Annotated in this window: 206 protein-coding genes, 1 tRNA gene and 27 pseudogenes; 121 read left to right on the top strand and 113 right to left on the bottom strand. The window is 69.3% G+C overall.

What is annotated here, in order from left to right:
- Positions 1–155 precede the first annotated feature (155 nt).
- Together E0500_RS30400 and E0500_RS30395 are read left to right on the top strand one after the other, a co-directional pair.
- Positions 156–2,675 carry a cation-translocating P-type ATPase gene (locus E0500_RS30400; protein ID WP_181587196.1) on the top strand — a complete coding sequence of 840 codons (2,520 nt, stop codon included), beginning with the start codon at positions 156–158 and terminating at the stop codon, positions 2,673–2,675.
- Between the two features lie 217 nt (positions 2,676–2,892).
- Positions 2,893–4,389, top strand: a complete 1,497-nt coding sequence (locus E0500_RS30395; RefSeq protein WP_165934883.1) for an MFS transporter — start codon at positions 2,893–2,895, stop codon at positions 4,387–4,389.
- A gap of 73 nt (positions 4,390–4,462) precedes the next feature.
- Here E0500_RS30395 and E0500_RS30390 read toward each other — a convergent pair whose 3' ends face one another.
- From E0500_RS30390 to E0500_RS30375, 4 genes are all read right to left on the bottom strand, one after another.
- Entirely contained in the window at positions 4,463–4,894 is a 432-nt protein-coding gene (locus E0500_RS30390; RefSeq protein WP_131560236.1) for a MerR family transcriptional regulator, read from the bottom strand.
- Between the two features lie 91 nt (positions 4,895–4,985).
- Positions 4,986–6,449, bottom strand: a complete 1,464-nt coding sequence (ahcY, locus tag E0500_RS30385; protein WP_131560234.1) for an adenosylhomocysteinase — start codon at positions 6,447–6,449, stop codon at positions 4,986–4,988.
- A gap of 209 nt (positions 6,450–6,658) precedes the next feature.
- Entirely contained in the window at positions 6,659–7,348 is a 690-nt protein-coding gene (merB, locus tag E0500_RS30380) for an organomercurial lyase (protein WP_165934882.1), read from the bottom strand.
- Between the two features lie 25 nt (positions 7,349–7,373).
- Positions 7,374–8,726, bottom strand: a complete 1,353-nt coding sequence (locus tag E0500_RS30375) for an APC family permease (RefSeq protein WP_165934881.1) — start codon at positions 8,724–8,726, stop codon at positions 7,374–7,376.
- Between the two features lie 257 nt (positions 8,727–8,983).
- Between E0500_RS30375 and E0500_RS30370 the strand changes: the two genes are divergently transcribed.
- Positions 8,984–9,127, top strand: coding sequence for a hypothetical protein (locus E0500_RS30370; RefSeq protein ID WP_165934880.1), 144 nt, complete (start codon positions 8,984–8,986; stop codon positions 9,125–9,127).
- 165 nt (positions 9,128–9,292) lie between these two features.
- Here E0500_RS30370 and E0500_RS30365 read toward each other — a convergent pair whose 3' ends face one another.
- Positions 9,293–9,757 carry a MerR family transcriptional regulator gene (locus E0500_RS30365; RefSeq protein WP_131560205.1) on the bottom strand — a complete coding sequence of 155 codons (465 nt, stop codon included), beginning with the start codon at positions 9,755–9,757 and terminating at the stop codon, positions 9,293–9,295.
- Between the two features lie 299 nt (positions 9,758–10,056).
- Here E0500_RS30365 and E0500_RS30360 point away from each other — a divergent pair, with 299 nt between their 5' ends.
- The 7 genes from E0500_RS30360 to E0500_RS30330 all read left to right on the top strand — a co-directional run bounded on the left by E0500_RS30360 (position 10,057) and on the right by E0500_RS30330 (position 14,066).
- On the top strand, positions 10,057–10,803 hold the full coding sequence (locus E0500_RS30360; protein WP_131560203.1) for a class I SAM-dependent methyltransferase: 747 nt from the start codon (positions 10,057–10,059) through the stop codon (positions 10,801–10,803).
- Positions 10,804–11,043: 240 nt separating this feature from the next.
- A complete protein-coding gene (gene fdxA / locus E0500_RS30355; protein WP_131560201.1) occupies positions 11,044–11,364 on the top strand; it encodes a ferredoxin in 321 nt (106 codons plus the stop codon).
- Between the two features lie 8 nt (positions 11,365–11,372).
- Positions 11,373–11,768, top strand: a complete 396-nt coding sequence (locus E0500_RS30350) for a MerR family DNA-binding protein (RefSeq protein ID WP_165934879.1) — start codon at positions 11,373–11,375, stop codon at positions 11,766–11,768.
- A gap of 86 nt (positions 11,769–11,854) precedes the next feature.
- On the top strand, positions 11,855–12,076 hold the full coding sequence (locus E0500_RS30345; RefSeq protein WP_131560197.1) for a hypothetical protein: 222 nt from the start codon (positions 11,855–11,857) through the stop codon (positions 12,074–12,076).
- 107 nt (positions 12,077–12,183) lie between these two features.
- A complete protein-coding gene (locus E0500_RS30340) occupies positions 12,184–12,945 on the top strand; it encodes a MerR family transcriptional regulator (RefSeq protein ID WP_131560195.1) in 762 nt (253 codons plus the stop codon).
- Between the two features lie 34 nt (positions 12,946–12,979).
- Complete coding sequence (locus E0500_RS30335) at positions 12,980–13,312, top strand: YnfA family protein (protein WP_131560193.1); 333 nt, start codon at positions 12,980–12,982, stop codon at positions 13,310–13,312.
- A 112-nt stretch (positions 13,313–13,424) separates the two neighbouring features.
- A complete protein-coding gene (locus tag E0500_RS30330) occupies positions 13,425–14,066 on the top strand; it encodes a LysE family translocator (protein WP_131560191.1) in 642 nt (213 codons plus the stop codon).
- A 13-nt stretch (positions 14,067–14,079) separates the two neighbouring features.
- Here the strand turns inward: E0500_RS30330 and E0500_RS30325 are convergent.
- Positions 14,080–14,340, bottom strand: a pseudogene (locus E0500_RS30325) (IS5/IS1182 family transposase); the annotation flags it as partial.
- Positions 14,341–14,697: 357 nt separating this feature from the next.
- Between E0500_RS30325 and E0500_RS30320 the strand changes: the two are divergent.
- A complete protein-coding gene (locus tag E0500_RS30320; RefSeq protein ID WP_131560189.1) occupies positions 14,698–15,939 on the top strand; it encodes an IS110 family transposase in 1,242 nt (413 codons plus the stop codon).
- A 21-nt stretch (positions 15,940–15,960) separates the two neighbouring features.
- Here the strand turns inward: E0500_RS30320 and E0500_RS45585 are convergent.
- The 5 genes and pseudogenes from E0500_RS45585 to E0500_RS30295 all read right to left on the bottom strand — a co-directional run.
- A pseudogene (locus E0500_RS45585) lies at positions 15,961–16,158 on the bottom strand (IS5/IS1182 family transposase); the annotation flags it as partial.
- Between the two features lie 847 nt (positions 16,159–17,005).
- Complete coding sequence (locus E0500_RS30310) at positions 17,006–17,569, bottom strand: carboxymuconolactone decarboxylase family protein (protein ID WP_131560187.1); 564 nt, start codon at positions 17,567–17,569, stop codon at positions 17,006–17,008.
- A gap of 12 nt (positions 17,570–17,581) precedes the next feature.
- A complete protein-coding gene (locus E0500_RS30305; protein WP_258573026.1) occupies positions 17,582–18,736 on the bottom strand; it encodes an amidohydrolase family protein in 1,155 nt (384 codons plus the stop codon).
- 119 nt (positions 18,737–18,855) lie between these two features.
- Entirely contained in the window at positions 18,856–20,259 is a 1,404-nt protein-coding gene (locus E0500_RS30300; protein WP_131560183.1) for an L-serine ammonia-lyase, read from the bottom strand.
- Positions 20,260–20,310: 51 nt separating this feature from the next.
- Positions 20,311–21,366: an Lrp/AsnC family transcriptional regulator gene (locus E0500_RS30295; RefSeq protein WP_131560181.1), complete on the bottom strand. Its 1,056-nt coding sequence runs from the start codon at positions 21,364–21,366 to the stop codon at positions 20,311–20,313.
- Between the two features lie 413 nt (positions 21,367–21,779).
- On the opposite strand from E0500_RS30295, the gene E0500_RS30290 reads away from it, so the two are divergent.
- A complete protein-coding gene (locus E0500_RS30290) occupies positions 21,780–22,544 on the top strand; it encodes an enoyl-CoA hydratase/isomerase family protein (protein ID WP_220140641.1) in 765 nt (254 codons plus the stop codon).
- A gap of 404 nt (positions 22,545–22,948) precedes the next feature.
- Here E0500_RS30290 and E0500_RS45580 read toward each other — a convergent pair.
- Positions 22,949–23,077 (bottom strand): annotated as a pseudogene (locus E0500_RS45580) (helix-turn-helix domain-containing protein); the annotation flags it as partial.
- A 753-nt stretch (positions 23,078–23,830) separates the two neighbouring features.
- On the opposite strand from E0500_RS45580, the gene E0500_RS30280 reads away from it, so the two are divergent.
- From E0500_RS30280 to E0500_RS30260, 5 genes are all read left to right on the top strand, one after another.
- Positions 23,831–24,745 (top strand): ABC transporter ATP-binding protein, encoded by a 915-nt coding sequence (locus E0500_RS30280; RefSeq protein ID WP_131560230.1) that lies wholly within the window; start codon positions 23,831–23,833, stop codon positions 24,743–24,745.
- Complete coding sequence (locus E0500_RS30275; RefSeq protein WP_131560179.1) at positions 24,745–25,611, top strand: ABC transporter permease subunit; 867 nt, start codon at positions 24,745–24,747, stop codon at positions 25,609–25,611. Before E0500_RS30280 ends, E0500_RS30275 begins: the two co-directional genes overlap by 1 nt.
- A gap of 35 nt (positions 25,612–25,646) precedes the next feature.
- Positions 25,647–26,345, top strand: a complete 699-nt coding sequence (locus E0500_RS30270) for a response regulator transcription factor (RefSeq protein ID WP_131560177.1) — start codon at positions 25,647–25,649, stop codon at positions 26,343–26,345.
- Complete coding sequence (locus tag E0500_RS30265) at positions 26,342–27,835, top strand: cell wall metabolism sensor histidine kinase WalK (RefSeq protein ID WP_131560175.1); 1,494 nt, start codon at positions 26,342–26,344, stop codon at positions 27,833–27,835. Before E0500_RS30270 ends, E0500_RS30265 begins: the two co-directional genes overlap by 4 nt.
- A gap of 125 nt (positions 27,836–27,960) precedes the next feature.
- Positions 27,961–28,245, top strand: coding sequence for a hypothetical protein (locus E0500_RS30260; RefSeq protein WP_131560173.1), 285 nt, complete (start codon positions 27,961–27,963; stop codon positions 28,243–28,245).
- A gap of 22 nt (positions 28,246–28,267) precedes the next feature.
- On the opposite strand, the gene E0500_RS30255 is transcribed toward E0500_RS30260, so the two are convergent.
- A complete protein-coding gene (locus E0500_RS30255) occupies positions 28,268–29,074 on the bottom strand; it encodes a hypothetical protein (protein WP_181587195.1) in 807 nt (268 codons plus the stop codon).
- A gap of 1,851 nt (positions 29,075–30,925) precedes the next feature.
- On the opposite strand from E0500_RS30255, the gene E0500_RS30250 reads away from it, so the two are divergent.
- A complete protein-coding gene (locus E0500_RS30250; protein ID WP_131560171.1) occupies positions 30,926–31,690 on the top strand; it encodes a hypothetical protein in 765 nt (254 codons plus the stop codon).
- 229 nt (positions 31,691–31,919) lie between these two features.
- Here the strand turns inward: E0500_RS30250 and E0500_RS30245 are convergent, their stop codons facing one another.
- Both E0500_RS30245 and E0500_RS30240 read right to left on the bottom strand, forming a co-directional pair.
- A complete protein-coding gene (locus tag E0500_RS30245; protein WP_131560169.1) occupies positions 31,920–32,813 on the bottom strand; it encodes an IS5 family transposase in 894 nt (297 codons plus the stop codon).
- Between the two features lie 52 nt (positions 32,814–32,865).
- Complete coding sequence (locus E0500_RS30240) at positions 32,866–33,393, bottom strand: DapH/DapD/GlmU-related protein (protein ID WP_131560228.1); 528 nt, start codon at positions 33,391–33,393, stop codon at positions 32,866–32,868.
- Positions 33,394–33,507: 114 nt separating this feature from the next.
- Here E0500_RS30240 and E0500_RS30235 point away from each other — a divergent pair, with 114 nt between their 5' ends.
- Entirely contained in the window at positions 33,508–34,446 is a 939-nt protein-coding gene (locus E0500_RS30235; protein WP_131560167.1) for a LysR family transcriptional regulator, read from the top strand.
- A gap of 41 nt (positions 34,447–34,487) precedes the next feature.
- Here E0500_RS30235 and E0500_RS30230 read toward each other — a convergent pair whose 3' ends face one another.
- Complete coding sequence (locus tag E0500_RS30230; protein WP_131560165.1) at positions 34,488–35,453, bottom strand: YafY family protein; 966 nt, start codon at positions 35,451–35,453, stop codon at positions 34,488–34,490.
- Between the two features lie 92 nt (positions 35,454–35,545).
- Between E0500_RS30230 and E0500_RS30225 the strand changes: the two genes are divergently transcribed.
- Positions 35,546–35,911, top strand: coding sequence for a VOC family protein (locus E0500_RS30225; protein ID WP_131560163.1), 366 nt, complete (start codon positions 35,546–35,548; stop codon positions 35,909–35,911).
- A 71-nt stretch (positions 35,912–35,982) separates the two neighbouring features.
- A pseudogene (locus E0500_RS30220) lies at positions 35,983–36,177 on the top strand (helix-turn-helix domain-containing protein); the annotation flags it as partial.
- A gap of 290 nt (positions 36,178–36,467) precedes the next feature.
- On the opposite strand, the gene E0500_RS30215 reads toward E0500_RS30220, so the two are convergent.
- The 5 genes from E0500_RS30215 to E0500_RS43315 form a co-directional block, all read right to left on the bottom strand.
- Positions 36,468–37,268 carry a hypothetical protein gene (locus E0500_RS30215; protein ID WP_220140639.1) on the bottom strand — a complete coding sequence of 267 codons (801 nt, stop codon included), beginning with the start codon at positions 37,266–37,268 and terminating at the stop codon, positions 36,468–36,470.
- A 19-nt stretch (positions 37,269–37,287) separates the two neighbouring features.
- Positions 37,288–38,196 (bottom strand): aldo/keto reductase, encoded by a 909-nt coding sequence (locus tag E0500_RS30210; RefSeq protein WP_131560159.1) that lies wholly within the window; start codon positions 38,194–38,196, stop codon positions 37,288–37,290.
- On the bottom strand, positions 38,193–39,365 hold the full coding sequence (locus E0500_RS30205; RefSeq protein WP_131560157.1) for a JmjC domain-containing protein: 1,173 nt from the start codon (positions 39,363–39,365) through the stop codon (positions 38,193–38,195). The genes E0500_RS30210 and E0500_RS30205 overlap by 4 nt, the downstream gene beginning before the upstream one ends.
- 19 nt (positions 39,366–39,384) lie before the next feature.
- Positions 39,385–39,534, bottom strand: coding sequence for a hypothetical protein (locus E0500_RS30200; RefSeq protein ID WP_165934878.1), 150 nt, complete (start codon positions 39,532–39,534; stop codon positions 39,385–39,387).
- 184 nt (positions 39,535–39,718) lie between these two features.
- Positions 39,719–40,150, bottom strand: coding sequence for a hypothetical protein (locus E0500_RS43315; protein WP_220140638.1), 432 nt, complete (start codon positions 40,148–40,150; stop codon positions 39,719–39,721).
- A 79-nt stretch (positions 40,151–40,229) separates the two neighbouring features.
- On the opposite strand from E0500_RS43315, the gene E0500_RS43310 reads away from it, so the two are divergent.
- Both E0500_RS43310 and E0500_RS30190 read left to right on the top strand, forming a co-directional pair.
- Positions 40,230–41,033 (top strand): hypothetical protein, encoded by an 804-nt coding sequence (locus E0500_RS43310; RefSeq protein WP_220140637.1) that lies wholly within the window; start codon positions 40,230–40,232, stop codon positions 41,031–41,033.
- Positions 41,034–41,158: 125 nt separating this feature from the next.
- On the top strand, positions 41,159–41,410 hold the full coding sequence (locus E0500_RS30190; RefSeq protein ID WP_309505194.1) for a hypothetical protein: 252 nt from the start codon (positions 41,159–41,161) through the stop codon (positions 41,408–41,410).
- 106 nt (positions 41,411–41,516) lie between these two features.
- Here the strand turns inward: E0500_RS30190 and E0500_RS30185 are convergent, their stop codons facing one another.
- Positions 41,517–41,732: a hypothetical protein gene (locus E0500_RS30185; protein WP_131560155.1), complete on the bottom strand. Its 216-nt coding sequence runs from the start codon at positions 41,730–41,732 to the stop codon at positions 41,517–41,519.
- Between the two features lie 176 nt (positions 41,733–41,908).
- Between E0500_RS30185 and E0500_RS30180 the strand changes: the two genes are divergently transcribed.
- Positions 41,909–43,054 carry a hypothetical protein gene (locus tag E0500_RS30180; RefSeq protein ID WP_181587194.1) on the top strand — a complete coding sequence of 382 codons (1,146 nt, stop codon included), beginning with the start codon at positions 41,909–41,911 and terminating at the stop codon, positions 43,052–43,054.
- A gap of 82 nt (positions 43,055–43,136) precedes the next feature.
- A pseudogene (locus E0500_RS30175) lies at positions 43,137–44,255 on the top strand (IS630 family transposase).
- A gap of 72 nt (positions 44,256–44,327) precedes the next feature.
- Here the strand turns inward: E0500_RS30175 and E0500_RS30170 are convergent.
- On the bottom strand, positions 44,328–44,705 hold the full coding sequence (locus E0500_RS30170; protein ID WP_030216423.1) for a hypothetical protein: 378 nt from the start codon (positions 44,703–44,705) through the stop codon (positions 44,328–44,330).
- Positions 44,706–45,619: 914 nt separating this feature from the next.
- On the opposite strand from E0500_RS30170, the gene E0500_RS30165 reads away from it, so the two are divergent.
- Positions 45,620–46,195, top strand: a complete 576-nt coding sequence (locus tag E0500_RS30165; RefSeq protein WP_131562190.1) for a GNAT family N-acetyltransferase — start codon at positions 45,620–45,622, stop codon at positions 46,193–46,195.
- A 185-nt stretch (positions 46,196–46,380) separates the two neighbouring features.
- Here the strand turns inward: E0500_RS30165 and E0500_RS30160 are convergent, their stop codons facing one another.
- Positions 46,381–46,947 carry a hypothetical protein gene (locus E0500_RS30160; protein ID WP_258573024.1) on the bottom strand — a complete coding sequence of 189 codons (567 nt, stop codon included), beginning with the start codon at positions 46,945–46,947 and terminating at the stop codon, positions 46,381–46,383.
- A 53-nt stretch (positions 46,948–47,000) separates the two neighbouring features.
- Here E0500_RS30160 and E0500_RS30155 point away from each other — a divergent pair, with 53 nt between their 5' ends.
- Together E0500_RS30155 and E0500_RS30150 are read left to right on the top strand one after the other, a co-directional pair.
- A complete protein-coding gene (locus E0500_RS30155; protein ID WP_131562192.1) occupies positions 47,001–47,348 on the top strand; it encodes a hypothetical protein in 348 nt (115 codons plus the stop codon).
- Between the two features lie 238 nt (positions 47,349–47,586).
- Positions 47,587–48,111: an AAA family ATPase gene (locus tag E0500_RS30150; protein WP_131562249.1), complete on the top strand. Its 525-nt coding sequence runs from the start codon at positions 47,587–47,589 to the stop codon at positions 48,109–48,111.
- Positions 48,112–48,190: 79 nt separating this feature from the next.
- Here the strand turns inward: E0500_RS30150 and E0500_RS30145 are convergent, their stop codons facing one another.
- Positions 48,191–48,442, bottom strand: coding sequence for a hypothetical protein (locus E0500_RS30145; protein WP_181587193.1), 252 nt, complete (start codon positions 48,440–48,442; stop codon positions 48,191–48,193).
- Between the two features lie 135 nt (positions 48,443–48,577).
- On the opposite strand from E0500_RS30145, the pseudogene E0500_RS45150 reads away from it, so the two are divergent.
- The 3 genes and pseudogenes from E0500_RS45150 to E0500_RS30135 all read left to right on the top strand — a co-directional run.
- Positions 48,578–48,757: pseudogene (locus tag E0500_RS45150) on the top strand (transposase family protein); the annotation flags it as partial.
- Between the two features lie 64 nt (positions 48,758–48,821).
- Complete coding sequence (locus E0500_RS44425; RefSeq protein WP_258573624.1) at positions 48,822–49,067, top strand: hypothetical protein; 246 nt, start codon at positions 48,822–48,824, stop codon at positions 49,065–49,067.
- Between the two features lie 196 nt (positions 49,068–49,263).
- On the top strand, positions 49,264–49,452 hold the full coding sequence (locus E0500_RS30135; protein ID WP_131562194.1) for a hypothetical protein: 189 nt from the start codon (positions 49,264–49,266) through the stop codon (positions 49,450–49,452).
- Positions 49,453–49,791: 339 nt separating this feature from the next.
- Here the strand turns inward: E0500_RS30135 and E0500_RS30130 are convergent, their stop codons facing one another.
- A complete protein-coding gene (locus E0500_RS30130; protein ID WP_131562195.1) occupies positions 49,792–50,907 on the bottom strand; it encodes a saccharopine dehydrogenase NADP-binding domain-containing protein in 1,116 nt (371 codons plus the stop codon).
- A gap of 124 nt (positions 50,908–51,031) precedes the next feature.
- Here E0500_RS30130 and E0500_RS30125 point away from each other — a divergent pair, with 124 nt between their 5' ends.
- From E0500_RS30125 to istB (E0500_RS30115), 3 genes are all read left to right on the top strand, one after another.
- Positions 51,032–51,598 (top strand): TetR/AcrR family transcriptional regulator, encoded by a 567-nt coding sequence (locus E0500_RS30125; protein WP_131562197.1) that lies wholly within the window; start codon positions 51,032–51,034, stop codon positions 51,596–51,598.
- A gap of 521 nt (positions 51,599–52,119) precedes the next feature.
- Positions 52,120–53,538: an IS21 family transposase gene (gene istA / locus E0500_RS30120; RefSeq protein ID WP_165934946.1), complete on the top strand. Its 1,419-nt coding sequence runs from the start codon at positions 52,120–52,122 to the stop codon at positions 53,536–53,538.
- Positions 53,535–54,305, top strand: a complete 771-nt coding sequence (istB, locus tag E0500_RS30115) for an IS21-like element helper ATPase IstB (protein WP_131562201.1) — start codon at positions 53,535–53,537, stop codon at positions 54,303–54,305. Before istA ends, istB (E0500_RS30115) begins: the two co-directional genes overlap by 4 nt.
- A 13-nt stretch (positions 54,306–54,318) precedes the next feature.
- On the opposite strand, the gene E0500_RS30110 is transcribed toward istB (E0500_RS30115), so the two are convergent.
- A complete protein-coding gene (locus E0500_RS30110; RefSeq protein WP_165934947.1) occupies positions 54,319–54,486 on the bottom strand; it encodes a hypothetical protein in 168 nt (55 codons plus the stop codon).
- A 355-nt stretch (positions 54,487–54,841) separates the two neighbouring features.
- On the opposite strand from E0500_RS30110, the gene E0500_RS30105 reads away from it, so the two are divergent.
- The 3 genes from E0500_RS30105 (at position 54,842) to E0500_RS30095 (ending at position 58,412) form a co-directional block, all read left to right on the top strand.
- Complete coding sequence (locus tag E0500_RS30105) at positions 54,842–55,603, top strand: GNAT family N-acetyltransferase (RefSeq protein WP_131562251.1); 762 nt, start codon at positions 54,842–54,844, stop codon at positions 55,601–55,603.
- A 126-nt stretch (positions 55,604–55,729) separates the two neighbouring features.
- Positions 55,730–56,098 carry a helix-turn-helix transcriptional regulator gene (locus tag E0500_RS30100; protein ID WP_131562203.1) on the top strand — a complete coding sequence of 123 codons (369 nt, stop codon included), beginning with the start codon at positions 55,730–55,732 and terminating at the stop codon, positions 56,096–56,098.
- A gap of 22 nt (positions 56,099–56,120) precedes the next feature.
- The gene (locus E0500_RS30095; RefSeq protein ID WP_131562205.1) at positions 56,121–58,412 is read left to right on the top strand and encodes a cation-translocating P-type ATPase; all 2,292 of its coding nucleotides are present in this window, start codon (positions 56,121–56,123) and stop codon (positions 58,410–58,412) included.
- 104 nt (positions 58,413–58,516) lie between these two features.
- Here E0500_RS30095 and E0500_RS30090 read toward each other — a convergent pair whose 3' ends face one another.
- From E0500_RS30090 to E0500_RS30070, 5 genes are all read right to left on the bottom strand, one after another.
- Complete coding sequence (locus E0500_RS30090; protein ID WP_258573023.1) at positions 58,517–58,810, bottom strand: hypothetical protein; 294 nt, start codon at positions 58,808–58,810, stop codon at positions 58,517–58,519.
- 514 nt (positions 58,811–59,324) lie between these two features.
- Complete coding sequence (locus E0500_RS30085) at positions 59,325–59,993, bottom strand: response regulator transcription factor (protein ID WP_131562207.1); 669 nt, start codon at positions 59,991–59,993, stop codon at positions 59,325–59,327.
- Complete coding sequence (locus E0500_RS30080) at positions 59,990–61,258, bottom strand: histidine kinase (RefSeq protein ID WP_181587283.1); 1,269 nt, start codon at positions 61,256–61,258, stop codon at positions 59,990–59,992. Before E0500_RS30080 ends, E0500_RS30085 begins: the two co-directional genes overlap by 4 nt.
- 56 nt (positions 61,259–61,314) lie before the next feature.
- A complete protein-coding gene (locus E0500_RS30075; protein ID WP_131562211.1) occupies positions 61,315–62,166 on the bottom strand; it encodes an ABC transporter permease in 852 nt (283 codons plus the stop codon).
- Positions 62,163–63,101, bottom strand: a complete 939-nt coding sequence (locus E0500_RS30070) for an ATP-binding cassette domain-containing protein (RefSeq protein WP_131562213.1) — start codon at positions 63,099–63,101, stop codon at positions 62,163–62,165. The genes E0500_RS30075 and E0500_RS30070 overlap by 4 nt, the downstream gene beginning before the upstream one ends.
- A gap of 170 nt (positions 63,102–63,271) precedes the next feature.
- Between E0500_RS30070 and E0500_RS30065 the strand changes: the two genes are divergently transcribed.
- Both E0500_RS30065 and E0500_RS44420 read left to right on the top strand, forming a co-directional pair.
- A complete protein-coding gene (locus tag E0500_RS30065; RefSeq protein ID WP_165934949.1) occupies positions 63,272–63,592 on the top strand; it encodes a transposase in 321 nt (106 codons plus the stop codon).
- A gap of 210 nt (positions 63,593–63,802) precedes the next feature.
- Positions 63,803–64,396 (top strand): annotated as a pseudogene (locus E0500_RS44420) (bacteriocin fulvocin C-related protein); the annotation flags it as partial.
- A 35-nt stretch (positions 64,397–64,431) separates the two neighbouring features.
- Here the strand turns inward: E0500_RS44420 and E0500_RS44415 are convergent.
- The 4 genes and pseudogenes from E0500_RS44415 to E0500_RS30045 all read right to left on the bottom strand — a co-directional run.
- A pseudogene (locus E0500_RS44415) lies at positions 64,432–64,692 on the bottom strand (hypothetical protein); the annotation flags it as partial.
- 51 nt (positions 64,693–64,743) lie between these two features.
- Positions 64,744–65,631 (bottom strand): SDR family oxidoreductase, encoded by an 888-nt coding sequence (locus E0500_RS30055; protein ID WP_131562217.1) that lies wholly within the window; start codon positions 65,629–65,631, stop codon positions 64,744–64,746.
- 55 nt (positions 65,632–65,686) lie between these two features.
- Positions 65,687–66,070 (bottom strand): MmcQ/YjbR family DNA-binding protein, encoded by a 384-nt coding sequence (locus E0500_RS30050; protein ID WP_131562219.1) that lies wholly within the window; start codon positions 66,068–66,070, stop codon positions 65,687–65,689.
- A gap of 118 nt (positions 66,071–66,188) precedes the next feature.
- Complete coding sequence (locus tag E0500_RS30045) at positions 66,189–67,106, bottom strand: NADP-dependent oxidoreductase (protein WP_131562221.1); 918 nt, start codon at positions 67,104–67,106, stop codon at positions 66,189–66,191.
- Between the two features lie 196 nt (positions 67,107–67,302).
- Between E0500_RS30045 and E0500_RS30040 the strand changes: the two are divergent.
- Positions 67,303–67,560: pseudogene (locus E0500_RS30040) on the top strand (BRCT domain-containing protein); the annotation flags it as partial.
- A 365-nt stretch (positions 67,561–67,925) separates the two neighbouring features.
- Here E0500_RS30040 and E0500_RS30035 read toward each other — a convergent pair.
- Positions 67,926–68,303: a nuclear transport factor 2 family protein gene (locus E0500_RS30035; protein WP_131562224.1), complete on the bottom strand. Its 378-nt coding sequence runs from the start codon at positions 68,301–68,303 to the stop codon at positions 67,926–67,928.
- Between the two features lie 99 nt (positions 68,304–68,402).
- Entirely contained in the window at positions 68,403–69,089 is a 687-nt protein-coding gene (locus tag E0500_RS30030; protein ID WP_165934951.1) for an SDR family oxidoreductase, read from the bottom strand.
- Positions 69,090–69,306: 217 nt separating this feature from the next.
- Here E0500_RS30030 and E0500_RS30025 point away from each other — a divergent pair, with 217 nt between their 5' ends.
- The 11 genes and pseudogenes from E0500_RS30025 (at position 69,307) to E0500_RS29980 (ending at position 77,237) form a co-directional block, all read left to right on the top strand.
- On the top strand, positions 69,307–69,642 hold the full coding sequence (locus tag E0500_RS30025) for a helix-turn-helix domain-containing protein (RefSeq protein WP_258573022.1): 336 nt from the start codon (positions 69,307–69,309) through the stop codon (positions 69,640–69,642).
- Positions 69,643–69,657: 15 nt separating this feature from the next.
- The gene (locus tag E0500_RS30020; protein WP_258573601.1) at positions 69,658–70,029 is read left to right on the top strand and encodes a transposase family protein; all 372 of its coding nucleotides are present in this window, start codon (positions 69,658–69,660) and stop codon (positions 70,027–70,029) included.
- Between the two features lie 97 nt (positions 70,030–70,126).
- Positions 70,127–71,125, top strand: a complete 999-nt coding sequence (locus E0500_RS30015) for an RNA polymerase subunit sigma-70 (protein ID WP_131562226.1) — start codon at positions 70,127–70,129, stop codon at positions 71,123–71,125.
- Between the two features lie 297 nt (positions 71,126–71,422).
- Entirely contained in the window at positions 71,423–71,878 is a 456-nt protein-coding gene (locus E0500_RS43305) for a DUF6069 family protein (protein WP_220140635.1), read from the top strand.
- Between the two features lie 104 nt (positions 71,879–71,982).
- Positions 71,983–72,403, top strand: a pseudogene (locus E0500_RS44410) (transposase); the annotation flags it as partial.
- A pseudogene (locus E0500_RS44405) lies at positions 72,401–72,630 on the top strand (signal peptidase I); the annotation flags it as partial. The pseudogenes E0500_RS44410 and E0500_RS44405, both read left to right, overlap by 3 nt.
- Entirely contained in the window at positions 72,531–73,040 is a 510-nt protein-coding gene (locus E0500_RS44400) for an SDR family oxidoreductase (protein ID WP_309505193.1), read from the top strand. The pseudogene E0500_RS44405 and the gene E0500_RS44400, both read left to right, overlap by 100 nt.
- A 592-nt stretch (positions 73,041–73,632) precedes the next feature.
- Positions 73,633–74,289 carry an ABC transporter ATP-binding protein gene (locus tag E0500_RS29995; RefSeq protein ID WP_309505192.1) on the top strand — a complete coding sequence of 219 codons (657 nt, stop codon included), beginning with the start codon at positions 73,633–73,635 and terminating at the stop codon, positions 74,287–74,289.
- A 29-nt stretch (positions 74,290–74,318) separates the two neighbouring features.
- Positions 74,319–75,098, top strand: coding sequence for an ABC transporter permease (locus E0500_RS29990; protein ID WP_131562228.1), 780 nt, complete (start codon positions 74,319–74,321; stop codon positions 75,096–75,098).
- Between the two features lie 169 nt (positions 75,099–75,267).
- Positions 75,268–75,849: a hypothetical protein gene (locus E0500_RS29985; protein ID WP_309505191.1), complete on the top strand. Its 582-nt coding sequence runs from the start codon at positions 75,268–75,270 to the stop codon at positions 75,847–75,849.
- A gap of 5 nt (positions 75,850–75,854) precedes the next feature.
- Positions 75,855–77,237 (top strand): wax ester/triacylglycerol synthase domain-containing protein, encoded by a 1,383-nt coding sequence (locus tag E0500_RS29980; protein WP_165934952.1) that lies wholly within the window; start codon positions 75,855–75,857, stop codon positions 77,235–77,237.
- Here the strand turns inward: E0500_RS29980 and E0500_RS29975 are convergent.
- Both E0500_RS29975 and E0500_RS29970 read right to left on the bottom strand, forming a co-directional pair.
- Positions 77,188–78,258, bottom strand: a complete 1,071-nt coding sequence (locus tag E0500_RS29975) for a polyprenyl synthetase family protein (protein WP_131562232.1) — start codon at positions 78,256–78,258, stop codon at positions 77,188–77,190. The genes E0500_RS29980 and E0500_RS29975 overlap by 50 nt on opposite strands.
- Before the next feature lie 85 nt (positions 78,259–78,343).
- Complete coding sequence (locus tag E0500_RS29970; RefSeq protein WP_309505190.1) at positions 78,344–79,408, bottom strand: polyprenyl synthetase family protein; 1,065 nt, start codon at positions 79,406–79,408, stop codon at positions 78,344–78,346.
- Positions 79,409–79,790: 382 nt separating this feature from the next.
- Here E0500_RS29970 and E0500_RS29965 point away from each other — a divergent pair, with 382 nt between their 5' ends.
- On the top strand, positions 79,791–80,192 hold the full coding sequence (locus E0500_RS29965) for a hypothetical protein (protein WP_131562236.1): 402 nt from the start codon (positions 79,791–79,793) through the stop codon (positions 80,190–80,192).
- Positions 80,193–80,203: 11 nt separating this feature from the next.
- On the opposite strand, the pseudogene istB (E0500_RS29960) reads toward E0500_RS29965, so the two are convergent.
- The 4 genes and pseudogenes from istB (E0500_RS29960) to E0500_RS29950 all read right to left on the bottom strand — a co-directional run.
- Positions 80,204–80,929 (bottom strand): annotated as a pseudogene (istB, locus tag E0500_RS29960) (IS21-like element helper ATPase IstB).
- Between the two features lie 188 nt (positions 80,930–81,117).
- Positions 81,118–81,240: a hypothetical protein gene (locus E0500_RS44395; protein WP_258573019.1), complete on the bottom strand. Its 123-nt coding sequence runs from the start codon at positions 81,238–81,240 to the stop codon at positions 81,118–81,120.
- Complete coding sequence (locus E0500_RS29955) at positions 81,240–81,791, bottom strand: hypothetical protein (RefSeq protein WP_258573622.1); 552 nt, start codon at positions 81,789–81,791, stop codon at positions 81,240–81,242. Before E0500_RS29955 ends, E0500_RS44395 begins: the two co-directional genes overlap by 1 nt.
- Positions 81,686–82,168 (bottom strand): annotated as a pseudogene (locus tag E0500_RS29950) (transposase); the annotation flags it as partial. The gene E0500_RS29955 and the pseudogene E0500_RS29950, both read right to left, overlap by 106 nt.
- Positions 82,169–82,497: 329 nt before the next feature.
- Between E0500_RS29950 and E0500_RS29945 the strand changes: the two are divergent.
- Positions 82,498–83,520, top strand: coding sequence for a GNAT family N-acetyltransferase (locus E0500_RS29945; RefSeq protein ID WP_258573599.1), 1,023 nt, complete (start codon positions 82,498–82,500; stop codon positions 83,518–83,520).
- A 14-nt stretch (positions 83,521–83,534) separates the two neighbouring features.
- On the opposite strand, the gene E0500_RS45575 is transcribed toward E0500_RS29945, so the two are convergent.
- Positions 83,535–83,978, bottom strand: a complete 444-nt coding sequence (locus E0500_RS45575) for a transposase (RefSeq protein ID WP_399120277.1) — start codon at positions 83,976–83,978, stop codon at positions 83,535–83,537.
- Here E0500_RS45575 and E0500_RS44390 point away from each other — a divergent pair.
- Together E0500_RS44390 and E0500_RS44385 are read left to right on the top strand one after the other, a co-directional pair.
- Positions 83,880–84,659 (top strand): hypothetical protein, encoded by a 780-nt coding sequence (locus tag E0500_RS44390; protein WP_258573017.1) that lies wholly within the window; start codon positions 83,880–83,882, stop codon positions 84,657–84,659. The genes E0500_RS45575 and E0500_RS44390 overlap by 99 nt on opposite strands.
- 116 nt (positions 84,660–84,775) lie before the next feature.
- Positions 84,776–85,369 carry a hypothetical protein gene (locus E0500_RS44385; RefSeq protein WP_258573015.1) on the top strand — a complete coding sequence of 198 codons (594 nt, stop codon included), beginning with the start codon at positions 84,776–84,778 and terminating at the stop codon, positions 85,367–85,369.
- Positions 85,370–85,617: 248 nt separating this feature from the next.
- Here E0500_RS44385 and E0500_RS29930 read toward each other — a convergent pair whose 3' ends face one another.
- Positions 85,618–86,715, bottom strand: a complete 1,098-nt coding sequence (locus tag E0500_RS29930; RefSeq protein ID WP_131562244.1) for a DUF2235 domain-containing protein — start codon at positions 86,713–86,715, stop codon at positions 85,618–85,620.
- A gap of 157 nt (positions 86,716–86,872) precedes the next feature.
- Between E0500_RS29930 and E0500_RS29925 the strand changes: the two genes are divergently transcribed.
- Both E0500_RS29925 and E0500_RS29920 read left to right on the top strand, forming a co-directional pair.
- The gene (locus tag E0500_RS29925) at positions 86,873–87,973 is read left to right on the top strand and encodes a hypothetical protein (protein ID WP_131562246.1); all 1,101 of its coding nucleotides are present in this window, start codon (positions 86,873–86,875) and stop codon (positions 87,971–87,973) included.
- A gap of 114 nt (positions 87,974–88,087) precedes the next feature.
- Positions 88,088–88,738, top strand: coding sequence for a hypothetical protein (locus tag E0500_RS29920; protein WP_309505189.1), 651 nt, complete (start codon positions 88,088–88,090; stop codon positions 88,736–88,738).
- A gap of 70 nt (positions 88,739–88,808) precedes the next feature.
- Here E0500_RS29920 and E0500_RS45145 read toward each other — a convergent pair.
- The 6 genes and pseudogenes from E0500_RS45145 to E0500_RS29895 form a co-directional block, all read right to left on the bottom strand.
- Positions 88,809–88,928 (bottom strand): annotated as a pseudogene (locus tag E0500_RS45145) (IS5/IS1182 family transposase); the annotation flags it as partial.
- A 403-nt stretch (positions 88,929–89,331) separates the two neighbouring features.
- On the bottom strand, positions 89,332–89,859 hold the full coding sequence (locus E0500_RS29915; RefSeq protein WP_309505188.1) for a polyprenyl synthetase family protein: 528 nt from the start codon (positions 89,857–89,859) through the stop codon (positions 89,332–89,334).
- Positions 89,849–90,562, bottom strand: a complete 714-nt coding sequence (locus E0500_RS29910) for a hypothetical protein (protein WP_181587290.1) — start codon at positions 90,560–90,562, stop codon at positions 89,849–89,851. Before E0500_RS29910 ends, E0500_RS29915 begins: the two co-directional genes overlap by 11 nt.
- A 447-nt stretch (positions 90,563–91,009) precedes the next feature.
- Entirely contained in the window at positions 91,010–91,903 is an 894-nt protein-coding gene (locus tag E0500_RS29905) for a hypothetical protein (RefSeq protein ID WP_309505187.1), read from the bottom strand.
- 485 nt (positions 91,904–92,388) lie between these two features.
- Entirely contained in the window at positions 92,389–93,387 is a 999-nt protein-coding gene (locus E0500_RS29900; protein WP_131572150.1) for a nucleotidyl transferase AbiEii/AbiGii toxin family protein, read from the bottom strand.
- Positions 93,384–94,043, bottom strand: coding sequence for a hypothetical protein (locus E0500_RS29895; protein ID WP_181587192.1), 660 nt, complete (start codon positions 94,041–94,043; stop codon positions 93,384–93,386). Before E0500_RS29895 ends, E0500_RS29900 begins: the two co-directional genes overlap by 4 nt.
- 287 nt (positions 94,044–94,330) lie before the next feature.
- Between E0500_RS29895 and E0500_RS29890 the strand changes: the two are divergent.
- The 3 genes and pseudogenes from E0500_RS29890 to E0500_RS29880 form a co-directional block, all read left to right on the top strand.
- A pseudogene (locus E0500_RS29890) lies at positions 94,331–94,600 on the top strand (BRCT domain-containing protein); the annotation flags it as partial.
- Between the two features lie 787 nt (positions 94,601–95,387).
- Positions 95,388–95,981, top strand: a complete 594-nt coding sequence (locus E0500_RS29885; RefSeq protein WP_131564051.1) for a hypothetical protein — start codon at positions 95,388–95,390, stop codon at positions 95,979–95,981.
- An 85-nt stretch (positions 95,982–96,066) separates the two neighbouring features.
- Positions 96,067–96,240: a hypothetical protein gene (locus E0500_RS29880; RefSeq protein ID WP_165935017.1), complete on the top strand. Its 174-nt coding sequence runs from the start codon at positions 96,067–96,069 to the stop codon at positions 96,238–96,240.
- A 320-nt stretch (positions 96,241–96,560) separates the two neighbouring features.
- Here the strand turns inward: E0500_RS29880 and E0500_RS29875 are convergent, their stop codons facing one another.
- Positions 96,561–97,097, bottom strand: coding sequence for a hypothetical protein (locus E0500_RS29875; protein WP_131564052.1), 537 nt, complete (start codon positions 97,095–97,097; stop codon positions 96,561–96,563).
- A 671-nt stretch (positions 97,098–97,768) separates the two neighbouring features.
- On the opposite strand from E0500_RS29875, the gene E0500_RS29870 reads away from it, so the two are divergent.
- Positions 97,769–98,677 (top strand): S1 family peptidase, encoded by a 909-nt coding sequence (locus E0500_RS29870; RefSeq protein ID WP_181587191.1) that lies wholly within the window; start codon positions 97,769–97,771, stop codon positions 98,675–98,677.
- Between the two features lie 544 nt (positions 98,678–99,221).
- Here the strand turns inward: E0500_RS29870 and E0500_RS29865 are convergent.
- From E0500_RS29865 to E0500_RS29840, 6 genes are all read right to left on the bottom strand, one after another.
- Positions 99,222–100,010 carry a sugar phosphate isomerase/epimerase gene (locus tag E0500_RS29865; protein ID WP_131564053.1) on the bottom strand — a complete coding sequence of 263 codons (789 nt, stop codon included), beginning with the start codon at positions 100,008–100,010 and terminating at the stop codon, positions 99,222–99,224.
- Positions 100,011–100,013: 3 nt separating this feature from the next.
- Positions 100,014–100,874, bottom strand: a complete 861-nt coding sequence (locus E0500_RS29860; protein ID WP_131564054.1) for a carbohydrate ABC transporter permease — start codon at positions 100,872–100,874, stop codon at positions 100,014–100,016.
- Positions 100,864–101,805, bottom strand: a complete 942-nt coding sequence (locus tag E0500_RS29855; protein WP_258573013.1) for a carbohydrate ABC transporter permease — start codon at positions 101,803–101,805, stop codon at positions 100,864–100,866. The genes E0500_RS29860 and E0500_RS29855 overlap by 11 nt, the downstream gene beginning before the upstream one ends.
- 8 nt (positions 101,806–101,813) lie before the next feature.
- Positions 101,814–103,133 carry a sugar ABC transporter substrate-binding protein gene (locus E0500_RS29850; protein ID WP_131564056.1) on the bottom strand — a complete coding sequence of 440 codons (1,320 nt, stop codon included), beginning with the start codon at positions 103,131–103,133 and terminating at the stop codon, positions 101,814–101,816.
- Positions 103,134–103,198: 65 nt separating this feature from the next.
- On the bottom strand, positions 103,199–104,329 hold the full coding sequence (locus E0500_RS29845) for a mandelate racemase/muconate lactonizing enzyme family protein (RefSeq protein ID WP_131564057.1): 1,131 nt from the start codon (positions 104,327–104,329) through the stop codon (positions 103,199–103,201).
- A 170-nt stretch (positions 104,330–104,499) separates the two neighbouring features.
- On the bottom strand, positions 104,500–105,486 hold the full coding sequence (locus E0500_RS29840; protein ID WP_131564058.1) for a hydroxyacid dehydrogenase: 987 nt from the start codon (positions 105,484–105,486) through the stop codon (positions 104,500–104,502).
- A 104-nt stretch (positions 105,487–105,590) separates the two neighbouring features.
- Between E0500_RS29840 and E0500_RS29835 the strand changes: the two genes are divergently transcribed.
- On the top strand, positions 105,591–106,481 hold the full coding sequence (locus E0500_RS29835) for a LysR family transcriptional regulator (RefSeq protein WP_258573011.1): 891 nt from the start codon (positions 105,591–105,593) through the stop codon (positions 106,479–106,481).
- Between the two features lie 348 nt (positions 106,482–106,829).
- A tRNA-OTHER gene (locus tag E0500_RS29830) sits at positions 106,830–106,914 on the top strand.
- A gap of 141 nt (positions 106,915–107,055) precedes the next feature.
- Here E0500_RS29830 and E0500_RS29825 read toward each other — a convergent pair.
- Positions 107,056–107,331 (bottom strand): hypothetical protein, encoded by a 276-nt coding sequence (locus tag E0500_RS29825; protein WP_131564060.1) that lies wholly within the window; start codon positions 107,329–107,331, stop codon positions 107,056–107,058.
- A 313-nt stretch (positions 107,332–107,644) separates the two neighbouring features.
- On the opposite strand from E0500_RS29825, the gene E0500_RS29820 reads away from it, so the two are divergent.
- Both E0500_RS29820 and E0500_RS29815 read left to right on the top strand, forming a co-directional pair.
- Entirely contained in the window at positions 107,645–108,214 is a 570-nt protein-coding gene (locus E0500_RS29820) for a hypothetical protein (RefSeq protein ID WP_309505186.1), read from the top strand.
- A 757-nt stretch (positions 108,215–108,971) separates the two neighbouring features.
- Positions 108,972–109,142 carry a hypothetical protein gene (locus E0500_RS29815; RefSeq protein ID WP_258573008.1) on the top strand — a complete coding sequence of 57 codons (171 nt, stop codon included), beginning with the start codon at positions 108,972–108,974 and terminating at the stop codon, positions 109,140–109,142.
- Between the two features lie 453 nt (positions 109,143–109,595).
- Here the strand turns inward: E0500_RS29815 and E0500_RS29810 are convergent, their stop codons facing one another.
- Complete coding sequence (locus E0500_RS29810; RefSeq protein WP_131564061.1) at positions 109,596–110,366, bottom strand: methyltransferase domain-containing protein; 771 nt, start codon at positions 110,364–110,366, stop codon at positions 109,596–109,598.
- Positions 110,367–110,442: 76 nt separating this feature from the next.
- On the opposite strand from E0500_RS29810, the gene E0500_RS29805 reads away from it, so the two are divergent.
- Both E0500_RS29805 and E0500_RS44375 read left to right on the top strand, forming a co-directional pair.
- The gene (locus E0500_RS29805; RefSeq protein ID WP_131564062.1) at positions 110,443–110,847 is read left to right on the top strand and encodes a MerR family transcriptional regulator; all 405 of its coding nucleotides are present in this window, start codon (positions 110,443–110,445) and stop codon (positions 110,845–110,847) included.
- 64 nt (positions 110,848–110,911) lie between these two features.
- Positions 110,912–111,034 (top strand): glycosyl hydrolase-related protein, encoded by a 123-nt coding sequence (locus E0500_RS44375; RefSeq protein ID WP_258573006.1) that lies wholly within the window; start codon positions 110,912–110,914, stop codon positions 111,032–111,034.
- A gap of 24 nt (positions 111,035–111,058) precedes the next feature.
- Here E0500_RS44375 and E0500_RS29800 read toward each other — a convergent pair whose 3' ends face one another.
- The 4 genes and pseudogenes from E0500_RS29800 to E0500_RS29780 all read right to left on the bottom strand — a co-directional run bounded on the left by E0500_RS29800 (position 111,059) and on the right by E0500_RS29780 (position 115,252).
- Positions 111,059–112,801, bottom strand: coding sequence for a pyruvate dehydrogenase (locus tag E0500_RS29800; protein ID WP_131564063.1), 1,743 nt, complete (start codon positions 112,799–112,801; stop codon positions 111,059–111,061).
- 224 nt (positions 112,802–113,025) lie between these two features.
- Positions 113,026–113,226 (bottom strand): annotated as a pseudogene (locus tag E0500_RS29795) (ATP-binding cassette domain-containing protein); the annotation flags it as partial.
- Between the two features lie 292 nt (positions 113,227–113,518).
- Entirely contained in the window at positions 113,519–113,953 is a 435-nt protein-coding gene (locus E0500_RS29785; RefSeq protein ID WP_131564064.1) for a hypothetical protein, read from the bottom strand.
- A 108-nt stretch (positions 113,954–114,061) separates the two neighbouring features.
- On the bottom strand, positions 114,062–115,252 hold the full coding sequence (locus E0500_RS29780; RefSeq protein WP_131564065.1) for a sugar diacid recognition domain-containing protein: 1,191 nt from the start codon (positions 115,250–115,252) through the stop codon (positions 114,062–114,064).
- A gap of 148 nt (positions 115,253–115,400) precedes the next feature.
- Between E0500_RS29780 and E0500_RS29775 the strand changes: the two genes are divergently transcribed.
- The 4 genes from E0500_RS29775 (at position 115,401) to E0500_RS29760 (ending at position 119,649) form a co-directional block, all read left to right on the top strand.
- Entirely contained in the window at positions 115,401–116,792 is a 1,392-nt protein-coding gene (locus E0500_RS29775; RefSeq protein WP_131564066.1) for an MFS transporter, read from the top strand.
- A complete protein-coding gene (locus E0500_RS29770; protein ID WP_131564067.1) occupies positions 116,789–118,078 on the top strand; it encodes an FAD-dependent oxidoreductase in 1,290 nt (429 codons plus the stop codon). The genes E0500_RS29775 and E0500_RS29770 overlap by 4 nt, the downstream gene beginning before the upstream one ends.
- Positions 118,079–118,212: 134 nt before the next feature.
- Complete coding sequence (locus E0500_RS29765; RefSeq protein ID WP_131564068.1) at positions 118,213–118,614, top strand: nuclear transport factor 2 family protein; 402 nt, start codon at positions 118,213–118,215, stop codon at positions 118,612–118,614.
- A 111-nt stretch (positions 118,615–118,725) separates the two neighbouring features.
- Positions 118,726–119,649, top strand: coding sequence for an NADP-dependent oxidoreductase (locus tag E0500_RS29760; protein WP_131564069.1), 924 nt, complete (start codon positions 118,726–118,728; stop codon positions 119,647–119,649).
- 360 nt (positions 119,650–120,009) lie between these two features.
- Here E0500_RS29760 and E0500_RS29755 read toward each other — a convergent pair whose 3' ends face one another.
- A complete protein-coding gene (locus E0500_RS29755; protein WP_131564071.1) occupies positions 120,010–121,386 on the bottom strand; it encodes a serine hydrolase in 1,377 nt (458 codons plus the stop codon).
- A 104-nt stretch (positions 121,387–121,490) separates the two neighbouring features.
- Between E0500_RS29755 and E0500_RS29750 the strand changes: the two genes are divergently transcribed.
- The 3 genes from E0500_RS29750 to E0500_RS29740 all read left to right on the top strand — a co-directional run bounded on the left by E0500_RS29750 (position 121,491) and on the right by E0500_RS29740 (position 124,396).
- Entirely contained in the window at positions 121,491–122,186 is a 696-nt protein-coding gene (locus tag E0500_RS29750) for a TetR/AcrR family transcriptional regulator (protein ID WP_131564072.1), read from the top strand.
- 465 nt (positions 122,187–122,651) lie between these two features.
- On the top strand, positions 122,652–122,975 hold the full coding sequence (locus tag E0500_RS29745) for a hypothetical protein (RefSeq protein ID WP_165935018.1): 324 nt from the start codon (positions 122,652–122,654) through the stop codon (positions 122,973–122,975).
- 518 nt (positions 122,976–123,493) lie between these two features.
- Positions 123,494–124,396 carry a TIGR03619 family F420-dependent LLM class oxidoreductase gene (locus E0500_RS29740; protein WP_131564073.1) on the top strand — a complete coding sequence of 301 codons (903 nt, stop codon included), beginning with the start codon at positions 123,494–123,496 and terminating at the stop codon, positions 124,394–124,396.
- Positions 124,397–124,817: 421 nt separating this feature from the next.
- On the opposite strand, the gene E0500_RS29735 is transcribed toward E0500_RS29740, so the two are convergent.
- Positions 124,818–125,006, bottom strand: coding sequence for a hypothetical protein (locus E0500_RS29735; protein WP_131564074.1), 189 nt, complete (start codon positions 125,004–125,006; stop codon positions 124,818–124,820).
- A 964-nt stretch (positions 125,007–125,970) separates the two neighbouring features.
- Between E0500_RS29735 and E0500_RS29730 the strand changes: the two genes are divergently transcribed.
- Positions 125,971–126,915 carry a 4-hydroxybenzoate octaprenyltransferase gene (locus E0500_RS29730; protein WP_181587190.1) on the top strand — a complete coding sequence of 315 codons (945 nt, stop codon included), beginning with the start codon at positions 125,971–125,973 and terminating at the stop codon, positions 126,913–126,915.
- Positions 126,916–126,939: 24 nt separating this feature from the next.
- A complete protein-coding gene (locus E0500_RS29725) occupies positions 126,940–127,833 on the top strand; it encodes an oxygenase MpaB family protein (protein WP_309505185.1) in 894 nt (297 codons plus the stop codon).
- A 220-nt stretch (positions 127,834–128,053) separates the two neighbouring features.
- On the opposite strand, the gene E0500_RS29720 is transcribed toward E0500_RS29725, so the two are convergent.
- The 4 genes and pseudogenes from E0500_RS29720 to E0500_RS29705 form a co-directional block, all read right to left on the bottom strand.
- A complete protein-coding gene (locus tag E0500_RS29720) occupies positions 128,054–128,197 on the bottom strand; it encodes a hypothetical protein (RefSeq protein ID WP_399120080.1) in 144 nt (47 codons plus the stop codon).
- A 214-nt stretch (positions 128,198–128,411) separates the two neighbouring features.
- Positions 128,412–128,807 carry a GNAT family N-acetyltransferase gene (locus E0500_RS29715; protein ID WP_131564077.1) on the bottom strand — a complete coding sequence of 132 codons (396 nt, stop codon included), beginning with the start codon at positions 128,805–128,807 and terminating at the stop codon, positions 128,412–128,414.
- 39 nt (positions 128,808–128,846) lie between these two features.
- A pseudogene (locus tag E0500_RS44365) lies at positions 128,847–129,146 on the bottom strand (transposase); the annotation flags it as partial.
- Positions 129,147–129,755: 609 nt separating this feature from the next.
- Entirely contained in the window at positions 129,756–130,505 is a 750-nt protein-coding gene (locus E0500_RS29705) for a hypothetical protein (RefSeq protein ID WP_131564078.1), read from the bottom strand.
- Between the two features lie 248 nt (positions 130,506–130,753).
- Between E0500_RS29705 and E0500_RS29700 the strand changes: the two genes are divergently transcribed.
- A complete protein-coding gene (locus E0500_RS29700; protein ID WP_131564079.1) occupies positions 130,754–130,981 on the top strand; it encodes a hypothetical protein in 228 nt (75 codons plus the stop codon).
- Between the two features lie 145 nt (positions 130,982–131,126).
- Here E0500_RS29700 and E0500_RS44360 read toward each other — a convergent pair whose 3' ends face one another.
- Positions 131,127–131,243, bottom strand: a complete 117-nt coding sequence (locus E0500_RS44360; RefSeq protein WP_258573590.1) for a hypothetical protein — start codon at positions 131,241–131,243, stop codon at positions 131,127–131,129.
- Between the two features lie 19 nt (positions 131,244–131,262).
- A complete protein-coding gene (locus E0500_RS44355; RefSeq protein ID WP_258573004.1) occupies positions 131,263–131,376 on the bottom strand; it encodes a hypothetical protein in 114 nt (37 codons plus the stop codon).
- 220 nt (positions 131,377–131,596) lie between these two features.
- On the opposite strand from E0500_RS44355, the gene E0500_RS29690 reads away from it, so the two are divergent.
- From E0500_RS29690 to E0500_RS29680, 3 genes and pseudogenes are all read left to right on the top strand, one after another.
- The gene (locus E0500_RS29690; protein WP_131564080.1) at positions 131,597–132,181 is read left to right on the top strand and encodes a DinB family protein; all 585 of its coding nucleotides are present in this window, start codon (positions 131,597–131,599) and stop codon (positions 132,179–132,181) included.
- Between the two features lie 157 nt (positions 132,182–132,338).
- Positions 132,339–133,179 (top strand): annotated as a pseudogene (locus tag E0500_RS29685) (IS5 family transposase).
- Between the two features lie 164 nt (positions 133,180–133,343).
- A complete protein-coding gene (locus E0500_RS29680; protein WP_181586818.1) occupies positions 133,344–134,720 on the top strand; it encodes an IS1380 family transposase in 1,377 nt (458 codons plus the stop codon).
- A 181-nt stretch (positions 134,721–134,901) separates the two neighbouring features.
- Here E0500_RS29680 and E0500_RS29675 read toward each other — a convergent pair whose 3' ends face one another.
- On the bottom strand, positions 134,902–135,339 hold the full coding sequence (locus tag E0500_RS29675; protein ID WP_131559604.1) for a VOC family protein: 438 nt from the start codon (positions 135,337–135,339) through the stop codon (positions 134,902–134,904).
- 1,128 nt (positions 135,340–136,467) lie between these two features.
- Here E0500_RS29675 and E0500_RS29670 point away from each other — a divergent pair.
- From E0500_RS29670 to E0500_RS29635, 8 genes are all read left to right on the top strand, one after another.
- The gene (locus E0500_RS29670) at positions 136,468–138,300 is read left to right on the top strand and encodes a beta-L-arabinofuranosidase domain-containing protein (protein ID WP_309505184.1); all 1,833 of its coding nucleotides are present in this window, start codon (positions 136,468–136,470) and stop codon (positions 138,298–138,300) included.
- Positions 138,301–138,363: 63 nt separating this feature from the next.
- Positions 138,364–140,052: an ABC transporter substrate-binding protein gene (locus E0500_RS29665; RefSeq protein WP_131559591.1), complete on the top strand. Its 1,689-nt coding sequence runs from the start codon at positions 138,364–138,366 to the stop codon at positions 140,050–140,052.
- 7 nt (positions 140,053–140,059) lie between these two features.
- The gene (locus tag E0500_RS29660) at positions 140,060–141,013 is read left to right on the top strand and encodes an ABC transporter permease (RefSeq protein ID WP_131559589.1); all 954 of its coding nucleotides are present in this window, start codon (positions 140,060–140,062) and stop codon (positions 141,011–141,013) included.
- On the top strand, positions 141,013–142,002 hold the full coding sequence (locus tag E0500_RS29655; RefSeq protein ID WP_131559587.1) for an ABC transporter permease: 990 nt from the start codon (positions 141,013–141,015) through the stop codon (positions 142,000–142,002). Before E0500_RS29660 ends, E0500_RS29655 begins: the two co-directional genes overlap by 1 nt.
- A gap of 14 nt (positions 142,003–142,016) precedes the next feature.
- Entirely contained in the window at positions 142,017–142,877 is an 861-nt protein-coding gene (locus E0500_RS29650; protein WP_131559585.1) for an ABC transporter ATP-binding protein, read from the top strand.
- A complete protein-coding gene (locus E0500_RS29645) occupies positions 142,874–143,695 on the top strand; it encodes an ATP-binding cassette domain-containing protein (protein WP_131559583.1) in 822 nt (273 codons plus the stop codon). The genes E0500_RS29650 and E0500_RS29645 overlap by 4 nt, the downstream gene beginning before the upstream one ends.
- Positions 143,692–144,984, top strand: coding sequence for an alpha/beta fold hydrolase (locus tag E0500_RS29640; protein ID WP_131559581.1), 1,293 nt, complete (start codon positions 143,692–143,694; stop codon positions 144,982–144,984). Before E0500_RS29645 ends, E0500_RS29640 begins: the two co-directional genes overlap by 4 nt.
- A gap of 46 nt (positions 144,985–145,030) precedes the next feature.
- Positions 145,031–146,296 (top strand): aminopeptidase P family protein, encoded by a 1,266-nt coding sequence (locus E0500_RS29635; RefSeq protein ID WP_165934866.1) that lies wholly within the window; start codon positions 145,031–145,033, stop codon positions 146,294–146,296.
- 200 nt (positions 146,297–146,496) lie between these two features.
- Here the strand turns inward: E0500_RS29635 and E0500_RS45570 are convergent.
- The 19 genes and pseudogenes from E0500_RS45570 to E0500_RS29550 all read right to left on the bottom strand — a co-directional run.
- Positions 146,497–146,643 (bottom strand): annotated as a pseudogene (locus E0500_RS45570) (IS5/IS1182 family transposase); the annotation flags it as partial.
- A gap of 212 nt (positions 146,644–146,855) precedes the next feature.
- The gene (locus tag E0500_RS29625) at positions 146,856–147,728 is read right to left on the bottom strand and encodes an LLM class flavin-dependent oxidoreductase (RefSeq protein WP_131559577.1); all 873 of its coding nucleotides are present in this window, start codon (positions 147,726–147,728) and stop codon (positions 146,856–146,858) included.
- Positions 147,725–148,921: an amidohydrolase family protein gene (locus E0500_RS29620; RefSeq protein ID WP_131559575.1), complete on the bottom strand. Its 1,197-nt coding sequence runs from the start codon at positions 148,919–148,921 to the stop codon at positions 147,725–147,727. The genes E0500_RS29625 and E0500_RS29620 overlap by 4 nt, the downstream gene beginning before the upstream one ends.
- On the bottom strand, positions 148,918–150,630 hold the full coding sequence (locus E0500_RS29615) for a hydantoinase B/oxoprolinase family protein (RefSeq protein WP_131559573.1): 1,713 nt from the start codon (positions 150,628–150,630) through the stop codon (positions 148,918–148,920). Before E0500_RS29615 ends, E0500_RS29620 begins: the two co-directional genes overlap by 4 nt.
- Positions 150,627–152,666: a hydantoinase/oxoprolinase family protein gene (locus E0500_RS29610; protein ID WP_131559571.1), complete on the bottom strand. Its 2,040-nt coding sequence runs from the start codon at positions 152,664–152,666 to the stop codon at positions 150,627–150,629. Before E0500_RS29610 ends, E0500_RS29615 begins: the two co-directional genes overlap by 4 nt.
- Positions 152,667–152,696: 30 nt before the next feature.
- Positions 152,697–153,698 (bottom strand): ABC transporter permease, encoded by a 1,002-nt coding sequence (locus E0500_RS29605; RefSeq protein WP_131559569.1) that lies wholly within the window; start codon positions 153,696–153,698, stop codon positions 152,697–152,699.
- A complete protein-coding gene (locus E0500_RS29600) occupies positions 153,695–155,242 on the bottom strand; it encodes a sugar ABC transporter ATP-binding protein (protein WP_131559567.1) in 1,548 nt (515 codons plus the stop codon). The genes E0500_RS29605 and E0500_RS29600 overlap by 4 nt, the downstream gene beginning before the upstream one ends.
- A gap of 5 nt (positions 155,243–155,247) precedes the next feature.
- Positions 155,248–156,273: a sugar ABC transporter substrate-binding protein gene (locus tag E0500_RS29595; protein WP_131559566.1), complete on the bottom strand. Its 1,026-nt coding sequence runs from the start codon at positions 156,271–156,273 to the stop codon at positions 155,248–155,250.
- A 99-nt stretch (positions 156,274–156,372) separates the two neighbouring features.
- Complete coding sequence (locus E0500_RS29590; RefSeq protein WP_131559564.1) at positions 156,373–157,818, bottom strand: aldehyde dehydrogenase (NADP(+)); 1,446 nt, start codon at positions 157,816–157,818, stop codon at positions 156,373–156,375.
- A gap of 9 nt (positions 157,819–157,827) precedes the next feature.
- Entirely contained in the window at positions 157,828–158,829 is a 1,002-nt protein-coding gene (locus E0500_RS29585) for a proline racemase family protein (protein WP_131559562.1), read from the bottom strand.
- A 1-nt stretch (position 158,830) separates the two neighbouring features.
- Positions 158,831–159,760, bottom strand: a complete 930-nt coding sequence (locus E0500_RS29580) for a dihydrodipicolinate synthase family protein (RefSeq protein ID WP_131559560.1) — start codon at positions 159,758–159,760, stop codon at positions 158,831–158,833.
- Positions 159,761–159,762: 2 nt separating this feature from the next.
- The gene (locus E0500_RS29575) at positions 159,763–161,157 is read right to left on the bottom strand and encodes an FAD-dependent oxidoreductase (RefSeq protein ID WP_220141394.1); all 1,395 of its coding nucleotides are present in this window, start codon (positions 161,155–161,157) and stop codon (positions 159,763–159,765) included.
- A complete protein-coding gene (locus E0500_RS29570) occupies positions 161,147–161,407 on the bottom strand; it encodes a (2Fe-2S)-binding protein (protein ID WP_181587189.1) in 261 nt (86 codons plus the stop codon). The genes E0500_RS29575 and E0500_RS29570 overlap by 11 nt, the downstream gene beginning before the upstream one ends.
- Positions 161,404–162,582 carry an FAD-binding oxidoreductase gene (locus E0500_RS29565; RefSeq protein ID WP_131559557.1) on the bottom strand — a complete coding sequence of 393 codons (1,179 nt, stop codon included), beginning with the start codon at positions 162,580–162,582 and terminating at the stop codon, positions 161,404–161,406. The genes E0500_RS29570 and E0500_RS29565 overlap by 4 nt, the downstream gene beginning before the upstream one ends.
- Positions 162,583–163,154: 572 nt before the next feature.
- Positions 163,155–163,337, bottom strand: a pseudogene (locus tag E0500_RS44340) (IS5/IS1182 family transposase); the annotation flags it as partial.
- 353 nt (positions 163,338–163,690) lie between these two features.
- Positions 163,691–164,368 (bottom strand): GntR family transcriptional regulator, encoded by a 678-nt coding sequence (locus E0500_RS29560; RefSeq protein WP_131559555.1) that lies wholly within the window; start codon positions 164,366–164,368, stop codon positions 163,691–163,693.
- 285 nt (positions 164,369–164,653) lie between these two features.
- On the bottom strand, positions 164,654–165,553 hold the full coding sequence (locus E0500_RS29555; RefSeq protein WP_131559553.1) for an aminoglycoside phosphotransferase family protein: 900 nt from the start codon (positions 165,551–165,553) through the stop codon (positions 164,654–164,656).
- A gap of 23 nt (positions 165,554–165,576) precedes the next feature.
- A pseudogene (locus E0500_RS44335) lies at positions 165,577–165,843 on the bottom strand (DUF742 domain-containing protein); the annotation flags it as partial.
- A gap of 331 nt (positions 165,844–166,174) precedes the next feature.
- Entirely contained in the window at positions 166,175–167,131 is a 957-nt protein-coding gene (locus tag E0500_RS29550) for a GlxA family transcriptional regulator (RefSeq protein ID WP_131559551.1), read from the bottom strand.
- Between the two features lie 73 nt (positions 167,132–167,204).
- Between E0500_RS29550 and E0500_RS29545 the strand changes: the two genes are divergently transcribed.
- The 3 genes from E0500_RS29545 (at position 167,205) to E0500_RS29535 (ending at position 170,649) form a co-directional block, all read left to right on the top strand.
- On the top strand, positions 167,205–167,870 hold the full coding sequence (locus E0500_RS29545) for an HD domain-containing protein (RefSeq protein ID WP_258573002.1): 666 nt from the start codon (positions 167,205–167,207) through the stop codon (positions 167,868–167,870).
- Between the two features lie 630 nt (positions 167,871–168,500).
- Entirely contained in the window at positions 168,501–169,094 is a 594-nt protein-coding gene (locus E0500_RS29540) for a carbonic anhydrase (RefSeq protein ID WP_131559546.1), read from the top strand.
- 679 nt (positions 169,095–169,773) lie between these two features.
- Positions 169,774–170,649: an NmrA family NAD(P)-binding protein gene (locus tag E0500_RS29535; protein WP_131559545.1), complete on the top strand. Its 876-nt coding sequence runs from the start codon at positions 169,774–169,776 to the stop codon at positions 170,647–170,649.
- 36 nt (positions 170,650–170,685) lie between these two features.
- Here E0500_RS29535 and E0500_RS29530 read toward each other — a convergent pair whose 3' ends face one another.
- From E0500_RS29530 to E0500_RS29520, 3 genes are all read right to left on the bottom strand, one after another.
- Complete coding sequence (locus tag E0500_RS29530) at positions 170,686–171,696, bottom strand: methyltransferase (protein WP_131559544.1); 1,011 nt, start codon at positions 171,694–171,696, stop codon at positions 170,686–170,688.
- 67 nt (positions 171,697–171,763) lie between these two features.
- Positions 171,764–173,812, bottom strand: coding sequence for a multicopper oxidase family protein (locus E0500_RS29525; protein ID WP_258573582.1), 2,049 nt, complete (start codon positions 173,810–173,812; stop codon positions 171,764–171,766).
- Between the two features lie 323 nt (positions 173,813–174,135).
- Positions 174,136–175,395: an acyltransferase domain-containing protein gene (locus E0500_RS29520; RefSeq protein WP_309505183.1), complete on the bottom strand. Its 1,260-nt coding sequence runs from the start codon at positions 175,393–175,395 to the stop codon at positions 174,136–174,138.
- Between the two features lie 200 nt (positions 175,396–175,595).
- On the opposite strand from E0500_RS29520, the gene E0500_RS29515 reads away from it, so the two are divergent.
- The gene (locus tag E0500_RS29515) at positions 175,596–176,066 is read left to right on the top strand and encodes a DUF1772 domain-containing protein (protein ID WP_131559542.1); all 471 of its coding nucleotides are present in this window, start codon (positions 175,596–175,598) and stop codon (positions 176,064–176,066) included.
- A gap of 179 nt (positions 176,067–176,245) precedes the next feature.
- Positions 176,246–177,121 carry a DUF6410 domain-containing protein gene (locus E0500_RS29510; protein WP_131559541.1) on the top strand — a complete coding sequence of 292 codons (876 nt, stop codon included), beginning with the start codon at positions 176,246–176,248 and terminating at the stop codon, positions 177,119–177,121.
- A 76-nt stretch (positions 177,122–177,197) separates the two neighbouring features.
- Here the strand turns inward: E0500_RS29510 and E0500_RS29505 are convergent, their stop codons facing one another.
- Both E0500_RS29505 and E0500_RS29500 read right to left on the bottom strand, forming a co-directional pair.
- Positions 177,198–178,670 (bottom strand): MFS transporter, encoded by a 1,473-nt coding sequence (locus E0500_RS29505; RefSeq protein ID WP_131559540.1) that lies wholly within the window; start codon positions 178,668–178,670, stop codon positions 177,198–177,200.
- On the bottom strand, positions 178,667–179,122 hold the full coding sequence (locus E0500_RS29500) for a DUF1772 domain-containing protein (protein WP_131559539.1): 456 nt from the start codon (positions 179,120–179,122) through the stop codon (positions 178,667–178,669). Before E0500_RS29500 ends, E0500_RS29505 begins: the two co-directional genes overlap by 4 nt.
- Before the next feature lie 343 nt (positions 179,123–179,465).
- On the opposite strand from E0500_RS29500, the gene asnB reads away from it, so the two are divergent.
- The 21 genes and pseudogenes from asnB (at position 179,466) to E0500_RS29400 (ending at position 206,704) form a co-directional block, all read left to right on the top strand.
- Entirely contained in the window at positions 179,466–181,328 is a 1,863-nt protein-coding gene (asnB, locus tag E0500_RS29495) for an asparagine synthase (glutamine-hydrolyzing) (RefSeq protein WP_131559537.1), read from the top strand.
- 53 nt (positions 181,329–181,381) lie between these two features.
- Positions 181,382–182,425: a methyltransferase gene (locus E0500_RS29490; protein WP_131559535.1), complete on the top strand. Its 1,044-nt coding sequence runs from the start codon at positions 181,382–181,384 to the stop codon at positions 182,423–182,425.
- A 70-nt stretch (positions 182,426–182,495) separates the two neighbouring features.
- Positions 182,496–183,410, top strand: coding sequence for a hypothetical protein (locus E0500_RS29485; protein WP_131559533.1), 915 nt, complete (start codon positions 182,496–182,498; stop codon positions 183,408–183,410).
- Positions 183,407–183,898 (top strand): nitroreductase/quinone reductase family protein, encoded by a 492-nt coding sequence (locus E0500_RS29480; RefSeq protein ID WP_131559531.1) that lies wholly within the window; start codon positions 183,407–183,409, stop codon positions 183,896–183,898. Before E0500_RS29485 ends, E0500_RS29480 begins: the two co-directional genes overlap by 4 nt.
- A gap of 74 nt (positions 183,899–183,972) precedes the next feature.
- Positions 183,973–184,299 carry a TcmI family type II polyketide cyclase gene (locus tag E0500_RS29475; protein WP_131559529.1) on the top strand — a complete coding sequence of 109 codons (327 nt, stop codon included), beginning with the start codon at positions 183,973–183,975 and terminating at the stop codon, positions 184,297–184,299.
- Positions 184,296–184,775: a cupin domain-containing protein gene (locus tag E0500_RS29470; RefSeq protein WP_309505182.1), complete on the top strand. Its 480-nt coding sequence runs from the start codon at positions 184,296–184,298 to the stop codon at positions 184,773–184,775. The genes E0500_RS29475 and E0500_RS29470 overlap by 4 nt, the downstream gene beginning before the upstream one ends.
- Positions 184,772–186,043 carry a beta-ketoacyl synthase gene (locus E0500_RS29465; RefSeq protein ID WP_131559527.1) on the top strand — a complete coding sequence of 424 codons (1,272 nt, stop codon included), beginning with the start codon at positions 184,772–184,774 and terminating at the stop codon, positions 186,041–186,043. Before E0500_RS29470 ends, E0500_RS29465 begins: the two co-directional genes overlap by 4 nt.
- A complete protein-coding gene (locus E0500_RS29460) occupies positions 186,040–187,254 on the top strand; it encodes a ketosynthase chain-length factor (RefSeq protein ID WP_131559525.1) in 1,215 nt (404 codons plus the stop codon). Before E0500_RS29465 ends, E0500_RS29460 begins: the two co-directional genes overlap by 4 nt.
- Positions 187,255–187,420: 166 nt before the next feature.
- Positions 187,421–187,684 carry an acyl carrier protein gene (locus E0500_RS29455; RefSeq protein ID WP_131559523.1) on the top strand — a complete coding sequence of 88 codons (264 nt, stop codon included), beginning with the start codon at positions 187,421–187,423 and terminating at the stop codon, positions 187,682–187,684.
- On the top strand, positions 187,681–188,151 hold the full coding sequence (locus E0500_RS29450; protein WP_131559521.1) for an SRPBCC family protein: 471 nt from the start codon (positions 187,681–187,683) through the stop codon (positions 188,149–188,151). Before E0500_RS29455 ends, E0500_RS29450 begins: the two co-directional genes overlap by 4 nt.
- On the top strand, positions 188,148–188,900 hold the full coding sequence (locus tag E0500_RS29445) for an SDR family NAD(P)-dependent oxidoreductase (protein ID WP_131559519.1): 753 nt from the start codon (positions 188,148–188,150) through the stop codon (positions 188,898–188,900). The genes E0500_RS29450 and E0500_RS29445 overlap by 4 nt, the downstream gene beginning before the upstream one ends.
- 2 nt (positions 188,901–188,902) lie before the next feature.
- A complete protein-coding gene (locus E0500_RS29440; protein WP_131559517.1) occupies positions 188,903–189,253 on the top strand; it encodes an antibiotic biosynthesis monooxygenase in 351 nt (116 codons plus the stop codon).
- Positions 189,250–189,573 carry an antibiotic biosynthesis monooxygenase gene (locus E0500_RS29435; RefSeq protein WP_131559515.1) on the top strand — a complete coding sequence of 108 codons (324 nt, stop codon included), beginning with the start codon at positions 189,250–189,252 and terminating at the stop codon, positions 189,571–189,573. The genes E0500_RS29440 and E0500_RS29435 overlap by 4 nt, the downstream gene beginning before the upstream one ends.
- Positions 189,570–190,610, top strand: coding sequence for a ketoacyl-ACP synthase III family protein (locus tag E0500_RS29430; RefSeq protein WP_399120064.1), 1,041 nt, complete (start codon positions 189,570–189,572; stop codon positions 190,608–190,610). The genes E0500_RS29435 and E0500_RS29430 overlap by 4 nt, the downstream gene beginning before the upstream one ends.
- The gene (locus E0500_RS29425) at positions 190,607–192,097 is read left to right on the top strand and encodes a peptide MFS transporter (protein ID WP_220140633.1); all 1,491 of its coding nucleotides are present in this window, start codon (positions 190,607–190,609) and stop codon (positions 192,095–192,097) included. The genes E0500_RS29430 and E0500_RS29425 overlap by 4 nt, the downstream gene beginning before the upstream one ends.
- A 140-nt stretch (positions 192,098–192,237) precedes the next feature.
- A complete protein-coding gene (locus tag E0500_RS29420; protein WP_131559511.1) occupies positions 192,238–193,773 on the top strand; it encodes a multicopper oxidase family protein in 1,536 nt (511 codons plus the stop codon).
- A gap of 128 nt (positions 193,774–193,901) precedes the next feature.
- Complete coding sequence (locus tag E0500_RS29415) at positions 193,902–195,512, top strand: FAD-dependent monooxygenase (RefSeq protein ID WP_131559509.1); 1,611 nt, start codon at positions 193,902–193,904, stop codon at positions 195,510–195,512.
- A 146-nt stretch (positions 195,513–195,658) separates the two neighbouring features.
- Positions 195,659–198,187 (top strand): annotated as a pseudogene (locus E0500_RS29410) (type I polyketide synthase); the annotation flags it as partial.
- Positions 198,188–198,338: 151 nt separating this feature from the next.
- Complete coding sequence (locus tag E0500_RS45140) at positions 198,339–199,103, top strand: phosphopantetheine-binding protein (RefSeq protein ID WP_309505250.1); 765 nt, start codon at positions 198,339–198,341, stop codon at positions 199,101–199,103.
- Between the two features lie 61 nt (positions 199,104–199,164).
- A pseudogene (locus E0500_RS29405) lies at positions 199,165–205,812 on the top strand (SDR family NAD(P)-dependent oxidoreductase); the annotation flags it as partial.
- A 250-nt stretch (positions 205,813–206,062) separates the two neighbouring features.
- Positions 206,063–206,704: a permease prefix domain 1-containing protein gene (locus E0500_RS29400; RefSeq protein ID WP_131566757.1), complete on the top strand. Its 642-nt coding sequence runs from the start codon at positions 206,063–206,065 to the stop codon at positions 206,702–206,704.
- Positions 206,705–207,063: 359 nt separating this feature from the next.
- Here the strand turns inward: E0500_RS29400 and E0500_RS29395 are convergent, their stop codons facing one another.
- The gene (locus E0500_RS29395) at positions 207,064–207,396 is read right to left on the bottom strand and encodes a PadR family transcriptional regulator (protein ID WP_131566754.1); all 333 of its coding nucleotides are present in this window, start codon (positions 207,394–207,396) and stop codon (positions 207,064–207,066) included.
- A gap of 99 nt (positions 207,397–207,495) precedes the next feature.
- Between E0500_RS29395 and E0500_RS29390 the strand changes: the two genes are divergently transcribed.
- The 3 genes from E0500_RS29390 (at position 207,496) to E0500_RS29380 (ending at position 211,634) form a co-directional block, all read left to right on the top strand.
- Complete coding sequence (locus tag E0500_RS29390) at positions 207,496–209,652, top strand: MMPL family transporter (RefSeq protein WP_399120060.1); 2,157 nt, start codon at positions 207,496–207,498, stop codon at positions 209,650–209,652.
- Between the two features lie 249 nt (positions 209,653–209,901).
- On the top strand, positions 209,902–210,177 hold the full coding sequence (locus tag E0500_RS29385; RefSeq protein ID WP_131566751.1) for a DUF6059 family protein: 276 nt from the start codon (positions 209,902–209,904) through the stop codon (positions 210,175–210,177).
- Positions 210,178–210,800: 623 nt separating this feature from the next.
- The gene (locus tag E0500_RS29380) at positions 210,801–211,634 is read left to right on the top strand and encodes an AfsR/SARP family transcriptional regulator (protein ID WP_131566748.1); all 834 of its coding nucleotides are present in this window, start codon (positions 210,801–210,803) and stop codon (positions 211,632–211,634) included.
- A 639-nt stretch (positions 211,635–212,273) separates the two neighbouring features.
- Here E0500_RS29380 and E0500_RS29375 read toward each other — a convergent pair.
- The 4 genes from E0500_RS29375 to E0500_RS29360 all read right to left on the bottom strand — a co-directional run bounded on the left by E0500_RS29375 (position 212,274) and on the right by E0500_RS29360 (position 217,572).
- On the bottom strand, positions 212,274–213,389 hold the full coding sequence (locus E0500_RS29375) for a pyridoxal-phosphate dependent enzyme (RefSeq protein WP_131566745.1): 1,116 nt from the start codon (positions 213,387–213,389) through the stop codon (positions 212,274–212,276).
- A gap of 2 nt (positions 213,390–213,391) precedes the next feature.
- On the bottom strand, positions 213,392–214,585 hold the full coding sequence (locus E0500_RS29370; RefSeq protein WP_131566741.1) for a Xaa-Pro peptidase family protein: 1,194 nt from the start codon (positions 214,583–214,585) through the stop codon (positions 213,392–213,394).
- 20 nt (positions 214,586–214,605) lie between these two features.
- The gene (locus E0500_RS29365) at positions 214,606–215,670 is read right to left on the bottom strand and encodes a PLP-dependent cysteine synthase family protein (RefSeq protein ID WP_131566738.1); all 1,065 of its coding nucleotides are present in this window, start codon (positions 215,668–215,670) and stop codon (positions 214,606–214,608) included.
- A gap of 66 nt (positions 215,671–215,736) precedes the next feature.
- A complete protein-coding gene (locus E0500_RS29360; RefSeq protein ID WP_131566735.1) occupies positions 215,737–217,572 on the bottom strand; it encodes an asparagine synthetase B in 1,836 nt (611 codons plus the stop codon).
- 264 nt (positions 217,573–217,836) lie between these two features.
- Between E0500_RS29360 and E0500_RS29355 the strand changes: the two genes are divergently transcribed.
- Positions 217,837–218,259, top strand: a complete 423-nt coding sequence (locus E0500_RS29355; RefSeq protein ID WP_131566732.1) for a hypothetical protein — start codon at positions 217,837–217,839, stop codon at positions 218,257–218,259.
- Positions 218,260–218,469: 210 nt separating this feature from the next.
- Here the strand turns inward: E0500_RS29355 and E0500_RS29350 are convergent, their stop codons facing one another.
- Positions 218,470–219,120 carry an NAD(P)-dependent oxidoreductase gene (locus E0500_RS29350; protein WP_131566729.1) on the bottom strand — a complete coding sequence of 217 codons (651 nt, stop codon included), beginning with the start codon at positions 219,118–219,120 and terminating at the stop codon, positions 218,470–218,472.
- A 53-nt stretch (positions 219,121–219,173) separates the two neighbouring features.
- Positions 219,174–219,839: a DsbA family protein gene (locus E0500_RS29345; protein ID WP_131566726.1), complete on the bottom strand. Its 666-nt coding sequence runs from the start codon at positions 219,837–219,839 to the stop codon at positions 219,174–219,176.
- Between the two features lie 143 nt (positions 219,840–219,982).
- Between E0500_RS29345 and E0500_RS45135 the strand changes: the two genes are divergently transcribed.
- Together E0500_RS45135 and E0500_RS29335 are read left to right on the top strand one after the other, a co-directional pair.
- Entirely contained in the window at positions 219,983–220,897 is a 915-nt protein-coding gene (locus tag E0500_RS45135; protein ID WP_309505181.1) for an AraC family transcriptional regulator, read from the top strand.
- 261 nt (positions 220,898–221,158) lie between these two features.
- Complete coding sequence (locus tag E0500_RS29335; RefSeq protein WP_131566723.1) at positions 221,159–221,746, top strand: HD domain-containing protein; 588 nt, start codon at positions 221,159–221,161, stop codon at positions 221,744–221,746.
- Positions 221,747–221,833: 87 nt separating this feature from the next.
- Here E0500_RS29335 and E0500_RS29330 read toward each other — a convergent pair.
- From E0500_RS29330 to E0500_RS44315, 6 genes and pseudogenes are all read right to left on the bottom strand, one after another.
- A pseudogene (locus E0500_RS29330) lies at positions 221,834–222,434 on the bottom strand (ISL3 family transposase); the annotation flags it as partial.
- 178 nt (positions 222,435–222,612) lie between these two features.
- Positions 222,613–223,194 (bottom strand): dihydrofolate reductase family protein, encoded by a 582-nt coding sequence (locus tag E0500_RS29325; RefSeq protein WP_131566721.1) that lies wholly within the window; start codon positions 223,192–223,194, stop codon positions 222,613–222,615.
- 67 nt (positions 223,195–223,261) lie between these two features.
- Positions 223,262–224,101 carry a helix-turn-helix domain-containing protein gene (locus E0500_RS29320; RefSeq protein ID WP_309505180.1) on the bottom strand — a complete coding sequence of 280 codons (840 nt, stop codon included), beginning with the start codon at positions 224,099–224,101 and terminating at the stop codon, positions 223,262–223,264.
- Between the two features lie 279 nt (positions 224,102–224,380).
- The gene (locus tag E0500_RS29315; protein ID WP_131566716.1) at positions 224,381–225,340 is read right to left on the bottom strand and encodes a sulfotransferase; all 960 of its coding nucleotides are present in this window, start codon (positions 225,338–225,340) and stop codon (positions 224,381–224,383) included.
- A 376-nt stretch (positions 225,341–225,716) separates the two neighbouring features.
- Positions 225,717–226,544, bottom strand: a complete 828-nt coding sequence (locus tag E0500_RS44320) for an MFS transporter (RefSeq protein WP_258572999.1) — start codon at positions 226,542–226,544, stop codon at positions 225,717–225,719.
- A 109-nt stretch (positions 226,545–226,653) separates the two neighbouring features.
- Positions 226,654–227,112 (bottom strand): annotated as a pseudogene (locus E0500_RS44315) (MFS transporter); the annotation flags it as partial.
- A gap of 131 nt (positions 227,113–227,243) precedes the next feature.
- Here E0500_RS44315 and E0500_RS29305 point away from each other — a divergent pair.
- Complete coding sequence (locus E0500_RS29305) at positions 227,244–227,621, top strand: hypothetical protein (RefSeq protein WP_030216423.1); 378 nt, start codon at positions 227,244–227,246, stop codon at positions 227,619–227,621.
- A gap of 72 nt (positions 227,622–227,693) precedes the next feature.
- Here E0500_RS29305 and E0500_RS29300 read toward each other — a convergent pair.
- Both E0500_RS29300 and E0500_RS44310 read right to left on the bottom strand, forming a co-directional pair.
- Positions 227,694–228,814: pseudogene (locus E0500_RS29300) on the bottom strand (IS630 family transposase).
- An 84-nt stretch (positions 228,815–228,898) separates the two neighbouring features.
- Positions 228,899–229,033: pseudogene (locus E0500_RS44310) on the bottom strand (deaminase); the annotation flags it as partial.
- Positions 229,034–229,776 lie beyond the last annotated feature (743 nt).

Below are 229,776 nucleotides of genomic sequence, written 5' to 3'. Positions count from 1 at the left end.
CTGGGCTTTAAGTCAAGCCCGTTCCGAATGGGTCCTCACGAGCGGCCAGGGCACCTTTCTCTGCAGCGAAATTGGGGGCGCTCAAGGGGTTGACCTTGGACCTGACTCCAAACCTTACGCTCGGCCCGTTAGCTCAGTTCTCCACCAACAGGCAGGTGACCAAGGTGAACGAGTTCGCCGCCTCTACCAGCGGCAACATGACTGTCCCGCCCGAATCCGAAGTCGGAGCGCGCCGCTACCGTGTGATATCCGGCTGCGTCGAATGCGCCAGTGACCTGACAGCGCTGCGCCGTGTTCCCGGCGTACGTGATGTGCGCGTGCTGTCTGCCACGGGAACCCTCGTGGTCGAGGCGTCGAAAACGCTGGATGACGACGTGCTGCTGCGGACAGCGAACGCGTCCGGCCTGGTCCTTGAGCCCGAGCACGCCATCGGCACCGACAAGTCGGCCGCGCAGGCCACCAAGCGCTCCCGCTGGTGGCTGCGCCCAGAAATGATCTTGCTTGAGATCGCGGCCGTGCTCCTCATCTTTGTCGAGTCGTTCGGCTGCTACGCCCAGTACGAGTCGGTCGCTGAGATCTTCGCGTACGCCTGTGTGGCGGTCGGCATCATCTATCCCGCGCGCACCGCCGTGATGATGCTCAAGGCCAAGCGGGTATCCATCAATGTCCTCCTCGTCGTCGCGGTCATCGGCGCGCTGGCACTGGACAGGGCGACCGAAGCCGCCTGCGTTGTGGTGATCTTCTCGCTCGGCGTGGTCCTGGAAAGCTATGTCGCGGACCGGGCCCGCAAGTCCATCCAGAAGCTGATGGACCTCAGCCCTGCGATGGCAGAACGGTTCGCCTCCGACGGCACCGTCGAGCAGGTCGAGGTCGAGCAGCTCAAGGTCGGGGACGTGGTCCTGGTCCGTCCGAGCTCGCGGCTGCCCACCGACGGCACCGTCGTCCAGGGCGCGTCGTGGATCGACGCATCCGCGATCACGGGTGAGTCCATGCCCGTGGAAGTCGAGCCGGGCGCCGAGGTGTACGGCGGCACTCTGAACGGACACGCGGCGCTGCGGATACAGGTCGCCAAGCCGTTCGAGGACACGGTGCTGGCCCGGGTCATCAAGGAGGTGGAGGAGGCCCAGCAGAACCGAGGTCAGGCACAGCGGTTCGCCGACAAGTTCGCCACGATCTACACCCCGATCATGATCGCCCTGGCGGTGCTCATGGCCGCGTTCGGCCCGCAGGTGTTCGACATCTCCTACACCGACGCTCTGTACCGGGCACTGGTCGTGCTCATCGTGTCCTGCTCGTGCTCCCTGGTGCTGTCGGTCCCGGTCAGTGTCGTCTCGGCGGTGGCACGGGCGGCCCGGGACGGCGTGCTGATCAAGGGGGGCGCGTATCTGGAGCAGCTGTCCAAGTTGGAGGCCGTGGCCTTTGACAAGACCGGCACGCTGACGCTCGGCCGGCCCACTCTCCTGCAGGTGCATGCGCTCGATTCTCTCGACGAGAACGAGCTGTTGACGCTGTCGGCCGCTGTGGAGGCCGGAGCCACCCACCCGATCGCCGAGGCGATCGTACGGGCGGCGAGGGACCGCGGGATCACCGTCACCCCGGCCTCCGATGTCGAGGTCATCCCCGGTGTCGGCGCCCAGTCCGTCGTCGACGGTGCGATGGTGGTGGTCGGCAGGGTCGGCGACCTCAGCAGCAACCCCGCCGCGCAGGCGGCGCTGGACGCGGTCGAGGATGCCGGCGGAACTCCCGTCGCCGTCACCGTGGACGGTCACCTTGTCGGGCTGCTGGGCGTCGCCGACGAACTGCGTCCGGAGTCGGTGACCGCGCTGAAGTCCCTGCGACAGGTCGGCATCACCCACACCACGATGCTCACGGGCGACCGTGAGCGGGTCGCTAGGGCGATCGCCAACCGGGTGGGCATCGAGAGCGTGCGGGCCCAGCTGATGCCCGACGAGAAGAGCACGGCGGTCGCCTCGATCAAGCAGTCCGGCATCACGGCCATGGTGGGTGACGGCGTCAACGACGCTCCGGCACTGGCCACAGCTGACGTGGCAATCGTCATGGGCGCGGCCGGCACCGACGTGGCGCTGGAGATGGCCGACGTCGCGCTGATGGCCGACGACCTCAACAAGCTTCCCTACGCTGTCGCGCTGGCGCGCCGGGCGAGCCGGGTCATCGCACAGAACATCGCCTTGTCCCTGGCCGTCATTCTGTTCCTGGTGATCTCGGCGGTCAGCGGAAGGTTCACCCTCACCCAGGGCGTGCTGATCAACGAGGCCTGGGCCCTTGTGATCATCGCGAACGGGCTGCGGCTCCTGCGGCTGCACTCGTCGCTGCGGGCTGCCGGCTCCATCACGTCCTCCGCCTCCAAGGTTTCCTCCGTCGCCACTGCGAAGCCTGCCGCGGCCACGGGGGGATCTGCCGCCGCCGAGGACGACTGCGGCTGCGGCACGCAGAGCTCGGTCCTGCCGCTCTCCCAGATTGAGTCGCTGAAGGTACAGAGCGTCTCCGGATCGGACGGCGGGTGCGGGTGCGGTCCTGGCTGTGGGACGCAGGAGCCTGAGACCGTGCTGCCCGCCCAGGTGACAGTCGAAGCGGACAGTTGCTCCGCCGACGGTGGATGCGGCTGCTCGTCGGTGTCGGTGAACAGCACGGCCACGTCCGACCGGCGGGTGTGAACCCCTCCTGACCAGGAGTCCGGCCGCTATCCCCCGGTGGTCGGGCTCCTACTTAGCCCGCGGCGTTGACTTGAAGCCAGGTTCAACGGCGACACTCCGGTGGACGCCTGCCCGACGAGGAGATAACGAGATGTCAACTGATACGGCTCGTCAAGGGGACGTGACGCGTGACGGGGCCGGCAGTCCCTCACATGTCCGCGGGTGGACCTTGACCGTCGTGTGTGTCACCACGTTCATGCTGTTGCTCGACGTGACCGTCGTCAACGTCGGACTGCCCAGTCTGCGCGAGGCGCTGGGCGCGACCTTCGCTGAGCAGCAGTGGGTGATTGCTGCTTACACCCTGTCCATGGCCGCATTTCTGCTGTCCAGCGGATCGCTCGCGGACCAGGTCGGGCGCAAGCGGATCTTCACGCTCGGGCTGATGGTCTTCACCTTCTCCTCGCTGGCTGCCGGTCTCGCGGTGGATCCGTTGATGCTCAACCTCGCCCGCGGTGTCCAGGGCGTGGGCGCCGCGATGCTGTTCTCCGTCGGACTCGCGCTTATCGGGCAGGAGTTCCGCGGCGCCCGTGCACGCGGGGCCGCCTTTGGTGTGTGGGGTGGAGTCGGTGGCTTGGCGTTCGCGTTCGGACCGCTGATCGGCGGCTCGTTGACCACGTCGCTGAGCTGGCGGTGGATCTTCCTGGTCAATGTCCCAATCGGTGTCCTCGCGCTGCTGCCCACGGTGCGCAAGCTGCGCGAGTCCCGTGATCCTGACTCCCGCGGCATCGACTGGGCCGGCATGACGACCTTCGGGCTGGCGCTGGCTCTGCTGCTGTTCGGGCTCATGGCCGGCAATTCGATGGGCTGGGACTGCCCGCCGATCCTGTTCGCGTTCGGGATCGGCATCGCCCTGCTCGCGCTCTTCGCTGCGATCCAGCAGAACAAGGGCCAGGCGGCCATGCTGGATCTCTCACTGTTCCGGATCCGCTCGTTCAACGGCGTCGCCTGGGGCACCTTCCTCAACAACGCGGCCAGCCTCGCCTCGGTCTTCCTCCTCATCTCCTACATGCAAAACGCCCTGGGCTACTCAGCGTGGGAGACGGGACTGCGCTTCCTGCCTATGACCCTCACCCTGTTCGTGGTGGCCCTTTTGACCGGGCGATTCGGCAGCGCCGTCTCGCCGGGGCTCCTCCTCGGCACGGCCATCGCGCTGATTGCCGTCGGGCTGGGGCTGGTCACCCTCGTGCATCCTTCCAGCGACTGGACCGCCCTGCTCCCCAGCCTGATCGTGACCGGGATGGGCATGGGGATGTTCAATCCGCCCCGCGCGGCGGTCACCGTCGGCATCGTGGGCCCCGCTCGAGGCGGCATGGCTTCCGGGGTGGGCCAGACGTTCCAGCAAGCCGGTGTCGCCCTGGGCGTCTCGGGCTTCGGCGCCCTGTTCCAGCAGTGCGTCGTATCAGCATTCACCAACTCCGCCGTCGGCCAGCAGCTGGGCGACCGAGCTGACTCCGTAGCCAACGAAGTAGCTACCGGAACAGCGAGCGACCTGAGCGGGCTGGTGCCGCAGTCCATGCTCGATGCCGCGAACGCGGCGGCCCGCACCGCCTACGTGGACAGTCTCACCGAAGTGGTCCGCATCTGTGCTCTGGTCGCGGCGGTGGGTGCAGTACTGGTCTTCACTCTCATCCGGCGCAGCGATCTGCACGAGAGCGCGCTGGGAGGCAAGTCCTAACCAGGCTCTGGACACGCGGAGTTGGGGGCGCGGTGGCAGCCGACGGCATTCCAGGCTGGCTGCCACCACGCCTTCAGGCCGACTCGGCCGTTTGTGGCTTCCACACGCCGGGGGCCGGATCCGGGCACTCCTGGCTGGGCAGCTGCTCCACCATCTTCGCCAGCTGGCCGTAGAGAGTGGAGAGCCGTTCAACCTCGGTATGGACCTCGTCCATCCGTTTACGCAGCACCACGGCAGCGTCACCGCAGGGACAGGTGCCGGTGTCCCGGATGCTGAGCAGTTCAGCGATGTCACTCAGCTTCAAGCCGAGCCGCTGGGTGCCCTGGATGAACTTCATGCGGTCGATCGCGTCGCTTCCATAGCGCCGATAGCCGGCACCGTTACGCGGGGCCTTGGGCAGGAGACCCAGCCGCTCGTAGTACCGGATGGTGTCCGTGGTGGTCCCAGCCACACGGGCCAACGCCGCGACAGACAGGCCTTGTTGCCCTCGCGTTGTCGAATTCATGATCTTCAATTCTACGTCCTCCCCCTTGAGTTCATGTATAGGCGAACACCGCTGGACCGGCCTCCGAGCCGACCCAGCTACTCGACGTCCGTCAGTAGCGGTAGAGCTCGGGCTTGAACGGCCCTTGGACCTCCACACCGATGTAGTCGGCCTGTTCCTTCGTGAGCGTGGTGAGCTCGCCGCCGAGTGCCTCGAGGTGGATCGCCGCGACCTTTTCGTCGAGGTGCTTGGCGAGCCGGTAAACGCCTCGTCCGTACTCGGCGTGCCTGGTGAACAGCTCGATTTGAGCGATCACCTGGTTGGAGAAGCTGTTGGACATGACGAAGCTCGGATGCCCTGTGGCATTGCCGAGATTGAGCAGGCGCCCCTCGGACAGCACGATGACCGAGTGCCCGTCCGGGAAGACCCACTCGTCGACCTGGGGCTTGATGTTGATTTTGCGGACCCCTTCGTACTGGGCCAGGCCCGCCATGTCCAGCTCGTTGTCGAAGTGTCCGATGTTGCCGAGGATTGCCTGGTGTTTCATATGCGCCATGTCCTCGGCCATGACGACGTTCTTGTTGCCCGTGGTCGTGATCACGATGTCGGCGCTCGGCAGTACGGACTCGAGCCGGGCCACCTGGTAGCCGTCCATCACGGCCTGCAGGGCGCAGATGGGATCGATCTCGGTCACCACCACGCGGGCGCCTTGGCCGGACAGCGACTCCGCGGCTCCCTTCCCGACGTCGCCGTATCCGCAGACGACGGCGACCTTGCCACCGATCAGGACATCGGTTCCCCGGTTGATGCCGTCGATGAGAGAGTGACGGATGCCGTACTTGTTGTCGAATTTGGACTTGGTCACGGAGTCGTTGACGTTGATGGCCGGCCAGAGCAACTCTCCGTCGGCCGCCATCCGGTCCAGACGCATGACACCTGTGGTGGTCTCTTCCGTCACCCCCAGGATCCGTGACGCGATCGTCGTCCACTTGTCGGGCGCGGCCTTCAACGAGGCCTGGAGCAGGTCCAGGACGACGGCCCACTCCTCGGAGTCCGTCTCCTTTGCGTGGGGGACCCGCCCGAGGAGCTCGTACTCAGCGCCCTTGTGGATCAGCATCGTCGCATCACCGCCGTCGTCGAGAATCAGGTTCGCGCCCTGTCCGTCGGGCCAGGTCAGCATCTTGTCGGTGCACCACCAGTACCGCTGCAGAGACTCGCCCTTCCATGCGAACACCGGTACACCGCTGGGTATTTCGGGCGTCCCGTCGGGGCCGACGACAACGGCCGCCGCGGCGTGGTCCTGCGTGGAGAAGATGTTGCAGGAAGCCCAGCGCACCTCTGCGCCCAGAGCGACCAGGGTCTCTATGAGGACGGCCGTCTGGATGGTCATGTGAAGGGAGCCCGAGATGCGGGCTCCCCTCAGGGGCTGGGAGTCGGCGTACTCGGCGCGCAGGGCCATCAGGCCCGGCATCTCGAACTCGGCGAGCCGGATCTCCTTGCGGCCGAACTCGGCCAGTGCAAGGTCGGCGATCGCGAAGTCGATCCCGTTGAGGGACTGTGCGCGGGGGTCGTCCAGAGCAGGTGTGGTGGACAGGGTCGACACGATGAATCTCCAGTATTCGTCGAGGCCGGCGGCCGCTTGCGGCGCGCAGGTTGGCCAGTTGGGGCGGCCGAAGACCGTCGAGGGCGGACGGACCGACAGCTGGTCTGTATCAAGGCGCAGGAGGGCCGGGGGGTCCGATCGGCCCCGGGGGCGCTCGCTGGGCGGGCACTTGGGCGCTGGGGTCAGCGGCTGTCCGGTCTAAGGAGGGGGCCGAACTCCGTCTTGGCGACGGTGAGGGCCTGGTCCTGGGTCAGGACCAGGCCCTGCTGTAGCGCACTCCCCGTCAGATACTTCTCTGCTTCCTCGTGTGCAGCGTGGAACTCGGTGTGCTGGCAGGCGTAGGCGATCCGCCCGGTGCAGGTGGCGGTGGCAAGCACGACCACAGTGGTGGCCGGCTCCCAGTGCCAGTGGCCGTCGCGCTCTCGGGTCACCTGGATCTGCTGGCCGGTACTGGGAGTGTGGGAGACGATCGTGGCGGCGGCATTGGACATGAGCGGAACGCCCAGCGCGTCGATCGCGCACATGGCGGTCAGCGAGGGGCCGTTGTGGATGTCCACCCGGTGCTGGGAGGGCACGGCAGACAGCGGATAGGCGATCTCGACCTGGTTCCCGGCGGAGTTGAGGTGCACGAGGTCCGCGGCGGCGAGCGCCGTGAGGGAAGCATCGGGGTCGAGGCCGTGCTGTCGGGCGAGGTCTGCGACGGATGCGGCCGTGGGCCCCTCTCCCTGGTTGAGGAATTGACGCAGCAGGCCCTGATGGACGGCGCGCAAGGCCGGGGGCAGGCGTGCCTGGCTGCGGGCGATCCCGCCTCGGGCGACTGCATCGATCCCCTCAGGGAGCAGGGCGCTGAAGGACAAGGTGTGGTCGGGCACAGCAGTCTCCCCTGGACTGTGCGGTCTACGGTCGGGGGACAAGCTCGGCCTCCGGTGATGCGGATGGTGCGGTCTTAGCGCGCCGCCGACGGGTGAAGAAGGAGATCGGCACGATCACGAGGCTGACGCACAGGCCGATAAGCATGACGGAGCCGCCCCACTGCGCTCCGCCGAAGACCAGCAGCACCGCGTTCACGGCGCAGAGGGCCACGGCCAGGGGGCGGGCGTACCTGCCCAGTCGGATGCTGCCGACCCGGCCGGCCGGGTGCTTGCGCAGGACGAGATAGGCGATGGGCATGAGGACGAACACGGCCATGTAGCCGAAGTTCGCGGCGGCCACCACATCCACCACGTGGGTGCCGAAGACGATCAAGAGCAGTCCGATGACCACCGCGTCCCAGGCGATAGAGCCGACCGGCGCTCCGCGCTTGTTGATCTTTCCGAAGGTAGCGGGGAGGTGGCCGTCCTGTGCCATCTGGTAGATGGTCCTGGACGAACCGATGATGAAGGTCTCGGCTCCGAGGATGAGGACAGCCGTCAGACCCAGCTGGACGAAGATTTCGCCTGTGGGGCCCAGGAGCACCTGGCCGGCGTGGGCAAAGACGTCGAAGGGGTCCTCCTGGACGCCCTTGACGCCCGAGAGCGCGAACATCGCGATCGGCACGGCGGCGAAGGCGACGAAGCAGATAATGGCGGAGGTCGACATGACCCGTTTCATGGTGCGCTCGGGCTGCCTGATCTCCGCGCACACCGTGGAGGCCATCTCCGCGGCATAGGAGGACCAGGTGGCGACGAAGCTCCACTTCGCGATGAGTGCCAGGTGTGCTCCCAGGCTGTCGGCTCCGGCGTCATCGGGCAGGACCGAGGGGAACACCTGCGAGAAGTCCGCGGCGTGGGGGCGGGTGACGGGGCTCAGGACGATCACCAGGACGACGGCGACGGCGACGAGGGCCAGCACCGCGTTGATCAAGGTGGACAGCTTCAACCCCAGGGCGGTGACGAAGTAGAGAACCGCGGCGATGGCGAGCGCCAGCACGACGGGAGAGACGCCCGGCAGCCACTGGTCCCTGAGGAAGGTCGCCGCGAGGACGAGGTTGACCGCGATGCCTGGTGTCCAGGCGAACCAGTAACACCAGGCCGACAGGGCTCCCATTGTCGGGGAGCCCTGTGCTCGGACGCGGTAGGCGAACTGCGCGGTGCCGCCTGCCCGTTCAGGAAAGCGAGCCGCGAGTTCGGCGATCAGCAGACACTGTGCGCCTCCCACGGCGGCGGTGGCGATCCATACCCAGATCGACACGTTGCCGAGCTCTGCGGCCATGGCTCCAAGGGACACCACGACCATGAGCGAGCCGCCCGTGGCGACCAGGACCGCGGTCATCCACGAGGAGGTAATGGGCAGGGCGCTGCGGCCCGGAAACATTTGTGTCTCCGTGCTGGCAGCAGGTCCGTCCGGTCGTTTGGGCAGCACTGTTTCAGAGCTGTTTCCGATCAATTCATTGCTCCAGCCGAGATGGACGGCCGCAGGCCGTCAACTGTTGGGCAGCGATGATTCTGGAACAGGCACGGAAGAAAGCAGCGCACTCACTCTGCACGGAAACGGCAATGAGTGATTCGAGTCACCGAACCGTAAGAACGATGACCCTGGCAATCCGTAAATGCTTCACGGGGTGGCAGCGCTCGACGGTGCAGAAGTTAGACCACGGCGACCGGCTGCGCAACCATATTTCCGCCTGGCTGAAAAGTGATGGCCGAAAAGAACATGCATGCACCCAGGGTTGAGAGCGCAAAAGGGACCCTGCATTCCGGTTAACCTAAAAGAAAGGCAAAAACCCCTTCGTGTGGGCATGGCTTAGCAAAGGGAACGCCTTGCGAATCCGGGACAGAAGTGACGCTTCCCGCGGACCCGACACCCCCACCCGCGGGAGCGTCGGGCCGCAGGTGCCGTCACAGCCCTGACATCTGGGAGGGCCAGGACTCCAACTCGCAGCAGGCGTCCGGGCGGGCGCCCCGGTCACCGGCCTGCACATGACCGTCCGGCCTCATGTGCGGGCAGTCGCACAGCGTCCGGCAGTCGCAGTCCAGAGTCTGGTCGATCAGCTGGAGCAGAGCGTTCAGGTCTGCGATCTCGCGTTCGACCTCGGAACGGCGGGCCCTGGCGACGCTGCGCCACACGCTGCCGCCGACCCCTGCACCCTGCAGCAAGTCGGAGATCTCGGCGAGGCTGAACCCGATCCTCTGGCAGATCTTGATCGCCGAGAGTCGGTGCAGGACAGCGGGCGGATAGTGCCGCCTGCCGGCGACCTTCGCGCCCTCCGGGATCAAGCTACATCGCTCGTAGTACCGCAAGGCCGAAGTGGCTATACCCGCCCTTCTCGAAACCTCGCTTATCGACAGCAGCGCGTCGTCCATGACTCCCCCGTGGTGTTGACTTGAAGCTGACTTCAACGGCCACACTACCGTTCGAGAGAGCAGCCATCCAGGCCTCAGCTCCAGACAGAAAGGACAACAGCCGCCTTGCCCCGCTCATGAGTAAAGGGCGTTTCGCGCGGCACGCGAAAGTACCCGCCTTCACGGCGAACAACATATGGACATGACCTCTCGAGGTACTGGCTAGGCCCTCGAAAGTGCGCACGGCAACGCATCGACACGCGCCCGGTTTAAAGGCTTCCCGAATGGGGGAGCAAAAGTAACTGCTCTGAGGGAGAGACGTGGCTAACCTTCTGAAGAAGGCCTACAACGCAACATGGGGCAAGTATGTCTTCGCAGGGATGTACGACAAGTTCCTGTCCCACGTGGAGAAGCACGGTCTGGCGGAGAAGCGCGCCGAGATGCTGGCACCCGCGTACGGCCGTACGATCGAGCTCGGCACCGGAACCGGCCTGAACCTGCCGCACTACCCGGACGCCGTCGAGGAGTTGATCCTCACCGAGCCCTACCCCCCGATGGTGGCCAAGCTTGAGGAGAAGGTCCGCGACAACCCTCGGCGCATCCAGCTGACGGTAGCCGGCGCGGAGCGTCTGCCGTTTCCCGACAACAGCTTCGACACCGTGGCAGCGGCAATGATCCTCTGCACCGTGCCTGCCCCTGACGTCGCCTTGAAGGAGATCGAGCGGGTCCTCAAGCCGGGCGGTCAGTACCTGTTCCTGGAGCACGTCCGCAACCGCGACCCGAAGATCGCACGCCGCCAGGACATAGTGCAGCTCGGCTGGTACTGGTTCGGCAACGAGTGCCACTGCAACCGGCCCACCCTCGACACGCTGGCCGACTCCTCCCTGGAGATCGCCGACCTCAACGAGACCAAGATGCCGGGGGCCTGGCAGTTCATCGAGGCGATGGCCATCGGCCGGGCCGTCAAGCGGGAGGGTGCGCTGGCCAAGGAGAGTGCCCCGGCCAAGGCGGGCGTGAAGGTCAGTGCGGGCAAGGCCGACAGCGAGGACTCCGGCTGCGGCTGCTGAGCGCGGCTTGATGCGCCAGGCAGGCCCCGATGACGACGCCCTTGAAGGCGTGGTCTTGCCTGGCGGCTCGCGACGGTCGCGGGACCAACTCCCGTGCCCAGGCACACAGATGCAGCAGTTCGTGAAGCCAGGCCAGCCTGGCCCCAAGGCCGATGAAACGTTGCGCCCGGCGGACGCGGACATTGATGTCCGCGTCCGCCGCCCTCTTCTGATCGACCAGCCGGTTGCAAAGGACGACCCGTGACTTACATCATCGCTGAGCCCTGTGTCGACGTGAAGGACAGGGCGTGCGTCGAGGAATGCCCCGTGGACTGCATCTACGAGGGCGAGAGGATGCTGTACATCCACCCCGACGAGTGCGTCGACTGCGGGGCGTGCGAGCCCGTCTGCCCGGTTGAAGCCATCTTCTACGAGGACGATGTGCCCGAGGAGTGGAAGGGCTACATCAAGGCGAACGAGGAGTTCTTCGTGACCATCGGCTCGCCCGGTGGAGCCTCCCGGCTGGGTGAGGTCGGTGCGGACCCTCAGTGGATCAAGGACCTTCCTCCCCAAGGTGAGTGAACACAGTCGTGACACACCTCCTGACGGTCGCCGAAGTCGCCGCCCGTTCCGACCTCAGCGCAAGCGCAGTGCGCTACTACCACCGCTTGGGGCTACTCACCGCACACAACAGAGCACGAGGAAGCCATCGCCGCTTCGACGAGGCCGTTCTGGACCGCCTGCGGTTCATCAGGTCGGCTCAACGCCTCGGCCTGAGCCTGGCCGAGATCACCGAACTTCTGTCCGTCCGTGACGGCTCGCCGAGCCCCAGGACCGAGACCGTGCTGCGCCGGCATCTGGGCAAGCTGGAGGCCGAGATGGCACTGCTTCAAGAGCTCCAGCACGAAATGAGCGCACTGCTGGTCCTTCACAAGGAAGCCTCCCCACACGCCGTTCGCGTGCAGGGTCCGGGTTGTCGATCATGAATGAGCCCGCGATCCAGAACCGATACATCGAGAACCTTCCCGGCAGACGAGCCCACCCGAGAACCATCGGCCAAAGGCGAACTATCTTGCCCAAACGCGCCTCTCGCCCCGGCATCGGTATCGGCGTCATCGTCATCCTGCTCCTCGCCACTGCAGGCAGCGCCGCTCTCGCCTGTACTGCGACGAGCGCGGACGATGCTGTCGCTCGCATCCTCTTCACCATCGCCCTTGCCGTACTCTCGGCCTGCCTCGCGATCGTCCGGCACCGGGACAACCGGGAGTACCGGGCACACGGTGATTCCGACTAACACCAGATATCGGCTGATCGCTACCGCGTGCAGCCAGGACCACTGAGCGAGATTCGGTGCAGCCGGATTTGACCTTCAAGGTGACTTGAAGGTCTACGGTTCGTCTCGTGAGCACCATCCTGATCTCCCAGCTTGCCGAGCGCACAGGCGTGCGCCCCAGCACACTGCGGTTCTACGAGAAAATCGGTCTCCTCCCGGCCACCCGGAGCGCCCACGGATACCGGCTCTACGGCGAGGATGCCGTGGAACGGCTTGCCTTCATCGCCACGGCCAAGCAGCTCGGCCTGCCCCTTGAAGAAATCGCCGACCTGCTGACAATCCGAGACGCCGGCGACTGCGTCGACGTCAAGACAGAACTGCGCACGCGCCTGGACACACGCATCGGAGAAGCCCAGCAGCACATCACCGGCTTGGGCACCTTCATCACGACACTGCGCACCGTAGTCGAACGGCTCGATGGACTCCCCTCCCGGACCGGCCCGTGCGACCCCGCATGCGACGCCCTCACCAGTGTGGAACCGGGCCACCCCCAGGACACCGAGGACTCCACGGCTCCCGCCGAGGACACCCCACGATGGCGCGCCTCCCCCGTGGCATGCAGCCTGACCTACTCGTCGCTCGGCGAACGCACGAAGCGCTGGCACGCACTCCTTTCAGGCAGCACAGCCGAACCCATCGACGACGGTCTGCGCCTCACCCTGCCCATCGAACACGCAGCCACTCTCACCGAGCTCGCCGTCGCGGAGCAAGAGTGCTGCCCCTTCTACGACTTCCGCATCCAGCTCGATGGCAGTTCGATGCACCTGGAAGTCCGCTCGCCCGAGGAAGGCGCGGCAATACTGGCTGAGTTGTTCACGCCAACGTCCTGACCTCCCGCTGCCCAGAGAAGAGAACGCCCCCGCCATGCTCGTAGCCCGCTCCGTCGTGTTGTTCGTCCTCGCCGCGCTCTTCGAGATCGGCGGCGCCTGGCTGGTGTGGCAAGGGGTCCGGGAACACAAAGGAGCCGTGTGGGTCGGCATGGGCGTCATCGCCCTGGGCATCTACGGTTTCGTCGCCACGCTGCAGCCCGACGCAGACTTCGGCCGGATCCTCGCCGCGTACGGCGGCGTGTTCGTTGCCGGCTCGCTGGCCTGGGGTGTAATCGCCGACGGGTACCGGCCAGATCGCTGGGACCTCATCGGAGCCGCTGTCTGCCTCATCGGCATGGCCGTCATCATGTACGCACCCCGGGACTAGGGCGTGTATCGAAAGTGGGTCTTGACAGTTCGAGCGGGCACCCGCACCCCTTGTGACCTAGGTCGAAAGTCGCTCTGGTACCCAAGGGCATGCGTGGGAGAAGATCCCGCGCATGATCGACCCTCACCGGCTCCTGGCCTTCTGCACCATGTCCGTTCTCTTGTCCGCCATCCCAGGACCGAGCGTGCTGTTCGTCATCGGTCGGGCCCTGGCCCATGGGCGCCGGACGGCGCTGGCCTCGGTGTTGGGCAATGCACTTGGTGGATATGCGCTGGTCATCGCCGTCGCCCTGGGGGTCGGCACTCTGGTCGAGACCTCGGTCGTCGTCTTCAACGCGATCAAGCTGGCCGGAGCCGCTTACCTCATCTACCTCGGCGTAAAGGCGCTGCGAGCAAGCTGGAAGATCCGGGCACAAGCGGCACGTTTCACCCCGGCACCGTCCAGCAGTAGGGGCTCGGTATGGGCGGGTTTCATAGTCGGAGTGACGAATCCGAAGAGCGTCGTTTTCCTCACCGCGATGCTGCCCCAGTTCGTCGACCGAGAGGCCGGTCACGCCAGCGTCCAGATGCTGCTCCTGGGACTGGTCGGCGCCCTGTTGGCTCTAATTTCTGATGGTCTGTGGGGGTTGACGGCATCTGCCGCACGTACCTGGTTCGGCCGTTCCCCCAGGCGGATGTCGCTGGTCGGTGGCGCTGGAGGGCTGGCCATGATCGGGCTGGGCGCGGCCGTGGCTGTCAATGGCCACGCTGACTAGGAGTAGGCCAACCTCACAGCCACTCGTTGATGGCTGCGATGAGGACGGTCGCCTCGTAGCGGACTGCCAGCTTGTCGTAGCGAGTTGCCACGGCGCGATGCCTTTTGAGGCGATTAATGCCGCACTCGACCGCGTGCCGAGCCTTGTAGTCCTCGGCATCGAACTTAGGCGGCCGACCGCCACGCGAGCCGAGCTTCTGCCGGTTACGGGCCTGGTCGGCCTTGACCGGGATGGTGCAGCGGAATCCGCGTCGCCGCAGGTAGGCACGATTCTTCCGGGACGCGTACGCCTAATAGGCACTGTGGATTGGCAGTTGTCAGTCCTGGCAGAGGCCGGGCGAGACGTCTGGGCTGTATGCAGCGCCTGGGAGTGCTTCGACAAGAGGGACGCGTGCCCGGCCTCTGCCGATTCGAGCTCGGTCGTCATACCGTGCCGTGGTTCGAGCCGTTCCCAGGAACACCTCCCGATCAGCTGGAGCCGTGGAGCTCTTCACGAGAGCGAGGGCCCTGGACACTGCTGGGGCCACGGATGGCTGATGGGGTGGTGCGCCCGTGAGCGCTTCTATTAGGTCGCCGGGTGGCCCTGCCACGGCCCGACACGGACCGGCCGGGAAGCCTGAAAGGAGCGCGCGTTGCATGTGACCTGTGGAATCGACTGGGCTGAAGATCACCACGACATTGCCGTGGTCGACCGGGACGCTCGACTGCTCGGCAAGCTCAGGATCGGCGACGACGCAGCGGGCTTCCAGGACCTGCTTCGGTTGCTCGCCGAGCACGGTGACAGTCCGGACGATCCGATCCCCATCGCGATCGAGACATCTCGCGGACTTCTCGTGGCCTGTCTGCGGGCCTCTGGCCGCCGGGTGTACGCGATCAACCCGATGGCTGTCGCACGCTACCGCGACCGGCACGTCGTCTCCGGCAAGAAATCCGACCATCAGGACGCCGTTGTCCTGGCGAACATCCTGCGGACCGACGCCGAGCTGCATCGGCCGTTGCCGGACGACTCTGACCTGGCCAGGGCGATTGCCGTCCTCGCCAGGGCCCAGCAGGACGCGGTCTGGGACCGGACCCGGGCCCACAACCGGCTCCGGTCGCACCTGCGTGAGTACTACCCGGCGATCCTCGAGGCGTTCGCCGAGAAGCGGGAACGGCTGCTGGCGCGTGAAGCCCGCGCGATCCTGGCGATCGCGCCCACTCCGGCCGAGGCCGCCCGGCTCACCCGAAGCAGGCTCAGAGCCGCCGTCACGCGGTCCGGCCGTCGGCGTCGGATCGAGGCCGAGACCGATCGGCTCCTCCCCGTGCTCCGTCGGACCCGGCTTCGCCAGCCAGCCTTGGTCGAGAGGGCGATGGGGCATCAGACGCGCGCACTGCTCGCCCAGCTCGAGACGGCCTGCCGGGCCTGTGACGAGCTGGCGCACGACACCGAAGAGCTCTTTCTGCAGCATCCCGACGCGGAGATCATCACGAGCTTCCCCGGGCTTGCCGTGCTCACCGGTGCTCGGATATTCGCGGAGATCGGTGACGACCGCACCCGGTTCGACACGGCCCGAGACCTGAAGGCCTACGCCGGAAGCGCCCCGGTGACCAGGGAATCCGGCAAGAGCCGCCGCGTCAGCCACCGCCGGATCAAGAACAGCCGCCTGGCCGCGGCCGGCCGGCACTGGGCGTTCGCCGCACTCACCGCTTCACTCGGGGCCCATTCTCACTACAACCGCAGACGGGAAGCCGGCGACCGCTACCACGCGGCCCTCCGCAACCTGTTCAACCGCATGATCGGCCAGCTCCATCACTGCCTGATCACCCACCAGAAGTTCGACGAAGCAGTCGCCTTCGCCCCGCCGCCACTGCCATCGCTCGCAACAGCTGCTTGACCCCATAGCTGCATGGGGTGTCTTGTCGGCCAGGGCCATATCTGGCCGGGTGCGGGGCCGCCCGCGTGGGCGAGGGACGCGAAGTTGGGCCATCACATCGGTGAAAGCCGGGGCGTCGTCGGCCTGTCCGGCGGTGAGAATGAAGGCCAGGGGCCTGCAGTGGGCGTCGGACGCGAGATGGATCTTTGTGGTCAGTCCTCCGCGGGACCGGCCGATGGCGTGGTCGTGCGGCTCGCCGGCCGGGGCCCCTTTTGCGGCCGCTCGGTCCATGCGGTGTCGGTGTCGAGACCGTCGAGCAGGGTCTTGATCATGTCGGTGGGTGTGCTGGCGGTGGCGGTGGCGTGCCAGGTGCGTTCTCAGGCGGGGGACTGGTAGGAGGCGATGGTCCAGGCGATGTCCTGGCCGCGGGCTTCGTGGTCGAACTCGGCGCGCAGAGTGAGCGTTTCGTGGTTGGCGACAGAGGCTTCGTCGGACCGTGTCCGTTCCCTGTCAAGTTCAGCATGTTGAAGTAGGCCGTGGCCACTGACGAGGGCTGGTTGGCCGCGGGTTTGCGGCGTGAGGTGGTGGCGGGGCGTTTGGGCTGGTGGAGCGTGTGCGGGAGGAGGTTCGAAAGGCCGGTCAGATGATCAACTATCGATGGTGGGAGCGCCCGCCGCGCGGTGGCGCGGGAGAGCGGGTGGGCGGATCGGTGGGTCAGTGGCTGTCGGCGAGTGCCGCGTTGTAATGCTCGTCCCAGCCCGAGCGCGCCGCAGGTTTGGAGCCTGCGCGAGGAACACCCGGGCCCGTCGGTGCACCAAGCCCAGCGCGTCCGCATCCGGACGCCCGGCGTGCTCCAGCCACACGCTGCGATGCTGACGAAAGGGCCAAACATGGCAGCACACGTGAAGATCGCCGACGGCGCGCAAGTCAGAGAAGAGGCGCGGACGTGCTGACACCCCGTCGGAAGTAGCGCCGGAGTGAGTCAGCCGCGTCGGGCTACGCATTGACAGTCTGCAGCTCGGGACGACCAGGATGATCGGAAGCAGCGGAGACCCAGTCTGCCGTCCTGGGGCTCGCTGACGCAAAGTCAGTCGGCGTCGGGCGGCAGCGGCACGTCGTACGCATTGAGGATCGCCGAGATGGCGGCATACTGCGCGACGAGGAAGACGAGCTCAGCCGTTCCGGAGTCGCCGAAGGTACGGACCCCCGCTCGGTAAAGCGCTCCCGGCAAAGGCGCGCCGCTGTGCAGCCGGGATGCCACATCGTGAGCGACCGTTTCCTCGGCGGTCATGCCTGCCGGGCGCTGCCCCGCGACCAGGCCCTCGATGATGTCCTCCGGCAGACCGACGGCGAGCGCAACCCGAGAGTGTGCGTACAGCTCGTAGGCCGCGGCATACCGCGAGCCCGTGGTCAGAATCGCAACCTCGCGCACCCGGGCGGGCAGGACTGAGGCGCCGGTGCCGGCCGTGAACCACTCCAGCAGCGGGCGGGCGAGCCCGGGAAAGCGGAGCATCACCGGGAAAGGGCCGATCAGCGCGCCGTCGGGATCAGTCGAGGTAAACGGCGCGGGCAAGCCGGCCATGAGCTGTCGGACGTGATCGTCGAGCGAGCGCTGCTCGGCTGTCAGTTCGCTGGGCTTGATCGAGGGCATGCGCACAACGCGTCACCGTACCCGCGTGCCGTCGAGCCACACCTGACGGACCCGGCCGCGAAGGTCGTCGAGATCGGACAGACTGCCTGCGATGACGACCACATCCGCGAGCTTGCCGGCTGCCAACTTTCCGGCGGTGTCGAATCGGAGGAGTTCGGCCGGGCTCGACGTCGTGGCGCGCCAGGCATCCAGCGCGGACATCGACGAGGAGTTCACCATCAGAGCGAGTTCTCTGAGGTTGCTCGCTGCCGGGCTCCAGTAGGGCGGGCTGTCGGTCCCCATAGCGATCTTCACCCCCGCCTGGACGGCGAGTGCGAAGCTCGCCTGATGAGCTTCGACGGCCTCACGGGCAAGGTTGGCGTTCTCTTCCGGGATCGGTATGCCGCTGTCAGCGGCGTCAATGATGGCGCGTGTCGCTGACAGCGTGGGAACGAGCCAGGCGCCACGCTCGAGCATGAGGTCGACTGCTTCGTCGTCCAGGTAGTAGCCGTGTTCGATGGAACGGACGCCGGCCCGCAAGGCTGCCTTGATTCCCTCGGTCCCCTGCGCGTGGGCGAATACGTAGGTGTCGGCCGCGGCGGCTTCGGCGACGATCACCGCTAGCTCGTCGGCGCGAAACTGGGCGTGGCGGGGATTATCGCCTGAAGACATGACTCCGCCGGTGGTGGCGATCTTGACTGCGTCGGCTCCCGCGCGCAGGACTTCACGGACTCCTCGCCGCACTCCGTCCGGGCCGTCGACGACCGGGTTGGGCCGTCCGGGGTGTGCCGTCATCATCGGGATCGATCGATGACCTCCCGAGGGGAGATGGACATCGCCGTGCCCGCCCGTTTGGGACAGCATCGAGATCGCGATCTGCAGTCGCGGTCCCTCGATGAGTTCCTGTGCGATCGCTTGCTTCACCCCTAGGTCTGCGCCTGCGGCATCTCGGGCAGAGGTGATGCCTTGGTCGAGCAGGAGTGACAGGTTGCGCTTTGCTTCGTAATACTGCAGGGAGAAGGCTTGTTGTTCGGCGCGTGCGAGGTTGAAGTCTCGGGTCATCACGTGCACGTGGCAGTCGAACAGCCCGGGGAGGACCGACTTTCCAGAGCAGTCCACAACGTGATCACCGTCCAGATCGGTCCCGACATCGACGACGTGGCGGCCTTCGATGACGAGGTCGGCCATGCCTGCTGAGGTTCCGTCGAAGACGGTCCCATTCTTGAAGACTGTGCGGACTGCCATTGCTCCTCATTTCCTGATTGTTCGACTGCGCAGGTTGGGCACGGGGGGCGCCTGACGCGGCTTCAGCACTCGACAACGTTGACGGCCAGCCCGCCCAGGGCCGTCTCCTTGTATTTGTGGTTCATGTCCGCGCCGGTCTCACGCATGGTGGCGATGACCTGGTCCAGCGAGACGTGATGGTTGCCGTCGCCCCAGAGCGCCATTCGCGCGGCGTTGATCGCTTTCACTGCGGCGATCGCGTTGCGTTCGATGCAGGGCACCTGTACAAGGCCGGCAACAGGATCACAGGTCAGGCCGAGATTGTGCTCCAGCGCGATTTCGGCGGCGTTCTCCACCTGGCGCGGTGTACCGCCGAGGATCTCGGTCAGTCCGGCCGCAGCCATCGCCGATGCAGAGCCGACCTCGCCTTGACAACCCACCTCGGCACCGGAGATCGAGGCGTTGGCCTTGCAGAGGCTGCCCACCGCCGTGGCGGTGAGCAGAAACCTCTCGACGATGTCGTTGCGTGAATCGTCGTCGGCGCCCTTGCCGGCAGCCGTGTAGTTCAAAGCGTAAAACAGTACGGCGGGGATGATGCCGGCCGCACCGTTGGTCGGTGCGGTCACGACGCGACCACCGCTGGCGTTCTCCTCATTCACTGCCAACGCGATGAAGTTGACACGCTCCTGCCAGTACTGCTCACTGTGCTCGGGGTCCTCGCGGTCCAGACGCGACGCCCATGCACCGGCTCGCCTACGGACATCGAGGCCGCCAGGGAGCACCCCTGTCCGCGATACAGCCGAGGTGACGCATGTTTGCATCGTGTCCCACAGTTCGCGCAATCCCCGGCTGAGGTCCGCGTGTGAGCGCCCTGCGAGTTCGTTTTCGCGTATCACGTCGCAGATGCGGGAACCTGTCTGGTCACAGACAGCGAGCAGCTCCGCCGCCGTGCGGAACGGGTGTGGAATCGAGGTCCATTGCGCGCCGCCGGGGCGCTCCTCGTCGCCGTCGCGGACAACGAACCCGCCCCCGATGGAGTAGTACGTATCCGATCGAACAGCAGCGCCGGCACGGTCGTATGCGGTGATCGTCAACGCGTTCGGATGGCGCGGACGTACGGTCAACGGTCGCAGTACGAAGTCCTCGATCCGGCAGGGGATTCGTTGCCCTGCGCCCAGGCTCACCGTGCCGGATGCCGTGATGTCCGCCAGCCTTCGCTCAACTTCGCCGGAGTCGATCCTGGCTGATTGCGCACCATCCAGGCCCAGAAGCACCGCGGTGAACGTGCCGTGCCCGTGCCCGGTCGCGGCGAGCGAGCCGAAGATCTCCACTCGCACTGACTCGACGCTGGCCGCCGCGCCCGCTCGTCGCAGGTCCTTCGCAAAGGCGGCGGCTGCCTTCATCGGCCCGACTGTGTGCGAACTCGAGGGCCCAATCCCCATAGTGAACAGGTCGAAGACACCGACAGGAGCTGTCGAAGTGGTCATGAAGCAGGACGGTAGTCCGCGCACCTAATGGTCCCGGCCTGGTGCAGGATTTCACTCGAAACGCGCGTTTGGCTGAGGCATATTGGTCAGCAGAGGGCTGAATTCGCCGGTGGCGTGCCCACGGGCATCGAGGCGGTGTCCTTCCTTCTTGACCGTGCGCAGCACGACGGAACGGTCGGCAATGCTGACGCCGGGAAGTTTCTCCTCCAGGATGACCTCGAGCCGTTGCACATCAGCCAGCGTCGGCAACCACACGGCGAGGATGAGGTTGTACTGTCCGACAGTTGAAACCGCGAGGCGGATCTCGCCGATACGGGTGAGCACAGACCCGACGCGCTGCACGAGCGCGGCAGGGACCCGGAGGAAGTACCACGCATGAACCGGCCGGCCTGACTGCGCCTTTGCCATATCCAGGCGGGTGTCCAGTCGGCCTTGTGCGGTCATGGCGGCAACCGCGTCCCGCACCCGACGCTGGCCCACGCCGAGGGTCCTCGCCAGGAAAGCCACTGTCGCCCTGCCATCCGGTCCCAGCAGGCGAAGGATTTGGTCCTCCAGTTGAGAGTCGACGCGGCTGCTCGGGGATCGCGAGACCTCGACGCTCCGCTCCACCGCAGCGATCTCCTCGGCAGACAGGGAGCGAAGGCGCCACTGTCCTCCGTCCACGAACGGCGACGAGAACAAGTGGGCCCGGGTCGCCCGAATCCCGTCAAGTGCCGGTACCCGCATCATCAAGTATTCCGTCAGCGCATTCATGCTGGATGTGGCCACCAGCACGAGCATCTCGCGTCCCCCGGCCGTGAGGTCCACCGTGAACGCTTCACTGTCCGCCGCGATCTCCTGTGCGAGACCGAGGGTGGCAGCAGGGTGGGCTTCAATCTCCAGTATTGCCGACGGCCCTCTCAGCTCCGGGCCGGGATGTCCGGACACCCATGCGATGCCGGCCTCGACGATGCGGTCCCAGCGCCGGGCGAGGGTGACCGCGTCGACCCCGATAGTCGGCGCCAGCGCAGCCCAGCGTGCTCGCGGGTTGATCTGGAGGGCATGGATGAGCCGCCGATCGAGCTCATCGAGGTCGTAGTCCTGCCGACTCTCGTCCAAATCACTCATAGAAATTGACTCTATGGTACGAGAGAGCTCGTTGTTTCAGCGGGCATGTGGCTGTTCACGTGCCGTGCGCCGAAACATCCTGACGTGGCACCGTGCGGAGATTCCAGACGACGCAACTCACGGTGCCCCTTGAGTGCCAGTGCGGAGCTCGTGACACCTGGCCGAATTGCGGCAGAGGGGCATGCCCGCCTGGCGCAAAACTTCACCGCGGTCGGCCTCTGGGGATTTTTCCTGCGTTGCCGGTCATGCCGCTTCCTCGCGGAGTAATGATCTTCACGTTAGCCAGAGCGTCGGTATCCCGGCGCTGACGAAGGAGGACGACCTTGGCGACCATGTCAGACCCCCGGTGGGAAGGCCACGTTCCACCGACCGCATTTGAGGAGTACTCCGAGAAGTACGCCGCCTTCTTCAAGATGCGCAGGGAGAACGGGATCATCGAGCTTCGGCTCCACACTGACGGCGGTCCGTACATCCACAACTGGGCCGCCCACAACGCGTGGAACCGGGTGTGGCAGGAAGTGGGCAACGACCCCGACAACCACGTCCTCATCCTGACCGGCACCGGCGAGACCTGGTTCCGAGGCGACCCGGAGGAGACGTGGCCGCGGCCCGTCGTCGAGGAGGAGCCCGACTACATCTTCCAGCAGACCATCGATGCGTGGAAGCTGATAGAGAACTTCGTCAACAACCTCGACATCCCGACGATCGCGGCGGTAAACGGTCCCGGGATCCACACCGAGTTCGCGCTACTCTGCGACATCACTCTGGCCGCGGAAGACGCAGACTTCATGGATCCGCACTTCATGGCGGGCACCGCGCCGGGAGATGGGCTCTCGCTCGCCCTGCAGCACCTGATGGGCACGAAGCGGGCGGCCTACGACATCTACAGTGGCCGTTCCATCCCTGCGCGGAAAGCACTCGACTACGGACTCGTCAGCGACGTACTTCCGCGTGAGGAGCTCCTGCCGAAGGCGTGGGCGATCGCGGGCGACATCATGAAGCGCCCGCGGTTCGCCCGCTGGGCAACCCATAACATCGTGTCTCGCCCCTGGCGCAAGCTCGTTGCCGAAGATTTCGGTTTCCACTTCTCGCAACAGATGCTCGCCACCGTCGCTGCCAAGCGGCAGGTTCCCGACCCCGACCTGGTCGTCGAGGCACGCTCACGCAAAGTGTGGTGAGAATCTGAGGGGCGAAGCAGGTTGTCGGCCGCCGTCACGGACGGCGGCCGACGCTTGTCTACTGGTCTCATCGGGGTGTTGTCGGCTGGCGAGTCAGTTCCAGGTGAGCGCCGGTGAGACATCTGTCGATCAGGGCGGGGCGGCGGATCCTTAGATCTGCCGCCCCGCCCTGGCCGCCTTTCGCGGCGCGAAGATGATCGGCGTCGACCCGACGCGGTGGGACGGGTCCCCGACCGCCGAGACGGTCTCGGCGACCAGGCAGACGGTCTCACCCGTTTTGGTCTGAGCTGACCGAGCGCGACTTGGACCTCAACCAGGTACGGTGCCGCGGCACCGGCGAGGACCAGCGCCCTGGCGCCGAGGGTGTACGTGCCGGTGCGACCGCTCCGGATGAGCACCCCGCACGACGCGAGTTCGGCGGCGATGCGCGAGGCTGTCGACTTGCTCAGGCGAGTCTGCTCGGCCAGGTCGGTGACCGCCTGTGGTGTGCCCGACTCGGCGACGCACGTCAACAGAGTGAGCGCGCTGCTCACTCGCCGGGCACGTGACCCTCACGGTCTGCCTGCTGTCCTGGACGCCGGGACGGCCCGGACCGGCTCGGTGAAGTCGTCGCGAGGGACGGCGAGTTCGTTCTCCACCATGGGCACCACGCAACGGGGCCAGCCCCGCGGGCCGGATCCGGTCGAGGTGGCGGTGACGCAGTACGCTGGCCGACCTGCGGTTCTGTGCGCCTGAAAAGGTCTTGGACGAGCGGTCGTGACGGCCCAGCAGTTTTTGATCACGAATTCCCTGGACAGCGCGCCCTCTGCCCGAGCAGGACGGGCCCGCACTTTCGGCGTCCGGCATCGGGTGACGGCAGCCCCGGCCCTGCGCGGCACTTCCGCAGCCTGCTGGCCTCCCACGTGGCCCCGGACCCCACCCCGCAGCAGGTCGAAGCATGCAGGTCACAGGTGTGACGAGCCGGGTGCTCGGACAGGGGTGCCCGCTCGCGCCGAGTCGGCCACAGCCGCCCCCGTGGTCCGTGCGCCCGCATGCCGGGCAGATGTGGCGGGCGGCTGGCGGGGGGGCGGAACTGGTTTATGGGAGTTCTGTGTGAGTCCGCTGACCGTGTGCCACACCCACTTCCGCGCTCCGACCGCTGAGCTGCGCCTTTGCCAGTTCACGGGGTGCGGGGCTCACATACGGCTCACAAGGTGCACAGCTTGTCCCAGAAGCGTTGGCCAAGGTGGATCTCGGACGCCCCGACCACGGTGGCTGTCTTATCGCAACCCTTGTTGGAGGATCTGATGATCGAGGTGAACGGGCTCACCAAGCGTTACGGCGACGTGCTGGCCGTCGACGACCTGAGCTTCACCATTCGCTCTGGAGAGGTCACCGGCTTTCTGGGCCCGAACGGGGCCGGGAAGTCGACGACGATGCGGATGATCCTCGGGTTGGACGCACCCACCTCCGGCACCGCCGCCGTCAACGGCCTGGCGGTGGCGGTACAGCCCGCGCCGCTGAAGGCGGTCGGGGCGCTGCTGGAAGCCGGAGCCGTGCTGCCCAGCCGCAGTGCTTACCACCACCTTTTGGCGCTGGCCGCCAGCAACGGGCTGGGCCGCGATCGTGTCGAGGCGGTCCTCGACGAAGTTGGGCTGTCGGGCGTGGCGCGACGGGCAGCCGGCACCTACTCGCTCGGTATGAAGCAACGGCTCGGCATCGCCGCAGCCCTGTTGGGTGACCCGCCGGTGCTGGTGCTGGACGAGCCGCTCAACGGGCTCGACCCCGAGGGGATCGTCTGGATCCGCAAGCTGATGCGCCGGATGGCCGCCGAAGGCCGGGCCGTGATGATGTCCAGCCATCTGATGAGCGAGATCGAACTCACCGTCGATCACCTCGTCGTGATCGGCCGGGGCCGGCTGATCGCCAACACCAGCATGTCCGCGTTCATCGCTGAGCACTCCCACCAGGAAGTCGTAGTGCGCTCACCGCAGGCCGCCGACCTCGCACAGCGCCTGGCCCGGTCCGGCGCCGCTGCCCGGCTCGAAAGCGAGGACCGGCTGGTCGTCACCGGCATTGGCCCTGCCCGGATCGGCGCACTGGCCGCGGCCGGAGGCATCGAGCTCCACGAGCTGACACTGCGCCAGACCTCGCTTGAGGAGGTCTTCATGGAACTGACCCAGGACAGCATCGAGTACTCCTCCGACAAGGGCGCCGCCTGATGAGCAAGACCCTCACCCCCGTCCGCACCCGCTTCGCGTCGGTCAAGACGCCGCAGCTCCGCTCCACACACGGGAAGCCGGGCGGCAGAGCGCGGTTTCGGCACGTCCTGCACGCCGAGGGGATCAAGATCTGGACGATGCGCTCGACGCTCTACGTCATCCTCGGAACACTACTGCTGGGCGGCGCCCTCGCCGCACTCAACGGCTCTTCCGCGGGCGATGAGTTCGCTGACATGACGGCTGCGGACAAGCTCACGTTCGACTCGCTGGCCACCAGCTTGAAGGGGTACATGCTGGCGCAGGTCACCATTGCGCTGCTGGGCGGCATGGTGATCACCGCCGAGTACGGCAGCCGCACCATCGTCAGCACGCTCAGCGCCGCCCCGCACCGCAGCCGGGTCCTGGCAGCCAAGGCGGCCGTGCTCGCCGCGATAGCCCTGATCACCGGATGGGCGACCACGTTCAGCGGATTCCTCGTGGGCCAGGCGGCACTCAAGGGCGCTGGCGCACCGCACCTGACGCTGTCCGACCCGCAATCCGTGCGCGCCATTCTGGGCGGTGGGCTGTTCCTGGCTCTCGCCGGACTCATGGGCCTGGCTGTGGGCGCGCTGATCCGCAGCACTACCGCCACGGTGACCACCCTGTTCGCCGCCATGCTGATCGTGCCCGCGTTCGGTCCGGCCCTGCCGGGGCCGCTGTCGGAGTGGACCGCGAAGTTCTGGCCGCCATCCGCCGGCGGGCAGATCATGACGAGCTATCAGGATCCGTCGCTGCTCCCGCCGTGGCCCGGGCTCGCGGTGATGGCCGGGAGCGTGGCCGTTCTGCTGGCCGCCGCGTTTCTCACCTTCCGCAAGCGCGACGCGTAGGAAGATCGAACGGGGCAATCATGAATAGGGCGGCCATGACAGAGCAGTTGTTGGTGGTGGAGGACGATGCCACTCTGCGGGAGCTGCTGTCTGCGAGCCTGCAGCTGGCTGGCTTCACCGTGACGTCGGTGACCACCGGAGCGCAGGCGCTGGCCGCGGTGCAGCGTGCGCGCCCCGATCTGATCGTCCTCGATGTCATGCTGCCGGACTTCGACGGGTTCGAGGTCGTACGGCGTCTGCGCCAGGACGGGCCGCCCGCGCTGGGCGGCCCGCCACCGGTGCTGTTCCTCACCGCGCTGGACGCGGCCAAGGACCGGATCAGCGGGCTGAGCGCAGGCGGCGACGACTACGTCACCAAACCGTTCAACCTGGAAGAGCTGATCCTGCGGATCCGGGCCATTTTGCGCCGTAGCAGCGGCCAGGCCCCGGACGGCCGGCTGAGGGTGGGGGATCTCGTGCTGGACCTCGACAGTCACCAGGTGACCCGCGCAGGCGCGATAGTCTCCCTGTCGCCCACGGAGTTCAACTTGCTGCGCGCGCTGATGGAACACGTCGGCCAGGTCTTGTCCAAGGAACAGTTGTTGGACTTGGTGTGGCATTACGACTTCGGCGGCGACGACAGCATCGTCGCCTCCTACATCAGCTACCTGCGCCGCAAACTGGACGCCGGTGACCCCAAGTTGATCCACACGGTGCGCGGCACCGGATACGTGCTGCGCAGGCCGCCGCAGTGAACGGCGCCGACGCCCGCCCCGGCCGGGGCCTGTCGCTGCGCAGCCGACTGCTGGCGATCACTCTCGCGTTGCTGGTCGCGGCGCTGCTCGCCAGCACCGGCCTGGTCATCGATCAGCTTCAGCGTGAACTCGTGCGGCAGCTCGACGAACGCGTCAAAGGCGTCGCCGCCGTGACCGCCCGCCTGCCCGATCTGCCGGACGTGGTCTGCAAGGACGCCCCTCAGGTACGTGAGAGCGTGGAGCAGGTGTGGCTCCCGGACGTGTACGTCATCGCCCTCGGCCCCGACGCTCAGGTCACCCAGGTTATCCGGCAGGCCACCGGCCCGGCCCCGCAGCTGCCCCGTCTGGATGCCGCGGCGGTCGCCAAGCGTGACGGCAAGCCCTTCTCCGCAGAAGCGGCGAGCGGCGGCGAGACCTGGCGAGCCGTCGCCGTACCGAGAGCGTCCGGCGAGAGCGACGTTTCGGTAGGCAGCGTGGTGGTGGCGGGCTCACGCAGCGACGTCGATGACGCCATGAGCCAGCTCACCAAGAAGGTCCTGCTGATCGACGCCGCGGTCCTGGGACTCCTGGGACTTGCCGGATGGTTCGCGGTGCGCGGCGGACTGCGGCCGCTGCGCCGCATCGAGACCACCGCCGCCGCCATCGCCTCCGGAGACCTCTCCCGCCGCGTCCCGCAGCTCGCAGCCCCGCGCACCGAACTCGGCCGGCTGTCCACCTCGCTCAACGGCATGCTCGACCGGATCGAGGCGGGCAACGCAGCCCGCGCCGAGACCGAGCAGCGCATGCGCCGCTTCATCGCCGACGTCAGCCACGAACTGCGCACCCCCCTGGCCGGCATCAAAGGCTTCACCGAGCTCTACCGGATGGGCGGCATGCCCGATCGCTCGGACGTCGACACCTCGATGAACCGCATCGAACGCGAAGCCGGCCGACTGGTCGGCCTGGTGGAAGAACTCCTACTCCTGGCCCGACTCGACGAGGACGCGGCCGCCGCCGCACAGACGCTGCAGCTCACCCCCATGGACCTGCGCACCCTGGCCGCCGACGCGTTGCACGACCTGCGCGCCCTCGACCCGCAACGCCCCATCGCCCTCACCGGCCCTGGCGGCGGACCACCCGCCGCAGCCCCCGTCCTCGGCGATGAGGCCCGGCTTCACCAGGTCACCTCCAACCTGGTCGGCAACGCCATCGCCCACACCCCCGCGGGCACCCCGGTGCGTATCGGCGTCGGCACGCGAGGCGGACTAGCCGTCCTGGAATTCCACGACGCGGGCCCCGGCATGACCGCGGATCAGGCAAGACGGGCCTTCGACCGGTTCTACCGGGGGGACAAAGCCCGCGCCCGCGCCCGCGCCCGCATCGGCGGCGGTGCCGGCCTGGGGCTGGCCATCGCGGACTCCCTCGTACGCGCCCATGGAGGCAGTGTCGAGATCGAGACGGCCCCAGGCGCCGGCGCGAATTTCCGCGTCCTGTTGCCTCTGCACTCCTGAGCGCCGTGCTGCTGGCGCCGAAACATCAAGTGAGCCGACAGTAGACGCGGGCGGTGCTGCGTGGCGGCTACGCGGTGCCTAGCACAAGCCCACTTCCGTGACCGCTGGGCGACGAGCGTGACCGCATGCAGGTCAACCGCCGGTGCTGCCCAGCCGAGGTCTCCGTCCGCCGCTTCCACCAGGAGAACGACCTCCTCGGCCTCGGCGGCCGGGAGAAGTACGCGGCGGCCGTGCGGGAGTCGAACAACGCTCTGCAGCAGTCGGCCCTCGACCTGCTCGCCGGAATTGCCACCGCAGCCCGGCTCCTCGACGGCGGCGTCCTCGTCCTGGCGAACGACGAGGACACCCCGAGGTGGCAGGTGCTCACTTTTCCGGAGTTCGAGGAACTCGGATCCGAAGAGGAGACCTGACCCACTGCGCCGTTTGCCCGCCTCATCGTGGGAGCTTCGCTGTGCGTTCGGGGTGGGCCGCGGTGATGTACCGCATCGCCGTGTGGGAGGAGATGCCGAACAGGCGCATCAGGTGAAGAGGGTCGTCGACCTCGAATGCCTCGTCACGGATCCGGTCCTGCCGTAGCGTCGGCATCGTGAGTCCGGTGGGCCGGAAGAGGGTGCTGAACATGGTGGTGCCGATGGGCGAGTGAGTGGTGTCTACCGCGGTCCATCGGTTGATCAGCAGATGCGGGTTGGTCGTCACCGGCCAGCGGCGGTGACGTTCACGGATCCATGCGGAGGCGCAGCGGTAGGTGAGTTCGTCCAGGTAGATGATGTGTCGTTTTCCGGGGCGCCGTACGACGAGCCGCTCGCGGGACAGGTCAAGGTCGGTGAGTAGTAGGTGGCGGATGTCGGTGCCGCTGAGCGCATGGACGCAGACCAGCACCATCACGAAGCGCTGGAAGTCGTTCTGCGCATGGCTGAGGACGTCGGCCAGCCGGTCCGAGGGCACAGAAGGCGGGGTCTTGTTGATCCCGGCGAAGACGAGGCCACGGGTGGGATCGCGGAAGATCACGCCCTCTTGCCGGAGGGCCCGGAAGACATTCCGCAGGACGATGTGGATCGAGCGGGCCGGCGTCCCCTTGCGGGTGGCGATGGCCTTCTTGATGTCGTCGCGGGTGATCTCGCGGAGGCTCTCGATGCCGTCCGCCAGCCATGTCGTGAGGATCGGGTCGAGGACATGCCAGTAGCGGGCGATGCTCCGGTAGGTTCGGCCGGTGTGCTCCCACTTGCCCTCTCCGCGCACGCTCCCGCTCGGCCTCTTCGGTGCGAGCCTCGATATACAACTGCCGGAGCTGGCGGCGGGCATCGTCGGGCGCCGCCGCTGCCGGTCACTCTGCGGCCTCGGATCTCCGGCACAGGTGTACCGAGAGCGCGGCCAGCAGTGCGGCACCGACGGCGCTCAGCCAGAGGGGCTCGGCATTTTCGGCCGGGGAACAAAAGCCCCAGAATGCGATCTCGCCGACCAACCACACGCGCGCCCCTGGCGCCCCTCGCGTGCGAGACATCTCGGTACCGGCGGCGACAGCGCTCTGGACGGCGCTCAGAGTCCGGAGGTCGAGCACCCGGGACGCCTACGCACGGCAGAAAGGAAGGAGGGCAGCCCCGCAGGCTTTGGGCCCGTGGAAGCCAGCGCAGCCGCGGCGTCACGCGACGCCCGTCCTACCCCGGCCACGGGTATAGCAGGCAAACCACCGCATCGACCAGCGATCCCCCCACTGACGAATCGAGGCCAACTGCACGGTCTATGCCTTTTGTTCCCATATGTCGCTCTGGCATGGAACTCATTATCAAAGAACAGTGGACCCAGGATCAAAGACATGCGGCTGACGAGATGTAACGCTCATGATGAAAGATTCACAGGTGAGAGCGAGAGGCAAGCCAATAGCCCTCGCCGCCGCAACTGCAGCGATGGCCCTGGGGCTTCTTGCCGCACCTGCCGGCGCGGCAGCCCCTCAGCCGCCCAAGGAACTGGGTGACGTCAAGGAATGGGGGATGACCCCCCTCTACTACCAAGGGAAGGTAACCCCGTCGACGCAGACGGTGAAACTCGTCAACAACAACTCGAAATGATGCAAACAAGATCACGAGACACTAGATCAAGGGGGAGTAATGAATCGGCCGCACTTGCTGATGGGCGCACTGATGAGCCCGCTTCTGGTAGGCGGACTCCTTATGGGCGCGCCAGGTGACGCACAGGCAGCACCCGCACCGCAGATCAGTCTGCACGTTGAAGCTGGACCGCAGTCGGTCCGGAGCCCGTACTACCCGTTCGCCGTGATCTTGGACGGCAACTATGCGGGGAGGGTTGTGTGGAGCCGGGACCCCGGTGGTGATCTCAACAACGACGGCGCAACCGACCCGGGTGACTCAGCCATCGCTCACGACCAGACAGCAGACGGTTGGGGGATTGAAGCGAGGCTACCCAACGGAGCCGTGTCGACAACGAGAGGGATGGACTCGCCTGTCTACGGCAAGTGGGCCTCACATCTTGGCGCTGAGGGGACAGGGACGAAGTTGACCGGTTGCGTCGTCCGGGGCAGCGAGAGGTACTGCGACGCGGCCCAGGCGGTCTACCGCTAACAGCAACACAGAGTTCGCCCGTACGGGGAATACGACGGCTGGGGAGAGGCCCCCACGATCCGGTGTCCGGAGTGCCGCCACACCTGGCAGCTCGACGACGCGTGGCAGGGCACCCGGCTGATGATGAAAGCGCTCGTGCAGGCACAGCCCGCCAGCGAATAGCGGTCACCAGAGAGGCGGTCCCGGTTCGGAGGGGCCGCCTCGCGCGCGTCTAGGCAGCCCTTTTTCCCGAAGCTGCCGCGAAGTGACAAGGCTTTGGGCTTCGGTTCTCTGGGTGGGACTGGGGCGTCGGGTTCACGCCGGTCCTGTGGGTTGGCGTGGTCAACGTGGTCTGTCGCGAGGGCCGTTGGGATCTTTAGGCTCTGCTCATGTCGAAGCAGAAGCGGGGCAGGAAGCACCGGACACCACAGCAGCGGGCCCCCGTGCCACCTCGGTACCGCGTCCACCTGCGGCGGTAGAGGTGCTGCCGGGTGGTGGGTTGCCGCTGCGGGGAAGTCTGGACCATACGGCTCGGATGCTGGAGCACGCGAAGCCGGACCAGCTGGTGGAACTGGTGCTGCCGTACCTCTGGGTGGCCCTCGCCGACGGCCGGGTCCCGGCGAACGTGTGCGTGGACGCGTGCCAGACGCTGCGCAACGCCTACGGCCAGCTCGGGGTGCGGGCCGAACTGCTGCCGGTCGACCTGGAGGTCCGCGACAGGGACGGGGGCGGGACCCGCTACGGCTCGCTCACACAGAGCTGGACCGGAACGTCGTGGAACGGGCACTGCGTGCTGGTGCTGCCCGACTCCAAGCGGTTCGTGGACGCCACGGTGGAGCAGTTCGACGAGGTCCGTGAGATCGGGATGGGCCCGATGATCGGCAAAGTGACGTTGTCGACCGACAGTGACGGCTCCCTGATGGAGCCTGGCGGGCAGGTGGTGCTCCAGCGCGGAGACCTGGTGCTGACATACACCATCGCTGGGCCGCAGGCACTGGCCTCCATCGTGGAGCACCCGGAGTCGGTCGCCCATGCCGGCGGTTACCGGCGCACCGGGATGAACGTCGCGTCCTACACTCTGGCCGCGCTGCGCGCGGAGGGGGTGCGCGGCCGGGCGATGCAGACTCCCCACCCGAGGCTGCGCGCCCTGTTGCGGGCGGTCGGGGACGCCCCGTATGAGGCTGACGAGACCGGGGACGTCCGGTTTTTGCTGCCTGATCAGAACGACCAGGAACGGTGGCTGAGGCTGGACGAAATCCCGCTGGCGCCGACCGTCCCGGCTGCCTGGCCCCGCCCGTAGGGGCACCGGTCAGACGTCGATGTCGACGACGGCGGGAATTCGCGCAGGGCGGCGGGAAGGTCGGTGATACAGCGCTGGAGGTATCGTCCGCGGGCCCAGCGCAGGACAGCGGCGCGGGCGAGGCGCCATTTGGCCGAAAATACTGACAAACACACCCCCAATCCGCTACAGAGAGCTGCTTGTCACTTCGCGGCAGCTTCGGGAGAACAGGGCCGTCTAGGCGTGTCCGTTAAATGCGAGCCCAGACCAGCACTGCGGCGAGGACCGCAGCCGAGCGGTAGACGATCGCGAGCTTGTCGAACCTCGTGGCCAGGCCCCGCCACTGCTTGAGCAGGGCGAAAGACCGCTCGACCACGTTCCGGTTCTTGTAGGCCACCGGATCGAACTTCGACGGACGCCCGCCTGCTGAACCGCGGCGGCGACGGTGCTCCTGCTGGTCACGCCGTTCAGGGATGACCGCGGTGATCCCGCGGGCCTTGAGCACCGCTCGGATCGCGCGGGAGGAGTAGGCCTTGTCCCCGAGCAGCATGGTCGGCGTCGTGCGCGGGCGGCCTGCTCCGATCCTGGGGACTCGCAGGTCGCCCAGCAGTAACGGCAAGGACTGGCCGTCGTGCGCCTGCCCGGGCGTCACGACGACGGCCAGCGGTCGACCCTGACCGTCCACGGCGTGGTGGATCTTCGTGGTCAGCCCGCCGCGGGAACGGCCGATCGCGTGCCCGGCGGGCTCTCGGTAGGCGTCGAGGCCCTGCCCTCGGGCTGCGGCCCGGCACTTCTCGGGGCGACGGGTGTTGGTGGCGTGCTGGTGGGCCCGGGTGATGGTGGAGTCCACCGCCACCCGCCAGTCGATCAGCCCATCGTCGTCCGCGCGGGCGAGCAGGACGCCGAGCACGCGGTCCCAGGTCCCGTCGGCGGCCCAGCGGCGGTGGCGGGCCCACACGGTCTTCCAGGATCCGAACCTGGCTGGGAGGTCTCGCCAAGGAATACCGGTGCGGTACCGGTAGACGATCGCCTCCACCATGCGGCGGTGATCGGCCCACGGCCTGCCACGACGACCGGTACTGGAGGGCATCAGAGGTCGGATGCGGTCCCACTGCCGGTCGGTCAGCCGGGCATGACGAGGCATCAGGATCAGACCGTAGAGGTGCTGTGCACCCGGCCCGGCAGCGCGGCCGGGCTCAGTCGATTTTCTTGATCACCCGGGCGGGCACTCCCGCGACCACGGTGCCGGCAGGGACATCACGAGTGACCACCGCACCTGCAGCGACCACCGCACCGGCACCGATGGTGACCCCTTGCGTGATCACGGCAGCCGTCCCGATCCAGACGTCGTCTTCGATGGCGATCGGGGCGAAGGAGAGGTACTCGCGGCGCTCGGCCAGGGGCAGTGGATGGCCTCCGGTGATGAGGCTGACCTTCGGAGCGATCATGACGCCATTGCCGATACGGATGCCTCCCTTGTCCATGAAGGTGCATCCCTGGTTGACGAAGACGTTCTCTCCGAACGTCGTGTTCAGCCCATACTCGGTAAAGAACGGCGGGTAGATCATCACCGACTCCGGCAGCGGGCCACCGAACACAACAGAAAGTAGTTTCGCACGGCCTTCGCGGTCGCTGAACGGAAGCACGTTCAGTCGAGACGTCGCATCGGTCACCTCCACGATCCGCTCCGCGTGACGCGCGAACTCAGGCGTCTGGACATACATGACCTGCTCTGTGCGGGTAGACATGCGCTGATCCCACCACCGCGCAGAACACTCGATCAAACAACCCTGCACCACACCAGACACAACCATTGGTTGTGGAAGTAGGGTGAAAGCGTGGATGCTGAAGCGCTGCGGACGTTCCTGGCCGTCGCCGAGACCGGCCAGTTCCAGGCTGCGGCCGACGAGCTGGGGATCAGCCAGCAGGCGGTCTCCAAGCGGATCGCGGCCTTGGAGAGGCACATCGAGGTCACGCTCCTGGTGCGGACCTCCCGAGGCTCCCGGCTGAGCCTGGACGGGCAGGTCCTCGTGCCGCACGCCAAGAAGGTCCTGGCGGCCATCGAGCAGGCCGAGCAGGCTGTGCGCCCCGGCAGCCGGCCCATGCGCGTCGATGTCCTCAATCGGCGCATCGCTCCTGCCCAGGCCGTCTACCGGTTCTACCGCTCCCACCCCGAGACGGACCTGGACGTGGTCACGCTGAGCATGGAGAACGCCGCCCAGGCCGCCCAGGCGGTGCTCGAAGGGACCGTCGACGCGTCCTTCCGCGCCCTGCCGGCAGACCAGGTCCCGGCCGGGATCAGCACCGAACGACTCCTGGACGCACCCCTGGAGCTCCTGGTCGGGCCCGGCCATCCGCTGGCCGGCGCGCCCTGGGTCAGTCCTGCGGACCTGGCCGGCCACCGCCTCTGGATCCCCGGGATCAGGCCGGGCACGGAATGGGCGGCGTTCTATCAGGCGCTGTCCGAGGCCTTCGGCCTGAGCATCGATGCGCTCGGCCCCAACTTCGGTGACGAGGCCCTGATGGACGTGCTGGCCGACTCAGCCTCGCTGGCCACCCTCGTCGGCAGCGGAGACCGGTACCTGTGGCCCCAGACCCACGACCTACGACGCATCCCGTTGCACGACCCGACCCCGGTCTACCCGCACGTGCTGATCTTCCGCAGCGGAGACCAGCACCCCGCGCTGACCGCGCTGACCGCGCTACGCGACCATCTGCGCACCGCAGGCCCGCGAACCCCGCACGACGTGTGGGCGCCGGACTGGGTAGACCGCTGACCAGACGACCGAATTAACAGACACGTCCTAGGTGTTGCGGGTCAGGACGTTGGTGACGGCGCATAGTGGTGGGCAAGGTTGGTGGCGAGGTCGCGGAGGTGAGCCCTGGCTTCGGTGGGGCCGTGCACAGTGATGGCGCTCCCGAACGGCAGTAGTGCTCGCACGTCCTCCAGATGCAGGAAGCGGATCGTTACCTTGCGGCCGGTGGCGGACTCTTCATGGCCGTCCGGGACGAGTCGTAGGCCAAAGATCCGTTGCGCTCGCTCGATCTGGGTCTGGTCGATGGTGGCGCTGACCTCTATCGCGTGGTCGTGTTCCCACTGATCAGTGAGCGCTGCAGCGACGGTGGCAAGGGTCTGGCTCTCGCGGATCCGTCGTGGCTGGTCGACTTCTTTCCACGTCGTGATCCGTTCAAGTCGGTACATCCGTGGCACTCGGGCACAGTCGGCGACGAGGTACCAGATGCCGGCCTTGGCGAACAGCCCGTAGGGATCCACGACCAGGTCGCGTGGGCATGACTCGCGTGGGCTGTCGTACTCGATCCGTAGCCGGCGACCTCGCCGCACTGCGCCGATCAGCGAAGCCGGAGTCGTGCCGGAAGCTCGTGCCTGACGCCAGGGACGGTTGTCCACGTGCACTACGTCGGTGAGCGGCAGGAGCTCATGAACTCGACGTGGCTGTGCAGCGGCGATCTTGGAGAGCGCGCGCCGGCTTGCGGCCGATGCGTTGAGCTCCGCACGTTGCTTCTCATCCAGCCCAGTGAGCGACAGATGATCACGCTCGCCCGGTGTGAGTCGCGTGAGGTCGAGCCCGGACCCGGGCAGCATGGTCACGCCTCCGAGGCGGCCCCGGTGTGCGGTCACCGGCAGACCGGCGTCGCGGAGCCAGTTCAGGTCTCGGGTGATGGTTCGAAGGGACACCCCGAGCGCTGAGGCAAGTTCCTGTGTGGTCACGGCATCCCTCGATGTGAGGAGCAGCATCAGGGTGAAGAAGCGATCTGGGGTCACACACCAATTTTTTCAGGAATTGCGACACGATGCGGCGCATATCCCGGTCAGGCTGGCGGATGCGTACCTACGACCTGTGAGAAGGAACAACCATGACCGCATCCGTCGTGTCCATCGTCTACGTGAACGACGCTCCCGCCGCAGCTCGTTTCTACGGCGACCTCCTCGGCATGAGCCCCTCGTTCGAGACTTCGGGATACATCACCTTCGACCTCGGGCCAGGCGCTGACCTCGCTGTGTGGTCTGGCCAGTTCGAGGATCTGTCACCGGACGTCCCGCGCACCAGTGAGGTTTGCCTGGCCATCGACGGTGGACCCGACGAGCTCAACGCGACCTTTGAGCAGTGGAATTCCAAGGGGGTCACGATCCTGCGCGAGCCTCATGATGCGGGGTTCGGGCTGACCTTCCTCGCAGCCGATCCTGACGGGAACCGTATCCGCGTCGCACCGCGGGACTGAAAGGCCGCAATGCGGCAGGCGCGCACGACAGGTGTCGCGCCTGCCGTCGTCTGACTTCGAGAGGACGACGAGTGCCCCACGCGAGTGCGCCCCTGAGCGTCGAGGGCCGTAGGCGGCTCGTGAAGCGGTGCCAGACACGTCCCATCGCCCACGTCGCCGCTGGGATGGGCATCTCTTGCGCATGCGCCAGCAAGTGGATAAATCGCTGGCGGCTACACGGTGATGCGGGATTGCAAGACCGGCCGTCGAGTCCGCACCGGAGTCCGAACGCAGCCGCGAGAGCGTCACCAACGTCGAGCCCTCATACACCTAGGCTCCCGCAGCCGGTGCTCGGTTGACGACCTGCGTTGACGAGACTCACCTTACGTCCCTCAGCCAGTCACGCTCATCTGACCTGCGAAGACAGGCGCGAGATCTAGATAAGAATCGAGACCATCCCGAAGGCGATGGTGCCCGACCAGGTAGCGGTGGCCCTCATGCCTCCAGCGTCGGCGGCCGTGGCTCCCCTCGCATCCGGGAGGGAGCCACGGCCGCGCGAGGGCACGAGGGGGCTCGGTCAGCGATGGCGGAGTTCCTCAGCCCAGTGCCGAAGCTGGTCTTCCAGGACCAGGTTGTCGCCACGGGCCACCGTCTGGAGCAGCTGGGCGCACACGGTCGCTTCGGCGGCGAGGCCAGCCGGGCTGCCGAGCACAGGGAAGGCGGCACGGACGCGGGCGGCGGTGTCCGGCTGAAGCAGCGAGTAGGCGTAGAGTGTGGCGCCGTCGAACCCCTCTGGGGCGCGCCCCCAGCCCTCCCAGTCCAACACCTTCAGCGGCGCTGTGACGTTCGCCCAGTGCAGGTCTGCATGGGCAGAGGTCCAGCAGGTCACAGCCGGGGCCGGAATCCCGAGGAACTCGGGGATGGCCCGGTCCATGTACTGCTGCCGTACGGCGACGCGCCCGGTGTCGATGGCCGATACCTTCTCCAGCACCCCGGCGAGGTCCTGCCACCAGGAGTCCGGATCCGGCAGCTGGGGGTCGTGCTGGAGGATCGGGTCGTCGGACAGGACCGGCTGGTCGACGCGGGCCGACAGTTCCGCCCGGTAGGCGGTGGTGTCGTCGAAGGCGTCGTGCACGCCCAGGAGCGCGGGCCGGTGCCCGTCGAGGTCGCCGAAGGCGTGCTGTGCGTCGAGGGCGCCGTCCCACAACTTCCCCGACGCCTTGTCCGCCGGGGCGGACACCAGCCGCAGCCATGCCGGGGCGCCGGCGGCGGTGCGGGCCGGGGCTCCCAGGGTGCGCCCCGCCCACCCCCAGAACTCGCCGCCCGGCTCGGTCTGGACTTCCAGGGCCTTCGCGGCGCGGGCGTGGTGGGCGCGCATGCGCTGTTCGGTACCGGGGTCAGGTGGAGGCGAGTACACCAGTGATCTCCCGCAACTGGGCGGTGGTCAGGGAGGGTTGGGCGACGGCGTCGGCCGCCTCCCTCCAGTGTGGCGTACTGGAGGCCGCGATGAGGACGTTCGTCACTCCTGGGCATGACGCGACCGCCAGGACGCACGCCTGTGCGGGGGTCAGGCCCGGCCGGATGAGGTCGGCGAGCTCCTGGTCGACCATGCCGGGGAGTTCGCCGCCGTGCAGCGGAGCGGAGGCCATCACCCGCAGGCCCGCGTCGGCGGCGGCCGGGAGCGGGCCCCGGCCGTGAAGGGCCTGTGTGATCGGCGTCATCATCACCAGGCTGACCGGCATCTGGATGGTGACCAGGTGGTGCCGGCCGCCCGCGGCTTCGGCGGCCAGGGCGAGCAGCTCCTCCACCGTGAACGCCTCCTCTTCCAGGCCAGCCCACGTGGCGATGCCGTACCCGGCCACATGCCCGGCCGCCACGGCTTCCTCCAGGACGACGAACGCGTCCCGCATCGCGCGGTGCAGGGCAGGACGGTCGCCGGGGTGGGCGCGCTCCGGGTTGTGCAGCAGGACCAGGTCCAGCCGGTCGCGCCCGAGCTGGGCGCGGTTACGGCTGGTCTGCCAGCGCACGTAGTCCGGGGCGAGGCTGTGCCCGGTCACCGCTTGGTCCTCGGTGAGGACACCGGCGTTCACGGCGTCGGTGCCGGTGGCCGCGGTGAAGTAGCCGGCCTTCGTCGCGATCCGCAGGAACGGGTGGGCGGCCAGGGCCGGAGCCAGCAAGTCCTGGGCGCGGCCGGTGGCGTAGTTGGGGGCGGTGTCGATCCACTGCGCGCCGGAGGCGGCCGCACGGGCAGCCGCCTCCGGGATCGCCTGGCACCGGTAGGTACCGAGGGCGAGATCCGCTGTCACAGCAGGCTCCCCACCGTCGCGGCCTGCCCAGCAACGAGCTCCTGGACCAGCCCGGCCACGTCCTCCAGGGCGAGGCCGGCCGTATCCGCGAGAGCGGCCAGGTCCACGGTCCGGCCGTCGACCAGCGGGCGCAGCACCGCCTCCGCCTCGGGCGCGAACTCGTACACGGTGCCAGCGGCGGACAGCGTCACCGTGTCCTCGCCGACGTCCAGCACCGCGCGGGCGGTGGTCAGCCGCACTCGCAGGTGCGGGTCGCCGGGGACGGCGTCGATGTACGGCAGGCTCGGCACCATGCGGCCGACGGCCTGGCCGTCCATCGCGGCCCGGTAGCGGGCGATCAGCGCGGGGTCGTCCAGCAGTTCGGCGAGCCGCTTGCGTATCCCGTTCACGGCGTCGGCCTGGACGTCCGGCGAGGCAAGCAGGGGGAGGTCGCACCGCCAGTCCTCGTGCGTGAGTAGCTGTTCGGACACCCACCCCATCAGGTCCGACGCCGTGTGGGTCTGCAGGCCGCAGGTGACGTGCAGGGAGCGGGTGCCCTGGTCGGCGGAGACCGAGTGCCATACGCCACGCGGCACGTACAGGACGTCGCCCGGCCACAGGACCAGGTCCGCCACGGGCTCGGTGGGCGCCTCGCCCGGGTCCTCGATGTCGCGGTACAGCGGGAACGGGCGGGTGGTGCCGTAGATCCGCCACCGCTTCGCGCCGTCCAGCTGGACGATGACAGTGTCGTGGTCGTCCCAGTGGACCCCGAAGCCCTCGGTGCTGGTCCACGAGGCGTAGAGGTTCGCCTGCACGCGGGTTCGCAGCTCGCGCTCGATCGCTTCGGCGAGCCGGGCGATCGGCGGGTGGAGTTCGTCGACGCTGTCGAGGGCGAGGGAGGCGCCCTCCTGGGGGCGGGCGTGCAGTTCGGCGGGGTGGAGGCGGTGCCACACGGTGTGCCGGCGTGTGGCCACCGGCGTGGTGTAGCCGCCGACCAGCAGTGTCTCGCCGTCGCGGGACAGCCTCATGCGCGGCGGTTGAAGCCGATGGTGGGCCAGGATCCGGTTGAGGTCGTCCCAGGTCATCAGCCCGGCGACATCGATCGCGCCGGGTACGTGGCGGTATTCGCGGTGCAGTGCTTGGGCGAGGAAGTCCTCGCCCAGGCATGCCGCGATGGACACGTACGTCATCGCATCGGGCTCCCGGTCGTCAGTCGTTGCCGTCGCTCTTGCCGGTGCCGCCGCCGTCCGAGGGGATGGTGTTGCGGCCCCGGGCGGCGACGATCGACCGGCGGGAGCGGACCAGGCCGCCGGTCGACGGCCCGGACGTGGCGGGCGGGCGCGTGGTGGGACTCTGCATGGAATCCTCCTGCGGGGCTGGTGGCCCGGGCCCTGGACGGCCGCGGCCTCGAACTCCCGCCAGTACAGCCACCCGAACCGCGGGCGATAACCCCATCGTGGGGGCCCCATGGTGGGTATGGTCGTTGGGCTGACGCACTGTCATTCCACGAGATTCAGGGGGACTTGTGGACGACTTACCGCCGTCACCAGCCGAGCTCCCGCACCGTCTGCTGGCCGACCCTGCCTTCGTGCGCGCGCTGCGCGAGCGGGACTTCACCACAGTGTTCGCCATGGCACACGAACCGGGGATCTCCTACAACAGGATCACCGAAGCCTGCACGCTCAAGTCCGAGCGCGTCAGTCAGATCGCCCGGGGCACCACAGCTGTCACCGCCCTGGCGATTGTCGAGCGAATCGCCGGCGGGCTGCGCATTCCCGGTGCCCTCCTGGGACTTGCTGCGCAACCCTGGGAGGACACCCCCGTTCTCAGCACGGAGCCCGACCATGGAGAAGATGATCCGATGAAGCGCCGCAACCTGCTGCGCGGCGCGCTGGCCGCCGGCCTCACCGCACCGGCGCTCGCCGCTCTCACCGCCGCCCGGACCGACGTCGACCAGATTCCTCTCCCCCGACACACCCCAGGACCTCGCCGACCTGGAGGCCGCTGCCGAGAGCTACGGGTACGGCTACCACGGCCAGCAGCCCACCCGCGTCTTGGCCGACCTGGTCACCGACTTCACGACCCTGCGCCCGCTGCTCACCGTCCCGCAACCCGCGCCGGTACGGGCAAGGCTGTGCCGTACGGCCGGGCAGACGGCCGGGATGACCGCGATCGTCTTACACGACCTGGGCAGCCGCCGGGAGTCCCGCTCGTGGTTCGCGACCGCCGCCCGGGCCGCTGCCGAATCCGGCGACGACCAGTTGTACGCCTGGGTCCGGGCGCGCGAGGCGATGGTCCCGCTCAACTACGGGGCCCCCAAGGCTGCGGCCGGCCTCGCTGAACAGGCCCGCCACGCTGCCGGGAACCGGCCGACCGCCGCCGCGGTGCTGACGGCCGCCGTCGCAGCCCGCGCCTACGCCCTCAACCACCAGGACGACCAGGCCCGCGCCGCGCTCGCCGACGCCGACACGCTCATGGAACGGCTCCCCGCGGGTGAACGGTCGGACACCTGGCTGACCTACTCCGAGCAGAAGCACCACGTGCACCTCAGCCACGCCTACACCACGCTCGGAGACACGGCCCGCGCCCACGAGAGCCAGCAGCGGGCACTGGAGCTGTCCGCGCCGACCAGCACCATGACGCGCACCCTGCTGCACATCGACGCCGCCGCCTGCTCCCACCACGACGGCGACAGCGATGAAGCGTGCCGACGTACCATCGCCGCCCTGACCGGACTCCCGGACAGCTACCGCACCGGCCTGGTCCGCCGCCGCGCTCAGGACCTGTACGAAGCGATCCCCACCCAGCACCACCACGAACGCGCCGTTCGGGAGTTGCGGCAGATGCTGGCTGTCTGAGCCCACGGGCAGCCAGCACTGCCTCCGGAAAACCGCCCGTTTGGGGGATAGCCACGAAGCCGGGGGCGCAATGCTGCCCGCGCGGAACGCGCGGGTGAGACCAGCTGGCCGCCTACGGTAGTGCGGTGACACGGCCTTCTGACGCCGATCCCGAGCTTGTGCCTGTGCCGGTGCGGGTCGTGCTGCCCGCCGATCCTGTGCTCGGGACCGACCAGCAGGAAGTCGTCGCACGGCTGTGGAAGCGGCGGCAGACGGAAACGGGCTGGGTCAATCTCGTGGGGCTGCCCGCGTTCCGCACCGGGGAGGACGGCAGCGTGCCCGTGCACCAGCGGCTCGCCGGGAAGCGCGCCGGACGCGGTCAAGTGCCACCGCCGTAGGTGCCCATCTCCGGCGAGGCGAACAGCTCGATGCACACCACACGGTCCGGTGATGAGCGCGGGCCTGGCCCGGGCGGCCTTGCGTCGTGGCGGTCTGTCGGCCGGGTCACTGTCGTGTCCTCCAGGTTGTGAACAGTCCTGCCGTCGCTCCGATGATCACGGAGAAGCCGGGGTCCTTCACGAGGGCGTACACGGTCGCGCACACGCCCAGCAGGAACGTCAGGGCGAGGAGGTCGAGTGCCCGGGTTCCCCTCCGCCCGGAAGGCGACGGGGAGGCCACGTCGGGGTCGGGGGTCTGAGAGTGCATCTCGGTGTCTGCCATGCCATCAGCACACCGGTTGGCCGGGAGAAGGCCCTAGTGATGCGTACGCGCCCGCTCGAACCCGGACGCGCCCCGGGCACCGCCGAACGCCGCTACGACGCCGAAACTGCGGCCCGTTCAGGAACGTTCGGCTATATCCGTGGACGTTCAACTCCTGAACCCCCTAGCGTGCTGCCATGAGCCTGGGGGAGCCGCTTGAGGTGAGTGCGCAGGACGCTGCCGACTTCGACGCGTACGTGGAGGCGCTGAGGGAGTTCTCCGCCGAACTGGTCCGCCTGCACGTCACCCACGGCGCGCCCTCGTACGCCGTCATCGCCGCCGCCTCCTTCAAGCCGAAGCTGACGAAGGCCGGCATCAACGAGGCCCTGTCCGGCAAGCGGCTGCCCTCGCTCGACGCGACGATGGAGTTCGTCCGCGTCGTCAGCAGCCCCCTGCCCTCCGGGCCGGACGCGTCACGCCGCGTCCACCCCGAACTGGCCGCCGCCTGGCGCCAGCGGTGGCAGGACGTCAAACTCCTGCAGAAGCGGGCCCAAGCCCCCCGGAAGAGGATCCACGTCACCGCTCAGGGGATCATCGAGCGGGCCCAGGAGGAAGCCGCCGCGATCCGCGCCGAGGCCCAGAGGGAAGCCGACCGGATCCGCGCCGAGGCCCAGGAGGAAGCCGACCGGATCCGCGCCGAGGCCCACACCACTGCGGAACGCACCCTCGCAGATGCTCAGACCGAGGAGGACCGCCGCAGCGACAACGCCCGGGGGCAGGACAACGCCACAGGGAGGGAGATAACCGCGCGTCTCGCCAAGGCCCTCTCTGATCTCCCGCCGACGCCGCAGGAAACAACGGATCTCCTCGCCGTGGCCTTGGATTACATAGAGGAACTGTCCACGGCGGTGGAGTTCCCTGCGGCCTCCCATGAGAGCGCGAGGGAGCTCTACCGCCTTCACACCTTTGACATGGTGAAAGGCGGTTACGCCGGCGAGCCGGTCATCCAATACGTGGAAACGCCCAAAGAGCAGCGAGACCCGGCCCCGCGCTTCCCCCTCGTCGAGCAAGCGGCAGAGACCTACGGGTTCGACCCCAGCCAAGTCGACTATCGCCTCGGTTCCAGACCTGCTTTCAACGTAGCGCTTCGTGGTTACGACCGAGCCCAGGTGGACGAATATTTCAGCCGCCCCCTGGAGCAACGGGACCCGGTTCCCATCTTCAACGTGGCGATGAGGGGATACGACCGCAGCCAAGTCGACCTGTACCTGCGCTACGCGTCCCGCGATCCACTGCTCGGACCGCGCAACAAAGCTAAGAGGCGCGACGCCGACCCCCGCTAGTGCTGTGACCGCGTAGGTTCGCCGGGTTGGTGGTCGTGACGGTTGGATGTGCGGTGACGTCCATTCGACCGCTGGAGGCGCGGTGGCTGAGCCTGTCCGTGTACGCAGATTGACCGACAAGGAGGGGCAGGAGCTGAAGCAGATCGTGCGCCGGGGCAGCACGAGTTCGGTGCGTTACCGGCGGGCGATGATGCTGCTCGCTTCGGCGGGCGGGAACCGGGTGCCGGTGATCGCCCAGCTGGTCCAAGCCGATGAGGACACCGTGCGCGACGTGATCCAACGCTTCAACGAGATCGGCCTGGCCTGCCTGGACCCTCAGTGGGCGGGAGGCCGTCCCCGCCTGCTCACCCCTGACGACGAGGACTTCGTCATCCGGACGGCCACCACCCGCCCCACCAGGCTCGGCCAGCCCTTCACCCGCTGGTCGATCCGCAAACTCGCCGCCTACCTGCGGGAAGTGCACGGACGTGTCATCCGCATCGGCCGTGAAGCCTTACGGTGCCTGCTCCGGCGCCGCGGCATCACCTTCCAGCGCACCAAGACATGGAAGGAATCACCCGACCCTCATCGCGACGCCAAGCTCGACCGGATCGAGCAGGTTCTGGACCGCTTCCCGGACCGGGTCTTCGCCTTAGACGAGTTCGGGCCGTTGGGGATCCGGCCCACCGCAGGCTCCTGCTGGGCGAAGCAGGGCAAGCCAAACCGGCTGCCGGCGACCTACCGCCGCACCCACGGCGTCACCTACTTCCATGGCTGCTACTCCGTGGGCGACGACCGCCTGTAGGGCGTCAACCGCCGCCGCAAGGGCACCGCCAACACCCTGGCCGCGCTGAAGTCGATCCGCGCCGCCCGACCCGACGGCGCCCCCATCTACATCATCCTGGACAACCTCTCCGCCCACACCGGCGCCGACATCCGCCGCTGGGCGAAGAAGAACAAGGTCGAGCTGTGCTTCACCCCGACCTACGCATCCTGGGCCAACCCGATCGAGGCCCACTTCGGCCCGCTGCGGCAGTGCACCCCGGCCAACTCCCACCACCGCAGCCACCCCACGCAAACCCAGGCACTGCACCGCTACCTGCGCTGGCGCAACGCCAACGCCCGCCCCGACGTACTTGCCGCCCCACGCAAGGAATGCGCCCGCACCCGCGGCGAGAAGGGCATCCGCTGGGGCGGACGCCCCCTCAACGCCGCAGCCTGACCGACCGCGAACCGCAGCCCCGGAGTGCCGAAAGGGACAAGTTCACGAGAAGGACAGCGACAGAAGGACGACTCAGGAGGCGGACGGCTCGATCTCCCCCGCAAAGACGATGACCTGGTCGATGAGGCTCCGCCGCAGATGGACGACGTCCGTTCCCGCCAGGCGGGGGCCACCATCCGGCGTGGTGAAGACCCACTGGTACCGGGCCCACTCGTCAGGCATGTCCACCGCTGAGCAGCGCACCATCGTGCCGGTCCCCGCCGGGTGGCGCCGGATGTCCAGCACGAACCGCTCGACCGCCGCGATTCCTTCGCTGCGACCCAACGGCCCCCAGAAGACCACGTCTGAGGTCAGGGCCTGGGAGAGCAGGGCAGTCACATAGCTGTCGTCCGAGGCGTTGAACGCGGAGATGAACGTGTCGATCGCGGAGCGTGCCGTCTCTTCCTGCATGCCCCAGTAATACCAGCCGTTGCGCGTGCGCTCGTCCCGCGAGCCGCCTTCCGATCACGGTGGACCATCCCGGTCACAGCACTAGTCGCCGGTCGCAGCCCGGCGCGTACAGCGTGGGCGCTCGTTCCGCCTCCGGCCTGCATCACGGTCGCCAGGACTCGTTCGTGCTCATCGGGCTGCCAGTCGTGTGCTTCCAGATCAGTGCGCCGTTCGGTCACCGCCGCCAGCACCGCCTCAAGGGTCGCCATGCTCCGGACACTACTCGGTGGCGCGTTTGACCAGCCGTGGTCGGGCCTGTGGGGACGATCACGCGCATCGCCGCTCATCTGGACGCTGGGCCCTTGACTCCAGCACGCGTCCCGCTCGGATGACGCGTCTGGCCGTCGCTCCGGGCCAGACCGAGTGAATCGCCTTGCGAACCGTCCGCCATGACACGGGCCTTTCGCTCGCTGATCTGGGCCCTGCCGTCTGGGAATTCACAGAGTCAGGAGGAGAGCCAAGGGCATTGCATGATCGGACTCTGTCCGGAATTGCCAGGTGAGGCCGAGGGTTGACAGGGGACGGTGGTAGTCATCGGCGGCCGTCGAGAGGCGAGTCTCGAGGAAGAGGCCGACGGCGCGGTCCATCGCGTCAAGCGGGTAGATCCGGCCGCTACGGCCACGAGGGCCAGGCATCCGGTCCAGGGGGCATCGCAGGTCAAGGGCGTCGACCAGTGGTGCCGGGCCAGGGGCAGAGCGTCGTACTCCGCTTACGCGCGGCGACGGTGCACCGGCTACTGCGTCTGCGTAAGCCCGTGCTGGCCAACCACCGCGCCAGGGGCCTGATTCGCGAGCTGGCCACCACGCCGGGGCGCTGCACGACAGCCTCCCCTTCCCCTGGACAGGTTGGTTACTTACGCTGCCTGGTATGGATGAATCCACCGCGCACCCGTTCCTCGCGAGGCCGGTCACCGGGATCAATGGTGCTGTCGCCACCCTGCGTGCCCTGAAGAGCGGAGATGCCTCCAGTTTCGGGGAATTCCTCGAAGCACTCTCGGCGGAGACCAGGGAGCGCTACAGCCCACACCGCTCGACCGGACCGAAGCGGAGCGGATCTGTGCTGCTCTCGACGACCCGACCGCCCTGCGTTTCGTGCTGGCGGATACCCGTGACGATCGCGTGGTGGCGTATCTGCTAGCCCAGTTCGCAATCCCTGAGGACGAGAAGGTGCGTTACCGGAATCTCGGGTGGACCATCGAGGACGGCGCGGACTGCCGCATCGCCCCCGTCGTCGCCGATCATTTGCAGGGCAACGGTCTCGGAACCGAGCTACTCAAGGGAGCACTCGGCATCCTGCGTCAGCGCGGATGCCGGCACGTCATCCTCTTCGGCGGCACCCGAACCTCCAACGCCCGTGCGATCCGCGCCTACGAAAAGGCGGGATTCAAGCCGGCCGGAGTCTTTCGCGAACGGGAAATCGAGAGCGTCGACATGTGGCTCTCCCTGAAGTAGCGGGCGGGCGGCATCTCAGCGCACGATCCGGCCGGTCAGCTCGTCGGGCCGGAGCTGGATGTGGTTGATGTCGACGCCGACGGGCTGGGTGAGGGCGAACAGGACACTGTCGGCGACCTGTTCGACGGTGAGGCCAGGGCCGTCAGGGGCAGGGGCATTGCATGATCGAAATCTTTCCGGGCTCGTCAGATGAGGCCGAGGGCTTGTAGGGGCCGGTGGTAGTCGCGACCGGTGCGGCGTAGGGCGGCGGCGATGTTGGTCTGGCCGTCCTGGCGGAAGACGCTGATGACGAGGTTGCGCAGGGAGGCCATAGCGCGGGGCAGGGTGCCGGTGCGGATCTTGGAATCGTCCTCGCGGAACGTGCGGTCGCGCACGTGGTGCAGGAGGTTTCCGAAACCCCAGTGGCCCCTGATCCAGGTTGCGAGCTCTGTGCAGGTGGCGTCGAAGACACTCAGGCTGGTGATCGGGTAGACGCGTTCGATGGTCAGCTTGCCGGTGCTCATCTCGCGCCGCCAGCACACGACTTGGATCGCCTGGCGGGCGCCGGGGTAGTCAATGTGGACGAACACGGCGACCTTGAGTCGGCGGATCTCGGGGCGCGGGTGTTTGCGGGGGACCGGCGGCCGGTTGATGTGGTGGTGGGTGATCTGGACACGGGCGCCGGCTTCCCACACGTGGTGGCCGATGGCGTCGGCGATGGCGGGTGCCCTTTTCCGGACCTTTTGAAGCTGTAGGAGCTCGGTGGTGGCCAACCCAGCACCCGCGGTACTGACTCGATCCGTCACCAGCCTGCGATCATTCGGTCATGAGTTATGACCTTGCTGTGTGGGACGGTGAGCGCCCGCTCGATGCCGATGAGGCGGGCTCGGTCTTCGACGAGTTGTACGAGCGCTACCTCGACTCGGAGGATGCGACTGTGTCGCCCTCCCCGCGCATTGAGGCCTACGTCGAAGCCCTGGTCGAGCACTATCCGGACGATGACCATGAAAGTCCCTGGGCATCACCGCCGGTCATCGATGAGGCCTCCGGACCGATCGTGTACCTACTCATGTCCTACAGCAGGGCCGAAGAAGTCTCCGAGTACGCCGCTGCGCTGGCTCGCGAGTACGGGCTGATCTGCTTTGACCCGCAAAGAGAAGCTCTGCGGCCCTGAGTTGCCCAGGTCAGCAGGCGGGGCAGGTGGACGTGGAGGTGCTCGACTACGACCTCGCGGTCCCGGTCCCGCAGCGCTCGGGCCAGAAGTTTGGCAAGTGCGCTGGCCCTTTTTGGGGAGAACCTGAGAGGCGTGTATCGCCACTAAGGTCACCCGCTGCCGGGGCCTCGACGCGGGCCTGGCGATCTCGGCAGAGAATGCAGTTGTCCTCCACGTGGTTTCCATGAACGATCCGGGTGTGACCACGTTGTTTCTTACAGTCGGCCTGCCGGGGGCCGGAAAGACCACAAGGGCTCGGCAGCTGGCCAAGGAACACAACGCGCTTCGGCTGACGCCTGATGAGTGGATGATTCCTCTGTTCGGTGAGCCGGAGGCGGACGGGAAGCGCGATGTTCTGGAAGGACGGCTGCTCTCGCTGGCCCTGGAGGCACTGAGGCTCGGAACCAACGTGGTCCTGGATTTCGGATGCTGGTCTCGTGACGAAAGGTCCGCGATCCGCTGGTTGGTGGAGTCTGTAGGCGCGTCCTGCGACCTCGTGTACGCGCCGGCGGACCCGGAGACCCAACGCGCTCGGATCGCCCATCGCCAGTCGGCCAGTCCAGATCAGACCTTTCCGATGAGCCAGGCGGACCTCTTGCGCTGGAGGACGCTGTTCGAGGAGCCCAACGCCGCGGAAGTCGGCGGGCATGAAATCGGCAGTCCGCCTCCTGGCTGGCCGGGCTGGCCCGAGTGGGCCGCCGATCGGTGGCCGTCTTTCACGTGAATGTCCGGCCGCGCCATGGCCCGGGCCCGTCCAGGAGCGTGGTCGACCGGCTACTCGCCTGCTGAAATCGCTTCTCCTGTCATGTGGTCGAGTCGGATTGATGTGCCGGTGGGCCGGTGAAAAGGGGCATGCCGAGGTCGACCAGTTGAGGGCGGCCGTCGGCGGAGGTCCGGTTGAGGCTGGTGAGCTTGGCCATGGCGGCGTTGAGGCTGACCAGGAGTCCTTCGACCTCGCCGAGCCAGCCGTTGGCACGAGCCTCGGTGATGCGCTCACGGAGGTTGCGGATGATGTCGATGAGGCGGGGCCGCTGCTGCGGATCGAACTGGAGCACGGGACAGGGCTTCGGCGTAGTTGAGAGTCGTCCGGTTCATGACGATCTATCAGCTTGGCGGTCGCCCGGGAACGAGACAGGCACGGACTCCCAAGATCATGGAGCTCTCGCGCCCCGTGATCCGAGTGGAAGACCGTGCCTGCCGACGCATCATCGCCGATCCCGCCTACTCTTGACCAACTCCGCGGCCATCCATGGGCCGTACCCGCAGACGTGCCGGGTCTGCTGGAACGGCTGACCGAAGTACCCGACCCGCGTGATCCGCGCGGAGTACGGCACGCCCTGGTCGTCGTGCTCGCGCTCACCGCGTGCGCGGTACTGGCCGGGGCGAGGTCGCTGCTGGCAGTCGGCGAGTGGATCGCCGACGCCCCCGCCGCAGGTGCTGCAAGCTGTCGGCGCGCGTCCCGATCCTCTGCTTCCCAAGCAGCTCCTGCCTGCGGAATCGACGGTTCGCCGACTGCTGGCGAGGGGCGACGGCGATGCCCTGGACCAGGCCGTGGGCCGCTGGCTCGCCAACCGCCGCTCGCGCACCGCGAGCGGTCCGCGCGCTCTGGCCGTGGACGGCAAGAGCCTGCGTGGAGCAGCCAAGGCCAGAGGTAGGAAGATCCACCTGCCGCGATCCTGAGCTGATGATGGCCTGGAGGCCGGAGCGGCCACCTTGCCGCCTCCAAGGCTGCGCGCAGCGCCACCCGGGCCAGGTCGACGCCGGACACCTCGCCCTCATGCCAGCACCTGGCCAGGGCAACGGCTTCCCTGGAGACCCGGCGAGTCGGCTGGGCTGAGGGTTCTGCCATGATCGCCTGTCGACGAGAGGGGCTGTGATGGCCATTGACGAGCGACCTGACCTGGTGCAGATCATCGCGAGAGTGGGGACGGGCTTCTCCGCGGAGCAGCCCGAACGAGCGATTCAGGTGTGGATGCATCTCGCCGCGAAGGCTGGGTGGGATGTCAGCCGCGTCGACGAGGCTTCCGTCGACCTGGACGCTGCGAGTGCGGGATCGTCGACGTAGAGGGCCTGCGATACCTGGCACGTCGGACTCTGTATGACGACAGCGGGGCGACTGCACAACCTGCTCCAGGCCGGGTAGCCCTCACACGCCGCCTCGAACCTCGGCAACACTGGTGTGACTGAGCACGCAGGTTGGCCACGCTGAGCATCACAGTTGGCCGTAGTGACACCGATCAGCGGCGGCGGCTCGTCTCGATGCAGATCCCGCCTGACGTCACCTGAGCGGCGATCACCCTGTCAGGCCGCGCGGTCCGCCATCGCCGGGACGCTGGCCTGGCCAGGGCGGGGTGCGCACCCGCCGAGGCCCCGGCAGCGGCCGGGCGGCGGGTATCGGCGCTGCTCAGTCCAGTACGAAGGTGCCGCCTGCGGTCGTCGCCAGGTCAGCCCCGAGGGCGGCTGCCGGTGTCCAGGCGCCGGGCATGCCGACGCCACGGGCCAGCAGTTCGGTGACGGCGGCGGTGACGTCGGCCGTGAAGTCCATGCCGTCGCCGGCACGGAGCCATCCCTCGTGCCGGGTGCCGTCCGTCCACTCCACGACGGCGTGCCCCCAGGAGTGCTTGCGCGGGCGGGGTGCGGCCCTCACCGGGGCCCGGCCGAGCCGGTCGACGGCGAGGCGTCGCAGCGCCGGAACGGACAGCAGGCGGCCCAGCAGCGGGAGCAGGGCACGTATCAGCGGAGCGGTCGGCACGAGAGCGGAGGTAGCGGTGACGAACGGTGCTCCGCTCACCGCATGCGCCGCGACGAGCTCGCCGGACGCGACACCTGCCGACTTCGCCGACTCGCTGTCGGGGAAGGTGAGTTGCTGCGGGTCCGCGCCGAGGCGCGACGTCATCAGCCGCCCGTTCTCGTACCGCCGTCCGCCAGCGGTGAGCACGTCCACGATGCTGGCCGCAAGGGCGGCACCGAGCACGCCCGCCTCGACGGCCACCGAGGCCACGGCGTCGACCCGCACCCGGTGCGGCGTGGGCCGGCCTTCGCACAGCTTCGCCACCACCGCCTCCGTCGCCAGCACGCCGAATCCGGCGCCGGTGACCAGGGTGCTGCCCGCCCGCACCGCTTCGTCGTGCAGGGCGAGCAGCCCCTCCACGGCGACCACGTCGTTGGCCTGGTCGACGTAGTGGCCGCCGGGCATGCAGGCACGGGCGATCACCGGTGCCGTGGCGGCGAAGGCGCCCATCGTGTTCACCACCACCCGCGGGCGCTCCCGCACGATCTCGTCCGCGATCCGCTCGGCCGAGTCGGCGACGACGACCTTCGCATCCCCGGGCAGACCGGCTTCGGCCCCGACGGCAACCATCCGCTCCCGGCTGCGCCCGACCGGCACAACCGTCAGCCCCCGCGCGGCCAGTCGCGCGGTCACCCCCCGGCCCACACGGCCGGTCGCCCCGACTATCCATACCTCGTCGTTCGTCCTGCTCTCGCCTGTCGTCCCGCCGGTCCCGCTGGTCTCTCTCATACGAACGTCACCCTGCTTGCTCCGGGCCGCACCAGGGACGGGCGCCCCCAGTGATGACACACTGTGTCGTGAGTGCAGGCTAGCACTGACGACACAGTGGGACATCGCCTGTTACAGTCAACCTATGGCGAGGTGGGATCCGGGTGCCGAGGAGCGCCTGAAGCGGGCTGCTCTGGAGTTGTACCTGGAACGCGGCTACGACAATGTGACGGTGACCCATATCGCCGAGCGGGCCGGACTCACCCGGCGCTCCTACTTCCGCTACTTCCCCGACAAGCGCGAGGTGCTCTTCGCCGGCTCGGAGCGCCTGCCCCCGGCACTGGCGGAGGCAGTCCTGACGGCAGATCCGAACGAGGCTCCGCTCGCCGCCGTCCTCGACGCGCTGGCGCGAGTCGGTACCGAGCTCGTCGAGCACGTGGACGGCGCGACGGAGCGCCGGGCGGTGATCGACGCCAGCCCCGAGTTGCAGGAGCGCGAACGGACCAAGACCGCCGCCATCACCGCTGCGATCCGCGACGCCCTGAAGCAACGTCAGGTGAACGCCCAGACAGCCGAACTGGTCGCGCAGCTCGCCACGGTGGCCTTCCAGAACGCCTTCCGGCACTGGATCGAGGCCGAAGGACGTGCGAGTTTCGGCAGCTGCCTGCACACGGTGACCGACGAACTGCGAGCCACCCTCGCCGGGACGTGAGAAGAACGCCTGCCCAGTGCGTAACCGATCGCTTCAAGGCGGACCGACGTCTCCACCCATACCCACCAGGGCCTGGCCGCAGCCCACGCTCGCGGCCGGGTCCGCGGACGACCCACAGTCGCCACCGAGGAAGGCATCCGCGCCGCCCGCGACCTACTGACCGCCCCAGGCCGCTCCACCACCTCTATCGCGAAACTGCCGGGCGTCTCGCAGGGCACCCTCTACCACCACACCCCGGACCTGAAGGAACTACGCGCGGGCACGCTACCCCGCCAGCTCGGGCCCGCGCAGTAGGCAGACCCTAGCAAGATCAATCTCACCGGGATTTCCTGTACCTCAACTACAAGCGCCGCGAATTGCGTCAGTCCCCCGCGCCGGCCGCCCGTGTCACCTGCTGTCGGCGTACACACGATCGTCCCCGGTCGCGTACGAGTGAAAAGGGACGCTTGATGGTGCGGTGAATCGTGGTGCCCGGCACTCTGCTGCTCGTCCGGTGAAGGGTGGCGGAGGGCGGTGACGCGGTGGTTTTGGACCCGCAGCGCTGGCTGGAACTGCGGCGGTTCCGTGCTCTGGTCGAGTCAGGAGCGGTCAGTCTGACGGAGGTGGCCAAGGAGACTGGGCTGGACCGCAAGACGGTCCGCAAGTATTTGTCGAGCACGGCGGCGTCGGTGCCGCCGAGGCGGACGTCGAACGGTCGGCCCCGGAAGAAGGTGGTCGACGAGGTTGCCCCGTTGATCGACGCGATGCTGCGGGCAGAGATCCTCATCAAGGGCGCCGTGGTGCACGAGCGTCTGGTGAAGGAGTACGGCTCGACGATCAACTATCAGCGGGTCAAGCTGTATCTGCAGGAGGCCCGGCCGCGGATCGCGGGTGAACTGGGCATCGGGCCGCGGGAGTTGGCGGGTATGCACCGCCGCTTCGAGGTGGTTCCCGGGGCCCAGGCTCAGGTCGACTGGGGCGATGAAGGCAAGATCCTCGCTCACCTGGGAATCCCGAAGGTCTACTCGTTCCATATGGTTCTGTCGTACTCGCGCGACCCGTTCTGCTGCTTCACCACGAGCCAGGAGCTGCAGACCTTCTTCGACTGCCACCGGCGGGCATTTGCGCACTTCGGCGGGGTGCCGATGTCGATCGTCTACGACCGGACCAAGACCGTCGTGCGCCGGCACGTCGCCCCGGGCGAGGCGGTGCCGCTGCATCCGGAAGCGGTCGGCTTCGCCGGCCACTACGACTTCGACATCGACGTGCTGGCCGCCTACCGGCCCACCGGGAAGGGCCGGGTCGAACGTCAGGTGTTGATCGTGCGTGATCACGTGCTGGCCGGGCGGGCGTTCTCCTCGCTCGAGGAGCTGGATGCCGCCTTCATGGCGTGGGTGCCGCAGCGACGCGCCCGCACCCACGCCACCCACCACGAGGTCATCGGACACCGGGCCGCACGGGATCACGCCGCCCTCAAGCCGTTGCCGCCCTCGCCCTATCTGGTGGCCGAGCGGCATCTGCGGCCGGTCGGCAAGGACTGCCTGGTCGCGTTCGGCGGAAACCTCTACTCGGTGCCCGCCCGCAAGGTCCGCCCGCGACAGCTGGTGGAGATCAGAGCGACGAAGTCCCAGGTCATGCTGCACCCGACCGCCCCCGATGCCAGCGGCGAGACCCTGCTGTCCAGCCATCCGCGGGCGGTCGGCCGCGGCGTGGTTGTCAAGCAGGACGAGCACTGGGACGGCCTGCCGACCGGCAAGAACCGCCGCACCACGACGGGCGACGAGCCGCCACCACCGCGGAGCGAGTCCTCCGCGTCCGGTCGCATCGGGCCGTTGCAGGCCCTGTTGAACCGGGCCGCTGCAACCCAGATCGAGGTCGGGAGGCGGCCGTTGTCGGTCTATGACGAACTGACCGGCACCCGGCCCTTCACCACCGACTTCCCGACGAAGGAGTCGTCTTGAGCGAGCTGACCGGCAACCGCATCCGCACCACGGCCGGCAAGCTCGGCCTGCCCCACCTGGCAGAGACTATCAACGAGTACACCCGCCGGGCCGACGAGGCGAAGATGGGCTACCTCGACTTCCTCGACCTGGTCCTGTCCGAGGAACTCGCCGTCCGCGACGACCGACGCTTCCGCCAGGGCCTGCGGCTGTCGAAGCTGCCGCACCACAAGACGCTGGACGAATACGACTTCTCGTTCCAGCCCGAGCTCGACCCGCGCAAGGTCAAAGACCTCGCCAGCCTCTCCTTCGTCGAAGGCAAGGCGAACGCCGCGCTGCTGGGGCCGCCCGGGGTGGGCAAGACGCATATCGCCGTCGCTCTCGCTGTCGCGGCCTGCCGGGCCGGTTACTCGATCTACTTCACCAGCCTCGACGACATGGTCCGCAACCTGAAGGCCGCCGAGTCGGCCGGGCGGCTGGTCAACAAACTCGGCACCTACCTGCGGCCGAGCGTCCTTGTGGTCGACGAGGTGGGCTACCAGCCCCTCGAACGAGCCGAGGCGAACCTGGTCTTCCAGGTCATCTCCAAGCGTTACGAGAAAGGCTCCATCATCCTGACCTCGAATAAGACCTTCAGCGAATGGGGCCAGGTCTTCGGCGACGAGGTCCTCGCCACCGCAATCCTCGACCGGCTCCTGCACCACTGCGAAGTGATCGCGATCAACGGCCCGAGCTACCGGCTCAAGAACCGCCTACAGGCCATCGAGCGAGAGACCGACGTGGCCTAACAACTGGGGACGTTCAAACGTACCGGCCCGGCCCGAAGGGAGAGTACGCCGACACCCGCCTGCGCCCGGCCCGCCCGGCCAGGCGCTCGCGGTCCCCGGCGAAGACGGCCGCCACCTCGTCCGCGCCGACCGCATGCTTTGCTCCGACAGCGACACCGAGGCCGCCGATGGCTGTAGCCACCAGCAGCACTGCATGTGGGTCGACACCAGGGACGGCCCTCAGGACTGGACCGGAAGACGCGACGACGGCGAGATCACCTGGGGCTCCGCCGACACCGTATGGACCGTACACCCCACCGGCCCGGGCATCGACCCCGGCACCATCGCCCGCCGCGACCGCTGCCCGGCCGGGCGGTACATGACGCTGCACTGCTGGCCACCCCCGCCCGCCCGCACGGCCTCCATCCGCCGTCTGCGCGCTGCGCTCGTCGGCAGACCGGCGATCTCGCGCGCCCCGGCCGCAGACCGACGTGATGAACTGGATCATCATGGCAACGACGAAACACCCCACCGACGACAGCGACATCCTCGCAAGGATGGAACGCAACCTCGCGGAGCACGCATGCCACCTGCACCGGCACCTGGATCGTGCAGTGGTCACAGAGACGGACGACCTCCTGATCGCCGACAGCGGACTCAACGATGACACCTTCAACATCGTCGCCGCCGCACGCTTCACACCGAGCAACGTCGAGGCACGTATCGCCCAGACTCTCCAGGCAGTGCAGGCCACAGACCGCCCCTTCTCCTGGTGGGTGGGACCCGCCTCGACACCGCCGGACCTCTCTGCACGCCTGGCCGCCGCCGGTCCGCCAGCCTCCGAGCAGGAGACAGCCATGTGGGCCCCGCTCGACAACCTGCCGCCTCAACCACAGATCGCAGAACTGGACATCCAGCAGGTCTCCACGCCCGCACAGCTCGCCGACTACGCCACCGTCCTTGCCGCGAACTGGGACCCGCCGGCTGCCACCGTCCGTCGCTTCTTCAGCCAGGCTGCACCCTGGGCACTCGCTCCCGACTGCCAGGCCCGCTACCTGATCGGCTATCACCGCGACAACCCGGTCTGCTCCGCCGAGGTCTTCCACCACGCAGGAGTCGCGGGCATCTACAACATCAGCACCCTGACCACTCGCCGCAAGCGCGGCTACGGAGGCGCCGTCACCCTCGCCGCGCTGCACACAGCACGCAATCAAGGACAGCAGATCGCCGTCCTGCAAGCGTCATCGGAAGGAGAACCCGTCTACCAGCGCCTGGGCTTCCTCTCCTGCGGTCATTTCACCGAGCACGCCATCAGCTGATAGCTGCAGGGCGCTGTCTTCGACCGCTTCGCCTTGGGCTGGCCCAAGCCGGGCAACGACGGCAAGGAGCAGTCTGCCCAGGGCGCCGGTCTACCGTCACATATCAATGAACGTTAGGATATTGATATGACCGAGGAACGTATCGACTCCTGTGATCTGCTCTGTCTGGATCTTCCCCATGCGGAAGAGATCCGCGGGCGACTGCCGTCGCTGGGCGCACTGGAGCCCGCCGCGTCGGCGGCCAAGGGCCTGGCCGACCCGACCCGCCTGAAGGTGGCCGCCGCGCTGGCGGCCGGGGATGAGCTGTGCGTGTGCGACCTGGCGTGGATCGTCGGGCAGGCACAAAACCTCGTCTCCCACCACGTGCGCCAGCTGCGCACCGCAGGGCTGGCCACCTCCCGCCGGGACGGACGTCTGGTGATGTACACGCTCACCGGGCAGGGCCGGGCCCTGCTGGGCGTGCTCCTCGGCGACGACGTCGCCGCCGAGATCTAGCAAGGACAGAGAGAGGATCTCGATGGGTGCGGAGTGCTGCGGCCCGGCGGAGGCGAACACCACCACCACGGCCGAGGAACACGAGCAGGTGCCCAAGCGGCTGTGGCACGTCAGGGAGTTGCAGTTCGCGGGCCTGGCCGGGGTGCTACTGCTGGCCGGATGGCTGACCGGCCACGCGGGGGCCGAGACCCCGCAGACGGTGCTGGAACTGGCCGCGGTCGCGGTGGGCGCCTGGACCTTCGTCCCGGCGGCCGTACGCAATCTGCTGCGCCACCGGCATGTCGGGGTGGGCACGCTGATGACGATCGCCGCGATCGGCGCGGTGGCGCTCGGCCAGTTCTTCGAAGCCGCCATGCTCGGTGTGCTGTTCTCCATCGCCGAGGGCCTGGAGCACTACGCGGTCGTCCGCACCCGCCAGGGCCTGCGCGCCCTGCTCAACCTGGTCCCCGACACCGCCGCCGTGCTGCGCGGCGGCCGCGAGATGCAGCTCGCCCCCGATCAGCTGGCGCTGGGGGATGTGATGCTGCTGCGCCCGGGGCAGCGGGCCGCCACCGACGGCGTCATCCGCACCGGGCGCACCAGCCTGGACCTGTCCGCCCTCACGGGCGAATCGATGCCCGTGGAAGCCGGCCCCGCGGACGTGGTGTATGCGGGTGCGATCAACGGCGGCGGCGCCGTCGAGGTCGAGGTCACCGCGCTGGCCAAGGACAGCTCCCTGGCCCGCATCGTGCACATCGTCGAAGAGGCCCAGGAGCGCAAGGGCGCCGGCCAGCGGCTGGCCGACCGGCTCGCCCGGCCGCTGGTGCCCGGCATCCTGATCCTCGCCGTCCTGATCGCCTCCCTGGGTGCGGTCCTGGGTGATCCGCTGCTGTGGCTGGAGCGGGCGCTGGTCGTGCTGGTGGCGGCCTCGCCCTGCGCGCTGGCCATCGCCGTCCCCCTCACGGTCGTCGCCGCGGTGGGCGCGGCCAGCCGCACCGGTGCCCTGGTCAAGGGCGGCCTGGCCCTCGAACAGCTGGGCACGGTACGCACCGTGGCGCTGGACAAGACCGGCACCCTGACCCGCAACGAACCCCGCGTCATCGCCACCCTCACCACGAGCGGCGCGAGCCAGGAGCAGGTGCTGCGGCTGGCCGCCGCCCTGGAGGCACGCAGCGAGCACCCACTGGCCGCCGCGATCACCGCCGCCGCCGACCAGATCCCCGACGCCGCCGACGTCACGGCCGTCGTCGGACACGGCCTGCGCGGCGACGTCAACGGGGCGCAGGTGCGGCTGGGTCGGCCCGGCTTCATCGACCCCGCCCACCTGGCCCTGGAGGTCGAGCGGTGGCAGGGCCAGGGCGCGACCGTCGTCCTCGTCGAACGCGACGACATCCTGCTCGGGGCCATCGCCGTGCGCGACGAACTGCGGCCCGAAGCCGCGCAGACCGTCGCCGAACTGCACCACCTCGGCGTCACGGTGGCCATGCTCACCGGCGACAACGCCCGCACCGCCCAGGCCCTTGCCCAAGCAGCCGGGATCGACGACGTCCGCGCCGACCTGCGCCCCGAGGACAAGGCCCGCATCATCACCGAGCTGCGCGCCCAGGACGGGCGGGGCGCAACAGCGATGGTGGGCGACGGCATCAACGACGCCCCGGCACTGGCCACCGCCGATGTCGGCATCGCGATGGGCGCCATGGGTACCGACGTCGCGATCGAGACCGCCGACGCCGCCCTGATGGGCGAGGACCTGCGCCACCTGCCCCAGCTCCTGCGGCACGCCCGCCGCTCACGCACCATCATGCTGCAGAACATCAGCATGTCCCTGGCCATCATCACCACCCTGATCCCGCTGGCCGCCTTCGGCGTCCTGGGCCTGGCCACCGTGGTCTTCATCCACGAACTCGCCGAGGTCCTCGTCATCGCCAACGCCATCCGCGCCGCCAAGGCCACCCCGCTGCCGGGCACCACGGCCCTCGCCCCCACGGCACGTCGGACGATGCCGGCCCGACCCGCACCACAGCCAGCCGCGGTAGCCACCGCAAGCGGTAGCACGGACGGGGGCGATGAGACGTGCTGCGACGGCTGCTCCACGGAGACAGCCACGGCCGACTCGCATCCGGCCGGGCGCCCGCTCCTGACGATCACCTCGCGCACCCCGAGGACATCCGGGTCCGAGAAGGCAGCTACCGCTGATGCCGCCACCGGCTGCTGCGAGGGGTGCGCAACCGACCAGCTCAAGCAGAGTGCCCCGGCCCAAGCTCCCCCGGCCACGAGCCGGCCCGTGACGTCGCTGCCGCTCGCACACGGCTCCAGCCACGACGGCAACGGATGATACGGAGGCCACAGACTCCCCTCGGCCGCTGCAGAGGGCGCCCTGTCAATGACGCAAGCCAGCTGCAGCCAATGACAGCTGACAGCGTCCCGCCCAGCAGAAGTTCAACACGCAGAACTTGACTGGGAACAGACCCGGTCGGTGTACAGCTTGGTGGTCAGCTGAAGGCCGCAGCCTCCGAGCAGCAGCCCGCACCAGAACGTGTCGTGCTCGTGACGGCGGCGGAAGGCATCCAGCACGATCGCCTCCAGCGGCAGCATCAGCGGCTCCTCCGAGTCCGCACCGCCCAGCACTGCCGTCTGAATCTGCCGCCTGTCACCCCGCACGAAACCCCGCCTTTCGTCCCAACTCATCGTGCCACCCACAGCGTTGGCCTCACAGACGATCGACGTGCTCATGCCCTCGTACGCAGCGAGGCCGGCTCGGCAGCAACGGCCGGCGTGCCGGCCTGCCGGACGGCACGCTCCGCCCGGGCCCGTGGCGTGGCGGCGGCGCTGTGCGCGGGCAGCTTCGATAGAGATGGTCCGGTCGCTGGGGCCGGAACGTGAGCCGGCTGAGGCGCGCCTGTTCTCCACAGAGGGGGTCAGCGCAGGCAATGCACGATTCGGTCCGTGACTTGCTCGGCAAATCCCCCCGGCACCATCGGAGACTTCTTGTTGCCGATGCCCCAATGCATCCGCACGATTTCATCCAAGATGGTAGATGGGTGACGATCTGTCTCGGGTGTCTGCCAGAGACGCCAGATCACGCACTTCGCGAAGTGCTCCGTCCACCACCCGGGGACCATCGGAGCACCGCCAGCGCCCCGATTGCTGACAGGAGCCGGATGTGACGTGGGTCACCGAACTGAGACGGGCGGCTGAGCCTCCGACAGGCGGCCCCAGGGCGGATGAGGGCAAAGGGCGCCGCCGTTCAGTCTCCATGAGGCCGGGCCAGGCCGTGGTCATAGGCGAAGATCACCGCCTGGATGCGGTCGCGGGCGCCGATCTTGGCCAGGACGCGGCCGACATGCGTCTTCACCGTGGACTCCGACAGGACGAAGCGGGCGGCGATCTCGCCGTTGCTCCAGCCCTTGCCGATGGCGACGAGGATCTCGTGCTCACGGTCGGTGAGGGAGTTCAAGCGTGGGTCCTCAGCGGAGCCGTCGCCGCCGAGTGGCACGAGGCGGGCGAACTCGTGCAGGAGACGGCGGGTGAGCGCGGGGGCGATCACAGCGTCTCCGACGGCCACGGCCCTGATGCCCGCAAGGAGTTCCTCGGGGCGGGCGTCCTTGAGGAGGAAGCCGCTGGCTCCGGCGCGCAGAGCCGCATACACGTACTCGTCCAGGTCGAACGTGGTCAGCATCAGGACGCGCGAGCGATCGCCGGCGGCGACGATGCGGCGGGTGGCCTCGATGCCGTCCATGCCCGGCATTCGTACGTCCATGAGGACGACGTCGGGCCGGAGTTCGGCGGCCTTGCGCACCGCTTCCGCTCCGTGCGCGGCCACGCCGACCACCTCCGTTTCGGGCACGGAGTCCAGGAGCATGCGGAAGCCGTACCGCTGGAGCGGCTGGTCGTCCACGACGAGCACGGTGGTCACCGCGCACCGCCCTGGGGAATGAGGTCGAGTGCGGCCCGTACCGTCCAGCCGCCGCCCTCGGGACCCGCGCTTACGTGTCCGCCGTAGAGAGCCGCTCGCTCACGCATGCCCACCAGGCCGTGTCCTTCCTCGTTCGCCGTGCTGGGACGGTCGGCCGGGACGAGCGGGCCGGAGTCCTGGACGGTGATGGTCAGCCGCCTGTCCTCCACGGCGATGGCCAGGTTCGCCCGCGCGCCGGCGCCGGCGTGTTTCAGGGTATTCGTCAGGGCCTCCTGCACGATGCGGTAGACCGTGAGCTGGACCCCGCTGTCGAGGGTGTCGACGTCTCCGGCGGTACGGTAGACGACCGCCAAGCCGGCGGCGCGCACCCCTTCGCACAGCGCGTTGATGTCCGCGAGACCGGGCTGCGGGCTCAGCTCGGGCTCGGCCGGCGGGCCGTCCACCTCGCGCAGCACGCCGAGCACCCGGCGCAGTTCGCCCAGGGCCTTGCGACCGGTGTCGCCGATGAGGTGGAGGGCCTCCCTGCCCCGCTCCGGAGCGACCCCGGCGGCATAGGCACCCGCGTCGGCGAGCGTGATGATGACGGACAGGTTGTGGCCGACGACATCGTGCATCTCACGGGCCACCCGTGCTCGTTCGGCCGCGACTGCGAGCCTGCCACGCTGGTCCCGTTCGATCTCCAGCCGGGCCGCAAGGTCCCGAAGCCCGGCCAGCTGAGCCCGCCGGATACGGATCATCAGGCCGAGCGCGAGGGCCGCGGTCGCCGTGCTGAGCAGGAAGAACAGCGCGTCCCAGACCGACACCGCCACCGACACCCGCGCCGCGACCAGGCCCACCGCGCCCGCCGTGGCCGCACAGGCCCACGGCAGCTGCCGCAGCCGCCCGTGCAGGGCCAGGCTGTACAGGGCGACGAAGAGGGCGACGTCCGCACGGAGCGCGGCGCCGAGGGACCACTGAAGGACGAACACGGCCCCGATGGCGCCGAACGTGGCGGCGGGCGCCCGGCGCCGCCACAGCAGCGGCAGCACCAGCCCGGCCTGCAGGGCCAGCATGCCCGCCACGGGCAACCGGGTGAACACCAGGCGGAAGCGGCGCGGGCCGTCGCCTTCCCCGTCGATCGAGCCGACCGCGTGCAGCAGGTCCGGCAGGCAGAACATCAGGAAGACCAGCACCACGACCGAGGTGTCCAGCGCCCACGGACGGGCCCGGTCGGCATGCCGGAGCCGCTGGCCGGCCCGGCCGAGCCGGGCGACCAGCGGCCCCATCCCGCTGAGATCTTCGGTGGTCACGGAGTTCACCAGCCCATGATGCGGGTGGCTGCTCAGACGTCGCTGCGCCGCAGCCGGTACGCCGCTGCGGCCAGCGCCAGTGCCGTCCAGCCGAGGAAAACCCAGAGCCCGGCGCCCGGCGACAGGGTGGTCGAGTCGTGGGTCAGGGCGAAGATCGACTCGCCGGCGTGGCTGGGCAGATAGGGGGCGATGTTCCCGCTCCATGAACTGGGCAGCAGGGAGATCAGTCCGGGTACGAGCATGAGGGCGGCCACCAGGACCGAGATACCGCCCGCCACGGACCGCAGCAGCGCGCCCAGGGCGGCGCCGATCACGCCGACCAGGCCCAGGTAGAGACCGGCGCCCAGCAGACTGCGAAGGACACCGGCGTGGCCGAGGCCCATAGCGGCGGGCGTACCGGAGACGACCTGGCTGCCTACGAGGAAGGCGACGAACGCGCCGACGGTGGCGACCAACAGCGCGACCAGCCCGTACGCAGCCGCCTTCGACCACAGCACGGGCAGCCGGCGCGGCACCGCGGCCATGGTGGAGCGGATCATGCCGGTCGAGTACTCCCCCGCCGTGACCAGCACGCCGAGCACGCCGAGGGCCAGCTGGGCGAAGTTCGTGCCGAAGAGGGACAGACTCACGGCCGTCCCGTCGGCGAAGTCGCCCTGCAGGGGGCGGCCGGAGTCGATCCCGGACTTGTAGCGGCTCGCGGCGATGACTCCGAAGGCGACGAGGAACAGCAGGCCCAGGCCGAGAGTGATCCAGGTGGAGCGCAGAGACCACAGTTTGGCCCACTCCGAGGCCAGCACGTCCCGTCCGGTCACCCGGTAGGCGGGGCGGGCCGGCGCGGCCTGAGCGGTCCCGGGGGACTCCGGGGTTGCCGTGAGGGTGCTCATGCCGCGCTCCCGGAGGTCTCGGTGCCGGTCGTGGAGCCGTGGTACTCCACGGCGTCCCTGGTCAGTTCCATGAATGCCTCCTCCAACGACACCGCCTTCGTGGTCAGCTCGAACAGCGGAATCCTGTGCTCGGCTGCCTTCAGCCCGATCTCGCGGGCGGACAGCCCGGTCACCTGCAGTTCCTCGGAGCCCACGCAGCCGGTGATCTCCACGCCGTATCCGGCCAGTACCTCCCGCAACCGTGCGGGGTCGTCCGTCGCGACCTTCACGGCGTCGCCGCCGGCCTCGCGGACCAGGTCCCGTACGGTCGTGTCGGCCAGCAACCGTCCACGCCCGACGATGATGAGGTGATCAGCCACCAGTGACACCTCGCTCATCAGGTGCGAAGAGACGAACACCGTGCGCCCTTCGCTCGCGAGGGAGGTGAGCAGGTTCCGGATCCAGAGGACGCCCTCGGGGTCCAGCCCGTTGACCGGCTCGTCGAGCATCACGGTCTGCGGATCGCCGAGCAGGGCGGCCGCGATGCCAAGCCGCTGGCCCATGCCAAGGGAGAAGGCACCGGCCCGCTTCTTCGCGACGCTGCCAAGACCGGCAAGGTCGATGACTTCGTCGACCCGGCGGCGCGGGATGCCGTGGGTGAGGGCGAGGGCCCGGAGATGGTTGTAGGCCGAGCGGCCCGGGTGGATCGACTTCGCCTCCAGCAGCGCCCCGACCTCCTGCAGCGGCGCCTGGTGGCGGGCGTAGCGCCTGCCGCTCACCGTGACGGAGCCACTCGTCGGCGCGTCAAGCCCGACGATCATGCGCATCGTCGTGGACTTGCCCGCCCCGTTGGGACCGAGGAAGCCGGTCACCGTGCCCGGCTTCACGGTGAAGTCCAGCCCGGCGACGGCTATCTTCTCCCCGTACCTCTTGGTGAGCTGCTGTGCCTCGATCATTCGCGTTCCCTCTTTCGGACTCCGGCGCGCCCTGTACGCCTGACGCCTCCTCCGTCACGCTAAGCCCGCGATCTACCGGATCCGGTGGTACCGGGGGCTGAACACCGCCAGGCAGGTGGTACCGGGGTACTACAGCCCCGCTGGCGACGGGGCGTGGTTCCGGGATACCAGTGACACGGGCAGCCGTCATCAGCCACGGAAGCCACAGGGGACTCAGCAAGCGGTACACGGCCGAGTCCAAGCGGGACGCGGTCGCGCTGGTCCATTCGTCGGGGAAGACGGTCACCGAGGTCGCCCGTGAGATCGGAGTGAGCCCGGAGGGCCTGCGGAACTGGGTGAACCAGGACAGGGCGGATCGGGGCCAGGGGGCCGCGGGTGCTCTGACCAGCGATGAGAAGGAAGAACTGCGTCGTCTGCGGCGGGAGAACCGGGAACAGCAGCAGACGATTGAGTCCACCGCGGCCTTCTTCGCAAGGGAGTCGACGAAGTAGCCGTGCGCTACGCGTTCATCGACGCGGAGAAGACCCCGAGAAGAACCCCGGTGGTCACAGTGTCGCCCTGATGTGCAGAGTGCTGGGCGTATCTCGCTCGGGCTATTACGCCTACCTCGCCGCCCGTCCGGCAGCCGAGGAACGAGCCCGCCAGGAGGACGGGCTGGTCGACGAGATCCGGCACATCCACCCGATCCGAAGTGGGTGCCCATGCTGCTGAGGGTGCGGTCCTCCCACGTCCGGGCCTGGACCGGGCCTCGGATGGGGATCGCCCTGGCCGCGAGGCTCGGCCCCCGCCGCACGCTCAAGGCGCTTCAGGCGTTGGGGAGGCTGCGTGAGGCGGTAAGGCGTGGCGAGGCGCCCTCCACGTCACCGGACCGGGCCGTGCTGCTCAGTCGTAAGAACTTCCTCTATCTGTGCGGGGGAGCGGTCAGCGCGGCCGGACTGGTCCTCGCGGGCCAGACACCGGCGTTCGCGCGGTCGGAGGCCTCGCACGCCCGGGAGTGGGTCGCGCTCAACCAGAATCGGCTTCCCCACTCCTACAAGGACATCGGTCGTCTGCCCGTCGCGCACCGCAAGGAGGTGCTACGGACCTTCTCACCGCGGGAACAGGCCCGGCTGTGGGTGGAGCACCTGCACCGTTACAAGGCGGCTCACCCGGACCTCACGGCCGTCCAGGCCGAACTCGTCGACGAGGCGGCCGAATTCGTCCCCCGATACTTCGCCGAGAAGCAGGAGCTGGCTCCCCGGCTGAGGGCTCTGGGCGAACGGGCCCAGGAGACCCTCGGCGAGGAGGAGGCCCACAAGCTCCTCGGATTGCTCGGCCCGGAAGAAGCATCCGAAACCCGGGGCTTGACAAGGGCGGAGGCGACCGTGTCGGTTGGGTCCTCGCCGGGCCGGAGGAAGACGGGCACGAGGATCCTGGCGGTCTTGGCCGTACCATCGGGGTTCGGGCGCAGGGACGGGCCGTTGTTCTGCACGATCTCGACCTGGAAGCCGCGGGTGTCGCCGAAACACAGGGCCTCGACGTCCCGCTCGCCGAAGGTGTCAACGCCTTCGCCGAGCACGCGGACGAAGGCAAGGGAGGCCCGGTGTACACGGACGGTCAGTAGTCACTCACCCTGTCCGGTCCTGGCGACATCCCGAGGATGTCAGCCCAGGGCGGGATAGCCGCCGGCATCGAGGTCGTCGATCAGGCTCGGGTGGGTGGGCTGCCAGCCGGACCGTTCCCGGGTCAGTGCACTGGACGACGGCATGTCAAGGGCGAACACGCGACCGATGACGCCGAAGCGCTCAGGCGGCACCGACTCGACCGGCATCGCAAGAACGCCGCCGATAGCCTCGGCCAGTGTCCTCATGGTGTCGCCCTCGTCGGCTACCGCGTGCAGGACTGTGCCCGGCGCGGCGTCCTCGAGTGCGATGCGGAACAGCCCGGCGGCGTCAAGCCGGTTGACCGCTGGCCATCGCTGCGTGCCGTCGCCGACGTACGCTGACACGCCGGTTTTCTGTGCGGCGGCGATGAGCACTGAGCAGAAGCCGTATTGTGCCCCGCGCTGGTGCACGGAGCGCGGCAGCCGCACGACAGAGGACCGGACGCCCTGGTCGGCCAGGGCCAGCACCATCTCGGAGGTGCGGCCGCGGCCACCGACCGGACCGTCGGTGGTATCGGGGTCGTCCTCGGTGGAGGTGTGGCCTGGCATCATCGGCGTGAGGCCGGCATGTACGAACGGCTTGCCACTGCCTGCGAGTGCGGCCGCGAGAGTCTGCACGGCGCGCGCTTCCTCGTCGATGCCCTGTTCCAGGTTGTTCCAGTCGTTGCTGAAGGCGAGGTTGATGACACCGTCGGCCTGCGCGGCGCCGGCGCGGAGGCTGTCCAGGTCGGTGAGGTCGCCGCGGAGCGGCGTCCCGCCGGCGGCGGTGACGGCCTTAGCCGCGGCATCAGAGCGGACGAGGCCGAGGACCTCGTGACCAACGGCGATGAGCTCGGGAACGACAGCTGAGCCGATGCTGCCGCTGGCGCCGGTGACGAACACGCGCATGGGAGGCTCCAGATGACTGCTGCGACGCTGCGTCGCAGGATGGGCATGGTGAGGGTCAGGCGTGGCGGTTGTGGGTGTGCGGATCCACGGGTTGCTTGGACTTGGGAAGCCCGCCGACCACGAGACGGTAGGAGTCGGTCACGAGTTCCTTCACCAGCTTGTCGTCGATGGTGTCTCCGCCTTCCATTGTGATCCAGTGTCTTTTGTTCATGTGGTAGCCGGGGGTGATGTCTGCGTACTGCTCACGCAGGGCTGTGGCGTCGTCCGGGTCGGCTTTCAGGATCACGACGGGACGTCCAGGCATCTCGGTCATGAGCATGAAGACCTTGCCGCCCACCTTGTGGAGCTCCCAGTCGGGGTCGAAACGATGCTCCTGGTCGGTGCCAGGCAGTTCCGCGGTGTGGTCGCTCGCGATCTTCTGCAGTTCCTGTCCGTCCAAGGTGATCAACTCCTCTGTCGGTTCGAATGCCTGGGGTCCCTTTGCGGCGGTCGATGGCCGGCAGTGGACGGCCACCGACCGACCGGCAGGTCATGGTCCTGATCTCCGCCATGGCCATCTACGGCAGGACGCGGATGACTGTCTTGCCGCGGCGTCGCGTGGTTGGGTTGAGGGCGCCGATGGCGTCGTCGAGGCTCGCGATGTCACCGATGTTGGTCCGCAGGCGTCCGTCCCGCACCCGCTGCACGATCTCACCGAGTGCGGCGCGATCGGCTTCGACGACGAAGTCGACGGCCAGGCCGTCAGCGGGCCGTGCTTCGACCGGGCCGACGGCGGACACCAGGGTTCCTCCGGCCTTGATCAGGGCGGCGGACTGCTTTTGAACGTCGCCGCCGATGACATCGAAGACCAGGTCGACGCTGCCGACGTCTTTGAGCGTGTCGTTCTTGAGGTCGACGAACTCGTGTGCGCCGAAGTCGAGTGCCTTCTCGCGGTCGGCGGCGCGTCCGGTGCCGATGACGTAGGCGCCGGTTTCACGTGCGAGCTGGGTGACCATCGTCCCGACTGCTCCGGCTGCGCCGTGGGCGAGGATGGTCTGGCCGGCCTGGAGGCGGCCGTGCTGGAACAGCCCCTGCCACGCGGTCAGGCCTGAGATGGGCAGGGACGCGCCTACCGTGAAGTCGACGTCGCCTGGCAGCGGTGCGAGGTTGCGTGCTTCGATCGCCACGTACTCCGCGAGGGTGCCGTCGCGGTGCCAGTCGGCGAGGCCGAACACCCGCTGTCCGACCGAGAGCCCTGTCGTGCCGTAGCCGAGGGCGGAGACCACTCCGGCCAGCTCGTGGCCGGGGATCGACGGTGTCTTGTCACGGCCGGCGCGATCGGTCCAGGTCGATGGCCAATCCATCTCTGTGGGGACGAAGCCCGATGCATGGATCTGAACGATGACGTCGTTGATCGCTGCGGACGGCTCAGGCCGCTTGGTCAGCGTCATCCCGGCCGTTCCCGCTGCCTGGTCGGTTACCACAATGGCTTTCATTGAAATGGTCCTTTCTCGTATGTGTGGTGGGTTCAGGTTTCCGGGTACCCCGCGGGCGCGGCGGCCGCACCGGTGAGGGGGCCGTCGGGGCTTGGGGGCTGAGTTTCCGCATCGCCCGGTTCTGTCGCTCTACCGCCTGCGCGATGTGCCCGGCTCTGCCCGGCGCGGCGGCGCGGGCTCGCGGTGCGCGGCGGTGGCGGCGATGCCGCTGGCCGGAATGACGGTCGTCGTGACCGGCGCGATGACCGGCCCACTGGAGAAGCTCAGCCGGAACCAGATGAACGAACTCATCGAACGCGCCGGAGGCCGCTCCTCCTCCAGCGTCTCCAAGAAGACCACCCTGGTCGTCGCCGGAGAAAGCTCCGGATCCAAACGCGCCAAGGCCGAAACCCTCGGCATCCGCCTGGCCACCCCCGACGAATTCGCCACCCTCATCGCCGACTTCGTCGACTGAGTGGTCCCCAGAGGTCTGTCCGGAGGAGTTCAACGAATGGGCACAGGGATGCCGGGATAGGGGTGAGATGTCTTCTCCTCCCGTTGATCAATTTGCCGCCGACCCATCCGCCTGGGAGCTGTATTGGAGCCGGTGGAGCTCGGCCCAGTTCACTTGAAGAGGGGCGGTCGTCACGAAGGGCGATTCGGTTCGTTCTCGCTTCGCACGCCCACATCGACCTGTGGGCGTGCGAAGGCTGCTGCTGCAAGGAGATCGCCGAACCGGGGAGGGAGTGGCCGTTCAGCGGCGGACCGAACCAGGGCTCGGCGCACCGGGTCCGGCCCCAGCGCAGTCGGCGTCGGGGCTGCGGCAGACGGCTCCTGCCTTCACTTGACGTGGATGACGTGCTTGGAGATGCGCCAGCCGTCGGCGGTGTGCCGCAGGTCGTCCGTGAAGACGACGCTCACGACCGAGCCGTCGGCCCTGAGGCCCAGGCCCTTGGACTGGACGTGGACCTCTTCGCCCGGGGCCTCCGACACGACGATGTTCGTCGTGTGGTGGGCGCGGGCGTGTCCGTCGGCGCTCAGGACGGAGGCGATCTCGTCCAGTCCGATGGCCGGTTCGAAGCCGAACACGCTTCCGTCCCAGAAGGCGTACTCGGTGAGGCATTCGCCGAGGCGGTCCATCTCGTGATCGTCCATGAGGTGGTTCAGCAGCGACAGGACTCTTGTGATCTCGACGGAGTCGTCGTTCGTGGGTTGCATTCTGTATCCACCGGGTCTTTCCGTACTGAAGGAGTACGAGCTCAGCGCTGGTTGCTGAGGAGGGCCAGGACCTCGTCGTACTTGCCGTTGGCCTCTGCGTCACGGACGAAGCGGGCGTTCCATGACGAGTTCCTTGGCCTCGGGGTTGTCGCGCAGCTGGCCGAGGGTCTCGTCGAGGAAGTCGTCCAGCGGCATGGACGACTCGGCGTCCTCCTGGCCGAACATGGTCGTCCGCACACCCGGCGGGGCCACTTCGATCACCTGGACCCCACGGTCGGCGAGCTGCACGCGCAGGCTGTCGGAGAAGGAGTGCAGCGCGGCCTTGGTCGCGTTGTAGGTCGGGGTGATCGGCAGCGGTACGAACGCCAGTGCGGAGGAGACGTTCATGACGGCCGCGTCGACCTTGCCGATCAGGAGCGGGAGGAAGGCGTACGTCATCCGGAGCGTGCCGAGCAGGTTGACGGTGACGTGGTCCTCGGCGATCTGCAGGTCGGCCGGGTTGAGGACGTCCTCCCGCAGCATGATGCCCGCGTTGTTGACCAGGACGTTCAGTTCCGGGTGGTTCGCCTTGACCGTTTCGGCGGCGTGGGCGATCGACGCGGGGTCCGTGACGTCGAGGGCGAGTGCCTCGATGCCCGGATGCTCGACCACGATCCGGTCGAGCAGCTCCTTGCGCCATCCGGCGACGATCACCTTGTTACCGGCCTCGTGCAGGCGTACGGCGAGGCCGAGGCCGATGCCCGAGGTGCCGCCGGTGATCAGGACCGTGTTGCCCGTCAGGTTCATGGGGGGATTTCTCTCTCTCGCTGGTCGTGGGCCCGTGAGCGGCCCGCGTTGTCGACCGTAGGAGCGCCTTCGCCGGGGCGGGAGAGGACCGGTTGTCCAGGGATCGGCAGTCCCTGCCCGCCCCGTCCGGTCGTGGCGGATCGTGCCCTGCCAGGGTGCCCAGCCATGGATTGCTGGTCCCTGGCTGGGCAGGAGGAAAACGGCGACCATGGGAGCCATGGAGCACATGGACAGGAAAGCGCTGGCGGAGTTCCTGCGTCGGCGGCGCGAGACCCTGCGCCCGCGGGACGTGGGAATGGCCGAGGGGCCGCGCCGGCGTACCCAGGGGCTGCGCCGCGAGGAGGTCGCCGCGCTGGCCGGTATGTCCACGGACCTACTACACCCGGCTGGAACAGCAGCGCGGCCCTCGGTACAGATCGCGGCCGCCCTGGCGCGGGCGATGCGCCTGAGCCCCGGCGGCCGGGAGCTCCCAGGCCCGCTCGGTCGCCAGCGCGCCGATCGCGGCACCGAGGCCCACCGGCTCACGCCCGTCGCGCCAATGCTCCTCTCATGAGAACCATCTGACCCTCTGTCACCACCCCCCGCTTCTCGGGGGAATCTCACCTCGGCACACGATCTGACTGCTGCGCGAAACCACGGCATCATCGCCGCGTTGACCAGCGCTGACGTGATGACCTTCGCGGACAAGGCGTATCAAGGCGCCGACGGTTCCGTGCGTATCCCGTTCAAGCGGCACCGCTACCGGCCGAAGCTGTCGCGTCGGCAGAAGGCCGTGAACAAGGCCCACGCCCGGATCCGCTGCCGCGGCGAACGCTCCGTCGCCACCCTCAAGACCTGGAAAATCCTGAGCAAGCTGCGCTGCAGCCCCTCCCGGACGACCGCAATGGTGCAGGCCATCTTCGTTCTCCACCATGTCGAAAACCCGGCCTACCAAGGATGAGAAACGCTCAGCCATGCCGACCAACCCTGGTGATGAGTTTTCGCGCCCGCAGCCGTCACACCTACAACGGGACACGCCCAGGCGGAAGGATGACGTGATGAGCGCGGACACGCGGCTGGAGGAGCTGGGCGTGAGCGGGCTGAGCGAGGTCGACGAGCCGGTGTTCTCGGGGCTGGCCGAGCGGCACAGGCGGGAGCTGCACGTGCACTGCTACCGGATGCTCGGCTCGTTCGAGGACGCCGAGGACACCGTGCAGGAAACGTTCCTCCGTGCCTGGCGGCGACGGGAGACCTTCGAGGGGCGGTCGACGTTCCGGGCCTGGCTGTACCGGATCGCCACCAACGCCTGCCTGGACGTGCTCGCCAAGTGCCGCCCGGAGCCTGCGACCGGCGGCGAGGTGCTGTGGCTGCAGCCCTACCCGGACCGGCTGCTCGACGAGCTGCCCGCGGGAGACGCGGACGAGCCGGAGACCGTCGCCGTCGCGCGGGAGACGATCGAGCTGGCGTACCTGGTCGCAGTCCAGCACCTCGCGCCGCGCCCGCGGGCCGCGCTGATCCTGCGGGACGTGCTCGGCTGGCCGGCGAAGGACGTCGCAGAGCTCCTCGGGGACTCCGTCAACTCCGTGAACAGCGCGCTGCAGCGGGCCCGCGCCGGCATGCGGGAGCACCTGCCCGCCGAGCGGCAGGACTGGACCGGCGGCGAACAGGACGCCGGGACGCGCGAGCTGGTGCGCCGCTATACCGACGCCAGCGTGGCCACGGACGTCGACGGGCTCGCCGCACTGCTGCGGGACGACGTCCGCTGCTCGATGCCGCCCACGCCGGGCCTGTACGTCGGCCGCGACGCGGTGGTGAACGACTGGGTCGAGAGCGGCTTCGAGGGCATGAAGGGGCTGCGCGCCGTCCTCACCTCGGTGAACCGGCAGCCCGCCGTCGCCTTCTACCTCTGGCGGAAGCGGGAGGGCGCGTACCTGCCGCTGACGATCGACGTCCTGCGCGTCACCGGCGGGGCGATCACCGAGATCGTCACGTTCCACGACGACCAGTTCCCGCGGCTCGGGCTGCCGGAGCGCCTGCCGACGGACGGCACGGAGTAGTCCCGGTGTGGACGCTCACGACGCGCGGTGGCGCGCGTGTCGCGGTGGTCGCGGCGCAATGGCGCGACGCGTTCGGCGTCGTCACCCGCGGGCGGGTGCAGCTGGAGCAGCGCGACGGCGAGCCCGGGCCAGTTCTCGGACGCGGCGCCGGGTTCTGGCTCCGCGGCACCGGCGTCCGCGCCTTGCGGAACCCCGGCCGTCGCACGGCGAGGGTGCGCATCGTCACCCCCAGGGCCAGGACCGTCACATGCCAGTCAACACACCCGTACGCCAGTTACCGAATGATGGAGGAACGACATGAACAGCATGAATGACACCGGGGTCGTCGCAGGCCCGGCATCGGGCCAGCCCAACCACACCCACCGACTCCGCAGGCTCGCCGGCACCGGCTTCATTGCCACGCTCGCAGCGATGGTGGCCATCACCCTCGCCGCGGCGCTTGCCCAGGCCGTTGGCGTCGACTTCGAGGTCCCCGATGGTGGCGAGACGATCCCGTTGTCCGGGTTCGCCGTGGTGACCGGCTTCTTCTCGGTCGTGGGCATCGTCATCGCCGTCACTCTTCTTCGTTGGAGCGCGCGCCCCGCCAAGCGATTCGTGTGGACAGCAGTGTCGCTGACCGCGATCTCGTTGGTCCCGCCCCTCCTCTCCGGGGCAAACACCGCCACCACCACCGCCCTCCTCGGGCTACACCTCGTCCCTGCGACGGTGATGATCCCCACCCTGGCGCGGAGCCTCCGCACCCGGACCGATTGACGATCCCGCAACGGGACAACGCGCGGCGCAAGGGCATGCGCGAGCGCACCGCCTGCAGGAGGCGGCTACGCCGTAGCCGGCGGGGCACCCGGAGCCAGCCGCAGGGCGTCCACGCCGCCACAGTCACCGCACGGCAGATGCGCGAGCTGATCGACCGGCTGATGGCAGCCGGGCAGTGGACGGACAGCGACCCGGACGTGCTGATCGTGGTGGACGCCGGATACGACGTGCCCTGCCTGGCCTTCCTGCTTGAGGATCTGCCGGTGCAGGTGCTGGGCCGGATGCGCTCGGACCGCGTCCTGCGCCGGGCCGCCCTACCGCGCGAGCCCCACACGATGGGCCGTCCACCCCCTCACGGCGGCGAGTTCGTCTTCGGCGACCGGGCCACGGTGGGGCACACCTCATGCCCGGACAGTGACCGAGACCCGTCTGTATGGCACAGCCACCGCCCAGGCATGGGACAGGCTCCACTCGCGACTGACCCACCGCTCCGCCTGGACCGCTCAGCTGGGCATCCTCCCGGTGACGGGCGAGGAACGCACAGCTCTCCTGGTTCTCATCAGCGGCGGCTTCCGCGTTGAACTCCCCGGCCGCAGTGTTCTGCTGGAAGAGCAGGCGATTACGTCGTGTGGGGGCGCGGAGTCGACCACTCATGGTTCGCAGAGGAAGAGTCAGTGGTGCTGACCGTTCGATGGCCGTCCGTGCCCGGCTGTGCAGTGGCAGACAAGGGTCGGGCGCGACTGCAGAGCTGAGCACGAAAAAGCGATGGTCACAGCCATTCGTTGATCGCAGCGACAAGGACGGTCGCCTCGTAGCGGACTGCGAGCTCAGCGACGGAACGGGTCGTACACCCGACCCCACGCCCCATAATGCTCAGGCATGTCCCACCACGGATGCCCGTGCGGACCCGGAACCGTATGCCATCACCAGCCCGCCGTCCACAGGCGGCGTTTGTCGGGGTTGCGCACCGCCCAGATACCCCTCGCCTACCACCCCGACGGCACCCCCCATAGTCCCCGTCGACGACTTCGCCGTCCCGCGCAACGCCACCCCCGACGAAATCGCCAACTTCATCCTCTTCACCGCCTCCGACCAAGCCAGCTTCGCCACCGGCACCAAAATCATCGCCGACGGAGGCTTCACCCTCGGTGCCCTCACCTGACCCCACACACCCCGCAGGGCAGGCCAAAGACAACCCGCCACGAGCCGCAGTCCACGACAGCATGCCGAGCCCATGGACACGCGCCAGCGCAAGCAGGGGCCCAGGCGATAGCGGTGGCCTCGGACCCGGCGGGGATCGGGGGTCCGGCCCAACACCTCAGCCAGGCAGGCGAGCTGCGGCGATTCCGGATCCGGGCAGATGGAGTCGGCGTCCCCGCAGTGGCGCCGCAGAACTCCGATCAGGGTGGATGGCACGCGAACGCGACCCCTGTTCGTGATCAAAGGCTTCGACAACCTTGATCATCAGGGGTCGCCTCTCTCGTTGCCGAACCGGGCAAACCACACACGCAGGCATGTACATGGGCGATCAGCCCATCTCGCAGGCTGAGAACGCATCAGCCCTGGTTCCAGCCCGGGAGTCTCTCAAGTCCGTGGTACTTCGTCGGGGGACTGGCGCAGTTGGCGCGTTGCCCGTCACCGCTGTCACTTCGTGTCGTTGGTGCTCGCGTGGGGTTGTCGTTCAGTTAGGGGCATGGGGACTGCGCTCCAGCAGGTGGTGCTTTCGGAAGTCGGCCGTGTGAGGAGCGTTCTGCGTGGGGGATGCAGTGGTGTTGGCCGGTGAGCCGGTGTTGCGGATTCGGGATGTGTGCAAGGGCTACCGGCACCGTCCTGTGCTGCGGGGGGTGTCGCTGGATCTCCGCGCGGGCCAGTTGGTGGGCATTGTCGGCGAGAACGGGGCCGGCAAGAGCACCCTGCTGCGCATTCTGGTCGGGGATCTCGCCGCGGACAGCGGCCTCGTGGAGCGGGTGGGGGTGCTGGGCAGCTGCCCGCAGGACGTGGTACTCCACCAAGCCTTCTCCGTTGACCAGCATCTGAGGTTCTTCCAGGCCGCTTACGGCCTGGACAACCTGGACAGAGCTTTCGAGCTGCTGGAGCAGTTGAATTTCAGCAGCTACCGGAACGAGCGGGTGGAGGCACTCAGCGGCGGCACGCGCCAGAAGCTCAACCTGGTCCTTGCTTTGATGCACGATCCCCAGGTGCTGCTCCTGGATGAGCCGTATCAGGGCTTCGACTGGGATACCTATTTGCTGTTCTGGGAGCTGGCGGCGGCCTTGCGGGACCGGGGCTGCGCGGTGCTGGTGGTCTCGCACCTCGCCTACGACGCCTCCCGCCTGGACACCCTGTACCGCCTTCACGCGGGAGTGCTGCACGAGACGGAGCAGACCGGATCGGAGGTGGTGCCGGTATGACGCGGTGGTGGTCCTGCTTCCGTACGGCCTTGCGGTTCGCGCTGATCGAGCAGGCCCGTAACAGGCTGGCGCTGCTGATCGTGGTCCTGTTCGTGCCGTTGTGGACCACGTTGGCGTTCACAGTGGTAGCCCGAACGCCCTTGCGGTTCCGGATCCACGCAGTGGGGCGCACGGTGGTCATGGACGGCAACATTCTGGTCCAGATCAACGGCGCTCTCCAGACCCTGTCGCTGGTCATCGCGTTCATGATGTTCGTCGCCACAGCCCGCTCCACGCTGTTCGACCAGCGACTGGTGCGGGCCGGCTATCCCCGCTCGTGCCTCGCCCTGGCGAAGTGCACCTCACTCCTTCTGGTCGCGGCCCTGGTCGCCGTCTACACCACCGCGTGGATGCATCTGTTCTGGCGCCCCGAGCGGCTCCCGGTGCTCGCTGCAGGGATGTTCATCGCTGCTCTGATCTACGGAGGTATCGGCATCGTGCTGGCAGCCGTGCTGCGCAGCGAGCTGGCCGGCATGTTCCTCGCCATCATGATCAGTTCCATCGATCTGGTGCTGCAGAATCCCTTGGTCAACCCGGATGCGGACAGTCCCGTGGTGCGCTTCCTGCCTGCTTACGGGGCGGTGCAGACCTCGGTGGCCGCCAGCGGTCTGAAGGTAGTGCCGACCAGTTGCCTGCTGCTGGGTACGGGGTGGGCAGTGGGCATGACGGCGCTGGGCATGGCTGCCTTCGCCGTCCGTACCCGCACCCACCGCTCGGGCACGGCCCAGGGAACGCCGACTGGCATCGAGCATGCCGTGCGGGTGCCGTGACCGGCCCATTGAGGGCGTCGTTTCGATGATGAACGGCCGCACACGGCAGCAACACCACGTGAAGGGAGGGCTTTCAGAGGTGTCGCAACACAACACTGCGGCTTCGGCTGCTTCACCTGCCGTATCAGCCCCGCCACCCGGCTCTTCCCACCCAGCCGCGGGCGAGGTGGTGCCTCACTCTGCGGCGCGCTGGGCCTGGCTGCTCAGTGACGTCGGTGAGCCCCGGAACTGGATACTGTTCCTGGCTCCGCTTCTGGGCTGGCACGCCAACGGATGGGCCGGCATTGGATGGGGGGTGTTCGCGGCGGTGTTCACCGCGGTGCTGCCCACGCTGATCCTGGGGTTCGGTGAGCGCCGCCAGTACTGGGGCGACCGACATGTGCGGCGGCGGCAGGACCGTATCGTGGCCGCTCCCGGGGTGATGGCCTCGGTCATCACCGGCACCGCGCTGCTGTACGGGCTCAAAGCTCCCGCCGAGGTGACGGCCCTGGTGATGGCGATGCTCGCCGCCCTGCTCACCTTGCTGGTGATCACCTTCTTCTGGAAGGTGTCGGTTCACTCCGCGGTCGCTTCCGGGTCCCTCGCCATCCTCAGCTCGGTCTTCGGCCCCTGGGTGCTTGCGCTGACTCCCTTGGTTCTGCTGATCGGCTGGTCCCGTATCCGGCTGCGTTGCCACACCGCTGGTCAGGTGATCGTCGGGGTGCTGATCGGCGCGGCAGTCAGTGCACCAGTCTTCGACTTTCTGAGGTGATGGTTATGAGCCGGTTCCTGGATCCCAGCCCTGCCGATCTGATCATGGTCAAGGCTGAACGGCTCGCGGACCATCCGGATGCCAACTCGACGGTCGGGGCGGTGCTGCACCTGACCGGAGCCGTGCCCGATCTGGCCGCTCTGCGTGAGCACGTGACCGAGCGCCTTGCCGATCTTCCCTGTTTGACACATGTCCTGACCGGCGACGGTCCGACGGCACGGTGGGTGCCTGCCGTCCCGGACATGGCCCGGCATGTGTGCGATCAGCAGGTGGCCAGTGAGCCGGAGGCTCTTGAGGCAACGGTGCGGCTCCTCCTACGAGAGCCCTGGGCCGAGGGCTCCCCGGCCTGGCGCATGATCCTCCTGCACGGTCACGCGCCCGACGGGTTCGCTGTGCTGTATCTCGCCCACCATGCCGTCCAGGACGGCGCCAACGTCGTCACGGTCATGGAAGCGCTGTTCGGGTCGCGGCTGCTGCCGGAACAGTTCTCAGTACTCACCCGGGACGTCTCCCCGATCCCCAGGCCCCGCCTGCGCCAAGTCCTGCGCAGCACCGTAACCCTGCTGCGCCATGCGCGTCGGCGCCACCTGTGGCAATCCGCCTCGCAGCCGCTGTCCAGCCGCCGTCACACACTGTGGGCCCAGGTGCCCTACGCCAGCCTGCGTACCGCGGCCCACGCCGCCGGAGCCAGCACCAACGACGTCTTCCTCACCGCCGTCGCCCACGCGATCACCCAGTGGGCCGAAGACGCTTGGCCTGGCGCAGCAGGCATGTCGATTCCCGTGATGGTTCCCGTCAATCTGCGCACGCCCGATGAAGTAGGGGCGCCCGGCAACCGGCTGTTCCTGACCCGGATCGACCTGCCCGGCGGCACCATGCCCGTGGTCCGGCGGCTGGCGCGCACGCGAGCAGTCACCCCTGCCCTCAAGTCGGCCGGACACAAGACGGTGCTCCGAGCTGCTCTCACCCGCCTTCCCCGGCGGCTGTTCCAGCGACTCGTGGACGCGAGCACCGTCCCAGGCCGGCTCAGCGTCTGCGCCTCCTATCTCGTGGTGCGCCGGCGTCTGCACTACGGCGAGGCGGCAGTGCACCGCATCGACCCCATCATCTGCTGCCCGCCTGGCACCCCCATGGCCGTTGTGGCGGTCAGCTACGGGGACACGACCAGAGCATGCTTCCGTATCGACCAAGCCCTCCCCGACGCCGACAGCCTTCCCGCACGCTGGCGCCAGGCCCTCGCGGACCTGGCGGCCACAGTCCCGCCGGCCCCGGGTTGCGATCCCGCACCGGGCGGGGCGCACACGGCCGGACGCGCTACGCCTGTCGTGCGGGCGCTGGTCACATGGCTCGCTCAACGCTCCACAGCGGCAGGTGCTCGAAGAAGGTGACCGCCTCCTCACGCCACCGTGACCGCCAGCCGGCGGCCACCATGGAAGCCTGCTCTGCATAGCGCCGCATATCCGCCTGCATCCGGACCGTCACACCACGGTTCTCGCCGATCTCCCGGACCGCGGCAGTGGTTTCCGGCGTGCAGGACGGGTCCCCGAGCGCGGCTTCCACCACCGCTCGCTCGGAGCCGTCGACGGCGGACAACAGAGCACTGACGGTGTAGCTCTGCTTCCCGTCGCGGATGTCGGTGCCGGTGGGCTTGCCCATGGTGGCCTCATCCCCGAACAGGTCCAGATAGTCATCGCGCATCTGCCCGCAGATCCCCACCAGCCGTGCATAGTCGCGCAGCTCCTGCACGTAAAGTGCCGGTTGTTCGCCGGCGGCCAGCAGCCCGAGCTGCACGGGCGCGAGGATCGAGTAGCGGGCGGACTTGAAGTCGGCCACGCAGTGCAGGATCTCCTCGCCGTCGGTGGCGGTGAAGTCGCGTTCCAGGTCGGTGATCTGGCCCACGAAAGTGTCGGCCGCCGCCCGCGTCTGCACCTCGATCATGGCCTGCCGCACCGCGACGGGCAGCTTCGCATCCAGCAGTACCTGCAGGGACAGAGCGAGTGCGAGGTCGCCCGCGAGCAAGGTGAGACCAAGGGCCGTCTGCGGGTGGCCGGGGAACCGTTCACGGTAGGCGTAGTAGGTGGAAGGGCCGCCGCGGCGGGTGGGGCTGTCGTCGATGAGGTCGTCGTGCACCAGGGCGTGGGTCTGCAGTAGCTCGATACTCAGCGCCGCGGCGTCCAGTCCTTCGACCGGTTCGCCGGTCGCCAGACGAGCTGCCTCATGCAGCAGAACGACTCGCATCCGCTTGCCGCCCCGCAAGGACAATTCCCTCAGCAACTGCAGGCAGCCCGGAGTGAAACGGCTGAACGACGGCGCATCGACCCTGGCGCTCAACGTGTCGAAGTACTCCTCGAAGAGCGTGTTGAACCGCTGCTCGTATCCGGCGACACGATCGAGAACCTGCTGGGTCATGACGAGTTCTTCCTGCTCGAGGTTAGGTGACACGGCTGTAGACGCGCGGCGGCGAGGACTGGTGCCCCGGCCACGCGGCACAGTGTCAGGAGGTGTACTGGGTGGCAGTAACCGCCAGGCCGCGCAGAGCACGGTCCGTTGCCGACGGGAAGCCAGCCCCGTCCAGGACCTTCAGTACTTGTTCGTAGCGGGAAGCGATCATCCGCTCGGTGTGCTCCCGTGCCCCGGTGTCCTGCAGAATCGTCCGTGCCTCGGCCGCTTCACGCTCCCCCAGGTCGGACCGGCCCACGAGGTGGCCAAGCCGCTCGCGCTGGACCGGGTCGGCGCACTGCAGACCCAACGCCAGCAGAACAGTCCGCTTGCCTTCCCGCAGATCGCCCAGGCCCGGCGCGCACGCGCCGTCCGGGCTGCCGAACACGTCCAGCAGGTCGTCCCGCAGCTGAAACGCCTCACCCAACGGCAGACCCAGCCGCGTGAAGACATCCATCGTGGCCGCACCGGCCCCGGCCACAGCAGCCCCCAGCTGAAGAGGCCGCTCGATGGTCGCGGTGGCGGTCTTGTAGCGGATGATCCGCAAGGCTGCCTCGACATCGTCAGCGCCACGACCGGTACCCATCACATCCAGGTACTGGCCGTACATCACCTCTTCCAGCATCGCGTCATACAGCCCGTGCACCAGCCGCTGCCGCCCCGGCTCGAACCGGGCGGTATGCAGCAACTCCTGCGCCCACATCAACGCGAGGTTCCCCACCAGCAGCGCGCCGCCCGCACCCAGTCGCTCAGCCCGCTCGTCCTCCCCCAGCCGGGCACGCATCACACGGTGGACCGCGGGGCGGCCCCGGCGACTGACCGAGTCGTCCATGATGTCGTCGTGGATGAGGGCAAAGGCCACGAACAGCTCCAAGGACGCCGCCACACGCAGCGCCGACGTTGCATCCCCGTCACCGCCTGCGGCATGCCAGCCCACCACACACAGCAGCGCCCGGATCCGCTTCCCGCCGGCTGCCAAGAAGTCCCGCACGGTCTGCACCACCTCTGGCGGATGCCCCCGGCCAGCCGCCGCACAGGTCTTTTCGGCAAGGAAATCTTCAAGCACTGCATCGACCTGGCGCTGCACCGCGCGCAGATCGATCGCTTGCGCGTCGACCACACCCGAAGTCACCGATTCACCACTCCCAACCGGGCAGGGTCAAACCCCATCGGGACGGAGGAAGGTGATCGTGGGGGCTGCGCCCTGTGTCAGGGCTCCGGCGACAACCTGGGCTGTTGTCCAACCGCGTCGCCCACATGGTCTGCATGATCCATCCAACGACCCAGACCGCTCAAGAACACGCGCCAAGGCAGCCCCTGCTGTCCACGGACATCAGCCCGTCCGGGTGAGCGGTCATTTCAGGTCCCTGCTGACGGACAGTTGATCTCCCTGTCCGGTATGACTATTCGTCTTCCGTTCGGCTGTATCCGTGCGTGTCTGGGACGGCCGTGCCGTGCGCCACGCCGTCTGTGATGTCAGTGGTGGCTGCGATGCTGGCGGCATGACAACCCCTTGGAACCTGCTTGATCTCGACAAGGCCCTGCGTGCCGGCTGGGCCGCCGACACCTGTTCGCCCGACGACCAGGCCGACTGGCAGCCGGACAACCCGGCCTGGGGGCACTGCGACATCACGGCCTTGATCGTCAACGACGTCTTCGGCGGTGATCTCATGGTCGGCGAGGTGCACCTTGACGGGACCCAGCACGGTTTCCACTGGTGGAACCGGCTGCCCAGTGGGGTGGAACTCGACCTGACACTCGAACAGTTCCAGCGCGGGCAGACCGTCACGGCTGCCCGTGTCGTCGAGCGGCCGCCGGGCCCGCTGCCCCGCCGCTGGGAGGAGTACCTCCTCCTGCGTGAGCGTGTGATCAAGCACCTTGGTCCGCTTCCGGAGCCCGTCTGAGGAGACGGCGGTCAGCCGGCCGGGGCGAGGGGGACGACGCCCTGGCCGCTGGTGGCCTGGGTCAGCCGGAGCGAGGACCCTTCGGTCAGGACGATGTGGGCGTAGTGCAGGAGTCGGTCGACGGCGGCGGTGGCCAGGGTCTTCGGCATGATCGAATCGAATCCTGAGGGGTGGAGGTTCGAGGTCACGATCACGGACCGGCGTTCCTAGGCGGCGTCGATCACGCGGTAGAACGCCTCGGCGGCGGCCTGTCCGGACGGCAGCATGCCGATGTCGTCGACGACGATGAGGTCGCACCTGGTGATCTTCGCGACGGCCTTGGAGACCGTGTTGTCGACGGTCGCCCGCCCGAGGTGGGGGGTCAGCGATTCCAGGGTGAACCAGGCGACCTTCATGCCCTGGTCGATCGCCTTGTTCGCCAGCGCTTCCGCCAGGTGGCTTTTTCCAGTACCGCTTGGTCCCGCGACCGCCAGATTCTCCGCCCGGGTGACCCATTCCAGCGTCATGAGTGCGTGCTGGGTCGGTGTCGGGATCGAGGAGTCGGCCTCCCGCCACGACTCGAAGGTCTTTCCGGACGGCAGCTGGGCCATCTTGCGGTGGTTGCGGCGGGTCGCCTCGTCGCGACCCTTGATCTCGGCTTCCAGCAGGATCCTGACGACCTCGGCCGGGTCCCAGCGTTGCGACCTGGCGGTCGCGAGGACGTCGGGGGCGGCGGCCCGGAGATAGGGGAACCGCATCCGCCGCAGGACGGCACCGAGTTCGGCGGGGATCGGCGGAGCCATCGGCGGTGGAGGAAGCGGGCTCGGAGCGGGTGCGGGAACGACGTCGGCGGGGTCCATCACGGGTGCGGTCATCATCAACTTCCTTCTCTGTGCGGGGTGGTGAAGGTCCCCTCCCGGGCCGCGAAGCGGCCCGGGAGGGGAGATCAGGCGGGCTTGCGGCCGAAGTCGGCCCACGCCGAGGTGCCGGGCTGGACGGAGTGGGATTCGTCGGCGACGACCAGGTCGGCGGGGCGGGAGCCGTGCCGGCGGTGCTGAACGATCGACATCAGGTCGTCCTCGCGAACCGGCCGGCGGTCGCCGCGAGTCCGAGGGCGATGTCGACCTCGCCGACGCCGACCAGGGCGGCGAGTTCGACGGGGGCGGCCATCTTCACCCGCATCCGGGAGGTGCCGGCCGCGGCGGCCTCGATCAGCCACGACTTGGCGCCGGGACCGAGATCGAGGAAGGCTTTTTCCGCGTCGTTGGAGGGCTTCGGCCGGGGCTGGCGGGGGCCGCCGTCCATCTCCTGCGGGTGATCGGGGTAGTGCGAGAGGTCGATCACCGGCCGTCCGGGCAGGGACAGTTGATGGCGGGCGACCTCTGTCAGGCCCGCGGGACCCTGCATCCACTCGGGCCGGCGGACCAGGTGGGACAGGTCGACAACGATGACGAGCTCGTCGCCGTCGGCGCGGACCCAGGCTTCCTGGCCGACCAGACCGGGCGGTGTCGAATACCGCACCGAGCCGAAGCGGACCGTCTCCACCAGGACGTCCGGCCCGATTCCAGGGCGGCGACGAACGAGTACGGCCAGCCGGGCACGAACTGGTCCGAGGACCATCCGCTGCGGCCGTAGACGTGACAGAACAGACGCTCCGCGCTGGTCGGGGCATCGGGGCGGAGCCAGTTACTGACGTCGACCGCCAGGACCAGGCGCCCGTCGGCGGCCTGCGGCATGGGCAGGCCGGCCAGCGCCTGCCGCAGCCGGGGCACGTCCACGCTCCCGCAGTTCAGCGCGTCGTACATGGCGCCGTGCCCGCGCCGGTGCTCGGCCACCAGCGTCAGGTCCACCGGCGCCGTCACCGGCCCGTCCGCACACAGCAACGCGTCGGTGAGGTCGAACAGTTCGTCCCCACGCGCGGTCAGGCAGTCGAATAAGTCCTCCCGGAAGCGTGATGTGACATCGAACGCTTCCCGTTGAGCATCGTGGTCCAGCAAACTCACCTCTGCGGCCTTCGTATGGACGCGTGATCCCGTGGCGGAACGCATGGTCATGCGAAGGCCGTCCGCCTGCCCGACGAATCCCCGGACGAGTGAGCGCGTGCGACGCGACGTTCGAGCTCAGAGGTTAAAAGACAAGGTCAGAAGCTGTGTCGGAACCGACGATCTGTGACGCTCCGTAGTAGATGGGCTGCAGCTGAAGATGCCTGTTGCCGAGCGGCGGGTCCTGGCCTGAGCCGCTGGGTACGCTCCTTCAGTCCTTGATCGAGAGGAGTTGCTGAGTGGCCCGGTTAAGTGGACCCGTTCTGTCTACCCAGAGGCTTGTGATGGAGCCGATCAGCCGACGGGACAGCGAGGATCTCTTCGAAGCTGTGGTCAGTCAGGACAGCGTCATGCGGTGGCTGGCGACCGGCCGGGCGGACAGTCGGTCTGCAGCCGAGGCCATGTGCGACGATCACGTCGCCCACTGGGCCATACACGGCTACGGCGACTTCGCGGTCAGGGACGCCGCAACGCACGCGTTTCTCGGCCGGGTGGGACTGCGAAATCGGCCCCAGTACGGAGTCGACCTCGGTTTCGCCCTGCACCCACGGGCCCAAGGACGCGGGATCGTCGGCGAAGCGGGCCGTGCGTGCCTGAACCTCGCGTTTCGCAGCCTCTCGCTCCCTGCCGTTTTCGCGTTCGTCCTGCCCGACAATGCGGCCTCGATCGCGGTACTACGCCGCCTGGGCGCCCAAGAGGATGGGACTGTCCAGTCCAGTGGCCGGCATTGCCTGCGCTACCGGTTCGACCCCGCCGCCACGGCCGCTGCGGAGCATGTGGTCGACGACGGTTGTACGGACCTCCAGCTGATCCATGCGCCAGGCCCCGGTTCCCCAGATGACGCAGCCGCACTCCGCGATGGCCTGCCCGGCCCCTTCGGGGTGAACGGGCTCAGCTTGGTGTGGGCTGACAAACAACACACCCTCACGGCTGTCTCCGAAGGCCGACCGGTTGCTTCCGCAGGATGGCTGCTGCGGGACATGGCCTTCGACGGATCGCCGCGCCGCACCGCGGGGCTGGGCGGTGTGCTGGTGCACCCCGCCTATCGACACCAGGGCATCGCCCGGACGGTAATCAGCGTTGCGGTCGAACACGCACGAGCAGCTGGTGCCGAGACGATGGTTCTGCTCTGCCGACCGGACCTGGTCCCGTTCTACACGCAGCTGGGATGGAGCAGGGTTTCCGCGCCCGTCGCCTTCCACCAGCCTGGCAGCACCCGGACCTTGCCAGTGACCACCATGATCTACGACCTAGTCGGCCTGCCTCATCCCACCGTCAGTGTGGACCTGCGGGGCCTGCCCTTCTGAACAGGCTCTGATCATTACGGAATCAGCGCAGGGTGGTGGGGGCCAGCCGGATCGTCTGCGTCTGCTTCCGGATGCGTATGGACGTGGGTTTGACGGCCGCTTTCACCGGTTGGACAGGATGTGGTGACGTGCGGGGTGGTCGGGGAGGGCGGGTGAGGCGGCGGACCATGAGGGTGATGAAAGTCCAGGTGATGGGGGCCCTCGCTGTGGGAGATGAACCGCTCATAGTCACGGACGTTTCTCCTGGCTCTCATGATCCATGAGATCGCCCGCTCGACACGCCACCGCTTGGCGAGGACGGCGAAGCCGTCCTGGTCTTTACGGCGGGGCACCGTCTTGAGGGTGATCCCAAGGAAGGAGTGGGACCAGTCGACGAGGGTCCCGCCGTAGGCGGAGTCCGCCCAGGCGACGGCGAGTTCGGGGTGAGTCAGGCGCCGATCGCCTGGCTGGCCGCCCACCACGCCTACGCTGTGGCCGTCGACGAGGCCCACGCCGCCATCGACGCGTGGAAGAAGGAGGCGACCGCCGCCAAGGAGATCGGTTACGTCGTGCATGGCGAGGAGCGGGCCGCCGCATACGCGCAGATCCTCGCCGTCGGCCACCCGCCGGTCGAGCCGCTCGTCATCGCCCCCCGAAACCGTCGCCCAGCAGCTGCACGACAACCTCAACCAGGTGGATGCGCGCAGGAAAGCGCTCGCCGTCCAGACCCTGGGACTCGCCGCAGGCGAGCCCCAGCGACCCCCACCGTGAAGGAGAACAAGGTGACGAACAACGACACTCCCCTGCCCGAGGTGGACGTGGCCCGCTACAAGGCACCGCGGATCAGCGTCACACCAGTGACGGACGTGATCTCATCCAAGCCGCTCAACGAGCGGCGCCGGCCGGGCCACTACCAGAAGGTGCTGCTGGACACGCGGACGGGTGAGCTGCACCTCCACGAGAAGACCGAGCGCCTGGAGCCGTCGGCCGGGCGGTCGAGGGACGAGGTGCCGCCCGGGACGTGGCAGCCGCTGGTTCCTGGGGAAGGGCTTCTCGCCGGTCGGGCCGCACATGTGGTTCGAGCCGGTGCCGCGGTTACGGTCCTGGGTGATCGACTCCGGCGTGAAGGAGCTGCCCTACCTGGACGTCGCGGCCGCTAACGCGCTGCTGCAGGAGCTGACCCCGTACGCGCAGACACTGCTGAACGGCCTGTTCGACGGCGGCGGTGATCTCGACTGGTCCGCCGACTGCCCGTGCCGGCCGCAACATCGAGCGTGTGGTCTCGCGCCACCGTCAGGCCGCCGGGCCCGAGGAGGACGCCGAACTGGTCGACTACGGCGTGATCGTGGCCCGCTTCCCGCAGGTGTACCAGCCGGAGGTGCTGCGCAGGCCACTGGGCGACCTTGCCCGCGAGTGCGAGACGATCACGCGGCACCTCGGCAGCAACGAACGCTGGCACGAGGAGATCAAAAAGGTCTTCGGAGTCCCGTACCAGGACGGCAGCGGCGTGGGCCTCGACGTGCTGGGCGTACGGGCCTGGTACCGGACCGTCCTCATGAACGGAGACCCCCGACCGCTCAAGAAGTTCGCGACCTGGGACGCCGAACACGACCGCCTGGCCGACAGCGAGATCACCTTCACCTCCACGGAGGCCGAACTCGACACCTCGACCGCGAGGAGGAACACGCCGCACGGCAGGGATGGCGCCTGCTGGGAGCACGGGAGGCCGCCTCCAGCCACCGGAAGCAGATGCGCTCCCGGGACTGGGACCGCCTCGCGGTCCTCGGCGCTGACATCGCCTGGATGGAGGACTCGCCGGACACCGCGAGCCAGGAGCTGGGGCCGACGCGCGCCGAGCGCCGTCATCTGATCACCGCTGCGATCGGCTGGGGCCGCACCGACAGCGAGATCGCCAGCCGCGCCAGGGTGCCCCGACGGGCGGTGAGCGAACTCCGCAACGGCGACGCCGCGACGGCGGGCCAGCACACGTAGAGCGTGTCCGGGGGAGCGGTGGAAATCGAACCCTGCAGCACGGGTCTCGACCGCGGCGTGCCGTTCGCACAATCTGGGAGCTGAATCACGTGCTCGAGGCGCCACGGCCAACTGCGCACGAAGTCGTCAGGGCAGAGGAACACGCTCGATGCGAGTCTCCGCAGAACTGAGGTATTGGACGAGCCCTGGCGGCCGGTAGGACTTGTCCTTTTCGAATCGTCGCTTTGCGGTGTCTGAGATGTATTCACATGTGTCTGGGTCACCGCCCGGGTTTGAGGCTGCCCCGATTGGCCGGTGCAGCGGCAGGGCGGTCTTGCGCATTCCGCTTTGCGGGGCATTCACAGGGGCCATAACATCGGGGTTGACCAAGGAGGTATCTGTGTCCTCGGGCATCGCTCCCGGGTCGGGCGTGTTGAGTTTCGTCGCGTCGAACTCCAGCCCGTACCGTGCGGCTTGGGCGGTCATCCACAGCAGGGAGATGTCCGACAACCCAGTCTTGGGGGAGCCACCGCCGACATCGGCGTGTGCCCCCGTGAACCACACCTGCTTCAGCTCCTGTCCGCTGTCGGCGGCCCGGGGCTGCTGGCGCCAAAGCGTCGGCCGGAAGATATCGCGCTCTTCGTCGATGGCCAGCGCGTGGAAGGCCCCCTTCACTGCCATGCTCAGTTCGGTGTCGTGGAACGCCCACCGGCGGTTGAGCCGGGCGATGGTGGCCGAGTAAAGCGACCCCGGCACGGCGGATGGGATACCGAGAGGACCGACGGTGTCCCACACACCGATGAAGTGGATCCCTGCCTGGTGGGCATATGCCTGCCGGAACAGTGTGGGTGCCACAGCGTCAGGGGGATCCGTCCGGCTGCGGTACCAGAACCACGCCTCGTCGATGCGGCTGGCGTTCTCCCGGCGCAGGATGCCGGCGGAGCGCACCAGGCCGACCAGGCTCCGGGCTGTGTACGCGCCCCGGCTGAACCCGAATACGAACAGCTGGTCACTGGGCTCGTATTTGTCAATCAGGAAGCTGTAGGCATCCAGGATGCTGCGGGACAGCCCTACGGATCCACCGCGTAGAGGCTCCCATCGGCGGGTGTCGGCTCCTCCCTTGTGGTATACGAGTTGGTCGTCATTCTCCTGGATGGACCAGGCAACCTTCGCGACATTCGTATCGCTGGACTGGTCGGCGACGCTCCACGTTCCGTCGCAGCAAACGATCAAGCGTTTGGCCATGAGACCCCCTGAAGGAGACAATCCTGCCCGTTGCCCGAACGCTCGACGCGTCCACGGCCTCGCTCAGAACGAGCGCTCGAACCTGTGTCATAAAAAGGAAGTTACGCGCCGTAAGGGTCATTGCTCCCTGGCCTCGCCGGGCATTAGCTTCACAAAGATGCTCGCGAACCTCCTACCGGGTGTACGGGAACTGCGAACCCCCCTGACGGTGGGTTACCTATGGCTGATCTCCATTTGGCTCTGGTTCCACGATGTGCTGCCGCAACGAACCGCTGCCCACGGAGCCATTGGTGATCTCTTCGACCTCGTTGGAGTGCTACCGTCGGCCAGCTTCCTAGCTGCTCTGACGTTCATTGCCTACTTCCTGGGCTCAACTGTCGAGCTCGACCCTGCAACCGCACGGTGGCTTGATGGGATCCGGCCTAACCGTCCGGCCTGGGAGGCGGTCGCTAACCGGGTCCGTTTCCGCCTCGACAACCCAGAGGACATGCCACCCGAGCGGTCCGTGGCGGCGATTGCGGCGTGGCGCCGCGCGGCACCTTCCACCACGGCTAATCGAGTGACCCTGCTCAACGTCGAGCTGGTCCAGGCGGACTGGCAGGCCCCCATTACAGAGGGCGGCACAGGACGAACTGAGGAAGGTAGGCCGAATGAAGAACGCGTGCGGCAGTGGCGGCACGAGGAGACCGGCCCCATCTTCCCATCGGCGTCGTACAAATCCCGGCGACGCCTCTGGAGAAATAACCCTGGAGACGAGACGTCCGGAACGCTTGTGGAATGGCGTGACCCCGATCTGCCCATCAGCGATGCCACCGTACGGCAGATGCCAGTGCTCGCCATTGCCGCACTCCTCACCCTGTCCGATGAGTTGCCTGACCTGGCGACCCGACTTCTGATCCAACGCCCAGAGGTATTCGACAGGTACGACCGGCTGCTTTCGGAAGCGTCCATCCGCATCAACATGTTCCTGCCTACAGTCGCGCTCGTAGCCACCCTCGCAGTGCGCGCGCACGTGCTGTGGTGTCTCGCACTGACCGTTTGCGCGGTCCTGCTCTATCAAGGGCTCACCCAGCGGTCCCGAGCCATCGCGGTGGTACTGGACTCGATCGCAACCCAGTTGATCGAGTCACCCACGATGGTCGCAGTGGCTGCGGCACTGCATGGCGAGGCCGAAGGAAGGGCACCTTACGCAAAGACGGGACGCCAGTCCGAGTCGGAAGCATCCGATGTGTCCCCGCACGAGCCGGTCGATCGCTGATCTGGAGGGAGAACAGCCGCACCGAGTCGTTCGCCCACATCAAGTAGGCCAGTGCCGGTGTAGTCGCTGGGGAGCTGATGTCCTGGTGGATTGAGTACAGGTACTCATGTGGGCGTGGCCCGCAGCCTGCATGGTATGGACATGCGATCGATATTCCTCCCGAAGTCCTTACTGGCGGCCGCGCTCGGCGGCGTCGTCGTCCTGGCTGGCTTCGGCGCGCTGAATGCCACCGCCGATCAGACCTCCATGGTCAGCACCGTCGCGGCAACAGGCGATGACGACGCGGAGGCGCGGTTCCTCGAGATGGCGGGCCTCATCTCGCAGAGTTGTGCCCAGGACGTCTCCAGCGGCTCCGCTGCCGTTACATCGGCCACGGGGGCCGATGCCACGGCAGGGGAGCCGACCCCCGACTCCACCCTGCCCGTCCTGGTCGACCCGGTGCCGCTGACCGTGACAGAGGAGTGTGCGGCCCAGAGGCACCAACTGCGCATCAGCAGGGCGTTTTCGGGGAAGGGCACGGCCACGTACGGGGAGATGCGGGACAAGCTAACGAGTCTGAAGTATCCGGCAGCGCGGATCCACCGCATGCCGGACTTCTCGGGCGAGCCGGTGGCAAGGCTCGATGTGCGCGTGGGGGCCGAGCACTTGGCTCTGGAGGTCACCGGCATCAACAACGGCGTGATGGTTGAGGCGTTCGGCGCTCCGGAGGGCGTGAGCGTAACCGAAGTACGGCTGGAGCTGCAGCCGGATCCGCCCACATCATGAGGCGCCTGCTGGCGCCCTCCGCGGTCAGTTCGGGGGCGTCGGCTCCGGAGGGGTGGTACCGCTGCCGGCGTCACACGGTCACCGGCTTTGGGTCGCGCCAGGTGGGAGTGTTCGCGCCGGTGAGCCGGCGGGCCATGACCTGGATCATCGCCCAGTAGACGCGGGTGGCGGAGGAGGCCGGGCGGCGGTCGGACTTGCCTTTGTCACGGTGTTCGGATGGAGAGGCACAGGTGTAGCCGTCGGGCGGTTTCCCAGGCGCCGAGTGCGACGTCCTGGTACAGGTAGCGGCCGCTTTCCAGTTGCGGCAGTTCCTGTGGGGTGGAGCCGTCAGGTTCCGGGCCGCTGCCCTGAGTGCCGTTCTCGCCGGGCTCGTCGTGTGTCCGGCCGGCGGCCGCGCGTAGCTATTTCAGGGGCAGGCCGGCGGTGGTGAGGGCTTGGTCGAGGGGGAGGAGTGGGGCGGGCGGGGTCGTCGCGGCGCAGGGCGGCGCCGTGGCGGGCGAGGGTGCACAGGGCGGCCCGGGTCCAGTGGTTCGCCGTGTGGAGGAGCTTTTGTACCTGCTCGTCGGGTGAGCCCGGTGGGGTGGCGGTCGTGGTCACAGTGCCCTTGAGGTGACGTAGTGGGCGATCTGACGGAGCACGGCTTTGCCCGTGTTCTCGGGGATGACGTCGAGGTCACGTTCGAAGTTGGCGATGCCGCGGGCGGCGAGGTCGTCGGCCAAGTCGATGGATCCGAAGCGGCGCATGTACTCCAGGACGACCTGGACGTCCTTGGCTTTCTGCTCCTCGCGGGGTCTGAGGATGATCTGGCGGAGAAGTTCGTGTTCCCAGGGATCGGTGGCGGTGCGCAGGAGGTGGATGAGCATGATCGTCCTTTTGCCTTCCCACAGGTCGCCGAGGGCCTCCTTGCCGTAGAGGGCTTCGTCATCGGTGAGGTTGAGGGCGTCGTCCTGGATCTGGAAGGCCATGCCGATCAGCCGGAATGCCTCGTCGAACCGGTCAAGGACGGCCGGGTCGGTGACGCCGGCGTCCTCCAGCCAAGCTTCCGCGTCCGAGACGGCGGCCGCCAGCTGAGCCTGGACCTCCCCTTCAACGCCGGTCAGATCCGCGATGTCACGCAGCACCGGGCTCACCACGAAGGCGGATTCCACCCTGAGGGCATCGGCTAGTTTGCGCAGCAGCACCTGCGCCCGCACACGGGCGTCCGGAAACCTTCTTTGCCTTGGCCACGCCCCACTGGGCGACGGGCCGGCTGCTGCGGGAGCGCACCATCTGCTCCACTGCCGGTGTCGACAGTCCTCGCTCCGTCATTTCGCAGTCGTCCAGCGCGAACCACTCGGTTTCCCGCGCGAATGCCTCGGTGCCGATACGGACCCGGCGGGCGGTGCCTTCGCTGTCCAGCCGGATGCGATGGACATACCAGCGGTCGATCAGCGTGTCCCGGTCCACCGGCACCGACATCCCGAGCACCGGCTCGTGGCCGCCCTGGTCCCACGACGGCTCCACTGCCTGGTCCAAGTGCACGCGCAGCCCGCCATTGCGGAATCGGATGTCCACCACCGAGCCGATCCGCACCCCCTCCGGCTGGACGAACTCGAAGTCGGCATCTTTGCCCCCGCTGCGGAGCCAGTCGGCGGCCGCGGACTTCGCATACAGGTGGTCGGCGCTGCTGACCCCTCGGGCGCGGCGGCCGCACAGGTGAAGGTGCCCATCGGGGCCCGGATGGTCGGCGAAGTGGCAGACCCGGTCGGTGTACAGCTTGGTGGTCAGCTGAAGGCCGCAGCCCGCACCAGAACGTGTCGTGCTCGTGACGGCGGCGGAAGGCATCCAGCTCGATCGCCTCCAGCGGCAGCATCAGCGGCTTCTCCGAGTCCGCACCGCCCGGGACCGCCGTCTGAATCTGCCGCCTGTCACCCCGCACGAAACCCCACCTTTCGTCCCAACTCATCGTGCCACCCACAGCGTTGGCCTCACAGACGATCGACGTGCTCAAGCCGTCGTACGCAGCGAGGCCGGCTCGGCAGCAACAGCCGACGTGCCGGCCTGCCGGGCGGCACGCTCCGCCGACAGTGTTGAGGTCGAATACTTGGAGTTCACTGATCGCAATGGACGAACTTGGCAGCGCGAAGGCGGAGACTTGAAGCCCTGGACGCCGACGGACGGCATCAATGTGGGCGCGGCGGACAGCTACGGAGTCGGAGCGCCTAAGCGTGAGCCTCAGGTGAAACCAGTGGCGTCTTGCGACGACATGGCTGACTGAACAGCGGAGATGACCTAGCGACCGAGGGCCTGTCGCACGGTCAGGTTGTGGTACTTCCGCAGCCGGTACAGTTCCCAGCACGACAACACCGTCACCGACACCGGAGCACCGAGCAGGAACACGATCCGGGCAAGGACGGGAACCTCGGCGTTCTCGTTGTTGATCACGTCGAGAGCGGCCATCACCCACACCAGCAAGGTAGCGAGGATCGGCGGTAGCACCTCGTGGATGTCGGCGGTGCGGAACACGTGCATGAGGCAGAGCGCGATCCCGTACAGGGCGAAGCCCAGCGACCACGCGCAGAGGGTGACGAGAACGACCATGCCGGGGGTGCCGATGGCGTCACGGAAGCCGGCGGTCCCCGGGTCGGGCGCGACGGCGAGGGGGAATGTGGCCATGGACCCCATCAGAGCCGCCACCGCCCCGAAGGACTTCAGGGACCGACGCAGGTAGAGCCCGCGCAGCGCACCCTGCGCGGCGAACGCGAACAGGGCGATCACGAACGGGAAGGCGCACACGAGGACGAGTGTGCTGATCCAGCTCTGGGTGAACTTGTCGCCCGCGGCGGTCTCGACGCCCTTGGCGGTGTCGACCGGCTTGTACGACATGACCAGCACGAGCCAGGCGGCGATGCCGAGCCCGGTCCGCCACATCTGGATCTTGCGCACCGTCAGGTCCTCGACGGCGCCCGGGCGCGAGGGGCGGAAGGCCCGCTGGGCGGCGTAGAACGGGTTGTAGACGCACTTGAGGATCCGCTGCCCGCGCGTCAGCGGCGGCCGGGGCGGGCGCGGGAACGGCGGCTGCGGGCCACCACCGTGCGGCTGTGGCGGGTTCGGGCCCCAGCCCTGCGGATGCCCCGGGTACCCCTGCGGCGGCACGGGCGCGGGCTGCGGCGGGTAGGGCCCCACGCCGGGACCGCCAGGGTACGGGTGGTGTCCGCCCCCGGGGTAAGGCTGATGGCCGGGACCTGGGCCCGGCTGTCCACCGGGGCCGGGTCCCCCCATCGGATCCCAGTAACCATTGCCGTTCGTACTCATGCCGTGCGCCCCCGATGTTTCGCTCTGTGCCGTGCGCGGCGCGGCTCGAACCGCCCGCTCAGCGTGCGGCGTGATCCTACCCATCACGGAGGCAGAACTTTCTCCTGCTACCGTCGCCCCCGCACGCGACCGCCGCGACTCCCCGCTCGACCGCCACAAGCCTCTCCTCTAGGCCCAGTTCGCCGCGGGCAACACCAACGCCACGGAGCTCTACCAGCAACTGCGCGAGCGCGGATACCGGGGCGGCTACTCCACCTTGAGCTGCCCGAAGGGCGTCCTTGATGTTGAGCAAGCCCAGGTGAGGCCCCGGGTTCTGCCTGATGGATGTGGTCGGTGCCGCTGCGCTGTGAGCCGGATCAGTCGCCGGCCCGCTCGAACGTCGGTGTCACGGTCCGCACCAGCCGGTCCGCGTACTCCCGCTCGGCATCTCTGAACTGCGGATACTCGGTGACGAAGTGGTTCCACTCCACATATCCGACCGCCTCGGCCACGTCCTCGAGCAGGATCCTCTCGCGGTACGGATACGGCCACTCGCCGGACAGCCGGAACACCTCGTGCAGAAGCTCGTAGCGGAGCGGGTGCCGCTCGGCCAGCAGGACGGCGTCGTACAGGTCCTTGCCCTGCGCGTGCATGTCGTTGACCAGCCACATCAGCTTCCAGGCCAGGGACAGTTCCGGCGTGGCCGCCTGCACGATCGTGCCGCCCGGCAGCTCGGCCGGCTCGGGCGCCTCGGGCAGCGGCTCGTTAAAGACGAAGTCGAGCTGGACATGGCCGCCGGGCAGCCCGGGCGAGCCCCACGGCAGCACCATGCGGCGGCCCGGCACCCGGTCGTAGGTCCAGATGTCCTCGACCACCGCGCCCCGCGTCGAGATCCCGACCTCGCGTCCGCGCATGTCGGCCAGCGTCTGCGCTGCTTCGGCGATTCCGTGCAGCATACGGTCCGTCTGGCCGTCATCGATCCGCCAGGTGTGAGGGACGACGACGAAGTCCAGGTCACCGGGCTCGCGGGCGGCGTCCGGGAACCATACCGACATCAGCACGCTGCCCCGCAGCACCAGAGCGTCCACCCACTGCGACTCGCCGATCGCTTCCAGTACGAGGTGCAGGGCCTGGCGCCGGGTCGCCCGCCACGCCTCGCCCCGCGCCGGATCGCCGAACCGCGGGTCGGTCGCGCGGTAGGCGTTCTGGTGGTGCTTCAGCGACGGGTCGAAGACGGGACGCTGCACCACGTCGTCTCCTGGCACCCACTGCAGCGTCTTCGGCAGGTTCGCGGCCCTGCGGGTGGCCTCGTCCAGCGGCTCCCGGGGCAGTTCGGTGCTCCGCCAGCCGAACCCCTCCCACGCCGTCCCGCTCATGTCCGTACCCCCACAGGCTCCTCGATCCAACCGTCGTCCACGGACGGGTCACTGTCGTGCAGCACGAACTCCCGCTCCACGCCCAGCATCACGAACCCGCCCAGCTCCGTCAGTAGCCGCTCCAGCGCCCGCCCCGCCCCGTCGGCGCCCACCCCGCGGCACCGCTGCGTCACGAACCACTCATACCGTGCCCCGGCCCGCACCCGCCGGGCGTTCCACGACAGATGGGCGCCGTGCGGCACCACCCGGACCGCGAGCGCGGCCAGGTCCGTGTCCGCGTCGAGCAACAGCTTCACGTGGTGCTCGAAGTACCGCTCGTCGTCCCGGCAGAGCCGAGCCGGTACCTCCGGGGCCCACGGCGTGGACTCGGTCTTCACCCGCACCGGCTCGAAGCCGTCCGTCCGCAGTCCCGCCACGACGTCGCGCACTCGCGCGGCCTGCTCGGCATACGACGAGGAGCCGGACAGCGTGAGCATGGGCTGCTCGCGCATCCGGCCGCAGGCCAGCACGATGTGCGTCAGCTTCAGACCGGCCGCGGCTGCCCACCGGCGCAGCCGCACCCACTCGTCGGGGCCCGCGCAGCGGACCGTCACATGCGATTCGTACAGGGAAGCGGACACCCACGGATCGTGCCAGACCACGGCCGCTCGCGGCATCCGCGTTTCCCGGGCCGGTCACTTGCCGGTCGCGAGAACCGGACGCAGAAGGTGCCGTGCTCTTGGTGCGCCCCGCGCTGCCGTGCACCGCGGATGCCCGCGCCGTCAGCTGGTGTTGACGGACATCCGACAGACGCTCTCCGGGGGCCGGCGTCCCCGAGCCTCCCGCCGTGCGGAGTCGATCCTGAGGGTGCAGTTGGTGCAGAGGGAGGGGTGGCGCCCGGCTCGCTCATGTTCACCCCGCCCTCCCCCCCACGACCGGCGACACCGCGGACGACGACAGTCCGGAGGCCACAGAGGGAGCGGCGATGCCGCTGGCCGGAATGACGGTCGTGGTCACCGGAGCGATGACCGGCCCACTGGAGAAGCTCAGCCGCATCCAGATGAACGAACTCATCGAACGCGCCGGAGGCCGCTCCTCCTCCAGCGTCTCCAAGAAGACCACCCTCGTCGTCGGCGGAGAAGGCGCCGGATCCAAACGCGCCAAGGCCGAAACCCTCGGCATCCGCCTGGCCACCCCCGACGAATTCGCCACCCTCATCGCCGACTTCGTCTGAGCCCCCATCGGAGCCCTGGCAAGTGCCGCGGCCAGGGCCTGGCGGCGCTGCGCAGGCGTCGGAGGATCCTGCGCCAGGCTCGAACGTTGCGGCTGTGGCTGACGACGCCGTCTGACGCACGGGATGCGGCGGCAGCCGCGCTGTCCGCCATCGGCAGGTCCATGCGAATCGCCGCGACTGCGGCGACCCCGCCGAGGCGGCGGCCGGAACCCCGGCCAGCACATCACTGATGTTCCCCGCGGCCACACACCCTCAGCCCCCTTGAACCCTGCGGTGCGCCGCAAAGCCGCAGGTCAAGCCATTCGTCGTAGGGCGCTGAAGCTGGGTCTGGTCCGTTACTACGGGGGAAAGTAACGGACCAGACCTACCTAACGTGCCACACCCGGGCGCCGGCCGGCAGGGAGGCATAGGGACGCCGTACGGCGCACCGTGCCGCCAGCGACAACGCGAAGCCCTCTCCCACGAGCTGTGGGAGAGGGCTTTACTCGAGCGCCGGGCAGGCCTTGCACCTGCATCTCCCCGCAGGAAGCGGGACGTCTTTCCTTGGACCACCAACGCGCAACCAGACGCCGCGAGTTGCGGCAACCAGCGCAAGGTCAAGTCTAGCGCAGGCCCAGCGGCCCCGATCGCCTCGTGAAGCGGATGCCCCGCAGGAGCACCCATGCGCTTCCGGAGGCGCTGCCACATCACTTTGTAGCGGTAGAGCTGGAGGACGTCGGTCTGCCACCGCGCGCGGGCTCCGGGCATCTCCTGCCTGCGGCCGGAGACCGTGGTCCAGAATCAGAGGATGGACGTCCCGACGCTGCTGGAAGCCGCCTCCCTGCTGGTCCCTGAGGAGAGCGCCACCGAGAACGACATCACGGTGAACGACGTCTGGGAGTACCTCACTCGGGACGAGTGGGAAGTGGCCCTCGGACTGTTGGAAGAACTCGGTGACATCCAACCGCTTCCGCTCAGCTTCTGGGAGACCCTGGCTGGCGCGGCGGAGCAGATGCAGTTGGAAAAGAGCGCGGCCTGGTGCCATTGGCGCTGCTGCGAAACTCGCAACGGCATCATCCGAGCCGATCTCACCCTCCTCCCGGCCGCCGAAGCGCGACGGCAGACGCCCATCTCCGGTGCCGGGGTTCTGCGACCGATGTGGAACATCGGAAACCGGACCCCGACCGGCGAACCGGCCCTCAACATCGCCCAACTCTGGGTGGAGTTCACTCCCTTTCTGGAGCCCGGTGGACAAGCCTCGGTACGACTTGCTCCTCTTGACCCCTCGCAGTGGCGGCACCTTCAGGCGGGCCAGGTCATCACCATGCATGAGGACCGATCCGTGGCAGGCACGGCAGTTGTCCTGGATGTTCATCGACCTGCGGCCACGTCCACGACATAGAACCGAGCGTCGTCGACTCGTGTCTTTGGTGCAGAGAAGCTCGAGCAGGGAAGCGTCGGCGGCCGGGAGCTTCCATGCCTGCTCGGTGACGAGTGCGCCCATCGCGGCACCGAGCAACATCGGCTGCCGCCTGTCCCGCCGGACCACCCGCGTCGTGCGCGGCTTCGCCTTCGCCGGACGGCCACCGCCGCCGTTCTTCCGCGCCGTTTCCTTCGCGGACCGCAGCGCGACGCGGGCCAGGTCGACGCCGCTGAGCTGAGGGTCTGGCGATTCAGTGAAAGTGTCTGCGGACGGCGCCTGCATGGCGCAAACTCGCAGGTGAAGAAGCGTGATCCCTGCTCCTGACGGGATGGTCCCAACCCGCGCCAGGCGCGCGAGGCGGTGCGGCTGTGTTCCCCGCCTGCGGGGATGGTCCCCAACCGAGGCTGTTTTCCGGACCTGCCATCCGGTGCTCCCCGCGCCCCCAGGATGGCGGGAAACCGACAAATTGAGGCATGCCGGGTGACGAGAACCGGTCGGCGCTCACGGGAGGGATGGCCAGAGTGGGGGTGATCCAGTTAGCAGCCTCTCCCGTTGGGATCAAGGGACGGCGTTGCCAACGACCTCCGCCAACTCGCCAGCCGACTCGGAGGTCAGACGGTAGAACCCCTGGAGGCTGACCGAGCGCTCAAGACGGCCATCCACCACGTACTTCAAGCCGCGCGTCTGGCCTCGGCGGTTACGCCAGGTAAGCCTCGGTAGAAGATCGCCGGGTACCGGTATATCGAAACGTACGGGCGTCGCGTCCACGTGCACCGCTGCGGCTCCGCAGCCGCTGGCACCGAGCATCGACCAGTCGCCGTGCCCGGGAAACGCCGGGTCCTGCCACGTCGCGGGGGCAGCGCCGCAGCAGTTACGCCGCTCCATGTCGATCACCTGCATCCGGCTCACCACGAACACGACGCACCGATTGACATGCAGCGCATAGACCTCGTCCCCAGCACGGGCACCCGACCAGGTGGGCAGGGAGGAATGGACGCCGCTGAAGGCGACCGGCGGCCGCTTGCCCACGCGACCGGCTTTACGCAAGGCATGGCACGTGTCATGGGTCCACAAGACGGTGAAGGCATCAGACATGCCGCGATCTTATGGACGAGGACTGACAGCCATTCCGCAGGACTGCGCTCCTCTCCTCCAACCTCGCTCGGCGGGAAACCCCACTGGGTATCCCGGGACTTGGGCACACAGATTCATGTCGTCACCGCAGGGTCAGCGAATTTCGCCGGCAGCCCATGGCCCCTTGTGGCAACACGGCGGCAGGAAACTCGTGGCCTGCTCCCCCGCGAGCGGGGATGGCCCCTGGCCCGCACAGCTACACGCACGCGTCAGGGCGTGCTCGCCGCGCCTGCGGGGATACCTCAACCCGTCCGTCTCCAGGGACTGTTCGACTGTCACTCGGGCAATATGCCCGATTCCATGAAAGTACCTGCAGTCGTCGCCAGCAAGGCGCACACTCGCAGGTGAACGAGCGTGCTCCCCGCGTAAGCGGGGATGGGTCCCCTCAAGCCCGCCCGGCTCACCGAGCCCGAATCCGCCCGTTCCTGTCGCCGGGCATACACGCTCCCGATCGCCGTACCGGCAGGCGAGCCCATCCTCGGAGCGAACTGACTTCTGGGCAGGTTCTCGGCCGTTTCTCGGTCAAGAGGCGTTCTTGCGCGGCGGGTTGATGCCGCCGATACTCCCGAGCAGCACTGGTCGGGCCCCGGGCTCCCACAGCGGGCCCCCGATTCCCTCGGGAGGAACGACAAGTGAGGATCAAGCGGACCCAAGTTCGTGGCAGCGCGGGCAGGCGCGCGTCACGTCAGCGTCTGCTCGCCGTCGCCATGGGCCTCGTCGCCGCCGTGGCGCTCGCCGTCCCCGCCGCGACCGCCGATACCGCGGGTGAGTTCGGCGCGAGTCAACTCGCCGCCGTGGGTGACGTGCTGCTGGACGCCGACGTGGCGGGCACAGGCTGGTATGTCGACACCGCGGCCGACGCCGTGGTCGTCACCGCGGACAGCACCGTCTCCGACGCCCAGATCGCCGCTGTCAAGCGAGCCGCGGGCCCCCACGCCGGTGCGCTGCGCATCGAGCGCACCGCAGGCAGACTTTCCCCGCAGCTCTCAGGAGGCGACGGCATCTACTCCCCAGGAGGGCGCTGTTCGGCCGGTTTCAATGTCGTCAGCGGCGGTACGTACTACTTCCTGACCGCAGGGCACTGCACCAGTGGTCACCCGACCTGGTACACGGACGCCACGTACTCGACACAGATCGGACCCACGGTGGGGTCCAGTTTCCCGGGCAACGACTACGGCATCGTGCGGTACGCCAACCCCTCGGTCCCCGTATCCGGCACCGTCGGCACCGTCGACATCACCGGCGTGGCCAACGCCACCGTCGGGATGTCCGTCACCTTCCGCGGCGCCGTCTCCGGCGTCGTCAGCGGTGTTGTCACCGGCCTCAACGCCACGATCAACTACGGTGGCGGCGATATCGTCTACGGCCTGATCTCCACCAATATCTGCACCCAACCCGGCGACAGCGGCGGCGCGCTCTACTCTGGCGACAAGGCCATCGGCATCCTCTCGGGTGGAACCGGCAGCTGCGCCACTGGCGGTACGTCGTTCTTCCAGCCGGTCACAGAGGTTCTGAGCACCTACGGCGTCAGCATCTACTGAGCTCTTTCCAATCCCCGCACCTGCAGGCATGGTCCCTCAGGCCTCAACCCGTCCGCCTCCAGGGACTGTTCGACTGCTCGTTGGGTGGTATGACCGATTCAGTGAAAGTGCCTGCGAACGGCGCCTTCATGGCGCAAACTCGCAGGTGAAGAAATGTGCTCCCCGCGCGAGCGGGGATGGTCCCGGGCGATCGCATGAGTCTGCCGCTCGGCAGCCTCCGCATATTCTCGACGGCGGCCGAACGCTGACCCTCTGACGACTGATCGAAAGTGTGTGTGGCGGTAGCCGTCCCACGCGGTCTCCCGGGCGCACACCAGTCCGGTGGGCGCGGGGGGGGCGTCGGGGCGACGTCGTCCTGCTCGGGGACGGGCACAGAGCTGGGCGCGAGGATCCGCAGCGCGTGGACGACCGTGCGCCCCGCCGACCGGTTGGCGGCGGGTGGCGTCCCACCTGGACATCCCTTCCTGGACCTGCAAGATCCATTGTCAGGGTGTCCACTCCAAAGGATCAGCCTCATCCTTCCCGCTCCCCCGGCTCCGGCGCGTCAGGTGCTCGCCGCGCGTGCCGCTGCCAGGTCTGTCGCCAGTCGCTCTTCGACCGGGACACTCAAGTCGGAGTACTGGCCGGTCAGGCAGACGGGTCCGGTCCAGCCCAGATCGGCCAGTCGGCCGAGGACGGCCGACCAGTTCGAAAGGCCCTCGGCGCCGGGAACGAACCACGGCTTCCAGTGTCCGCCGACCGACTCCCCGGCGGGCTGGACGGGCACATGGACGACGTTCTTGAGGTTGACGATGCCGAGCCGGTCTGCGACCAGCGGCAGCGTCACCGACGGGTCGTCGCCCGCGAGCGCGTCGTGGGCGGCGTCCCACACCACCCGGAAACCCTCCAGCGGCAGTCCGTCGAGGAGGTCCATCACGCCCAGCGCGGAGGAGACGAAGCGTCCGTGGTGCGGCTGCACGCCCACCTGCACGCCGTACCGTTCCACCAGGGGTGCGGCGGCCTCCAGGCGTTGCCGGAAGCGGCGGACAGAGGCGGTGTAGCCGTCGGGGCCGAGTTCGGCCATGACGCGGATCATCGGTACGCCCGCAGCGTGGCAGGCGGCGAAGACGGGCTCGGCCAGGCCGCTTGCGACGCTGATGGCCTCGACGCCCTCGGCTCTCAGCTGTGCGGCGAAGGTGGGCAGCAGCCGCTCGGCCTCGGCGGGGGTGACGTGGGCGGTGTCCCGTACGGGGACCTCGGCACCGGTGAAGCCGAGTCCGGAAACCAGCTTGCCCAGTTCGTCGCCGGGCAGGGCGGACCAGGGCTTGGTGAAGACGGACCACAGGTATGTCATGGGTCAGCGGCCTCCGAGTCCGCTCATGGTGATGCCTTTGACGAACCATCGCTGGGTGAGGAAGAAGAGCAGGATCAGCGGGATGGTGGTGATGGTGGCGGCCATCAGCAGCAGGTTCCACTGGGTTCCGTTGGTGGACTGAAACACCTGCAGACCGACGGAGGCGGTCCTGGTGGCGTCGCTGTTGGAGATCACCAGCGGCCAGAGCAGGTTGTTCCACTGGCTGATGAACTTGAACACGGCCAGGGTGGCGATGGCCGGCACGGCCAGCGGGATGATCACCCGGATGAAGGTCTGCCAGCGGTTCGCCCCGTCGAGGCGGGCCGCCTCCTCGTAGTCCCGGGGGATGCCGAGGAAGAACTGCCGGAGCAGGAAGACCCCGAGCGCGGTGAACGCGTGCGGCAGGATCATCCCCGCCCAGGTGTCGACGCCGTGCAGTTTGGCGACCAGGATGAACTGCGGGACCAGGGTGACCTGCGTCGGGATCATCAAGGTGGCCAGATATACGCCGAACAGCACGTTGCGGCCGCGGAAGTTGAGCCGGGCGAAAGCGTACGCGGCCAGCGCCGCGGTGATCGTCTCCAGGATCGTGGTGCCGCCGGCGAAGATGATGGTGTTCAGCAGATAGCGGCCGAGCGGGACCAGGTCGAAGGCGCGGCCGATGTTCTCCGTGTGCCAGCTGCTCGGCCAGAAGGAGGGCCTGGCCGCCATCGATTCGGTGTCGGACTGGAAGGCGACCAGCACCATCATCACGATCGGGGTCAGGGTGAGGGCCGTGGCCAGGAAGCAGCTGAACACCAGCAGTTTCCGTCGCGCGACGGGCGAACTGTGCCATGGCGCGGGGGCGGGGATGTCAGACGTCATAGTGGACCAGCCTCCGCTGGAGGAGGAACTGCATCGCGGTGATCACTGCGATGAAGGCGAACAGCACGATCGACTGCGCGGCCGCGTAGCCCTGCTCGTAGTTCTGGAATCCGGTTTGGTAGATGTACATGACGAGGGTGGTGGTGCGTGCACCCGGTCCGCCGTCCGTCATCACCAGTGCCTGGTCGAAGACCTGGAACGAGTGGATGATCGAGGTGACGACGACGAAGAACACCGACGGGGAGAGCAGTGGCAGTGTCACGCTGAGGAAGGTCCTCCACGGTGTGGCGCCGTCGACCCTGGCGGCCTCGTAGAGCTGCTGCGGGATGGCCTGCAGTCCGGCGAGGAAGATCACCATGCCGAAGCCGAAGCTCTTCCAGACGCTCATCACGATCAGAGCGGGCATCGCCCAGTCATCCGAGATCAGCCACGCCGGACCGTCGATACCGAAGACGCCGAGCACGGCGTTGACCAGCCCGTCGGTGGGGATGTAGAGCCAGATCCAGACGAAGGCCACGGCGACGGTGATGGTGGCGTAGGGCAGTAGGAGCAGCGACCGGAAGACCGCGATGCGCCGGAGCCCCTGGTTCAGCAGCAGGGCGAGCGCCAGGCTGACCAACAGGGTCAGCGGGACGCTGACGAAGGTGAAGTAGAGGGTGTTGCCGAATGCCGTCCAGAACGTGGGGTCCGGTCCCAGCCGGGTGAAGTTGTCCGGCCCGGCGAAGCCGGGCGGGCTGAAGAGGTTCCAGTCGAGCAGCGAGATCACACCCGCGGCGATGACCGGGCCGGCGGTGAAGACGAGGAACCCGATCAGACTGGGCACCAGGAACAGCCAGGCGGCGAACGTCTCCGAGCGGCGCCACCGAGGGCGCGGGCCGCCGAGGTGCCGGGCCGGGGTCCCGGGCGTGGCGGTGCGGGTCTGGAGGGCCATGGTCATCCTCACTCACTGCGCCGGTCGGCCTGTCGGACGGCGTCCCGGTGCTGACGCATCAGGACGTTCAGTCGCGGGGTGAAGCTGTCGATGGCTTCGGTGGCCGTCAGATCGCCGAGGAAGGCCCGCGGCAGGTCCTGACTCAGCAGCTGTCGCACCCGGTTCCAGTTGGTAGTGACGTCGAAGGGGTGGCCGCCGCCGGCCTGGCCCTTGAGAATCTTCTGGACAAGGCCGAGGTTGGCGGGCGGTGGCTTGAAGGCGCTGCCCGACGAGAGCCTGGCCGGGTTGTTGCGCCCGGCTGTCGCGTAGATGTCGAGCGCGCCGGTGCTGGTCAGGGTCTTCAGCAGCCGCCAGGCCAGATCCAGGTCGGAGCCGTTGACGCCGGAGGGGATGGCGAAGCAGGAGCCGGACACGCGCGGCTTGCTGCCCGCGGGCCCCGCAGGGAAGGGGACGATGTCCCATTCGAAGGGCGCCTTGCGGACGTTGAGCACCTGCCAGGGACCGTTTTGCATGAACGCGACATCGCCTTGGAGAAAGTTGGCCAGGGCCATGCCGCTGGCGTTCGCGCTGACCAGGTTGTTGATCGGTGGGGTCACACGGTCCTTGACGAACAGATCGATGACGAAGTCGATGGCGTGCCGGGCCTCGGGGGCGTCCATGGCGCTGGCGTCGCCCTTGTCGTTGATGACGTTGCCGCCGGCGGAGTAGATCCACGACACGAGGTCGTCGATGGACGGCGCGCAGGTGAACCCGTAACCGTCCTTGGGCCCGCTCAGCTCGATCGCCAGGTCCCGGAAGGTCTGCCAGGTCATGGGCTCGGTGGCGGACGGCGGGTCGATGCCGTGCCTTTCGAGCAGCGTCTTGTTGTAGTAGAGCACGACCGGCGCCACATCGAAGCCGATGCCGTAGGTCTTGCCGGCGAATGACGAGATCGACCGGATCGCGGGGTAGAAGTCGTCGAGGTCGAAGTCCGGGTCCTGGGCGATCAGGTCGTCCAGCGGGCGGTGTGCGCCGCGGGAGGCGTAGGTCGGCAGCAGCCAGCCGTTCATGCCGGTGACCAGGCTGGCTGTTCCGCTGACCAGTTGGAGGTCGAGCTTGGTGGGGTAGCCGTCCGACGGGGTGAGCGTCGAGACCGACTTGACGTTCATCCGCCGCTCGACGTACCTGCCGAAGTCGGCCCAGACCTTGCCTTCCTCCGGGCTGCTGGACCACATGGACCAGGTGCCGGTGCCCGGCGGTGGTCCGGATGAGCAGCCGCTCAGGCCCGCGGCCGCCAGCCCTCCGGCTGCCGTCTTGAGCAGGGTGCGGCGGGACAAGCTGGAAGACATCGTCGTCTCCTCGCTGTTCACAAAGGTGCCGTGGTGAGCACGTACTCTGGTGAGGGCGTGCGGAGTCAGACGAAGGCCAGGTCCGCCGACTCGGCTCGGATGCGCTCCTCGTCGACCTCGATACCGAGGCCGGGAGCGGTGGGGACGGTCGCGACGGCCGAGACGATGTCCAGCCCGTCGGCATACAGGCCGGTCAGTAGCTCGGGGCCGTTCAGCTCGGCCGGAAGAGCCAGTTCCAGCTGGCTGAAGAGGTGCAGAGCCGCAGCGAAGCCGATGCCGCAGTCCGTCAGACCGCTGGCGAGCACCTCCAGGCCGCCGGCCAGGGCGACTTGGGCTGTCTTCAGGGCACCGCGGATGCCGCCGGATTTGCAGAGCTTGACGACCACCAGGTCGGCGGCCTCCAGGCGGATGGCGCGGGCCAGGTCCTGAGCGGTGAAGCTGCCCTCGTCGATGGCGACCGGGAGGTCGATCATGTTCCGCAGCCGTTGCAGGCCGAGGGTGTCGGTGCTCGGCACGGGCTGTTCCACGCAGTGGATTCCCGGCACGTCGTGCAGCGCGCGCAGCAGTTGCTTGAACGCGCTCGGCCGGTAGGACTGGTTGGCGTCCAGCCAGATGGGCTTGCCCGCGGCGACGTCGGCGACCGCCATGACAGCCGCGACGTCGGCGTCGGCGTCCCCGCCGATCTTCACCTTGTACGCCGAGTAGTGGCCGGACTGCCGCGCATGCTCGCGGACCGCCGACGGCTCCCCCACGCCGATGGCCGAGCAGAGGGGAATGGTGTCCCGTACTTTGCCGCCCAGCAGCGCGTGGATCGGCAGCCCGGCCAGTCTGCCCGCCGCGTCGTGCATCGCGATGTCGACCGCGGCCCGGGCGAACGGAAAGCCGTTGGACACCGCGGGACTCAGCCGGCGGTTCGCTCGCGTGTGAAACAACTCCACGTCGAAGGGGGTGAGTTCGAGGAGAATGGGCGCGAGGTGCCGCTTGATGACCACGGCGATCGTCTCGGCCGTCTCATAGCTCCAGCTCGGCAGGGCCCGCTGCTCGCCCCAGCCGACGACCCCGTCCTCCGTGGCCAGCCTGACGAAGATCACCGAACCCGCCTGGTCCGGGGTGCCGACGGTGCCGCTGCCCAGGACGAATCGCCGGGCGAACGGTACGGCCACGGGGAACACGTCCACCGCCGTGATACGCGACATGGGAGGGGTGGGTCCTTTCACGGGAGACCTGAAGGGGGCTGGGCCCAGACGTTGTCGGGGGCGTCCCGCCCGCCCTTCGGGACGGTGGGCTTTCGTACGCTGCAAACTGCCAGGGGCACATGCTCGTACGGCACACGCTCGTACAGCACACGCGTGATGCGGCGTACGCGTTATGCGGCGGTCGGCCATGCGGCGGGATCGACGAAGCTCGGGCCGCGGATGCCCTTGTCCAGCCAGCCCACGGCATCGGCCAGCACATACCCGGCCAGCGCGAGATGCCCCTGTGTGGTGTCCCCGGCGATGTGCGGGGTGAGCAGCAGGTTCGGGCAGCTCAGAACGGATTCACCGAAGCTCGGGGGTTCGGGGTCGTACACGTCCAGCGCGGCGAGGAGCCGGCCGGACTGGACGTGGTCGAGAAGCGCCGTCTGGTCGACGGCGGGGCCGCGCGAGGAGTTGACCACGATCGTGCCGTCGGGCATCGCCTCGATGAGCTTGCGGGTCACCATTCCCCGGGTCGCCGGCAGATCGGGTACGTGAAGGGAGACGAACGCGCAGCCGAGCGTCTCCTCCAGCGAGGCGGTGCGGACGCCGAGCTCGGCTGCCCCCGCCTCGTCCAGGTACGGGTCGTACACCGCCACATCGCACCCGAACGGCTTCAGCAGGCTGATCAGGGCGCGTGCGGTGGAGCTGGCGCCCACGACACCCACCGGGCTGCCGGCGAGTTCACCGCCCCTGAAGTCCTTCTGCTTCCATCCCCCACCGCGCACCGCGGCATCGAACCGCGGCAGACGGCGGGCGAGGGTGAGCATCGCGGCCAGGCAGTACTCCCCCACCGACCAGGCGATCCGGCCCGCGGCGGAGAACACGGTCACGCCCTGGTCGAGCACCTCGCGACCGATGAGCTTCTTCACCGTGCCGGCCGCGTGGGCGACCACCTTGGGACCGCCACCGCCGGCCCACATCGACGCGTCCAGATGCGGGGTGCCCCAACTGGTCAGCAGCACATCACAGTCGGCGGCCAAGCGGGCCACTTCCCGGTCGTCGAGCCGGCCGTCGGCCCAGGTCACCTCGAAACGTTCCTCGATCAGACGCCGTGCATCGGGGCCGCATACATCGGCGGCACGCTCGGGGGTCATGACGACGGCGAGTCTGGGCACCTTCACTCCTCCGGCCGGGTCTTCCAGCGATGACTGTCATGACCGTAGGACCTGCGGCTATGCCCGTCCAAGCCCAAGTTTGCATTGCGCGATACCTTGACGGCATGAACCTTTCCCTGCAACAGCTGCGCAGCTTCGTCGCGGTGGCGGAGGAACAGCACTTCGGCCGCGCCGCGGCACGGCTCAACATGACCCAGCCCCCACTGACCCGTCAGATCCAGGCGCTGGAACGGAGTTTGGACGTTGTGCTGTTCGAACGGACCGGCCGGGGCACCCGGATCACCGCGGCGGGCCAGGCGCTCCTCGACCACTGTCGCCGGATCCTGGCCCTGCTCGACGCCGCGCCGGCCGCCGCCCGCCACGCTGCCGAAGGCCGGACGGGAACCCTGCGGCTGGCGTTCACCGCGATCGGGGCCTACGCGATACTCGCGGACATCCTGGACCTGGTGAACCGCCACATCCCCGATGTCTGCGTGGAACTGACAGAACTCGTCAGTCCGGACCAGTTCGCGGCGCTGGCCGATCTGGACATCGACATGGGCCTTGTCCGGCCGCCGATCCCCGAGCAGTACCAGTCGGTCCTCGTACACTCGGAAGACCTGGTACTCGCCGTTCCCGCCGGACACTCACTGGCCCACGGCGACACTCCCGTCGGCCTCGCGGACATCGCCGACGGCTACATCGGCTACAGCCCCGAAGGCTCCCGCTATCTACACGACATCTGCGCCGCCCTGATCGGCGTGGACCGCTACGCCGTCAGCCAGCTGACCTCACAGGTACCGACCATGCTGGCCCTGGTACGAGCCGGACTCGGATGCGCACTGATACCACGCTCCATCATGACCATGGGCGTCCACGGTGTCCGCTACCGCGAACTCGCTCCCGCCGACGCCCACTCCGTGACACTCCACGCCTGCTGGAGCCCGGACAACCCCAACCCCACCCTCCACCGGCTCGCGGCCGCTCTCACGCGTGAGCCACGACTCCACGGGTGAAGCCCCACCGCCTCACCCCACCTGACACGCTGACCAGTGCCTAGACCTACCTGGAAGAGCCGCGTGAGAGAGGGATGTCTGATTGCCGCCGGCGTGCCGCCAGCTGGCCGACCGTGCCGACGGCATGACCAATCCATTGACGACCGGCTCGGCCGGCGTCCTCACCGGCATGTACAGGGCCGAGGCGCAGTACCTGGCGGCCGGAGGCCCGGCCAGGCTTCGTTCGATCTCCTTGCTCCGTTCTTCACGTTCGATGTCGTACCGCATCAGGCCGACGCTCTGCTCTGCGGCGGCGTCTGACGTGGGCACGCGGGCATGGGGCGGTGCCCGAGTGGATGGGCTCCGCCTGGCCATGCGTCGTCTAGCGGCCCAGGACACGGCACTCGGGTTCGCCCCGATGCGGAAACCCCGGTTCGAATCCGGGCGATGGCCACCCTTGGCCAACTACACCACTTCGCGGGACGCGACCACGCAGGAACTTCCCCGTCTTCCCGGACGCGGCTGAGCAGGCCAGCGAGTTGGGCGACCAGCACCGTTCGAGTACTACTGCACCGACCGCGCTCGGTACTTCCGCTCAGCCGAGGGGGTCCAGCATCGACAAGATCGCCGCTTTCGAGGACCGCCCGCCACATAGAAGCGTCAACGGCCTGCTGCGGCAGTACTTCCCCAAGGGCACCGCCTGTCCGTCCACACCCGGGAGCAGGCACGAGTAGTCGTCAACTCCTTCGAGCGCGTCCTCGGGCAGGGTGCAGGGCTGCCCGCTCAGCCGCTTCGACGGGCCGGGCACCCGCCAGATCTGCACCGATCCCCGCCGGACGACGGTGCGTACGACAGCCTCGGTACGCTCCACGACCTCACGCACCTGCGCCTGATCCTGCCCACCCTCAGCAAACGAACCGCTTGGACGCCCGCGACTACGGCTTGATGTCACCTGTGCCCGACGGTCGACATATCGCACACTGTTCGAAAGATAATTTGTCATGTCCGCGCCTCGATGGGGAGGATGCCCGGTGGAAAGATGCACGCTCACCCGGCGCGCAGTATTGGCTGCGGCGGCAGGGGGGATCTCAGCGCTCGGTTCCGGGGCGCTCACCGGCACCGCCCAGGCGGCGACGGGATCGGCAGAGCGGAGGGCCGCCGACCCGCCGGCCGGGACGGTTCGAGTGTTCTGGCTCAAGCCCTCGGATGTGGCGAACGACTCGCGGTACCCCAACGGCATCACCGGGGTGATGCAGGAGTCACAGCGCTTCTACCGCCAGGAACTCGGCGTGACGTTCAAACTGAACAACCCGGCGGTGGAGGTGGTCCAGGGCAACCACCCGCGCTCCTGGTACGAGAACACGCCGAACGGCAGCGAAGAGTACTGGTGGGTGGTCTTCAACATGCAGCAGGAGCTGATGGCAAGGTACGGTCTCAGATCCCCGGACTCGCGCTGGCTGTGCGTCGGCGAAATCAGCGCAGAGAAGGCGGGTGTCTCCGGCGGCGGTGGAGGTGCCGGCTGGGTCATCCTCAGCGGCCATGACGCCGACGGTGCCGCCGGGACCAACGGCGCAATGAACCGGTGGTACGGCGGCATGGTGCACGAGTTGGGCCATGCCTTCGGTCTGCCCGACTCCTCGCGCACCGACGGCACACCGATGTCCGCCTCGTTCTACGACTATCCGAACTGCCACTTCAACCAGCAGCAGAAGGACGGGATACGGAACGGCCCCTACGGCCGCTTCCTGTCCTGAGCTGCCGGGTGCACGGCCCAGGAACCGGCGACGCCCCCCGAGCAAGGGCGAGTTGCCCTCGACATACATCAGCAGTTGGTCCACAGCCGCGTCGTACACGCCGACAGCTTCCGAGCCTCGTTACGCATCAAACGCGTCCGCTGCGCTGAACCTAGCGGCGTTTCATACGGCGAGAGCTGACAGGAGGGGCTCGCCCCACGTGGCCCAACGCCTCAGTTGGGCTGGTCAATCAGGTGAATGTCGTGCGCGGCGGCTCGATCAACGCGTCCACCCCTGTACACGTGCCCTGCGGCTCCGCCGCAATCACCCGCTGCACGTCCACCGGCGTGATCCCCCGCTAGGGTCAGGGTGTGTCCGGTGTCGAGCGCGCAGCGCAACCACGAAGACGAACGTATCCAGGCGTAGTCATGTGCGGTTACCGAAGTCATGCAGCACACTCTGCCTGCCACCGCTGACACGGGCCCGTGAAGCAGGTTCGGTACTGCCGCAGCTCGTGCGCATCTCGTGTCGGCTGCAGCCTGTGGACGCCGCTCAAACCAGCGCTCACACGCCTCTCTTGCCTGCGCATGCGCCGAGTCCAACAGGAATACCACACGCATGGAACAAATGTGCTGCGCCATTACCGATGCGCACCCAGGGCCGATGCGACGCCTGCGAAATGGGCTTCGAGCCCAGCGCTGACACGGTCATGACCCCGGTGCCGGCCGTACACGGGCCGGCCGCTTGACCGACGAGAATCCGGAAGGAGAACCTGCCCATGACGACTTTCACGGCGCCCTCCGTGATCGACAAGAACCTGGACACTGCCTGCGCCACGGTCGCCGGCGAGATCGAACGCACGGGCGGTGAGGCGTCCTTATTGCTCGCCTTCAACGGCGCCGTCCTTGCCGGTCTCGGGTCCGTCGCCGACAAGGACTGCCGCCTGTGACCGAGTATCCGAACGGAAATGGGTCGGGCTGCTGTCCAGCTTCCAGGGCGGCTTGGCGCTGACGGTCGAACTCGGCCTTGAGATGTGGGTAGGTGCGGTAGACCGTCACCCGCGGTACTCCTGCGAGAGTGCACAAGCTCTGGGGTGCTTGGGGCCGCCACGGGTGTACGGGTGAAGCGGCGCAGGACCTGCTCGGCTCCGTCTGGGGCGGCCGCCGTCTGCAGCAGGTCGTCGCGGCACTCCATCGCCTGGAGGCCCGCCTCTGCCAGAACCCAGAGGCCCGCCTGCCGGACTTCTATGAGGTAGGGGCAACCGTCCGGTTTGCCGGCTGGCGAAGAAGGCAGTCGGTCGCAGGGTCTCGGTGAGCTTGCGCAGGCAACCCCCTGGGCGTCTGCTGATGCGCGACCTGGGCGCAGGGGACTCGGGCTCTAGCTTGATCAGGTGATCGCCGCACTATCGCAGCGCCCTCGCTGCGGCCACGAACATCGGCAGTGCCAGGAAGAGCCGGTCGGCCTCCGCCCGCGCACGTTGCTCAGCAATCCAGCTTTCCGTTTGCTCACGTGTAATGGCGCCGGTGGAGCAGGCTCCTTCGGCCAGCCCGGTGAGCAATGGCAACATCGCCGGTCCGGTGAACACACCGGTATGCACATCGACCGTCACCTCGCCAAAGCTCGCGTCCAGGAGCAGGTTTCGGTACCGGCGGGCGGCGCGCGGGCCAGCGGTCAGGTCCGCGCGAGCGTGGACGATCCTGCGAGTGAGGGCCGCATCATCGGAGTCGATGACGAACGTGTCCCAGTCCTGGCCCACCAGAACGACCCGTCCACCGGGCACGAGAACCCTGCGCGCTTCTGCCAGTGCAAGCTCCGGCTCGCCCAGTTCATGGAACACCTTGTCGGCCCGGTAGCCGTCCATCGAGGAGTCGGCCAACGGCAGTTCGTACGCCCCCGCGTTGTGGAAGTCCGACTCGGGCCATCGGGCGCGGGCGACCGCAATCATCCGCTCGCTCGGGTCTACACCGACAGCCTTCATGCCCCGGTTGGCCAGTTCCGCCACGGCCCGTCCAGCGCCGCAGCCCACATCCACTACGGACTTCCCGGAGTCGGCGCCGAGCAGGTCGTAGGACAGCGAGCGCAGTTCATTGGCACCCGGCAGCCGGTCGGCGGCGTCGAGCAGCGCGATGAGGTCGTCCGTCGACTGCTGTGTCTGATCCGTTTTCTTGGTCATGAGGACCAGGCTGCGACTTAATGTCAGCATGAAGTCAAGCGAGCACAGGATGCCCGTTGACGAGGAGCGCCGGTCGATGACCATCGGCGCCCTCGCCGAACGATTCGGTCTGGCCACGCACGTCCTGCGTCACTGGGAAGCGATGGGGCTGCTCACGCCCGCCCGCGACGCCGCAGGCCGCCGCCGCTACGGGAACGCCGACCTCACACGCGTCGCCGTCATCATGCGCGCCAAGGAGGCAGGACTCCCCCTCGACACCATTCGTTCCCTGGCCGCGACCACCGATCCCGCCACGCGCAGGGACATTCTGCGCGACGAGGCCCAGGCGCTTCGCTCCCGCATCACGGCCGCGCAGACATCCCTCGAACTCATCGAATGCGCCCTCGGCTGCGACCACGAGGACTTCACCCAGTGCGCCCATTTCCACCAGATGGTGGCAGACCGTATCGGCACGGACGCTGCTGTCCACATCCCCGTCTGACACAAACCCACCCGGCACCGGGCCGGCCCGACGGAACCGGCCGCCGCCGGGCCGGCTTCCCGTCGTGCGGGCGCAGCTCACCGACCTGCTGGAGCGGCCCCTGCGCGAGGTGGCGGCCGACGGGCGCGGTCTCGTGCTGACGCTGCGGCCGTTCCAGATCCTGACCGTGCGACTGACCCCGGCATGAGCGGACGTCCCGCCCGGGACCGGTTCAGGGGCGGGGCACGTTCCGCAGGTTGGAGCGGGCCATCTGGACCATCCGGCCGACTCCGCCGTCCAGCACGATCTTGCTGGCGGAGAGCGCGAAGCCGGTCACCATCTCCGCGCTGATCTTCGGCGGGATGGAGAGCGCGTTGGGGTCGGTGACGACGTCGACGAGGGCCGGGCCCTTGTTCTTGAAGGCGTCCTTGAGGGCGCTTTCAAGCTGCTTGGGCTTCTCCACCCGTACGCCGTACGCCCCGGCGGCCCGCGCGATCGCCGCGAAGTCCGGGTTCTTGTTGGTCGTGCCGAACGACGGCAGGCCGGCGACCAGCATCTCCAGCTCCACCATGCCGAGTGAGGAGTTGTTGAACAGTACGACCTTCACCGGCAGGTCGTACTGCACCAGGGTGAGGAAGTCACCCATCAGCATGCTGAATCCGCCGTCGCCGGACATCGACACGACCTGCCGGTTCCGGTCGATGAACTGGGCGCCGACGGCCTGCGGCAGCGCGTTGGCCATCGAGCCGTGGCTGAACGAACCGATGACGCGGCGTCTGCCGTTGGGCGAGAGGTAGCGGGCGGCCCACACATTGCACATACCTGTGTCGACGGTGAAGACGGCGTCGTCGTCCGCCAGCTCGTCCAGCACCGCTGCGACGTACTCCGGGTGGATCGGGATGTGCTTCTCGACATTGCGGGTGTAGGCCTTGACCACGCCCTCCAGCGCGTCGGCATGCTTCTTCAGCATCCGGTCGAGGAACTTGCGGTCGGCCTTGGCCTTGACCCGGGGGGTCAGACAGCGAAGCGTCTCGCGCACATCGCCCCAGACCGCGAGATCGAGCTTGGAGCGGCGGCCGAGGTGCTCGGGGCGCACATCGACCTGGACGATCTTCACATCGGTGGGCAGGAAGGCGTTGTACGGGAAGTCGGTGCCGAGCAGGATGAGGAGATCGCACTCGTGGGTCGCCTCGTAGGCGGCGCCGTAGCCGAGCAGTCCGCTCATGCCGACGTCGTACGGGTTGTCGTACTGGATCCATTCCTTGCCGCGCAACGCGTGTCCGACCGGGGATTTCACCCGCTCGGCGAACTCCATCACCTCGGCGTGGGCCCCCGCCGTGCCGCTGCCGCAGAACAAGGTCACACGTTTCGCCTCGTCGACCATCCGGCAGAGCTTGTCGATCTCATCATCACCTGGACGTACCGTCGGCCGCGAGGTGACCAGGGCGTGTTCGATCGACTTCTCCGGGGCCGGCTGCGATGCGATGTCACCCGGCATCGAGACGACACTGACGCCGCCCTGTCCGATCGCGTGCTGAATGGCCGTCTGGAGCAGCCGAGGCATCTGCCGCGGGTTGGAGATCATCTCGTTGTAATGGCTGCACTCCTGGAAGAGCAGCTCCGGATGGGTCTCCTGGAAGTAGCCGAGACCGATCTCGCTCGAAGGAATGTGCGAGGCGAGCGCGAGAACGGGTGCCATGGAGCGGTGGGCGTCGTAGAGGCCGTTGATGAGGTGCAGGTTGCCGGGCCCGCAGGATCCTGCGCAGGCCGCCAGCGAGCCGGTGACCTGGGCCTCTGCTCCGGCGGCGAACGCGGCGGTCTCCTCGTGCCTGACCTGGATCCAGTCGATCGCCGCATTGCGGCGGATGGCGTCGACGACCGGGTTGAGGCTGTCACCGACGACGCCGTACACACGTTTGACCCCCGCCCGCGCGAGGATGTCGACGAACTGCTCCGACACGTTCTGCTTGGCCATGAGTGCGTACCCTTTCCGCGCTTCGGCTTCCGGACTCCGCATCCATCAACCCACGGCGCGCGCGGTTACGCCTTCCAGACGCCGACACTCGCAGTTGCGCCACCTTCGCCCGGCCGGGGCCGGCCCCAGGCGGCCCCGGCCGGTCGCGGGGGGCCGGGCCGGCGACCGGTGCCGGCGCCCCGCTCGGGCCCAGCAACCGCGGGCCTCATCCGCTCATCGCCGAGGGGGCGGTGGAGGAGGGCCACGACGCGGGCGAGGGTGGATTTGCCGCAGCCGCTGGGGCCAAGAAGGCCGAGGGACTCGCTCGGTGCGACGGTCAGGGAGACGTTGCGCAGCACGGGGGCGCGACGGTCGTATCCGGCGGTGATGTTGCACAGTTCAACGGCGCGCGATGCGGGACCGGTGGTCTTGCGGGTGCCCTGCAAGTTGGCGTCCTCGCGACGGGTGTGGGGATGGTGGCAGGCGGTCCCGTCGGCCACCGGTGGCAGTGCGGTGCAGACGTCGGTGGCCCGGTCGCATCTCACGGCGAAGGCGCAGCCGTCGAGGAGGTCGCCGAGTTCGGGGAGCATGCCGGGATGGGGGCATGGAATCCCCAACTCTCGCTGGGGTCACGCGCGTTACATCGAGAATGGGCGGCTCGGAGCGGGCCCGCAACTTGGCCGGCCGCGCACGGCTTGGAGGACCGGGCGACCTGCCGACCGCCGTATACCGGCAGCCCTACCAGGCGGGGCGGTGATCGCGGCGTTCCGTCGAATAGGCGGAAGGCTCGGCCGTCTCGGTCCGGCACAGCCGGCCCGGGTCGGGCGGGAACTCATCCGTCGCCGGTGCCGGAGGGTACAGGCGCCTGTGGCCGGGGAGTTGCACCTCGGTCAGCACGCCGGCCCGCATCATCCACAGCCCGAAGCAGTCGTCATCCTCGTCATGGATCAGCACCTGCACGCTCGTCGGATCCGGCCACGCCAGGGACTCCAGGTACCGCATCAACCCCTCCCGCGGGCGCATCCGATCGAACTCGATGAGCCACCCGCCCACGAACATGCCTAGCGACTCGAAGCAACCCTGCCAACTGCGCGCGGGATCCGGCCGGGTCAGCGGATCCATCACCTCGTCCGCGTACGGCGCCAATACGATGACCTGGGCAATTCTGCTCATGACCGCAGTATCAGCGCAGACCGGGAGTCGTCGGCAATCGAATTCCAAGCCGAGGGTCAAGCCGAACGTCAGTTGAAGCGGCGCACGCGCATCGACCGAAACCTCCCCTCACCGCATCCCCGACACAGCCCCCGGCGTCAGCAGATCCGCCAAACACGCCAGGTACAGCGCCATCGCCGTCTTCGGGTGGCGGATGTCCTGGCCCGACAGTTCCGTGAGGCGGGCCAGGCGGTGGACGAGGGTGTTGCGGTGGATCTGTAGGCGGTCGGCCGTGCGGACGAGGTGGAAACCGCACTCCGGCCACGCCATCAGCGTCGCCCGCAGGTCGGTCCAGTCGGGGCGGGACCGCAACTCCCCCAGCAGCGCGTCGGCGTAGCGGGTCCGGTCGTGGCGGACCGCCGACGCGACCATGTGCGGGACGCGCAGGTCGTGCGCGGCGAAGACCCGGGAGCCCGGCTCGAGCAAGGGCCCGATCCGCAGGGTGGCCGCCGCGTCCTGGTACGAGGCGTGCATCCCGGCGACACCCGACCCGGGCTCGGCCAGCGCCACGCGGGCCACCAGCCCGTGGCGTTCGCCGACGAGTTCGACCAGCACCTCGCAGCGGGCGGCGAGCCGAGCGCGCCGGCCGTCCGCCGCGCGCAGCACGAGGTAACGGCCCGCCGTGAGTTCCCCGGCCACGTCCTGCCCGCCCGGGAAGACCTCCCGCACCGTACGCAGCAGCGACATCCGCGAGACCGTGACGGCGTCGCCGGAGCCCAGCGGCACATCGAGCAGCACGGCCGTGCGCGGAACGGAGGGATCGAGGCCCAGTTCCCGGGCGCGCCCCTCGACCGTGTCGGCGTCCACGGCCTCCGGGTCGTACAGCGCGATGTCCCGCAGATGGTCGTCGACGGCCCGCTCGTGCAGCATCCGGGAGCGCAGCAACTGCGCCTCGGTGAGCAGGATCTCGGTCTGGCGCCGCACGACGAGTCCGAAGCGTCGTACCTCGTCGGGCTCGCCGGTCAGGCACACCGTGCCGACGGCCTGCGCGCCCACGATGATCGGCAGGCTCATACCGGGCCGCACCCCGGTGAACTCCCGTGCCTGGCGGGCCGTGTGCGTGGCCGACTTACGGGTGCGCAGCACGTCGTAAGACGCCTCGTGGACGGTGCCCAGGCGCTCGCGGTCACCGCATCCGATGACCACTGCCGAGCGGTCGGTGATGAGCACGTTGAAGCCGGTGATCCGCCCGATGTCGCAGGCGATCTCCTGGGCCAGCTCGGGAGTGAGGACGGACGGCGGCGGGTCCTGACGGCGCATGTGCGGAAGGTACAACCAGGAGACGCGGGAGGGAACAGGGTTCGTACGCTTCGTACGGTGACGGGCCGACGGCCGCTCTCTACCTTCGTCCAGCAACGGGGGACCCCGCACCCCGGTCCCGCTCACCGCTTCTGCCCCAGGAGACGGCATGCCCGCATCACTGGAGAACTCACGCCCCAACCGAACACACTGGCTCGTCACGCTCTACGCGGGCGGCGGCGAGTTCTGCGACGGATACATCCTCAGCATCATCGGCGTCGCGCTGCCGCTGGTCATCAGCGACTTCGACCTCGGCGGAGCCATGTCGGGGCTGATCGGGTCCGCGTCGCTCATCGGCATGTTCGTCGGCGGCCTCGTCTTCGGCTACGTCACGGACAAGGTCGGACGGCAGAAGGTCTATCTCGCCGACATCGCCGCGTTCATCCTCCTGTCGGTCGGCCAGTTCTTCGTGTCGGACCCGTGGACCCTGACCGTGCTGCGGTTCGCGATGGGCATCGCGATCGGCGCCGACTTCGCCATCGCGGGCACCATCGCCTCCGAGTTCGCGCCCCGCAGGTCGCGCGGTCCGCTGCTCGTCGTCATGGTGACCATGTGGTCGGTGGGCGCGGCGGCGGCGTACGTCGTCGGCTGGCTGATGATGACCTCCGGCCATGACGACTGGCGCTGGATGCTCGCCAGCAGCGCCGTCCCCGCGGCCCTGATCCTGCTGTTGCGCTTCGGCACCCCCGAGTCCCCCCGCTGGCTGATGAGCAAGGGCCGCACCGACGAGGCCCGCCAGGTGGTCCGCCACATGCTGGGACCGGACGCCGACCTGCACGACCTGGAGGCCGAGGCCGACACCGGGGGCGCCCGCAGGTACACGGACATCTTCCGCGGCGAGTACGGGCGCAGGACCCTGTTCATCGGTGTCTTCTGGGCTTGCCAGCTCCTGCCCATCTACGCGATCACCACCTACGAGCCGACCATCCTCGCCTCCCTCGGCCTTGACCACGGTGACAGCGCCTATCTGGGCTCCGTCGCGCTCCAGATCTTCTTCGTACTCGGCTCCCTGTCCGGGATCCTCTTCATCAACCGGGGCCGCAGGCCGCTGCTGTTGTGGAGCTTCGCGCTCGCGGCGGTGCCCCTGCTGGTGCTCTCGCTCCTCGCCGATCCCTCCCCCGCCGCGGTCCTCGTCCTCTTCGCCCTCTTCGGCCTCGCCTCCTTCTCCAGCCAGTGCCTCCAGGCGATCTATCCGTCCGAGCTGTTCCCGACCTCGATCCGGGCCACCGCCAACGGCTTCGCCACGGGTGCGAGCCGTATCGGCGCCGCGATCGGCACCTGGGGCGCCCCGGTCGTCCTCGGCCACAGCACCCGGCTCGCCATGTTCCTCGGCGCCCTCATCTGCGGCGTCGGCTGGTTCGTCTCGTTCCGGCTCGCGCCCGAGACCAGCGGCAGGAGCCTCGCCGAGACCAGTTCGGACCGGGCGCCGGCCGACCCGTCCGCCACCACCCCGGATTCCGGCACGACCAGCCCCGACGCCCCGGTGAAGGAGCCCTCGTGAGCGTCACGTCCCCCCTGTCGCCGTCCCGCCCCTCGACCGCGCTCGTCGTCGGCGGTGGAGTGATCGGCCTGGCCTGCGCCCACGCGCTCGTCCGGGCCGGGCTCCAGGTCACCGTCCTGGAGCGGGACCGGCTCGGCAGCGGGGCCTCCCGGGGCAACGCCGGTGAGGTCTGCCCCGACATCGTGGAACCGCTCGGCTCCCCGGGACTCGCAGTCAAGGCCGTCGCCGGAATGCTCCGTCCCGCGAGCCCGCTGTGGATCAACCCGGTGCCGAGCGCGCGGCTGTGGGGTTTCCTGGCCCGCCTCGGGCTGCACAGCACCACCCGCCACTACACCGCGGGCGCCGCGTCCCTCGCCGCGCTCGCCGAGGGCACCTTTGCCCTCTTCGAGGAACTGGAAGCCCTCGGCGTGCACGGCGAGGCCGCCAAGAACGGTTTCCTGTTCGCCTACCCGTCGTACGAGGAGGCCGAGCACGGGCTCGCCGCGTTCCGCAGGCTGGGGGCTCCCGTCACCGCCGGACCACCGCTCACCACGCGCGCCCTGGCCGACCTCGAACCCGCGCTCGGGCCCGCCGCCCGAGCCGGTTTCGTCGTCGAACACCAGTGGTCGCTCGACCCCACGCGCTTCGTCGACTCCCTCGCGCGGCGGCTGCGCGCCGACGGGGCCACCCTGGTCGAGGGCGCCCGCGTCACCGCCGTACACCGGGCCGGGGGCGGGACCGAGGTGCGGACCAGCGCGGGGACGTACGGCGCCGATGTCGTCGTCATCGCCGCCGGGGTGTGGTCGCGTGAGCATCTGCGCGGACTCGGCGTGGACGTCGACCTGGTGGCGGGCAAGGGGTACAGCTTCGCGGTCCCGGCCGACGAACCGCCGGCGCGCCTGGTCCACCTGGGCTCGGCCAAGGCCGTGCTCACCCCGCTCGGCAAGGGGGTGCGGGTCGCCGGGACCATGGAGTTCGACCGGGACCCGGACCGGTTCCGGCAGCGCCGGGTCGACGCCATCGCCCGTGCCGCCCGTCCGTATCTGCCCGGCGCGGACTGGGAGCGGCGGGAGCAGGAGTGGATGGGCCCGCGCCCCATGACACCCGACGGGCTGCCCCTGATCGGCCCGGTCCCGGGGCGGCCGGGTGTCTTCGTCGCGACGGGGCACAACATGCTCGGCCTCATGCTGGCCCCCGCCACCGGGCGGCTGATCGCCGGTCTCGTGACGGGGACGGCGGACGCGACGCTGGCCGCCCGCTTCGCCCCCCGGCGGGTCGCCCGGCGGGCACGTGGCGTCCCGCGCTGACCGACGGCTCGCGTCCGTTGTCGGCCGACGGGGTGTGACGTCCCGAATCGCCGGTCCGCCGCCACCGTGCGCACCGGGTGCGGCGGTCTACGCTGACCTCCCGATCGCCTCGCCCCGTCTGGAGGAACTACGCGATGGACGCCGACATCCGGACCAGGGCCGCGATCGAGGAGCACTGGCGGGCGTCCGAGCGCGGGGACACCGAGGCCGAGCACGCCGTCTACGCCCCGGACGCGATCCTCGACTACCCGCAGTCGGGCGAACGCTTCCGGGGGCGCGCGGCGATCGCGGCGCAGCGTGGCGGGCACCCCGCCGACCGGCATTTCACGGTGCGGCGGATCGTCGGCGGCGGGGCTCTGTGGGTGAGCGAGTGCGTCATCAGCTACGACGGCGTGCCCACCTACTCGGTGAGCGTCATGGAGTTCGCCGACGGGCAAGTGGCGCACGAGACGCAGTACTTCGCGGACGCCTTCGGTGCGCCCGCGTGGCGGACAGCACTCGCGGAGCCGATGCCGGGCCGGAAGATCCAGGCCTGACGCAGGGCCGGCTTCGATCGGCAGCAGGCGGGCTGCGGGAGTTCGTGGCAGCCTGTTTCCGATCGCTCGAAGGGGGCGAAGCCTGAATCACCACTGGAGAGAGGACCTGGCATGCAGGCCGTCGTCGTTCGGGACCGCGCCGCCGGTGTCGAGGGAATGTCGCTGACGGAGGTGCCCTACCCCCACCTCGCCGAGAACGACGTCATCGTGCGCGTGCATGCCGCTGGGTTCACCCCGGGGGAACTCGCCTGGCCGGGAACGTGGACAGATCGCGCCGGGCGCGACCGGACGCCGAGCGTGCCTGGACACGAGCTGTCGGGCGTCGTTGCCGAACTCGGGTACGGCACCACCGGTCTCTCGGTGGGCCAGCGGGTGTTCGGGCTGGCCGACTGGACCCGGGACGGCTCGCTGGCCGAGTACACCGCGGTGGAGGCTCGCAATCTGGCTCCGCTTCCGGCGGACGTCGACCACACGGCGGCCGCCGCACTGCCGATCTCGGGGCTGACCGCCTGGCAGGCCCTGTTCGACCACGGCCGGCTTACCGCGGGGCAGACCGTCCTGGTCCACGGGGTCGCGGGCGGTGTGGGGTCGATCGCGGTGCAGCTCGCGCGTGAGGCGGGGGCGCGGGTGATCGGCACGGGCCGGGCCGGCGACCGGGACACCGCTGTCGGGCTGGGTGTGGACGCCTTCGTGGATCTGCAGGCCGATCGGCTGGAGGGCGTCGGGGAGGTCGATCTGGTCCTCGACGTGATCGGCGGCGAGGTCCAGGAGCGCTCGGCCCCACTGGTGCGGGCCGGGGGCACGCTGGTCACCATCGCCTCGCCGCCCGAGGTCCGTCCGCGGGACGGCCGGGCCGTCTTCTTCGTCGTCGAGCCCGACCGTGCCCGGCTCGCGGACCTGGTCCAGCGGCTCAGGGACGGACGGCTCAAGCCGATCGTCGGCGAGGTCAGGGCGCTGGCCGAGGCACCCGCCGCGTTCGTCCCCGGCCGCCACGCCCGTGGCAAGACCATCATCCGGATCATGGACGGCGGATAACCGGCGGCAGAGCGCGCGGACGCCTGGCCCCCCGGGCCGCCTTCACGGCCCGAAGCCCGCGCCGCGCTTGCGCCGCTATGCCCGGTTCGTCATCCGGGCTGCACTTGGCGACCGTCGCGGTCGCCGGCGAGGTCCCGCTCAAGCGACTCAGGCACACCATCGCCTGCTTCCCGACCGTCAGCGAGATCTGGCTCTTTGCCTCGCCGCCTACCGACGCCTCCAGCCGTGGCTACGCGAGCCGGCCAAACGGTTCGTGCGCCGGCGACTGAGCATCGGCCAGGTCGTGTCCGTGAGCCGACTGTCGTCGGTTCGGGGTGCCGGCAGGGGCGGCCGCTTGAGACCGCCCCTGCCGGCGTTGGATCAGGATGCTTCCGCGACCCGGTTGAAGAGGCGGCCGGCGAGGTCGACGCCTGTGACCGCGCCGTTGACGTCGCGGGAGAAGTAGCCGCGCTGCCCCTTGAGGCCGCCTTCAGTGACGATGTACTCGTTGCCGTCGCCGGGAAGGAAGCCGATGTCCGCGGCCTGGTAGTCCGGGGGCATTTCCTCGTCCGATGCCTCGCGGATCTCCGGCTTGATGCCGACCGCGAGGGTGAGCCCGGTGCCGTCGGTGGCGATGTCGAGGTTCATGGCGTCGATCTCGTAGCGGCCGACGACCTGCCGGGCTCGTCCCTCGTCGTACGGGACCGGCTCCGCCGTCTTCTCGACGACGCCGAGGTAGTGCTCAAGCGCCCACCGCACGACGGACTGGTTGAAGGGGTAGCCGTCCGGGCCGACGTTGGCCAGCGAGACCACCGCGAAGTTGCGCTCGGGCACGATGAGCAGCTCGGCGAACTGGCCGTTTCCCGAGCCGCCGTGGCCGATCCCGTGCAGGCCGTCCAGGTCGTGCAGGAACCAGCAAATGCCAAAGCCGTCGCCGAGCGTGCTGGCGCGCAGCCCGACCGTCTGCTCCCGCATACGGTGCAGCTCCGCGGCGGGCAGCACGCCCTCGCCGTCGCCGAGTTGGAACCGTGCCCAGCGCAGCAGATCGCTCACCGAGGAGGCGAGGCCGCCGCCAGGGTTGTCACAGCGCGCGCCCTCCTTGAACGCTGCCCAGGGCCGGGCGGGGCGCAGTTCGCCGTCGTCGCCGCGGTTGTAGCCCACCGCGAACTTGCGGACCATCACCTCCGCCAGGCCGTACACGGTGTCCGCCAGGCCCACCGGCTCCAGGACGAGCGAGGCCGTGGCCTGCTCGAAGGGCAGGCCCGTGACCTTCTCGATGATCCGCCCGGCCAGGTTGTAACCGGCCTGGCTGTACGAGGCGCGGGCCCCGGGCAGTGCGATCAGCGGCAGCCCGGGCAGCTTCGCCACGAGCCCGGCCAGGGAGCGGTCGCCCTCGCCGTCGTCGATCAGGTTCCAGTCCAGGCCCGCGGTGTGGTTGAGCAGGTTCAGGACGGTGATCTGCGCCGCGGCCTGCTCGTCAGCGAGCTTCAGCTCGGGCACGTAGCGCCGCACCGGCGCGTCCAGGTCCACCTTCCCCTCGGCGACCAGGCGCATCAGCGCGGTCGCCGTGAAGGTCTTGGATACCGACGCCAGAGGGAACAGCGTCTTCTCATCGACCGGCAGCGGGTTGCTGACGCTCGTCACGCCGTGCGAGGCGTAGATCTCCTGGCCGTCCAGGAGCACCCCGACGGCGACACCGGGAACGCCGAGCTCCGTGGCCTGCGCCTTGACGAACTCCGACAGCTTCTCCTGCGACATGGCTCCCCCTTCGGGCACTTGAACTAAGTACGAGATAGAGCGTAGGAGGCCACTCGTACTAAGTGCAAGACCTGACTTAACTAAGTTCAAGTATTGTGGTGGCCATGCCGCGAGACACCCTGACCGCAGACCGGATCGTCCGTGCGGCCATCGAGCTGCTCGACGACGAGGGATTGGACGGCCTCAACATGCGGAGCCTGGCGAAACGGCTCGGCTCGGCCGCCACGGCCGTTTACTGGCACATCAAGACCAAGGACGACCTGGTCCGACTCGCCAGTGACGCGATCTGGTCCGAGGTCGAGCCGCCTGATCTCGACGCCACCGACTGGCGCGCGGCCGCCACCGCTCATGCCTCCGGCATGCACGCGATGCTCACCCGGCACCCGTGGCTCGTCCAGGCATTCGGCAGCCACCTCCTGCACGGACCCGGCCAGGCCCGGCACAACGACCTCAGCCTCGGCATCTATGAAAAGGCGGGCTTCGCTGCCGCCGACGCGGACCGGGCGGCCGCCGCCGTGTTCACCTACGTGCTCGGCAGCGCGCTCGGCCCTGCCGCTCAGGTCTCGCTCAACCGCCGGCTGAGCAAGAAGGGCGCAGATGCCGAGCAACTGATGGCCGACACCATGACACGCGCCACCGAGACCGCCACGCAATTCCCGCGCCTGCGCGAACGCCTCGGCACCACAGCCGCCACGGAGTACGCCGCAGCGCCCGACAACACCTTCGCGTTCGGCCTTCAGTCCCTCCTCGACGGCTTCGATGCCCGCCTCATCGCCGACGGCGCCAGCCGGCGCGAGTGACCTGCGCCCGGACAACACCCGCCCGACCAGCCCACGACCCCTTTCTGGTTTGCCTCGACGCACGAGCAGGGCGAGGTGAGACAGAACGGGACATCGGTATGCCCCCGAGCAGCGCACGTGACTCCGTGCTCGGTGGAGCGCTCAGACCGGTACGGGACAGCAGGCATGGGCAATCCCAGGTCGGCAACGATCGGCCCGTGCCGTAAGGATCCCCAGTGACCCCACCCGCTACGGCACGGACAACCACCGCGACGCAAACACACAGGTCAACAGCCTGCCGAGCAGGCGAACTCAAGATAATCCAGGAGCAGGTCGGCCACGAGCATGCCGGCACCACCTCGCTCTACACCTGTGTGCCCTCGGACTTCCGCACCCGCACCCTGCGGCGGCATCTGGACACCCCCATCGCCGCGGCCCTCCAGACCCGGGCCGGGAGGCACGCATGAACCGCAAGGTCGGCTGCACGTGACCGCTGCGCGGCACGGCTCCGACGATGACGATCCGGGCGCCGCAGTCACCGCAGGAGCCGCGCGGCAGGCCTTCCGACTGGCGCTGCGCCGGGACCGGGGCCGGGTTGCGGATCGGATCGTCCAGCAAGCAGTCGGCGCAGCGTCCGGCTGGGCCGGTGCGGGTGCCGTGCTGGGGGCACAGGCCCTGCTCGATACGCCGGGCATGCTGCCGGGCGGCGGCCTTGTCCTGGACGACCTCGGCACACACCCCGCAGTCCCGGCCGGTCGACCACAGCACACCGGCCTCGCAGTCGTGGAAGCCGCAGCCCCAGCGCGGTAGCGCCACACCCAGCAGCCACCGGCCCGGATCGCGGATCTCCGAGATCATCACCTTGGCGAACCGGGCGGTGATCCGGTGGTGAAGGCGTTCGGCGTCGGTGCCCTCGCGCAACTGGCGGCCCACCTCACGGGCGATCTGCCGGACGACGAAGTCGTTGGGACCATCCCCGCGGGTGCGGGGATGGTCCGCTGCCCGTGATCACGGCGCGGTGCCCGGATCGACGCTCCCCCGCACGAGCGGGGAAAGTCCCGGCCAGCATCGGCCAACTGACGAAATGCGACTCCCGAGGTGACGGAATGCGCGGAGCGGGGTCAGTGGGTCGTAGGGCCGCCGCGTGGTCGTTGATCTGTTGCAGCGAAGGTTGAGCGTTCTCATTGAAGTTTGAGCGATGCGGGTCACGATTCTGCGCAACCGGAGGACTCGCGGGCCACCAACGGCCGGACGGTGACAAGGCGTTCGCGATAATGGCGCACATCCGTGCTACAGCGAACTCGCCCCCCACTTGTGAAGGAATATCCATGAAGATCGGTTTCGCGCTCCCGCAGTTCCATCGGCAGGCCTTGGGCATCGCCCGGACCGCCGAGTTCGCCCGGAAGGTCGAGAATGCGGGGGCCGCCAGTCTGTGGGTTGGCGACCGTAACCTCGCCGCTGTCAACCCGAAGGTCGGTTATGGCGGGCAGGGCAACACCATCCCGGCCGAACTGAACCCGGCCGCCGACCCGTTCGTGCTCCTGGGCATCGCCGCAAGTGCCACCGAGCGCGTTCTCCTTGGCGCCCACGTACTCATTGCCCCCTTGTATCCGCCGGTCCAGCTGGCCAGGTCACTGACCAGCATCGACCTGATAAGCGGTGGCCGTCTGCTGCCCGGGTTCGGCATCGGCTGGTCGCCCGAGGAGTACGAGGCCGCGGGCGAGGACTTCACTCGCCGTGGGGCCAGGCTGAACGAACTGCTCGACGCTCTGGAAGCTATCTGGACCACCGACCCGGCCGCATACCAGGGTGAGTTGATTTCGGTGCCTTTGCACCACTCTCCGCTCAAGCCGGCACGGCGCCCACGCCCACCGTTCTACCTGGGCGCACTGTCCGAGCAGGCGCTGCGGCGAGTGGCCGAACGCGGAGACGGTTGGCTGCCGTTGTGCGTGGTGCCGAGCTACCTGGACATCGACGGTCTGGTGGCCCAGCGGGCGGTCATCGACCGGTTGGCCCGGGAGGCCGACCGGGATCCGTCCGCGATCGACGCGGTCCTGCGGGTCAACATCGACCCGGACACCTCCTCACAGCAGGTCGCGGATGCTCTCAAGGCGGTCCATGAGCGCACCGGGATCGACCACTTCATGATCGACTCGATGTACGCCGTCCACAGCGTCGACGGAGCCATCGCCTTCGCCGCCGAGGTGATCGAACTGGCAGCGAAGGGCTGACCGCAGTTCCGGCTGGGGTGAGGGCGCCCGCCGACCCGTGTGCTCAGACATCCGCACGCCGCGGGCCGCGGAAAGGCGGGTCACCACAGCCGGGCCGGCCGCCTCTGGTCGCCCACCGCCCGGGGCCGACCGCTGGGAATGGCCGTGAGCCGGACATTCGGGCTCATGACCCCAGCGGTCGGCTCGGGCGGTCGGGGCCGGACGACCGCCGCGCAGCCGCGATCTCATTCGAGCTCCCTTTGAGCATCAACCCAGCTTCGTGACGATGTCAGCCACCTGGCTGGGCATCGACGAGAACCGCGATTGTGAGGAATCGAGTGCCACCACGGAGGCGGTTGTGTCCGGGATCGCCGTACGCATGTAACGGGAACCGAGCAGTCACCAACCTTCGGTGACAACGCTCAGCCTTCGCTGCGACAGTTCAGCCGTCGGCGTTCGCGCCGGGCTGGTTCCCAGACTGGGAACGCTGGACCTGCTCGGGGATCTTGGGCCGTTCCTGGAAGGTGAACTCGGTGGCGAGCGCCAGGGCGGGGCGGGCCTCCCTGGTTGTGGTGGAGGGCTGATTGCGCTGCCGGGCGTGGCCGTGGACGGCTCGGACAAACCTATCCACCCAGCCTCAGCTGCCTACGGCGGGCTCGGGTCGCCCACCGGACGAGCGAGTCGGCCGTATACCGCCTTTCCCGCTCGTGCCCCGGTCCGGCCTGGAACAAGCCGGGAACCATCCGTCACACGGAGCTCAGCGCCTCCGTAGGGGGCAGCCGGGCCGCGCGCCGCCGGGTAGAGCCCGGCGGCCGTACCGATGAGGGCCCCGCGCCGACGCCAGCCTCACTCGTATGCGCCACAACACGCTTGTACCCAGTCAATCGCCGGCAGTCCGGCGCGCCCCCGTAAGCCGAGCCGCGTGCACTTGTGAAGTGCGGCAGGGGCGCCCACCCCGCGTGCGCCCCTGCCACCCCGTACGCCTGCACCTACTCAGGCCGCACGGGCCTCACTTCGCCACCTTCGCCGACTCGTAGGACACACCTCGGGGCACCGACACCACGAACCAGCTGTCCGGGCAGCCCTGGGTGTCGACTATGCAGCCGCGGCCGCATCACCGCCATCGACACCCACCAAGCCGAAGCGCAGCCCGGTGTGCTGCGAGTGCTCCACCACCGCAATGCACCGAAGCTCCCATCGGGACAACACCGCCTCAAACAACCCGCCCGGCGAGCGGCTACGGGTCTTCCAGGACGACAAGGTCCTCTTCCACCGTCGACGCGACACTCGGCCTGGTACGGATACGGCGCATGCTCGGCGTCCACGACGCGGTGACCGGCCCGAACGGCTGGCACCCTCACCGCCGCCGAACTGGCGCGGACGTCGGCCGTGTCCCTGCACGACGGAGTTCGCACGGGTCGCGACGACCGCGGAACTAATCGCGGCCACCGCCCGGCCTGCACTTATAGACCTTTTCCCTTGCCCATAAGACCATCGTTTCCAGGGATCTCCGTGGAATGACGGGGAACTCGCCCTGGCCGGGGCTAGGTTGACCGACCGGCATGCAATCCCCTTGGAAAGGGACATGAATCGGTATGACCGTCGCCTCACAAGCCCCGGCCCAAGTCCCGGCTCAAGTCCCGGCCCAAGGCGGTGCCGCCCGTTTGGTGGGGCTGGCCCCCGCCGGGGTGCGGCCGTATCTGGAGTTGCTGCGGCTGGACCGGCCGGTGGGGGCCTGGCTGCTGGTGGTGCCCGGATGGATCGCCCTGGGAGCGATCGCCGGGCCCGGGGACGGGGGCCTGCTCGGGCTGCTGCTCCTGGTGTACGGGGTGCTGTCGAGAGGGGCGGCCTGCGGGCTCAACGATGTGCTGGACGCGCGGTTCGACGCGCAGGTGCCGCGTACGGCGGGGCGGCCCGTCGCCTCCGGGCGGCTGGCGGCCGGGCGGGCACTGGTGCTGTGTGTCGTGGTGGGGGCCGTCGCTCCGCTGGTGATGGGGATCTGGAGTGTGGAGGCCGTGGTGTGGGCGGCGGCCGGGGCGCCCCTCGCGGCGGTGTATCCGTATATGAAGCGGGTCACCCACTGGCCGCATGTGTGGCTGGGGATCACCATCAACTGGACGGTGCCGCTGGTGTACGGCCTGCTCACCGGAGGGCTCGGGCTCGGGGGCGGCGTGCTGTACGGGGCGCTGATCTGCTGGGCCGTGGGGACGGACGTGATCTACGCCTGCCAGGACCGGGAGGCCGATGTGCGGGCCGGGGTGCGGTCGGCCGCCGTGCTGCTGGGGCGCCGTAGCCGGGTGCTGGTGGGCGGCGTGTACGCGGGGTGTGTGGTACTGCTCGCCTGGTTCGGGGTCGTGGCCGGACTCGGGCCGCTGTACTGGCCCGGCCTGTGCGTGGTCGCGGGGCAGTTGGGATGGCAGGTATGGCGGGCCGACCCTGCGGATGTCGGAGCCTGCGGTCGGGCGTTCGGCACCAATCCTCTGTGCGGACTACTCATCCTCGTGGCCGTGCTCGCCGGGCGGGTCGATACCCTCGGCTGAGGGACACGGATCCTGGAGGTGCTGGTGGGACTGCGGGAACGGATCGCGGCGGAACTCACGGCGACCATGCACGGCGGGGATCTCAAGCTGGAGCGGTACGCGGGGCCGCCCGGTGATCCCGGGCTGTTCGGGATCGCGCCTGGGGACCCGGTGTGGCGAGTGCACGGGCAGCCCACCGGGATGCTCACCGGCGGGTTCGCCGCGCTCATGCTCCAGTCGCTGCATCCGCTGGCCATGGCGGGGGTCGACCAGCACTCCGACTTCCGCGCCGATCCGGTCGGGCGGCTGAACGGAACCGTACGGTTCATCACCACGACCACCTTCGGCTCCTCGGCCGCCGCCCACGAGGTGATCGACCTCGTCCGGCGGATCCACACCCAGGTGCACGGCACCGCCCCCGACGGCCGGCCGTACCGCGCGGACGACCCCGACCTGCTCACCTGGGTGCACACCGCCGAGGTACGCAGCTTCCTCGCCGGCCACCAGACCTACGCACCCCGGCCGCTCCGACTGACCCCCGCCGAGTGCGACGCCTACTACCGCCAATCCGCCCCCGTGGCCGAGGCGTTGGGCGCACGGAACGTACCGCGCACGTCCCTCGAAGCCGAGCGCTACCTGGCCCGCGTCCGCCCCCAACTCCACGCCACTCCAGCCGCGTTGGACTCGGTGCTGTTCCTCCGCCGCTTCGGACGCACACGACAGGAGCGACTGGTCGTAGGCCTGCTCACGAACGCCTCGGTCGGACTCCTCCCCGACTGGGCCCGCACCGAACTCGGCATCCACCGCCCGGCCTCCATCCGCACCGGCTGGGACCGGCCCCTGGCGACGGCCGTCGGACGCACCCTCCAGTGGGGGCTCGGGCCCTCCCGGATCCAGGCCGCCGCACGGGAGCGGCTGGCGGGGGCGCGGCAGGGATGACGGCGAGATCTTCGAGGCGTCCGGCAGCAGCACGCTTCGGTGGAGGGGAACCAGCGGCTCACCGGGTTTCATGACCGGGCACGGTCGGGCTTCCACCCCCGCCCCTTAGTAGTGCTTGGTCAGGTTCACATGGGGGTGGGTATGTCACGGCGGCAGGTGGGGCAGGCGCCGTCCCAGGTGGCGAGGAGTGTCTGCAGATCGCGGACGGCCTGGTAGAAACTCAGACGCGCGCCGGGTCTTTTGGGTGATGGGCCAGCCGTTGCAGGCTGCAGCAGGCGTGGGCGACGCGGACAAGGGTGACGTGGTAGTGCCAGCCGTTGACGGTGCGGCCCTCGAAGTGCACCAGCCCCAGGGTCTGTTTCACCTCCCGGGAGTCGTGCCCGATGCGCCAGCGCAGCGCAGCTTCGTCAGCCGCACAAGCGTCGCCAGGGTGGCTACGTAAGTGACTGTGGGGCTCTGGTCCAACTTGTGTGATGCAGTCACACCCGGTGACGACTGAGATTGGGGCAGAGGTCTGGCAAGGGCTGGTTGATACCGTTTCTGATCCTGCGCACCTGCCCCAGAGCTTGGCCCAGGTGTTACAGAGCAATCAGACCGGCTGCCGTCTCCTTGAAGCCGCAGGCATCGACATAGAACGAACGCAGGTCCTCATCGAAGTCGACGTGGAGCCATTCGCACTTCGCGGTACGGGCTTCGTGGGCCGCGGCTGCGACCAGCGCGGCTCCAACACCTCTTGCCTGGCGATGCTGTGCGACCACCGTGTCCAGGATGAAGGCGTGAACTCCACCGTCCCAGACAACGTTGACGAAGCCGATCAGAGAGCCGTCCTCCCATGCGCAGACCCAGCCGAGACTGTGGCGCTCAAGCCGTTCCCGCCAGTCAGTCCGAGCGACCGGGTGACCGAAGCCGTCAGCGTGTAGCGCGTTGAGGGCGGCGTTGTCGAAATCGCCCCGCCACTCGTACTTGATCGTCACTTCTCGATCATAATGTCCGTGCCAAGTCCAGCGATTGGATTATGGAGCGAGGAGGACTCGCTTGTGGAGGAATTCGAATCCAGCGCGGCCGAACATCTGGCGTTTGAGCATCTTGATCCTGTTGACGTGGCCCTCAACGACGCCGGAGTTCCACGGGTGTGAGAGGCCGGCGACGACGGTGACGAGGCCGCGTTCGAGGTGCTGGGCGAACCGGCGGAGACTGGGCAGTTCGGTGGTGGCCGTGGTTGCTTCGATCCATGCAGGCAGGTGGTCGCCTTGCAGGTGGGTGAGCATGTGGGCGAAGGAACGCACGTGCTCGGCCAGCATTGTCAATTCGGGGGAGTTCGGGGAAGTTGGCCAGGACGGCCGGCTAACCGGTGCCCCGAAGGCATCAGGCATCCCGGCTCCGGCCCGACCCGCGAGCGCGAGGCCGACCGAAACCAACGTCGACCGCAGCCGCTCAGTCCGCCGACCGAACGGGCGGGCGAGCCCGGGCACCTGCTCAGCGAATGTCCTGCGCCGACGCCGGCAGGGAGAGCACGCCAGGCAGAGTGATGCCGCGGGTCGGGTCGCGGAGGGTACTCTCGCCTCCTCTTACCCTTCAATGCCGCAATCCAGAACTGGAGTTCGCCCCTCATCGGCATGGGGAACTCGTTGATGATCTTCTCGACGGTCTTGGCGTCGCGATAGATTTTCGGGGCGGGATTGGGACAACGCAACAGCATCCCTCCAAAACTCCCCCGGGTACGGAGACTGGCGTCCCACCTGGACATCCCTTCCTGAACCTTCAAGATCCGTTGTCAGGGTGTCCACTCCAAAGGATCAGCCTCAATCTGGCAGCGACCCCGTCGTCAAGGACGTCTTGGGCATCATGGCCAGGGCCCGCGTGCACGTTTCGACCCGCGCGTTCCTCAGGCCCGACCTGACGTCTTCGCCCTTCGCTGACGGTCAGTTGCCCTGAAAGATCGTCGCGCAGAGCAGCGTCTTGCCGTCATCCACCAACCAGGCCAGATATTGCCTCTGGTCGTACGCCCCCTGCACACAATTGCGGGGGCCGGCGCCTGGCGGGGCCTGATAGACGCCGGTGATGTGGATGATCCGGTTGTATGCGGCGGGAATCTGCTGCGCCCTGCAGTCCACAGCCGTCATCGATCCCAGCCGGGTATCGTCGCCGACCTGCTTGCCGAGCACGCAGTAGTACCTATGGTAAATGCGCGTGACACAGAGCTTTGAAGTCTCACCCGAGACGGCAGACGTGTACGCCCAGGACGCCTTCCCCGCACCGCTGGGACAGGTGCTGCCAGCGGTGCTTGTGACTTGCACAAGGCCCGCTCCCTTGCTGTCGCAGGACACTGGGTCAGGCGGAACATCGGCGCTCCAGTCGATGCTGGTGCCCCGAAGGCCGGTGTCGTAGACCGCCAGGCAGTCGCCAACCGAAACAGCCTTGAATGAGTCTTCGGTGGGATCCGGAGTGGGTGACGATGCCTCGGAGTCGGGCTCGTCTGAGCTGCCGCCGAAGTCGTCGTCTGAATCCGGACCGCTGCTGTCCGCATCACCGGCCTCGGGGTCGTCGGGGGTATAGGTAGTCCCCGAAGACCCACGTGGGACTGAGCTGGAACTAGGTGGGGACGACTCAGCCAACAGCTCTTTCATCTCCTGCGCGTTGCTCACACCTAACCAGCCCAGGATCGCCACCACGGACGCGATTCCTCCGAGCCATGCCCATAGCCTGCTGGTGGAATCGTCCTCGGACGCACCTGCCATGACCCCTCCCCCGTCAGTTCCCAGACAATATCGCCTTTAGGCGGGGCGAATACCGGTTTACTGATCCCCCGGCAGGCAGGCGGGGTAGTTGACATAGCCAAGCGAAACGGTCACGGTGCCGGTCGTAGTTGCCGTGCACTTGCCGGTGGTAGGAACTGAGGGTCCTCGCGGTGTCGCGGTGGATGTCCTCGTCTGCGGTGAGCCGGGCGAGTTCCAGCGGCACGCCGGCTGCGGCGGAGGAGGTATTGGCTGATCAGGCCACCGAGGAGGTCGTTGGCAGCTTCCACCGCTTCCTGACGGAAGCAATAGTGCTTGCGTTCGATGAGCAGAACGGCATTGAACGAGTAAGCGACGGCGTGCTCGAGGTCGACGGAGTAGACATTTGCTTTGTTCACGTGAAGCGGATTTGACTCAGGTCCTGTGGGGCGATCACGCAGGGCCCTGATGATCAGCGTGGGTGAACGTGCCGCGCAGTTGGTGAATTCCCGCTCGCCAGGGGCCGGTGCGGTCTGCCTCGTCCCAAAGCTCCATCAGTTCGGATGGCTTGGTGGCCGCTCAGTCAAGTGCCCGGATCGCAAGATCTCGGAGATTGAGTGAGAGCTGCAGCAAGGGATACTTGGGGCCGTAGGCTGCAGTGAGGGGCTCTCCTCCCGGGCATTGGGCGGCGACCAGGGAAGCGGCCGCAACGGCCTCAGCCGCGATGTCGCTGTCCAGGTAAGCTCTGGGTGTTGATCGTGTGGAGGAGGGCGTGGCGCAGGATGCTCTCTCGCTCGGCTTCAGCGGCCTCGTCCAGTGTGTGGGACAAGTCTGCCGCCGTGTCGTTGTCGAAGTGGCCGGTGCCCCATCTCCCCGTAGCGTCTCCTGATCGCCCGCATGTCTAAGAGGTTGTCTCACGTGGCAAGTTTCGCGAGCTTCTTGTAGCAGGTCAGGGCGGCGACCATGGCCAGGCCCTCGGCTCTGCCAGTCGTTGCGGACCACGTACGGGATCTTGAGACCACGAGCAGCCCATGGCAGGCTCATGCCGCATGATCGATGAATTCGCGAAGGACAACCTGCACGGGAGACTGCGGCGGGACCGCAAGGCGCTGCTCTGGAAACTCGACGGCTTGTCCGAATACGACGCCCGCCGACCTTTGACAGCGACCGGGACCAATCTCCTCGGCCTGGTCAAACACGTGGCCACTGTCGAGGCCAGGTACTTCGGCGAGGTCTTCGACCGCCCTTCCCCGGAACCGCTGCCCCGGTGGCAGGACTCCAACGGCAGCGATCTGTGGGCGACCGAGGACGAGACCCGCGATCAGATCATCGGGTTCTACCAGCGCGCGTGGGAACACTCGGACGCGACGATCAACGAGCTTCCCCTCGACGCCCCCGGCCACGTGCCGTGGTGGCCGGAGCCTTATGCCGACACGAACCTGTTCGCCATCATGGTCCATGTCCTCGGCGAGTCCATCCGGCATGCCGGGCACGCCGATATCCTGCGCGAGGGCCTCGACGGCCGGACCGGGTTGCGCGCCGAATACGAGAAGCAAATCGACGAGGAAGCCCGTGCAGCCTGCTGCGCGAAGATCGAGCAGGCCGCCAAGTCGGCCGCACCAATCAAGACTTAAGAGTCACTGAGGCAGGTGCGCTTGATGCTACGCATGGGGCACACGCATCGAGCGTCAGCCCGTTTCGGTCGATTCGGTCCCGTCTGATCCCAAGGCGCCCCCGCTCGACCCCATTTGCGCCCTGGGGGTGCACCGCACCCGACGGTATTACCGAAACATGACGCGACACCGCCGGTATCCCAGCGATCTGTCCGACGCCCGCTGGGAACTGCTGGAGCCCGCTCTGTCTGCCTGGCGGGCCGAACGAAGAGGCAGGGGCCTGGACATCGGCCGCCCGCCCGAGCACGACCTGCGCCGGATCATGGACGCCATCCTGTACGTAGACCGGACCGGGATCCCGTGGCGCTGTCTGCCTCATGACTTCGGACCGTGGGAAACCGTCTACGGCTACTTCGCGAAGTGGCAGAAGGACGACATATTCGACCAACTCAACGGCCTCCTATGCCAGTTGGTCCGCGAGGCCGAAGGCCGAAACGCTGAACCGAGCGCCTGCGTGCTCGACACCCAGAGCGTCAAAACCTCCGCGAACGTGCCGGCCACGGGCCAGGGCATCGACGCAGGCAAGAAGATCGCAGGCCGCAAGCGCCATATCGGAGTCGACACCCTCGGCCTCCTGCTGGCGGTCTGGGGCACCGCAGCCAGCGTCTTTCGACAACGTCGGCGGCATCCACCTGCTCTCCCGGATCGCCGCAGCGAACCCGCACGGCAGCAAGGCCTGGACCGATACCGGCTATCGAACAAAGGCCATCGACCACGGCGCCGGCCTCGGCATCGACGTCGAAGTCGTCCGCCGGGATCCCGCCGCCAAAGGCTTCCAGGTGATCCCGCGACGTTGGGTCGTCGAGCGGACCTTCGGCTGGCTGATGCATCACGGCCGCCTCGCCAGCGACTACGAGACACACCCGCACCGCTCCGAAGTTATGATCCGCCTCGCGATGATCGACCCCATAAGCAGACGACTGACCCGCGAAACCACCCTGAGCTGGCGTGACACCTGAACCTCGAACCAAACAACCTTGCCCGGACAAAACGCTCTTTAACCTCGCGCTTTCACGAGGTGGAGTGTCCGAGGCTTGATCAAATAAGTGGAGAGTGCTCCTGACCTGCAACGATGGGACTTGTCTAGGGTCCTGTTGGCTGCAGGGAAAGAAGCACTCTCCAGGTGAAGAAGCGTATCGGGTCGTACCCGCGTGTCCGCATCGAGGGCGGCGGCCGGGCGGTGGTCTCGCAGGCCGGGGGCGTGCTGCTGGTCGAGACCGTCCGCAAGGCCGGCCTGGACACCGCGATATCAGCGGCGCTGACGCCGTGGCGGAAGGCTCGGGCGGTGCACGACCCGGGCAAGGTCCTGCTGGACGTGGCCCTGGCGGTTGCGCTGGGCGGCGACTGCCTCGCGGATGTCGCCATGCTGCGGGCCGAGCCGGCCGTGTTCGGGCCGGTGGCCTCCGATCCGACGGTCTCCCGCCTCATCGACGCCCTTGCAGCCTCCGGGGAGAAGGCCCTGCGGGCCATCCGTGCCGCGCGGGCTGAAGTCCGCCGACGTGTCTGGCGGTTGGCCGACCGGGAAGCGCCTGATGCGGGCGGGACGGTGACCGTGGACCTCGACGGGGTGCTGGTGATCGCGCACTCGGACAAGGAGGACGCCGCACCCACGTGGAAGCGAACCTACGGCCACCACCCGCTGATGGGGTTCGTCGACCACGGACCGGGCGGCACGGGTGAACCGGTCGCAGCCCTGCTCAGACCGGGCAACGCGGGATCGAACACGGCCACCGATCACATCACCGCCGCTCAACTGGCCTTGGCCCAGCTGCCGAAGAAGTACCGGCGCGGGCGCCGGACCCTGATCCGCACCGACTCCGCGGGCGGCACCCACGACTTCGTCGCCTGGCTCGCTCAGCGGGGACGGTGGCTGTCCTACTCGGTCGGCATGGTGATCACCGAGGCGATCCACCAGCATGTGCTGAAGGTTCCGGCATCGGCCTGGACGGCGGCCGTCGAGGCGGACGGCGGGATCCGCGACGGCGCCTGGATCGCTGAACTCACCGGCGACGTTCTGGACGGCTGGCCGGAGGGTATGCGGCTGATCGTCAGAAAGGAACGACCGCACCCCGGGGCCCAGTTGCGGCTCACGGATGCGGACGGCATGCGGCTGACCTGTTTCGCCACCAACACCTCGGGCCGGCCGATCGCCGGGCTCGAGCTCCGTCACCGGCTGCGGGCCCGGGCCGAGGACCGCATCCGCGCCGCCCGGGCCAGCGGCCTGCGCAACCTGCCCCTGCACCGCACGGCCCAGAACCGGATCTGGCTGGAGATCGTGCAGATCGCTCTCGACCTGCTGGCCTGGATGTCGACGCTCGCCCTGACCGGCAAGGCCAGGCTCTGGGAGCCCCGCCGGCTACGGCTCCGCCTGTTCACCGCGGCCGGACAGCTCGTGACCACCGGCCGTCGGCGAACCCTCCGCCTGGCCCGGCACTGGCCCTGGACCGGTCACATCACCGCAGCCCTCGACCTGCTCACCCAACTGCCCGACCCTGGCTGACCAGCAGATTCCCCGTCCCTTCGACAGCACCCCAACACCCGGAGCAGTGGAATCCGGCGCCATCCCGAGGCGACACTCGGGCCTTCGGCCTGCACCGCCTCAGCCCACGGCACGAAAACGGTCCACCGACTCCGTCGGCGGACCGTCACGAAACTTCGAGGTTAATTGACCCGATCAGCCGTCAGTTCTTCTTCAACTCCTCGGCGAGCATCACAAGGATGCCGCTGGGACCGCGGAGGTACGTGAGCTTGTAGACGTCCTCATAGGTCGCCACACCGCGAAGCGGACGGCATCCGTGCTTTGCGGCTGCCTCAAGGGCTTTGTCGATGTCGTCGACTGAGAAGGCAACGCGATGCATGCCAATCTCGTTGGGACGAGTGGGCTTCGACTCGATCGCTTCGGGGTGGATGTACTCGAAGAGCTCAAGGCGACCGTGACCGTCTGGCGTCTGGAGCATCGCAATTTTGGCGTGATTGCCATCAAGGCCGACGGCGGTGTCGGTCCACTCACCACTGACCGTGTCACGACCGACGACCGTGAGGCCGAGGTCGGTGAAAAAGGAGATCGTTGCTTCGAGATCGCGAACGGCGATGCCGACGTTCTCAAGTTTGATGGCCATGCGTTGCATGCTACCGAGCCGGGCCGATCGGGTGCTTCCGGCAAGGACGCAGCCGAGTACCCGGGCACCGTCGAGGTCGACTGCGCCGGGCACCCGCCCCTCCAGGCCCACGCCGGCGAGTGCTGCACCGCGGGCAAACGCCACCGCGCCGTCGACCGCGACGGAGCCCGCCGGCTCCTGGCATCCGGCCTGCCCGCCTTTCACCTGGCCGAGAAAGGATGAATACGGTTCACTGGCGAGCTCGGTAGCCATCGGTTCCCTTACATAATCCGGTGGCTCGGTCGTGGCCCAGCAGCGTAAGCGTAAGGGCCCGCCCTTCCAACGGTTCGGCGGCGATAAGCCTCCCGACCTCCGTCCGGCTCGCTGGTTGGCCGGCCCGCCCCGCCCAGTGGCTAAAGGCGAAAGCGCGCCGCTGTCGTCGAGTACTCCCCTGCTCGACCAGCACCGATCAAGGCTGCCAGGAAAACGGAAGAAGCATGTCCGCAGCGTCAGTGGTCAGCCTTCAAATGACGATGACAGAGCTATCTCATGCGCAGAGGTTGGTATCGGACCGATCTCGGATGCTCCCGATTCGGCAAAGGGTCTACGAAGGTCTACGAACTACCCCAGGGGAGAACACGCATACTTTCAGGAAGTTGGCCGCTGTAGTTCACGGCAGCAGCGATCGGTAGTGCACTCGCTATTTCGGCTCCCACCGCTGCCGCTCAGTGCGGTTGCGTTGGGAGCGCTGGGAGACGCGCGGATCTCACCGTCCGCTCCTCCTGCCGCCTCAAGGGCACCTTTTATGGCAGCGCAGCCGACGGCAAGTGCTCTCTGGTACGGGCTCGTGACTCGTGACGGCAGGGTCCACCTCTCCGATTGGGCAGCGCTCGACGGGCCATGTAACGCCCCATTCGCGGCAGTTGGGGCCTCCTCCGCCCGCCTGGCCCAACGTAAATTCCATGGAACCTCCATTGCCGTACGCCTGGTCAAGGCTTTACGGTCAGTGGAGCGACAGCAGTGCCATGTCATAGTGCAATATCACATACCACCGGGGCTTCGATGGCATCAGAGCAGTTAAGAACCCATGCGAGGAATCAGGCAGGGGCCGTTCGGACAGCAACAGGCGCAGTTGTCCCAGTTCCCACCGTGCGCATCACCGGCGGTCTACTGCGCCACTGGCAGGACAGAAACCGGCAGTCGACGATCCCGCACACCATCGAGCAACTGCGGTCCGCGGGCAACGTCGACAACCTGAGCCGTCTGCTCCTCGACGATCCCCCGGCCTACCGCGGGCGTTACCCGTTCCTCGACACCGACCTGTACAAGACGCTTGAAGGTCTGGCGTACGAGATCGGCGCGGGCGACGCGGACGACGGCGTTCGGGAGTTCTTCGACGAGGTGGTCGGCCTCCTTGAGCGGGTGCAGGCTGAGGACGGCTACCTGCACTCGTTCTTCCAGGACCCGGCGGCGGCCAAGAAGCCGTGGGAGGAGCTGGCTTGGGGACACGAGCTCTACAACCTCGGCCACCTGATCCAGGCCGCCGTCGCTGCCAGTCGACGGATGGGCGACGGCCGGCTTCTCGACGTGGCCGGGAAATTCGCCGACTTGGCCGTGCGCCGCTTCGGCGAGGGCCGTGATGAGGCCACCTGTGGCCATCCCGAGGTGGAGATGGCCCTGGTCGAGCTGTACCGGGAGACCGGCGAGGGCGACTACCTGACCCAGGCGAGCCTGTTCGTGGACCGACGGGGGCACGGCCACCTCAAGCACCGCATCTTTTCCCCCGAGTACTTCCAGGACCACTTGCCTTTCCGTGACCTGCCGTCAGTCACCGGGCACGCGGTCCGCATGGCGTACCTGGCCGCCGGGGCAACCGACCTCTATCTGGAGACCGGCGACCGGACCCTGCTCGATGCGCTCGACCGGCTCTGGAACGACATGGTCGCCACCAAGCTCTACCTCACGGGCGGGCTGGGCAGCCGGCACTCGGACGAGGCCATCGGCGACCGGTACGAGCTGCCGTCCGAGCGCGCGTACAGCGAAACCTGCGCCGCCATCGCCACTATGCAGTGGGCCTGGCGCATGTTCGTGGCCACAGGTGGCGCGAAGTATCTCGATGTCTTCGAGCGTGTGCTGTTCAACGCCTATGCCGTGGGGCTGTCCGCCGACGGGAAGGCGTTCTTCTACGACAACCCGCTTCAGCGCCGCCCCGACCACGAGCAGCGCAGCGGGGCCGAGACCGGTGGCGAGCCGCTGCGACGGTCATGGTTCACCTGTCCCTGCTGTCCGCCGAACATCGTCCGGTGGATGGCGCAGCTCGGTGACTACGTGGCCGTCGAGCGCCGGGACGCGCTGTGCATCGCCCTGTACGCCGAGAGCCGGATCGAGACGGACGCCCTCACGGTGAACATCGAGACGGCCTACCCGTGGGACGGGGACGTTCGACTGATGGTGGAGCGCGCCCCGGACCGCCCGTACGCGATCGAACTCCGGATTCCCGCCTGGGCGCGCGACGTCACGCTCGACGGCGAGCCCGTCACGGCCGAGGACGGCTGGTTGACCATCGAGAGGAACTGGGCCGAGGGAGACACACTGCGGCTGCACCTGCCGATGCCGGTGCGTGGGCACATGTCCCACCCCCATCTGGACGCGACCCGCGGCGCAGTCGGTGTCGCCCGCGGTCCGCTGGTCTACTGCGTCGAGCAGCAGGATTCCCCTGCCCCGGTGGACGACCTCGTCCTGTCGGCCCACCACATCGCCGCCGCGGACATCTCTTCGCTCATGGCCGACCTGCCCGGTGCTGTCGTCCTTCGGCTGACGGCGGACGTCGTTCCCGCTTCCTCGTTGGAGCTCTACCCGGAGTTCACCGCCGAACATCCCGCCGCCAAAGGAACCGTGACGGTCCCGGTGACTCTCGTGCCCTATTTCCTGTGGGGCAATCGCAGGCCCGAGGCCATGCGCGTGTGGATCAGGGCCCAGTGACCCCACCCGCCCAGTGACCCCACCCATCGAGTTCGTCCACCCGTATCGACCAAGGAGTGCCCCATGAGGAGACCTACGGTTCTTACTGGTACCACGGTGCTCAGCACGCTGATGCTCGCAGCCTGTACCGGCGGTGCGGGCATCACCTCCGACAAGGGCGGAGCCGGATCCTCGCCGACTCCGGCAACCGGCGGCACCGTCCGCATCCTGGCCGATGCGGACTTCTCCCACCTGGACCCAGGGCTCGGCTGGGACGGCGGTGTCAACAACTTCTACCGGCTCATCTACCGCGGCCTGACCACGGTCGGCGCCGGACCCGGCGCCGAGGGCACGAAGATCGTGCCCGATCTGGCCACCGACACCGGCACCCCGTCCGACAACGCGAAGACCTGGACGTACCACCTCAAGGACGGCCTGGCCTTCGAGGACGGGACACCGATCGACAGCGCGGCCGTGAAGTTCGGTATCGAGCGCGCGTGGGACCCCGAGATGGGCGGATCGCCGTACCCGAAGGAACTGATCGAGGCGCCGGCCGACTACAAGGGGCCGTACCAGTCCGGTGGCCTCGACTCGATCGAGACGCCCGATGCCAAGACCGTCGTCTTCCATCTGAAGAAGTCCGTCCCCGACTTCCCCAGCGCCCTGACGATGCCCAACTTCACGCCATTCCCGAAGGGAACCGGCGCGAAGCACGCCTTCGACACCAAGCCCATAGCCTCCGGCCCCTACAAGGTGGCCAGTTACGACCACGGCACCTCGCTCAAGCTGGTCCGCAACCCGAAGTGGAAGGCGTCGACCGACAAGGTCCGGGCGGCCAAGCCGGACGCCTTCGAGTGGACCTTCGGGCTCGACGGCGCCACCATCGACGAGCGTCTGCTGGCCGGTCAGGGCACGGACGTCGACGCCATCGCGGGCAATGCCGGCACCATCCAGCCGGCGACCCTGTCGCGGATCCAGACGCCGCAGTTGAAGGCGCGCACGATGTCCGGGTACGCGGGCTGCACCACGTACATGGGGATGAACACGACCCGCGAGCACCTCTCCGACCCGAGGGTGCGCAAGGCCATCGCGTACGCGATCGACAAGAACACGGTCGTCGCCGCGCTCGGCGGCTCCCGGCTCGCTGCCAAAGCGACCGCGATCCAGCCGCCGACCATCCTCGGCCGTACGGAATACGACCTCTACCCGCACAGCGTGGACAAGGCCAGGAAACTGCTCGCCGAGGCCGGTGTGTCGGGCGGGTTCACCCTCACCCTGGACAACCGTCCGGATCCCAAGAACACGGCGGTTGCGGTGGCGATCCAGGAGGCGCTCAAGCCTCTGAACATCAAGGTGAAGATCAACACCATCGACACCTCGTCGTACTACGAGGTCATCGGCACCACGGCCAAGCAGCACGATCTCGCCGTCACCGGCTGGTGCCCCGACTGGGCGTCCGGTTCGACCTTCCTGCCGCCGCTGTTCGACGGTCGCAGGATCACCCCGACCGCGAACACCAACCTGGCGCAGATCGACAACGAGGCCATCAACAAGCGGATCGACGAGATCGCGGCCATGAAGGACGTGGACGTCGCCAACAAGGCGTACGGCGCGCTGGACAAGCAGATCATGGCCGAGGCCCCGATCATCCCCCTGGCATACGAGAAGGCCCTGCTCATCCCAGGCGCCAACATCGCGGGCGCCTATCTGTCCGCCTCGTTCAGCGGTGGCATCGACCTGGTCTCCGTAGGCCTCAAGGACGCGGGGAAGTAGGCGGCCGATGACGACTGCCTTCACGCACGACGCACAGGCCGGGACGTCGGCGGGCGCACCCGGCGCGTCCATCACCCCCGGCCGCCGGATCCTGGGCGCGCTGCGGCACGACCGTGCCGCGCTGTTGAGCGCCTCCTTCCTCGCCCTGATGGTGCTGATGGCGCTCTGCGCGCCACTCATCAGTGCCCTGACCGGCCAAGGACCGACGCAGTTCGACATGGCGGCCATCGACGTCGACGCGGGCGGCCTTCCGAAGGGTGCGTTCGGCGGTATCAGTGCCGAACACCCCTTCGGTGTCGAGCCGTTGAACGGTCGCGACATACTGGCGCGCATCGCGTACGGCGCACGCGTGTCGTTCCTGATCGCCGCGTCGGCGACGGTGCTGACCACCCTGCTGGGCGTGGTCCTCGGCATGGTCGCCGGCTTCTACGGCGGCTGGGTCGACCAGGTCGTCTCGCGGGTCATGGACTTCCTGATGGCCTTTCCGGCACTGATCTTCATGATCGCCATCCTGTCGTCGCTGCCGACGGGGAACAGGTCGCTGCTGCTGGTCGCCGTGATCAGCCTGTTCGGCTGGCCCTATCTCGCGCGTGTGGTGCGCGGGCAGACGCTGACGCTGCTGAACCGGGACTTCGTCGAGGCGGCCCGCGCCTCGGGGGCTTCCCGGCGCGATCTGGTGTTCAAGGAGATCCTGCCGAACCTGCGGAGTTCGCTCATCGTGATGACGACGCTCGCCGTGCCCGGATACATCGGAACCGAGGCCGGGCTGTCGTTCCTGGGCGTCGGCGTCAGCCCGCCGACGCCGTCCTGGGGCCAGATGATCGCCAGCTCCGTCACCTGGTACGCCGTGGATCCCCTGTACTTCGCGATCCCCGGGCTCTTCCTCTTCCTGACCGTGCTGTCCCTCACCGTGCTCGGGGACCGGGTCCGGGCCGCCACCGACGCGGGGGAGGCCGCCTGATGGCGCGCTACCTCGCCGGCCGGATCACCGGGCTCGTACTGATCCTCTTCCTGGTCTGCCTGTTCACCTACCTCATCTTCTTCAAGCTGTCACCGGACCCCGCGCTGATGATCTGCGGCAAGACCTGCACACCGGAACGGGTCACGCAGATCCGCACCGTCCTCGGCATCGACAAGCCGTTCCTCACCCAGTTCTGGGACTTCCTGAGCGGGCTGTTCGCCGGGCGGGACTACGGCTCCGGCACGAACCTGGTGCACTGCCCGGCCCCCTGCCTCGGCTACTCGTTCCAGACCAACCAATCCGTGTGGCAGATGGTCCTGGACCGGCTCCCCGTCACCGCCACCCTCGCGATCGGCGCGGCCACGCTCTGGCTGCTCGTCGGCATCACCATGGGACTGCTCAGCGCGGTCAAGGAGGGCACCTGGTGGGACCGGTCCGCCATGAATCTGGCCCTGGGCGGTGCCAGCATCCCCAACTACGTGCTCGCGCTCGCCCTGCAGTACGTCCTCGTCGTCAAGCTGCAGATCCTGCCGTTCCCGTCGAGCGTGGCCTTCACTGACGCCCCCTGGCTGTGGTTCCAGTCGTACCTGATGCCGTGGATCGTGCTCGCCACCGGCGCCGCATGCCTGTACGCCAGGCTGACGAGGGCCAACGTCATCGACACACTGGCCGAGAACTTCTTCCGCACCGCCCGTTCCAAGGGCCTGGCACCCGTCCTCACGATGCGGCGGCACGCGCTGCGGCCCGCGCTCACGCCGATCGTCACGATCTTCGGCATGGACTTCGCCGCGCTGCTGGGCGGCGCGCTGATCACCGAGACCGTCTTCGGTCTCAACGGCATCGGGAAAATGGCCGCCGACTCGATCGCCAAGAACGACCAGCCGGTGATCATGGCGGTCACGCTCCTCGCGGCCTTCTTCGTGGTGGTGGGCAACGTCGTGGTCGACCTCGTGTACACCGCCCTCGACCCGAGAGTGAGGATCCGATGAGGGACCGGGGTCCGATGAGCGAGGATCCGATGAGCGCAGCCGCGTCGGGTGAGGACGTGACGAGCGAACTGCTGGTCGTGGAAAACCTCACCGTCACCCTGCCGACCACGCGCGGTCCCGTGGCCGTCGTCAAGGACGTGTCCTTCACGGTCGGCCGGAACGAGACGGTCGGCATCGTCGGCGAATCCGGCTCGGGCAAGTCGATGACCAGCCTGGCCGTCATGGGCCTGCTGCCACGCGGGGCCCTCACGACCGGCAGCGTCCGGCTGGACGGCGTCGAACTGCTCGGCCTGGGCGACGGCGAGATGCGCCGGATACGCGGCGCACAGGCATCCATGATCTTCCAGGATCCGCTGTCCTCGCTGAACCCGTACTACACGGTCGGCGTGCAGATCGAGGAGATGTACCGGGCGCACCTCGATGGTTCGCGTAAGGAGGCCAGGAAGGTCGCCGTCGAGGCGCTGGAGCAGGTCGGCATCCCGGAACCGGAGCGACGGGCCGGACACTACCCCCACCAGTTCTCCGGCGGGCAGCGACAACGCATCATGATCGCGATGGCGCTGGTCTGTTCCCCCGGGCTGCTCATCGCCGACGAGCCGACCACGGCCCTGGACGTGACGGTGCAGGCCCAGATCCTGCGTCTGCTCGCCGACCTGCAGCGGCAGACCCGCACCGGGATGGTCTTCATCACCCATGACCTCGCCGTGATCAGCTCGATCGCGACGCGTGTGCTCGTGATGTGCCGGGGCGAGCAGGTCGAGTACGGCACTGCCGAGCAGGTCTTCTCGGCACCTGAGCACGCCTACACGCGCAGGCTGCTGGAGAGCATCCCGCGCATCACTGATGATCTTTCCGCCGACGAGGTGGTTCTGTGACCGACGTACTGCTCAGCGCCCGCGACCTGACCAAACGGTTCACCACCCGTGGCACGTTCGGCCGCAAGAGCGAGTTCACCGCCGTGGACGGCGTCAGCTTCGCAGTACACCGGGGGGAGACCCTCGCCGTGGTCGGCGAGTCCGGCAGCGGCAAGTCCACCAGCGCGCGGATCGTCGCCAAGTTGATGGAGCCGAGTGCGGGCACCCTGGAGTTCGAGGACGAGGACGTCACCCACGCCACAGGCGCGCAACTCGCCCGCTACCGCGCCGACGTGCAGGTCGTCTTCCAGGATCCGTTCTCCTCGCTCAACCCCCGGCACACCGTCGAGCGCATCCTGATGGCGCCGCTCGACTACCAGGGCATCGCACCCAACGGAGGCCGGCGAGCGTACACCGGGGAGCTGATGGCGCGGGTCGGTCTCAACCCCGACCACTCCCAGCGCTATCCCGCACAGTTCTCCGGCGGCCAGGCCCAGCGGATCGGCATCGCCCGTGCGCTCGCCGTCAATCCGAAACTGGTGATCTGCGACGAGGCGGTCTCCGCGCTGGACGTGTCCGTGCAGGCACAGGTCCTTGAGCTGCTGCTGCGCCTTCAGCGCGAGAGCGGGTTCAGCTACATCTTCATCGCCCACGACTTGGCCGTGGTCCGGCGGATCGCGCACCGAGTGGCGGTCATGAGCAAAGGAAAAATCGTCGAACAAGGGCCGCGCGGCCAGGTCTTCGACGACCCGCGCCACCCGTACACGCGAACGCTGCTGGCTGCCATTCCTCGGATCAACCCGGAGTGGGACCGTCGAAGGAGGGCCGCCACCGCATGACCGGCACCGTCACCTACACGATTCCCGGCATGCACGTGCGGGAGCACCTCGTGGACGTCCCGCTCGACTGGTCCGAACCGGCCCACGGGACGATCCAGCTCTTCGCCCGTGAACTCACCGCTCCCACGCGGAAGGACGAGGACCTGCCCTGCCTGGTCTATCTGCAAGGCGGCCCCGGCGGGAAAGGTCCACGCCCGCTCGACCGGAGCGGATGGATCGGCCAGGCCCTCAGGACGCACCGGGTGGTCATGGTCGACCAGCGCGGCACAGGACGCAGTACCCGGATCGACGCCCGCCGGATGAGCGCGTTCGCGACCGCCCAGGAGGGTGCGGACTTCCTCACGTGTTTCCGGGCCGACTCGATCGTGGCGGACCACGAGTACCTGCGGAGGACCGTCTTCGAGGGCACGCGCTGGTCCACGCTTGGGCAGTCGTACGGCGGCTTCCTCACTCTGACGTACCTGTCCCGGGCCCCCGAGGGGCTGAGTGCCTGCTACGTCACCGGAGGACTGCCCGGTCTCGAACCGTCGGCCGCCGAGGTCTACGGGCGTACGTACCCGCGGGTCGAAGCGAAGAACGAGGCGTTCTACCGGCGATACCCGCATCACGTCGAACACGTCGGCCGGATCGCCGACCGGCTGTCCGAGGGCGATGTGCTGCTCCCCGACGGCGACGTGCTGACCGTCCGGCGGCTGCAGTCGCTCGGCATCGACCTCGGTATGAAGCCGGGCCACGAGCGCCTGCACTGGCTGCTCGACGAGGCGTTCAACGGGAACGAACTGTCGGCCGCGTTCCTGCACCAGGTGCTGACCCGGACCGCGTACAGCGACAACCCGCTGTTCGCGGCGTTGCAGGAGAGTATCTACGGGCACGGCGCCGGCGCGACCGCGTGGGCGGCGCAGACCGAACGGGCCCGGCACCCGCAGTTCGCGGAGGACGCCAGACCGCTGCTCTTCACCGGGGAGATGATCTACCCCTGGATGTTCCGGGAGATCACCGAACTGCGCCCGTTCCAGGGGGCGGTAGAGCTGTTGGCCGCCCGCGAGAAGTGGCCTCCGTTGTACGACCTCGACCGGCTGGCCGCCAACGAGGTTCCGGTCGTCGCCGCCGTCTACCACGACGACATGTACGTGGACGCGGGCCTGCAACTGGACACGGCCTCCCGGGTCGGAAACATCCGGACCTGGGTCACCAACGAGTACGAACACGATGGCATCGGCGACGAGCGGGTCTTCGCCCGGCTGACCGAGCTGATGCAGGACGCAGGAGGAGGAATCACCGGTGCGTGACGGCAAGCCCCCGAAGCTGACCGACATCCCCGCATTCAACACGTACATGGGCACGGGCTGGGACACTCCCGACCGCACGCCACCGGTCGTCCCCGGCGCCGCCGAGGCCGCCGCCGACCACCGGGCGCGGTTGGCTGCCGCGCTTCCCGGCAGGACCGTGGTGCTGAGTGCAGGGGAGGCTCCTGTCCGCAGCAACGACACGGCGTACGACTTCCGCCCGGACAGCGACTTCTACTGGGTGACGGGCTGTGCGATCGAGAACGCCGTAGTGGTGCTGCGGGCCGGCGACGCCACGCTCTACATACCGCCTCCCGCCTACCCCGGCGAGCAGGCTTTCTGGCGGGACGCCAGGTATGGCGAGCTGTGGATCGGGGCCGCACCGGGCCTCGACGACTGGGCACATGCCCTGGGGATCGACGTGCGGACCCTTTCGGAGCTCCGCGAGGACGTGACGGTCGACGAGGAAGTCAGCCGGACCCTGGCCGAGCTGCGCATGTACAAGGACGCGTGGGAGGTCGGACAACTCCGCCGAGCCGTGGACCGCACGATCGAGGGCTTCGCCGCGGTCGTGCGCGAGATCCCGGCCGCCATCGAGGGCCCGGGGGAACGATGGCTGCAGGGCACCTTCGACCGATACGCCCGCGCGTACGGCAACGGCCCGGGCTACGCGTCGATCGTCGGCAGCGGCAAGCACGCGCCGACACTGCACTGGGTCCGCTGCGACGGCCCGGTACTCCCGGACGAACTGCTCCTGCTCGACATGGGCGTGGAGGTGGACAGCCACTACACCGCCGACGTCACCCGTACCTTCCCGGCCTCCGGTCGGTTCTCCCCCACCCAGCGGAGGGTGCACGACCTGGTGGAGATGGCCCATCGGGCCGGGCTCAAGGCAGTGGGCCCGGGCCGCCGGTTCACCGACTTCCACCACGCCGCCATGGAGGTGATCGCGCACGGCCTTGCCGACTGGGGGCTGCTGCCGGTCTCCGTGGACGAGGCGCTGTCCGACACGGGCCAGCACCATCGTCGCTACCTGGTCTGCGGCATCGGCCACCACCTGGGGCTGGACGTGCACGACTGCGCGCGGGCCGACGACGATGCTTACCAAGGTGGCACGATGACCCCCGGCATGGTGCTCACGGTCGAGCCCGGCCTGTACTTCCATGCGCACGACCTGACCGTGCCGCCGGAGCTGCGCGGCATCGGCGTGCGCATCGAGGACGACATCCTGGTCACCTCTGAAGGCGCGGAGGTGCTGTCCGACGCGCTGCCGTTGGACGCGTCAGGGCTGGAGCGATGGATGACGAGCAGGTAGACGGCGAAGCCGAGGAATGCTTCGTGGATGTCGTCGCGTCTTTCCCAGCGGATGCGCGGGCGGCGAAAGCAGTGCAGGCAGGAGGTGGTGCGCTCGACGGCCCAGTGGAAGATGCCCAGGCCGGATCCGTGTGGTTGGCCTCGCTCGGCGATCACGGGGCGGATGCCGCGCTGCCGGAGCCGTCGACCGTACTTGTCGTGGCCGTAGCCGCGGTCTACCAGCAGTGCGTCCGGCCTGCGCCCGGGTCGGCCGACGAGCCCGACGATGGCCGGGAACTTGTCGAGCAGGAGCAGAAGTTGGGTGACGTCATTGTGGTTGCCGCCGGTCAGGGACACCGCGAGCGAGATGCCCTGGTCGTCAGTGAGGACGAGGTGTTCGCTGCCCGGCCGTGCGCGGTCGACCGGGCTGGGACCGCTTCTGGGACCGCCGTGTGGCCCTCACTCACCTGGTCCAGGCGACCAGGCGCCGCGCAGGTCATGCCTTCCTCGGCCGTGGCTGGAATGGACAGAGGGGCCGCAAAAACGGAGCAGTCCTCGTGTGGGCCAGTCCTGCGAACGGCTCAGGAGTGAGTGGCAACGACCATGTCGATGGCGGCGGTCGGCACGCCTCGGCCGTCGGGGCGTGGCCAGTGCACGGTGAGTTCGTCGAACCCCGCTGCCGCCACGTCCTCGGCAAACTGCCGGTAGGTGTCCGCGTCCCCGAAGGGGCGCGCTTCGTCGAGCGCCACCTGCGCGATGCGGCGGATCTGTTTGCCTGGCGCCACCTCGGCGATCGCCTTGCCCAGACTTTTGTTCTGTTCCGCGATTGCCGCCAGCCACTCCTGCGGCGCCGGTGACTGGCGGTACGGCCCATACGTCACCCAGGCCGAGCCCAGGAGTGCCGCCAGTCGCATACTCCGTGGGCCCGTCGCGGCGACGGTCAGCGGCACCCGGGGCTGCTGCACACAGCCCGGGATCATTCGCGCGTCTTCGGCACTGTAGAAGGACCCACGGAACGTCGTACGGTCCTGCTCCAGCAGAGTGGCGAGCAGCGTCGCCCACTCTTCGAAACGGTTGCTGCGCTCCCTGCGAGTCAGCGGCGCCTGGCCGAGCACGCGTGCGTCCGCGTCTTCCGCGCCCGCTCCCACACCGAGCTCCAGCCGCCCCGCGGCCATGTGGTCGAGGGTCATGACCTCTTTCGCGAACGGCACGGGATGCCGGAAGTTGGGCGTCGCCACCTGCGCACCGAGGCGCACGGTGGATGTTGCCCCGGCCGCTGCCGCGAGCAGCGGCACCGTACTGAACCAGGGGCCGTCGGCCAGGTCACGCCAGGACAAGTGATCGTACATCCAGACCGTACGCGCACCCGCCTGCTCCGCGTCACGGACTCGGGCCAGGAACTCCGCCGGGGCCTGGTCGGGCAGGACCAGGCAGGACAAGTCAGGAACTGTCACTTCGGCACTCCGCCCTGCATCACGGTGCGGCTCCGCTTCTCGTCCCAGAGCAGCGTCTCGTCATCGGTGAGTCGGCCGTCCAGCAGAAGCAGGTCGGCGGTCGCGCCCACCTCGACGCGGCCCAGGTCAGGCCGGTTGATGAGCTCTGCGTTCACTCTGGTTGCCGAGCGCAGGGCCGCCTGCCAGCCGATTGCTTCGGCTTGCAGTTTCAGTCCGCGCAGTTGATCGTCTTCCAGGTCGGCCATCAAGTCGGTCCCGAAACCGACGCGCACCCCGGCCTCTTGGGCGCGTTGTACCGCTCTGACGCCTGAGTCCAGCACCTCGGCGTTCTTGGCGCGTTGCACGGGGCTCAGGGCTACCTCCTGCCAGCGCCGGGCCATCGCGTCGTAGGCCGCCAGCGTCGGTACCAGGAACGCCCCGGCGGCGGCCATCGCTTCGGCCGTGTCCGTGTCCAACAGGTTGCCGTGCTCGATGGAGCGCACCCCGCACGCGATCGAGTGCCGGATCGCCTCGGGTGAGTAGGCGTGGGCGGCGACGTAGCTGCCGCGTCGTCGGGCTTCCTCGGTGACCGCCCGGATCTCCTCGGCCGAGTACTGCGGCACCCGGATCGGGTCGGTGGGCGACACCACGCCGCCGGAGGTCATGATCTTGAGGGCATGTGCGCCGCGACGGAACCGGTCGCGCGCCGCGACCCTCAGGTTGTCCACCCCGTCGACCACCTGGTTCATGGGCCCGGAGTGAAAGCAGATGTCGGTGTCGGCGGCGCGCGGGTCGCCGTGACCGCCTGTCTGGCTCATGGCCGGGCCGGTCCACAGGTAGCGGGGGGACTCGATCAGTCCTGTTGCGATCGCCTGGTCCAGGCCGGCGTCACCACCCGCGACGTCACGGACCGTGGTGAACCCGCGGCGCAGCGCCCGGCTCAGCCTCCGGGCGCCTGCCAGTGCCACGAAGCTGAGCGGTGTGTTCTCCAACTGCCACGCGTCGAGGCTTGTCGCGTAGGCGTGGAAATGCGCGTCGATGAGGCCTGGCAGGAGCGACGCTCCAGCGGCGGCGAGTGTCCGCGACGCCGGGTGGCTTTTGCCCTCACCGGGTCCGACGGCCACGATCCGCCCGTCGTGTACGACCACGTCGGCTTCGACGGGCTCGCCTTCGTGCAGCAGCGCATCGGTGATGACGAGGTCGGCCGTGGTCACAGGGCCGCCCGCAACTGTGCCGTGGCCGACTCGTCGACTGCCCACGGTTGCTCGGTGATCACGACCCCGTAGGCGGACCGGGCCGCCTCGACCGACACGAAGCCGTCGATCACGTCCTCCAGCACCTTCGCCGGCTCGCGTTCGAACGCGGGCCCGTAGCCGCCCCCGCCGCCGGTGACGTTGGCGAGGACGTCTCCCGCCGCAAGCGAGTTGTAGCTGCCACGGGTGACGACCTCGCGCTCGGTGTCCGGGTTGAGCACGATCCGGGCGGGAGTCGCAGGCCGGCCGCCACCGATCGGCCACGGTGCCGACTTGGTGCGGTAGACCAGCGCGATGCCGGTGGACGGTGCGGTGAACCGGTAGACACGCTGGACGCCGACGCCGCCGCGATGCCTGCCCGGACCTGCCGTGTCCGGCACATAGCCATAGTGTTCGATGAACATGGGCGACTTCTGTTCCAGTACCTCGACCGGATTGTTGCGACAGCCCGGCTCGGACATGTGCATGATGCCGTCTTCTCCGTCGCCGTCGGCGTGCCCGCCGAACCCGACGGCCTCGTTGGTCGCTTCCAGCCACGGCTGGCCTGTTCGCGGGTTCGTTCCGAGTCCCATCATCGACGAGACGTCGCCGCCGGAGCAGGCCGGAATACGCTCCGGCATGCCGTGGGCGAGCGCCTTCAGGATCACCTCGCCTGCGAGCAGACCGGTCCACAGAGTGAATGTGGGCATCGGTGGCACGGCGTGCATGACGCTGCCGGGATCGGTGATCACCTTCAGCGGAGCGAAGTTGCCGGCCACCACTGGGGTGTCCGGCGTGGTCAGTGCCTTGAACACGAGACTGGAGAGCGCGATCGTCTGGCCCACCGGCAGGTTGATGGGGCCGCGTACGTCTCGTTCGCTGCCGGTCCAGTCGACGACGAACTCGTCCTCGGTGATCGTGACCGTGGCCTTGAGCAGGATCTCGCGGTCGGTGTCGACGCCGTCGGAGTCAACGATGTCGGTGGCGCTCCAGGTGCCGCGCGGCAGGTCGGCCAGGGCCAGCCGGGCCAGCCGTTCGCCGTGGTCGTTGATCGACCGCATCGTGGCGGCCAGCACGTCGGCGCCGTGTTTGGCAGCCAGTTCCTGGACGCGCCGTACTCCCGTCACGCAGGCCGAGACCTGGGCCTGCAGGTCACCGACGGTGCGCTCGGGCATCCGGGAGTTGAAGCGGATGATGTCGAAGATCTCCTGGTTGGGCTCGCCCGCGCGGTAGAGGCGCGAGCCGGGGAAGAACATGCCTTCCTGATACATGTCGGTCGAGTCGAGCACGTACCCGGGGTTCTTCTGCTTCAGGTCGAGCACGTGGATGCGGCACGAGGCGAAGCCGATCAGTTGCTCGTCGACGTGGATCGGTGCGAAGACGAGGGTGTCCAGTGTGTGCGCCGACGACCAGTACGGGTAGTTCAGCAGGAACACATCGCCGGGCGCCAGGTTGTCGGCGCCGAGGTGCTCGATCGCCCGGTGGATGCCGTGGTCGTTGCCGCGTGTGAAGATCGCGATGCCGGGCGCGTCGGCTACCACGTCGCCGTTCGCGTCGTGCAGGCCGATGCCGTAGTCGTGGATCTCGTAGACCACGGTGTTGTACGCCGTCCGGCACAGGTTGCGGGCCATCTCTTCGGCGGCAGCCAGCAGGGCGTGCCGGATGACCTCAAGGGTGATCGCGTCGGTCACTGGTTCTCCTCCTCCGCGTGGACGCTGATGACGAGTTCACCGTGTTCGGCCACGCGCAGCCGGTCGCCGGTGTGCAATACGGTCGTGGCCGTGTGCTCGGCGACCACCGCGGGGCCGTCGATCATGTCGCCGACCATCAGTGACTCCCGGCTGACCAGGCGGTAGGGAACGCCTGTGTCGGACTGCGTGAAGACCTGGCGCTCACCCAGCACCGGCGGCTCGCCGATGGTCCGCTCGGTGTGCCGGGGCCATGCGGGCTTGTCGACCAGGCCGACCGCGCGCAGTCGCAGCGTCACGATCTCGACCGCGTCGTCCATGACGTGGCCGTACAGCCGTTCATGGAGCGCTCGGAAGCTTTCCGCGAGGTTGTCGGTGACGTTCTCGGCCGGGTAGGGGACGGTCGCCGCGTGCTCCTGGCCGGCGTAGCGGAGGTCGACCGAACGGTGCAGGCTGCGGTGCTCAGGGCCGAAGCCCTCGTCGCCCAGGGCCGTGTTCGCCTCGGCCTCCATCGTGGCGAACGCCTCTTCGAAGTACGCCTGTGGGGTCGAGGCCAGGGGGAGCACGTCGGTGCGTGAATAGTCGTGCTGCACGTCGGCCATGAGCATGCCCAGTGCCGAGAACGCGCCTTGTCCCGGCGGCACGATGACCGTCGGGATACCGAGTTCGCGGGCCACGTCCACGGCGACCAGGCCGCCGCCTCCGCCGAACGAGAGCAGCGCGAAGTCCTTTGGGTCGCGGCCGAGTTCGACGGTGATCGCCCGGACCGCGCCGACGATTTTGATGGTCGAGATGCGGACGATGCCGCGGGCCAGCGTCCGCAGGCTCATCCCGAGTCGGTCGGCGATCGGCTGCAGCGCCTTGGCGGCGAGATCGTCGTCGAGTCGCAGCGAGCCGCCGAGCGGCGAGTCGCTGCCCATGTAGCCGAGGATCAGGGCTGCGTCGGTGAAGGTGGGCTGGGTGCCGCCTCGCCCGTACGCCGCCGGGCCCGGAGAGGCTCCGGCGCTCTGCGGGCCGACCTGCAGGGCGCCGGCCGCGTCCAGCCAGGCGATCGAGCCGCCGCCCGCGCCGATGGTGTGGATGTTGAGCGAGGTGGTGTTGATGGGCAGGCCCTCGAACTCGGCGCCCTGGTGCAGCACTGGCTCACCGTCGAGCACCAGTGAGGCGTCCAGGCTGGTGCCGCCCATGTCGATGGTGATCATGTTGGGGGTGCCGATCACCTTGGCGAGTGAAGCGGCGCCCACGACACCGCCGGCCGGACCGGACAGGATCAGGTTGACCGGCTGCCGGGTTGCCGCGGCGGCGGTCATCGCGCCGCCGCCGGAGCGTGACATCAGGAACCGGCCGGCGAAGCCGCCCTCGTCCAGCCGCTTCGCCAGGGCTTCGAGATACGTCCGCATGATCGGTTTGATGTACGCGTCCAGTACGGCCGTCGAGGTGCGCTCGTACTCGCGGTACTCGCCGGACAGCTCGTGCGACAGGGTCACTTCGACGCCGGGCGCGATCTCGTGGAGTACGTCCCGCATGGCGAGTTCGTGCGCCGGGTTCGCGTACGCGTGGAGGAAGGAGACAGCGACCGCCTGATAGCCGCCGGCTGCGATCTCGGCGGCGACCGAGCGCGCACTGGACTCGTCGAACGGTGTCGCAACGCTGCCGTCGAACAGCGAACGCTCCACCACCTCGAAGGTGTCCCGCCGCTTCAGCAGGGCTTCCGGCTTGCGGTAGGTGAGCGCGTACATCGGTCGCCGGTCGGTTCGCCCGAGCAGGTAGACGTCGCGGAAGCCGGCAGTGGCGACCACGGCCACCTTGGCTCCGGTGCGGGTCAGCAGTGAGTTGAGGCCGAGTGTGGAGCCATGGTTGAAGGTGGTCACCTCGTTCAGCGCGGCCTCGGCGGCGGCGAAGGCCGCGAGCACCCCCTTGGTGGGCTCGGCCGGGGTGGTGGCCACCTTCTCGAACCGCAGCTCCCCGGTCTGCGGGACGAGTTTCACCACATCGGTGAAGGTGCCACCGACGTCGATGGCGACGCGTACTTCAGCCATGTCGAAACCTTTCTGCGCTGGGGGGACGGGTCAGCGCCGACGCCGGTCGGCGGCCGCGAGCGCCACCGCGGCCAGGATGATGACACCCGTGACCAGGTCTTTCATCTGCGGATTGACGTTGAGAATGTCGAAGCCGTTGCCGATCAAGGCGATCAGGTAGACGCCGACCAGCGAGCGCCAGACCGCGCCGATGCCTCCGTAGATGCTGGTGCCGCCGAGGATGATCGCTGCGATGGCCTGCAGTTCGAGGCCGCTGCCGGCCTGCGGCTGGCCTGATGCGAGGCGGGAGACTCCGATCGCGCCGGCGATGCCGACGGCCAGGCCGCTGAGCGCGAACACGGTGACCTTGACCCGGTCCACGCGCACGCCGGAGAGATGAGCCGCGTCGGAGTTGCCTCCGACGGCAAACACGTGCCGGCCGAAGACCGTGCCGTTGAGCAGGAGTGATGCGAGGGCGAAGACGACCAGCAGGATGAGGACCGAGTAGAAGATCCCGGCGACCTGACCGCGCCCGAGATCGGAGAAGCCGCTCGTGGTCACCGTGATCAGCGAGCCCCCGGTGACCAGCACGGCTACCGCCTTGTAGACCAGGCTGGAGGCGAGTGTGGCGAGGAACGAGTGCACGTTCAGGCGGGTCACGGCGAGTCCGTTGAGCGCCCCCATGACGAGGCCCAGCACCGGCGCGGCGAGCAAGGCCGTCCATGTGCTGCCGGTGGACGTGGCGATCGATGCGGCGACCACGCTGACCACCGCGTACATCGCCGCCGTGGAGAGGTCGAACGCTCCTGAGACGATGACGAACGTGCCCGCCACGGCGATGATCGCGAGCGGTGTGCTCTGGTTGAGGATGTTCATGACGTTGGTGAACGACAGGAACGACGACGAGATGATCGACAGCGTCACGAAGATCGCGACCAGCAGGATCAGTGCGGCGTAGTCCCGGGCGAAGGCGATGACGCGGGGGCCGATCGGGGTGCCGCCGTGGAGGGCAACGCCTGCGCCGGCCTCGGGCGCGGTTTCGGTGGCGGTCATGGCATGGACTCCTTTGCCTTTCCTGCTTCGCCTGTTCCGGCCGTGTCCGCGACATCGAACAGCCGCCGGAGGACGTCTTCGACAGCCAGCCCGCGCGGGTCCACCTCGTCGAGCACCTCGCCACGGCTGACCAGGTGGGCGCGGTGGGCGAGGCCGAGCACTTCCTCGTGTTCCGAGGAGATCAGCAGCACTCCGATGCCGCGGGCCGCCAGGTCGGCGATGAGTTCGTAGATGGCGAGTTTGGCGCCGACGTCGACACCGCGGGTCGGCTCGTCGAGAATCACCAGCTTCGGATCGCCGACCAGCCACTTGGCGATCAGCGCCTTCTGCTGGTTGCCACCGGAGAAGCTCTGTACCGGGAGTTCGGGCTTGGCCGGGCGCAGCTCCAGGCGGCGGACCAGCTCGTCCACCTGCCTGCTGACTGCCTGTCGGTCGATGACGCCGAACCGGGAGAAGCGGGCCAGAGAGGCAAGTGTCATGTTCTCGGTGACGCTGCGCTGCAGTACCAGGCCCTGCCCGTGCCGGTCCTCGGGGACCAACACCAGGCCCAGATCGCGACTTTGCCGCGGTGTCATCCGGCCGAGCGTGCGGCCGTCCAGCGTGACGCTTCCGGCGGTGACCCGGTCCGCGCCTATCAGGGCTCGGGCGATTTCCGTGCGTCCGGAGCCGACCAGCCCCAGCAGCCCGACGATCTCGCCCGGCCGTACTTCGAACGAGGCCCGTTCCACTCCCCCGTCGCTGGCCAGCGCCTCCACCTTGAGCAGCGGTTCGACGTCCGGGTGGGGCGCGGGCGGCAGAGACGGGAACGAGACAGCGAGCTCCCGGCCAAGCATCGCCTCCACCAGGGACGACTTGGTCTGGTCCGCCGCGGGCGCGGTGCGGATCTTGCGGCCGTCGCGCATCACCGTGACGGTGTCGCCGACCTCGAGCACGGAGTCGAGGAAGTGCGACACGTAGACGATCGCCCGTCCCTGCGCGGTAAGGAGGCGGATCACATCGTGCAGCCGCTGGGTCTCGTGCGCGGTGAGCGACGAGGTCGGCTCGTCCATCACGATCACCTTGGCCTCCCGGGCCAGGGCGCGCAGGATCTCGACCTTCTGCTGGTCGGCGATGCGCAGATCGCCCACCCGCGCATCCGGGTCGAGGCCGAAGCCTGCGATCTCGTCGAGCTCGGCGAACCGTCGGCCGTGGTTACGGCGCAGGATGCCGAAGCTGCTCTGCTCGATGCCGAGGAACACGTTCTGTGCCACCGTCAGGTCAGGCACGAGCGACAGCTCCTGCGCGATCATCACGATCCCGCGGCGCTGTGCCCGTACGGTGTCCCAGCGCCCGACCGGCTGTCCCTCGACGGCGATGCGCCCCGAATCGGGTGTGTAGACTCCGGCTGCGATCTTGCCGAGGGTTGACTTTCCGGCCCCGTTCTCCCCGACCAGGGCGTGCACGCTGCCCGCGTGCACGACCAGGTCGACGCCCTCCAGGGCCACTGTTCCGCCGAACCGCTTGGTGATGCCGGCTAGCTCGATGACTGGCTGGGCGGTGGCCATCGGTGTCAGCCGTTCCATTCGCCGGTGAAGTCCGGGGTCCTGGCCAGGGTTTCCTTGGTCGCGTACGGCTCGACTCCGCCGATCCCGTCCGAGTCCACCACGGCCTTGGGCGTGCCCCCGTCCATCGCCTTGATCAGCTGCTCCATCGCGGCCTTGCCCATGCTCAGCGGGAAGTTGATGTACGCGGCCTTCCATGCTCCGGAGCGGACGGCCGCCACGGCGTCCTTGGTGCCGCCGGCACCCGTCAGGTAGACGCTGCTCGGCTTGATGCCCGCGTTCTGCAGGGCGATCTGCGCGCCGGCGGCCTCCTGGTCGGCGTTCGACAGGATGACGTTGATGTCCTTGTGGGCCTGGAGCACGTTGCTGATCGCCTTGAGCGAGGTGTCCCGGTCGTACTGGCCCTCGACCGTGCTGACCACCTTGATGTTGGAGTGGGCGCCGAGCACCTTCTTGTAGGCGTTGCGGCGGGCCACGTCGAGCGGCGTCGACAGGTTGCCGACCAGCAGCACGACCTTGCAGGGGTTGATGCGGGCGCAGTAGGTGACCACGCCCTCGGCCTGCTTCTGCGCAGCCGCGGCGGGCGGCACTCCTACGGTGGTGACCACGCCGTCGACCTGCGGCTCCATCTTGTTGATGTCCGGCCCTATGGGGTTGAGCACCGTCGCGACCGGGATCTTCTTGGACAACGGGAATGCCGCGGCCAGGCCGACGCCGTCGTTGGGCACTACGACGACACCGTCGTAGTTGCCGGTGCTGGTGACGTTCTGCAGCTGCGACAACTGCGTGTTCGAGTCGAACTGGCCGTCAAGGAGCTTCAGGGTGATCTTCTTGCCGGATGCGGCCGCGGCCTGCTGGACGCCCTTGTAGACGGCCTGGTTGTAGCCGTTCTGGCTGGAGGCCGCGAGTACGGCGACCTTGCGTGTGCCGCCGCTTGAGCTGACCGAGTCGGCCGCTCCGCAGGCGGTGAGCAGGAGGGCGGTGGTGGTGGTCAGAGCCAGAGTGGCGGTGACCCGGGTGCGGAATCTGTTCATCGGAGTACCTCCGCTTTTGTTCGCTATGGCGCAGTAATATGTCACACCGCACTACGGGGGGAAGAGTGTCACCGGTAAAAAATCTGTTTCGTCCCTGCGTCAGGAGACGGGGTTTCCCCAGTTCACCGACGCTCCGGCAGCCGCACGACGCTGCGGCACCCGCCACGGGTTGTCGTCACGCAGCACAGGGGGGAGCAGCTCCGGTGGGCAGTTCTGGAAGGTTACCGGGCGCAGGAAACGCTGGATCGCGGCCGTACCCACGGACGTCGTCGCCGGGGCGGTGGTGGCCGGGTAGGGGCCACCGTGCTGCATCGCGGGAGTCACCGCGACACCGGTCGGCCAGCCGTTGAAGAGCAAGCGGCCCACGCGTTCACGCAGCAACGCGACGAGCCTTCGCAGCCACTCGTGGTTCTCCCCAGCGGCACTGTGCACCGTGGCCGTCAGCGCACCCGGGAACAGCCTGCCGATCGCATCCATCAGTAGGTCCGGGCGGTCCGGGTCGTAGCGCACGACGATCGACAGCGGACCGAACGCTTCGTCCAGCAGTGCGCTCCGCTGCTTCAGCAGATCGTCCAGTCCCGCCTCGACCAGGGTCGGAGTGGCCCGGCTCCAGCCGTCCGGGGCCGCCTCGACGGATCCCTCGGCCAGCACGGCCACTCCCGGTGCCGCGAGCACGGCGCCGCGGCGCTCGGTGTAGGCGGCGGCTATGCCCTCGTGCAGCAGCGGATGGCCGGGCACCGCGTCCGCTGCTGAGCCGAGCGTCCGGGCCAGGCCGTGGCCGTCCGGCAGAAACAGGAAGCCGGGTTTGGTGCAGAGCTGGCCGGCCGATCCGGAGACGCTGGCGACGAAGCCGGACGCGACCGCGTCGGCCCGTTCGGCCAACGCAGCCGGCGTCACCACGACCGGGTTCACGCTGCCCAGCTCACCGTAGAACGGGATCGGGCGCTCGCGCCCGGCGGCGATCCCGGCGAGCAGCCGGCCGACCTCGAAAGAACCGGTGAACGCGGCCGCGGCGATCCGGTCGTCGCGCAGCAGCCGTACGCCGTCCTCCTGGTCGAAGACCACCTCGAAGGTCTCTGCAGGCAGGCCGACCCTGAGCAGCGCACCCCGTACCTTCTCGGCGGTCAGTGCCGACAGCCGGGGATGTCCGGGGTGCGCCTTGAGAATCACGGGACATCCGGCGGCCAGCGCGGAGGCCGTGTCACCGCCGGCGACCGAGAACGCGAACGGGAAGTTGCTCGCCGCGAACACCAGCACCGGGCCCACCGGCAGGTTGAACCGGCGCAGGTCGGGACGCGGGCCCAGCACGAACCCCGGGTCGGCCTCGTCGATGCGCACGTCGAGGAACTCCCCCTCGGCGCAGACGTCGGCGAACAACCGCAGCTGCACGACCGTGCGCTTCAACTCGCCGCGCAACCGCGCCTCGGCCAGCCCGGTCTCGGCCATCGCCTGCGGTACCAACTCGTCGGCCGCGGCCGTCAGCTCGTCCGCGATCGCATTGAGCAGACCTGCCCGCTGGGTCGGCGAGGTCTCGGTGAGGTCCATGACTCTTCCTCAGAACTCGAAGCCCGCCGGGTACGGGTCGGACGGGTCGAGCATGTACTGCCCCAACCCGGTGACCCAGGCGCGGCCGGTGATGGTCGGCACGACGGCGGGGTGCGGGCCGACCGTCGTCTCGCCGATCAGCCGCCCGGTGAACCGGCTGCCGATGAACGACTCATTGATGAAGTCGGCGCCGATCGCCAGCTCGCCGCGGGCCCACAGCTCGGCCATCCGCGCGGACGTTCCCGTGCCGCACGGTGACCGGTCGAACCAGCCGGGAAAGATCGCCATCGCGTGCCGGGAATGCCGGGCCGTCGAGCCGGGTGCGATGAACTCGACGTGATGGCAGTGGTCGAGGCCGGCGATTTCCGGATGCTTCGGCGGCGCCTGGGTGTTGATCGCGTCCATGATGGCCAACCCCGCGGTGACGATCTCGGTCTTATGGGCCCGGTCGAACGGAAGCCCGACCGCGTCCAGGTCGACCATCGCGTAGAAGTTGCCGCCGAAGGCCAGGCTGTACGGCACCCGCCCGAACCCCGGCACGTCGATCGTCGCGTCCAGCCGGTCGCTGTACGCCGGCACGTTCTCCAGCGTCACCGAGTCGGCGTGCCCGTCGCTGACCTGGACGGTCGCCACCACCAGCCCGGCCGGGGTGTCCAGCCGGATCGTGGTGACCGGCTCGGTGACCGCGACCATGCCGGTCTCGACCAACACCGTGGCCACCCCGATCGTCCCGTGGCCGCACATCGGCAGGCAACCGGAGACCTCGATGAACAGCACGCCGAAATCGGCGTCCGGCCGGGTTGGCGGCTGCAGGATCGCCCCGCTCATCGCGGCGTGCCCGCGTGGCTCGTTCATCAGCAGCCGGCGAACATCGTCCAGATGCTCCATGAAGTGCAGTCGGCGCTCGTTCATCGTCGCGCCGGGAATGACGCCCATCCCGCCGGTGACCACTCGGGTGGGCATTCCCTCGGTGTGCGAGTCGACTGCCGAGAACAGGCGCTTCGCCCGCATGTCAGACCGCCGCCGGGGACAACGCCGCGATCCCGGCGATCGCGCGTTCCATGTCGGCGCGCACCTGCTTCTCGTGCGCGGGGGTGAGCGGGCCGCGCGGCGGGCGGCACGGGCCGCCGAACCGGCCGACCATGTCCATGCCGAGCTTGATGGCCTGTACGAACTCGGTCCGCGAGTCCCACCGGAACACGGCGACGAGTTGCTTGTAGAGCTCACGGGCCTGGTCGTAACGGCCGGCCACCATGTGCTCGTAGATCGCGACGGACTCGGCCGGGAAGGTGTTGGGGAAACCCGCGAACCAGCCGACCGCACCGTCGACCATCAGCTCGAAGAGCACGTCGTCGGCGCCCGCGATGACGTCGATGTCGCACAGCTCGCGGATCTCGAACGCCCGCCGGACGTCCCCGCTGAACTCCTTGATCGCCACTACCTCGTCGATCTCGGCGAGCTCCGCCACCAGCTGCGGCACGAGATCGACCTTGGTGTCGAACGGATTGTTGTAGATCATCATCGGCAGGCCGACCTCAGCGATGTGCTTGTAGTGGTCGACCACCTGCTCGTCGCTGGCCCGGTAAAGGGTCGGCGGCAGGGCCAGCACGCCGTCGGCGCCGTCCTCCTTGGCCAGCTCGGCCCAGTGCCGGGCCTGGTGCCAGCCCGCGCCGTGCACGCCGGCCACCACAAGGCCGCGTCCTGCTACTGCCTCGACGGCGACCTGCACTACGCGGCGCCGCTCCTCGTCGGTCAGCGACGAGTACTCGCCGAGGGAGCCGTTCGGCCCGACGCCACGGCAGCCATTGCTGATCAGCCAGTCGCAGTGCTCGGCGTAGCGGTCGTAGTCGACGGCGAGGCCTGCGGGGGCGGAGCTGTCCGCCTTGTAGGGCAGTGCCGTCGCGACGATGACGCCGCCGAGATCGAATTGCTTGCTGGTCATGGTCATACCTCTCGTTCGACAGGGGGTGCGGCGATTTCGCCGAGCCGGACCGGGACAACGATCGGACGATTCGCCGTTCGTCCGGGATCCAGCGGAGCGTCAGGGAGCAGGTCCTCAACGTTTCGGCCGCAGGTGCGGCCCTGGCAGATGCCGAGACCGGCGCGTGAGCTGAGCTTGAGTGAGCGCAGACCACGCGTCTCGGTCGCGGCGAGCACAGTGCGCAGCTGCCCGGCGGTCACCTCCTCGCAGCGGCAGACGACCGTGTCGTCGCCGACCCAGGTCTTCCAGCCGGGACGAATGCCGTGCGCCCTGTGCATACGGTCGGCGAAGGCGCGGTGTCGGGCCACCTCGGCGGCGCCTCCGGCGCGGCCCGCCGCCGCCCGCCCGGCGGCCTCCCCCTCGGCGAGGGCCAGGTCGGCGCCGCCGATACCGGTGATCTCACCGGCCGCGTAGACGCCCGGCACCGACGTGCGCTGCTCTTCGTCGACGCGCACGCTCCCGTCGGCGGCGAGCGCGCAGCCTGCGGAGATGGCGATCTCCGTACGCGGGACAAAACCGTGGCTGACGCATACCGCGTCGGCTTCGACACGCTGCTCGGTGCCCTGACGAGGCGTCCAGTCGTCGGCGATCCGGGCCACGGTCACCGCGGTCACCCGGCTGTCGCCATGCGCAGCCAGCACTGCCGCGCCCGTTCGGTATGGAACGCGGCGCGTGGCCAGAGCACGTACGTACCCGCCGAGTTCGGCCGACTTGGACATCAGGTCCTTCGGCCTCAACTCGTGGGGGCGCGGCAGCCAGCCCCGGGCGATCCGCCGCCAACTGCTCGCCTCAACGACACCGACCACGGTCGCGCCCACATGCATGAGACTGGCGGCAACGGGAAGCAGGAACGGCCCGGTGCCCGCGACCAGCACCCGCTTGCCCACAGCGACCCCCTCGCTCTTGGCCATCGCCTGCGCAGCGCCGGCCGTATAGACACCCGGCAGGTCCCAGCCCGGGAACGGCAGCGTGCGCTCGTGCGCCCCGGTGGCAAGCACCAGAGCACGTGGCACGAAAACCCGGCGCTGACGGTCCCCGCCGTCGGCCGGGCCGACCAGCGCGTGCACGACCGGCGGCGCGTCGTCACGGCGATCCACCGCCCAGACCTGGGCGCCGGTGACAATCTCGCAATCCGGATCGCCCGTCAGGACCCGCCGCAGCGCGACAAACCGGGCCCACTTGTGCTGCAACGCGCGGATGTCCGCATCAGAGCCCCCGGTGAGCGGCTGCCGCCAGAACTGACCACCCAGCACGTCCGACGAGTCGAGCAGCACGACCCGAGCACCTGCTCGACGGGCAGCTTGGGAAGCGGCCAGCCCGGCCGGCCCGGCTCCGATCACCAGCACGTCAACGCTCATCATCGACCGCCCCCGTCTCGACGACATCACCGTCGGCCACCCGGCGTTGACAGGCACGCACATCGCTGAGCCCGTTCACCGTCACCAGGCAGTCGAAGCAGACGCCGATGCCGCAGAACAGGCCGCGAGGCCGGCCCGTCCTGGAGGTCGTCCGCCAGGAGACGCGGCCACGCGACATCAGCAACCCGGCAACCGTCTGCCCGGCCACGGCGCCCAGCCGCTCGCCGTCCACGGTCACGGAGATCTTCATCCGGTCGTCACCTTCCTCAGCGATTCACGCGTCACGGCGAAGGGAGCGGCCGGGATCTCCGGCTCCACCCCGGTCATGAGCGCACCGATCAACTCCGCCGTACCGGCCGCGAGTCCGATACCCGCGCCCTCGTGCCCGGTCGCGTGCCACAGGCCAGGCAGGCGCGGATCAGGGCCGATGACCGGAAGATGATCGGGCACGTACGGCCGGAACCCGCCGTATGCCCGCATGACCGGCACGTCGGCCAGGAAAGGGAAAAGGATCAACGCCTTGGCAGCCAGTTCGCCGACCACCGCGGCCTCGATCCGCTCGTCGAAACCACGCCGCTCCCGCGACGACCCGATAAGAACGGTTCCAGCTGCCGTCGACTCGACGACGCTGGAAGTCTGCAAGGCGGCCATCTCCGACTCGACGGCGCCGACGTAGTCGGCGTCGTACACCTTGTGTCGGATGCGGCGCGGCATCCGCGTGGTGACCAGCACGGTCCCGCGTCGGGGCAGCACCGGAAGACGGACGCCGAAACTCCCGGCAACCTCAGCCGACCAAGGCCCGGCGGCCACGACTGTGTACTCTGCACCGAATCGCCCGGCAGTGGTGTCCACACCAACGAGCCGCCCCCCGGAAACGACGCCACCGAGAACAGTGACCCCCTGCCGCAGCCGCGCACCGTGCCTGCGAGCCGAAGCAAGCAGAGCCTCGGTCGCGACAGTCGGCTGCACCTGGGCGTCATCGGGATAAAAGACAGCCGCGGCGACGCGCGGCGTGAGGTCGGGCTCCAGTTCGGCGGCCTCGGCGGCGGTCACCGGGCGGGCGTCCACCCCCGCGCTCCGCTGCGTATCGGCGAACGCGAGCAGAGCGTCCGCCCCCGTCGAGGTCGTCGCGACCACCAGGCCGCCCTTGGCTTCGAACTCGATATCGGGGAAGCCGGGGCCCAATTCGGCAGGGAGCTCAGCGGCGAATTCGGCCCACCGACGGCCCGACAGTACCGCGAGGTCCAGTTCGGCGCCGGGACCCTTGTCGGAGACGAGCAGATTCCCCTCACCACTGGAGGACGTTCCGCCGGCGGAAGCACCACGGTCGAGTACGGTGACCCGGAACCCGCCCAGAGCCAACCGCCTGGCCACGGCAGCCCCGACGATGCCGGCCCCCACAATGACGACGTCCGAACTCTCCATTTCAGTACTATGTCACATGCCATGTTTTATTGGCAATGACGTCGCCACTGAACCTTGAGCCCCCGCCCGTCTGACGGAAGCGCCGGCCGGAGGCAACCGCCCGCACATCAACCGTGAGGCTTTACAGTGCCTACCCCTACGCCACGGCGTAACCTTCCAGCGCACCAAAACACGGGTCACCCGGCCCTCCAGCCACGACGTCAAGCTCGACCGCATGGAGCACGTACTGGTACACCGCCCGGACCGTAGACGAGTCCAGGCCCCTGGGGATCCGACCCGCCGCCGACTCCTGCTGGGCGAATCCCAGCCGGCTGCCGACCACCCTCCGCCGCACCCCACGGCGTCGCCGACTTCCACGGCTGCTACTTCATCGGCGACAACACACGCTGGGCATCAACCTCCACCGCAAGGGCACCGCCCACAGCCTGGCCGCGCTGAAGTCGATCCATGCCGCCAAGAAGGCACTTCGCCGGGCGTGATCGGCAGGCTTGATCCACTCCGGAGATGCCGTCCGAGGCCGACCACCGCCGTTCCAGCGAACCTTCACGGTCAGAGCACCAGGCAGCTTCCAGGGGCGAGACGAGCATTGAGGCGTGCCGGTTGGCTCCGGCGGAGCCGATGTCGAGCGGGATGCCGCCGGCCCCGGTGGCCATCGAGCGCTTGGGGCCTTCCCCGCCCCGGCCCACTGGGGAACGACCTGCGGCCTTGCCTCCGCAGGGAGCCTTGGTGATGCAGCCGTCCACGGACAGCTCGTCCGGTTCCCGGCATCATCCGGTTGCACGCCTCCGACGCCGGGGCCTGAAGCTGCGGCTGCCCCTGGCGCGCACAGGCCAGCGATGAGCGGAGGGGCCGGCACCGGGAGCTCGTCCCACAGGGGGCCAGCAGGCATGATGGCTGGACCGGGCGCGAGCCCTCCGGTGATCACCGATCGCAGAGAACGCCATGATCGCTCAGGCTCGTGCCTCTTCTACATCCAAGAACCACTTCACCGCGAGCACACACCCACTGCCAGGCCGTCCAACCCAGCGGAAGCGAGACCCGGAACGCTGGTGGCACGCCGACGCCCGCACGCGGGCGGGGCATACTGGCGCGGCGCACATCAAGGGCGTTACGCCTCCCTGTGGCCGGCCCACCAGCCCAGCACGTGACCAATGTGCCTGACCATCAATCGCTCGCACTCCTCGGCGTCCCCCGCTTCCAGCAGCTCCAGCAGCTCCAGGTGTTCGCGAGCGGACGCCCTCAGTTCCTCCGTTGCCACCAACTCGGCCAAGCCCGTCAGACGAGTCTGTGCACGCAGGTCAGCCACGATGTTATGCAGCCGCATGTTGCCGGCCAGCTTCAACAGCGTGAGGTGGAAGGTCGTGTCGGCCTGCAGGTAACGGGCCAGGTCGGCATCGCGGGCACCGCGTACGATCTCCTCGGCCAAACCCCGCAAACGGCCCAGTTCGTCCTCGGAGAGCACCCCCGCGAGCCGCCCAACAGCCGGGGCTTCCAACAACTGGCGCACGTCGACGATCGCACGCATTTCGTCCTCACTGACCGCGGTAACACGGAAGCCCTTGTTGCGCACGATGTCCACCATGCCGCGCTTGGAGAGGTTGAGCATCGCCTCACGGACCGGCGTGGCCGAGACACCGAAGCGGGCGGCCAGGCTTGGGGCGGAGAACACCTCACCCGGAGGCATCTGACCTGAAACGATGGCAGCGGCGATCGCCTCCTCGGCCTGCTCACGCAGACTGCTGGCAGGCACGACGGACCCCAGAGGCCCGTGGTTCGCGTTCGCCATGAATTTCCCCCTTGTCACCAACGGCCATGTGCACCCTCCTCAGTGCAATAGCACATTCTATAGGTCTGCCGCGGGGACGCCTGCCACCTGGCGAGCTTCGGCACTCTGCGACTCAACGGCCGCCGGTCGGCACCGGTCCCACATCTCAGGAGTCATGGGCAAACCGTAGAGGGAGGGACTGACACAGCGGCCTCGAAGCCGTGGCGGGCGGGCCGCCGAGGAACCTCCTGGCTCCTGAGGGCTGGGTGCGTTGGCGGGCATGGCCGCGTACGGGCCCGGACGAAGCTAGCCGATGAGTGCCTCGGTGATCTGCCGGGTGGTCTGCGTGGCAACCCGGGGATTGACGGCGGCGTAGGAGGTGTAGGCGTTCAGGCCGGTGGCCAGGGCCCAGCCGCGGCCCCGCGTCCAGGTGGCGTCGTCCACGCCGAGCGCGGTGCGGAAGGCATCCCGACTCCGGGCCGACATCAGGGTGAAGGCGATGGTCAGGTCGCAGGCGGGGTCGCCGATGCCGAGCTCGCCGAAGTCGATGACCGCGCTGAGGCGGCCGCCGACGGTCAGCAGGTTGCCGGTGTGGAAGTCGCCGTGGAACCAGACCGGCGGACGATCCCAACCGGGGGTGCTCAGCGCCGTGTCCCACAGCTCGCTCATCGCCGCGGCGTCGAACGCGCCGTCGACCTTCTCGATGGCGGCCCGCGTGGCACGGTCCCGGTCGGCCAGCAGCCCGCCGGTGAGGTCCTCGCGGGCGTCCTCGACCGAGATGCCCTCGGGCGCGAACCGTTGAAGGGCGGTCAGGAACTCCGCCAGTTCGACGGCGGCCTCGGACGAGTCTGCCAGCGCCTCAACGGTCGCCACCTCGCCGTCCAGCCAGCGGGACACCGCCCACGGCCACGGGTATCCGAACGCGGGTTCTCCAACACCCACCGGCACGGGGATGGCCAGGGGCAGGTGCGGGACGAGCCGGGGCAGCCACTCAGACTCCTTCTTGGCCTGCCCGATGGCCCCGGCATGGCGGGGCAGCCGGACGGACAGTTCCTCCCCCAGCCGGTAGATCACATGGTCCGATCCGGCCGGGTCGAGCAGTTCCAGGGGCAGATGGGCCCACTGCGGGAACTGCGCATCGACCAGGCGCCTGACCAGCTCTCCGACACAGCCGAGTTCCGGCACCAGGTCGTCATGCAGCTCCATGCCACACTCGCGCGCTGGGCGCCGTCGAGCAGGCCCATGGCAGGTGCGCTGCCGGCCTCGGCGGCCTGCGGCTGGTGAACAGCGACGATTCCTGCTTCCGCAAGATCGGCTACGAGGATGCGGGCAACTCCCATGGGCACGTTGATGAGCGCCGCGATCTCGGCGACCGACTTGGTCTCCCGGCGCAGGTGGCAGATCCCCTGGTGTTCCGGCAGCATCCCCGCCCCCTGGCGAGTTTCAGCAGCGGTGGAGACGAGCGCCTCGATGGCCAGGTTGTAACGCGGGTCCACCGTGGTGAGGACGGCGTCGGTGAGGTCGAGGCGGAAGGCTTTGCTCCGTGTCCGATGACCTGGTTCTTGAAGCCCTTGGGGGATGGCATCGACCCCTTCTGGGATCCGTTCCGTGAACCCGGCAGTCGTCGAGGCACACACTTCCACAAGGCTCTTGGCACTACCCCAGCAGCCTACCGACGCACCTTTCGACAACTCGCCGTCCAGTCAGCGGATGGCTGTTGGCGTGGAACGTGTCTGGGTGAAGCCGTCACCTTCGGTGAATCTACGAGGACTCAAGGGAAGACAGGAGTGATGCATACGCGACCGTCTTGCGGCAAAGGTTTGACGGTCACGCGTCCGCCATCTCGTCCTTGTGGCGGAACAGGGTCCGGTATTCCTGAGGTGAGGTGCCGACGCGTCGATGGAATGCGGCCCGCAAGGAAGCGGGGGCGCCGAGACCGGTCAGGCGGCCGATCTGCTCGATGGGCACAGTGGTCGTCTCCAGGAGTTCGCGTGCTCGGTCAATGCGTGCGTCGGTCAGCCAGGTTATGGGCGGAGTGCCGGTCTCCTCGCTGAAGCGGCGGATCAGGGTCCGCCGCGACATATGGGCGCGTTCTGCGAGGTGGTCGATGGTCAGGGGCTTCGCAAGATTGTCAAGCATCCACTCCCGCAGAGGTGCAAGTTCATCTGCGCTCGCTTCGGGGCGGAATTGTTCGACGAACTGTGCTTGGCCTCCCCGTCGCCGTGGCGGCGCGACGAGACCGCGTGCGTGTGTGTTCGCTGCTGCGGCGCCCAGGTCGGTGCGGATCAGGTGCAGGCACAAGTCGATTCCCGCAGTCACGCCGGCGGACGTGAGGATATCGCCGTCGTCGACGTAGAGCTGATTTGGCACGACATCGACGTGTGGGTAGCGCTGACGCAATTGCTCGGCGTGCCGCCAGTGTGTGGTCGCGGGGCGCCCGTCGAGCAGCCCGGCCGCGGCAAGGACGAAAGCCGCGGTGCAGATGGAGACGAGTCGGGCGCCTCGGGCGTGAGCTGCTCGTAGCGCCACAAGAAGCTCAGCTGACGGGGTCGCGTCAATGTCGTCATAACCCGGAATGATCACAGTGTCGGCATCGCCCAGCGCCTCGAGGCCGGCCGCGACGGTGATCGCGAAGCCGCACCCCGGCACCAGGCCGGTGTCGGTGTCACCGCACACGGTCATCTCATAGTGGGGGTCCATTGCGAAGATCTGCGTCGCGGTACCGAACTCGAGCGGGAGCACACCGGGCAATACGAGCACTGCAACGTGGTGTCTGTTTGTCATGGTGGCACGACTGTAGCGCTGGTTGGCATCCGTGCCACTTTCGGCAGGAGGGCCGGTCTCATAACGTCGAGACATGACCGACACCCCCGCCCTCTCGGAAGGGCTGCAGAACGAGGTACTCGCTCTTCCTGCTGGGCCGCTGGTCGAGGCAAGCCTCGCCGCGGCACGTGCGGCGGTGCATCCGTCTGTGCTCAACCACAGCATTCGCGGTTTCTACTGGGCCCGTCTGTTCGCCGCCCAAAAAGGCGTCCTGAACGACGCGGACTACGACGAGGAACTCCTCTTCGCCGCCCATGTGATGCACGACCTGGGAACAGGCCCCGACGCACCCGGCCGGCTCCGGTTCGAGATGGAAGGCGCCGATCTTGCCGCCACAGTGCTGACAGATCTCGGCGCTCCCGCCCGGGACGTCGACCGGGTCTGGGAGGCGATCGCTCTTCACAGCACTCCGCAGATCCCCGAACGAATGGGACTGCTGACCTACCTCACCTACGAAGGCATCTGGATAGACTTCGGCAAACATTTCGACCTCGTGGCCAGGGAACAGAGGCAGATCCATGCCGCCTACCCACGGCTCGAGTGGGTCCGCCATTTCGCTGACGAAGTCCTCGCCCACGGAGCCCGCTCCGAGACCGCCGCACCCCCCTATGCGCTCGCCTACCACCTGGCGCGTGAGCGGGAAGCAGATGGAGTCACCTTCATGGAGCGTGGCGTAGCCAATGGTCCGTGGGGGGAGTAGGCGAGAGGCCTTCGCTCAGTCGCTCTCCGTCGACTGGGTCAGCGCCTACCGACTCATAGGCGGAGAAATCCGGCGCCGACCTCATGGTGACCGTTTCGTCCTGCACGGCGCCGACGCCATCCGCGCAGCCCCGGCCGGAATCCTCGATTCTGAGCCCCAGGTAAAGCTCGACCTGCGCAGCATTCACATTGCCGAAGGCGTTGCCGTGGTTACGAACGTTCTGACCATCACTGCACCTGACGGCAACGTCCAGCGGGAGATCGCCACCGAGGTACAACGGCAGCAGGCCGGTGGCCGGCGGCCGTACTTCTCGACGTCGTAGGCGACCTCCAATCCAAGTGACCGTTGGCGCCTCCATCCCCAGTATCCCGGCGTCCACCGGCCGCAATCGTCCGGCGCTGTGTGTCCTGTTTCCAGGAAAGCCCAGCACGCTCGGGTTATAAGTCAGGTCCTGTGGGCGTCGCGTTGAGGAGCGATGCATCGGCATCGCCTGGGCGTCATTGCACACACTTCAGTCGGCATCGCCATCGGAAGGTCACAGAGGCGGTGCTATGCCCCTATCTCATATTTCAAGTATCCCGGGCTTTGCGTGAAAAGCCCGGGACTGTTCCGCAAGAATCGGAGTTAAGCATGTCGGATTTTGTCGAATTCACTTTCCGAGGGCAGCCGGGTTACAGCGAACCGACAGCTCGGGAGATCATCACCAGTTCGATTCCCGTCCGGACGATCGCCATCTACTGCTTTGACCCCCGGGCGGCTGACGCTGCGCAAGCGGTGGCCGATTACTTCGGTGACGAGGTTTACCCTGGTGACCTTGTTCTCGACGAGTCCGGCCGGAAGACAGGTTCTACAGCGACGGTTTTCCCCCTCATCGTCGGGGGTGGACGCGCAGCGGACGCCCTTCGCTCGATCACGGTCTCCCAGCACCTCTTCGGAATCGAGCGGGTTGTCGTCGTACACCACTCCTTCTGCGGCGCCACGTCTTTCACGGCGGAGGGAATCACCGCTGCGTGGAAACATGAGCATCACACCGACATCTCGTCACTGTACGACTGGGACGGCATCTCCATCGCCGACTTCGAAAAATCACTCAACTACGATGTAAGCCTGATCCGCAACAGCCCGGGCACCCCGAAGCACATTGAGATCTACGGCCTTTTCTACGAAATCGGTTCCGGCGAGCTGACCGAGGTCGTTCGCGACGTTCCCGCCGAAGTTGCGTAGTAATCCGTGCGCGGGTGCAGCGGGAGGGTAAACCCGGCATGACGTGATGGAACGCGGCGGCGAGCAGGTGGGCGAGCGCGGCTGGCTCGGCCTCCGGCCGCAGTTCGCCGCGCTCGCGCATCTTGCTCGGGCCGCGTTTGAACAGCTCCTGCCACCGCTCGAAGCCCCCGGCCGCCGCGTCCCGGTGAGGGCTCGGTCTTGACGACCTCAGCGGCCAGGGAGCCGAACGTGCAGCCGCCGTGCAGCATGTCCTGCGAGGCGACGTACGGTCGGCCTGGCCGCCGGTCTGGCCCAGGCGCCGCTGTTCGCCGCCGGTGGCACCCTCGCACCCGAACACGCAACCACCGGCAGCGCCGTGCTCAACATGGGCCGGCTGATCGGCAGCACCGAGGGCGTGGCCCTGCTCGTCTCCCTCACCCCCAGGCCACGACCACCGGATTCGCCCATGCCTGGTCCGTCCAGGCCTGCGCCGGAATCGCCGCTGCCACCGCGCTGTTCGCCCTCCGGCCCCGCCACACACCCTGACCGCAGGGCCGCTGCTGCTCGGGGCGGGCCCGCAACCACAGCCTCCTGCTGGACGGGCATCGCACCGCCTCTCACTCATTTCGTGCGGCACCGACTCGAAGGAGTGACAGTGGAGTTCCCACTGGCTCCCTCTCAAGAAAGGGAGATCACCATCATGGAACGCAACCTCCTCGTGATCGGGGCCACCGGCAAAACCGGCGGCCACACCACCGAACTCCTGCTCCAGCGTGGGCACCGCGTCCGCGCACTCGTCCGCGGCCTCGACGTCCGCGCCGAGCGGCTCGCCGCCCTCGGAGCGGACGTCGTGGAAGGCGACGTCCTCGACCTGGACTCCCTGGCCCAGGCGACCAAGGGGATCGACGCCCTGTACTTCACCTATCCGATCCGCCCCGGCCTGATGGACGCCACCGCGAACGTGGCCCAGGCGGCGGAGGAGAACGGGGTCCAGGCGATCGTGAACATGTCGCAGGTCTCCGCCCGCCGCAAAACCGCCAGCAACGCGGCACGCCAGCACTGGGTCGCCGAACGCGTCCTGGACCACTTCCCGGTCCCCGTCACCCACATCCGCCCGACCTTCTTCGCCCAGTGGCTGATCGACACCTGGGCCGACGGAACCGGCGAACTGCGCCTGCCGTTCGCCGACGGACGCCACGCTCCCATCGCGGAAAGCGACCAGGCGAAGGTGATCGCGGCCATCCTGGAAGACCCCGCCCCGCACGCCGGCCAGATCTGCCCGCTGTACGGAGCCGAGGAGCTCAACCACTACGAGATCGCCGAGAAGATGTCGCGGGCTCTGGACCGTGAAGTCACCTACGTTCCCATCGAATTCGACGAATTCGCCGCCATCCTGCGCGGGCGCGGTGCGCCGGACCACCTGATCCAGCACCTGCTCGCCGTGGCCGTCGACTACCGCAACGGCGTCTTCGCCGGCACCAACGACCTGGTGAAGACGATCGGCGGCAGCGACCCCCTCGACGTCGAGGGCTTCATCGCCCAGAACCGCGCGGCCTTCGATCTGCACACTGCCTGAACGCTGGACAAGACAATGAGCGTTTGGTTCATCGAGTCAGCCCGCAAGGGCCGTGGTCGGACCGTGGACCGGTCGGCACTCGAAGGCTGTCCAGCCGCTCCCCGCCGGGGCCGCGAGCAGGTCGAAGCCGCCGGCAGTGAACAACTCGCCCCATTCCACGGCGGTTCGCTCGCGACCGCCGGTGATCAGCAGCATGTCCAGGTCCACGACGGCCGCGAGATCCGGGGAGGCCGCGCCGACCACCCGCTCCAGGACGAACAGCCGCCGCTCGGGGTCCTGTCCCAATGCCTCCCGCACGGTCCGCAGCACACGCACCGCGTCCGCGTCGGGCAGGTCGTGCAGCACCTGCTTGAGCACGAGGGCCTGCGTGTCCGGGGGCACGGTCGCGGTGTCGTCGGCCACGGTCCCGGAGCAGTGCGGGTGGCGGTCCAGCAGCGCCTGGAGGAACAGGCCGTCCCCGCGCAGTTCGGCCACACGGGAGATGGGGCCCAGGTCGATCAGCGAGGTGAGGTAGTCCAGGTTGCCGCGGTGGGTGCTCGCCACGGCCCGGGCGACGCGTCCGGCGGCGTCGGCGTCGGCCCGCAGATGGTCGTGGTACGGCTGCCCGAAGATCTTCGGGAAGGCCGGTTCGCCGGTCCGCAGGGTGTCGAGGATGTCGCGGTACGGCAGCCAGGTGAGTGGGTCGCCGTACAGCAGCACCTGGTCGCGGCGGGACTCGGGCACGTCCGAGCGCAGCAGTTCCGCGGCCGGGGTGAGGGCGAAGCGGCCGTCCGGCCCCTGGGCGAAAACGCCCAGCGCGGCGGCCGCCCGCAGCGCCCGGGCGAGCGCGTCGGGGTCGGCGCCGACGGCCTCGGCCAGGTCGGCCGCGTCGCGCGGGCCGTCGGCCAGGCGGTCGGCGACGCCGAGCCGGGCCAGCGCCCAGATCGCGCGGCTGACCGCGGCGGCCACCGGGAAGAACATCAGCTGGTGTCCGGGGGTCATGCCGGGCAGGGCACCGGGCGAGAACCGCCGGCCGGCGTCGCGGGGCCCGTCGTGCGTGTCCGTCACGTCCGCTCTCCTGATTCTCGTCTCGTGGGCATCGTGGGCATCGTGGGCATGCGGTCCGCGCGGCCGGTCATTCGACCCGGTTGCCGGTGGCCCGCCCGACCCGGTAGGGCGAGGTCACGTTCTCATACGACAGATGCATCATCATCCCCAGCACGGCGTGGTCGCCGATGTGGCAGTGGTCCATCCAGATGCCGGGGTTGTCGGCCCGGAAGGCGACCTCCCAGACCTCGCCGACGCGGACGTTCACCGTGTCCAGCCACACCGGACTTCCGGTCACCGGGCGGCCGTTGCGGCTCAGCACCAGTACGTGATGGCCGTGCAGATGCATGGGATGGTCGAAGTGGCTGCGGTTGGCGAACCGCAGCCGGACCAGGTCGCCCTCGCGGACGGTGAGGTTCGGGGCATCGGGGAAGGCCATGCCGTTGACCGTCCAGGTGACGCGGAACCGGCCGTCGTAGAAGCCGATCTCGTTGTCGAACACCATCGTCTTGGTGCGGGTGAAGCGGCTGCCGGGGCCGAACGGCGTCGGCGCGGGCGTGCCGTAGGTCGTGGGGTCGAACTCTCGCGAGGGGAGGTCCGGTGTCACCTCGCCGCGCCCGTCCGCGCTGATCAGCAGGCCCCGGTCGCGGGCTCCCACGAAGTCCTGGATCTCGGTGAGACGCACGGGCCGGTCCGGCATGACGAACTCGACGTCGTAGCGGCCGCCCGCGCCGATGGCCAGCTTCCGGTCGCTCACCGGCGTGGGACCACGCACGGCGTTGCCGTCGAGGGCGGTGACCCGGAAGGAGGTGCCGGTGAGGGAGAACTCGTGGGTGAGACGGTCGGAGTTGAGCAGCCGCAGCCGCACCCGCTCGCCCGGCGCTGCCCGGCGGCGCTCCAGGCGGTCGGCGAGGCCGAGCGCGGGCACGGTGGCGCCGTCCTCGGTCTTCCAGGAATGCATGGCGAGGTACCAGTCGTGGTCCACCGGAGCGGGCTTCGGCGGGTCGATGATCAGCGCGCCGAAGAGCCCCTTCATCTGCTGCACGGAGGTCTGCTGGTGGGAGTGGTACCAGTGGGTGCCGGACTCGTCGGGACGGAAGCGGTAGACATGGGTGCCGCCGGGACGGATCGCGTTCTGGGTGACGCCGGGGACGCCGTCCTCGGCGTTCGGCACGTCGACCCCGTGCCAGTGGACGGCAACGTTCGCACGGGGCAGTTCGTTCCGTACGGTGACCTCCACCAGCTCGCCCTGCCGCACCCGCAGGGTCGGCCCCGGGAGCTGGCCGTCGAACGCCCAGGCACGCACGGTTCGGCCGGAGGCGAGTCGTACGGTCTTCTCCGCGGCCACCAGCGTGAAGCGGCGGTCGGGGCGCTCGTCGCGGGGGCCGGTCAGGGCGGTCACGGAGGTCGTGCCGCCCGCGGCGGCGGACTCCCCGCCGCCGTGGTGTCCGCCCGCCGCGCCGTCGGCGGGCGCCATGCTCATGCTGTCCGGCAGCTTGCTGCTCGCGGCGGCCAGGTTCACCGTCGCGGTGCCGGCGACGGCGACCGCGGTCACCGCGGCCACGGCCCGCAACGCCCGCACCGGGCGGGAGGCCCGGCGGCGCGGTCGGGAGCGGGCGGCGAGCCAGCGGCGGGTCTGGCAGAACCAGGCAAGGGCGGCGAACAGCACCACCGCCGAGTGGATCAGCAGCGCGGGCCCCAGCAGGGGCGGGGCCAGGACAGTGAACAGCGCCGTCCACAGCCCGACGAGTGCTCCCAGTGCGGCGGTCTGCAGGGGCACGACGGCCGTCGGCGCGAAGGCCGCGATACGGGTCTCCAGGGACGGTCGCCGGACCCAGGCCACCAGGCGCGGCAGGGTGCCGACAAGGGCCGCGGCGGCCGGCACGGCCAGCGCCGGCAGGGCCACGGCGACCCGGTCGACGGCGAACAGCCAGCTCTCCCGGCCCATCAGCGTGACGGTGGTGATCCTCATCAGGACGACCAGCATGCCGATCCCCACGAGGGCCAGCAGCGTCACGGCCCGCGCCCGGCCACGCCGCCGGGACCGCTCCACCGGCCACCGCCCCGCGCAGAGCGCGGCCGTCGTCCAGATCAGTACGTTGAGCGCCGCGGCCTGCATGTCGGCGTTGAGCAGCATCTCGAACACGGTGGCTTCTCCTGAAGCGGGGCGGAACGGTCGAAGGCTGACCGGACGGGATGGTGGGGCCGACGGTCAAGAGCCGACCTGAACGGGGCGGAAGGAGGACGGTCAAGGGCCGGCCGGACGCCACGGGCGGAAGGGCGGCACGGTCGCGCGCCGGCCGCGCGCGGACGCGGGCCGGTCAGCCACACGCGCGTGCCGGGTGCCGCAACACGCCGTCGTGTCGGCACCGGCGTCACGAACGTGACCCGTACGTTCGCCCCGGCCGCCTGCCGCCCGTCCGTACTCACCTCGACGGCACCGCCGCGTCCGTACCGGTGTCACGGGCAAACCGTGTCCGGGGCGAGCGGTTCCAGGGCGTGGCCCTCGGTCCACAGCTGTCCGGCCGCGGTGAGCAGCGTGCGCCGGTCGCGTTCCGGCGGGCCCGGCCGGGCCGGAAGCAGGGGTACGGCGGTGCTGGCGCCGGAGCGGACCGAGCGGTGCTGGCGGGCGATGGCGGTGAGGCCCTGCCCGGGGCCGGCCTCCAGCAGCAGGTGGCCGCCGGTGGCGAGCAGCGCGTCGAGGGCGGGCCAGAACAGCACGGGGTCCGCGAGCTGCCGGGCCCAGAACTCCGGCCGGACCGCGTGGGCGGCGTCGAGCGGACCGCCGGTGTAGCCCGAGTACAGCGGCCAGGCCGGTGCCCCGGGCCGGACCGCCGCCACCAGGTCGCGGCCCCGCTCTGCGGCCCGTTTCATGACGGGGCTGTGGAACGCCTGCCGCGCGGCTGCCCGACGGCAGGTCAGGCCGTCGGCGCACAGCTTCTCCTCGACCTCCCGCAACTGCGGGTCGGGGCCGGCCAGCAGGGTCTGCCGGGGCGCGTTGACGGCGGCGGCCACCACCTGTCCGCCGGTCGGCAGGTATCCGGCGAGTTCGTCCACGGAGGCGGCGACCGCGAGCATGCCGCCCGGCCCGGTCGCGACCGCCGCGTCGACCCGGTCGCGCAGCACACGGACGGCGTCCGGCAGGGTGAACACGCCCGCGACGGTGGCCGCCACGAGCTCACCGACGCTGTGTCCGAGGAGCGCGGCGGGGGTGACGCCCCAGCCGAGCACCATGCGGCCCAGCGCGTACCCGATGCCGAAGAGCAGCGGCTGGGCGCGGGTCGCGTCGTCGAGCGGCACGTCCGGGTCACCCGAGAGCCATTCGTCGCGCAGCCGGTGTCCCTCGGGTCCGAGTGCGGCGAAGACCCGGTCGAGTGCCTGGGTGAACAGCGGCTCGTAGCCGTACAGCCCGGTGGCCATGCCGAGGTGCTGCGTGCCCTGGCCGGGGAAGAGCAGGACGACGGGGCGGTGCCGCGGCGGGCGGGGCGGTTGACCGCCGCTCAGGGCCCCCACGGCCTCGTCGACGGTGCCAGCGACGGCGGCGCCCCGCACGAGGCCCGTGCCGCGCCGGCCGGCGACGAGCCGGACCGCGCGCGGCAGCCGGTCCGGCGTGTCGTCCAGGGTCAGGTACCGGCGCATCGCGTACCGCCGACGGCTCTCGCGTTTCTCGTCCGGCGCCGACCACAGCAGCAGATACGGGGCCGTTCGCGTGGGTTCCACCGCGCTCACCTCCAGGCTCGACCGGACGAAGCCTGGGCACGGCCTCTCGAATACCCGTGGAGGCGTCCTGAACCCCCGGCTCGGGCGGCCCGGGGGCGCGTCTCTCCAGCGATCCTCCGCACGTGCTCGAGATCGCCCCCCGACGCTGGGCGCCCCAACTCGGCGGCCGTGAGGCCCGGGTGGACGGAGAGTTCTGAGTCATGGACTGGTGGACACACATCCTGGTGCCGGTGGCCGCGGTCGCCGGCGGCATGGCGGCGGGCGGCATGATGATCGCCGTACTCGGCGCGCCCCTTCTGCTGACGCTGCCGCCGCAGCGGTACGTCGCCCTGCACCAGCTGCTGGTGACACGGTTCGACCCCTTCATGCCGGCCTGTCTGCTCACCGCGCTGGCGGCGAACCTGGCGCTGGCGGTGGTGGCCCCCCGGGACGCCGCGCAGGCGCTGTACGCCGTGGCGGTCGTGTTGCTGACCGGTACCGTCCTCGTCTCGCTGACGCGGAACGTCCCGATCAACAAGTGGCTCAAGACGCTCGACCCCGACTCCCTGCCGCCGGACTTCGACCGGTTGGTTCACCGGCGGGTGCGCTGGCGCAACTGGAACCTGGTGCGCGCCTCCTTCACCCTCGTCGCGCTCGGCGTCAACGGCGTGGCGATCGGTGTGCTGGTCTAGGGGGTTTCTGACGGATCTCCGTGGGAGAAGGAGCGGCGTTCGGTGCGGCGAGAGGGCGTGCCGGGCGTCGCGACGCCGCGGAGATCCATCAGAAGCCCCCTAGGCCCGGTCGCCGCGCTCCGGGCCCCGCCACCTCTGCTGCGGGGCTCTTCCCTTTCCGCACTCCGGAGGTGTGCGCAATGACGAGCGAACCACGGGCGGCCCTGCGGCCGTCTGAGACCGTCCCCGAGGCGGACGGCCGTCCCGTCGTCGGCCTGGACATGCCGGCGGCCGGACGGGCGTTGCGGCTGCTGTTCGCGGCCGTCGCCGTGTGGTACCGGGTGGACCGTGACAGCCGGTTCGACGGGGCCTACTTCCTGCGCACGGTGCTGTGCTTCGTCCTGGTCGCCGTCGCCTACACGGTGGCCTACCGGCTGCTGTCGGCACGGCTGCTGGACCGAGTGAGCCCGTGGACGGGCACCGCGCTGTTCCTGCTGCCGGCGCTGCTCTACCCGCTGGACATCGGCCCGGCCGCCCTGCACGACGGGCTGGGCCTGTACACGCTGCTCGGGTTCGTGCTGTGCCCGTTGACCCGGTACGCGGGCGCCGAGGTGACGGCGTTGCCGGCGCTGGTGACCGGGCGGCGCCGGCACCGGTTGTACTCGCCGTTCAACATCGCCGACCGGGCCGACATCGCCTTCCGCACCTCTCCCGGTGGGAAGTGGTGGACGGTTGCCGCCGTGGTGACCGGCTGCTACTTCGTCGCGGTCTGGGTGCTGCCGCTGATGCTGGTGACAACCCCGGTCAAGGACGCGGTGAACGGCTACGAACCGCCCATGTGGTGGTCCCTGGTCCTGCTGCTGCCGGCGGCCTGTCTCGCGCTGCGGGCCCGTCGCGCCGCTCCGGGCCCGGACCGGCGGACCTGGGGGCTGGCCGCGCTGTTCCTGGTGTGCGCGATCCCGGCCGGGACGAACGTGCCGGACATGCTGTGGGGCGGCATCATGCTCATCGGCATCGTCACAGCCGTCGTCCGGGGCGTACGGCGACTGCGGCGCCGTACGCCGGCGGCGGGCTGAGGCGCCCCCTCTCCCGTCGTCGCGGCCCCGGCCGCCGGTTCGTCCGGCGGCCGGGGCCGACGTTCGTCCGCGGGGCTCACTTGCGGCCGTGCGAGGCGCCGTCCTCCCGGGGCAGCAGGAACACCAGACCCAACGTGACCAGGACGACGGCGAGTTGGGCCAGCATGGTCACGACGACGGCGTCCACGTAGTCCCCCGGGCGGGCGGCGGCCGGGTCGCCCACGAGCGCGTAGAACACTCCGCCGGTGACGGCGACGCCGACGGCGGCGCCCGCCTGCCGGAAGGTGGAGAACACCCCGGACGCGGACCCCGCGTCGGCCCGCGCGACACCGCTCAGCGTGACGTTGAGGACGGGTGTGCTGACCAGGCCGACGCCGATCCCGAACAGCAGCAGTCCCGGCACCACCGCAGGCACCGTGAGGGAGCGTCCCGCGGCCGCGACGGTGACCGTCAGCAGCGTCACGCCGGCCACCGCCGCGAGGTTGCCGCCGATCAGCACCCGCCGCCCGTGCCTGCGGGCCAGGGGGATCGCCAGGAAGGAGGAGAGCGCGGTGCCGAGCGCCCACGGCAGCAGGCACTGTCCGGCCCGCTGGGCGTCGAAGCCGAGGCCGTGCTGGAGGAACAGGACGAAGACGAAGAAGAACCCGGTCATCAGCGCGGCGAGGTTGAACGTCACCAGCACGCCGGCCGTGAAGACCCGCCCGCCGAACAGGTGCAGGGCGATCAGCGGGGCACCGCCCGCCCGTTCGCGCCGTCGCTGGTGTGCCACGAGCAGGGCCAGCGCCGGTGCCGAGGCGGCCAGCGCCGCCCACGCCCACCAGGGCCAGCCCAGTTCCCTGCCGTAGGTCAGCGGGCACAGGAACAGCAGCAGCGCCACGGCCGCGAGCCCCACCCCGGCCAGGTCGAGGCGGCGGCCGTCCGGTTCCCGGGACTCCCCCAGGTAGCGGAGTCCGCCGATCACGGCCAGCACGCCGACGGGCAGGTTCACGAGGAACAGGGCGCGCCAGCCCCAGCCGAACAGGTCGGCCTGGACCAGCACCCCGCCCAGGACGGGTCCGGCCACACTGGCCAGGCCGATCACGGCGGCGTACAGGCCCATCGCCGGGCCTCGGCGGGCGGGCGGCACCATCAGCTGGAGCACCGTGAGGACCTGAGGTCCCATCAGGGCGGCCGAGGCCCCCTGCAGGACCCGGGCGAGCACCAGCAGCGGCACGCCGCCGGCCGCCGCGGCCAGCGCCGAGGCGAGGGTGAACCCCACGGTCCCGGCGAGGAAGACACGGCGGCGCCCCACGAGGTCGCCCAGCCGGCCGCCGGTGACCAGCAGCAGGGCGAACGGCAGGGCGTATCCGGCGAGCACCCACTGCGCGGCGGCCTCCCCGGCGCCGAGATCGTGCTGGATCTCGGGTACGGCGACGTTGACGCCCATGACGTCGAACTGGTTCATGAACGCGGCCAGCAGGACCACGGCCAGCGCCCGCATCGGGCGCCGGGTCACGGGTGCGGTCGGCGGGCCCTCCGGGGCCACGGGGGGCCTGGACGTGGCGCTCATGACAGCAGCGCCACGGCCAGGGCGTTGACGGCGAGCGCGGCCAGCGCGAACGCGGTCCGCAGCCGGTGCCAGGAGCGCCAGGGCAGCCGCGGGTCCTGCCAGTCGGCCGGCAGGGCCGCCGGGTCCAGGGCGTGCACCTTCTTGTTGATCGGCACGTTGCCGAACTGGGAGACGACCTGTACTCCGACCATGGCCAGCAGCGCCACGCCGAACAGCGCGCGGGCGGTGCCGCCGTCGGCCACGAACAGCAGGGCGAGGTCGGCGAGGACTCCCACCGTGACCACCAGCGGCATCACCGGGTGGTAGCCCTCGCCGAGTTTGCGGTGGAGTTCCACGTACCGGTCCGCGGGCAGCGTCTGCACCGCGGGCAGCACACTGACCGCCACGGCGAAGAACACTCCCGCCACGATGCCGCTGCCGATGACGGCAGCCGTGCCCAGCAGTTCGATCATGGGCCCCTCACTTCCGCGCCCGCTCCGCGGCGGACGACGACTGATGGCGACGGATGACACGACGTCGCTGGACAGTGCCCGTGCGGCCTCAAGACCCATTCGAGCCGGGCTCGACACCGGCCTCGCGTCCGGGCGGCGCCGGTGGCGCCGGTGGCGCTCCATCGTGGCTCGAGAAACGCCCGAGGGGTGCCGGACAGCCTGTCGGCACCGGTCGCGCCGAGCCGTGTGCGGCCCGCGTGCGCCGTACGCGCCGTACATCGCCTCAGCGCGCGTCCCGCCCTCCGCCGCCGGGCGTGCGGTGCGACTTCGCCGCCCGGCCGACACCCCAACACGAGGAGCGCACATGTCTGGTATCGCCGGATGGGTCGACCACCGTCGTGACCTGACGCGCGAGCGGGCCACCGTCCGCGCGATGACCGCGACCATGGCCTGCCGCGGCCCCGACGGAGAAGGACTGTGGTCCAGCGAGCGCGCGGTGCTCGGCCACCGCCGCCAGATCACCGTGGCCCCGCAGGCGCCGCCCGACCCGGTCGCGTTCCTCTCCGACGGTGAGACGGTGGCGGTGGCCGCGCTCGACGGGGAGATCTACAACGCGGCCGGGTTGCGCCGGGAACTGGAGGCGTCCGGGCACCGCTTCCGCGGCGACGGTCACACCGAGATCGTCCTCGCCGCCTACCTGCGCTGGGGCGCGGACTGCGTACGGCGGCTGGTGGGCGTCTTCGGCATCGCCGTGTGGGACCACCGCGCCCAGGAACTGCTGCTGGCCCGGGACCGGCTCGGCAACAAGCCGATGTTCTACCGCCCCACCGAGCACGGAGTGGTCTTCGGCTCGGAGCGCAAGGCGATCCTTGCCCATCCGCTCGTCGAGCCGGTCGTCGACCTGGACGGCCTGCGGGAGATCCTCTCCTACGCCGGGACGCCCGGGCACGGCGTCTTCCGCGGGATGCACCAGGTCCGCCCCGGCCATCTGGTGCGGGTCAGCCGCGCGGGCCTGCGCGAGGAGACGTACTGGGCGCTCGAGGCCCGGGAGCACACCGACGACCTGGACACCACCGTGCGCACCGTACGGGAGTTGCTGGAGCAGGCGGTGGCCGACCAGCTGGACGCCGACGTGCCGCTGTGCCTGATGCTGTCGGGCGGTCTCGACTCCAGCGGGGTGACCGCGCTCGCCGCCCGGGCGCTGCGCGAGCGGGGCGCGCCGCCGCTCAGGACGTTCACCGCCTCCTTCCGCCAGGAGAAGGAGTTCCAGGCCGACGAGGTGTGGTCGACGCCGGACGCCCCCTACGCACGGGAACTGGTCGAAAAGGTCGGGGCCGAGCACACCGACGTGGTGCTCGGCACAGAGGACTTGCTGGATCCCGTGGTGAAGGCCAACACCCTGCGGGCGAAGGACGTGCCGAGCCCGCTGGGCAACATGAACACCTCGCTGTACGTGCTCTTCCGGGCGATCCGGGAGCACGCCGACGTGGCGGTCCTCGGCGACGCCGCCGACGGGATCTTCGGCGGCACCATGTGGATGTCCATGCCACCGCTGCTCAAGGCGCGGACGTTCCCGTGGACGGCGATGGCGCAGTGGAGCGGCGGCCGCAACGGGATGGGCACCGACCTGCTGGAGGCCGGCCTGCTGGCCAAGCTGGACGTGCCCGGCTACTGCTCCGACCGCTACCAGGAGGCGATGGCGCGCGTCCCACACGTGCCCGGGGCCTCCGACGAGGAGCGCCGGATGCGGGAGATCTGGTACCTCAACGTCACCAGCTGGCTGGAGACCCTGCTGCCGCACAGCGAGTCGGTGGCGCAGTCGCTGGGCCTGGCCCTGCGCCTGCCGTACTGCGACCACCGGCTGGTCGAGTACGTGTTCAACGCGCCGTGGTCGATGAAGGGCTTCGACGGCCGGGAGAAGAGCCTGCTGCGCGCGGCGCTCACCGACGTCCTGCCCGAGTCGATCCTGCAGCGGCGCAAGTCGCCCTACCCGGTGACGCAGGACGTCGCGTACGCGCGCGCCCTGTGCGACGGGCTGCGCCGCCTGGCGGCCGACCGTGACGCGCCGGCCGCCGGACTGATCGACACCGAGGCGGCCCGGGTGTTCACCGAGGACCCCGAGGCCCTGGTCACCGGACCTCGTGCCTGGGTGGCCCGCACCCACGTCGAGATGCTCTTCCAGCTCAACGACTGGCTGGACCGCTACCGGGTCCGCCTGACCCTGTGAGCTTTCAGGCCGCCCGCCGTTCTTCCATCCGCCCACATCCCAGGGAGTTCCGCATGCCCGACACGCACGCCCCCAGCGCGTCCGACGCCACGGACGCCCCCGACGCCGCCGCCCTGCTTGAGCTCGGGCAGAGCTACTGGGCGTCCAAGACCCTGCTCAGCGCCGTCGAACTCGGACTGTTCAGCCTGCTGGCCGAAAACCCGGCGGCGGAGCCGGAGATCCGTGAGCGGCTCTCGCTGCACCCCCGCGCCACCCGCGACTTCCTGGACGCGCTGGTCGGTCTCGGTGCGCTGGAGCGCGAGGGCGACGTCTACCGCAACAGCCCCGCCGCCGACCTCTACCTCGACCAGGCCAAGCTGCCCTACCGAGGCGGCTTCCTGAAGATGCTGAACTGGCAGTTCAACCTGTGGGCGCAGCTGACGGACCTGCTGCGCACCGGCGCGCCGCAGACGAAGGGGCCCACGCATTTCGACGACTTCTACTCCAAGCCGGAGGCGGTCCGCGGCTTCATGATCGCCATGGACGGCGCCAACGCGCTGGTCGGGCCCGCGCTGGCCAAGGAGTTCGACTGGAGCGGCCGCACCTCGTTCATCGACATCGGCGGCGCCCGGGGCAACCTCGCCGCCGCGATCGTGAAGGAGCACCCGCACCTGCGGGGCGGCAGCTTCGACCTGCCGCCGGTGGAGCCGTTCTTCGACGAGCACGTGGCCCGGCTCCGTCTCGCGGACCGGCTCGACTTCCACGCCGGCGACTTCTTCACCGGCCCGCTGCCCTCCGCCGACGTGCTGATCTTCGGCCACGTCCTGCACGACTGGAACGACGAACAGCGCCTGACCCTGCTGCGCAAGGCCTACGACACGCTGCCCGCAGGCGGTGCGGTCCTCATCTACGACGCCCTCATCGACGACGAGCGGCGCGACCCGAAGAACCTGCTGCTCAGCCTGAACATGCAGCTGGTCACCGCGGGCGGCTCCGAGTACTCCGGCGCCGACTGCCGCGACTGGCTCGCGCAGGCGGGCTTCGAGCGCACCGAGACGCTGCCGCTGACGGACGCCGACTCCCTGATCGTCGGCCACAAAGGCGGCACGGCCGCCTAGCCGTACGGCAGCCCCTGCCCCGACTGTCACCCATCGCCGTATGCCCCCACCGCGTAAGGAGACCCGTACCGTGACCTCTCTGCCCCTCAGCACCGACACCGGCCTGTCCAGGCGGCGGATGCTCCTCGGCGCCGGCCTGACCGCGGGCGCCCTGCTGGGCGCGCTGCCCGGCGCCTCCCGGGCGGCCGCGGCCCCGGCCGCGCGGGCCGGCAAGGCCTCCGTGTACGACGTCGTCGTCGCCGCGGGCTCGGTCACCGCGCCGGCCAAGGTGCCCGCCGGCCCCGTGTCGTTCCGGGTCAGCACGCCCACGGAGGGCGGCATGGGGCTGCCGCTCGTCCAGCTGCGGGTCCCCATCGACAAGTACCTCGACGACCTGACCACGATGACGAACGCGCCCACGCCCGACGAGGCCGCCGCGGCCGCCGCCGTGGTCGAGAGCGAGTCGGTGAACCTCGGCGGTGCTGCGGTCCAGCCCGGCACCGACGCGGTGTTCACCCAGATCCTGTGGCCGGGCACGTACTACTTCATCGCCTACGACTTCGACAGCAGCGAGCGTCCGGTCGCGCACCGGCTGACCGTCGAGGGGGTGGGCAAAGGGGAGCCTCCCGTGCCCGTGGACGTGATCCGGCACACCCCGTCCGGGTTCTGGGTGTCCGGCGGCGGACAGCTGCACGCCAACGGCACGCACCTGTGCGTCAACGACTCCGGTGTGCTCAACGAGGCCGTGCTGCTGCCCGTGCGGCCGGGCACGACCGCCGCCGAGGTGGACGCGTTCTTCGCAGCGCTGCGCGACGGCACCACACCGCCGTCGTACCCGCTCATCGGCGGTGCCGCCGGGTCCCCGCCGCTGTCCCCGGGCCGCTCGGCGCGGGTGGGGCTGTCGCTGCGGCCCGGTGGCTATGTGCTCAGCTCGTGGATCACCAGCACCACCACCGGCCGGCCCAGGGTGTTCGACGGCTTCTACAAGCTGGTGACACTGGCATGAGCAGGACGACCGACACCGTCGACGACTGGAAACCGCCGCCGGTCGCGATCGCCCGCGCGGCCAACCGGATCGTGCGGCCGCTGCTGATGTCCCCCCTGCACGTCCTCGTCAGCCGACGGCTGATGCTGCTCGAGTACACCGGCCGCCGCACCGGGACCCGCTACCGGATCCCGGTGGCCTACCGGCCCTGGGGCGACGACTGCGACGAGATCCTCGCGACCAGCGTCGGCACCGGCTGGCCCGTGAACCTGCGCGGAGGCCGGCCGGTGCGGCTGCGCCTGCGGGGCCGCTGGCGGACGGCCGAACCGCGGGTCGTGGAGGACTCGGCACAGGTCGCCGACCTGCTCGGCGACCTCGCCGAGCGGCAGGGCCCGCGCGCGGTCGCCGCCCTGCGGGTCGGGCTGCCCGGCGACCGGCAGCCCACCCGCGACGAGCTGCTGCTGGCCGGCTCGCGGGTGCGGGTCGGGCGGTTCCGGATCACCGGCTGACGGCTTTCAGCCGCCCTTCACACGGGCTCGAGACCCCACCAGCACGATCGACCCACAGGAACGAGGAGGCATCAATGGCGCACAGGACCCTCGTCGTCGCGAAGATGAACCCGGAGGACACCGAGGCGGTGGCCAAGATCTGGGCCGAGTCGGACGCGACCGAACTGCCGTACATGGTCGGCGTCTCGCGCCGCACCCTGTTCCGGTTCCACGGCCTGTACTTCCAGTTGGTCGAGGCCGAGCAGGACATCACCGAGAACCTCTACCGGGCCCGCAGTCACCCCCTCTACCAGGACATCCACACCAAGCTCGCCCGGTTCATGACGCCTTACGACCCCGACTGGCGCGAGCCCAAGGACGCCATGGCCGAGGCCTTCTACACCTGGACGCCCAGCCGGTGAACGCCACCGGTGCAGGCGTCCCCGGCGACGAGGAGAAGAACGTGACTCCCCCACCTGTGGTGCGCAAGGTCAGCCGCGCCGCGGTCGAACCGAACCGGAAGCGCGGCGGTGACGTCCGCATCCTGCTCAGTCCGCGCACCGTCCACTCGACGTCGGGTTTCGGCGGTTCGCTCACGCTGGAGCCCGGAGAGTACGTGTGCGAGCACCTCCACCCGTACTCCGAGGAGTTCGTGTACGTCATCACCGGCCGGCTGCAGATCCGGATCGGCGAGGAGCTGATCGACCTGGCGGCGGACGACTCGGTCATGGTGCCCAAGGGCGTGCGGCACCGCATGGTCAACCAGTGCGGCGAGCCGGCCCGGGTCATCTTCCACCTGGCACCGCTGGCGCCGCGGCCCGAACTGGGCCACGTCGACACGGAGTTCCTGCCGGAGCGGTCGGACGAACCGGCCCCGCCCGTCGGTGGCGCGCGATGAACGCCCCGCGTGTCGCCGTCACCGGCATCGGCGTGGTGGCGCCCGGAGGCGTCGGCCGTGACGCCTTCTGGTCGATGCTCACGGCGGGGCGCACCGCCACCCGGCGCATCACCTTCTTCGATCCGGCCGACTTCCGCTGCCAGGTGGCCGCCGAGGCCGACTTCGACCCGGCCGCGCACGGGCTGAGCCCGCAGGAGATCCGGCGGATGGACCGCGCCGCCCAGCTCGCCGTCGTCGCCACCCGCGAGGCCCTGCTGGACTCCGGGCTGGACCTGGACGCCCGGGAGCCGACCCGCATCGCGGTCACCGTGGGCAACGCGGTGGGCTGCACGATGGGCCTGGAGCAGGAGTACCGGGTGGTCAGCGACGGCGGCCACAAGTGGCTCGTCGACCACGAGTACGCGGTGCCCCATCTGTACGACTACTTCGCGCCCAGTTCGCTGGCGCGGGAGGTGGCCTGGGCGTGCGCGGCCGAAGGACCGACCGCGGTGGTCTCGTCCGGGTGCACCTCGGGCATCGACGCGCTGGGGCACGCGACGGCGCTACTGCGCGACGGCAGCGCCGACGTGGTGATCGCCGGCTCGACCGACGCGCCCATCTCCCCCATCACCCTGGCCTGCTTCGACGCCATCAAGGCCACCTCGACCTACAACGACCAGCCCGACGCGGCCTGCCGCCCCTTCGACGCGGAGCGGCGCGGGCTGGTCCTCGGGGAGGGCGCCGCCTTCTTCGTCCTGGAGTCGCTGGAGGCGGCCCGCCGCCGGGGCGGGCGCGTCTACTGCGAGATCGCCGGCTACGGCGGGCGCGCCAACGGCTACCACATGACGGGGCTCAAGCCGGACGGCCGGGAGATGGCGGAGGCGATCCGGGTGGCCCTCGACGAGGCCCGGCTCGACCCGGACGCCGTCGACTACGTCAACGCCCACGGCTCGGGCACCCGGCAGAACGACCGGCACGAGACCGCGGCGGTGAAGACGACCTTGGGCGAGCACGCCTACCGGGTACCGATGAGCTCGATCAAGTCGATGGTGGGGCACTCGCTCGGGGCGATCGGTTCCATCGAGGTGGCTGCCTGCGCGCTGGCCGTCGCGCACGACGTGGTGCCGCCCACCGCCAACCTGACCCGGCCCGACCCCGAGTGCGACCTGGACTACGTGCCGGTGACGGCGCGTGAGCACCGCACGGACGTCGCGCTGTCCGTCGGCAGCGGGTTCGGCGGTTTCCAGAGCGCCATCGTGGTGGCCGACCCCGAGGCGGTGTCCGCATGACGGCCGTGGTCACGGGGCTGGGCGTGATGGCCCCCAACGGGACGGACACCGAGGCGTACTGGGCGGCGACGCTGGACTGCAAGAGCGGCATCGACCGGATCGAGCGGTTCGACCCCTCGTCGTACCCGGTGACGCTGGCCGGCGAGGTCAGCGGATTCGATCCGGCGGACCACGTGCCGAGCCGGCTGCTGGTGGAGACCTCCACCATGAGTCATCTGGCGCTGGCGGCCGGGCAGATGGCGATCGAGGACGCCGGTGTGGTGCCGGCCGAGCTGCCCGAGTACGAGATGGGCGTGGTCACCGCGAACGCCACCGGCGGCGTGGAGTTCGGCCAGCGGGAGCTGCAGAACCTGTGGAGCGGCTCGCCCTCGGACGTGGGCGCCTACATGTCGATCGCCTGGTTCTTCGCGGCGACCACCGGGCAGTTGTCGATCCGGCACAAGTTGCGCGGGCAGTGCGGTGTCGTGGTCAGCGAGCAGGCCGGCGGCCTCGACGCCATCGGTCAGGGCCGCCGACTGCTGCGGGGCGGGCACCGGATGGTCATGGTGGGCGGGACCGAGTCGGCCATGTCGCCGGCGGGCCTGGTCGCCCAGTTGCCCGGGCACCTCAGCCGGTGCGACGACCCGGCCCGCGCTTATCTGCCCTTCGCCGCCGACGCCTGTGGCTATGTGCCGGGCGAGGGCGGCGCCATTCTGATCGTCGAGGACGCGCGGCTGGCCGCCGAGCGCGGTGCCGCGCACCGCTACGGCGAGATCGCCGGATACGCCGCCACCTTCGACCCGGCTCCCGGGCGCGGGCGGCCGCCGACGCTGCGCGTCGCCATGGAACGGGCCCTGGCGGACGCCGGGGTGGCCCCCGCCGATGTGGACGTGGTGTTCGCGGACGCCTCCGGGGTCCCGCACCTGGACCGCGCGGAGGCCGAGGCGATCTCGGCGGTCTTCGGCCCGCACCGGGTGCCGGTGACCGCGCCCAAGTCGATGACGGGACGGCTGTACGCCGGGGCCGGCGCCCTCGACGTGGTGGCGGCGCTGCTGTCGATCCGCGACGGCGTCGTCCCGCCCACCGCCAACGTCACCGAGCCCGCCCCGGACTACGACATCGATCTGGTGGTCGAACGCCCCCGGCCCGCGCCCGTCTCCACGGCGCTGGTGCTCGCCCGGGGGCACGGCGGCTTCAACTCCGCCCTCGTGGTCCGGGCCGTGCAGGACTGAACCCACCTAGGGGGTGTTTCGAAGGTCCCGCACAGCACCCACGGCGCCCGGCACGCTCCCCCACTGCCTTAAGGGCGTGGGAGGTACCCCCACTCGCCGCACCGGACACCGCGGGCACCGCACAGGACTTTCGAAACACCGCCTGGCACGCCAACTGGAGGAACCCATGCAGGACTTCACCCTGGACGACCTGCGGCGCGTGATGCGCGCGTCGGTGGGCGTCGACGACTCGGTGGACCTGGAGTCGGACATCGCCGGCACCGAGTTCACCGACCTGGGCTACGACTCGCTGGCCCTGCTGGAGATCGTCGCCAAGATCGACAAAGAGTACGGCACGGCCATCCCGGAGGACGCGGTCCAGGACCTGACCACGCCCGGGAAGCTGGCCGAGTACGTCCGCGGCCGGCTGCCCGGGGCGGTGGCCTCGTGACCGCCCGCACCGAGTGCTCGGTGCGCATCGACGCGCCGATGGACCTGGTCTGGGACATGACCAACGACGTGGAGTCGTGGCCGCGGCTGTTCACCGAGTACGCCCGGGTCGACGTCCTGGAGCGCGAGGGCGACACCGTGCGGTTCCGCCTGACGATGTACCCGGACGAGAACGGCGAGGTGAACAGCTGGGTCTCGCTGCGCACGGCCGACCCGGCGACCCGCACGGTGCGGGCGCACCGGGTGGAGACCGGCCCGTTCGAGTTCATGCGCCTGTTCTGGGACTACCGCGAGACCGACGGCGGCGTGGAGATGCGCTGGGTCCAGGAGTTCCACGTCAAGGACGAGATGCCCTTCGACGACCGGGCGATGGCCGCGCACCTGGAGAAGAACAGCGCCGTGCAGATGGCGCACATCAAGGAACGCGTCGAGGCGGCCGCCGCCGCAAGGACTGTGGAGAGGTCATGACGAGCGTGCAGTTGACGGACCGGAACGTGCTGGTGACGGGCGGCACCCGGGGCATCGGGCGGGCGATCGTGCTCACTCTGGCGCGGGCCGGGGCCAACGTCCTGACCTGCCACCGGCAGGAGAACGAGGCGGCCTCCTCGCTCGCTCGCGAGCTGAAGGAGATACCGGGCGACCACCACCTGGTCCGCGCGGACGTCGGGGATCCGGCGCAGGTGCGGCGGCTGCTGGAGGAGGCGCGTTCCCGGTACGGCTCGTTGGACGCCGTGGTCAACAACGCCGGTGTCATCAGCCACATCCCCTTCGAGAAGCTTCCCGAGGACGAGTGGCACCGGGTGCTCGACACCCATCTCACGGCCGCCTACCTGGTGACGCAGCAGGCGCTGCCGCTGCTCGGCGAGGGCGCGTCGGTGGTCAACGTGGGCTCCCGGGTGGCCACGGTCGGTCTCCCGCAGCGGGCGCACTACACGGCTGCCAAGGCCGGCCTGATCGGTCTGACCCGGTCGCTCTGCAAGGAGCTGGGCGGACGCGGAATCCGGGTCAACATGATCGACCCGGGCGTGATCGAGACGGAGGCGGCGGCCGAACTCCCGCCCGAGCAGTACGAGGCGCTGCAGGCCCGGTACCGGGCGCTGACCTCGCTGGGGCGGCTCGGTGCCCCCGACGAGGTCGCGGACGTGGTGCTGTTCCTCGTCGGCGACCTGTCCCGGTACGTGACCGGCGGTGCCATCGCGGTGGACGGGGGGATCTGAGGATGCCGGACAACGACGGCGAGCTCTTCCGGGTCCTGCTGCGGTTCGAGATCAACCCGGGGATGGAGGGGGACTTCGAGCGCACCTGGCTGTCCATCGGCAACGTCATCACCGGGCACCCGGCCAACCTGGGCCAGTGGCTCATGCGCAGCGCCGAGGAGGAGTCGGTGTACTACGTGATCAGCGACTGGGTCGACGAGAGGCGCTTCAGGGAGTTCGAGCACAGCGACGCCCATGTGGAGCACCGTACGAAGCTGCATCCGTACCGGCGCGGCGGTGCCATGCACATCATGAGCGGGGTGCACTTCCTGCCCGCGGCCTCCGCCCCGGCCTCCGCCGGGGGCGCCCGATGACCGCGCGGGCCCGTGTGCTGCTGTGGCACCGGGCCCCCGCGGACGACCCGGGCGCGGTGGAACAGGCGTACGAGCTGATCAGCCGCCATCTCTCGGGCACGCCGGGGCTGTTGGGCAATGAGCTGCTGCGGTCCGCGGACGATCCGGGCAGCCTGGTCGTGATGAGCGAGTGGGAGAGCCTCGCGGCCTTCCGGGCCTGGGAGGAGACCACTCAGCACCGGCCGTCCACCTCGCCACTGCGCCCCTACCAGGACCGTGCGCGGGAGAGGTTCTTCGAGGTGTACGAGGTCGTCGCCGCCTTCGTGGAGGCGCCCACGTGAGCCTCACCGACCTCTACATCGCCGGCGTCGGCCGTCGGCTCCCGCCGGCGATGACCGTGGCCGAGGCCGCCGGGCCGCGCCGACGGCGGGCGCTGTGGCGTACCGAGGTCGAGTCGGTCCGGGTCTCCCGCGGGGAGTCCGGGCCCGAGATGGCGGCACGGGCGGCCCGGGCGGCCCTGGCGCAGTCCGGGTCCGCCCCCGCCGACATCGACCTGGTGCTGCACGCCACCACCTTCCATCAGGGCCACGACATGTGGGCGCCCGCCTCCTACGTGCAACGGACGGCCCTGGGCAACACCTGCCCGGCGATAGAGGTGCGCCAGATGTCCAACGGCGGGATGGCCGCCCTGGACCTGGCGGCCGGCTACCTCGCCGGCGCCCCGGACCGCTCCGGGGCCCTGATCACCACCGGGGACCGGTTCTGCCCGCCGGGCTTCGACCGCTGGCGCAGCGACGCAGGCACCCCGTACGGCGACGGCGGGACGGCCCTGGTGCTGTCGCGGCGGGGCGGTTTCGCGCGGGTGCGGGCCCTGGCGACGCACTCCGATCCGGGGCTGGAGCGGATGCACCGGGGTGACGACCCGTTCAGCGAGGCGCCGTTCGCGGTCCGCCAACCGGTCGACCTGGAGCCGCCGCGCCGCGACTTCGTGGCCGCGACCGGCCTGGACACCGTGCTCGGCCGAATCGACGACGGCCAGCGCGCGGTGCTCAAGCGCTGCCTGGCCGACGCCGGGGTGACGGCGGCGGACCTGGACTGGTTCGTGCTGCCGCACCTGGGCCGTCCCCGTCTGGAGGCCCATTTCCTGGGGCCTCTCGGCATCGACGTGGACAGGACGACGTGGTCGTGGGGCCGCCGCGTGGGACACCTGGGCGCCGGGGACCAGTTCGCGGGCTTCGGGCACCTGGTGGACTCCGGCACGCTGGCACCGGGTCAGCTGTGCCTGCTGGCCGGGGTGGGCGCCGGTTTCTCCTGGTCCTGTGCGGTCGTGGAGCTGCTGCACCGGCCGGAGGCGGCCGGAGGCGGGGAGACGTGGTGAGCGGGCGGGCGCGTACCGGATTCCTGGGACAGCCGCGCTGGTTCGGCACCCTGTTCGTGGTCGACCTGTGGGAGCGGTTCAGCTTCTTCGGGATGCTGGCCATCCTCTACCTCTATCTGGTGGCGGACCCGGACGAGGGCGGCCTCGGTCTGTCGGAGGCCGACGCCGCGGCGCTGTCCGGTCTGTACATGGCCCTCGTCTTCATGTCGGCGCTGCCGGGCGGCTGGCTGGCCGACCGGCTGTTGGGCGCGCGCCGGGCCACGCTGTACGGCGGGCTGCTGATCACCGCGGGACACGGCCTGCTGGCCGTGCCGTCCGAGGGGTGGCTGTATCCGGGGCTCGGGCTGGTGATCGTGGGCAGCGGACTGGTCAAGCCCGGTATGGCGGCGATGGTCGGCCGCCTGTACCAGGGACGCCCGGAGCGCCGGGAGGCGGCGTTCTCCCTCTTCTACATGAGCATCCAGGTCAGCGCGCTCCTCGCGCCCCTGGTGACGGGCTTCCTCGGGGAGACGGTTCACTGGCATCTGGGGTTCGGCGCCGCGGCGCTGGGCATGGTCATCGGCGTGGTCTGCTACGCGGCCGGGTGGTCGCACTTCGGTGACGTGGGCGCACGGCCGGAACGACCGCTGGCCGACGGGGAGTTGCGGCGGGTACTGCGCCGCGCCGGACTGCTCGGCGGGTTGCCCGTGGCGGCGGTGACGGTCGCCGCGGTGAGCGGCGCGCTGCCGCTGGAGCGGGTGCTGATGCTGGTCGGGCTGGTCGTGCTGGCGGTCCCGGTGCTGTACTACCGGGCGCTGCTGCGGGCACCGGCGGTCGGCCCCGTGGAGCGGGTACGGCTGCGGGCGATGGCCTGGATGCTGTCGGCGTCCTCCGTGTTCTGGCTGCTGTTCGCCCAAGGGCCCGCGTTGCTCAACCTGTTCGCGCGGGACGACGTGGACCGCACCCTGGGGCCGTTCGAGGTACCGGCCAGCTGGTTCCAGTCCGTGCAGCCGCTGTTCCTGCTGTTGCTGTCGCCGGTCGCGGCCGCGCTGTGGGTGCTGCTGGGCCGCCGGGCGGGCGCGCCGGCCAAGTTCGCCGCCGGACTGCTGCTGGGCGGCGCGGCTTTCGTGGCGATGGCCGCGGCGGCGTCCGCCGCGGCCCAGGGTCGGGTGTCGCCGCTGTGGCTGGTGGTGGTCTATCTGCTGTTGGTCTGCGGTGAACTGGCCGTCGCACCGATCGGGCTGAGTCTGGCGGCCGAGGTCGCCCCGCCCGGCTACACGGGCCGGGTGCTCGGCCTGTTCTGGCTCTTCGCCGCCGTGGGCGCGGCCGCCGGCGGCCGGCTGGCACAGCTGGTCGACGTCGTCCCGGACGCCGTCTACTACCTGCTGCTGGCCGTGCTGGGGCTGCTGGCGGGCACCGCGCTCGCTGCCGCCTCGGGACCGTTGCGCGCCCGGCTCGCCGTGCACGCCGACGCCGGGGCGCCGGCACCCACCCGGAGCGTGTCCTGAGGACAGTGCCTGGATACGCGACTCCTCATAGGTAGAAGCCCTATATATAGAATGTCTATCGACTCGGGGGCCGGCCGTAGGCACGCGCACAGGCCGGACGCACACCGGCGGCCGCTCCCACCATCAGTGAGGAGCCTGGGATGTCCCTGACCCGTCGGAAGATGCTGCGGCTCGCCGGGGGCGCCGCCGTGGCACTGCCCGTCGCGTCCGCCCTGACCGGTTGCAGCGACGAGGGAGGGAGCACGGGCGCGTTGCGCAAGAGCCGGGCCCGCACCCCCGCCCTCTTCAAGACGCCACTGCCCGTCCCGTCCGTCCTGAAGCCCTCCGGAACGCAGGGAGGCGTGGACTACTACGACATCGTCCAGAAGCCCGCCCAGGTGGAGATCCTGCCCGGCACCAAGACGGAGATCTGGGGCTACAACGGCCAGTTCCCGGGGCCCACGCTCGCCACCCGCAGCGGTCGGCCGATCGTCGTACGCCACACCAACGAACTGGAGGTGCCGGTCGCCGTCCATCTGCACGGCGGCAGGACCCCGCCCGAGCACGACGGCTTCCCGACCGACCTGATCCTGCCGGGCAGCGGCTGGGACGGGCACGACGCCCACGGCGGCGACATCTCCCGTGGCAGCCGGGAGTACCACTACCCGCTGGAGCAGCCGGCCGCGACCCTCTGGTACCACGACCACCGGATGGACTTCACCGGCCCGCAGGTCTACCACGGCCTCGCCGGCTTCCACCTCGTCCACGACGAGGCGGAGGACAACCTCCCGCTGCCCAAGGGCGAGCGCGACATCCCGCTGTTGATATGCGACCGCTCGTTCACGGCGGACGGCGCCTTCGACTACCCGGCCGTCGACCCGAGTCTGAAGGGCGAGCACGGTGTCACCGAGGACTTCATGGAGGGCGTCCTCGGCGACGTCATCCTGGTGAACGGGGCGCCCTGGCCGGTCCTGGAGGTCGACGCCGCCCGCTACCGCTTCCGGCTGCTCAACGCCTCCAACGCCCGCCGCTACCGGCTCGCCCTCGACCCCGGCCCGCAGTCGGGCAGCGCCTTCGTGCAGGTCGGCAGCGACGTGGGGCTGCTGGGCCGGCCCATCGGGCACGACGAGATCCAGATGGCCCCGGCCGAACGCTTCGACGTGGTGGTGGACTTCTCCAAGTTCCCCGTCGGCACCCGGATAGCCATGGTCAACAAGCTGGACGACGGCGACACCGGCAAGGTCATGCAGTTCCACGTGGTACGCAAGGCCGCCGACGACAGCCGGGTGCCCACGAAACTCGTCGACTTCGAACCGCTCAGCCGTTCCTCCGCCACCGTGACCCGCAAGTTCGACTTCAACCAGCGCAGCGACGACGGCTGGGACATCAACGGGAAGGCGTACGACCCCGAGCGGGACGACGCCGCACCGGAACTCGGCGCGACCGAGATCTGGCGCTTCGACGGCGACGCCCACCATCCGGTCCATCTGCACCTCGCCCACTTCCAGGTGCTCAGCCGCAACCAGAACGACCCGGGCCCCTACGATTCGGGCTGGAAGGACACCATCGACCTGGAGTCCGGCAAGGAGATGGAGATCATCGCCCGCTTCACCGGCTACCGCGGCAGGTACGTCTTCCACTGCCACAACCTGGAGCACGAGGACATGGGGATGATGGCCAACTTCCGGGTGCAGTGAAGCCCCCGGGCCCGAGCCCCGGGTCCCGGCGCGCGAGCGCGGTTCGAGCCGTCCTTCACAGGGCGCTGTCAGGCTCGCCGGGACCTGGGACCCCGGCCGGGGCCCGGCACTCGCGGAAGGGGCCTGACGTGCACGAGGACACCACTCCCGTTCTGGTCGTCGGCGGCGGCCTGGTCGGACTGTCCGCGTCGTTGTTCCTGTCCTGGCACGGCGTGCGGCACATCCTGGTCGAGCGGCACGCTGGCACCTCCGTCCATCCCCGCGCGTGGGGGCTGTACCCGCGCACCCTGGAACTGCTCGACGCCGTCGGCGTGAGCGACGATCTGCTGGCCGAGGCGGCCGGGTTCGCCGGACACACCCTCAACGGCAAGGTCGAGTCGCTGACCGGGCGGGAAATCTCGGTGACCCGCATCCCGGAACCCGCGGACGTCGGCGACATCAGCCCCGTGGCCCGCGTCCTCTCGCTGAGCCAGGACCGCATCGAGCCGATCCTGCTGCGCCGCGCCCGCGAGCTCGGCGCCGAGGTGCGCTTCGGCACCGAACTGCGCGAACCGGAGCAGGACGCCGACGGCGTCACCGCCACGCTGCACGACCGGGAGACCGGCGCCGAGCGACGTGTGCGGGCGCGGTACCTGGTCGCGGCCGACGGCGCCCACAGCCCGGTGCGCGAACGCCTCGGCATCGCCCGGCAGGGCCGCGGCACCCTGCGCCACCAGATCAGCATCGTCTTCCGCGCCGACCTGCGCGGCCCGCTGGGCGAACGCCGCTTCGCCGTGTGCCGGATCGCCAACCCGCTGGTGGACGGGGTGCTGGGGCACGACGACACCCTGCGCAGGGGCACACTCATCGTCACCCACGACCCGCGCACCGACCCGTTCGCCTCCTACACTCCCGAGCGCTGCACGGAGTTGGTGCGCGCCGCCGTCGGCGTACCCGACCTGCCCGTGGAGATCGTGAGCACGCTGCCGTGGGAGATGGCCGCCCTGGTCGCCGAGCGCTACACCGAGAGCCGGATCTTCCTCGTCGGGGACGCCGCCCACGTCATACCACCGGTGGGCGGCTACGGCGCCAACACCGGGATCCAGGACGCCCACAACCTCGCCTGGAAGCTGGCCGCCGTGCTGCACGGACAGGCCGGGCAGGCACTGCTCGACACCTACGACACCGAGCGCCTCCCCGTCGGGCGGGCGACCATGCGCCAAGCGGCGCTGCGCCTCGCGGCCCGGGCCGGCAACGGCGGGGCACCGGGGGGCGCGGCCGTCGCGGACACCCTGAGCGTCATGTTCGGATACCGCTACCGGTCGGCTGCGGTGATCGCCGACGAGGGTGAACAGACGGACGCCGCGGCCGACTTCGCCGAGCCCCGCACCCTGTCAGGCGCCCCCGGCACCCGGGCACCGCACCTGTGGCTGGACACGGAGGACGGCCGTACGGTCTCCACGCTCTCCCTGGTGGGCCGCCGGCCGCTGCTCATGGCGGGCGCCAAGGCCGCGCAGTGGTACGACGCCGCGCACGCGGTGGCCCGGCGGACCGGTGTCGCCCTCGACGTCCTGCGCCTGGGCGAGGACGTCACGGAGCGGGAGCGGTCCTGGCACGACGCCATGGGCGTGACGGAGACCGACGCGGTCCTGCTGCGCCCCGACGGCTTCGTCGCCTGGCGTACGACGGCCGCGCTCCCCTCCCCCGAGCACGCCCTGGAGACGGTCCTCACCCGTGTCCTCGCCCGGGACGGCAGCTGAACCACGGCCTGTTCGGGAGGGCGCCGACCACGGGCGCCCGCAGGGCCGGCCGCACCCGTGCACACCAACGATTCTTCAGGCGTCTTCCATGTCCCGCCCCCACGATCGGCTGGCACAGCGACCCGACCCACGAGGGAGCACCCACCATGAGCACCTCCGTGCGTCCCGACCCGATCGCAGTGATCGGCATGGCCTGCCGGCTGCCCGGCGCGCCGAACCCCGGCGCCTTCTGGGAGCTGCTGCGCGAGAGCCGCGACGCCCTCACCGAAGCGCCGCCGGAGCGGTACGGCGGTCCGGGCACGGCGCCGCGCGGCGGCTTCCTGTCCGACGTGGCCGGTTTCGACGCCGACTTCTTCGGGATCTCCCCGCGTGAGGCCGCCGCCATGGACCCCCAGCAGCGGCTGGTGCTGGAGTTGGCCTGGGAGGCCCTGGAGGACGCGTACGTCGTACCCGACAGGCTCCGCGGCACGCACACCGGTGTCTTCGTGGGTGCGATGGCCGACGACTACGCACAGCTGTCCCACGCGCGAGGCGGCGCCGCCGTCACCCCGCACACCCTGCCGGGCCTGCTCCGCGGCCTCATAGCCAACCGGATCAGCCACGTCCTGCGGCTGGGCGGGCCCAGTCTCACCGTGGACACCGGCCAGTCGTCCGGCCTCGCCGCGGTGCACGTGGCCTGCGCGTCCCTGTGGCGCGAGGAGACCGACATCGCGCTCGTGGGGGCCGTGCACCTCAACCTCGCTGCCGGGAGCCTCCTCGCGGCCCGGCGTTCCGGGGCGTTGTCGCCGGACGGCCGCTGCCACACCTTCGACGTCCGGGCCAACGGTTACGCGCGGGGCGAGGGCGGCGTCCTGGTGGTGCTCAAGCCGCTCACCCGGGCCCTCGCCGACGGCGACCGCGTGCACTGCGTCGTCCTCGGTTCGGCCATGACCACCGACGGCGGTCCGGACCCGCTGACGGTGCCCGGCCGCCGGGCCCAGGAGGAGGTGCTGCGTCGCGCCTGCGCGGCGGCCGGCGTCGCCCCCGACCGGGTGCGGTACGTCGAACTGCACGGCACCGGGACGCGGGTCGGCGACCCTGTGGAGGCCGCGGCCCTGGGCGCCGTCCTCGGCACTGGCCGCGAACCCGCCGACGCGCTGCGTGTGGGGTCGGCGAAGACCAACGTGGGGCATCTGGAGGGTGCCGCCGGCATGGTGGGCCTGCTCAAGACGGCCCTGTGCCTGCGCCACGGGCAGCTCGTCCCCAGCCTCCACTTCGGCACCGCGAACCCGGCCATCCCCCTCATCGACCTGGGCCTGCGCGTCCAGACGACCCTCACGGACTGGCCCCGCCCGGACGAACCCCCGCTCGCGGGCGTGTCCTCCTTCGGCATGGGCGGAGCGAACTGCCATGTCGTACTCGGCGCACCGCCACCGGAGGCGGTCACCGGCAGGGGGCCCGTCCAGGCCGCGCCCGGCGCGGTCCAGGAGGGGCTCGTGGCCGAGGAGGGCACAGCCGACGCGCCGCACACGGCCTCGGACACGCCGTCGGAAGAGACACGCCCTCGACCGCACGGCCCCGGCGCGCCGCCCGGCATGCCCTGCCCCGGCCCGACGCCGGTGCCGTGGCTGCTGTCCGCCCGTACCGCATCCGCCCTGCGGGCCCAGGCCCGTGCCCTGGCCGATCACCTGCGCCGCCGCCCTGCGACCGACCCCTCCGCGGCCGCCCGCACGCTGGCCACCGGCCGCGCCCATCACGATCACCGGGCCGTACTGCGGGTGCCCGCCGGGTGGTTGCCCACGGACGCGCTCGACGCGCTCGGCGAGGGGCGCCCCGATCCGTCGGTGCTCCGGGGCCGGGCTCGTGCCGGGGCCGGGCTCGCGGTGCTGTTCACCGGCCAGGGGGTTCACTGGCCGGGCGCGGGCCGCAGCCTGTATACGGCCTTCCCGGCCTTCGCGCGGGCCCTGGACGAGGTCTGCGAGCAGTTCGACCCGCACCTCGACCGGCCACTGCGCGACCTGCTGCTCCACCCTGCGGACACGGACGACCGCGTCCAGCGGACCGACCACGCCCAACCCGCCCTGTTCGCCCTGGAGACGGCGCTGCTGCGGTTGTTGGAGTCCTGGGGTCTGCGACCGGCCGTGCTCGCCGGGCACTCCGTCGGCGAGCTGACCGCCGCGTACGCGGCGGGCGTGTTCTCGCTGCGGGACGCGGCCGCGCTGGTCGCCACCCGGGGCCGACTGATGCACGAGGCCCCGGGCGAGGGAGCGATGCTCGCCGTCCAGGCGACGGAGGAGGAGGCGCGGGCGGCCCTGCCCGCCGGCGCCGTCGACATCGCCGCTGTCAACGCGCCCGGGTCCGTGGTCGTCTCGGGCACGGTCGAGGCGGTCGAGCAGGTCGCCGCGCACTGGACCGCGCGGGGCCGCAGAACCCGGCGGCTGCGCGTCGGGCATGCCTTCCACTCGCCGCTGATGGAGCCCGTCCTGGAGGAGTTCCGGCGGGTGGCCCGCACTGTCGACTACCGGCCGCCGCGGCTCCCGGTCCTGTCGAACGTCACCGGTGCCCTGGCCACCCCCGAGCAGTTGTGTTCGCCGGACTACTGGACCCGGCACGTCAGGGCCACCGTCCGGTTCGCCGACGCGGTGCGCGCGCTCGACGCGCACGGGACCGGCGCCTACGTGGAGCTCGGCCCCGAACCGGCCCTCACCCCCAGGCCGCCCGCTGTCTGCCCCCGCCGACCCGGACGGCCCGCCACCTCCCACCCTCACGGCCACCCTCCGCCCCGGCCACGACGAACCCACGGCCCTGCTCACCGCGATCGCCCAACTGCACGTCGCGGGCCAGGACGTGGACTGGTCCGCGCTGCTGGGCCCGGGCCCCCGCGCCGACCTGCCGACCTACGCCTTCCAGCGCCGCCGCCACTGGCTCCCGCAGCAACCGGCCGACGACGCCGGCATCCGGGCCGCCACGACCGCGGCGGACGGCACCGCGCCCCCACCACGGTGGACCGACGGCCCCGCCCTGCCGGAGACCGGTCCGTCCTCGGAACCCGACGAGCCCTCCGACCAGCCCTACTGGCAGCGCCTGCTGGCGGGCCGTACCGGCCGGGAGCGGTACCGGCTCGCGCTGGAGCTGGTCCGGGCCGAGGCCGCCGCCGTACTCGAACATCCCGGGCCGGACGCGGTCGACCCGCAGCGTTCCTTCCGGGACGCCGGCTTCGACTCGGTCACCGGCATGGAGTACCGGGACCGTCTGCGGGAGCTCACCGGCCTGCCGCTGCCGACCACCCTCGTCTTCGACCGGCCCACTCCCGCGGCCCTCACCGAGCACCTCCTCGCCGAGCTCACGCCCCACCGGCCGGAGGCGGCCTCCGCCGCCCTGTCGGCCCTCGAACGGCTGCGGGCGGCGCTGTCCGACGCACCGTTGGACCCCGTCACGGGCGACCGGCTCGCCGACGGACTGCGCGAGCTGCTGTCCACCCTCGCGGGCGCCCCGGATGCCTCCGCCGGGCCGCACGCCGTGCCCGGCGACGTCACTGACCTCACCGAGAAGATCGGAACCGCCACCGATGACGAAATCTTCGCCCTCCTCGACCACGAGTTCGACGCCTGAGCCGACGCCGGACCCCGCGGCGGAAAACGGGGCAGCCATGACAGAGGCCAGACTGCGGACGTACCTGAAACGGGCCACGACGGAGCTGTACCGGACCCGGCAGGAGCTCGCCGAGCTCCGCGACCAGGACCGCGAACCCATCGCGATCGTCGGCATGGCCTGCCGCTTTCCCGGCGGGGTGCGCGGCCCCGAAGACCTGTGGCGGCTCGTCGCCTCCGGCACCGACGCCATCTCGCCGTTCCCGGCGAACCGGAGCTGGCGGCTCGACGGGCTCGCCGACGCGGCCGGGGACACCGGCACCCCCGTACCCCACGGCGGCTTCCTGCACGACGCCGACGAGTTCGACGCGGAGTTCTTCGGCATCAGCCCGCGCGAGGCCCTGGCCATGGACCCCCAGCAGCGGCTGCTCCTGGAGAGCGCCTGGGAGGCCATGGAGCACGCGTGCATCGACCCGACCGGACTGCGGGAGAGCCGTACCGGCGTGTTCGCCGGAGTCACGGCGCAGGAGTACGCGTCGCTGAGCCGGACCGGGCAGGAGGGCGTGGAGGGCTACCTGCTGTCGGGGACCACCGCGAGCGTCGCCTCCGGACGCGTCGCCTACACCCTCGGGCTGCGCGGCCCCGCCCTCACCGTCGACACCGCCTGCTCGTCCTCGCTGGTAGCGCTGCACCTCGCCTGCCGTTCACTGCGGGCCGGCGAGTGCGATCTCGCGCTCGCGGGCGGGGCCTGTGTGATGGCGACGCCGGGGATGTTCCTGGAGTTCACCCGGCAGCAGGGACTGGCCGCGGACGGTCGCTGCAAGCCGTTCGCGGCCGCCGCCGACGGCACCTCGTGGGCGGAGGGCGTCGGCCTGATCGTGCTGGAACGGCTGTCGGCCGCCCGGCGGCGCGGCCACCGGATCCTGGCCGTCATCCGCGGTTCCGCCGTCAACCAGGACGGCGCCAGCAACGGGCTGACCGCCCCGAGCGGGCCGGCCCAGGAGCGGGTCGTGCGCGACGCGCTGCACTCGGCCGGGCTGCGGCCCGAGGACGTGGACGCCGTGGAGGCGCACGGCACGGGCACCCGGCTCGGCGACCCGATCGAGGCCGGCGCGCTGCTCGCCGTTTACGGCCGGGAGCGGCCCGCGGACCGCCCGCTGTTGCTCGGCTCGCTGAAGTCGAACATCGGGCACGCGCAGGCGGCCGCGGGGATCGGCGGCGTCATCAAGACAGTGCAGGCCCTGCGCCACGAGCAGCTGCCGCGCACCCTGCACGTGGACGCGCCCACCCCGCACGTGGAGTGGCGGGCGGGCGGCGTACGGCTGCTCACCGAGGCCCGTCCGTGGCCGCGCCGCGGCACCCCGCGCCGGGCGGGCGTCTCGTCCTTCGGCATCAGCGGGACCAACGCGCACCTGATCCTCGAGGAGGCACCGGAGCCGGAACCGGTGAGGTCGCCCAGTTCACGGGAGCAGGCACCGGACCAGGCGAAGGCGGCCACCGCACGGGAGCAGGCACCGGATCACGCGACGGCGGCCACCGCACAGGCGCCGAAACCGGACCAGGCGAGGCCGGGCACCGCACATAAGCCGGCACCGGACCAGGCGAGGCCGGGCACCGCACAGGCGCCGAAACCGGACCACGCGACGGCGGCCACCGCACAGGCGCCGGCACCGACCCCGGCCACGTCACCCACCCCACAGGCGCCGGAGCCAACCCCGGCCACGTCACCCACCGCACCGGCGCCGGAGCCGTTCCCCCTCCCGTGGCTCCTGTCCGCGCGCACCGCCCCGGCCCTGGCCCGGCAGGCGGCACGGCTCGCCGAGAGCCTGGGCGAGGCGCCGGCATCGGGTCCGGCCGACGCGCGCCACGCCCCGTACGGCACCCGGTCCACCGCACTCCCGCCCCGACCTGCCGACGTGGCGCACGCCCTGGTCGGCACCCGGGCCGCGCTGGAGCACCGGGCCGTGGTGCTCGCCGAGGATCTGGCCGGGTTCCACGCGCTGTTGTCCCGTCTGGCACGCGGCGAGGACGTGCCGGGCGTGGTGCGAGGCCGGGCGAGGGCCGGGCGCACGGTGTTCGTCTTCCCGGGGCAGGGCTCGCAGTGGGCGGGGATGGCGCGCGAACTGCTCGAGACGTCCCCGGTGTTCCGGGAGCGCGTCCGGCAGTGCGGCGAGGCCCTCGCCCCGTACACCGACTGGTCACTGACCGACGTGCTCACCGAGGCGCCGAAGGCCCCTCCGCTCGACCGGGTCGACGTGGTGCAGCCCGCGCTGTGGGCGGTCATGGTGGCCCTGGCGGAGGTGTGGCGTGCCCACGGTGTGCAGCCCGACGCCGTCGTCGGGCACTCGCAGGGGGAGATCGCCGCCGCGTGCGTGGCGGGCGCCCTGTCGCTGTCGGACGCCGCGCGCGTGGTGGCTCTGCGCAGCCGCGCCCTGGTCCGGCTGGCGGGCACCGGTGGGATGGCGTCGGTGGCCCTGCCCGCCGACCGGGTGCGCGAGCGGCTCGCCGATCCCCACCTGGCCGGCCGGGTGCACCTCGCCGGGGTCAACGGCCCCGCGGCCACGGTGATCGCGGGCCCGGCGGCACTCCTGTCGTCGCTGGTCGCCGAGTGGGACGCGGGAGGTGTGCACGCGCGTGTGGTCCCCGTCGACTACTCCTCGCACAGCCCGGACGTGGAGGCGCTGCGTCCGGAGGTGCTGGACCTGCTGGCCCCGGTCGCCCCGCACCGCCCCGAAACCCCCCTCTACTCGACGCTCACCGGCGGCCTGCTCGACGAGGCCACGCCGATGGACGCCGAGCACTGGTTCCGCGGCCTGCGCGCCCCCGTGCGGTTCCACGACGCGGTGACCGCCCTGATCGACACGGGCCACGACCAGTTCGTCGAGTGCAGTCCGCACCCGGTGCTCACCATCGCCGTCCAGGACGCCCTCGACGCCGCCGGGGTACCCGGCGCCGCCCTGGGCACCCTGAACCGCGGCGCCGGCGGCCGGCGCCGGCTGCTGATCTCGCTCGCCGAGGGGTATGTGCGCGGCGCGCCCGTGGACTGGTCCACGCTGCTGCCCCCGGGACGGCCGGAGGCGGTGGAGCTGCCCACGTACGCCTTCGAGCGCCGCCGCTACTGGTTGGAGCAGCCGTCGTCCGGCACCGATCCCGCCCGGCTCGGTGTGGCGGCGACCGGGCATCCGCTGCTGGGCGCCGCGGTCGAGTCGGCCACCGACGAGGGCCTGTTGCTCACCGGGCGGATCTCGCCGGCCGAGCAGCCCTGGCTCGCCGACCACGTCGTGCACGAGTCGGTGCTCCTGTCGGGGACGACGCTGGTGGACTGCGCGCTGCACGCCGCCGACCGGCTCGGCGGGTCCGTGGACGACCTCGTCCTGGAGGCGCCCCTCGTGCTGCCCGTCGACGGCGCGGTGGACGTGCAGCTCGCCGCGGCCGGCCCCGACGCCGCAAGCCGTCGTACGTTCACCGTGCACTCCCGCCCCGCCGGGCGGGAGGACGCGACGGGAGCCCGGTGGACCCGCCATGCCTCGGGCACCCTCGCCCCGCTCGCCGATCCGGATCCGCCGGAGCCGGAGCAGTGGCCGCCGGCCGGAGCCGAAACGCTCGACGTCACCGACGTCTACGACCGCCTCGCCGCCGTCGGCTACCGGTACGGCCCGGCCTTCCGGAACCTGCGCGCCGCCTGGCGGCGGGAGCGGGAGCTGTACGCCGAGGTCCGGCTCGCCCCGGACACCGACCCGACCGGATTCGCCGTGCACCCGGCGCTGCTGGACGCGGCCTTGCACGCCCTGGTCCTGCACGCGCTGGACGCGGCGGAGGACGCGGAGAGCATCCTGCTGCCGTTCTCCTTCGCCGGAGTACGGCTGCACGCGGTGGATGCGGACGAGGTGCGCGTCCGCGTGACGCCCACCGGGCCGCGACACGCCCGGCTGCTGCTCACCGACCGGTCCGGGGGGCCGGTCGTCACCGTCCAGGAGGTGTCGCTGCGCCCGACCTCGCGTGCCACGCTGCGAGCGCAGGACGCCGTTTCGGCGGACGCCCTCTTCGAGGTGACCTGGCAACCGGTGCCTGCCGATGTGCCCGAGACGGCCGTGCGCTGGGCGGTGCTCGGTGCCGCCCAGCCGCGGCTGCCGCAGGCCCCGGCCCACGCCGATCTGCCGACCCTGCTGTCGGCGCTCGGCGAGCGGGACGCCGTACCCGATGTGCTGGTGGCCTTCTGGCCGCCCGGTCCGGCAGGGGCCGCGTCCGAGGAGGGCCGCGCGGTGGCGGCCGCCCATGAGGCCGCCCGGTCCGCGCTCGCGCTCGTCCAGGAGGTACTGGCCGCGGACCGGCTGCGCTCGGCGCGGCTGCTGGTGGTGACCCGCGGCGCGGTCGCCACCGGTCCCGGGGAGCCCGGCCCGGATCTCGCGGCCGCCACGGTGTGGGGGCTGCTGAAGAGCGCCCAGAGCGAGCATCCCGGCCGGTTCGTGCTCCTCGACTTGGACGCCGAGGGCGCCGACGAGGACGCGGACAGCGGGGCGGACCGGCTGGCCGTCGCCCTCATGACCGGGGAACCGCAACTGGCGTGGCGCCGGGGCGCCTGGCACGCGCCCCGGCTGACCCCGGTACCCGCGCGCCGCACGCTCACGCCGCCCCCGGACGGCAGCTGGCACCTGGACATCCGCACGAAGGGCGCCCTGGACGGCCTCGCACTGGTCCCGGACGACCACGGCTCGCGGCCGCTGGGCGCGGGGGAGGTCCGGCTGGCGATGCGTGCGGCGGGCGTCAACTTCCGTGACGTCGTGGTGGCTCTGGACATGGTTCCGGGTCAGGAGGGCATGGGGCTGGAGGGCGCGGGTGTGGTCCTGGAGACGGGTGCCGGGGTGCGGGACCTGGCTCCCGGCGACCATGTCATGGGCCTGGTGCCGAGGAACGCGTTCGGCCCGGTGGCCGTCACGGACCGGCGGCTGCTGGCGCGGATCCCGCGGGGCTGGTCGTTCACACAGGCGGCCGCGGTGCCGGTGGTGTTCCTGACGGCGTACCACTGCCTGGCCGAGCTGGCCGGGGTCCGTCCCGGCGACCGGGTCCTGGTGCACTCCGGGGCGGGCGGGGTGGGTATCGCGGCGATCCGGCTCGCCCGGTATCTGGGCGCGGAGGTGTTCGCCACCGCCTCGCCCGGCAAGTGGGACGTCCTGCGCGCGGAGGGGCTCGCCGACAACCACATCGCGAGCTCCCGCACCGACGCGTTCGAGGAGACGTTCCGCCGGGCGACGGGCGGCGCGGGCATGGACGTCGTGCTCAACTCGCTCACTGGTCCGCTGCTGGACGCCTCGCTGCGGCTGCTTGGATCTTCGGGGCACCTGGTCGAGATCGGCAAGACCGACATCCGGGACGCCGAGGAGATCGGTCGGCGGCATCCCGGAGTCCGCTACGACGTCTTCGACCTGCTGCGGGCCGAACCCGACCACGTGGCGCGGATGCTGACCGAGGTCCTCGCCCTGTTCGACCGGGGCGTGCCGGGACTGCTGCCGGTGACCACGTGGCCGGTGCACGAGGGCGGGCGGGCCCTGCGTCACATGGCCCAGGCGCGGCACACGGGCAAGGTGGTGCTGACGCCGCCGCCCGGCTTCGACCCTCACGGCACGGTCCTGATCACCGGCGGCACCGGCGTCCTCGGCCGGCTGCTGGCCCGCCACCTGGTGACCCGGCACGGGGTACGGCGCCTGCTGCTGGCCGGTCGCCGGGGCGCGAGCGCCGACGGGGCCGCGGAACTGGCCGAGGAGCTGGCGGCGCAGGGTGCCCGGGTGTCGTTCGCGGCCTGTGACCTCGCGGACCGGGCGGCGGTGGCCCGCCTGCTGCGGGACATCCCGGACACCCGTCCGCTGACCGCGGTCGTGCACGCGGCGGGCGTTCTCGCGGACGGCACCGTCGAGACGCTCACGCCGGACGCTGTGGACCGGGTGCTCGCTCCCAAGGCGGATGCGGCCTGGCACCTGCACGAGCTGACCCGCGAGACCAGACTGTCCGCCTTCGTGTCCTTCTCCTCGGTGGTCGCGACGCTGGGCTCGGCGGGACAGGCGAACTACGCCGCCGCCAACTCCTTCCTGGACGCGCTGGCGCACCGCCGCAGGGCCGAGGGCCTGTCCGGCACATCGCTCGGCTGGGGGCTGTGGGCGCAGGCCGGTGGTATGACGGGGCACATGTCCGAGGCCGACCGGGCCCGCATGAGCCGCGGCGGGGTGGCCGCGCTCTCGGTGCCGGAGGGGCTGGCCCTGTTCGACGCTGCGCTGGCGACGGGCGGCACACAGGTGCTGCCGGTCCGGTGGGACCGGCCGGCGCTGGGCGACCTCGCGGGCCGGGACAGCTTGCCGCCGCTGCTGCGCGGCCTCGGCGGCATCCGTCCGACGGCCCGGCGCACCGCCCGCCGGGACGACACCGGGGACACTCCCGTCTGGTCACGGCAATTGGCGGCGCTGCCCGCCGACCGCCGTCGCGCGGCCCTGTCGGAGCTGCTGATGCGCGTGGTGGCGACCGTGCTGGGGTACGGCGACGACGAGGAGATCGATGTCGACCAGTCCTTCAAGGACATGGGGTTCGACTCGCTGGCCGGGGTCGAGCTGCGCAACCGCCTGACCGCGGCGACCGGTCTGCGGCTGCCCGCGACACTGGTCTTCGACCGCCCCACGGTGCCCGACCTGACCGACCACCTCCTCGACGACGCGGCGCTGCTCTCGCCCGTCGGCGGGGGCTGACCCGGGGCAGAGACGGGGTCCGGGTGGTGTCCGGGCCCCGTTCGGGGGTTCGGGCACCGTGTGCGGGACACCCGTGACGGGCCGCGAGCGGCACTGCTCCACGTACCGCGGCCGGGCGGCGGCCGCGACCCGCCCGCGGGGAGGAGGGCCGGTTCAGGGATGCCTCAGGGATTCCCCTGAACCCCCTCTGCTCTCAACTCCCTATACTCGGCAAGGACCGTACGCGGCGGAGGACTCCAGGGAGACCCGGGTGATTGACCGATACGTCGCCGAACTGGACAAGGCCCTGCGCGGCCCGCGGGCGGTCAAGGCGGACATGCTCGCGGAGGCTCGTGACGGGCTCGTCGATGCCGCCGAGGCGTACGAGGAGAGCGGCCTGGACCGCGCCAGCGCCGAGCAGCGCGCCGTGGCCGACTTCGGCCCCGTCGACATCATCGCTCCCGAGTACCAGCCGGAGCTGGCCCTGGCCGAGGGTCGGCGTACGGCACTGCTGATCTGCGTCGTCCTGACCGTCCAGCCGGTCGCGTGGTGGCTGCTGCTGACCCTCGCCGGACACGGCGCGGACGCCCGCGCCGACACGGATTACGCCCTGGTCGACGACGTGGTGCGCTGGACCGGCGCTGGGGCCATCGGCACAGCGCTCGCGGTGGCGATCGCCACCGGCGCCGGGGTGCGCTATCTGGGCGCGCGCCGCCGTCTGGTCCGCGCGGCCGGTTTCTTCGCGTTCCTCGTCTGCGCGGTCTTCGCCGTCCTCGGCCTGCTGCTGACGCTCTACAGCCCGGCCACGGACTCCCTGCTGGGACTCACGGGCCTGCCGATGACGGCCCTGCTGCTCGGCGTTCCGCTGGCCGGGGTCGCCGTGGCGGGCCGCCGTTGTCTGGCGGCGTCCTGACCGTGTGCTTGTGTGCACGACTCGTCGGCGCCGGGCCGAGGTGACAGGGCCGGGTACCGTCTTCCGGATCGGCCGGGCGTCGTGAGGCCGATTCCGGATCGGCCGGGCGTCGTGAGGCCGGACACGCGCGCCCCCGGGCCGGGAAGCTGACCCGCATCTCCTCGCCGACACTGCACGGAGATGCGTCGTCACACCGTACGAAAGCAGGCCTGTCCCGCCGCCGCACGAGGGCGGGCCTGCCCTGCGGAACCAGGGCAGCCACCCGCATCTCCCTGGTCCCTGACGCCCCCGGCGTCACGGCATACGAAAAGGCCGGCACGGCTCGTGAAGCGTGCCGGTCGTCGCTCTCCTCGTGGCCCTCAGGCCGGTGCGGACCCCGGGCGCAGGACGCCCTCGACCATGGTGGAGAAATCCCGCCATTTCGTCCGCTCGCCGGCCAGCGCCCGGCGGCCCGCGGAGGTGAGCTGGTAGGTGCGGCGCCGCCGGCCACCCACCGTGCTCCACTCACTCTCCACGAGTCCCGCCCGATCGAGGCGCCGCAGCGCGGGGTACAACGACCCGGTCGGCAGGTCCAGCGCCCCGCCGCTGCTGACCTGGAGAGCCTCCATGACCGCGTATCCGTGCAGGGGCTCCGTTTCGAGCACCGCGAGGATCAGCGCGTCCAGATGGCCCCGTAGCGCTTCAGACATCATGTAGGCAATCTACATCATGTGCTAGCGTCGACCACCTACATGTAGCCAATCTATCTATCGTGGCGGGTGACGCCACTGGACCAGGGAGGTCGGACTACGGTGGCCACGCCCAATCGGACCCTTACCGAGGCAGGTGACTCGTCGGGGACGGCGAGGCCGAGCCTCTTCGAACGTCTCGCCCAGGTCTCCTACCGCCGCAAGTGGTGGGCACTGGTGGGCTGGGTCGTCGTCCTGCTGGCCGTGAGCATGGGCTCACAGGCCGTCGGCGACGACTACCACAACGACTTCGGCCTGCCGGGCACCGAGTCCCAGAAGGCGCTCAACGTCCTCCAGGACCGGGCCCCCTCACAGGCGGGCGCCACAGTCACGATCGTGCTGGAGGCCGACGGCGGACTCACCGCCGCGCAGACGCGCGAGCGGGTCGAGTCGATGCTGGCCCAGATCAAGAAGGAACCGCACGTCGTCAGCGTGGTCAGCCCCTACGACAACCGCCAGGCAGTGTCGAAGGACGGGACCATCGGCTACGTCTCGGTCGCGCTGGACAAGCAGTCGGAGGACATCCCCACCGAGGACGCCCAGAAGATCATCGACACCGCGCAGAAGGCCGAGACCACCGGTCTGCGCGCGGAACTGTCGGGTGACCCGGTCCGGGCGGCTCAGGGCGAGGACAGCGGCTCCGCCGAGGGCATCGGCATCCTCGCCGCCCTGGTGATCCTGGTCCTGCTCTTCGGGTCCCTGTTCGCCGCCGTGCTGCCCGTGGCGATCGCCCTGTTCGCCGTCGGCACCACGCTCGGCCTGATCATCCTCGCCTCGCACGTGGCGACCATCGCCAACTTCACCGCGCCGCTGATGATGCTGGTCGGTCTCGGCGTGGGCATCGACTACGCCCTGCTGGTGTTCTCCCGCTACCGCAGCGAGCTGTTCGCCGGCACCGACCGCAAGGCGGCGACGGTCAAGGCCATCGACACCGCCGGCCGTACCGTGTTCTTCGCCGGATGCACGGTCATCGTCGCCCTCCTCGGGCTCGTCGTACTCGGCCTGGGTTCGCTGCAGGGCGTGGCCGTGGCCGTCGCCCTGACCGTGCTGCTCACCATGATCGCGTCGCTGACGCTGTTGCCCGCCCTGCTGGGCATCTTCGGCGGCCGGATCGAGAAGCAGGTGCGCCGCCGCGTCGAGAAGGGCCGCCGGGCCGGCGGCGAGCGCTGGGGCCGCTGGACCGCTGCCGTCCAGCGGCGCGCCTGGGCGGCAGCGCTGGTGCCGACCGCGCTGCTCGCGGCCCTCTCGCTGCCCGCGCTCGACATGCGGCTCGGCTTCGCCGACGCCGGCACCGACGACACCTCCACCACCACCCGCCAGGCGTACGACCTGCTCGCCGAGGGTTTCGGCCCGGGCTTCAACGGACCCCTGATCGTGGTCGCCGAGGGCGACTCGGCAGCCGCCTCGCAGGCCCGTGCGGCGCTCGAGGACACCAAGGGCGTCGCCGTCGCGCTGCCGCCGCAGTCCTCGGGTGACGACCTGTCCACCATCATCGTCTTCCCCACCTCCGCCCCTCAGGACGCGGCCACGAACGACCTCGTGGGCGAGTTGCGGGACGACGTGCTGCCGTCGGTGGCCCGGGAGACGGACGCCACCTTCCTGGTGGGCGGCAGCACCGCCTCCGCCGAGGACTTCTCCGACGCCGTCGCCAACCGGCTGCCCGCCTTCATCGCCGTGGTGGTCGGACTGTCGATGCTGCTGCTCCTGCTGGTGTTCCGCTCGATCCTCATCCCACTGAAGGCCGCGGCGCTCAACCTGCTCAGCGTCGGCGTCGCCATGGGCGCAATGACGCTGGTCTTCCAGAGCGGCGCCCTGGGCATCGAGAAGGGCCCGATCGAGGCGTACGTCCCGGTGATGATCTTCGCGATCGTCTTCGGACTGTCCATGGACTACGAGGTCTTCCTGCTCTCCCGCATGCACGAGGAGTGGGAGCGCAGCAAGGACGCGGCCCTGGCGATCCGTCAGGGGCTGGCCACCACGGGCCAGGTCGTCACGGCCGCCGGCGCGATCATGATCGTGGTGTTCGGCGCCTTCATGTTCAGCGGCGACCGGATGCTCATGCAGTTCGGCTTCGGACTGGCCGTCGCCGTCTTCGTCGACGCCGTCATCATCCGCTGCCTGATCCTGCCCGCGGTGATGCACCTGTTCGGCCGCTACGCCTGGTGGCTTCCCGGAGGGCTGGCCAAGCGCCTGCCCCGGGTGGCCATCGAACACTCCTGACGGGGGGGAATCCCCCGCCTCCCGACAGGGGCCCGCCGGCCTCCACGCCCGACGCGGGTGTGGAGGCCGGACTCTTGCTGTCGGCCCTCCGGCACCCCCGGCACCAGCGCGAGCGTAAGCCGCCGTGTGCCCTCACTGCGCCTCGACCAGAAGTCGAGGTGCCCCACCCAGGATGCGGGGGACCCGATTCCGCGGCGAGGGTGAGGTCGGCGTATGAAGGTACCGAGAGTCCTGCGATGGTGCGGCCGGATGTTGCTGTCGCTCGCGCACGACGTGGGCGCGGGGGCCCAGTTCATGGGCGCTCTCGCCATCGGCATGCCACCACCGCCCCATCTCTTCACGCAGCCCACGCAGCCCACGCAGCTGCGAAACGACCCGGATCCGGAACCCCGGAATGTTCTGGAATCAACAAATCCAGATATCCGCAAGGCCGCCGGAGGACCGGCACCGGGCCACCCTGAACGACTGATTCCGCACATTCCGCCAGAACCGGAGGAACAGGCCCTGTGGTCACAGCTGCACTGACCTCGCCCTCCCACAGATGAAAAACCCCGCTCCACCTGTGCCCGTTCGGCAAGAAAACAACCGGAGCGTCCCGTTCACTTGCCTGTAAATGTTCGGCACGGCATAGTCTGAAACGGAATCTTTACCACCGAGCACCACACCCACAATCCAGAAAATCGGGGGATCTACAGGATGTCTCACGACGCTCGGCCGCGACCCGCCTCCTTCTTCACCGCGCCCGCACGCCCACGCGGGCGAAGTCCGCGCGCCTAGAGGAAGCCGACCGGGGCCTGGACAGCAGCAAAGCTCCACAGGCCACGGGCGCTTGAAATCAGGAACCGCGCACAGGAGACCGGACGACGGTCGACAGCCGCCGGTGAACGGAGCCCCAAGGGCGCGCCGCCACGAGAGGTTCACCCATCACCGCTCGGTATGCCACGCGGGCGAATTCGGCTGCCCTGATTTCACGGCAGTCCACCCCCTGCGGGCCAAGTCGAGAAGCGTCGCTCTGTCGTGCCGACATCCGGCCTCACACCACTGACGTCTGGCGCCACCCGGCCAATTACCGGACTCCATGTCCGACATATGCGTCCAGTGCGGAAAAAAGAAAGTGTTTTGCATTCGCTACGAAGGGTGTGGAGGCAATGCAGATCAGCGTGTTGGGTCCGCTGTCCGTCACGATGAACGGGAGGAACGTCACACCGACGGCGCCGAAACCACGACGGATTCTGGCGCTGCTCGCCATGTCCGCGAACCAGGTGGTACGCAACGAGCAGCTCATCGAGGAAGTCTGGGAGGACCGGCCGCCCAGCAGCGTGGCCACCACCCTGCAGACGTACATCTACCAGCTGCGCAAGTCGCTGCGCCTGGCGGGGGGTTCGAGAGCGGACCGGGACCCCGGGGACGAACTGCGCACCTTCGTCGGGGGCTACATGCTGACGCTGCCGCACGAGGACCTGGACTCGCTGAGGTTCGAGGAGCGGGCGCAGCGGGGCAGGGCCCAGCTGTCGGCCGGTGACGTGGCCGGGGCGGCTCGCACGCTGCGGGAGGCCCTGGACCTGTGGCGCGGGCCGGCGATGGTCGACTTGAACCCCGGCCCGGTACTGGTCTCGGAGGCACTACGACTGGACGAGATACGCAAGAGCGTCCTGGAACTGCGGATCGAGGCGGACCTGCGGCTGGGCTGCCACCACGAGCTGCTCGCCGAACTGATCAAGCTGGTCTCCTCACAGCCGACGCACGAAGGGTTCCAGGTCAAGCTGATGATCGCGCTCTACCGTGCCGGCCGACGCTCCGAGGCCTTGCAGGTCTACCAGCACGCCCGGGAGAGCCTGGTCCGCGAACTGGGCGTGGATCCGTCGGAGACCCTCCAGCAGCTGCACCACGCCATCCTCACCGGTGACCTCGGACCGGGTCCGGCACCGGAGTCGCCGTCGCCGTCGCCGGGGGCATGGGCGATGCACGCCGTCAGATACTGAGGCCGGACGGCGTACCGCCGGAGACAGCGCGTGAGAGCTCTCCGCATCCAGTCGAGGCCGGGCGGCCCCAGGCGTGGGCGATCTGACAGGTTCGGTCCGAAGACCACGTCCGAAGACCGCACGTCCGAAAACCGTTCATACGACGGCCGTTCTCACGAAGTCCGCGACCGGTTCGGCCCGAAGACCCGAAGACCCGCCACAACGAAGCCCGCACCCGTCCACGTCCTCCCCGACTCCCCCGCGGTTGGATCGTACGACGGTCCGGTACTTCCCCGGCCGACGCGCCCCCGGGCCGGGCCCACGGGCCTCCTCCGGCGTCGACGCGCGCGGACGGAGTCCTGAGCCGTGTCCGGCCAGGGCTCCGGGGTACCCGGGAACAACCTGCCAGAGGACCGCGCGCGGCCCGTCCCCGCTGCGCGGACGCCGCGGCCCCGGTTCCGCGGCTGGACGAAACGCGCGTCCCTCAGGCGGACTCCGCGGCCCCGGCGTTCCGCGGAGATCCAAACGCATCACGGCCCCGGCAGCGGCCCCGCTCCCGGCACTCCTCCGGAGCCACCACCGTGCGGACAGGCCCTGCACGCGCAGAGGACGCTGCCGACCTGTCCGGGGCGGGTGACTCCCGTGCGTGCGGGAGAGCTGTCACATGCCCTTCAGGCCATGAGCCGTGGCCAGCGCCACCACGAGCGAGCCGTCAGCCATGGCTCCGGCGGCCCGTGCCTGCTCGACGGCCACCACGGCGGCTGCGCTGCTCGGTTCGAGGGGCAGTCCCGAGCGCCACACGCGGCGGGTCCCCGCGGTCGCGGCGGCGTCGTCCACCACCTCGGCCCGCCCGGCCGAGAGCCGTACGGCCTCCAGCGCCTGCAGGGCCACGCTGTTGCCCGCGAGTGAGGGCATGACCGACGTGCCGCCCGGGAACGAGCCGTGCGGATCCGCGCCGCCCAACACGGCCGAGACCCGCGGGAACGGCTCCACCAGGCACAGGCGCGGCACCGGCCCGCTCCCGCACAGCTCGCGGAAGCCGAGGTACACGCCCCACGCCAGATCCCCGCGGGAGGCGGGGACGACGACCCAGTCGGGCAGACGGCCGTCGAGGTCGGCCCGGATCTCCGCGGCGAGCATCTTGTAGCCCTCGATCCCGAAGGGGCTGCTGCCGACCGGCGGCACCACCACGTTGGTCACCGGCAGCACCGTCCGTGAGTCCAGGTGACCGGCGAGGTGCCGCCAGCGCTGTTCCGCCTCCGGGAAGACGACGACCTCGGCACCGAGGTCGCGCATCAGCCCGACGACGTGTCCGGGCGTGTCGTCCGTGACCGCGATCTCGCAGCCCAGTCCTGCCCGGGCGCAGTACGCGGCCAGCGAGACGCCCGCGTTGCCGGAGGAGGCCGCGGCCACCACCTCGTACCCGGCGTGCAGCGCCCGCGCGACGGCGAGGGCGCTGAACCGGTCCTTGTGCGATCCCGTGGGGTTGGCGCCCTCCCACTTCAGCCGCAGATCGAGGTCACCGGCCGAGTCGAACCGCAGCAGCGGCGTTCCGCCCTCTCCGAGGGTGGGCGCCCCGGCGTAGGGCAGGCGGACGCCGTCGGTGGCGTCCGGTTCCCCGTACACGCAGGCCAGGTTGGCCGGCGTACCGTACATCAGACAGGACGGGCAGCCTCGCGGATGGTCGTCCACCGGCTGATGGTCGCCACAGCGGATGCACCGCAGCGAGCGCAGGGCGGGGTGGCGGGTGACGGTCCGGGCGGTCGGCGCTCCCATCGTCAGCCGATCACCGTCAGACGGCGTTCCAGGGTGGTCAGCAGCCGGTTTCCCCCTGCGGTCACCACGAACGGGTCCTCGATCTGTACCGCGCCGAGCCCGAACTCGTAGTACGGCGTCTCGAAGTTGACCACGGTCCCCTCCTCCAGACGGTCGTCGTTGTCGGGGGTGATGAGGACAGGGTCGTAGATCTCCACCCCGATGCCGTGCCCGACGTGGTGCCGACGGTAGTGCGGCACCCCCGCCTCACGCACCGCCTCCACGGCCAGGTCGAACAGCTCCTTCCCTGTCATGCCGGGGCGGGCCTCGGCCAGTGCCCGGTCCTCCCCGGCGACCATGGCCGCGTGGTACCGGGCGAGCCGGTCGGACGGCTCGCCGAGGCTGTAGAGGCGCGCGATGTCGGACCAGTAGCCGTCGAGGACGCACCCCACGTCGAGCCAGAGCGAGTCGCCGCGCCGCAGCGGCTCCCGGGATACCGCCTGGCCCGCGACCCCGCCCCGGCCGAAGTGGATCAGGGTGAACTTGGGTCGCGCCCCGGCGGCCACGACGGTCGTCTCGAACTCGCGCACGAGCTCCCGCTGGGTCACCCCGGGCCGTGCCGCGGCCGTGACCGCCCGGATGCCCTGCTCGGTGAGAGTGGCCACGGCTTCCAGCCGGCGAATCTCCTCGGGCGTCTTGACCTTGCGGGTCCAGCGCAACACCTCGGCCCCGAGCCGTACGTCTGCTCCGGGCGCCGCCTCGCGCAGCTCGTCGAGGTAACCGTGCGGCACCCCCTCCTCGTCGACGGCGATCCGGGCACGCTCCAGCCCGGCCGCCCGCAGGGTGTGCACGAGGCCGTCGAGGGCGGTGGCGGGCGCCGGCCCGTCGACGGCGATCCGCCACAGCGTCTCCTCGTCGTCGCTGAGTACGGCGTCCTCGCCCTTCTCGCGGTAGAAGGTGCCGTATCCGACCGCCGACGCCACCGGCGGCAGGACGTCCTGCACCTGGTCGGCGTCGCAGCAGGAGGTGACCAGCCGGACCTGTTCGGGCCGGTCGCGGGTGAGAACGGCGTAGAACTGCCCGGAGTGCGGGAAGACCTCCAGGGCGACGCTGGGGACACCGGTGAGGTAGTAGACGTTCTCGTACGTGGTGGCGACCACGGCGTCCAGGCCGAGTTCGTCCATCCGCGCGGTCAGTCGTTCCAGATTGGCCGGCATCTCTGCTCCCTCCGGGCCGTTCACCATGTCGGTGCGGGAAAGTCGTCGGCTCCTGCCCGGGGCTCGGGCACGGCCGGGCTGACCGGGTCGCGGGCGGCTTCGATCAGCGCGTCGAGGGAGGTCAGTCCGGCCTCCTCGATGGTCTGCAGCAGCCCGCGCGACCACAGCCAGTCGTCGTCGAAGGTCTCGCCGAGGTAGTTGGCGCCGTCGTCGGCCGCCACCACGATGATGCGGCTGCCGGGGTGGTGGTGGGCGTGGTGCAGCGCGCCGAACACGGCGAGCCCGGCGGACTCCCCCACCAGGACGCCCTCGGTGCGGGCCAGCAGCCGGCAGGTGGCCAGCCCTTCGTGGTCGGCGACCATGTGGACCCGGTCGATGACCTCCCGGTCCAGGCAGCCGGGGTGCCAGCCGAGGCCGATGCCCCGGGTGGCCCAGGTGCCGTGCGGATAGCCGAAGGTCGCGGAGCCGATCACATCGACGCCGACGGTGACGACCTCGGGCCGGGCGCGTTTGACGGTGGCGGAGATGCCGCTGATGTGCCCGCCGGTGCCGACCACGGTGACCAGGGTGTCGAAGTCGGGGTCGTCCGCGAGCAGTTCGTGCCCGGTGGTCTCGGCGTGGGCGAGCGGGTTGGCGGGGTTGTTGTACTGATCGGGCCAGAAGGAGCCGGGGATCTCGGCGAGCAGTTCCTTGACCCGCTGGATCCGGGCGCCCTGCAGGGAACCCTGGGCATCGGGTTTGTCGACGACCTCGATCTCGGCGCCGAGGGCGGTGGCGTAACTGAGCATCGAGCGGGGCGCCTTGCGGTCGGTCACCAGGACGATCCGGTAGCCGCGGACCACCCCGATCAGCGCCAGCGCCTTGCCGACGTTGCCGGAGGTGGACTCGATGATGGTGCCGCCGGGCGGCAGCAGTCCGTCGTGTTCGGCGTGGTCGACCATCGACAGGGTCGAGCGGTCCTTGATGCTGCGGCCGGGGTTCCAGCCCTCCAGCTTGATCAGGATCTCCGAGCCCGCCACCGACCAGCGCCGCAGCCGGACCACCGGAGTGTGTCCGATGGTGTCGAGGAGGCTGTCTCTGATCACGGTTGGACCTCGCAGAGTTCGGTGTCCGTCACGGGTGTCCTCCGGTCGGCGGGTGGTGGGGCCCGGTCACAGGACGAGCTGCACCCGGTAGTGGTCCAGCCACAGGTTGAGCTGGAGGATGAGCTCGACGCTCGCGCGCGCCAACCGGTCCTTGGCCAACCGGTCCGGCTGGCCGACGAGTTCGGTGGCCGCCGCCAGGTCGGTCAGAGGCCGGGCGGGGGCCTCGGTGTCGGCGAGCATCGCCTTGAACTCCTCCTGCAGTCGCGCCGGGTAACCCGGGTCGTGACTGATCGGGGTGGCGCTGCGGGGCCTGCGGACGACCTCCTGCGGCAGCAGGTCGGCGACGGCCTCGCGCAGCAGGCCCTTCTCGATGCCGCCGTGCCGGTGCATCTCGGCCGGAATGTTGTACGTGTACTGCAGGAGCTCATGGGTGTTGACGGGCGAGCGGACCTGGAGCCCGGTGGCTGAGAAGATCGAGGAGTCGCCGCGGAACTGGGTCAGCACGAGGTAGGCGACCGTGCGCATCTTGCGGGCCCAGTCGTCCTCCTCCGGGAGGTGCTCGACGTCGGCGACGGCGGAGGCGTAGGTGTCCGCGTAGTACGTGGGCAGGTCGAGCCGTGCGAGCAGGTCCTGGTTCACCAGCCCGGTGCCGAAGCCGTTGCGCGCCCCGTGCCGCTGGGCCAGGGCGATCCACGGGAAGGTGCCGGACTCGACGAGCCCGCGGTCGTTGCACCAGGTGGCACCCAGGAAGGCGTTGTCGGCGCCGAGTCCGGTGAAGACCACCTTGTGGCCGTCGGCCGCCACCCGCTGGAGGAAGATCTGCTGCCAGGCGTCCATGTCGTAGATGCGGGTCGGGCAGTCCTTGGCCCGCAGCATCGACAGCCGGACGACGGGGTCGAGAATGTCGGCCGCCTCCAGCTGCACCACATGGTGCCGCGCGTCGACGTGTTCGGCGACCATGCGGGCGTAGGGCGCGTCCTTGCTGGTGCGCATGGCGTCGGAGCGGAATCCGTCGTAGGCGTAGTCGATGGTGTACGCGTGCAGCCGGCCGAGGTCGCGGCGGCGCAGTTCGGCGGCGATCAGCGCGGTGACGGAGGACGAGTCGACGCCGCCGGAGAGGGTGACGGCGGCCAGGTCCGGGCCGAAGGGGGTGGCGGCGCGGGCGCTCTCCTCCAGCATGGCCCGGATGCGGGCCACGGTGGTCTGCAGGTCGTCCTCGTGCGGGCGGGTCTGAAGCTTCCAGTACTGCCTGCGGGTCCAGCCCGAGCGCCCGAACACGGCGATCTCACCGGCCTCCACCTGGGAGAAGCCGGAGAACAGGGGGCCGGTGGGCACAGCGTGGCAGATCACCTCTCGCAGTCCGGCCGTGTGCACGGCCGGCTGCACCTCGGGGTGGGCCAGCAGGGCCTTGCGCTCCGAACCGAAGACCACGCCGGTGGGGGTCTCGGTGAAGAAGAGCGTCTGCCCGCCGAGCTGGTCTCTGGCCAGGACCAGCTCCTCGGTGCGGCCGTCCCAGACTGCGAGGGCGAAGGCCCCGCTCAGCCACGGCACGAAGTCACTGCCCCACCGCAGGTACGCCTGGCTGAGCAGTTCCGCCGCGGGGGCGTCCGGTGACACCGGCCGTCCGGCACCGCGCAGCCGTTCGCGCAGCGCGGTGAGGCCCCCGGGGGCGCCGGTGAGGCACAGCACGACGTCGTTGCCGTCCGCCTCGGTCACGACGGGCTGGCGTCCATCCCCGGGTTCCACCACCAGCGCGCGGTGCCCGAAGGCGGCCCTGGGCGACGTCCACACCCTCTCGCCGTCCGGTCCGCGATGGGCCAGGGAGCCGGTCATGGTGGTGATCACCGGCCGTTGCAGGGCCAGGTTGCGAGAGAAGTCAATCCAGCCGACCAGACCTGACATGTCATCGCCCTCCGACGTCCGTCCACGGGTGCGCACACTGCCCTTGCCGGTGCCGACGGGGGCCGGCACCGGATCGGCCTCTCACGCTTCCGGCGAGGTCTCGAGGTCGGATCGTGGGCCGCTGAAGCGCCCGGTGCCGGATCCGGCGGCCATGACCACGTTGCTTCCCTACATGTAGACTGTCTATATTTCGTAGCGGGGCGGCCGATCAGGACGGGCGCCGGCACGGCGCCTCGACCACGCTCCAGAAAGGGGAACAGACGCATGGCGATCAAGGAGACGACCCTGAGTGATCTGCGCGAACTGCCATGGGCGACGATCATCGCGCTGGGCGCCTTCTCACTCCTGCGCCCGATCCTGAGCATCGTCGGGGCGTACGACGACGGACCCCTCAAGAAACCGGTGGGGCCGCTGATCCTCACCGCGCTGATCATCGTCGTGTGGATCGGCACCGCCGTGGTGCGCCGCTTCCCCCGCCCGGTCGAGTCGCTGGCGTTCGTCGGCGTGGCCTACGGCGTCCTGGCCCTCCTGCTGAACCTCTCACTCCAGCCGTTCCTGGACGACGCCGAGGTGCCCCCCGTACCCGGCATGATCGGCATCCTGGTCTTCAACGCCGCGCAGGGCGCGGTCTGCGGCCTGATCGCCCTGGCCCTGCTGCGTTGGCGGTCCCGCTCCGGCAGGGCGTGACACCAGCCCCTCCGCAGCGCCTCGCGGAAGCCGCTTGCACCGGCACCGCACCTCACGACAGCCGCCGTCCGGTCCCCTGTTGACCGGACGGCGGCTGTCGGCGTCGTACGGGCGGGGTCGTTCTTCCGCCCTGGGGCACGTGGCCTTCTCCGGGGCCGCTGCGGGGCCCTGCCTTGTCGCGGCGGGCCGAGAAGCCGATGCGCCTGTCGGTCAGTAGCCGACGGTGAAGCGCTGCCGGCGGTGGCTGGGCTGCTCGATTTCGTCGAGGAGGGCGACCGCGTAGTCCTCCACGGTGATGGTGCTGTTGCCGTCGTCGTCGGTGATGAGGTCGTCCAGGGCGGTGCGGTAGCTGCCGGTGCGGGTGCCGGGCTCGATCATGGCCGCGGGGCTGATGTTGGTCCAGTCGACGTCGGTGACGGTCCGGTAGTAGTCGAGGGCGTCGCCGTGGGCGTGCATGATCTGCAGCAGGAAGTCGGGCAGCCCCGGGGCGTCCCACACCTGCTTGCCGTCGGGGGTGCGCAGGGAGCCGGCGCCGCCGACGGTGATCAGCCGGGGTGCCTGCCCGCCGAGGGTTCGCAGTCCTTCGGTGAGGGCGACAGCTGCAGGCTTGATGGTGGCGATGTGACCGGGGCCGTCACCGCCGCCGACAGCACTGACGACGACGTCGTGGCCCTTCGCTGCGGCCGCGACCAACTGGGCGTCGAGGATGTCGCCGGTGGTGACGTTCAGGTTCGCGTGACGTTCGGTAACCTTGGCGGGGTCGCGGACGACGGCGGTGACGGTGTGGCCGCGGTCGAGAGCCTCGCGGACGATGGCGGAGCCGATGGTGCCGTTGGCGCCGAAGACAGCAATGTTCGTCATGGCAGTGCTTTCCTTTGTGATCTTTTGTGATCTGTCGTGGTGGTTCTGGGCGGTCAGGCAGAGGTGGGGGCCATGTGCCGGTCGAGGGCCTCGGTGAGCTGGAGGGCGCTCGAGAGCGGTCCGCCGAGCCGGTGGGTGCCGGTGGGGGTGTGCAGGAGCAGAGTCGGGTAGGCGTCGACGCCGAGCTGGCGCAGTTCCCGGAAGTCGCCTTCGGCTTCGGTGCGGGTGGCCAGGTCGAGGAAGGCTTCGGCGACGGCGCTGGCATCGAGGCCGTGACCGGCGGCGATGGACCGGTACACGTCGAGGTCGGAGAGGCTGTGGCCGTCGATGTACCAGGCGCGCTGGAGGGCGCTCGCCAGTTCCAGGATGCGTCCGGGAGCCTGGCGGCGCAGCGCGACCAGGCCGGTGGCGGCGTCGGTGGAGTCCATCACCATGGTCCCCTTGGCCAGGGCGTGCTGATAGCCGTCACCGAAGGTGACCCCGGTGGCGGCGGCGATGCGCTGGTTGGCGGCCGGGATGTGCGGGTACGCCGCCACGGGCAGGGCGCGCGGGCCGGAGAAGAGACCCCCGGACAACACCCGCAGATCGATATCGATACGGTCCGCGTTGTCGTCAGCGAACTGCCGCAGCGCCGGGCCCAAGCCGTAGCACCAGCCGCAGTAGGCGTCGAACGCGTACGTCAGACGGATACGGTCTGTCCGACGGATACGGTCTGTCATTCGGGGCCTCCTGTAATTGGTAGAAGTCAGTCATCGATATCGGCCGGGAGCTGCGACGTCCTTGCCGCCGCATATGCTCTCGGCTGACTTCAAACGTAGGAGCCGCGAAAGGTTCCGCCCAGGTACGGTGAGGTCTCGTCGTGGTGAAAAATGGACACGAAGCGATCCCGGAGATCGAGTACGTCCCGCCGGCGGCCGGCGCGGTCGGTGTCGAAGTGATGCCGATCGCCGAACTGCACCGCCGCATGCATCGGCACGGCGGGGCGGAAGGCGCACTGGACGCCGAGGGAGCCGGCCGCGCACAGCGCCCGGACTTCCACCTGCTCCTCACGGTGGAACAGGGGCTGCTGTGGCACATGGTCGACTTCGCCGACTACGCCGTCACCGACAGCACCTGGCTGTGGGTCCGCCCCGGCCAGGTACAGCGCTTCGGCGACCTCAGCACGGCGACCGGCACTGTGGTGCTGTTCCAGCCCGACTTCCTCGACCCCGCCACCGCCACCGACGTCCGCCTCGACGACCCCTTCGGCCCCACCCTGTGGCAGATCACCGGAGAGGACGCCCCCGCCCTGCACCGGGCCCTCGACCACCTCGTCCACGAATACGGCACCACCCGCATGCCGACCCCCACCCGCTCTGCCGTCCTCCAGCGGCTGCTCGCCGTGCTCCTGCTGCGCCTGACCCACTTGACCGCACCCGTGGGCACCCTGCCCGCCGAGCACACGGAAACCTTCCAGCGCTTCCGCGCCGCCGTCGAAACCGACTTCACCCGGGCCCGTGACGTCGGACACTACGCACGCGCCCTCGGATACTCGCCGCGCACCTTGACCCGGGCAGCGCTCGCCGCCGCCGGCGTCGGCGCCAAGGAGTTCATCGACCGTCGTGTCGTGCTGGAGGCCAAACGCCTCCTCGCCCACAGCGACGAACCCGTCGCGAGCATAGGAGCCCGCCTCGGCTTCCTCGACACCAGCAACTTCGTCAAATACTTCATCCAGCGCGCCGGCAGCACACCAGCCACCTTCCGTAGCCGGTACCGCCCGGCCCGGGCCGCCCGCTGAAGCCGCCGGCCAAAGCCGCCAGACGCTTCCTTCACGCCGGCAGAAGCTGTGCCGTGCCGCGAGACGCCGTCCACCAAGGACGAGGCGCGGTGCGCTCTCTGAGCGCGATCACTCACACGTCACTGAGAATCGCCGGCACACCGGACAGGACGAGGACCACCAACTGGTGCCGATCAACTCGTAGAAGTCATGACCCGATCCTGGCGATGCACGGCACTCGGGCCTCTTCTCGTTCTTGCTCCGCCCTCGTACGTTCGGGGCATGAACGACATACTCGCCCTGCCCACGGGGCCACTGGTCGACGCGAGCCTCGCCCTCGTACAGAAGTCGGAGAGCACGCCGATCGCCGACCACAGCATCCGCAGCTTCCTGTTCGCCCGCCTGGTGGCCGAGCAGGAAGGCTGCCTGAACGACGCGGCTTACGACGAGAACCTGCTCTTCGCCGCCTGCGTGATGCACGATCTGGGGCTGGGCACCCTCGCGGCCGGCCAAGCCCGGTTCGAAGTGGAAGGCGCCGATCTGGCGGCATCCGTGCTGACCGAGCACGGCATCGCCGCGGCAGACGTCGACCGGGTGTGGGAAGCGATTGCCCTGCACTCCTCCCTGGGCATTGCCGACCGGCGCGGACTGCTGACCTACCTGACCCACAAAGGTGTCTTCACCGACGCCGGCCACTTCACCGACCTCGACGCCGCGGTGCTCCAGCCGATCTACGCCACATACCCCCGACCCGCCGACGACCGCTTTGTCCAGGACGCGATCGTCGAGCATGCCGCCCGCTCCCAGGCTGCGGCACCGCCATACTCGATCGCAGCCGAGTTGCTGCGCCAGCGACAGGCCGGAGAGTGAATTCTGAGAGGGGGGTCCGGAAAGGTTACGTCCGTTCCGGTGTGAGGGTGAAGAGGCCGGGTTCTGCTCGGTCAGGATCTGGCAGTTGAACGCGGCCTTGGAGCGGCCCTCGACCATGTCCAGCAGCCTGGCTGGGCCGGTGCCGTCGCGGACCGGGGTGAGGTCGATGACCACGGTGACGTACTTGTCGCCACGGCGGGTGTGACGCCACACGCGCTCGTCGACCCCGAGGACCTTGACGCCGTCGAACCGCTTGTCGTCATCGATGAGGACCCGCTTGCCTTCGGCCAGAACGGCGTCGTTGGCGGTGTTCCACGCGCCCCCGAGACCCTCAGCGACACGGGCCACGGTCAGGTGCTGAACCACCATCGCCTCGAGTGCCCACCGCAGGCCGCGGCGCGACAGCTTCGCCCACGGCTCGGCCGCCTTGCTGGTGTCTTGGCGCCACACCCGCCCGCACTCCGCGCACCGGTAGCGACGCGCGACCACCTCCAGCAGGGTCGGCCGCCAACCAAGCGGCTCGTGCGCCAACCGGCGGACCACGGTCACGCGGACTTCCTTCGCAGCCGCACCGTCGGCACCACTGGTCGGGCTCGACGACCCTGCAAGCCAGCACAGCACGGTCGGGTTCGAGGCGCTGGCCGGCGACGACAAGGCCGAGCTCGTCGAGCCGGCAGAACGTGGTCAGGTCAGGGCAAGCGAAGGTAGCGTCAGCATGTCGAGGTCTTCCAGATGGGCAGTGAGAGAACTTCCATCCTCGGGAGACCTCGACTCCTTTCCCGGGACAGCGATGCGCAAACCCAGCCGGAGGTCCGATCTGGTGTCACCGTCCCCAGTGGACTTCTTCGCGTACCCGCTCAGATCGGTCAACGGCGCACCCGATAGCGCAGGTGAAGCACCCGGTTGCCCTGAATCACCACGTCAGGATCCTCCAACAGGTGCTGCGCGTGGACCGACCCGAAGTAGCGCTTGCCGGACCCGAACACGACGGGTACGACGTCCATGCGCACCTCGTCGATCAGGCCCGCGGCAAGCACCTGGCCACCGACCTCGCCAGCGGCGACCTCGACCATGCGGTCACCCGCAAGCTCCTGCGCCTTGGCCACGGCTGCCTCGACGCCGTCGACGAAGTGAAACGGCGCCTCGGGGTTCCAGCCCTCAGGCGCCGGCCGGTGCGTCACGACGACCACGTGGTCGATCCCGCCCGGAGGCTTCCCGTCCCAGCCGTCCGTGATGTCGAAGACGTGGCGGCCGACGAGTGTCGCCCCGATCTGGTCCCAGTACGGCCGGGTGTAGTCGTAGGACGTCTGCGACACCTTCAACTCGCCGCTCTCGTCCAACGGGACGTCACCGCTGGACAACCAGTCGAACAGGGGTCCGGGCTGGTCGTTCTCGTCCGCGACGAACCCGTCCACCGACACCGAGCTGTACATGACCACCTTGCCCACGGGCTCTCCTTTGCTCTAGGGGTGCCCCCAACATTAGAGTTTCGTGAGCTGTCGCTCTTGTAAGAAATCAATCGGTCGGCAGCGGCCAGCTGTCCAGTACGTTGCCGGGATGTTCGCGCAGGAACCGCCGCCGGACTTCGACATATCGTGTCGGCGTGAGCCCGGTGAACTCCCGGAACTCGTGGCCGAAGTGGGCCTGATCGAAGTAGCCCGCGCTACCGGCGAGGTCGGCCCAGTCGATCGGTCCGGCGGGGTCGATCGAGAACACGGTGGCTGCGAAGCGGTAGGTGCGGGCCAACCGCTTCGGCGTGACGCCGATGAGCTCCTTGAATCGCTGTGCCAGATGAGTGCTGCTGACACCGGCTGAAACCCTCAGTTCGTCGATAGCCACCGCCCCGCTGGTCGCAGCGAGGACGCTGCTCGTGTGGCGGACCAGCCCCAGGCCGGCGGTCTCGCACAGCCGTCGCATCAGCTCCTCCTCGAGCAGCGTCAGCATCTCGTGAGGTCCGTCCGCCGTGGCAAGCCGGTCTCTCAGCTCAGCAATGGCAGGCCGGCCCCAAACCTGCTCTATCGTCACCGGCCGGTCACACAGCTCGGCCGCGGGCATCGGCAGGAACGGCGCCAGCCCCCACGGCTTGAAGTGCACGCCGACGGACCGGGTCCGGAGTGGGTAGCCGAACTCCAACGCGCGGGTGGGCATGGTGACCACGCAGCCGTCGGCGTACTCGGCCGTCTCGATGTCGGTGCCGGCGCGGATGCGGAACGGCGCCCCAAGGTTGACGATGAGCAACGCCGCCGGCATCGGCGGCAGCGTCAGCCGGGCGTACGGCGGCGCACCCTCCAGGTAGTAAAGGTCGTCGATCAGCCCGTCCAGCGGCGGTCGCGGCACTCTGGACACGTACTCCACGCCCACAGTATCGCCGACGCCCCGCCTGGCATCGCGCGCCGGGATGGTCCGGCCGCGCTGCCGCCAGCATCGAGCCGGCGCCGATCCCTGACGGGCGCCCGGCAGATTCAGACCCCAACTACATTCCGCTTTGTGAAGAGCCAGGAATCCCGCAGCAGGCGCGTCTGCACATCATGCCGAGCAAAAGGTGGCAGTTGAACGCTCGGCTACGCACCGACAAGCCATGGGACCTTCCTGCTGTTCCCGCGCGTTCAGAGAGCGTTCGTTCTGCACGGGCCGCTACGCGTATCCCATGGCTGGGATAACACCGTCAAGTGTTCGTTCGACGGACTCGCGGGTTCCGCGGTCGAATTGGCCATTGCGATTTTCCAGCCTGTGTGACTGGAACGTCGACCTGGTCGCGAAGTCGTCGACACCGAGCATTTCGAACAGGGCGCGGCGCTGCTCGGGCCAGTTGGCTGCGAGATCCTCGGCCCTCACCTCCACATATCGCTTGCCCGTCAGATCGACCGTGGCCTTCCAGGCGAGCCACCGGTCATAGACCGGTTTGAGCCATGCGAGCGCGCCGTCAACCGTGGGCGGTGCCCATGGCTGGTCGGCATGTGACGCGACCACCGAGACCGGGTGGCGCTTGATGTGGACGATGGTCGCCTCAGGAATGAGCTCCCAGAGGAAGTCCATGCACAGAAGGTTGAACGGTGTCTTCTCGCACCAGGTCGGCTTTCCCGCGTCGGCAGCTGCTCCGCCGAACATCGTGTCGACTGCGCGACGAAGGATCTCGACCAGTTCACGCCGATCGCTGAAGTACCTCGGGACCGCCCGCCGGTAACTCCGAGGCTCGAACGGCCCGGCAGGCCAATCGCCATGCCCGAACCCTGCCGCAGGCACGGACTCGTCGAACGTGATCGCGACAAGCTCCGACCATAGCCATGCCACAGCCTCCCAGTAGTGCCGCTCACCGATGGCCGCGGGAACGGTATAACCACGATCTCTGTCGCGCCTGCCAACCAGTCGCACCGTCAGGATGTCGCTCAGCCTGCGGAGGGCGTCGTCCCCGACGTAAGGGTCGTATCGAATCGTGAGTGCATCCGCCAGGTCTCGCAAGCCACCCGGATCGACAATGAACCGGGTCTCGATCGGAATCCTGTGGATCTGCGGGTGTTCGCCGAGAATGTTCGCGAGCTGCGATGTTCCCGAACGACCCGTACCCGCTACGAAGACCGGCGAGGGGGCAGACATGGCGTTCAGTCAAGTCTCGGCACCGCGCCCGCGCAACGAAAATATCCCGCTCGCCCGATTCCGCTGGCCGGACGCGCTTGCGATGCGCTGATGGGTGCTTGCCGGGCGGTTGCGTCTCGTGTGATCCCCAACCTTACAAACCGTCCTATGAAACTACTCGTCGCCCAGGCCGTCGACTCCGGGCGGTGAGCCAGCCGGAGTCCGCTTCGTAGCCGACGGCCGCGACGTGCCCAGCGAACTCGGAGACGAGGGGCGCCCACCGTTCCCGCAACGTAGCGCCGATGGCCGGGAGTTCCCCGGCCCGCTCGGTCAGCAGCGCGCAACAGCAGACTCTGAACAGGTCCGGTGGCAGGGGTGACCACTGGCTGGGCCCTGGTCAGGAGACCGAGGTGTCCTGTTCGGAAGGTGCACTGCTTTGTTGCTCTACGCCTGCGGGCGGCGTGGCCTTGAGCAAGCCTGCGCCGATGATCAAGGCGGTCAGCGTGAATCCGGCGGAGGCCAGGAAGGCCACGTGGTAGCCGCCGACGAGCGATTCCGCCTCGGTCTTCCCTGCGGCGGTGAGGCTGTTCGTACGCGCACTGACAAAGGCGTTCAGTACGGTCAGGCCAATCGCGCCCCCGATCTGCTGAGTGGTGTTGAACAGTCCGGAGGCGATGCCGGACTCGGCCGGCGTAACGGCGGTCACGCCGAGCCCCATGATGGCTGGCGCGGCCAGGCCGAAGCCCAGCCCCATGAAAAGGCTGGCTGGGAGGAAGTCCACCAGGTAGACGCCATTGACGCGAGCGAACGACAGCATGACGAACGCTCCAAAGATGAGGGTCAGCCCCAGGAGGAGCATCGTGCGATGGCCGAACCTGGTGATGAGCCGGGTCGAGAGGCCGAGGGAGACCGCCGCGATCACCACAGCGATGGGCACGAACGCGATACCGGCCCGCAGCGAGCCGTATCTGAGCACGCGCTGCAGGTAGAGCGTGCCGAAGAACAACAGGCCGAACATGCCGGCGATCGTCAGGAACTGGACGATGTTGGCCGCGGCCAGCCTTCGCGAGCGGAAGAGCCGCAGCGGCGGCAGCGGCTGGGCGGCCGTGGCCTGGCGGACGACAAACCCGATCAGCATCGAGAGGGACAGAGGACCGAGCAGCAGGGTCTGGGGAGTTCCCCAGCCGACCCGCTCCGCGTCCACGATGGTGTACACGAAAAGCATCACGCTGACCGTGCAGCAAGGCTCCCAGGAAGTCGCTGCCCTTGCCTATCCCCTTGCCGCGGTCCTCGGGGAGCGCTCGCACGCCGACCAGAACGAGGGCGGCACCGATCGGTGCGTTGATGAAGAAGATCCAGTGCCAGCTGAGCAGATCGGTGAGGACGCCGCCGAGCAGTGGCCCGACCGCGCCGCCGCCCGCGGAGGCGAAGCTGTAGGCAGCGATGGCCTGGGCCTGCTTGCGACGATCGGAGAACACGGTCGCGACCATGCCGAGGATGCAGGCGGAGGCGACCGCTCCACCGACTCCCTGGAGGAAGCGGGACGCAATCAGCACAGTCTCGCCGGCCGCGACACCGCACAGCACGGAGGCAGCGCTGAAGAGCGCGATTCCCGTGAGGAACACGGCCTTCCGTCCAATCAGATCACCGAGCCGCCCGGCCAGCAGCAGGAGCCCGCCGAACGGAACGACGTAGGCGTTGACCACCCAGACGAGGTTCTCGGAGGAGAATCCAAGGTCGCGCTGCACAGCGGGCAGCGCCACGTTCACGATGTTCTGGTCCAGGACGATCATCATCTGGCCGACACGGCTCCCCCCGGGATCGGTGCGCATGGGCCAGCTAGTGCTGTGACCGGGATGGTCCACCGTGGTCGGAAGGCGGCTCGCGGGACGAGCGCACGCGCAACGGCTGGTATTACTGGGGCATGCAGGAAGAGACGGCACGCTCCGCGATCGACACGTTCATCTCCGCGTTCAACGCCTCGGACGACAGCTATGTGACTGCCCTGCTCTCCCAGGCCCTGACCTCAGACGTGGTCTTCTGGGGGCCGTTGGGTCGCAGCGAAGGAATCGCGGCGGTCGAGCGGTTCGTGCTGGACATCCGGCGCCACCCGGCGGGGACAGGCACGATGGTGCGCTGCTCAGCGGTGGACATGCCTGACGAGTGGGCCCGGTACCAGTGGGTCTTCACCACGCCGGATGGAGGCCCCCGCCTGGCGGGAACGGACGTCGTCCATCTGCGGCGGAGCCTCATCGACCAGGTCATCGTCTTTGCTGGGGAGATCGAGCCGTCCGCCTCCTGAGTCGTCCTTCTGTCGCTGTCCTTCTCGTGAACTTGTCCCTTTCGGCACTCCGGGGCTGCGGTTCGCGGTCGGTCAGGCTGCGGCGTTGAGGGGGCGTCCGCCCCAGCCGATGCCCTTCTCACTGCGGATGCGGGCGCATTCCTTGCGTTGGGCGGCAAGTACGTCGGGGTGGCCGGCGTTGGCATTGCGCCAGCGCAGGTAGCGGTGCAGTGCCTGGGTTTGCGTGGGGTGGCTGCGGTGGTGGGAGTTGGCCAGGGTGAACTGCCGCAGCGGGCCGAAGTGGGCCTCGATCGGGTTGGCCCAGGATGCGTAGGTCGGGGTGAAGCACAGCTCGACCTTGTTCTTCTTCGCCCAGCGGCGGATGTCGGCGCCGGTGTGGGCGGAGAGGTTGTCCAGGATGGTGTAGATCGGGGCGCCGTCGGGTCGGGCGCCGCGGATCGACTTCAGCGCGGCCAGGGTGTTGGCGGTGCCCTTGCGGCGGCGGTTGACGCCCCACAGGCGGTCGTCGCCCACGGAGTAGCAGCCGTGGAAGTAGGTGACGCCGTGGGTGCGGCGGTAGGTCGCCGGCAGCCGGTTTGGCTTGCCCTGCTTCGCCCAGCAGGAGCCTGCGGTGGGCCGGATCCCCAACGGCCCGAACTCGTCGAAGGCGAAGACCCGGTCCGGGAAGCGTCCAGCACCTGCTCGATCCGGTCGAGCTTGGCGTCGCGATGAGGGTCGGGTGATTCCTTCCATGTCTTGGTGCGCTGGAAGGTGATGCCGCGGCGCCGGAGCAGGCACCGTAAGGCTTCACGGCCGATGCGGATGACACGTCCGTGCACTTCCCGCAGGTAGGCGGCGAGTTTGCGGATCGACCAGCGGGTGAAGGGCTGGCCGAGCCTGGTGGGGCGGGTGGTGGCCGTCCGGATGACGAAGTCCTCGTCGTCAGGGGTGAGCAGGCGGGGACGGCCTCCCGCCCACTGAGGGTCCAGGCAGGCCAGGCCGATCTCGTTGAAGCGTTGGATCACGTCGCGCACGGTGTCCTCATCGGCCTGGATCAGCTGGGCGATCACCGGCACCCGGTTCCCGCCCGCCGAAGCGAGCAGCATCATCGCCCGCCGGTAACGCACCGAACTCGTGCTGCCCCGGCGCACGATCTGCTTCAGCTTCTGCCCCTCCTTGTCGGTCAATCTGCGTACACGGACAGGCTCAGCCACCGCGCCTCCAGCGGTCGAATGGACGTCACCGCACATCCAACCGTCACGACCACCAACCCGGCGAACCTACGCGGTCACAGCACCAGCCGTGGCACCGGCCCAGGTGAACAGATCTTCGGGATTGGCGTGGCCGAACGGTCTCTCGAGACTCTGGTGCTCACCGGCACCGAATCCGTCACGCGAGACGGTGAAGTTCATGACTCTCAGCAGTTGATCCACGTGTTTCCTCTTCAGGTCCTGTCGCATCCTCGTGTGGCGAGGCGCCCCACATCATGACGACGAACGGGACGTGGCCGGATCGACAGCGGCCCGTAACTTTTTTCCAAGGCGTGCTGGGCGCGGCAGTTCACGTGCGCCGTTCGGCGGCATCCCGGTACCCAGAGCGCAGCAACGCCCCGGGGTGCTCAGCGACGCACTTCTCGGCAGGACCGGCAGGCCATGGGAGCGTCGCGTCCGTCGCGACGGAAGAATTGGCCACTTCTCTGCACCTCACCCGAACGGGCGGCTGGGGTATTCGGGGGTGCCGAGGCGAGCTGCTAGGAGGCTTCTGGGTGGAGTCCGTATTCGGCCAGCCACCCGAGCAGCTCGTGGCGGGATGCCTCGACAAGGCGCCCTCCTGTGAAGCGAGTGTCGTTGGTGACCTCTGCGACGCACTCGGCAGGGAGGACAAAGGACTGTGCCTCCTCATCTGTAGTGAACTCGGCCTCTGCGAGTACCAAGCCCTGCTAGTGACCGTCGAAGACGTCAACGCCCAAGGGCGGAACGCTGAAACGGGTCTTCGCCAGCAGGGCGGCCGACAGTGAGGCGAGCACGTCGTACTCGGTTGGAGTCAAGTACGTATTCGTGATCAGCCCCTGGATGGCGCCAGGCTGAGAGATGGGGACTTTTGGGGTGAGCTTGAGCTCGCAGCGGCCATCCGAGAAGTCGGCCCGACGCAGCCGCAAGCGCGTTCCTGTCACATA

The organism is Streptomyces sp. KM273126 (genome assembly GCF_004337435.2).
Taxonomy (GTDB): Bacteria; Actinomycetota; Actinomycetes; order Streptomycetales; family Streptomycetaceae; genus Streptomyces; species Streptomyces acidicola.
This window is presented reverse-complemented; position numbering and strand designations above follow the sequence as displayed.

Bases quoted from the DNA above. Each gene is read 5' to 3' on its own strand.
- E0500_RS30390 (WP_131560236.1), bottom strand. From the start codon at position 4,894: ATGAATTCGACAACGCGAGGGCAACAAGGCCTGTCTGTCGCGGCGTTG.
- E0500_RS30375 (WP_165934881.1), bottom strand. From the start codon at position 8,726: ATGACCGCGGTCCTGGTCGCCACGGGCGGCTCGCTCATGGTCGTGGTG.
- E0500_RS30370 (WP_165934880.1), top strand. From the start codon at position 8,984: ATGACCCTGGCAATCCGTAAATGCTTCACGGGGTGGCAGCGCTCGACG.
- E0500_RS30365 (WP_131560205.1), bottom strand. From the start codon at position 9,757: ATGGACGACGCGCTGCTGTCGATAAGCGAGGTTTCGAGAAGGGCGGGT.
- E0500_RS30335 (WP_131560193.1), top strand. From the start codon at position 12,980: ATGCTCGTAGCCCGCTCCGTCGTGTTGTTCGTCCTCGCCGCGCTCTTC.
- E0500_RS30330 (WP_131560191.1), top strand. From the start codon at position 13,425: ATGATCGACCCTCACCGGCTCCTGGCCTTCTGCACCATGTCCGTTCTC.
- E0500_RS30310 (WP_131560187.1), bottom strand. From the start codon at position 17,569: ATGCCCTCGATCAAGCCCAGCGAACTGACAGCCGAGCAGCGCTCGCTC.
- E0500_RS30305 (WP_258573026.1), bottom strand. From the start codon at position 18,736: ATGGCCGACCTCGTCATCGAAGGCCGCCACGTCGTCGATGTCGGGACC.
- E0500_RS30300 (WP_131560183.1), bottom strand. From the start codon at position 20,259: ATGACCACTTCGACAGCTCCTGTCGGTGTCTTCGACCTGTTCACTATG.
- E0500_RS30295 (WP_131560181.1), bottom strand. From the start codon at position 21,366: ATGAGTGATTTGGACGAGAGTCGGCAGGACTACGACCTCGATGAGCTC.
- E0500_RS30290 (WP_220140641.1), top strand. From the start codon at position 21,780: ATGCGCAGGGAGAACGGGATCATCGAGCTTCGGCTCCACACTGACGGC.
- E0500_RS30280 (WP_131560230.1), top strand. From the start codon at position 23,831: ATGATCGAGGTGAACGGGCTCACCAAGCGTTACGGCGACGTGCTGGCC.
- E0500_RS30275 (WP_131560179.1), top strand. From the start codon at position 24,745: ATGAGCAAGACCCTCACCCCCGTCCGCACCCGCTTCGCGTCGGTCAAG.
- E0500_RS30270 (WP_131560177.1), top strand. From the start codon at position 25,647: ATGACAGAGCAGTTGTTGGTGGTGGAGGACGATGCCACTCTGCGGGAG.
- E0500_RS30260 (WP_131560173.1), top strand. From the start codon at position 27,961: ATGCAGGTCAACCGCCGGTGCTGCCCAGCCGAGGTCTCCGTCCGCCGC.
- E0500_RS30250 (WP_131560171.1), top strand. From the start codon at position 30,926: ATGCTGGAGCACGCGAAGCCGGACCAGCTGGTGGAACTGGTGCTGCCG.
- E0500_RS30245 (WP_131560169.1), bottom strand. From the start codon at position 32,813: ATGCCTCGTCATGCCCGGCTGACCGACCGGCAGTGGGACCGCATCCGA.
- E0500_RS30240 (WP_131560228.1), bottom strand. From the start codon at position 33,393: ATGTATGTCCAGACGCCTGAGTTCGCGCGTCACGCGGAGCGGATCGTG.
- E0500_RS30225 (WP_131560163.1), top strand. From the start codon at position 35,546: ATGACCGCATCCGTCGTGTCCATCGTCTACGTGAACGACGCTCCCGCC.
- E0500_RS30215 (WP_220140639.1), bottom strand. From the start codon at position 37,268: ATGCGCGCCCACCACGCCCGCGCCGCGAAGGCCCTGGAAGTCCAGACC.
- E0500_RS30205 (WP_131560157.1), bottom strand. From the start codon at position 39,365: ATGACGTACGTGTCCATCGCGGCATGCCTGGGCGAGGACTTCCTCGCC.
- E0500_RS30200 (WP_165934878.1), bottom strand. From the start codon at position 39,534: ATGCAGAGTCCCACCACGCGCCCGCCCGCCACGTCCGGGCCGTCGACC.
- E0500_RS30185 (WP_131560155.1), bottom strand. From the start codon at position 41,732: ATGGCAGACACCGAGATGCACTCTCAGACCCCCGACCCCGACGTGGCC.
- E0500_RS30180 (WP_181587194.1), top strand. From the start codon at position 41,909: ATGAGCCTGGGGGAGCCGCTTGAGGTGAGTGCGCAGGACGCTGCCGAC.
- E0500_RS30170 (WP_030216423.1), bottom strand. From the start codon at position 44,705: ATGCAGGAAGAGACGGCACGCTCCGCGATCGACACGTTCATCTCCGCG.
- E0500_RS30155 (WP_131562192.1), top strand. From the start codon at position 47,001: ATGAGTTATGACCTTGCTGTGTGGGACGGTGAGCGCCCGCTCGATGCC.
- E0500_RS30135 (WP_131562194.1), top strand. From the start codon at position 49,264: ATGGCCATTGACGAGCGACCTGACCTGGTGCAGATCATCGCGAGAGTG.
- E0500_RS30130 (WP_131562195.1), bottom strand. From the start codon at position 50,907: ATGAGAGAGACCAGCGGGACCGGCGGGACGACAGGCGAGAGCAGGACG.
- E0500_RS30125 (WP_131562197.1), top strand. From the start codon at position 51,032: ATGGCGAGGTGGGATCCGGGTGCCGAGGAGCGCCTGAAGCGGGCTGCT.
- E0500_RS30105 (WP_131562251.1), top strand. From the start codon at position 54,842: ATGGAACGCAACCTCGCGGAGCACGCATGCCACCTGCACCGGCACCTG.
- E0500_RS30100 (WP_131562203.1), top strand. From the start codon at position 55,730: ATGACCGAGGAACGTATCGACTCCTGTGATCTGCTCTGTCTGGATCTT.
- E0500_RS30095 (WP_131562205.1), top strand. From the start codon at position 56,121: ATGGGTGCGGAGTGCTGCGGCCCGGCGGAGGCGAACACCACCACCACG.
- E0500_RS30090 (WP_258573023.1), bottom strand. From the start codon at position 58,810: ATGAGCACGTCGATCGTCTGTGAGGCCAACGCTGTGGGTGGCACGATG.
- E0500_RS30080 (WP_181587283.1), bottom strand. From the start codon at position 61,258: ATGGGGCCGCTGGTCGCCCGGCTCGGCCGGGCCGGCCAGCGGCTCCGG.
- E0500_RS30075 (WP_131562211.1), bottom strand. From the start codon at position 62,166: ATGAGCACCCTCACGGCAACCCCGGAGTCCCCCGGGACCGCTCAGGCC.
- E0500_RS30070 (WP_131562213.1), bottom strand. From the start codon at position 63,101: ATGATCGAGGCACAGCAGCTCACCAAGAGGTACGGGGAGAAGATAGCC.
- E0500_RS30055 (WP_131562217.1), bottom strand. From the start codon at position 65,631: ATGCGCGTGTTCGTCACCGGCGCCAGCGGCAGCATCGGCTCAGCTGTC.
- E0500_RS30045 (WP_131562221.1), bottom strand. From the start codon at position 67,106: ATGAAAGCCATTGTGGTAACCGACCAGGCAGCGGGAACGGCCGGGATG.
- E0500_RS30035 (WP_131562224.1), bottom strand. From the start codon at position 68,303: ATGCAACCCACGAACGACGACTCCGTCGAGATCACAAGAGTCCTGTCG.
- E0500_RS30030 (WP_165934951.1), bottom strand. From the start codon at position 69,089: ATGAACCTGACGGGCAACACGGTCCTGATCACCGGCGGCACCTCGGGC.
- E0500_RS30025 (WP_258573022.1), top strand. From the start codon at position 69,307: ATGGAGCACATGGACAGGAAAGCGCTGGCGGAGTTCCTGCGTCGGCGG.
- E0500_RS30015 (WP_131562226.1), top strand. From the start codon at position 70,127: ATGAGCGCGGACACGCGGCTGGAGGAGCTGGGCGTGAGCGGGCTGAGC.
- E0500_RS43305 (WP_220140635.1), top strand. From the start codon at position 71,423: ATGAACAGCATGAATGACACCGGGGTCGTCGCAGGCCCGGCATCGGGC.
- E0500_RS44400 (WP_309505193.1), top strand. From the start codon at position 72,531: ATGGTTCGCAGAGGAAGAGTCAGTGGTGCTGACCGTTCGATGGCCGTC.
- E0500_RS29980 (WP_165934952.1), top strand. From the start codon at position 75,855: ATGAGCCGGTTCCTGGATCCCAGCCCTGCCGATCTGATCATGGTCAAG.
- E0500_RS29975 (WP_131562232.1), bottom strand. From the start codon at position 78,258: ATGACCCAGCAGGTTCTCGATCGTGTCGCCGGATACGAGCAGCGGTTC.
- E0500_RS29965 (WP_131562236.1), top strand. From the start codon at position 79,791: ATGACAACCCCTTGGAACCTGCTTGATCTCGACAAGGCCCTGCGTGCC.
- E0500_RS44395 (WP_258573019.1), bottom strand. From the start codon at position 81,240: ATGTCGATCGTTCAGCACCGCCGGCACGGCTCCCGCCCCGCCGACCTG.
- E0500_RS29955 (WP_258573622.1), bottom strand. From the start codon at position 81,791: ATGGTCCTCGGACCAGTTCGTGCCCGGCTGGCCGTACTCGTTCGTCGC.
- E0500_RS29945 (WP_258573599.1), top strand. From the start codon at position 82,498: ATGGAGCCGATCAGCCGACGGGACAGCGAGGATCTCTTCGAAGCTGTG.
- E0500_RS29930 (WP_131562244.1), bottom strand. From the start codon at position 86,715: ATGGCCAAACGCTTGATCGTTTGCTGCGACGGAACGTGGAGCGTCGCC.
- E0500_RS29925 (WP_131562246.1), top strand. From the start codon at position 86,873: ATGCTCGCGAACCTCCTACCGGGTGTACGGGAACTGCGAACCCCCCTG.
- E0500_RS29910 (WP_181587290.1), bottom strand. From the start codon at position 90,562: ATGCCTTCCGCCGCCGTCACGAGCACGACACGTTCTGGTGCGGGCTGC.
- E0500_RS29900 (WP_131572150.1), bottom strand. From the start codon at position 93,387: ATGAGCGGGACGGCGTGGGAGGGGTTCGGCTGGCGGAGCACCGAACTG.
- E0500_RS29895 (WP_181587192.1), bottom strand. From the start codon at position 94,043: ATGCCGCGAGCGGCCGTGGTCTGGCACGATCCGTGGGTGTCCGCTTCC.
- E0500_RS29885 (WP_131564051.1), top strand. From the start codon at position 95,388: ATGGACGTCCCGACGCTGCTGGAAGCCGCCTCCCTGCTGGTCCCTGAG.
- E0500_RS29875 (WP_131564052.1), bottom strand. From the start codon at position 97,097: ATGTCTGATGCCTTCACCGTCTTGTGGACCCATGACACGTGCCATGCC.
- E0500_RS29865 (WP_131564053.1), bottom strand. From the start codon at position 100,010: ATGACATACCTGTGGTCCGTCTTCACCAAGCCCTGGTCCGCCCTGCCC.
- E0500_RS29860 (WP_131564054.1), bottom strand. From the start codon at position 100,874: ATGACGTCTGACATCCCCGCCCCCGCGCCATGGCACAGTTCGCCCGTC.
- E0500_RS29855 (WP_258573013.1), bottom strand. From the start codon at position 101,805: ATGGCCCTCCAGACCCGCACCGCCACGCCCGGGACCCCGGCCCGGCAC.
- E0500_RS29850 (WP_131564056.1), bottom strand. From the start codon at position 103,133: ATGTCTTCCAGCTTGTCCCGCCGCACCCTGCTCAAGACGGCAGCCGGA.
- E0500_RS29845 (WP_131564057.1), bottom strand. From the start codon at position 104,329: ATGTCGCGTATCACGGCGGTGGACGTGTTCCCCGTGGCCGTACCGTTC.
- E0500_RS29835 (WP_258573011.1), top strand. From the start codon at position 105,591: ATGAACCTTTCCCTGCAACAGCTGCGCAGCTTCGTCGCGGTGGCGGAG.
- E0500_RS29815 (WP_258573008.1), top strand. From the start codon at position 108,972: ATGACGACTTTCACGGCGCCCTCCGTGATCGACAAGAACCTGGACACT.
- E0500_RS29810 (WP_131564061.1), bottom strand. From the start codon at position 110,366: ATGACCAAGAAAACGGATCAGACACAGCAGTCGACGGACGACCTCATC.
- E0500_RS29805 (WP_131564062.1), top strand. From the start codon at position 110,443: ATGACCATCGGCGCCCTCGCCGAACGATTCGGTCTGGCCACGCACGTC.
- E0500_RS29800 (WP_131564063.1), bottom strand. From the start codon at position 112,801: ATGGCCAAGCAGAACGTGTCGGAGCAGTTCGTCGACATCCTCGCGCGG.
- E0500_RS29785 (WP_131564064.1), bottom strand. From the start codon at position 113,953: ATGAGCAGAATTGCCCAGGTCATCGTATTGGCGCCGTACGCGGACGAG.
- E0500_RS29780 (WP_131564065.1), bottom strand. From the start codon at position 115,252: ATGCGCCGTCAGGACCCGCCGCCGTCCGTCCTCACTCCCGAGCTGGCC.
- E0500_RS29775 (WP_131564066.1), top strand. From the start codon at position 115,401: ATGCCCGCATCACTGGAGAACTCACGCCCCAACCGAACACACTGGCTC.
- E0500_RS29765 (WP_131564068.1), top strand. From the start codon at position 118,213: ATGGACGCCGACATCCGGACCAGGGCCGCGATCGAGGAGCACTGGCGG.
- E0500_RS29760 (WP_131564069.1), top strand. From the start codon at position 118,726: ATGCAGGCCGTCGTCGTTCGGGACCGCGCCGCCGGTGTCGAGGGAATG.
- E0500_RS29755 (WP_131564071.1), bottom strand. From the start codon at position 121,386: ATGTCGCAGGAGAAGCTGTCGGAGTTCGTCAAGGCGCAGGCCACGGAG.
- E0500_RS29750 (WP_131564072.1), top strand. From the start codon at position 121,491: ATGCCGCGAGACACCCTGACCGCAGACCGGATCGTCCGTGCGGCCATC.
- E0500_RS29740 (WP_131564073.1), top strand. From the start codon at position 123,494: ATGAAGATCGGTTTCGCGCTCCCGCAGTTCCATCGGCAGGCCTTGGGC.
- E0500_RS29730 (WP_181587190.1), top strand. From the start codon at position 125,971: ATGACCGTCGCCTCACAAGCCCCGGCCCAAGTCCCGGCTCAAGTCCCG.
- E0500_RS29700 (WP_131564079.1), top strand. From the start codon at position 130,754: ATGTCCTCGTCTGCGGTGAGCCGGGCGAGTTCCAGCGGCACGCCGGCT.
- E0500_RS29690 (WP_131564080.1), top strand. From the start codon at position 131,597: ATGATCGATGAATTCGCGAAGGACAACCTGCACGGGAGACTGCGGCGG.
- E0500_RS29675 (WP_131559604.1), bottom strand. From the start codon at position 135,339: ATGGCCATCAAACTTGAGAACGTCGGCATCGCCGTTCGCGATCTCGAA.
- E0500_RS29665 (WP_131559591.1), top strand. From the start codon at position 138,364: ATGAGGAGACCTACGGTTCTTACTGGTACCACGGTGCTCAGCACGCTG.
- E0500_RS29660 (WP_131559589.1), top strand. From the start codon at position 140,060: ATGACGACTGCCTTCACGCACGACGCACAGGCCGGGACGTCGGCGGGC.
- E0500_RS29655 (WP_131559587.1), top strand. From the start codon at position 141,013: ATGGCGCGCTACCTCGCCGGCCGGATCACCGGGCTCGTACTGATCCTC.
- E0500_RS29650 (WP_131559585.1), top strand. From the start codon at position 142,017: ATGAGCGAGGATCCGATGAGCGCAGCCGCGTCGGGTGAGGACGTGACG.
- E0500_RS29640 (WP_131559581.1), top strand. From the start codon at position 143,692: ATGACCGGCACCGTCACCTACACGATTCCCGGCATGCACGTGCGGGAG.
- E0500_RS29635 (WP_165934866.1), top strand. From the start codon at position 145,031: ATGGGCACGGGCTGGGACACTCCCGACCGCACGCCACCGGTCGTCCCC.
- E0500_RS29610 (WP_131559571.1), bottom strand. From the start codon at position 152,666: ATGGCTGAAGTACGCGTCGCCATCGACGTCGGTGGCACCTTCACCGAT.
- E0500_RS29605 (WP_131559569.1), bottom strand. From the start codon at position 153,698: ATGACCGCCACCGAAACCGCGCCCGAGGCCGGCGCAGGCGTTGCCCTC.
- E0500_RS29600 (WP_131559567.1), bottom strand. From the start codon at position 155,242: ATGGCCACCGCCCAGCCAGTCATCGAGCTAGCCGGCATCACCAAGCGG.
- E0500_RS29595 (WP_131559566.1), bottom strand. From the start codon at position 156,273: ATGAACAGATTCCGCACCCGGGTCACCGCCACTCTGGCTCTGACCACC.
- E0500_RS29590 (WP_131559564.1), bottom strand. From the start codon at position 157,818: ATGGACCTCACCGAGACCTCGCCGACCCAGCGGGCAGGTCTGCTCAAT.
- E0500_RS29585 (WP_131559562.1), bottom strand. From the start codon at position 158,829: ATGCGGGCGAAGCGCCTGTTCTCGGCAGTCGACTCGCACACCGAGGGA.
- E0500_RS29580 (WP_131559560.1), bottom strand. From the start codon at position 159,760: ATGACCAGCAAGCAATTCGATCTCGGCGGCGTCATCGTCGCGACGGCA.
- E0500_RS29575 (WP_220141394.1), bottom strand. From the start codon at position 161,157: ATGAGCGTTGACGTGCTGGTGATCGGAGCCGGGCCGGCCGGGCTGGCC.
- E0500_RS29570 (WP_181587189.1), bottom strand. From the start codon at position 161,407: ATGAAGATCTCCGTGACCGTGGACGGCGAGCGGCTGGGCGCCGTGGCC.
- E0500_RS29565 (WP_131559557.1), bottom strand. From the start codon at position 162,582: ATGGAGAGTTCGGACGTCGTCATTGTGGGGGCCGGCATCGTCGGGGCT.
- E0500_RS29560 (WP_131559555.1), bottom strand. From the start codon at position 164,368: ATGGCGAACGCGAACCACGGGCCTCTGGGGTCCGTCGTGCCTGCCAGC.
- E0500_RS29555 (WP_131559553.1), bottom strand. From the start codon at position 165,553: ATGGAGCTGCATGACGACCTGGTGCCGGAACTCGGCTGTGTCGGAGAG.
- E0500_RS29550 (WP_131559551.1), bottom strand. From the start codon at position 167,131: ATGACAAACAGACACCACGTTGCAGTGCTCGTATTGCCCGGTGTGCTC.
- E0500_RS29545 (WP_258573002.1), top strand. From the start codon at position 167,205: ATGACCGACACCCCCGCCCTCTCGGAAGGGCTGCAGAACGAGGTACTC.
- E0500_RS29540 (WP_131559546.1), top strand. From the start codon at position 168,501: ATGTCGGATTTTGTCGAATTCACTTTCCGAGGGCAGCCGGGTTACAGC.
- E0500_RS29535 (WP_131559545.1), top strand. From the start codon at position 169,774: ATGGAACGCAACCTCCTCGTGATCGGGGCCACCGGCAAAACCGGCGGC.
- E0500_RS29525 (WP_258573582.1), bottom strand. From the start codon at position 173,812: ATGCTGCTCAACGCCGACATGCAGGCCGCGGCGCTCAACGTACTGATC.
- E0500_RS29515 (WP_131559542.1), top strand. From the start codon at position 175,596: ATGGACTGGTGGACACACATCCTGGTGCCGGTGGCCGCGGTCGCCGGC.
- E0500_RS29510 (WP_131559541.1), top strand. From the start codon at position 176,246: ATGACGAGCGAACCACGGGCGGCCCTGCGGCCGTCTGAGACCGTCCCC.
- E0500_RS29505 (WP_131559540.1), bottom strand. From the start codon at position 178,670: ATGAGCGCCACGTCCAGGCCCCCCGTGGCCCCGGAGGGCCCGCCGACC.
- E0500_RS29500 (WP_131559539.1), bottom strand. From the start codon at position 179,122: ATGATCGAACTGCTGGGCACGGCTGCCGTCATCGGCAGCGGCATCGTG.
- asnB (WP_131559537.1), top strand. From the start codon at position 179,466: ATGTCTGGTATCGCCGGATGGGTCGACCACCGTCGTGACCTGACGCGC.
- E0500_RS29490 (WP_131559535.1), top strand. From the start codon at position 181,382: ATGCCCGACACGCACGCCCCCAGCGCGTCCGACGCCACGGACGCCCCC.
- E0500_RS29480 (WP_131559531.1), top strand. From the start codon at position 183,407: ATGAGCAGGACGACCGACACCGTCGACGACTGGAAACCGCCGCCGGTC.
- E0500_RS29475 (WP_131559529.1), top strand. From the start codon at position 183,973: ATGGCGCACAGGACCCTCGTCGTCGCGAAGATGAACCCGGAGGACACC.
- E0500_RS29465 (WP_131559527.1), top strand. From the start codon at position 184,772: ATGAACGCCCCGCGTGTCGCCGTCACCGGCATCGGCGTGGTGGCGCCC.
- E0500_RS29460 (WP_131559525.1), top strand. From the start codon at position 186,040: ATGACGGCCGTGGTCACGGGGCTGGGCGTGATGGCCCCCAACGGGACG.
- E0500_RS29455 (WP_131559523.1), top strand. From the start codon at position 187,421: ATGCAGGACTTCACCCTGGACGACCTGCGGCGCGTGATGCGCGCGTCG.
- E0500_RS29445 (WP_131559519.1), top strand. From the start codon at position 188,148: ATGACGAGCGTGCAGTTGACGGACCGGAACGTGCTGGTGACGGGCGGC.
- E0500_RS29440 (WP_131559517.1), top strand. From the start codon at position 188,903: ATGCCGGACAACGACGGCGAGCTCTTCCGGGTCCTGCTGCGGTTCGAG.
- E0500_RS29435 (WP_131559515.1), top strand. From the start codon at position 189,250: ATGACCGCGCGGGCCCGTGTGCTGCTGTGGCACCGGGCCCCCGCGGAC.
- E0500_RS29420 (WP_131559511.1), top strand. From the start codon at position 192,238: ATGTCCCTGACCCGTCGGAAGATGCTGCGGCTCGCCGGGGGCGCCGCC.
- E0500_RS29395 (WP_131566754.1), bottom strand. From the start codon at position 207,396: ATGATGTCTGAAGCGCTACGGGGCCATCTGGACGCGCTGATCCTCGCG.
- E0500_RS29385 (WP_131566751.1), top strand. From the start codon at position 209,902: ATGTTGCTGTCGCTCGCGCACGACGTGGGCGCGGGGGCCCAGTTCATG.
- E0500_RS29380 (WP_131566748.1), top strand. From the start codon at position 210,801: ATGCAGATCAGCGTGTTGGGTCCGCTGTCCGTCACGATGAACGGGAGG.
- E0500_RS29375 (WP_131566745.1), bottom strand. From the start codon at position 213,389: ATGGGAGCGCCGACCGCCCGGACCGTCACCCGCCACCCCGCCCTGCGC.
- E0500_RS29370 (WP_131566741.1), bottom strand. From the start codon at position 214,585: ATGCCGGCCAATCTGGAACGACTGACCGCGCGGATGGACGAACTCGGC.
- E0500_RS29360 (WP_131566735.1), bottom strand. From the start codon at position 217,572: ATGTCAGGTCTGGTCGGCTGGATTGACTTCTCTCGCAACCTGGCCCTG.
- E0500_RS29355 (WP_131566732.1), top strand. From the start codon at position 217,837: ATGGCGATCAAGGAGACGACCCTGAGTGATCTGCGCGAACTGCCATGG.
- E0500_RS29350 (WP_131566729.1), bottom strand. From the start codon at position 219,120: ATGACGAACATTGCTGTCTTCGGCGCCAACGGCACCATCGGCTCCGCC.
- E0500_RS29345 (WP_131566726.1), bottom strand. From the start codon at position 219,839: ATGACAGACCGTATCCGTCGGACAGACCGTATCCGTCTGACGTACGCG.
- E0500_RS29335 (WP_131566723.1), top strand. From the start codon at position 221,159: ATGAACGACATACTCGCCCTGCCCACGGGGCCACTGGTCGACGCGAGC.
- E0500_RS29315 (WP_131566716.1), bottom strand. From the start codon at position 225,340: ATGTCTGCCCCCTCGCCGGTCTTCGTAGCGGGTACGGGTCGTTCGGGA.
- E0500_RS44320 (WP_258572999.1), bottom strand. From the start codon at position 226,544: ATGCTTTTCGTGTACACCATCGTGGACGCGGAGCGGGTCGGCTGGGGA.
- E0500_RS29305 (WP_030216423.1), top strand. From the start codon at position 227,244: ATGCAGGAAGAGACGGCACGCTCCGCGATCGACACGTTCATCTCCGCG.